We start from the raw sequence: 225,726 nt of genomic DNA, 5'->3' as shown, positions 1-225,726 counted from the left end.
CGATCACCGACATATACCGGGCGTCCGCCACCTGAACGGGAGGCCGTCACCGGCGAAGTCCGCGGCTCGTTTCCAGGCCGTGATCAGAGTCGCGTCACCGTGCGTACATCGGCCGTTGGTCTTGTTGACCATCACCGTTTCGGCTGATGTCGGGAAGGGTTCCACCGAGCATCATGGTCCGATCTGATCGAGAAAGTGTGACCATGTTCAGGACAATCGACGCCGACTCCCGCTCGGCCACCGCGAACGAGATCGCCGCCCGCCTCCGCGCCCAGTACGTGGCCAGCGGCGACCGAGCCTACCTGCACGCCGCCGCCATAGCGCTCGGGCAGACGATCCCGGCCCCGGCCGCCGCCCCGGAGCCAGCACCCGCGAGCTGATCACCGGGGCCGGAAAGCCTGTGAGCTGATCGTCTGGGCCGGAAAGCTTGCGAGCTGATCACGGAGGGCGGAAAGCCCGCGAGCTGATCAGGCCGGGTCGACAGGCTAGCGGGTGCGGAAGGCCGTCCGGTAGGCCTCGGGGCTGACGCCCCGGGCCCGCCGGAAGTGCCGTTGCAGCGTGTCCAGGCTGCCGAAACCGCAGCGGCGGGCCACCGCGGCGATCGTCGCGTCGGCGCGTTCCAGCAGCTGCTCGGCTCGGCGCACCCGCTGTTCGCGGACCCAGGCGGCGGGGGTCGCGCCCGTCGCCGCCGTGAAGTGCCTGATGAAGGTGCGTGGTGACATGGCGGCCCGGGCGGCCAGGGCGGTGACCGACAGGTCGGCGTCCAGGTGATCGGCGGCCCAGTCCAGCAACCCGGCCAGGGTCGGCCCCGGATCGGCGGGGGTGACCGGGCGCCGGGAGAACTGGGCCTGACCGCCGCTGCGGTGGGCCGGCACGACCATTTCGCGGGCGACCCGGTTGGCGACGTCCGCGCCGTGGTCGCGGCGGATCAGGTGCAGGCACAGGTCGATGGCGGCCGACGCCCCGGCGCTGGTGGCGATCTTTCCGTCCACCGCGTAGATCCGGTCGGCGTCGACCGTCACCGACGGGTAGCGGGTGGCGAGATCGTCGGCGTACGCCCAGTGGGTCGTCGCCGTGCGCCCGTCGAGCAGGCCGGCCGCCGCCAGCGTGAACGCGCCCGTGCACAGCGCCGCGATGGTCGCGCCCCGCTCGCCGGCCCGGCGCAGCGCCGCCACCAGGCCGGCCGAGGGTGGCGGCACCGGTGGCCCGGCCCCGGTCACGATGATCAGGTCCGCGTGGTCGAGGTGGTCCAGGCCGGCGGTCGGGGTCATCAGGAAGCCGGTCGACGTGCGCAGCGGTCCCGGCGTCTCGGCGCACACCTCGTAGCGGTAGCGCGGCAGCGCCGGGTCGACCCGGCGCAGCCCGAAGATCTCGCTGGCGATGCCGAGCTCGAACGCGGGCACCGGCTCGGCCACGACCACCGCGACGTCAACGGTCATGCCGTCCAGGATGGCACGAACTGCGGCCTGGATGGCAAACGTGCCAGTCCGGGGCGGGTACGCCGAATGGCATGACCTTCGCCGGACCGCTGCTGATCGTGTACGTCGTCTGGGGCTCCACCTATCTCGCGCAGAAGGTGGGCCTCGAGGGCGTGCCGCCGCTGACCATGAACGCGTTCCGATTCCTCGTCGCCGGGGCTCTGCTGTACGGGTTCTGCCGCTACCGCCGGGTCGCCCTTCCGGATCGCCGGCAGTGGCGGGCCGGCGCCCTGCTCGGCCTGCTGCTTCCGGCCGCCGGCACCGGCGGCGCCGCGTGGGCCGAGCAGTGGCTCTCCTCCGGGATCACCGCGCTGTTCCTGGCCAGCATCCCGCTCTGGATCGTGCTCGGCCGGCGCGTCTTCGACGGGGAGAAGGTGACCTGGCCGATGGCGCTGGGCCTGGCCGCCGGCTTCGCCGGGGTGCTCCTCCTGGCCCGGCCGCGGGGCGGCGGCGACGCGGTGGCGATCACGGTCGCGCTGGCCGCCTCGCTGTGCTGGGGTCTCGGCACGGTGTACGCGGGACACGCGCCCCGGCCGCAGTCGGCGCTGATGGCGAGCGCGGTCCAGATGCTGTGCGCCGGAGCCATCCTGACCGTCCTGTCCGGCGCGACCGGCGAATGGTCCCGGATCGATGTCACCGGCCGGGCGGCGCTGGCCGTGGGCTATCTGATCGTGTTCGGCAGCCTGGTGGCCTACACGGCGTACACCTGGCTCGTGAAGAACGCCGCCCCGCAGATCGCCGGCACCTACGCCTTCGTGAATCCGGTCGTGGCCGTCCTGCTCGGCTGGTGGATCCTCGACGAGCCGCTGACCGCGCGGACGATCCTGGCCACGGCGGTGATCGCGGCCGGGGTGGCTCTCATCGTGCTGGCGCCTGAGGCCTGTCCGGCGGATCGCGTGGAGCGAGCCGTCAGATAGGCCCTTAAGCCGCAGCGCGCTGATCTTGTGCGAGCAGGTCGCTGACGGCCGCCGCGGGCAGCGGGCGGGCGAAGTGGAAGCCCTGCACGTGGCGGTAGCCGAGCTGGTGCAGGCGCTCGGCCTGGGCCGCGGTCTCGACGCCCTCGGCCACCGTGCGCAGGCCCATCGTCTCGGCGATGCCGGTCAGGGCCGTGACGACGGCCTCCTGCTCGGGGGCGCCGCCGAGGCCGTCCACGAACGACTTGTCGACCTTGATGACGTCGACCGGGCAGGTGCGCAGCAGGCCCAGCGACGAGTGGCCGGTGCCGAAGTCGTCGAGGGCGATGCTGACGCCCAGCGCCGACAGGGCCTTGACGGTGGCCAGCGCGCGGCCGCCGCCGAAGACCGCCGTCTCGGTGATCTCGACGGTCAATTGCGACGGGGGTACGCCGTGACGGGCGAGCGCCGACGCCACCAGATCCGGCAGGGCCGGGTCGAGCAGCTGGCGGGCCGACACGTTGACGGCGACCGAGTGCAGGCGGGGCCAGGCGGCGGCCTGGGCGCAGGCGGTGTCGAGGATCCACGCGCCCAGTTCGACGATCAGGCCGGTGTCCTCGGCGACCGGGATGAAATCGGCCGGGGAGACGATCTCGCCCGAGGGCAGGGTCCAGCGTACGAGGGATTCGACGCCGTACACCTCGCCGTGCGGCAGCGTGACGATCGGCTGGTAGAGCAGGTGGAACTCACCGTCGTGCAGGGCCCGGCGCAGGTCGGCGGCGAGCGTGGCGCGCTGGCGCAGCTCGCGGTCGAGGGACGCGTCGTAGCGGACGACCCGGCCGCCGGCCGCCTCGCGCAGGGCCACCTCGGCCTCCCGGTAGTCGTCGCCGATGCCGACCGAGACCTCGACGATCATGTCGTGGCCGGCCGCGCGCAGCGGTTCCGCCGTCGCGTGGACGAGCCGGTCCGCGATGTCGGATCCGCGCGGGCCGAGCACGCCGAACTCGTCGCCGCCGAGGCGGGCCACGACCGCGCCCGGGCCGGCCAGCGTGGTGAGGCGGCCGGCGAAGGCGACGAGCAGCGCGTCACCGGCGTCGGTGCCCAGGCCGTCGTTGATCGCCCGGAACTCGCGCAGGTCGAGCAGCACGACGGTGTGCCCGGGGGTGACCGCCTCGGTGAAGTGGCGGCGGTTGTACAGGCCGGTGAGTTCGTCGTGCGTGGCCCGGTGCTCGACGGCGTCGAGCAGCGTGGCGTTCTCGGACAGGGCCAGCGCCTGGCGGGCCACCACGAGCAGGAGCAGCAGGGTCGTGCCGCCGACCTGGGCCGTGCTGAGATGCCCCTCGCGCAGGTACACGGTGGCGAGCAGGACGCTGCTCAGGACGGTGGCCACCAGCGGGATCGCGGTGCCGCGCTGGGGCGGGGCGGACGGGATCACCCGCGTCACGCCGCCGGCCGGCCGCCGGCTGGCCATGACACAGCAGAGACCGACGAACGGCAGGACGGCGGCGCTGCCGTTGAGGTGCGGCCACGGTTGCAGCACGGTCATCAGCACCGTGGAGAGCGGGCCGGCGAGGCCGATCGGCGCGAGCCACCACAGGGCGGCGCGGGGGACCGGGCTCTGCTGAGCCGACATGATCTTGACGACGACCACGACGCCGGCCACCGCGATCGCCATCATCGCGGTGTTCAGCCACCAGGCCGAGACGCTGACGCCGAACTTGTCGATGAACCAGCCCATGTACTCCGAGCCGGCGATGCCCGTGGTCACCGCCACCACGGCGACGTCGAGGACGGCCGTGGTGAGCCGGCGCCAGCTGCGGCCCCCGCCCGGCAGGCGGAGCAGCGCCGCGATGGCGAGGAGGGTGCCCACGACGTACAGCGAAAGGGTCCTGGCCCCGATCGGCGGCAGGCCGGACCAGGTCGCCGTCGCGAGGTCGGCGACCTGACTGAGCGCCGCCGCCAGGACGAAGCTCAGGGCGACGACGAGGCGCCGCCAGAACGTCCGCAGCGGGCCGGTGCTCACGGCGGCGGCGTCGCGGTAGCCGGCGATCGCCAGCGCGAGCGCGACGACTACCGGCACCCACACCAGCGGCCAGGGAAACCCGGCACGGGTGCCGAGCACGATCAGTACGATCTCCGTCGCCGCGGCCGCGATGGCCCATGCCCCCTTCACGAAGGGACAGATCGGCAGCGGAAACCCTCAGCTAAGAAATGTCAGGCCGCGGCCGCGATGTCCGTCGCGGTCTCCGGGCCGGCCTTGCTGTCGATGAACTCGTGCAGGTGCCGCCACTCGGTCTCGCGGACGGCGCCGTAGGCGCGGGCCTCGTCGATCAGGTCACGGGCGCGCGCGTAGTCGCCGGCGCTGAAGGCCGCGCTGGCCGCGGCGTTCGCCTGCCGGCCCCGCACCCGCCGGATCTCGTCCCACTCGGCGGCGCTGCGAACGGTCGTACCGACGACGCCGTTCTTCTTGAGCCAGGCCATCTCCTCATCGGTGGCCTGCGTCACCCGCCCCACGTAGTCGGGCCCCCACTGCTCCAAGGCCAGCAGCAGCTCTCGCTGCCGGACGGCAGTGCGCCGCCGATCCAAGCTCGCGCTCATCGTTCCCCCCATAAGATCATCAGGGGTGACTTCCCTCATCGTGTTCCTTTCTAACCCGCCGCCGCTCAAGTGCGGCGACGATCACAGCGGACCCGGCTCAGCACCGCATCGCGACGACGTCGACGGCCTGGGTGTTGGCGACCCGGATCCAGAGGCTGTCCCGGCCGAGGCGGTCGTAGCGGAACGGGCCCCGCGCGATCGGGCCGAGCCAGGTGACGATGGTGGTCACGCAGTTGGCCGGGGCCTCGAAGGCGTCGGTGTCGCGGAAGCCGAGGAACTGGGCGGAGATTTCGTACGGGCGGAGCCACGTCTCGGCCGGGGAATGGGCGATCCGCACGTACCAGGGGGAGTGGTTGGCGACCTCGCCGCCGTGGAACGGATCATGCACGGGGGCCGTGGGCAGCAGGAAGGCCAATGCCACGACAGCGACGGCTCGCCTGCCCATACCTCGATGATGGACCCTCGGCCCCGAATTAAGGTTATTTAATGTTTCGCGTTCATCCGCGGGTCGCGCGCTCCTCGTAGTTCTCGATCGAGATTGATCGACTGAAGGAGCGAACTGATGTACCCGAGCCGCCGGCGAAACAAGGTGTCCCGCAAAGTGATCCTCGGAGCGTCGGCGGTGGTGCTGGCGGGCGGCGCGTTCGCCGTCGGCACCGGGCTCAGCAGCGCGGGGGAGAACTGCGCCGGGCTCGACCAGGCGCTGCGGCAGAACCTTCAGTTCATCGCCGGTCAGCGGGCCGCGCCCGACGCGCAGTCCTCGGCGCGCATCGCGAACCGGCAGGCCGTCGTCGACCTGATCAACCAGCGGCGTCAGGTGGCGGGCTGCACGGCCGACGTGGCCGCCGAGATCCCCGTGGCCGCCCCGGCAACCAAGCCGCCGACGAAGGCCCCGACGAAGGCTCCGGCCAAGCCCGCGACCCCGCCGGCCGCTGGGGCCGGCGAGGTCGTCTGCAAGGGCTCGACCGTCACCCTGTCGGGCGAGGCGGGCGCGCCGTTCGCGTCGAGCGGCACGTTCCCGCTCGGCACGGTCCTGAAGGTGACGAACCTGGACAACAACAAGAGCATCACCGTGAAGGTGGAGACCACCTCCGGCAGCTGCGTCCTGCTCAACAACGCCGCGTTCGAGCAGGTCCGCGAGCCCGGCAAGTTCCTGATCCGCCGCGCGGTGATCACGCGGGTCGGCTGACCTACTTTCCCATGCTCTTCATGTCGAAGACGTCGGCGGCAGCCGGAGCCTTGATCTCGGTGAAGGTCTTGCCGAACTCGGTGAAGTTCAAGCTGCCGTCGGCCGGCTTCGGGCCCTCCAGGCGCAGCGGGTAGGGCTCGCCCTCGGTGGCCACGTACAGCGTGCCGTTGCTGCCGTCGACCGAGTCGGTCAGGCCCTGCGCCTTCTTGCCGTCGATCACCTTGGTGGTGGTCTTCTTGACCGGGCCGTCGGCGGTGAGGGTCTCCGCCATGTTCGTGATCTCGAACATGGCGGCGGTGTCCTTGTCGCTCGGGTCGATCTTGACCCAGCGGGTGCCGACGAGCTTGGCCACGGCCTTGCCGTCGTTGCCGAGCTGCTGGGTCCAGAAGCCCGGGTTGGGCCGGAAGAATTTCTGCTTCCCGACGGAGAGCAGCTCGATCTTGCCGCCCTTCATCTGGAGGAAGCCGACCGTGTCGGTGCCCGCGATCTTCAGGTCGAGGGAGATCTTCTCGCCCTCGTCGACCATGGTGCCCGCGACGTGGTAGGACTTCGCCGACTTGAGGGCGGCCTGGGCCTTCTTGAGGATCTGCTCGCCGGTGAGCGCGTCGAGCGCGCTCGCGGCGGGAGCGGAGGAAGCAGCCGGCGCGGCGGAGACGGGCGCGGCGGGCTTGGTCCCGCTCGCGGTGTCGTCCTTGCTGCCGCAGGCGGTCAGCGCCAGCGCCGACGCCAGGACGAGCGGCACCACAGCTGTAGGTCGGAATTTCATGTTTTATATCCCCGTTCTGAAATCGCGGCGATCACCATAGCGTTGGGCCGTTCGGCGGCCGCGAGCAGGCCGAACGGTCATGTGGCCCTGGCGCGGCCCGTCTAACCTCGGGGGCATGTTGACCGCCGAGAGGAAAAGCGTGTGGCGCGGCCAGTACCGGATGGTCGCCGACGGCCGTGAGGTCGCCCAGTGGGACCCGTCGTGGTGGCGTACCGGGGGCGAGTTCGAGGTCGACGGTCATCGGTTCACCGTGCGGTCGAACGCCTGGGGCAGCCGGTTCACGATGCTAGACCAGGGCGGCAACCCGGTCGCCCGGGTGGAGCGGGCCGGCCGCAAGAACTGGTCGGTGCACGCCGGCGGCGTCGTCCACGAGTTCCGCCGCGCCTCCCTCTGGGGCACCCAGCAGGACTTGCTCTCGGCCGGTGTCAAGGTGGGATCCTTGCGCCGTACGAGTGCCTGGTCCGGCACGATCGAGGCCGACCTGCCCGGTATGCCCCTGCCGATCCAGATCTTCGTGGTGGGCGTCCAGATCGCCATGTGGCAGGCCCAGCAGGCCGCCGCCGGCTCGGCCTGATGACCGGCCCGGCCCGGCGGGGCGCGGAGCGCATGTTCGGCCGGGACGGCGCCAGCCGGTCGCTCGGCATGGAACTCGAGGAGGTCGGTCCCGGCCGCGCGGTCGTCACCATGACGGTCCGCGACGACATGGTCAACGGCTACGGCCTGCTGCACGGCGGCCTGCTGGCCACCCTGTGCGACACCGCGTTCTCGGTCGCCTGCAACACGTACGGGGAGATGACCGTCGCCGCCGGCTTCGACATCACCATCCTCGAGGCGGGCCACGCCGGCGACCGGCTCCGCGCCCACGCGGCCGAGCGGGCCCGCCGCGGCCGCTCCGGCCTCTACGACGTGACGGTCACCCGCGAGGACGGCGTCGTGCTGGCCGAGTTCCGCGGTCGCAGCCGCTCCCTCGGCCGGCCGATCGACACGCCTACGACGCCTGCGGGATAGAAAGCCGTCACTTCGAACGCCTTGGATGACGGCATGAAGCGTCGTGCCCTCCTCGCCACCGCCCTCGCCGTCACCGTCGCCGTCGGCGGAGTCACCACCCCGGCCCGCGCCGACTTCGACCGATCGCTGCACCTGGCCTCGGCCACCAACTTCCGCGACGTCGGCGGCTACACCACGGCCGACGGCCGCACCGTCCGTACCGGCGTCGTCTTCCGCTCGAACAAGCTCAGCAACCTCACCCCGGCCGAGCAGCAGGTCGTCGTGTCGCGCGGCATCACCCTCGACCTCGACCTGCGCAACGTCTCCGAGCGCGCGCAGGAACCCGACAAGGTTCCGGCCGGCGTCACCTACCAGGTCGCCGACGTGGTCTCGCTCGCGCACGGGCTGCGCTTCCACAAGGACGCGGCCGCCACCCTGGCCGCCGCGCTCGCCGCCGGGCTGTTCTCCGGCTCGTCCGACCTGGGCCAGTCCATCGGCTACCCCTTCATGGTCAACTTCGTCGGCGCCGACTACGCCTTCCACGACGTGCTGTACGCCGTCGGTCACCATTCCGGCGGCCTCGTCTTCCACTGCAGCGCCGGCAAGGATCGCACCGGCTGGGCCACGGCCGTGCTGCTCACCCTGCTCGGCGTGCCGCGGGCCACCGTGGAGCAGGACTTCCTGGCCAGCAACACCTACCTGGGCCGGAGCGACGCCGTGGAGGTGTCCTGGCTGCGGGCGGCGTTCGCCCAGGTGAACTCCGTCTACGGCAGCTTCGACAACTACCTGCGCCAGGGGCTGATGCTGACCGACGCCGACATCGCCGCGATCAGGTCGCGGTTGCTGGGGTGACCTCGCGCCGCCGATACTCCTGCGGGCTGGTCCGGTAGAGCCGTTTGAAGGCGCTGCTCAGCGAGAACGCGCTGCCGTACCCGACCTGGCGGGCCACCGCCTCCAACGTCGCGTCGCCCTGCCGCAGCAGGTCGGCCGCGAGGCTGAGGCGCCAGCCCGCCAGGTACGCCATCGGCGGCTCCCCGACGATCTCGGTGAAGCGGCGGGCGAACGCCGCCCGGGAGGCCCCGGCCTTCGAGGCCAGGGAGGAGACCGTCCAGCCGTACGCCGGGTCGTCGTGAATCAGGCGCAGAGCGGGGCCCACCACGGGGTCGCCCTGCGCGCGCAGCCACCCCGGCCTGCCGTCGTCCGGCGAGGACAGCCAGGACCGCAACACCGACACGAGCGCGAGGTCGAGCAGCCGGTCCAGTACGAGATCCTGCGCCGGCTCGGTGCCGGCCATCTCCCGTACGAGAAGGTCGATGAGCGCCCGATCGCCGGCCTCGGCCGGCCGCACCAGGACCCCGGGAAGCGCGTCCAGCAGCCGCCGCCCGATCTCGCTGTGCATCTGGTAGGTCCCGCTGATCATCACGGTCGCCCCGTCCGGCGCCGCACCCCAGGTCCGCACCCCCTGCCCGGTCATGCGCATCTCGGTGCCGTCCACCGCTTCGCAGCGCTGCCCCGGATGGATGATCACCTGCGGTGGGCGTCCCGGCTGATCCCCCATGTCGTACGGCTGAATCCCGCTGACCACGGCGACATCGCCCACCCCGATCCGCGCGTCCGGCTCCCCGGCACGCCGGATCCAGGCTTCCCCTTTGACCAGTGTGATCAGCGAGAGCGGCGATTCGTCCTGAATGCGCAGCCCCCAGGGCGGATCCAGCACGGACCGCAACAGAAAGGCCCCGCGAGCCCGAGCCCCATCCAGCAGCCCCGTCAGCACGTCCATACCGCACAGTGTCGGTCACAGACGCCGGGAATCGAGGCGTCTCGGCCGAGCGCGTGCCTTTGTGTTGCGGGTGGCGAGGTCGCGGCTCGAGAACGGCGGATCGCGGCGACCTGGCCGTCGAGTCCGCTGATCGCGTGCCGTCCCTTCCGCGGCCGGCGACCAGGTCTGCGTCGGCGGCAGCCGCCGCGAGGTCGAATCTCGGCCTCCATGGAGCGGGAGCTTCTCTTTGACGAACTCGTCCAGGTCGCGGATGCTGAGGGCCGCCATGGGCTCGTCCCTCGTCGCTCTCGGGTGCTGGGGAAGACAGCCTGCCTGAAGTTGTGGGTGTGGGTGGCGGCGAAGTGGCATCGATATGTGACAATGTCGTCGCTATGCGTCGCGTCGGGAGTGCGGGGGCTTCGGTGAGTGGAACGGAAAGTCCGTCGCAGGGTGTGGCCACCGTCGCCGTGGACGGGGAGCGGGCTGCCGATGGGAGCGCTCCCGAGGCGGCGTCGCCGGGGCTGCTGAGGCGGGTCTGGGGCCGGCGTGAGTGGATTCTGGTGATCCTCGGCGGGCTGGCGCTGGCCGTGGCGATGACCTGGCCGACGCTGCGGGACCCGCGGCACACCGTGCCGGGTGACATCGGTGATCCGGCGTTGTTCGCCTGGCAGGTGGCCTGGGGTGGGCACGCGCTGCTGACCAATCCCTGGTATCTGTGGGACTCCAACACGTTCTACCCCGACCCGCACTCGCTGGCCTTCACCGACACCGTGCTCGGGTACGCGCCGTTCGGGATGATCGGGTCCGGTATGGACGCGGCCGTGCTGCGCTACAACATTCTGTACGTCCTGGTGCACGCTCTCGCCTTCATCGGGGCGTACGCCCTCACCCGCCAGCTCGGCGCCCACCCGCTCGGGGCGACGGTGGCCGGTGTCGTCTGGGCCTACGCACCCTGGCGGCTCGCGCACGCCGGGCACCTCAACGTGATCTCCACCGGCGGCATCGCGCTGAGCCTCGCCATGATCGCGCGGGGGCACGGCTGGTCGTTGCGCCGCGGTCATCGCCCGGAACGGCACAGCCCGTGGTGGGCGCTGGCCGGCTGGCTGGTCGGGGCCTGGCAGATCACCCTCGGGCTGGCCATCGGGCTCGCCTTCGCGTACGTGATGATCGGGATCTGTCTCGTGGTCGCCGCCTTCTACGGCTGGATCTGGTGGCGGCGCGGCCGTCCGCCCTTCGGCCGGCGGCTGCTGGCGGCCGATCTGATCGGTGGGGTGTGCTTCGGGGCTGTCACCACGTACATGGGAATCGCCTTCGCCCGTGTCGTCGAGATGCACCCGCAGGCCGACCGCGGGCTGAACTGGACCGAGATGTACTCGCCGGCCTGGCGGGGCCTGTTCATCGCGCCCGAATCGTCGTGGCTGTGGGGTGACCGGCACGCCGGGGCCCGCGCCGAGCTGCTGTGGCCGCCGGAGATGGCGCTGCTGGCCGGCGTGACCCTGATCGCCCTGGCCACGGTCGGGGTGTTCGTCTCGGTCTTCAGCGTCCGGCACCGGATCCTGCTGACCCTCGGCGTCGCCGTGGCGGTGGTGCTGACGCTCGGCGCGAACCTGCCCTGGCACGGCGACCCCGGCTACCTGACCCTCTCCAAGCACCTGCCGGGCTGGGCCGCGCTGCGCACACCCGGGCGGATGACGGTGTGGAGTTCGCTGCTGCTGGCGATCCTGGCCGCCGGCGCGGTCAGCGCCTTCGTCGCCCAGGCGCGGGCCATCGCGCCGTGGAAGACCGGGGTGCTGGCCCGCGGGAAGTTCGCCGTGCTGCGGCTCGCCCTGGTGATCCCGCTCGTGCTGGTCGTCGCCGAAGGGGTCAACACCACCCCGCACCCCGAGGTGCTGCGCTATCCGGCCGCGATGGCGGCCGCGCAGGAGCCCGTGCTGGTGCTGCCCAGCGGCGGAAGCCTGGAAATGTCCATCATGCTGTGGACCACGAACGGGTTCCCGCGGATACCCAACGGCGTGGTCACCTTCGTGCCGACCGGTCAGGAGCGGATCCGGTCGATCAGCATGTCGTTCCCGGACACGGCGAGCATCGAGGCGCTGCGGGCGGCCGGCATCAAGTCGGTCGTCGTCCTGCCCGAATGGCTGGGCGGAACACCGTGGGAGGGGCTGCCCAACCGGCCGGTCGACGGGCTCGGCATCACCCGCGAACAGATCGGCAGCGCCATACTGTACCGACTGGGGTGACGGCCGGGCGAAAGAGGAATTATGCGGATCACCGTGCTGGGCGCGGGTTCTTGGGGCACCACTGTCGCGTCGGTGCTCACCCGCCGCGATCACGAGTCGCTGATCTGGGCGCGGAACGAGGCCGCGGCCGAGGAGATCAACGCCAAGCACACCAACGAGCGCTATCTCGAGGGCTTCCCGCTGCCGGACCGGCTCCGCGCCACCGCCGACCTGGCCGAGGCGGCCGCACACGCGGAACTGCTCGTGGTCGGCGTGCCCACGGGGGCGTTCCGCGAGACCCTGGAGCGGGTACGGCCGGACCTGCACCCGTGGATCCCGGTGGTGAGCCTCAGCAAGGGCCTCGAACGCGACTCGCTGCTCCGGATGACCGAGGTGATCAAGCAGGTGCTGCCGGGGCACCCGGCGGCCGCGCTCACCGGCCCCAACCTGGCCAAGGAGATCATGGCCGGCTTGGCGGCGGCCACGGTGATCGCCACGGAGGACCTGACCGTCGCCGCCGAGATCCAGCGGGTGTTCCGCCGGGGCCTGCTGCGCGTCTACACCAACCACGACGTGATCGGCTGCGAGATCGGCGGAGCGCTGAAGAACGTCGTGGCCATCGCCACCGGCATCGCGCAGGGCCTGGGCGTCGGCGACAACACCCGGGCCGGGGTGATCTCCCGCGGCCTGGCCGAGCTGACCAGGCTGGCGGTGGCGCTGGGCGGCGAGCCGAGCACGCTGGCCGGGCTGGCCGGCATGGGCGACCTGGTGGCGACGTGCATCAGCCCGCACAGCCGCAACCGGTACGTCGGCGAGCAGCTGGGCCGTGGCCGGAGCCTGGACGACATCCTGGCCGAGATGGGCCAGGTCGCCGAGGGCGTCAAGACCGTACACGCGGCGGTCCAGCTGGCCGACCGCCACGACCTGGCCATGCCCATCACCCGCACGATCCACCGCGTCGTCACCGGCGACATGACGGCCGAACGCGCCTACGAGGGCCTGCTCCGCACCCACCCGGCCGGCCACGAGTCCGAGCCCGGCTGACCCCCGGCAAGGTCATCGCCGTACTGCTTCCAGGTGCCGGTGGTCTGGGTCGCTACTCGCCCTTGGTTGCCAAGGGACTGATCCGTCTCAAAGCGACGACGACGGCTGACCTTGACCGACTGCCGTCATATGACGTTCCTGCTGACGTCTCGCCGCTCGATCTGCTGCTGGAGGCCCGGGCCGAGGACGATCGATGATCTGTCGGCGACTATCCCCATCTCATGCGTGACCTCGTCAACGGCTTCACGGAAATTCTTCTTACCGAGGAAGTCCGCGACGCGGCAGCCCATCTGCCGGGTGCCCTTCGGACGCTTGACGCTATCCATGTGGCCGGTGCCCAGGCTCTCGGCGATGCGCTGGACACGCTCATCACGTACGACAAACGGATGCTCGATGTCGCGCGGGGGGAGGGAGTGCCGGCCGAGGCGCCGGGGCTCGTCTGACCGATGCCGGCCGGATGGTTGTGTTTCGGGGGACTGCGTATTCGGTTTCGGGATTGTTAACACGGTGGATCGACGAACTCGGTATCGATCACGGCTGTCGTAGCGTCATCAGCACTTCAGGCCTCTGAACGAGTCGAGGTGTTCCGTTGACGCAATCCCCCTTCGGCCGGTCCGTGCCACTCATCGTGGCGGCCGTGACCGCGCTGGCCGTGACCCCGGCGGCGCCCGCCCACGCGCAAGCAGCAGCACCCGGTTCGCAGCGCACCGCGGGTCCGGCCGGTACGACGATCACGCTGATCACCGGTGACAAGGTCACCGTCCGGCCCGGTGTCACCACCGTGCAGGGGCCCGGCGGCGAGCAGGTCGGCGCGCACATCACCACCGTCGGGCCGGACACCTACGTCTACCCGGAGAGCGCCCTGCCCTACGTCGGCGCCGGGCTGCTCGACAAGCGCCTGTTCAACGTGACCTACCTGCTGCGCGAGGGCTACGGCGACGCCGCCACCGACCGGCTGCCGGTCATCCTCGGGTACGCGAACTCGGCCGCCAAGCGCGGCGCCGGCGCGCTGCCCGAGGGCGGCACCGAAGTGCGCGCCCTGCCCAGCATCAACGGCAGCGCGGTGAGCGCCGACCGCGACCAGGACTTCTGGACCTCGCTGACCAGCGCCCCGGCAACCGCGAAGGCGAAAGCGAAGACCCCCTCCTTCGCCCACGGCATCACCAAGGTGTGGCTGGACGGCAAGGTGCACGCCGCCCTGGCCGACAGCGTGGCCCAGATCGGCGCCCCGGAAGTCTGGGCCGGCGGGAACACCGGCCAGGGCGTCGACGTCGCCGTCCTGGACACCGGCGTCGACGCCGGGCACCCCGATCTGGCCGGCCGGATCGAGTCGAGCCAGAGCTTCGTGCCGGGTGAGGACGTCACCGACGGGCACGGCCACGGTACGCATGTCGCCTCCACCATCGCCGGGACCGGCGCCGCCTCCGGCGGCACGGAGAAGGGTGTCGCGCCGGGCGCCGACCTCGAGATCGGCAAGGTGCTCGACAACGGCGGGTCCGGTCAGGACTCCTGGATCATCAGTGGCATGGAGTGGGCCGCGCGCGAGCGCAAGGCCAAGGTCGTCAGCATGAGCCTGGGCGGTGACCCCACCGACGGCACCGACCCGATGAGTGCGGCCGTCAACGAGCTCAGCGCCGAGACCGGGGCGCTGTTCGTCATCGCCGCCGGCAACAGCGGGCCGGTCGAGACCACCGTCGGATCGCCCGGCGCGGCCGACGCCGCCCTGACCGTGGGCGCGGTCGACGGCGACGACCACCTCGCCGATTTCTCCAGCCGGGGCCCGCGACTGGTCGACGGCGCGCTCAAGCCCGAGATCACCGCGCCCGGCGTCGGCATTCTGGCCGCCCGGTCGCAGTACGCCTCCGAGGGCGAGGGCCTCTACCAGACGATGAGCGGCACCTCGATGGCCACGCCGCACGTGGCCGGCGCCGCCGTCCTGCTCGCCGCCCAGCACCCCGGCTGGACCGGTGCGCAGCTCAAGGACGCCCTGGTCAGCACGGCCAGACAGACACCCGACTACAGCCCGTACGAGGCCGGCAGCGGACGTCTCGACATCGCCGCCACCACCAAGGCGACGGTGTTCGCCACCGCCACCGCCTACCTCGGCATCCACCCCGCCGAGGACGAGCCGTCGGGCACCGTCGAGCGCCAGATCACGTACACCAACACCGGCGCCACCGCCGCCGCGCTGGACCTGGCCGTGCAGGGCGACCTCAAGGACGCCGAGCTCTCGGCGTCGCGGGTGACCGTGCCGGCCAACGGCACCGCCTCCGTCACCGTCTCCGCCGACCTGGGCCGCGCACAGCCGAAGGGCCGCTTCACCGGCAGCGTCGTCGCCACCGGCGCCGGCGGCGGCCGCGTGGCCGACACGGTCATCGGCATCAGCACCGAGGATCAGCCCCGGCACCTGAGGGTCACGCCCACCGGCCGCGGCGGCGAGCCCATGCCCGGCGAGATCATGATGCTGCGCGAGGGCGACCCGGCGGGCTCCTTCTACAACTTCCTCACCCTCGACGGCAGCCCGATCGACGTGCTCGTGCCGGACGGCCGCTACGCGGTGTGGATGTGGGGCGACGTCGAGGGCGGCCACGGCCCCAACTCCCGCGGCATGGCCCTGGTCAGCGCACCCACCGTCGTCGTCGAGAAGGACACCGCCGTCGAGCTGAAGGCCGCCGCCACCCGCGAGGTCCAGGCCATCACCCCCAAGGCGTCGGCGACCGCCGAGCTCCGCCTCGATTACCACCGCGAGCTGGGCGACACGGCCAAGGCCACCGACTCCTTCATCATTCCCCGCTACTACGACAGCGTCTGGGTCACGCCGGGCCAGAAGGCCCGGGACGGCAAGATGTCGGTGACCGCCCGCTGGCGCAAGACCGAGCCGGTCCTGTCGCTGGGCGACTCCTTCGACGACTTGCTCGTGCTGCCCGGTTCGACCGTGCCGGCCGAGGGCACGCGGCAGCTGGCGGCGGTCTTCGCCGGCAACGGCACCACCGCCGACTTCGCCAGGGTCGACGTCAAGGACCGGATCGCCGTCGTACGCCGTGCCGACCTCGACGATCAGGTGACGGCGGCCGAGAAGGCGGGGGCCGCGGCGCTCGCCATCGTCAACACCGAGGCCGGGCGCTACTACGACGCCACCTCGAAGACGAAGCTGGCCGTGGTGTCGCTGACCAAGGACGGCGGCGAGCGCCTGATCGCCCAGCTCGCCCAGGGCAAGGTCAGTCTGCGGGTCACCGCCGACCCGACCACCGACTACCTGTACGACCTGGTCCGCTACTGGCCGGGCGCCGTGCCGAAGTCGGTCACGTACCGCCCGTCGGAGCGGGAGCTGGCCCGGGTCGACGTCGACTTCCAGAGCACGTCGGGCCGGGAGATCTCCGAGAAGCGGTTCGACTACAACCCGGACCTGCCGGTGAAGGTGGGCTCCACGGCGCTGATGCGGTCCGAGCGGTTCCGGACGGACTGGGTCACCGCGCAGGACGGCGTCACGTGGTCGGCCGACATGGACGACCGGTACTCGTTCCAGGTCGGCGGCACCACCACCTACCGGGCGGGCAGCCGGACCGGCGAGACGTGGCTGGGCGCGATCCAGCGCCCGCGGATCAACGACGGGGTCACCCTCCCGTACCGGGACGGCGGCCGGATCGTGGCCGAGATCCCGGGCTGGGGCGACTCCGGCGCGAACCACGCCGGCGTGGCCTTCCCCGAGGGCGGCGAGATGACGGCGACCCTGTCGCAGGGCACCAAGGTGCTCGAGCAGAACTCGTACAACTGGATCGACAGCAACTCCGGCCTGAGCCCCCAGCGTCTCCCGTACCGCCTGGTCACCACGACCACGCGGGACACGACGTCCTACCCGTACTCGTCGCGGACCCGGACGACGTGGGACTTCTTCTCGGACGCGAAGACAGCCCGCCTGCCGCTCATCCAGCTCGATTACCAGGTGGACACGGACATCGCGCACCAGGCCTCCCGGTCGGCCGCGATCACCGTGGTGCCGTCCCACCTGAGCGGCGGCCCGAGCACCAAGGCCATCAGGACGGTCACGCTTGACGTGTCGTACGACGATGGCGCCACCTGGACGCGCGAGCGGCTGCACCAGACGAGGGACGGCTGGACGGCCGACCTGCGGGCACCGAGGAAAGCCCAGCACGTGACGCTCAGGACCGGCGCCAAGGACGCGTACGGCAACAGCGTCGAACAGACGATCACCAGGGCCTTCGGCCTGAAGTGACCGGCCGGCCGGGCCGCGGCATCCCCCCGTCGCGGCCCGGCCCCTCGAACGTTCGGGGGAGATCTTCTCCACTTCGGACGCACTAGTGTCGGGCGCGTGACGCGGGAAGCGCTTTACGTGCGGGCCACCGCCGCGGTCGCCGCCGCCGGCACCGCCTGGTGTGTGGCCTATCTCGGCGCCGGCATCGGCGCCGAGGCGACCGCGTACGTCTTCGTCCCGGTCGGCGGTGCCCTCGCGACCGCGTCGCTCTACCACCTGACCCGCCGGAACCCGTTCTGGCGGGCCGTTTTCGTCTCCATCGGCCTGATCACCGTCGGGTACGCCTGGCTGGCCGTGGACTCGCTGGCCCACGCCGACGAGGTGCGTACCCGGGCCATGCCGACCCCGGCCGCGGCCGTCGCCGCCCTGGGCTTCCTGATCGCGATGGGTGCCCTGGCCCGGGTGCCGGTCGCCCCGGCCGGCGTCACCGAGCGGTGGCCCATGGTGCTCGACCGGATGATCGCCTTCCTCGGCTGCGCGGCCGTGCTGTGGTACATCGGCCTGGCCCCCATGCTGACCGCCCGCGAATCGCTGAGCCGGCAGGCGACCGTGCTGGTCGGGCTGGGCCTGCTCATCGCGGTCGGCGCGGCCACGAAGGCCTCGTACATCGCCGGCGGCCCGGTCGACCGCGTGGCGATCCGCTTCATCGCGGCCGCCGGTGGCGTGCCCGCCGCCGCCACGGCCGTCCTGGCCGTGCGGTTCGGCCTGATCGCCAGCGTCCCGGCCCAGGCGATCGTGCTGCCCCTGGCCCCGCTGCTCATCACCCTCGGCGTGGCCGCGCAGACCCGCGCCGACCACGGCCTTCGCCCGCCCGCGCGGGTCGGGGTGCTCCTTCCGTACCTGGCAATGATCTTGGTCGATGTGCCGTTGATCGCGGTCGCGCTCGGGGAACCGCTGCGCTGGCCGGTGCGGGTCGCCCTGATCGCCGCCGTCGCGGTGACCGGCCTGGTGATGGTGCGGCTCTACCTGACGTCCCGCGAGAACACCCGCCTGCTGCGCAACGCGAAGGCCCAGGAGGAGCGGTTGCAGTACGAGGTGAGCCACGACGGGCTGACCGCCCTGGGCAACCGCGCGCTGTTCCGGGACCGGCTGGCCGACGCGCTGACCACCACCGGCCGGGCCTCGGTGCTGCTGATCGACCTGGACGACTTCAAGACGGTGAACGACCTGCTCGGCCACGGCGTCGGCGACCACCTGCTGGTCTCGGTGGCCCGGCTGCTGGAGGCCGAGGTGGGCGGCGACGGCCTGCCGGTCCGGGTCGGCGGCGACGAGTTCGCGGTGCTGACCTGCTCCGGCGCCGAACCCGAAGAGCTGGCCGTGCGCCTGCTGCGAGCCCTGGCCCACCCGATCAGCGAACACCGGCTGCTGGTCCAGGCCAGCATCGGCATCGCGACCGCCGCACCCGGCGCGACCGTCGACTCGGTCCTACGCGAGGCCGACGTGGCCATGTACACGGCCAAACAGCAGGGCAAGGCCGGTTTCGTGCGCTACGTGGACGGCCTCGGCGAGCCGGTGCTGGCCCACATGCAACTCGGCGGCGAGCTCCGCCGAGCCCTGGACAACAACGAGTTCCGGGTGGTCTACCAGCCGATCATGCGCCTCGACGGCACCCGTCTGTTCGGCGTCGAGGCGCTGCTGCGGTGGCACCACCCGACGCGGGGCGAGGTGGCTCCGGCCGAGTTCATCCCGGCCGCCGAGCGCACCGGCCTGATCGTGCCCCTGGGCCGTTTCGTGCTGCGGGAGACCTGCCGCCAGGCCGCCGAGTGGCTGGCCGAGTTCGGCCCCGACGCCCCGCGCGAGGCGGGCCTGAACGTCTCGGCCCGCCAGCTGCACGACCCGGACTTCGTGGCCGACGTGGCCGAGGCCCTGTCCGACAGCGGCCTGCCCTGCGAACGCCTCGTCCTGGAGGTCACCGAGTCGGCGGTCCTGCGCGGTCAGCAGGTCTCCCGCGCCCTCCACGAGCTGGACCGCATGGGCATCCGCCTGGCCCTCGACGACTTCGGCACCGGCGAGTCCTCGCTGAGCCTGCTGCGCGCCTTCCCGGCCGCCATCGTCAAGCTGGACAAGTCCTTCGTCGACGGCATCGAGATCGACGACGGCCACCCGGCGGCGGCCGGCGCCCGCCAGGCGGTGGCCCGGGCGGTCATCCAGCTGGCCCACGCCCTCGGCCTCGACACGGTGGCCGAGGGCATCGAGAGCCCGGAACAGGTGACGACGCTCCGCGAGCTCGGCTACACGCTGGGCCAGGGCTACCACCTGGCCCACCCCATGCCCGCGGCCGAGGTCTCCCGCCTGCTGGCCCATCAACAGTCGGCCGGCTCAGGCCGCCTCGGCGGCGCCCGGTGACGACCTGTCCACATGAGAATCGGCCGGCATGACCGACTCTCAGTTCGACACCGGTGTCCCGCACTCGGCCCGGGTCTGGAACCACTGGCTGGGCGGCACGGACAACTTCCCGGTCGACCGGCAGGTGGGTGACCAGTTCGCGGAGTTCTACCCGGACATCACGGTGGTGGCGCGGTCGTCCTGCGCGAGGTCGACGAGTTCGGCGCGGTCGCCCGCAAACCCTGAGCCTCCGTCAGCCCGGCAGGGCCGGGCGGCCGGGCGCCTCGGGGGCGAGTTCCCGGGCGGTGACGGCCTGGTCCAGTTGAGCGGCCAGGCTCGGGATGGTGCTGGAGGTCAGGTAGGTCTCGGCGCCCGCGTCGAGCATGCGCCGGATCGGGCCCAGGTAACGGACTCCGAGGTCGTCGTCCTCGATTTCGGTGACGACGACGCGGGCCTGGGGGAACGTCGACCGGAGACAGCCGATGAGCTGCGGGCTGATCGGCGGCACCAGCAGCACGTCGGCCGTCTCCGGCGCGTCGTGCATGTCGACCACGATGTAGCCGGCACCGAGCCGTTCGGAGAGTGCCGCCCGAGCCTGCTCCGGCAGTTTCATCGCGGTGGCGACAACGGTCACGTCGTCCCGGCCGGCCGGAAGCGGTTCGATCTCGGGCCGGCGCGGCACGACGACATTTCCGGTGATCGTCCCGATCGGTGCGCCGGCTCGCATGACGACCAGCTCTTCGCCGGGCCGCAGGGCCTCGATGAGTTCGACGACATCGCCGGGAAGACTGGCCGCATCGATGTTCATCCGGCGAGCATACGAACGGGACGCTAGCGGAGGCGGCCGCGGCGCCACTGCCAGTGGTGGCCGGCTGTCAGGTGGTCGATGACGGCTCGCTGGAGGACGGTGTCGCGGGGGAGCTGGTCCAGCGGTGTGGTCAGCGTGCGGAAGACGAAGCGGCGGGTCTCGACGTCGGCGTCCAGGCCCTCCGGTTCCTCGTACGGCAAAATCTCGAATCGCCGCTGGAAGCGGGCGATGTTGGAGTCGGCCGGCAGGTAGTCCAGCAGCTGCGGGTCGAGAAGCCAGGAACCGCAGGTGAAGCCCTCGTAGTGCTCCTCGGGGAAGTGGCGCGGGAAGAACGCTCGAGCCTCGTCGAGCGACGCGTCGATCGCGGCCGGGGTGAGCGGGCCGGCTTCGGGGATGTGCAGGTCGATGGTGGTGTCGCCGCGCTGGTACTGCAGGCGGCCGAGCTCGTAGAGGCCGCCGCGCACGTGCAGGGTCAGCCAGCTCTGCATGACCGGCCAGCCCTCGCCCCTCATCCGCCGGTCGACGGCCAGGTTGCGGCCCAGGTCGGCCAGGGTCGCCCGGGTGACCTCGCCGGGAATGCCACGGTCGCGGTGGTACGCCGTCACGACGTCGACCAGGGCAAGGTAGACGTAGACGAAGTACCGGGGCAGGGCCGGCCCGGGCGCCAGCCAGCCGTAACCGCCCAGGTCGGCCCGGACCAGCGCGGTCGACCGGTCGAGCAGCCAGCGCAGCTCCGGGGTCCACAGTGGCGAGTCCGCCCCGGGCCAGCCGGCCTGGATCTCGGCGGCGTCGTCGGCCCGTACCGCCAACCGCTCGAGAATCGCGGGCGCCGCGCTGACGGGCGGCACCTCGGCCGACGGCCGGTCACCGGCGAGGCGGTGCACCCGCTCGATCTCCCCGGCCGGCACCCCGAGCCGCGCCGCGATGTGTTCCAGCTCCACGACGGACGACCCTATCGCTACCGTGGCGGTGTCGCTCGTCCAGCGCTGGGAGGCGTCTCGTGAAGCTCCTGCTCACCTCCGGTGGGGTCACCAATCCAAGCATTCGAGCGGCTCTCGTACGCCTTCTCGGCAAGCTGGTCGAGGAAAGCCACGCCCTGGTCGTCCCGACCGCCCAGTGGGGCCACCCGATGTGCGGCCCGCAGTCCGTGCGGGGCCTCGCCGTCGGCTTCGAGCACCTGACCGGGCTGGGCTGGGCGTGCTGGAGCTGACCGCGCTGCCGACGGCCTCGGCAACCCGTCCTACGCCATCGACGAGCAGACGGCCATCCAGGTCGTCGACGGCGTGGTCGAGGTGATCTCCGAGGGCGAGTGGGCGAAGTATCAGTAGAAGATGAGCCAGCCCAGCCCGAGGATCAGGTCACAGCCGTACACATAAGCCAGTATGAAGGCGAAGGTGGACTCCCCCATGGCGACCGTCCACGCGGCGGCCTCGCCCGCCTTGACCAGGAAGACGCCGGCGAGCAGGAGCCACAAGATCCTGGCCCACCCGAGAGTCAGCAGCGGACCGTCCAGATCCTGGTAGACCGCGATCCCGACCAGGACCGGCGGCACCAGACCAGCGAGAAGGATCAGCACGTACACGGCGGCGACCGCCATCTCGCCCGGCCCGAGGGCGCCGGGCCGGCGCCGGCTCACGACCCGCTCGCCGCGAACCGGGCGTCGACGGCATCGCTGAGTTTCCCTGTCATCGCCCCACCGTAATGGTCAACGGCAAGCTGTAGCGCCGCTCCGGTTCGGCGCCGAGCAGGAACCGGACCGTCATCGACGAGGTCGCCGGCCGGTACTCGCTGCGCCACAGGGTGACGGCCTGACCCTCGGCCGTCTCCTCGGCCCGGACCAGGTCCAGGGCGGCGTGCACCCCGTCGCTCACCCGGCGTTCGAGAAGGCGAAGGCGAGCGTGACTGTGGTCCTCCCGATCGGCGGCGGGTGTCGACAGGAGATGGTTGGTGACGATCAGCGGCTCGGCCCCGGCGTCGACGATGTGCTCGGCGTTGTCACCTTCCCGCTCCCAGACGAAGGCGTCACCCGTGGCGTCGGCGACCAGGAAGTGGCACGTGCTGTAGCGGGTGTAGTGCTTGGCGCCCAGCAGCGCCTCGCGGGCCTCCTCGGCCGTACGGCACCGATCCAGCAGGAACCTCGGCACCTGGGCCTCGTCGAGGCCGGCTTGCGGTGCGTTGGTGGGCCGGACGGTGTCGCCCTGGCCGTCGGCGAGCTCGACCACGCACAAGCCGGCCTCGTTGATCCCTTCCAGGCAGCCGCCCAGGTTGTTGCCGGTGATCGCCACGGAGGAGAGGCCCCGGTCCGGGTGCATCTCGACCACGTACGGCCGGGCCAGGGCGGGAAGTCGCCGGCCGGCGAGAGGCGGTTCGGTCTCGATGACGGAGGCGTGAATGTCGAAGTTCCGTACGACGGTGGGCGGCGACCATACCGCCGAGCATCCGCCGTTCAGCGGCAGCCCGTTCAGCTCGTCCACGCACAGCGACGGATCCTCGCCGTCCACGCCGAAGGCGTCGGCCATGCCCCGGGAGCGCTCATGGTGTTCGGGCCAGTTCGCCTCGAACCACCCCCGCCGGGCCCGCCCCAGCACGGGCGCCACGCGGCGCGGTGCGGACCCGTACGCCCCGATCGCGGCCCGGGCCAACGCGAAGCCCATCTCGGCCTGGCTGCCCCGCACGATCAGATGCGAGGCGACAGCGAAGTCACCCGGTACGCCGGCGATTCTCACAGAGCGCACCATAGGGCCCGGGGACGACGACCGGACACGCGCCCTGGCGCAAGGCCGCGGCGGCCGATACGGAGGGGCGCTACCAGTCCCGCCAGTCGTCGGTGAGCTCGGCCCGGTCGATTCCCCGGCGGGCGGTCAGGGCGGCCACGTCCACGCCGGCCGCGGTCAGAACCTGGTCGACGTACTCGCAGAGATCTTCGCGCTCGCCGGTCTCGATGTGGCCGTCGTCGGCGTCGTTCAGGGCCTCGACGACGCGCTCGACAGCAGCCCACACGTCGGTGTCCGGGGCGGAGCCCAGGCCCGCGGCCTCCCGTTCGAAGGCCACGAGCGCCGCCTCGACCGCGGCCGTGAAGTCGGGCGGCCACAGTTCGGCCGCCCAGGGGTTCTCACCGGCTTCCGCTTCGCGGCGCCAGCGGTCAGTCGGTCTCGTGATCATGGGGACGAGGATAGCGGCGGCGGCTCACCAGCAGGGCCAGGACGGCCAGGCCGGCGGCGACCAGCAATCCACCCAGGACGAACGGCAACGGGCCGCTGCCCTCGTCGCTGACCGTCTTGAGGATCAGGGGTGCCGCCGAGGAGGCGCTGACCGCCGGCTCGGCGCTCTCGTCCGCGGCCACGGTTTCGGTCGCGGTGGGGGAGGGCGACGGCGGGGTCGTGGCCGGCGCGGCCACGGCGGCCAGGGTCAGCCGCACGCTCGCCGTCTCACCGGCGGCGCCCTGAACGGTCGTCCGGCCGGTGCGATAGCCGTCCCGCGCCCCGACGACCGTGATCCGGCCCTTGGCGATCGCCTTGCCGGTGCTCGACTTGACGGAGAACCGGCCGTTGCGGTCGCTCGTCGCCCGGTACTCGTGTCCCGCGCTGTCCCGCACGGTCAGGGCCACGCCCCGGAGCGCCTTGCCCTCGGCGTCGCGCACTCGGCCCGACACCGCGTCCACGATGGACGGCGTCTCGGGTGCGGACGTGCCGCCGACGTAGACCATCTTGTAGTCGTAGCTGTTCTGCCCGGCCAGCCGTACGGCAACCGAGATGTTGAGACCCGAGGTCTCGCCCGGGCTCACCGGGGGCGCGACGACGGTGGCCTGGAAATTCTGGCTCTGGCCGGCCTTCAGGTTCGGCTCGGCCCGGCAGCCGGTCGCGCAGGGCAGGCCGCCGCCGACCACCACGATGGCCGTCTCGGCTCGGCTCCCGGTGTTCGTGACGCGGAACCGGACTCGCACCTTGGCGCCGGGCTGCACGTTTTCCGCCGACACGCGCAGAATGCTGATCGGCGCCGGTGCGGCCGTCGCCGGTGCCGCGGACACCGCGAGCGTTCCCCCGGTCAGCGCGATGAACGCCGCGGCCATCGCCGTTCGGGTGTGCCGGCGTGCCGTCACTTCCCACCACCTCGTCCGCGCGGTAGAGCGACATCGGTCGATGACGCCGCCGGCCACTATGCCACGGCGTGAGCGTTCTGCTTATGCGGGCGAGGTTCCCGGCCATTGACTGGCACGACGACTCGACGTGGGCGCCCGCGCTTGTGGGCGTGCGTTCCGCGTACATTACCTTCCATCCCGACCTCGGGCTGCCCGGCGCGGCCGAGATCGTGGGCACCTTCGCCAGGACAGCGGCCGGGGCCGGCGTCGAGCAGTTGGTGCTGCTCTCCGGCCGTGGGGGGCCGCTCGCCCGGCGGGCCGAGCGGAACGTGCGGGCGGCCGGTACCGGCTGGACGATCGTGACCTGCTCCTGGTTCATGCCGAACTTCAGCGAGGACTTCCTGGTCGAGGCCGTTCGCGGCGGCCGACCTGAGCCGGGCCACCGGCCGCCCGGTCAAATACACGCCCATTTCCCATTCCGAGTACGGGGTGGTGCTGCGCGACGCCGGTCTGCCGGTCGAACTGGGCGACATGTTCCGCCACATCCGCGACGGCCGTAACGTGCGCACGGCCGACGGCGTACGACAGGCACTCGGCCGTACGCCGGGGGACTTCAGCGCGTACGCCGACCGGTGCGCGGCCGCCGGCGTCCGGGATCCGGCCGGGTAGCCTGCCGTTCATGCAGCCCACCTCGAAGCTGGAACGCCGCGTGGTGACCGCCGCCGAGAAGGCCTTGGAGCGGCAGCGGTACGTCAGCCCGCTCGACGTGCTCACCGGGCTGGGCTGGCTGCCGCCGGGCCAGGTCACCGAGTGGCGCCAGGGCCGGGCCCCGGTTCTGGAGGCGGTGGCGGCGGTGTCGAGCGACCGGATCGCCGACGCCCTCGAGATCTTCCACCGCTGGGTCCGCGGTCGCGGCTTGCAGCCGAGCCAGGTCGAGTACGTGGCGGCCACCCGCGACCGCCGCCGGTTGCGCTTCACCGAGGCGGGCGACGAGACGGCGTACCGCACCCATTGGATGGCCGCCGAGCTGACCGAGAAGCAGCGCGACCGGATCGCCGCCCGCCAGAGCAAGGCGCCCGACCTGGTCGTGGTGTTGCCGGCCCGCGAGTTCACCTGCACGGCCTGCGCGCAGACTGGTGCCGGCATGCTGATGATGGAGGACGGCGGCCCGATCTGCCTGACCTGTGCCGACCTGGACCATCTGGAGTTCCTGCCGGCCGGCGACGCCGCCCTGACCCGCCGGGCCAAGGCGGCCAGCCGCCTCTCGGCCGTGGTGGTCCGGTTCAACCGTTCCCGCAAGCGCGACGAGCGCCAGGGCCTGCTGGTCGAACGTTCCGCCATCGACCAGGCCGAACAGCAGTGCCTCTCGGACGAGGACGCCCGGGCCCGCCGCCGCCCGCTCCCTCGACCCCGACGCGGTCACCCGGGCGGTGGTCGCCTCGATCCGCCACGAGGACACCCCGTACGACGACCTGCTGATGTCCGGCGTCCCCCGCGAGGAGGCACGCACCCGAATCCGCCCCGCCATCGACCGGATCCTGGAAAAGTGGAGAACCGATGAGTGACCGTTCACCGAACGCCTCGTTCGGAAGTCTTCTCCGCGGTCACCGGCACGCCGCCGGACTCAGCCTGGCCGAACTCGCCGCCGCGTCCGGGGTCAGCGTCCGCGGCATCGGTGACATGGAGCGCGGCCGCAGCCGGCGCCCACAGACCCGGACCGTGCTGGCCCTGGCCGAAGCGTTAGGGCTGGACGAGGCCGCCCGCCGCCGGCTGACCGCCGCGGTCCGGGGCGGCGCCGAACCGGCCGCCGGTGGCCTGCCGGCCGGAGCGGGTGACTTCACCGGCCGGGACGCCGAGATGGCGGCCATCGCCCGGTACGCCGCCGGCACGGACGCGGCCGTCGTGGTGGTGGCCGGACCGGCCGGGACGGGCAAGACCACCCTCGCCGTCGAGGCCGGCCGGCGGCTCGGCGACCTGTTCCCCGACGGCGTGCACTTCGCCGACCTGCGGGGGATGGACGTGCACCCGCCCGGCAGCGGCCGGCTGCTGGCCGAGTTGCTCACCGGCCTGGGTGTGCCCGAGCGCGGGATACCCGCGGGCACCGAAGCGCGCGCCGAGCTGTTGAGATCGACCCTGGCCGGCAAACGAGCCCTGATCGTGCTCGACAACGCCGCCGGCGAGCAGCAGGTGCGGCCGCTCCTGCCCCGGACCGGTGGTTCGGTCACGCTGATCACCGCCCGCCGGCCGTTGGCCGGCCTCGAAGCGGTTCACCGCGTCCACCTGGACACCTTCGACGAGCAGGAGGCGATCGCCATGCTCGACGTCATCCTCGGGCACGAGACGGACCGGGACGACGTCCGCGCGGTGACCGAACTCTGCGGGCGCCTGCCGCTCGCCCTGCGCATCGCGGGCAACCGGGCCGCGGGCGGAAACTTGCGGGAGCTGGCCGGCCGTCTCGGCGACGAACGGGCCCGCCTGGCCCACCTGAGCCCGGACGATCAGGGGGTGGCGGCCGCCTTCCAGCTCTCCTACCGGCAGCTCGGTCCCGCCGCGGCCCGGGTGTTCCGCCGGCTCACGCTGGTGCCCGGCGCCGACGCGGGCCTCGAACTGGCCACCACGCTCGCCGGGCTGTCCCCGGACGACACCGAGGACGCCCTGGACGAGCTGGTCGACCTCGGCCTCCTGCACGTCTCGGCAGCGTTGCGCTACGGCTTCCACGACCTGGTCCGGCTCTTCGCCGGCCGGCAGCTGACCGCCGAGGAGGACGGGCTCCCGGAGCTGACCGCGGCGATGGTCACCTGGCTCCTGGACGTCGCCGGCAAAGCCGGTGGGTTCTTCTCCGAGTCGGCCACCGAGGCGGACGCGGTGGCCGCGGCCGGTGCCCTCACCGGCATCCGGTTCGGCCGCACCGCCGACGCCGAGGCGTGGCTGCGTGCCGAGGGCGCCAACTGGCTCGGGGCCATGGCCCTCGCCGAGCGGGCCGGCCGCCATCGCGAGGTGCTGGACACGGCCGAGGCGATGCACTGGTTCTCCGACCGCTGGCCCTACTGGGGCCACTGGGGTGAGGTCTTCGAGCGGGGGCGGCGGGCGGCGGCCGCTCTCGGTGACCGGGTGATGGAGGCGACCCAGATCAACTACCTGTCCTGGGTGGCGGCCAACCTGGACCAACAGCCGGCCCGAGCGGCCGATCTGGCCTGGGAGGCGAGCGCGATCGCCGAGGCGGCCGGCGACCTCGTCCAGCAGGCCTGGTCGCAGTTCTACGTGTCCGGCGCCGAAGGTCACCAGCGCCGGTGGGCCGAGGCGTCGGCGGCGGCCGACCGCGCGGCCACTCTGTTTCTCGAGCACGGCGACGCGGCCGGCGCCTGCACCTCGCTCAATCAGGCGGCCTTCGGGCAGATCGCGCTGGGCCGGCCCCGGGAAGCTCTCGAGCGGGTCGACCGGGCCCTGGCGATCATCGACAGCGCCGAGCTGACGAACCCGAACATCGCCGCGATCCTGCGACTCGACAGCGGCCGGGCGCGCGGGCGGATCCTGACCATGCTGGAGCGGTACGACGAGGCGATCGACCTGCTGCAGGGTGTCGCCGAGCAGTCGCGGGACATGGGAGCCGGCATGTACGACACGGTCGTCACCGATGTGGCACGCGCCCAGATCGGCGCCGGCCGCACCGACGAGGCGAAGGCGAACCTCCGCCTCGCCATCGAACTGGCCGACAAGACCGGCGGAACCGACCGCTCCGCGCGCTACCGCGAGTTGCTGGCCGACCTCGGCTGAGCGCGCCCCTCCCTCAGGTGAACAGGGCGCGGCCTCGAGCTATTGCGGTCGCAGGTGAGGCAGGTTGCGGAATGTTGTGGTCGGGCACGTCAGGTCCGCATACGGGATGAGCTCCCGGTACGCCTCGGCCAGGCCGTCGAGGAGCCCGCGTTGCCGGTCGGTGAGTGAGTCACGAACGGCCCCCTCTCGAGCATATTGGCGCATACGGGACACAAGAATCGAGAAACCAGCGGTGTACCGGGGGAGTCCTTGGCCGGCTGCTTGCAGGAGGTGGTCCGCTGCGGCGCTGTGCCGGCCGCGAGCGGCCGCCGTTTCGGCCTCGATGATCGCCACGTCGGTTGTCCACGCCGAGTCGCCGCGAAGGCGCTCGATCAGGTCATCCACCTCCGCGAAGTAACCTCTTCGAAGCGTCAGATAGCAGCCGATCAGCACCTCACCAGAGGCGGCGGAGCGCCGGGAAGATATCCGTCGGGGCCTCGTTCTCCGCAGGCCCGCCGAGAACAGCAGACCGCCGCGTTCGAGGTCGTTGGCCTGCAAGTAGCGCAGGGCGAGGCGGGCGTTTCGGTCGGCCGGGAAGGCGCTGAGCATCAGTTCGCCGCGGTCCAGGTCTTCCTCGATCAAGCAGGCACCCTCGCTGGGGAGGCCCAGAGCTACGCTCGTCACGCCGTCGCTGACTTCCAGGAAGGACTGCCCCTGGTCGCCCGGCCCCACCTCGGCTCGGCGCCGGCGGCCGGACTCGGTGACCGGCCCGAAGGTCGCGGGTCGGGCCGGTGACAGGAGGGCAGGCCCGGCATGGGTGAGCATCCTGGCCCGCTGCCAGCCGGCCGGTCTTTCGCCGTGCCGGGCCGAGACCAACGGCGCCCGATCCTCCAGATCGGCGTCGGCCGTGTTCACCGCCTCGCGGAGCGCGACTTCCCGTGTCTCGTCCCGCCCCACGTCGACCACCTCCTCGACGAGGTGATCACCGGGCAACGCTACCGTGACAACATAACGACCCGGACCCACGCTGAACGTGACGCCATTCGTTCCCTGACCCACGATCCGCAGGTGCGTGTCGCGGATCAGCACCGGCACTCTCAGCGTGCCCACGTCGACCCGAAGCCCGCTCATTCCACGCTCACCACCTTGGGACGGGCCTGACGGCCGTCGACCAGGAGGGCGACTCCGCTGCGCGTCCGGAACCGGTTGTCGCCCGGTTTCACGATCACGTCGAGGCTGTGCAGCCCGGCCGGTAGATCCCAGCTCGCCGGGTTCGGCTCGAACCGGCCGTCGGCCAGCAGCCCGTTACGGTCACCGTCCCAGATCTCGGCCCGCACGAACGGACGCGCATGGTCGGGGTCGAGCCAGATGGCATACGGGAAGGCGGGCGGTCTTTCGAAATAGTGCACGACGTGGGAGAGCCCGGTCCCACCGCCGGTGACATACTGCTCAGCGTTGTATTGCCGCGCCCGGCTGTTCACCTGCTCCTGCAGAGTGCGCAGCAGACTGGCCCCGGTGACGTGGAACTCTCCTGCGCCCGCGGCTTCGACGGCCAAGCCTCCCAGGCAGTCGAGCAGGGCGGCGGAGAAGATCGTGCCCTCGCCGTCCCGCCGGCCGTAGGCGAGCGTGCCGGGCGCGGCGCTGAAGTAGACCGACGACGAGCGACGGTCGGCGGCGGCGAACGGCGACGGCAGCCCCACGCCCGTGCCGAGGTTGGCGAACCGGGCGAACACCTCCGGCCGGAGGCGGCACGCGTCGACGAAGTAGACCTGCGACTGCGGGAATTGATCGCCGGCCATACCGTGGTAGACCGAGCCGATGTCGAGCGAATAGTCGAGGACCATCCGGTCCTTGGCGAAATCCTGCAGCAGAACCAGCGAGTCCTCGTGGGACAGCATCACGCCGTGCCCGGCCGCGTAGAGGAAACTTGTCCCGCTCGAGTTGCGGTAGTTGTCCTCCTGCCAGCCGAGAACGGCGTTGCGCACATGCTCACGGTCAGCCGGCTCACCCTCCGCAGTGGGCGACAGGAGCAGCCGGATGGTGGCGAGCGGCGCCCGCGGGTTGTGGTAGTGGTCGCGCAGCCAGACGGCGAAGCGATGAGCGCCCGCGGCGGTGGAGCTGAGCGACTTCAATCCGAACGTGAGCGGCCCGCCGGGCAGGTGGTCGTACGCGCTCACGCCGATCACCAGCGCGTGCGTCACCGGCTGGCCGGGTTTGAGCGAGGCGGTCCGGTCGACCCAGTAGGTCACGGGAACAGGGCCCGAGCCAGCGCGGCGTGCCGGGCGGCCACGTCGTCGCCCGGTCCGAGGGCCTCCAGACCACCGCGGGCGTCGGCCGACGGCGCATCGGCCTGGATGGCCGCGGACAGTGCCCGTCCCCGGGCGGCGGCGTCGGCGTTGGCGGCGGCGGCCGCCTCGGCCTGCTCCGCCCGCTGGCGCTGGATGGTCGAGCCGAACAGCGCGCCGGCCGCACCGAAGGCGATGGCCTCGACCGACGCGAACAACCAGGCCAGCCGCGTCCAGGAGACCTCGGTGGTGCGGCTCTGAGTGGCCAGGAACCAGATGAAGACGCCGAAGCCGACCAGCACGACGAGCGCCGCGATCAGGGCGATGCCGGTCAGGCTTCGGGTGCCGCCAGTGGCGGGAGGCTGCTCAGGTTCGGTCACGAAACCCTCTTCCCTCGAAATACCGCGCGAGCCGCTCGACATTCTCATGCGGACCGAACCGAGGCAATCCGCCGCCGGGAGGACGGTCACCGGCGCGCGGCGATCCATTCCTGAAGTTCGGCCAGGGACATCGGCGGCCCGAACAGTTGCCCTTGGCCGAAGTCACAGCCGCTCGCTCGCAACGGTCCGGCGATCGCCTCGATGTCGACGCCCTCCGCCGTCACCTTGACGTCCAGGCTGCTCGCGAGCTTGATGATGGCGTCAACCATGGTCAGTTGCTGTGCGGACGTGGTGATGTCCTGGACAAAGCCAGGGTGGATCTTCAGCTCGTCGATGGTGAAATTACGCAGGTACGACAGCGAGGAGTAGCCCATGCCGAAGTCGGCCACGGCTACCCGGGCGCCGACCCGCCGCAACGACTGCACCACGCCGGGATCCTGCCGCATCAGCGTCTCCTCGCTGATTTCGACAGTCAGGTCGGGTGCGAAGAGGCCGGAGCCGGTCAGCAGACCTCGGATCCGGTCGGCGGCGGCTCCCTCCGCGACGACCGCCTGGGCGACCGCCACCGATACGCCCATCGGCGGGAGTTCACGCAGCTCGTGGAAGGCTCTGGCCAGAACGAGGTCGAACAGTCGCCCGGCGAGACCCGCCTCAGCGGCCAGCGGCGCGAGGTCGCCCGGCCCCAGGGTCGGCATGGCCCACGTCACCCAGAACGGCGCCGCCCGTACGCCCACCAGATCGCCGCTGCTCAAACTCACGATCGGCTCGTAGAGGACCCGTATCGGCTGGCCGTCGCCATCCAGTATCCGGCGCAGCTCGGTGCCCAGTTCGAAGGGTTGGAACAGCTGCACGGCCAGATCGTTGTCCTTGGCCGTATGTGCCGCCATGGTCGCCCGCTGCAGCAGGGTCTCCGGTTCTTCGCCGTGCGCGGGATGCATGGCCACCCCGATCGCGACGTTGATGTCGAAGGAGTGCCCGTCGACCACCACCGGGCACTCGATCGCGGCCCGGATCTCCTCGGCCAAACTCAGCGCGGCGGCCTCGTCAGGCAGCCGGGCCACCACTCCGAACTCGTCGCCGCCGAGCCGGCCGACATGACCCGCTACCGGTGTGACATTCCGCAGTCCCTCGCCGACCCTGGTCAGCAGGCGATCGCCCACCCCATGACCGGCATAGCGGTTGACCTCTCGGAACCGGCGAATGTCGACCATCAACACCGCCACCACCTGATCGCCCCGGCGCTGCCGCAGCACGTCGGCGATGCCCCGCGTGAGGGCCTGGCGGTTGGGCAGGCCGGTCAGCGCGTCCTGGATCACCAGGTTGTGACTGGCCTGAATGAACGTACGTAGATGCCGGGTCTCGCTCTCGCGGTCGGCGAGCTGCCGTTCGGCCCGTTCCAGCAAGGGCTCGCGCAGAAGCAGACGCTCGTCGCGGTCGTCCTCGATCCATTGGGCACACTGGTCCTCGGTGCGGCGCAGCCAGATGAGAAACTCGCGATCGGCGGCCAGCCACTCTCGCAGCCGCGGCCAGGCACGCAGCAGGATCTCGTGGGCGATCTCGACATACTCGACCCCCGCGTAGCTGTCGCCGCCGATCACCAACAGCCTGGTGTCCGGCCCGGCCAGCCGCGCGGCGATCTCCCAGTGCTCCTCGGGCAGCTCGGTACGCAACAGCCGCCGGCCCAGCGCGATGCCGTCGGTCAGGCCCAGACGGCAGAAGACCCGGCGTGCGATGTCCTGCTGCTCGGCGGGCAGCCGGTCGACACACGAGTCGGCGAAATCGGTCAGAGCCGTCCGGGCGCCGCCCAGAGAAGCGTACGAGTTGAGCGTGAGGCGTGGCTCGTCGAGTCGCTCCCACAGCCTGGTGAGCGCGAACTGCACGAGCGGCAGTTCGCCGGCCTGCCCCGAGAAGTCGTCGACGATCTGGGCGACCAATGTCGGCTCGACCCGTACGGGGCGTTCCGGGTCGGCCAGCCGGGCCGGCTCGACGACCGCGGCGCGCAGCTCCTCGGGGCCGAGCGGATAGAGCATCACCGCGCTGCTCTGCAGATAGGGACCGAATTCGCGATCCTCGGCGATGAGCTGGCCGAACAGGTCGTGCCGTAAAGTGATGACGAACAGGCAGCCCGGCTCACGCGGCGCGGTCACCAGCTCGGCCAGCAGCCGCAACATGGTGCGGCGCTGCTCGGGCGGGTGGTCATCGTCGAGGATCTGCTCGAACTGGTCGAGGACCACGACGACTTGCTGGACTCCGGCCGAGGCGCGGACGACCCTCATCGCGTCGGCCAGTCCACGGTCGGCCAGCCGCTTCTCCCACGCCTCCAGTTCGGCGGGCGGGATGGGCGGGCCGGGCGAGGTGCGGGCGGCGAACGCGGTGGCCAGGGCGCTGAGAACACCTCGGCCGGGCCGGATCGTCAGGTGGGCCAGCGCGGCGTGCCGGCGCAGCTCGGCGACCAGGCCGGCCGCCACGACGGACGACTTGCCGCTTCCCGATGGACCGGTCACGGTGACCACCGGCGTGCGGCCGGCCCGGTCGACCAGATCGGCGATCACCTTGTCGCGGCCGAAGAACAGCGCCGCGTCGTCCGGCCCGAACGCGTCGAGCCCTCGGTAGGGACAGGGCGGCGGACTATAGAGGACCTCGGGCCAACAGGCGATCGCCACCTCGGCGCCGAGCAGGTAGGCGTCGCCGCCCTCACCTGGACCGGCCGCCGCGCACAGCACGCCCGCGACACGCGCCTCCCCCTGCGTCCACACCGGACCACCGCTGAAGCCGCCGACGGCCTGGAACGTCCCGTCGACGCGTTGCTCGACCTGGTAACGCCCGTGGTCGACGGCGCCGGCCAGGACGGCCTCGACATGTGCGCCGTTGCGGTGCCGTCCCGGTCCCCAGAACTGCACGACTGTTCCCCCGCGGGCGGGACGGTCGATCATCTCCAACGGGGTGACCCCGTCGGGCAGATCGTCCCGCAGCATCAGGCCGGCCAGGTCGTGGCGGTCGAAGTCGCCGTGATCCGGCCCCCACATCTGTACGGTCGCGTAGGCGATCGGAGTGTCGTCCGGCGCGCCGCCGAAGGGGAATTCCAGAAGGAGCCGCACGTCCTCATCGGGCCGGCGGGTCTCGCGCTGCCCGCGCCCCAGCGCTTCGTTGATCACGTGAGCGCAGGTCAGCACAGCCCGGCCGCCCACCGCGAAGGCCAGCCCGGCGAGCCGGCCGTCGCGCATGACGCGGCCGATGCCGAACTCGGGACCATGTGGCAACAGGAGCTTCCACCCTCTCCGGATGCCAGCCAGGTTACCGGCTCGGCATTCGGCCGCCCGATCAGGTGAACAGGGCTCGGCCCCAGTAGTCGTCCGGACCGGACAGGCCCGGGGGACAGGCGAAGATGGCGCTGGAGACGTGGCGTACGTACTCGTTCATGTCGTCGTTGGCGGCCAGGCTTCGCTGGACCGGGATGAAAGCCTTGGCCGGGTCTCGCTGGTAGGCGATGAAGAACAGGCCCGCGTTGAGGCGGCCCAGGCCGTCCGAGCCGTCGACGAAGTTGTAGCCCCGGCGGAGCATGTGGGCGCCCTTGTTGCTGTCGGGGTGGGCCAGGCGTACGTGGGAGGTCGTGGCCATGAGGGGCTGGCCGTCGGCGCCCACCGCGGTGAAGTCCGGCTCGTCGAACTCGGCGTCGGCGCCCAAGGGGGCCCCGCTGCCCTTGTACCGGCCGATGATGCCTTCCTGCTCGGTCAGGGACGAGCGGTCCCAGGTTTCGATCAGCATCCGGATCTTGCGGGTGACCAGGTAGGAGCCGCCGGTCATCCAGTCCGGGCCGTCGCCGGGCTGGACCCACAGGTGGTCGCGGAGCAGGTCGGTCTGCTCGGCCTTCAGGTTGCGGGTGCCGTCCTTGAAGCCGAACAGGTTGCGCGGGGTCGCCTGGCCGGCGGCGGTCGAGGACGTCCGGCCGAAGCCCAGCTGCGACCAGCGCACGCTGACCGTCCCCATGCCGATGCGGGCCAGGTTGCGTACGGCGTGCACGGCCACCTGCGGGTCGTTGGCGCAGGCCTGGATGGCGATGTCGCCGCCCGAGATGGCCGCGTCCAGGGTGTCGCCGGTGAAGCGGGGGAGCGGCTCCAGCGCCTTGGGGCGCCGGGCGGCCAGGCCGAACCGCTCGAACAGCGACGGGCCGAAGCCGATGGTGATGGTCAACGACGACGGCGGCAGGCCCAGCGCCTCGCCCGTGTCGTCCGGTGGGGCCTGGGGTTCGCCGTTGACCGCGCCGATCTCACCGGCGTCGCGCCCGGCGGTCATCCGGGCCGCGGCCGCGGTCCAGTCGCGCAGCATCTGGACGAGCTTGTCGCGGTCCTTGGTGATGACGTCGAAGGCGACGAAGTGCAAGCGGTCCTGGGCGGGTGTGACGATGCCGGCCTGATGCGCGCCGGCGAAGGGAACGACGTCGGAGACCGGTTCGGGGGAGGAGCCGGAGCGGGTCAGCGCGGTGCCGCCGGCGATACCGGCGGCGCCGAGGCCCACGCCGGCGCCGGCGAGCGTGATGGCTCGCCGGCGCGACATCTTCCAGGGCATGGTCAGGCCTTCTTCGCGACGACCGCGGCCACCTTGCTGATCGGCTCCGCGAGCGCGTTGATCGCGTCCGACAGGGTCTTCAGGTCGGCCTGGGTGAGCTGGTTGTGCAGCTTCCAACCGTCGCCCTCGCGGTACTTCGCGAGCGCGCTGTCGACGTTGGCGAACTCGGTGTCGAGGGTCTTCACCAGCGCCGGGTCACGCTCCTCGAGGACCGGGCGGAGCGACGCGATCGCGGCCTTGGAGCCTTCGACGTTGGCGTTGAAGTCCCACAGGTCGGTGTGCGAGTAGCGGTCCTCCTCGCCGGTGATCTTGCCGGAGGCGACCTCGTCGAGCAGGCCCTTGGCGCCGTTGGCGAGCTGCAGCGGGGACAGCTTCTCGGCGTTGGCCTTCTGCACGATCTCCTTGACGTCGGTCAGCAGCTGGTCGGCGATCGGGCCGTCCTTGCTGATGTCCGGCTTCGCGGCCCACAGGTCCTTCTCGATACGGTGGAAGCCGCCGAACTTCATGCCCTCCTCGGTGACCTCCTCGCGCCCGTCGATGCGGGGGTCGAGGTCGCCGAAGATCTCAGCCACCGGCTCGATCCGCTCCCAGTAGGTGCGCGCGACCGGGAACAGCGCCTTGGCCTCGTCGACCTTGCCCGCCTTGACCGCCGTCACGAACTCGGTGGTCTTGGTCTCGAGGGCGCCGGTCTGGCTCTTGACGTACCGCGAGTAGCTGGCGGTGGCCTCGGCCAGCTTGGCGTCCTCGGTGAGGGCGGGGGCCGAACCGGAGACGGTCAGCGCGCCCCGGATGCCCTTGCCGATCATGCCGGGCTTGCAGGCGGTCTCGTACGAGCCGGCGGGCAGCTCCACGTGCAGGTTGCGCGACAGGCCGGGCGCGATGTTCTCGACCTCGGCCATCACCCGGTCGCCCGGCGCGTAGACGTAGAACTCGGTGACCTTGTTGCCGCCGTTGGTGATGGCGAAGACGCTGGTGCCCGCGTCGACGGTGGTCTTGCCGACCTCACAGCCGGTGTCGGTCGCCTTGACCGCGATCGGTCCGCCGGCCGCCTCGTCCGCGCCGGAGTCACCGGAGCCGCAGGCGGCCACGGTGCAGACCGCCGCGACGGCGAGCAGAAGGGGGGTTTTGCGCACGGTATCTCCTAGGACTGCGCCGGGGCGGGAACAGCGGCCGTCTTCGGCCGCAGGAACAGGATGAGCACGGGTACGGCGAAGACCAGCCAGGCCGCGACCTCGAGCACGGTCGCGGTCGGCGTCACGTTGAACATGCCGGTGAGCAGCGCCGTGTACCACGCGTTGGGGTCGAGGGCGCCGCTGATGTCGTACGCCAGGTTGTTGAGGCCGGGAACGACGTCGGCCTCCTGCAGATCGTGGACGCCGTACTTCAGGATGCCGGCGGCGACCAGGATGAGCAGCGTCCCGGTGACGGTGAAGAAGACCGTGAGGTTGATTCGCACCGCCGTGGCGTACATGAAATAGCCGAGCAGGACCGCCGTCGCGATGCCGCCGAGGAGCGCGTAGAGCGGGCCGCCGTTGATGCTCGCGCCCTGCACGGCCGAGTAGAAGATGAGCGAGGTCTCGAGCCCCTCGCGAACCACGGCCAGGAACGCCATCAGGGCCACCGCGACCGAGCCGACGGCCAGGGCGTCGCTGAGCTTGCCGCGCAGCTCGCCCGCGATGGAGCGGGCGGCCCGGCGCATCCAGAAGATCATCCAGGTCACGAAGACCACGGCCAGGATCGAGGTGATCGCCTCGAACAGCTCGCGGTGCTCGTACTTCTGCAGCAGCGTGGTCGAGGTGTAGCTGAGCAGCCAGCCGAAGCCGACGGAGAGGGCCACGGCGAGGCCGACGCCGGCCCAGACCTGCGGCAGCCGGTCCTTGCGGTCGGCCTTGACCAGGAACGCGATGACGATGCTGACCACCAATGTGGCCTCGAGCCCCTCGCGCAGGCCGATGAGGTAGGTGGCGAGCATGGACCGGTCCCTTCACTAAGGCGTGCCTAACCTGACTACTACAGACTGTAGATTAGGGAAGGCTGGCCTTAGTGTCCAGGGCCGGTCCGGGTGATCAGTCCTCGCCGGCGCCGGCCAGCAACCGCCGGAGAAGATCCTCGTCGCCGGGCTGCAACTCGCCCACGAAACGGCGCAGAACGGTGGCCCGGTCGGTGCCGGCGTCGAGCAGCGAGCCCATCTTGCGGGCCGTCACCGAGGCCTCGTCGGTGAGCGGCGCATACCGGAACGAGCGGCCGTCCTTGTAGCGCGCGAGCAGGCCTTTCTCGTACATCCGAGTCAAGACCGTCACTACGGTGCTGTACGAGAGGCGGGCCGTCAGCCGGCCGAGCACGTCGCGCGGCGTGAGTGAGTCGGTCGCGTTGACCAGGACCCGAAGGATCTCCGATTCGAGTGCGCCGGCCTGGCGGCGCCCGGGCGCCTCTTCGTCGTCGGCTGGCACGTGCGCAGCATACCGAGATCGTCTGATGCTGATAACTTCTACAGCCTGTAGAAGGAAGGCGGGCACGATGACGGCGACGCTCGGGAACATCCTCCTGGTGTTTCTGGCCGATCGGCCGGGCACCGCGCATGAGCTGCAACAACGCCACGCCGAAACGTTCGGCCGGGAACGGTCGGTCGACATCGCCCGGGTGCTGGCGGCGCTGCGCCGTCAGGAACGCCTCGGCAGCGTCGGCACCGAGGCGGCGTCGCAGCCCCGGCGGCCGGTGGTGTGTTTCCTCACCGATGCCGGCTACGCCCGTCAGCGCTCCTGGATGCTCGGCGTCCCGCCGGACGTGACCGGCGAGGACATCATCGTCCGCGTCCTGCTGGCCACCGCGGCGGCCGACCGGGAGACCTTCGACGCCGTGATCGAGTCGTGCCTGACCGCGCTGAAGTCGCAGCGCTCCCGCAGCCGCCGGGCGGCCGTGCTGGAGGCGGGCAGCGCCCTCGCCGAGTACGAGGACACCGTCGCCGCCTCCCTGCAGACCTGGCTGCGCCGCCTGGCCGGCCGCCCCCGCCGGCGCGACGCCGCCGCTTAGGAACGTTCCAGCGCCGGGCGGTCCCACTTGGCCAGCTCGGCGGCCGCCTCGTAGGTCGAGCGGAGGAACTCGGTCAGGGCCGCGTCGGGGTCCGGGGCCGAGGCGACGGCCTCGTACGGCAGCAGGAACTCCCGGATCGTGGTGTCGTAGTGGGCGGCCCGCGGGCGTACGGGGAAATCGGGGTAGCCCTGGGGTTCGGGATAGGCGTACGCGTAGAACGCGCCCTCCTCACCACCGCCGGGCCAGAAGCCGAAGCTGGCCAGCTCGTGGGAGTAGGCCTCGTGCATGACCGACGGCGGGCAGTTCGGGGCGCCGCCCGGATGTGGCGGCGCGACCCGGCCCGAGAAACGGGTGTATGCGAGGTCCATCGAACCCCAGAAGAAATGCACCGGGCTGGTCTTGCCCAAGAACTCCCAGCGGAAGCGGCTGAACACCCGCTCGACCTGCAGCAGCTGCCGCCAGAAGAGGCGGGCGGCGTCACCGTCGTACGACTTGTGGGTCTCGTCCTCGGCGAACGGGATGGCCGGGTCGACCTCGTTCGGCACGGGGTGGATGACCGTCTCGACGTTCAGCTCGGCCAGGGCCAGCATCGTCTCGCGGTAGAACGCGGCGACCGTCTTGGGCTCCAGGGTGACGGTGCGCTCACGGCCGTCGCTGGTGGTGATCCGCAACACCTGGTCGATGAAGTCGAACTCGATCTCGAACGACCCGTCCCCGTACGGCACGGCTGTCGTGGTCAGCCCGCGCGCGCTCGGATAGAGCGTGACGTGCCACCAGTGGTTGACCGCCGGCGCGTGCGCCATCCGGACCTTTCCCACGATCTGCGCCCACATCTGCAGCGTGTCACGGGTGTCCACCCAGTCGGTCACCCGCAGCCGGGGCCACTCACTTCGCCCGATCGTCTGTTCCATCGCCCGAGCCTGCCACATGATGCCGTCCGGGCTCTTCGACGCAGATCACAGCGTCCTTCGCTCCGCTTTCGGTCCTCGGCGCTGGAATGGGACGCAAGGGCGGGCGCTCGGTGATTCCCCCCAGTCCCGGGCGCCCGCCCGTTCCAGCACCCAGCCATGGAGGCGCCATGACCACCGAACCGGGCCTGGGCCCCACACCGCGCGGCCCTCATTTCCTGTCACCCTCCCTCCTCTCTGCGCCACCCCCGGCCGCCCCGGCTGTGGTGAACCGGCGGTGGCCGTTGATGGTGGCCGGTGGCTTCGCCGTCCTCGCCCTGGCCGCGGGCGCCGGGGGAGCGGCCGGCTACGTGGCGGGACGCGACGCCCCCACGGCGGCGGCCGCTGTCCGGGACGCCCTCCCGGCCGACCTGGTGACGGCCGCGGCCCAGGCCCGGCCCGGCGTGGTGTCGGTGCGGGTGGGCAACGGATCGGGCTCCGGCTTCGCCTTCGACGGCCAGGGGCACGTGGTCACCAACAACCATGTGGTGGCCGCCGGTGGGCCGATCACGGTCGTCGACGCGGACGGCCGCCGGCTGACCGCCACCCTCGTCGGCACCGACCCCGGCAACGACATCGCCGTCCTGCGGGTCGACCCGCCGGCCAACCTGCCCGCGCTGCCCCTGGCCGCGCCGGGCACCACGCGCGTGGGCGAACCGGTCCTGGCCGTGGGTTCCCCGCTCGGCCTGTCCGGGACCGTGACGGCCGGCATCATCAGCGCCCTGGACCGCCCCGTCCGGCTGGGCGACGGCGACAACCGCCGAACCGCCGTGCAGACCGACGCCAGCATCAACCCCGGCAACTCGGGCGGCCCGCTGATCAACGCCCAGGGCGAGGTCATCGGGGTCAACACGGCCATCGCCACGCTGGAGGGCGGCGGCAACATCGGCATCGGCTTCGCGGTACCCGTCGACCGGGCCCGTCAGGTGGCCACCGACCTGATCAACCGAGGCTGACCGTCCAGGACGGTGCCCTCCGCTTCGCGTGCTTCCGCAGAAACGACAGCATCCGCTCCGCCGCCTGCCGCCGTCCGCGCTCGGTCAGCCCGATGTCCCCGCCTGGTAGGGCTGCGTCATGGTTCTCGGGCCGCGCCGGGTCGTCGCGGGGTCACAAGGGTGACGAGCCCTACCAGGATTCCTCGTGTGTCAGCCGGTGACCGGCAGGCCGGCCACGACGAAACGGCCGCGGCCGAGGCGCTTGGCCTCGTACATCGCGATGTCGGCCGAGCGCAGCACGTCGGTGGCGCCGGTCTCGGCGCCGGGTGTCTCGGCGGCGATGCCGATGCTCGCGCCGACGTGCAGGGTCAGACCGTTCCAGGTCACCGGCTGCGCGATGTCGTGCAGGACGCGTTCGGCCAGGCGGACCGCCTCGGCCGGCGGTGCGGCCGGGCAGAGCAGGACGAACTCGTCGCCGCCGAGGCGGGTCACCAGGTCGGTTTCCCGTACGGCCGCCGACAGCCGCCGGGACACCACCCGCAGGACGGCGTCGCCCGCCTCGTGCCCGTGCTCGTCGTTGATCTGCTTGAAGCCGTCCAGGTCGAGGTAGAGCACGCTGACCGGCGCGTCCGCCGTGGGCAGCAGCCGGCCGAGCCGGTCGGTGAGCACGGCCCGGTTGGCCAGGCCGGTGAGCGGGTCGTGCCGGGCCTGGAACGCCAGTTCGGCCTGCGTGCGCTCCTGCTCGCGCACCGCCGTGGTGAATCGGGCGAGGACGAAGGCGGCGCACGCGGTGGTGAACACGATGAGGATGATCTGGCGGTGGTCGAAGCCCGACTGCAGCATGGTCAGCAGGGGCGTCGTCATCAGGGCCAGGCCCAGGAACAGCACCCGCGCCGGGTGCAGCACGGCGGCCTGAGGCCCGGGGTTGCTCAGCTCGGCCCGGGCCGGGTGCATCGCCGCCGCCACGATCAGGGCGTTGCCGAGCACGATGAGCGGGCCGATCCGGGCCACGATCGTGTAGTCCAGCAGGTACGGCAGCAGGTTGTAGCCCAGGTCGACGCCGAGGTAGAGGCCGGCCGCGGTCAGCAGCAGGCGGGTCGGCGCCGTCCGGGTGCCCGGGGAGAGGGCGATGAGCAGCGTTCCGGCCAGCAGCACCACGTCGCCGACCGGGTACAGCGCCGGGATCACGGAGTCGGCCACGCCGTAGCCGGCGCCCAGCACCGGCTCGATCAGGAACTGCCAGCTCGCCGCGCCCGCCGCCACCGTCAGGGTGAGGCTGTCGAGCACGGCCGGCCGCATCCGTCCCGGCGCCCGCCGGCGGGCCATCAGGGTGAGCGCCGCGGCCAGGAGCGGGTAGCCGGAGAGCCAGAAGGCGTCCGCGACACCGACGGACGGAACCACACTGACGTACGACTGCACCAGCTCGATCGCGTCGCCGGTGAACCACAACGTGATGGCCGTCGCGATCAGCACCCACGGCAGGCGGGTGCCGGACGGTTGCCGGCGGGCCGCCCACCAGCTGATCCCGCACAGGGCCAGGTAGAGCACGGCGTAGAGGGCGTTGCCGAAGCCGGTCCCGTAGGTGGCGATGGAGCCGGCGACGCCGGCCGCCATGACGGGAAGGAACCAGCGGATGCCCGGGGCGTTCATGTCCGTGTCGTCGGCAGTCCCGGGCCCGACCTGAGCCGGTGTGACGTGGATCAGCTACCGGACCGGACCGGGCCGGGTGCCGGTGCGCCTAATCTGCATCATCACTGCAAAAAGGGTTAGGATCCCCGGCATGGCGCGACTCCTGCTGGTCCGGCATGGTCAGGCATCGTTCGGGGCCGATGACTACGACGCCCTGTCCGAACTGGGCGGTGAGCAGGCCCGGGTGCTCGGGAAGAACCTGGCCGACCGGGGGATCCGGCCGAGTCTGGTGCTGCGCGGGTCGCTGCGGCGCCATGAGCAGACCGTCGCCGGGCTGCTCGAAGGGCTGGGCGACGACGTGCCGGTCAGGGTCGACGACGGCTGGGACGAGTTCGACTTTCAGCGGGTCGTCGAGCTGCACGAGCCGGACTACCGGGCGCGCGCCGGGTCGGCGCGGGCGTTTCAGGAACTGTTCGAGGCGGCCACCGGGCGATGGTGTTCGGGGAAGTACGACGGGGAGTACGCCGAGTCGTTCACCGCGTTCCGGGAGCGGGTCGGCGGGGCGCTCGAGCGGGCGGCGAGGCTGCTGGGGGAGCATCGGGAGGTCGTCGCGGTCAGCTCCGGCGGGCCGATCGCCCTGACCGCGACCCGGCTGGTCGCCGGGCCCCACGCCGACGCCGTGATGTGGACCGCGCTGAACCGGGTGGTCGTCAACACCGGGGTCACCAAGCTGATCAGTGGCCGTAGTGGACTGTGGATGTCGACCTACAACGAGCACACGCACCTCGAAGCCGACCCGCGACTGCTCACCTACCGCTGATGACCCGCCGGCTGATCCGGCCCCGCCGCTGGGCGCCGCCGCGCCTCGCCGACGACGGGCCGACCGCGCGGCTCAGAGTGGCGCGTCTGCTGCCGACCGGTGGGCGCGGGCCCGAGGATGTCGTCTTCGACCGGGACGGGAATGTCGTCACCGGGCTCGCCGATGGGCGCGTCGTCCGGATCGACCCCGAGACCGGCGATCGGACGGTTCTCGCCGACACCGGCGGGCGGCCCCTCGGACTGCACCCATGTGCCGACGGGGGCGTGCTCGTCTGCGACCACGACCGGGGCCTGCTGCGCGTGGAGGCGGACGGCACGGTGAGCCGGTTGGCCGAGGCGGCCTTCGCGAGCAACGTCGTGCAGGCGAGCGACGGCACGATCTGGTTCACCACCTCCACGACCGAGTGGACGCTCGACGAGCACCTGGGCGACGTCTTCGAGCATTCCGGTACGGGCCGGCTGCTGCGCCGCGATCCCGGCGGCGCCGTCACAACCGTGCTGGACGGGCTGAAGTTCGCCAACGGGCTCGTGCTCGCCCCGGACGAGTCGTACCTGCTCGTGGCCGAGACGGCCGGCTACCGCGTCCAGCGGCACTGGCGGGACGGGCGCACCGAGATCCTGGTCGACAACCTGCCCGGGTTTCCGGACAACATGTGGCTCGGCAGCGACGGGCTGCTCTGGGTGGCCATCGCCGCGCCGCGCAACGCGCTGCTCGACCGGCTGTTGCCGCGGCCCGGGTTCCTGCGCGTGCTCGTGTGGAACCTGCCCGAGGCCGTACGGCCGAAAGCGGCCCCGATCGCCTGGGCGATGGCGTTCACGCTCGACGGTGAGCGCGTGCACGACCTGCGGACCACCGACGGGTCGTACGGCTTCGTCACGTCGGCCGCCGAACGGGACGGCCTCGTGGTTCTGGGCAGCCTGACCGCGTCCGACGTGGCCGTGCTGGGTATCAGCCATGCATGACGACCTATCGATCCCGGGGCTTCCTGCTGGTGTTTCCACTGATGCTGGTGGCGACGGTCGCGCTGCCGGTGGCCGCGCTCTTCGTCGACACCGGGCCGTGGTGGGCTGAGGCCCTCTTCCTGCTGATCGCCATCCCGGTCGGCTGGTGGTACGTGGCGGTCCGGCTCGTCTACCGGATGGACCTGACCGGTGACGCGCTGGTCCTGCGGGCCGCCCTGGCCCGCTACCGGGTTCCGCTGGCCGACCTGGCCGAGATCGGCGGGCCCGAGCACACCAACACCAACCGCGTGGTCCGGCGCGACGGCCGGGTCTGGAGCGTGCTGGCCGGCGACGGCCTGGTCGCCTTCGCCGACCAGGTGGGCCGGGCCGCCCCGCACGTCCGGGTACGGATCAGTGACTGGCGCCGCCGCATGGAGGGGTAGCACGAACGGCAACTGCCCAATATCCTACCGGTTATATATGTGTTATAGGTCTCTAAGCGGGTCCATGCGCGGGAAAGCCTCCCTACGATCAGCGCCGTCCACATTGCGAGTCCCGCGAAGAAGGAACCGTGCTCGTCGATGATCCGCGCCGGCTGCTGGCCGACCGCTGGGCGGTGGCAGGTGGCGTCACCATCGTGGTGTTCCTGCTCATCGCCGTGTTCGCGCCGCTGCTGTCCGCCCTGGAGGGACAGGACCCCTACACGTACGACCTGAAGGCGCTCGCCGACAACGGGGCCCCGCTGGGCGCCGGCGGAGGCATCAGCGCCGAGCACTGGTTCGGCGTCGAGCCGATGACCGGGCGTGACCTGTTCGCCATCGTGGTGCACGGGGCGCGGACCTCGTTCCTGGTCGGCTTCGCCGCGACCGCGCTGTCGATGCTGATCGGCGTGCTGGCCGGCATCACCGCCGGGTACTTCGGCGGCTGGTACGACCGGGTGCTGAGCCGGATCATCGACGTGCTCTTCGGCTTCCCGTGGCTGGTCTTCGTCATCGCGATCGGGGCCATCGCCCCCGCCGGCTTCCCCAAGCAGTTGCTCATCATTCTGGTCATCGGCCTGTTCGGCTGGCCCGGCGTGGCCCGGGTCATCCGCGGCCAGACGATGGCGCTCAAGCAGCGCACCTTCGTCGTCGCCGCCACCGCCCTCGGCGCCGGTCCCGGCCACCTGCTGCGCCGGCAGTACCTGCCCAATCTGGTGTCGACCATCATCGTCTACACCACGATGACCATCCCCGGGATGATCGGTGCCGAGGCCGCCCTCTCGTTCCTCGGGGTCGGGGTGCCGCCGCCCACGCCGGCCTGGGGCCGCACCATCGGCGAGGCCCTGTCCTGGGTGCAGACCGACCCGATGTTCCTGGTCTTCCCGGGCGTGGCCCTGTTCCTGGTCACGCTCGCCTTCAACCTCTTCGGCGACGGCCTGCGCGACGCCCTCGACCCCCGGACGGCCAAGTGATGAAGTTCGTGACGACACGCCTGGTGGGCATGGTGGGCACGCTCGCAGTCATCAGTCTCTTGACGTACGCGGTCTTCTACCTGCTTCCCGCCGACCCGGCCCGCCTGTCCTGCGGCCGTCCTTGCACCCCGGACCGGCTGGCCGAGGCGAGCGCCTTCATGGGCTACGACAAACCGTGGTTCCAGCAATATCTGAACTTCCTGGGCGGCATCTTCACCGGGCGGCACTTCGGCTCGGGCCAGGCCGCCGTCGACTGCGCCGCGCCCTGTTTCGGCTACTCGTTCCGGCTCAACGAGCCGGTCACCCAGCTCATCGGGGACCGGGCGCCGGTCACCTTCTCCATCGCGATCGGCGCCGCCGTGCTCTGGCTGCTGCTCGGCGTCTCGGCCGGCGTGGCCGCCGCGGTCAAGCGGGGCACCCTGGTCGACCGCTCGGCGATGGTCTTCTCCACCATCGGCGTCTCCGCGCCCAGCTACCTGGTCGGCCTGCTCGGCATCCTGCTGTTCGGCTTCACCCTCGACATGGTCCCGGTCGGCGGATATGTGCCGCTCACCGAGAGCCCGGTCGACTGGCTCTGGCATCTGGTGCTGCCCTGGTGCGTGCTCGCCCTGCTCTCGGCCGCGGTCTACGCCCGCCTCACCCGCGGGCAGATGATCGAGGTGCTGGGCGAGGACTACATCCGTACCGCCCGGGCCAAGGGTCTGCGAGAACGCCGGGTCATCGGGCGGCACGGGCTGCGCAACGTGCTCATCCCCGTGGTGACGGTCTTCGGGCTCGACCTCGGAACGTTGCTCGGCGGCGCCGTCATCACCGAGAAGGTGTTCAGCATGCAGGGGCTGGGCGCCCTGCTCATCGACGCGGTCGGCACCGTCGACCTGCCGGTGATCGTCGGCATGACGCTGTTCGCCGCGTTCCTCGTCATCTTCGCCAACTTCGTCGTCGACCTCGTCTACGGAGCTCTCGATCCGCGGGTCTCGCGGTAATGGAAAGGACAACCCCGGTGATACGAAAAACGGCCGCTGTGGCGCTGACCGCGCTCCTCACAGTGGCGGCCTGCGGTGCCAACTCGTCGGACAGGAAAGAGGCCACCGAGGGCACCCAGCAGGGTGGCAAGCTGAGCATCCTCAGCGCCGCCACCGACATCAACTTCGACCCGGCGAAGAGCCAGAACCTGGCCATCACCACGCTGGGCCTGGTGCTGCGCCGGCTCACCACCTGGGACGTGCAGCCCGGCCGGCCCGCCCAGGTAGTGCCCGATCTCGCCACCGACACCGGCAAGACCACCGACGGCGGCAAGACCTGGACGTACACGCTCAAGGACGGCCTGGCCTACGCCGACGGCTCGCCGATCACGACCAAGGACATCAAGTACGGCGTGGAGCGCTCCTTCGCGCCCGAGCTGTCCGGTGGCCTCGGCTACCACAAGGGCCTGCTGATCGGCGGCGACAAGTACAAGGGCCCGTACACCGGCGGTGAGCTGGCCTCGATCGAGACCCCGGACGACAAGACGATCGTCTTCAAGCTCGACGCCGCGTACGGCGACTGGCCCTGGATCGCCTCCATGCCGGCCTTCACGCCGGTGCCGAAGGCCCAGGACGACCCCAAGACGTACACCCAGAAGCCCGTCGCCTCCGGCCCGTATCAGGTCTCGGAGTACAAGCAGGGCAGCTCGGTCACCCTCACCCGCAACCCGAAGTGGGACGCCAAGACCGACACCGTGCGCACCGCCGGCCCGGACGAGGTCGTCTTCCAGCTCGGCCAGGACACCACGGTGGCCGCGCAGCGCCTGATCGCCGACGCCGGCGACGACAAGAACGCGTTCGGCGCGGGCTTCGTGCCGCCGGCCCAGCTGGCCCAGATCCAGTCGAACCCGTCGGCCAAACAGCGTCTGGTCACCTCCGACGCCGGCGCGCTGGCCTACCTGGCCCTCAACACCACCCGGGGCCCGCTCAAGGACGTCAAGGTCCGGCAGGCCATCGAGTACGCCGTGGACAAGAAGGCCTTCCAGGTCGCGTCGGGCGGCGCGACCGGCGGCGACATCGCCACCACGCTGATCACCCCGGGCATCGCCGGCCGTCAGGCGTACGACCTGTACCCGGCCGAGGCGTCCGGTGATGTGACCAAGGCCAAGCAGTTGCTCACCGAGGCCGGCCAGACCAACCTGGCCCTCACCCTGCTCTCGCCGAACGACTCGGACAACCTGGCCAAGGCGCAGGCCGTCCAGCAGGGCCTGCAGCGCGCCGGCATCAAGGTGACCATCAAGCCGGCCGACGAGACCACGGTGACCGACACGATCACCGGCGACAAGGGCGACTTCGACCTGACGATCAGCAGCTGGCAGCCGGACTTCCCGAGCGCCAACGGCAACATCCAGCCGCTGTTCCAGTCCAGCGAGATCGGCGGGGGCGGCTACAACCTGTCCCGCTACTCGCAGCCCGAGGCCGACAAGCTGATCGAGTCCGCGCTGGCCGAGACCGACCAGGCCAAGGCGCAGGCGCTGTGGGCGCGGGCCGACAAGCGGATCCTGCAGGACGCGCCGGTCGTGCCGCTGATCTACACGAAGAACTCGTTCCTGCACGGCTCGAACGTGCGGAACTTCTTCGTGGCCGCCTTCCCGGCCTACCCGAACTACCTGAAGGTCTCCCTGAACAAGTGACACTCCTCGAGATCCACGACCTCGACATCTCGTTCGGGGCCGTCGAGGCGACCCGCGGCGTGGCTTTCGAGCTGCGCCGCGGGCAGGTCCTCGCGCTCGTCGGCGAGTCCGGCTCCGGCAAGAGCGTCAGCGCGATGTCGATCCTCGGCCTGCTGCCCGGCACCGCCACGGTGAAGGGCAGCATCACGCTCGAGGGTGAGCAGCTGGTCGGCGCCTCGGCGCCGCGCCTGCGCGAGCTGCGCGGCGGGAAGATCGGCACGGTCTTCCAGGAGCCGATGACGGCGTTCAACCCGGTCTTCACCATCCGCGATCAGATCGCCGAGGCCCTGCGCACCCACAAGCGCGTCGCCACCAAGCAGAAGGTCCACGAGCTGCTGGAGACGGTCGGGCTCGACGATCCGGCCCGGATCGCGCGCTCGTACCCGCATCAGCTCTCCGGCGGGCAGCTCCAGCGGGCGATGATCGCCATGGCCGTCAGCTGCGACCCGGTGCTGCTCATCGCCGACGAGCCGACCACCGCGCTCGACGTGACAGCGCAGGCCGGCATCCTCGACCTGCTGCGCGACCTGCGCGAACGGCTCGGCATGGCGATCCTGCTCATCACCCACGACATGGGCGTGGTGGCCGGCCTGGCCGACGACGTCGTGGTCCTCAACAGGGGACGGGTCGTGGAGCAGGCGCCGGTGGGGCAACTGTTCGCGGCGCCCGCCGACGCGTACACCCGGGCGCTGCTCGACGCCGTACCCAAGCTCGGCGCCTCGTCACCGCCCGTACTCACCGCAAGCGGGACCGAAGCGCTCAGCCTGACCGACCTCGTCGTCGAATACTCCGGGCGGTTCCGCGCGGTCGACGGTGTCTCGCTCAGCGTCGGCGCCGGGGAGATCCTCGGCCTGGTCGGCGAGTCCGGCTCCGGCAAGTCGACCATCGGGCGGGCCGTGGCCGGCCTGGTCCCGGTCACCTCGGGCGTCGCGCTGGTCAGCGGCCGGGACATCGGCCGGGCGGCCCGGCATCCGTGGCGGCACGGGGCGGAGCTGCGCCGGATCCGGGCCGGCATCGGCATCGTCTTCCAGGATCCGGCGTCGTCGCTCAACCCGCGCGTCACCATCGCCGACAGCATCGCCGAGCCCCTGGTCCTGCACCGCGACCTCGACGCCGCCGCGCGCCGGCGCCGGGTCGACGAGCTTCTCGAGGCGGTCCAGCTCTCGGTGGGCCTGCGCGACCGCTATCCGTACGAGATGTCGGGCGGGCAACGGCAGCGGGTGGCCCTGGCCCGGGCCCTCGCGCTGAACCCGGCCCTGCTCATCGCCGACGAGCCGACCAGCGCCCTCGACGTGTCGGTGCAGGCCCGCGTTCTCGAGCTGCTGCGCTCGCTGCAGGCCGACTTCGGCTTCGCCTGCCTGTTCATCAGCCACGACCTGGCCGTGGTGGAGCAGCTGGCCCACCGGGTCGCCGTCATGCGGCGCGGCGAGGTCGTCGAGCACGGCGCCACCGCCGACGTGCTGGGCGCGCCCCAGCACCCGTACACGCAAAGTCTGATCGCTGCCGTTCCGGTCCTCTCCTGAGAATCGCAACAGTGCGGTCATGCCCGGTGAAGTGCGGACACAGGTGTCCGGGGCCTGCGGCACCGGCCGAATCGGGGAGTCGCACGGATCGCGGCCACCTGGTCAGCGTGACGGTCGGCGGCTCGGCCGTTGGTAGGCTCGCGATCGTGGTCATGCCGGAGCGCCAGTCCCCGTTGCCGCAGTTCATCATTCTCGTGTACGAGCGGGATGTGCCGGCCAACGCAGGGGCGGCCTCGCCCACCGTTCTCGAAGCACACATGTGGCTGCCGCAGAAGATCGGCGAGACGGGCGGCCGAATCGTTGCGGGGCATGCGGCACTGCCCCCCTCCGCGGGCGTATCGATCCGCGACAATGAGGTGACCGGCGGATCATTGATGGCCGGCGAGGCGACGTTCGCCGGCTACTTGATCGTGGAGGCGTCCGACTTCGACCATGCAGTGTGGATCGGGCGCATGATTCCAGTCAGTGACGGGTGGGTCGAGATCCGGCCCCTCGTCGGAGCATGAACGACGCTTTCTTCGACAGATCCCCCTGACGGCCATGATTCTGGTTGCCAGCCCGGCCGCTCAGCGCTTCGGCTACGAGCGCGCCGGCTCGACCGTGGTCGAGCTCGGCTCGTCACGTGGTCATGCCGGCCCAGCCCTCGGGCGTCGCCGACGTCATGCCGTCACCGCTGGAACGCCCACTGGACGGTGACGGTCGCGGACAGCCGCTGCCGTCCCGGCTCGATGACGAACCGGGCGCCCGACGCGGCCATGCTGTCCTGCGCCATCGGGCCGCCGCCCCAGCTCGGGGCCGACTCGCTCACCCGCACGACCCGGCCGAGCTGGCGGCCCGCGGCCGTGGCGTAGAGCTCGGCCTTCCCGCGGGCGTCGGCGAACGCCTGGCGGCGCGCCTCGGCGAGCAGGGCGGTGTCGTCCTCGATGGAGAAGGACACGCCGTTCAGCCGGGCCGCGTCGCCGCCGGCGGCGATGGCGCTGGACATGAGCGCCCCCGCCTTCGGCAGGTCCCGCACCTTCGCGGTCAGGCCCTGATTGACGGTGTAACCGGTGACCTCCTGCTTGTCGTTCGTCCGGGAGCTGACGGTGGTGTTCGAGGTCTGGAGGTCCGCCTGGGCGAGACCCGCGCGGACGAGCGCGTCCCGCATCCGGGTGGCCGCCGCTCCGGCGCTGTCGAGGGCCGCGCCCACCGTGGGCGCGCTGCTCTGCACCCCGAACTCGGCGGTGAGCAGGTCGGGCTCGCCGTACGCGGCGCCGGCGCCGGTGACGGTCACGCTCTCCCGTTCGGCGGCGGCCGCGGGGCCGCCCAGCAGCAGGGACGCCATCACAACAAGGGTGGAGACTGCGAAACGATTCATACCCAGGGGAACGAGTCAAGATCGTCTTTGGACGCTGACGCGCCCGCGTCTTTCAATTCCACGAAGAGGCAGTGCGTCGCGGTGGCTCCGGTGTTCTCGCCGAAGTGCTCCTGCGCGTCCAGCCATCGCGCCTGGCCGGCGGTGAGTTCGACATCGGCCGTACGGTCACCGGCGCTGATCCGCCGCTGGAAGTCGCTCAGCGTCACCATCACGCTGTCCGGATGCCGATGCGGGTGGGTGCGGTCGCCGGGCTGGTCGCGGTACTCCATCACCCGCACCCGCTCGTTCTCGAAGACCACTTGGTACAGGCCCGGGTCGGTCACGGTCGGATCGTCGTGGCTCATCGCTGCCTCCCGCCGTTATATGGGACTGGAGTCCCATGTAGGCTCACCGTACGCTGAACCCGTGCGGATGCCCTACGAGTCCACCGGCCGAACCGGCCAGAAGTCGCGCACCCGACAGAGCCTCGTCACCGCCACCCGCGCCCTGCTCGAAGCCGGGCTCACCCCGAAAGTGGAGGACGCCGCCGCCCACGCCGGCATCTCCCGCACCACCGCCTACCGGTACTTCCCCAACCAGCGCAGCCTGCTCTCGGCCGCCCACCTGTGGCCCGGCACCCTGCTGCCGCCCGATCCGCCGACCGACACCGGGGAGCGTCTGGACGCGGTCGTCCGGGCGTTCACGGCGTACAACTTCACCTGGGAACCTCAGCTGCGCACCTCGCTGCGCCTGTCCCTGGAATCGGCGGCCGGCCAGCCGCCGCTCCGGCAGGGCCGAGCCATCGGCTGGATCGCCGAGGCGCTGGCGCCGCTGCGCGACACCCATCCGCACGTCGACGTCCACCGGCTCGCGGTCGCGATCCGCTCTGCCACCGGTATCGAAACCCTGGTCTGGCTGACCGACATCGCCGGATACACCCACGCCCAGGCCGCCGGCACCGTGCTGGACACGGCCCGCGCCCTGCTCGCCGCGGCGACCAGGGTCCACGAGTGAGCACTTCGCCGGTGGTACGGATCGCCCCGCTGTCATGCGGCCGGCCGGAATTCGAGGCAGGCTAATCATGGGCCGAGCGCCGAAGACGGGCGCCCCACGACAGCGAGGACTGCGATGACCCGGACCGACGATGACGTCGCCCTCGACGCGGCGCTGGATCCCCTCGTGCTCGCTCTGGACATCGGCTCGACGGCCACCCGCGGCGGCGTGCACGACGCGTCCGGCCGGCGCGTGCACGGCCTTCAGCACAAGGTGCCGCACGCCTTCACGGTGGCGCCCGACGGCACCTCGGTCATCGACCCCGGCCAGGTGACCACCGAGGTCGAGCAGGTCCTCGACGCCGTGACCGGTGACCCCGGCCTGGGCACGCGGATCGCCGGCGTCGCCATGGACACCTTCGCCGCCTCCCTGATCGCCGTCGACGCGGCCGGGCGCCCGCTGACCCCCTGCCTCACGTACGCCGACTCGCGCAGCGCGGCCGACGTCGCCGCCCTGCGGCAGGAGCTCGACGAGCACGCGGTTCAGCAGCGCACCGGCACCCGCCTGCACACCAGCTACCACGCCCCGCGCCTGCGCTGGCTCGCGAAACAGCAGCCGGACGTGGTCGCCGCGGCCGCGTCCTGGTGGTCGCTGGGCGAGTACGTGTGGGCCCGGCTCATCGGCCGCCCGCTGGCCGGCACGTCCACCGTGGCCTGGACCGGTCTGCTCGACCGCCACACCGGCGAGCTCGACCCGGAGCTGCTGGCCGCCGCGGGCGTCCGCGCCGAGCAGTTCACCCCGCCCACCGACGTCCCCGAGCCGGCGTCGTCGCGCTGGCCCGCCCTGGCCCGGGCCGCCTGGTTCCCGGTCATCACCGACGGCTTCGCCAGCAACATCGGGTCCGGGGCGACCGACGCCACGGTGCTCACCGCCGCCACCGCCACCAGCGGCGCCCTGCGGGTCCTGCTCGACGGCCCGGCCGACCCGCTGCCCTTCGGCCTGTGGAACTACCGGGTCGACGCCCGCCGCACCCTGCTCGGCGGCGCCGTCAACGACGTCGGCCGGGCCATCAGCTGGGCCCAGGCCACGCTGCTCCTGTCACCGGAGACCGACCTTTCCGCGCCGCCGGCCGACGCCACCCCGCTGGTCCTGCCCTACCTGACGGGCGAGCGCGCCCCCGGCTGGGCCGGCGGTGCCCGTGCGGTCTTCACCGGTGTCTCGGCCGCCACCGGACCGGACGCTCTGTTCCGCGGCGTCATCGAGGGCATTGCCATGACGTACGCCCGGGTGGCCGGCGAACTGCACCCGGCCGCCCCCGGCGTTCTCGAGGTGGCGGCGGCCGGCCGGGTGAGCAACGACCAGCCCGACTGGCTCCAGGTCCTGGCCGACGTGCTGGCCCGCCCGGTCACCCATGTCACCCGCCGCCGGGCCACCCAGCGCGGCACGGCCCTGCTGGCCCTGGACACGCTGGCCCCGGATGTTCCCCGGGCCCCGCGAGCGGTCGGCGCCACGTACGAACCGAAGCCCGCCCACGCCGACTACTACGCGGCCCGCCGCGCCCAATTCGCCCGCGTGTACGACGCTACCGTGTCCCCGTGACGAACATCGTCGATGCGGTGGCGGAGTGGCAGCACACCGGCGGGCCGGTCCAGCTCCATCCCGGTGACCTCGGGTGGGCCTGGCGCTTCGGCCCGCCCGCCGTCCGGACGTGGACCGACGGCGGCCGCGTCCTGGCCGCCGGCCTCGCCGATCACGGCGACGACCTGATCCGGATGGGCATCGCCCCGGCCGTCGCCGACGACACGGCGTTCGCCGCCCGGCTCCTGGCCGACCTGTCGGATCCGGCCCAGGGCACACCACCCGCGACCGTGGAGGCCCGCTTCGGACCCGCCTTCCGCGCCCTTCTCGAGCGCCGCGGCTGGACGGCCGACGAGCCGTGGACCCCCCTGTCGCGCGACCTGACCGAGCCGGTCGAGGACTGCGGGCTCCGGATCGAGGTGGTCGGGCCCGGCCACGTCGAGGACCGGGTCGCGGTGCAGCGGGCGTCCTTCCCGAACTCGACGTTCACGGTGGAGCGCTGGCACACGATGGCGGCCGCCCCGCCGTACCGCCAAGCCCGGTGTCTGGTCGCCTACGACACCGAGGGCACTCCGGTAGCCACGGTGACGGTGTGGTCGGCCGGAGAGGGCCGTCCCGGCCTGATCGAGCCGTTGGGCGTCCACCGCGACCATCGCGGCCACGGGTACGGCCGGGCCATCACGGTGGCCGCGGCCGTCGCGTTGCGGGAGATGGGATCGTCCACCGCCACGGTCTGCACCCCGAGCGCCAACGTCGGCGCCGTCGCCGCGTACGCGTCGGCCGGTCTGGAAAAACACCCGGCCGTCACCGATTTCCGCCGCCCGGCCGGTCCGGCGGTGTGAACGCCGGACCGGCCGGGCGAGCCGGTCAGCGCCGGTGGAGCAGGTCGTGGGTGTGGCTGATCCGGGCCCACGACTTCGGGGCGGCCGGTGCCGTGCGGGCCAGGGTGGTGGCTACGACCGGCTTGGCTGGGGTGTAGAGCCAGGCCTGGAACAGGGCGTCCAGGTCCTGGCCGGAGATCTTCTCGGCCAGGGCGGTGAACTGCTCGGTGGTGGCGTTGCCGTAGCGGTGCTCGGCGGCCCATGTCCGGAGGATCGCGAAGAAGTCGTCGTCGCCGACGGCCAGCCGTAGCTGGTGCAGGGTCATCGCGCCGCGGTCGTAGACGGCGTCGCCGAACAGTTCGGCCACGCCCGGGTCGGCCGGGGCGGTGGTCCAGATCGAGGCGCCGGCGGGGTAGGTGGCGTACAGGTAGTCGAAGATCTCCTGTGCCGTGCCCTCGCCGTTACGCTCCGACCACAGCCATTCGGCGTAGCTGGCGAAGCCCTCGTTGAGCCAGATGTGCCGCCAGTCGGCGACCGACACCGAGTCGCCGAACCACTGGTGGGCGTTCTCGTGGACGATCACCGAGGTGTTGGCGCCGCGGGTGAAGAAGGACGACGCGTAGTTGGGGCGGGTCTGGTTCTCCAGCGCGCAGCAGAGCGTTCCGGGCGGGGCGACGACGCCGCCGCGCGCCTCGAACGGGTACGGGCCGAACACGGTGGTCTCCCAGTCGGTGATCTCGGCTGTGCGCTCGACGCTGGACTGCGCCGCCTCCCGCAGTTCCTGGCTCAGGAGCTGCGAGTACGCGTTGTAGACGGGCTGCCCGCTCGCGGTCGTGTCGGTCGTGACGTCGTACTGACCAATCGTCATGAAGGTCAGATAGGTGGCCTGTGGTTTGAGGGAGCGCCAGCTCCAGCGGGTGTAGCCGAGCGTCTCGCGCACCGGCGGGCGCGGCATGACGCCGTTGCTGACGGCCTCGACGCCCGTGGGCACCGACACCGACACGTCGAAGGTGGCCTTGTCGGTCGGATGGTCGTTGCTCGGGTACCACCACCAGGCGATCTCCGGCTCGCCGATGGCCATGGCGCCGTCCGGCGTACGGATCCAGGCCGTGAAGTTGGCGGCGACCTTGCTGGAGGGCACGCCCGAGTACTGCACCACGATCGTCATGGCGCCGTCGTCGCTGACCGGCCGGGCCGGCGTGACGACGAGCTCGTGGTCGCCCTGTCGGGCGAACGTGGCCGGGCGGTTGTTCACCAGCACCGAGGACACGTCGAGCACGAAGTCGAGGTTGAAGCGGCTGAGGTCCTGGGTCGCGGTGGCCAGGATCGTGGTGGTGCCGGTGAGCCGGTCGGTGGCCGGCGTGTACCGCAGGCGGATGTCGTAGTGGGACACGTCGTACCCGCTGTTGCCGTAGTCCGGGAAGTAGCTGTCGCCCACCCCGGGGCCACCGGGCGCGGGCGCGGCCTGCGCCGCGACCGCCGTTCCGGCGAGGGTCAACGCGGTGGCGGCCAGTGCCACGAGCAGTCGTCGCACGGGACTTTCCTTCCGTCGATGGACAGGTCCCGCCCAATCTATCGACGACGGTCAATCGCGATCTGGACCTTGACCCTGGGGCAGGCCCCAAGGTGGCGCCATGGACCTCTTCATCGATCGCCGGCCCCTGCGGATCCCCGCCTTCCGCCGGCTCTGGGTGGCCTCGGCGGTCACGGCCGTGGGCGGCTCGTTCAGTCTGATCGCGGTGCCGACGCAGTTGTTCACGGCGACCGGGTCGTCGGCCGTGGTCGGGGTGTCGGCGGCGGTGTCACTGGTGACGCTTGTCGTGTCGGCGCTGTGGTCGGGGGCGCTGGCCGACGCGATCGACCGCCGCCGGCTTCTGCTGGCGGGCAACGGTGGTCTGGGGCTGGCCTATCTGGGCCTGTGGCTGAACGCGGTGCTCGGCCTCGACTCGATCCCGCTGACGCTGGCTCTGGTCGCGGTGCAGGGGCTCAGCCTCGGCGTCACCCTGACCACGACGGGGGCCGCGGTGCCTCGGGTGGTGCCACCCGGGCAGCTCGTGGCGGCCAACAGCCTCAGTTCCCTGACCAGGTACGGCGGAGCCGTCGCGGGTCCGTTGCTGGCCGGCCTCCTGATCCCGGTCGTCGGGCTCGGGACGCTCTACCTGCTCGACGCGCTCGCGCTCGGCCTCGTGCTGTGGGCGGTCGCCCGGCTCCCGGTGATGCCGCCGCCGGAAGCGGGCGTGACGGGCACGCTGCGGCGGCTCGGCGACGGCTTCCGCTATCTCGCCGGGCATCGGACGCTGGTGGCCATCCTGGCCGTTGATCTGGCCGCGATGGTCTTCGGCCTGCCGTTCGCGCTGCTTCCGGAGCTGGCCGAGCGCACGTACGGCGGCCCGGCCGGCGGCGGCCGGGAACTCGGCCTCCTGTTCGCCGCGTATCCGGCCGGGGTGCTCGTCGCGGGGCTGCTGTCGGGGACGTTCGGCCGGGCCCGGCGGCACGGAGCGCTGATGGCCTCGGCCGCGATGGCCTGGGGCGGCTGCGTGGTGCTGCTCGGGCTGGCCCCGAACCTGGCCGTCGCGGTGCCCGTGCTGGTGCTGGGCGGCGCGGTCAACTTCGTGCTCAGCACCTTCCGCAACGCGATCTCGCAGGCGTACACCGATGACGCTCTCCGCGGCCGGATCCAGGGCTCGCTCACCGTCGTCCTGATGGGCGGTCCCCAGCTGGCCACCATGCTGCACGGTTTCGGTGGCGCTGTCCTCGGCGCACGCCCGGCGGTCGTCGCGGGCGGGGCACTCACCGTACTGACGGTTGCGGCTCTGGTGCCGGCGCTACCCGAGCTGTGGCGCTACGAGCCGTGAGCAGCGCGACCGCGAGGCCCATCAGGACGACCGGGAGCGCGTACGCGGCCCAGTGCGCCACCGTCATCAGCGCCGCCGCGCCCGCCGCGCCCGCCACCAGGGACGCCAGCTGCAGCAGCACCGGCCCGGCTTTCCGCGGGTCGCCGGTGAGCGCGGTGGCCAGGGCTCCGGTCATGTACGTGGTGGAGGCCCGCAACCGCAGCCCGACCACGCTCTGCCCGCCCATCGCGACCGCCGCCACCGCCAGCAGGGCCCGCCTCACACCGGCCCCGGGATCGGTCAGCAGCCCGCCCGCGACCACGGCGAGCAGCGCCAGCTCGGCCAGCAGCGGAACGATCACCGTGCGGGGCAGAAAACGCCAGATCAACACCCCGATGCCGTACGCCGTGACGGCGATCGCCACCGGGATGATCCGGGCCGCGTCGGCCGCGCCGAGGCCGTACCCCAGCGTCACCAGGTTCCCGGTGATGATGCTGGCGAACGCCCCGCCCAGCACGGTCAGCGCCAGCAGATCGACCGATCCCGCGGTGGCCGCCAGCAGCGCGATCCCGGCCCGTTCTCTCATGGGCCGAGTCAATACCCCGCCGCGGCGCCCACAGGCGGAAACGTGAGCCACGAGTCAGGGCCACCCGGACGGCTGACACCGCTGACCGAGTGACCGCTTCCGTACGGCGCGTAGTCGATCTATGTTGCTGGATATTTGTCGTCATCGAAGGGAGTTCACCGTGCGAAGACGCCTCATCGGCGCGGCCGCCGTCGCCGTACTGCTGGGAAGTTTCGCTCTCTCCGCCCCGGCCCAGGCCGGGGGCGGCAGCATAAAGGACCTGCCCCGCGCGGTCACCCTGGCCGGCGTGCTGCGGCACCTCGTGGCGTTCCAGGCGATCGCCGACCGCAACAACGACACCCGTGCCTCGGGCACGCCCGGGTTCGACCGCAGCGCCGACTACGTGGCCACGCTGATGAAGCTCGCCGGCTACAAGGTCACCCGCCAGCCGTTCGAGTTCAACTACTGCACCGACGACGCGTCCACCTTCACGCAGAACGCGCCCACCGCCACCACCTATGTGGACCAGGAGGACTACGACGTCCTGGACTGCTCCGGCGGCGGCACGGCGACCGGCTCGGTGGTGAACGTCGACCTGCAGCCGACCACCCCGAACACCAGCACGTCCGGGTGTGAGGCGGCCGACTTCGTGGGTGTGGCCGGCCACATCGCGCTCGTGCAGCGCGGCGGCTGCCCGTTCGGCCAGAAGGCGGCGAACGCGGAGGCGGCCGGCGCGACCGGTGTCATCATCATGAACCAGGGCGACTCGACCGCACCGGACCGCCAGGACCTGTTCGCCGGCACGCTCGGTGACCCGGTCGGCATCCCCGCCATCTCGATCTCGTTCCCGCTCGGCGTCGCCCTGGCCGGCACCACCGGCCTGAACGTCACCATCACGGTCGAGGCCGAGGCCGAGGTCCGCGGCACCACGAACGTCATCGCCGAGTCCCGCTGGGGTGACCCGAACGAGGTCGTCATGTCCGGCGCCCACCTCGACTCGGTGCCCGAGGGCCCCGGCATCAACGACAACGGGACCGGCAGCGCCGGCATCCTCGAGACGGCGTTGCAGGCGGCGAAGTACAAGACCAAGAACAAGCTCCGCTTCGCCTGGTGGGGCGCCGAGGAGGCCAACCTGGTCGGCTCGACGTACTACGTGAACAACCTGCCGGCCGCCGAGCAGGCGAAGATCGCGCTCTACCTGAACTTCGACATGATCGGCTCGCCGAACTACACCTTCGGGGTGTACGACGGCGACGACTCGGCCGCGGCCGGCGCCGGCCCCGGCCCGGCCGGCTCGGCCGAGATCGAGGCCGTCTTCCAGAAGTTCTTCGCCAAGCGCGGCGAGGCGACCGCGGCCGCCGACTTCACCGGCCGCTCCGACTACGGTCCGTTCATCGCCACCGGCATCCCCGCCGGCGGCCTGTTCACCGGGGCCGAGGTCGAGAAGACCGAGGCCGACGTGGCCCTGTGGGGCGGGGTGGCCGGCGCCGCCTACGACCCGTGCTACCACCAGGCCTGCGACAGCTTCACCCCGGAGAAGGACGGCGCCGACGCCGCCCTGTACAAGCAGCTCCGCAAGAAGTACCACCTGATCGGCAACATCAACGCCTACGCCCTGGACGTCAACGCCGACGGTGTGGCCACCGCCGTGGCCACGTTCGCCCAGGACACCTCGGCGATCCCGCCCCGCCCGGCCACCACGTCGGCGGCCCGGTCGGCCGCGCCGGCCGGCGGTACCCCGCTGAGCTGAGTACGCCCTGCCGGTCAGGTGTTCTGGCCTGACCGGCAGGTCACTCGCCCGCGTGGGCGGGCGGGCTGACCGGTTCGACGTGGTCGTACGGCGGGTTCAGGGGCGCGTCGCCCGGCATGTTCGCGAAGTGCTCGTTGAGGTGCGCGTACGGGTTGCGCCGGGGGTCACGGGCGGCGCGGGCCAGACGGCGTTCCTGGCGCCGCAGCACCACGGCGAACCGCAGGGCCGGCCACAACCGCAGCCGGCGCGACGAGTCGAGGGCCGCCAGCACCTCGGCCAGAGTCTCCCGGTCCCGCCCGGAAACGCAGGTCAACACGATGATCAGGGGAACTACGGCCGACACGATCTCGCTGATGAGGAACAGGAACACCAGCAGAGCGACGATCCCGGCCAGCACGGTCATGGTCATCAACGTTCTCCTGTCCGTACGAGGAGGAGAGGCGACCCTTCAGTTATCTGTTTGTGACTCTTACCCATGAATATCCATGGCTATGCAACGCGTGGCAAGCGTGACCCGGAAACATGAATAGGTTCCCTCACGTCGTCTACAGTGTGACGCATGAGGTCTATGCACCCGCCTGTATAGAAGTTGACTACTGTCGTACAATCCCGAAGTGACAAATCAACCTTTAACGGTCGTTCAGAGCGCTGACCGCAACGACGCGGCACCGCAGCTGAAGCTCATCAAGCAGCTCTGCACGGGGGGCAGTTGCCCCACCGTCTACCTGACCGACCGCGACACCTACGTCGTTCAGGGATACACGGTTCCCGCCGAGACCGCCGGGCTCGACGTGCCGGCCGGTGAGCAGCTGGTGGAGATTCCCGCCGCGCTGCTCGCCGAAGCGCTCAAGGCGGTCAGCTGACCACGACGCGCATCGAGGGGAGGCGAGTCACGTGAGCGACGGCGACTCGCCCGACCAGCCCGTCGGCGCGCTCCTGGCTCGCTGGCGCAAGCAGAAGAAGATCTCCGGCCAGACCCTCGGCGAGCTGGTCGGCATGAGCCAGGCGAAGATCAGCCGCCTCGAGAACGGCGTCTCCAGCCCCGACCCGCAGGACGTCCGCCGCATCGCCGAGGCCCTGGCGCTGCCCCCCGGCGAGGTCGACCGCCTGGTCGCCGCGGCCGACCGCCCCAGCGACCGTTTCGTCGACTGGCACTCCACCGAGCCCGGCCTGCCCGAACGCCAACAGTTCCTGCGCCAGCTCGAAGTCTCCACCCGCGAGATCCGCACCTTCCAGCCCGCCGTGGTGGTCGGCCTGTTGCAGACCAGCGAATATGCGCGCGCGTTGCTCACGGGTTACCGGGGCGAACAGGACGACGACGACACCGCCGCCTCCCCACTGGCCGTGTCCGAGGCCGTGGCGGCCCGCATCCAGCGAGGCCAGGTGCTGTACGAGCCGGGCCGCAAGTTCTCGTTCCTGATGACCGAGACCGCCCTGGGCAACCAGGTGTGCGGCCCCGCCGACATGCTCGCCCAGATAGGCCGGCTGCGCGAGGTCTCCACCCTGTCCAACGTCGACGTCCGCATCATCCCGCAGGACGCCAACCTGCCCCTCCCGCCGGCACACGGCTTCGAACTGATGGGCGACAAGGTCGTCTTCGTGGACCTCTTCAACACCAGCCTGCTGTCCCGAGACCGCCGCACGGTCCGCCACTACCAGCAGGTCTTCGACACCCTGGACTCGGTGGCAACCTCCGAGATCAGCACCCTCCTGGACAAGTACCAGTCCCGCTACGTCCGAATGCTCCCCGGCTCCGGGGCATGACCTCCCAGCGATCCGTGTAGATCAGCCGTTCCCGGACAGACTCAGGCCTGCTTGCTTCAAAAGGCGGAACTGGGCGAGCGCAACGGCTGCGAGGCATGCCGGTGCTCCGAATGTGACCGCGTACACCAATGAGGTCAGATCGGCTGCCGCATACTCGCCGTTCGCGGCCTTCCCTATGTATGAAGCGGTTTGTGCCACCGCGTAGCCAGCCTGCAGGCCCCTGGCCGACCAGCCACTTGAGAAAAATCCATTGAACATAGACCACAATGACGGATACGGCGGTGAGGGCAAGCGAAGCGATAATCATGCCGGCCATCACGATCAAAGGCGAGAAGAATCCCCTGTCCGGGCACCTTCGGTTTGAGATCCTCCCCGATCATGACACCGTCCTTCCTCGCCTGAAGCAGGAGTCGCGCCGTTCATGGTGGCGTAAGCGGGCAACTTGTACCGGCGGATGATGCGATCTTGAGCCGCAACCGCGGCGGGCGAAAGTGCATCTGACGTCCCACCTTGCCGCCGACTGCCCATGTAGGCCTCTGCGGTCGGGCCGCCAATGGCAATGCCCTGCACGCCGCTCGGGCGGCAGCCAGTGGTTCGCTTGCTGCTGCCCGAGCTGCTCCACACCGCCCGGTTACAAGACCATGTCAGCGGGCGTTACAACACCGCCGGCGTTGCGGCGATGGCTGCGTATTTGCGGTCGGGGCGGTCGGGGACCTCGTGCCGGACGCGTTGGAGTTCGGTGAAACCGGCCTCGGCCAGGCGGGTGGAGAAGACGTCGGCGGGCCAGCGGTAGGCCGTGCACACCTTGTGGTCGAAGGGGGCCACCCCGTCGTCGCTGTCGAAGAAGCCGATCACCAGGCGGCCGGACGGGGTCAGCAGGCGGTGGAACTCGGTGAGGGCGCCGGTCAGGTCTGACGGCGGCAGGTGAATGGTCGAGTACCAGGAGAGGATGCCGGCCGCCGATTGGTCGGGCAGCGGTAGGCCCGTCATCGATCCGAGCTGGAACCTCGGGCCGGGGAAGTTCGCCCGGGCGTAGTCGATGAACTCGGGGACCAGGTCGACGCCGGTCACGTCGGCGCCGAGGGCGTGCAGGAAGGCGCTGCGATGGCCGGGGCCGCATCCCAGGTCGAGCACCGGGCCGTCCAGGCCGGCCAGGTGTTCTCCGATGAGGCCCGTGTCGTCCACCTCGGCCTGCCAGTCGCCGTCGAACAAGGCTATGTATTGATCCGACATTTGTGAGTAAGCGCTGCGCACGCCCGTCTGGCTTGTCACCGCGTCACTGTAGAGGGGCCGGTTGCGGAGTTGTTACCGGTTGGTGTCCGTCCGTACCTTGGAGTCATGACGACCCATGAGGATCGCGTCACCAGCACCGGGGCGCCCGCGGTCACCAGTCGCCCGCCCCTCGAAGTTCTCGCCGGTCAGTGCACCGGCGGCACCTGCCCGACCGTCTACCGGAAAGACCTCCACAACGTCGTGGTGCAGGGGTACGCGCTCACCGGGGACGCCGCCGGCGTCGCGCTGCCGGACGGCGAGCACCTGGTCGAGATTCCCGTCGACGTGCTGCTCGCCGCCGCCGACAAGATCCGTGGTCAGAGCTGATCAGCGGGCCAGGCAGGCGACCGCGAAGACGGCGGCCACCACCCCGCACAGGTGAACGGTGTGCAGCCGTTCGCGCAGAACCACCCGATTGAGCAGCAGCGTGACCGCGGGATACAGGGATGCCACCACCGCCGTTGGCGCCAGGGCGGACGCCGCCGCCACGATGAACGCCGCGTCGGCGCCGACGTCGGCCGCGCCGACCAGGAAGATCCTGGGCCGGAACAGGGCGGTGCGGCCATGGCCGAGGATGACCGCCAGGGCGACGGCGGCGACGCCCGCGCTGATCCGGGCGACGGCCACCGCCCAGAACTCGTCCGCCTCGCCCGCCTCGTGCAGCAGGACGAAGAAGGCGCCGAAGCCGAGCGCGGCGCCGAGGGCGCACAGCACCGAGGGCCATCGGGTCCGGCCACCCGCCAGGCCCGGCACCGGCCAGCTCGCCATCGTGGCGCCGGCCAGGCCCACGACGACGCCCACGCCGACGAACGCACCGACCTGTTGCCCGTGCAGCAGGCCCCAGCCGACCGGCACCAGGGCGGCGACCGCGGCCACCGGCGCCACCACGGCCGGTGAGCCGTCCCGCATCGCGCGGTAGAGCAGGCCCATCGCCGGCAGGCCGACCAGGCCGGCCGCCGCGGCCAGCCAGAGCCGGCCGTCCCAGGTGGCGGGCAGTCCGCGGACGATCGCGGCCGGCAGGACGAGCAGCATGGCGGCGATCTGCGATCCGATGAGGATCGTCAGGATCGGTATCCGCCTGGTCAGCACGCCGGCCAGGAAGTCCGACACGCCCCAGCCGAGGGCGGCCACGACCGCTGTCGTCATCACCCAGGCCATGGGCGTCGCATTCATGCGGCCGATCCTGCCGACCGCCGGGCCTCGGGTCAGTCGCCCGCAGGCGGGGGCCCGAGCGGGCTAATCCGTACGCGGGAAGGACCTGTTGTTGACCTTTAGTCCGGCTTCTGGTCATGTGTCGGTCCCCTGGGGAAAGGACGGCGACAGCATGCTTCGTTGTTGATCGATTCCCCTCGAGAAAGAACACGAATGCGCATCCGGTATCTGGCCTTGGCGCTGGCGCCGATCCTCTCGACGGCGGCGCTGGCCACGCCCGCGGCCGCCCACCGGGAGCTGGCGCCGTTCGACGCGGTGAACCAGTTCATCGGCACCGAGATGGACACGACGCAGAACAAGAGCAACGACGCGTACGGCAACACGTTCCCCGGCGCGGCCGTGCCGTTCGGCATGGTGCAGCCCAGCCCGACCACCTACAAGGCCGGCAACGCGCTGGTGGGCGAGAAGGGCGGATACGAATACACCGCTAGCCTCATCCGCGGCTTCGGCATGACCCGCTATTCGGGTACGGGGTGCACGGGCCGCTACGGCGGCTACGAATTCCCGACCATTCCGTACGCCGGTGAGCTCACCGGCGGCGTACTCCCGGCCAACCCGTCGGCCGACGTCAAGCCGTACTACCTGGGCTTCAGCCACGCCAATGAGGTTTCCCAGCCGGGCTATTACAAAGTCGCTCTGGACAACGGCGTCACGACGGAATTGACGGCCAGTGCCCGTACGGCCGTAAGCCGTTTCTCCTTCTCCGGCCACGCGACGCTGATCCTCGACGTGTCCGGGCAGAACAACCGCTCGTTCGGCAGCGAGGTCACCATCGACCCGGCCACCCGGACGGTCAGCGGCTGGATGTACGGCACCGATGTGTGCGACGTGGGCAACCTCTACAAGGCCTACTTCTCCACCACGTACGACAAACCCTTCGCCTCGTACGGCACCTGGAACGACGGCGAGATGACCGCCGGATCGGCCCACGCGATCAAGAGCACCACCGACACCGGCGCCGACTACCGCCACGACACGGGCGCGTGGATCACCTTCGCCGACGGCGCCAAGGTCACCGCCAAGACCGGCTTCAGCTATGTCAGCGTCGCCAACGCGGCCGCGAACCGGGACAAGGAGGCAGGCAGAGAGCGATTCGATTCGGTACGCCGTCAGGCCGCATCCCAATGGAAGCGGGCGCTCGGCACGATCGACGTCGGCGGCGGGACCGACGCGCAACGGACGTCCTTCTACACCGCGCTCTACCACTCGCTGCTGCACCCGAACGTGCGCGACGACGTCAACGGCCAGTACCTCGGTTACGACAACCAGGTGCATGTGGTGGCCAAGGGCCGGCACTTCTACCAGAACCTGAACTTCGCCGGCTCGGGCTGGGACATGTACCGCGGCCAGGCCCAGCTCATCGCGCTCACCTTCCCGAAGGTCGCCTCCGACATGGCCCAGTCGATCGTCGACATGGTGAAGCAGAAAGGCTCCTGGGCGCCGGGCGCGGCCCGCATGCAGGGCGACAACTACCAGGTCATCCTGGCCACGCTGGACGACATGGGCATCACCGGATACGACCGGAAGGCCGCCCTGGCCTCGATGGTCGCCACCCAGAAGCTGCCCGCGGTGGCCAGCAGCCGCTCGGACGCGTACCAGTACTTCGCGACCGGCCTGATCGAGAACCGCAAGGGCGACTTCGCCACCTCGCGCGTCCTCGAGTACTCGATCGACGACTTCGCGATCGCGCGGCTGGCTCATGAAGAGGGCGATCTTGCGAACTACAAGTTCTTCATGGCCCGCGCCCAGAACTGGATGAACGTCTTCGATCCGGTCACCCAGCACATCCGTCCGCGTGAGCGCACCGGCTTCGACCGCAACTTCGATCTGCGGGTACGCGAGGACGGCGCCGGCCGCGGCCAGTTCAACCAGTCGACCGGTTACCAGTACGGCTGGCTCGTCCCACAGAACATGTCGACGCTGATCGCCCGGCGGGGCGGCGTGGCCGCGGCCACCGCCCAGCTCGACACTCTGATGGCTCAGCTCGACGCCGGCGCGTACACCCAGACCGGCAACTACCTGTCGAATCAGCCGGCCTTCGGCACCCCGTGGGTCTACAACTGGCTCCAGGCTCCGGCCGAGGCCACCGACGTGCTCTACCGGGCCGTCGCCGAGATGTACGACACGACGCCGTCGGGGCTGCCCGGCAACGACGACCAGGGTTCGCTGAGCGCCTGGTACGTCTTCGCCAACCTGGGCGTCTACCCGGCCGTCTACGGCACCGGCGATCTGCTGATCAGCGCTCCGATGTTCCCGAGCATGAGGATCGACCCGGTGGATGGTCGTCGCGACATCCGGATCACCGCTCCGGGCGTACAGAATGGCAAGAAGTATGTGTCGTCGCTGAAGGTCAATGGCCGTAACAGGACCGCGAACTGGCTCGACGCCCGCACGGCCGGCCGCCTCGACTTCACGATGGCGGCGACGCCAGGCACGTGGGGCACCGGGGCCGCGGACGTGCCGCCGTCCTACACCGACGGCGCCGACGCCCGCAACAACATCGGCACCACCCCGAACGGCCAGGGCAACCTGGGCTCGATGGACCTGAGCGACTGGTCCTTCTCCCGCGAGAGCCTGGCCGCGGCCGGCGCCACCCCTGGCGCCTCCCTGCCGCTGGGGCAGACCGGCATCGCCTTCACCTGGCCCACCGCCGCGCCGGGCACGCCCGACAACTGGATCCCGCACGGCCAGCGCGTCGAGGTGAAGAACGCGAAGGCGGGCTCGGTCTCGTTCCTGGGCCTGGCCACCAACGGCCCGTCCACGGGCATGGCCATCGTGGTTTACACCGACAAGAGCACCCAGCCGGTCCCGGTCACGTTCGCCGACTGGGCCTCGGCCGACCCGACCGCCCTGATCACCCTGACCGGCCGTAACAATGCCAACGGCACGACCGGCGACGGCACCTTCCGCGTCTTCGCTACCGCGCCCGCCGCCCTCGACCGCACGAAGACGGTCGACGCGGTGATCCTTCCCAGCTCCACCGACAAGGGGATCATGCACATCTTCGACGTCGCGGTGTCCTGACCCACCCGCCGGCGCCGGCCGCCTCCCCGCGGCCGGCGCTAGGCTCCTGACCATGTCCAAGATCCCGCTTCCTTCGAAGCTCGCCGAGTTCCTCCGGCAGCCCCACCCCGCGGTCATGGCCACCGTCGCCGCCGACGGGCGGCCGGTCACCGTCGCCACCTGGTACCTGCTCGAGGACGACGGGCGGGTGCTGCTCGGCCTCGACGCCAAGCGGGCCCGGCTCAAGCACCTCCAGCGCGACCCGCGAGTCTCCCTGACCGTGCTGGCGAGCGGCAACTGGTACACCCACCTGAGCGTGCAGGGGCGGGTCGTCTCGATCGCCGACGACGAGGGCCTCAAGGACATCGACCGCCTGGCCGTCCACTACACCGGCGCGCCCTACGCCAACCGCGAGCGGCCCCGGGTCACCGTGCAGGTCGAGGTCGACAGCTGGCACGCCTGGGGCGATCTGCGCGCATAGGGCGCTGAGGGTTCTCCCAGGCCAGGCCGGGTACGCTGCGCCGCGGGGGGAAGTGATCGACGTGGCTGGTGAAAGGCTGCGGGAGCGACGGCGCGAGCGTGAGGCGCTGGACCGTCTGCTGCGTGACGTACGGGCCGGGCACAGCCGTGCCCGGGTGCTGCGCGCCGCCGGGGTGGAGCTCGAATCCGAGATCACCTACTCGGCGTTGCAGCAGCTCTGCGCGCCCCTGCTGGAAAACCTGGACCGGCTGCCGGCGCCGCAGCGGGCCGCGCTCGCCACCGCCGTCGGCCTCGCCGCCGGGAAACCGCCGGAGGCGCTGCTGGTCGGGCTGGCCGTGCTGGGGCTGTTCGCCGAGGCGGCGTCGCAGCGGCCCCTGATCTGCGTCGTCGACGACGTGCAGTGGCTCGACCGGATGTCCGAGCTGATCCTGACCTTCGTGGCCCGCCGGCTCGACGCCGAGTCGGTCGGGCTGGTCTTCGGCGTACGGACCCCGGCCGGCTCCAGGCCCGGCCTGCCCGAGCTGACCGTCGAAGGGCTCTCCGACACCGACGCCCGGATCCTGCTCGAGTCCGCCCTGCCGGGGCCGGTGGACGCCCGCGTCCGCGACCGGATCGTGGCCGAGACCAGGGGAAACCCGCTCGCCCTGCTGGAGCTGCCGCGCGGGTTGTCGACGGCCGAGATGGCGTTCGGCTTCGGCGGGCTGAGCCGAGGCCGAATCGGCGCGCGCCCGGCTGCGGGAACGCACATCAGTGGCGGGCACGGACTGGGCGCGCGGCGTGCAGGCGCTGGCCGACGCCCTGGTCACCGCCGACGAGAACGGCTACCGGGCCGGCATCGCGTCCTTCACGGCGGCCGGCATGGGCATGCAGGCGGCCCGAGCCCACCTGCTGTTCGGCGAATGGCTGCGCCGCGAGAACCGCCGCTCCGAGGCCCGAGCCGAGTTGCACCGGGCCCACGAGTCCTTCACCACGATCGGCGCCGAGGCTTTCGCCACGCGCGCCGCCCGTGAACTGGCCGCCACCGGCGAAACGGTCCGCGCCAAGGCCCCCGGCACAGCCGACCAGCTGACGGCGCAGGAGTCCCAGATCGCCCGCCTGGCGGTGACCGGCCGCACCAACCCGGAGATCGGCGCTTCGCTGTTCCTGAGCCCCCGGACCGTCGAGTGGCACCTCCGCAAGATCTTCACCAAGCTAGGCATCACGTCCCGCCGCGAACTGGCCGCCGCCCTGCAAGGCTGACACCGCCCGGAGCGGTCGGCCGTTGACTTCCGTTCTGCCGGCCAGATCCCACCAGAGCGTGTCGTCATCGGCGACGTACGCGTGCCACTCGCCCACGGTGCCGCCGGTTTCGAGAGCGTTCGCGACCGCTGTCAGATAGGCACTCAGGGACGGCCAGCCCTCGGAGAAATCCGCGGGATTGGAGGTCGGCGCCAGGCCCACCCGCCCGCGGCCCGGTCCAGGTCGCATGTCGATGACTTGCAGCCCGCAGCCCGCATCCCCGAACGGCAGCCAGCGCTCATGCCACCAGGGCTCGGCGTTGGGCGCGTGCACCGCGAAGCCGTCGACGTCAGGAGCGACATCCATCCGAATCGCATACTGTTCGCCGATCTCCTCGACGGCGAGCGGCGTCGCTTCCGGAAAGATGTTCGCCGGCTCCGTCAGCCCGTCATGGCGAAGCAGGGACTCGACAAGCTCAGCTGGAAAAGCGACACCGGCCTGAACCTCGGCCGCCTCAATCAGCTCAGGCGCCGCCGGCCCGGCAAGCACGGCGCCGCTCCGCGGAGTGTAGTGGTGGAGCCAGCCCTCGATCCGAATCCAGGCTTCGGTCACGGTCGCCACGCAGCGAGTCTAGGGCCGCTGACGCAGCGTCACGACCAGCGGCTCGGAGGATTCGTCGAGGTAGCCGTGTCCAGGGTAGTGATCGATGTGCAGATGACTCCGTGGGTCGCCGTCCTCGGCGACACCCCGCACCTCGTCGGCGATCAGGCCGAGTTGTTCGTGTCCTCCTCGGATGTCCAGCACATCAGGGCTCGTGAAGCACCCGATGAGAGCCGGACCCGACGTCTGCTCGACTGTGATGCGCGCCAGCGTCCGGTCGTACGGCGCAGGGTCGCCGATGCGATCCAGTTCGGCCGTGCCGCTGCCCGAGCACACCAGCTCGGCTAAGCCCTCGAGCTCGGCCACGGTGCCACGCAGCTCCATCTCCAGGGTCGCGTCACTTCGCAGGACCTGCACACTCCTCCTTCGACCATCAGCGGAAACCAGCGTCGGCGCCGTGCTGTCCTTCAGGCGACCCAGCAGTAGAGGGACTGGGTGGTGCGCTGGGCCCTGGCCGCGGTGGCGGCCAGTTCGCTGACTATCTCGTGGGCCAGTTCCTCGTCCAGGGCCTCGCCCTCCCCGGCGCGCAAGGAGAGCCACTGCTCGGCGGCGCCGGAGACGGTTTCGCTGTCGGCGGTGGACAGGGCCTCGACCAGGACGGTGGGGACGCGCAGCAACATGGGCTCGCCGGCGCCGCTGATGATTTCGGGGCCGCCCTGGTCCAGGACCTCTTCCAGGTCGCGGCCGGTCAGGATGCTCTCCAGTTCCTCCAGCGTCGACCACACGTCGAAGTTGCCGTAGGTGATCGGTTCGAACTTCGCCCCGGGGCCCTCCTCGGCGGCGCCGGCGGCGACCTCGTCGTCGGGGGCCACGAAGAACTTGATGATGGAGCTCACCCGGTCATCTTGCCCTACCGGTCAGGCCGGGATCACCTGGCTGACCGCTATGTGGACCCGGCCGGGGCGGTCGCTCAGGCGCAGTTCGCCCAAAAAGAACGACGCGGCCAGCCAGGTCGGGCCGGGGGAGGGGACCTCGAAGACCGGGCGGGTCGGTATCGGCTCGCCGGGCCGGCCCAGGCCCTCGTTGATGACCGAGACGACGGCCCCTTCGGCCGTACGGAGTTCGTAGCGGGCCCACACGTGGATGGCGCCGTCGGGGCGGACCAGGTTCCAGTCGGCGCCGCCGGGCAGGATCTCGCCGGTCAGGGTGGGGCCGGTGACCGTGCCGCCGAGGATGGGGATGACCCGGCGGTGACCGGTGGGTACCTGGCCCACGTCGCGGGGCTCGGCCAGGTCGACGGTCAGGGTGAAGGCCGGTTTCAGGGTCAGGGTCATCGGGTCAGGCCCAGCAGGCGGGCGGCGTTGTCCTTCAGAATCTTCGGCCGTACGGCGGGTTTGATGTCCAGCGCGGCGAAGTCGGCCAGCCAGCGGTCCGGGGTGAGGACCGGGTAGTCGGAGCCGAAGAGCACCTTGTCCTGGAGCAGCGAGTTGGCGTACCGGATGAGCTGGGGTGGAAAGTACTTCGGCGACCAGCCGGACAGGTCGATGTGGACGTGCTCCTTGTGGGTGGCGACCGCCAGGGCCTCGTCCTGCCACGGGAAGGACGGGTGGGCCAGGATGATGCGCAGGTCGGGGAAGTCCACGGCCACGTCGTCGACGAGCATCGGGTTGGAGTGGCGCAGCCGGATGCCGCCTCCGCCGCGGACGCCGGCGCCGATGCCGGTCTGGCCGGTGTGGAACAGGGCGGGAACGCCCAGTTCCTGGATCGCCTCGTACAGGGGGTAGGCGAGCCGGTCGGACGGGTCGAAGCCCTGCAGGCTCGGGTGGAACTTGAAGCCGCGGACGCCGTGGCCGGTGACCAGGCGGCGCGCTTCGAGGACGCCGGCGCGGCCCCGGTGCGGGTCGATCGACGCGAACGGGATCAGCACGCCGGGGTGGGCCGCGCAGGATTCCGCGACCTCCTCGTTGGAGATGCGCGGGTGCCCGGTCAGGTGTTCGGCGTCGACGGTGAAGACGACGGCGGCCATCCGGCGGTCCCGGTAGTACGACGCCATCTCGTCGATCGTCGGCTGGCGGTGGCCGTGTGCTTTGAAGTACGCCTCGGAGGCGGCCAGCAACTCGCCGCTCAGCGACTTGTGGCCGTCCCGGCTCACCTCGGCGTGGGTGTGGACGTCGATGGCGTCCAGGGCGTCGACGTCAATCATTGCCGGGGGCTTTCGGGGCGGGGATGCCGTACGTCTCCAGGTCGCCGAAGTCATGGTCCGCGATGGCCGAAGCGCTCCATCCGCCGTCGGTGAACGCGACCGTCTTCTCCTTCGGGTGCGCCCAGAGCGCGAGCCGGTCGCCGCCGACGCCGATGGCCTGCCCGGTGAGGCCGGCCGACGCGTCCGAGGCGAGGTAGACGATGAGGCCGGTGACGTCGTCGACGGTTCCCATGCCCTCGTCGCGGCGTACCCAGGCCGGCAGCGGCTCGTCCTTCTCCAGCAGCGGCGCGAAGGCGGGGATCGTCTTCGTCATCTCGGTCGCGGCCACCGGGACGACGGCGTTGACGGTGATGTTCGCCCGGGCCAGCTCGAGCGCCCAGGTGCGGGCCATCGCGGCGATGCCGGCCTTGGCGGCCGCGTAGTTGGTCTGCCCGAAGTTGCCGCGCTGCCCGGCCGGGGAGGAGATGAGGATGAGGCGGCCACCCGTACCCTGGGAACGCATCTGGATCGCCGCGGCCCGGGCGCAGGTGAAGGTGCCGCGCAGGTGCACGTGGACGACGGCGTCGAAATCGTCGTCGGTCATCTTCCACAGGACGCGATCGCGCAGGATGCCGGCGTTGGTGACCAGCACGTCCAGGCGCCCGAAGGTCTTCACCGCGGTGTCGACCAGGCGCTCGGCCGTCGCGGCGTCGCCGACCGCGCCGGCGACGCCGGTCGCCCGGTCGCCGAGGGACGCGACCGCCGCGTCCACGGCCGCCTCGTCGACGTCGTTCACCACCACCGACGCGCCCGCGGCGGCCAGCGCTTTCACGTACGCCAAGCCCAGACCCCGGCCGCTGCCGGTGACGATCGCGACCTTGCCTTCCACGTTCATGCTCGCCTCCATCAGCAGGAATCCTGATCGTGGTCGACGATCAGGATTCCTGTCAATAGCGTAGGGTGACGCCATGGAGAGACCGTCGCTGCTTTACCTGGTCAAGCAGCTGGAACTGGTGGTACGGGCGCGGCTGGACGAGATCGTCCGCACCGGCGGCATCACCGCATTGCAATACACGGCGCTGACCGTGCTGGAACGCCACGACGGGCTGTCGGCGGCGCAGCTGGCCCGCGACTCGTTCGTCACCGCGCAGACCATGGCCGACATGGTCCGGGCCCTGGAGAGCCGTCGGCTGATCCACCGCGAGCGCAACCCGGCCAACCGGCGGGAGCTGCTCATCCACCTCACGGACGAAGGGCGTGGGCTGCTCGCCCAGTACGTGAAGCCGGTACGCGAGCTCGAGGAGGAGATGACCGGGCGGCTGACCGAGGCGCAGGCGGCCGGGTTCCGGCACGCCCTGATCGACAGCTGGCAGGCGCTGGCTTCCATATCGTGAAGCTCTCAATCGAGTCCCATTCAGTATTGGTGCCGCATCGCCGCCCGGCCTAGGTTGAAGGCATGAGCTCGGCATACCTGTACGCCGCTGTCCGTACGCCGTTCGGCCGCTTCGGGGGCGCCCTCGCCGAGTCGCGGCCGGACGACCTCGCGGCGGCCGCGCTCACCGGCGTACTGGGTAAGGCTCCTGACCTTGACCCTGGCTCCATCGGCGACGTCGTGTGGGGATGCGCGAACCAGGCCGGCGAGGACAACCGCAACGTCGGGCGGATGGCCGTGCTGCTGGCCGGACTGCCGGTCGACGTGCCGGCCACGACGGTCAACCGGCTCTGCGGCTCGTCGCTCGACGCGGCCATGATCGGCTCGCGGGCCATCGAGACCGGCGACGCCGACGTGGTGGTGACCGGCGGCGTCGAGTCGATGACCCGCGCGCCCTGGGTGCTGCCGAAACCGTCGAAGGCGTTCCCAGCCGGCAACGTGACGGCCGTGTCGACCACGCTGGGCTGGCGGCTGGTCAACGAGAACATGCCGAAGGAGTGGACCGTCTCGCTGGGCGAGGCGAACGAGATGCTGGGCGAGAAGTTCGGCATCTCCCGCGAACGGCAGGACGCCTTCGCCGCCGGCTCGCACCGTCGCGCCGACGCGGCGTGGACGGCCGGCTTCTACGACGACCTGGTCGTGCCGGTCGGCGGGCTGACCCGCGACGAGGGCATCCGGCCCGGCTCGACGGCGGAGAAACTGGCCGCGCTGAAACCGTCGTTCCGGCCCGACGGCACGATCACCGCGGGCAACGCGTCGCCGCTGAACGACGGCGCCTCGGCCGTGCTGCTCGCCTCGGAACAGGCCGCCGACCGGATCGGCCGGGCGCCGCTGGCCCGGGTCGCCGGCCGTGGCGTGTCCGCCGTCGAACCGCCGATGTTCGGCTACGCGCCGGTCGCGGCGGCCGACCGGGCGCTGGCCCGGGCCGGCATCACCTGGAACGACGTGGCGGCCGTCGAGCTGAACGAGGCCTTCGCGGTGCAGTCGCTGGCCTGCGTCGACGCCTGGGACATCGACCCGGCCATCGTCAACGCCAAGGGCGGCGCCATCGCCATCGGCCACCCGCTCGGCGCCTCCGGCGGCCGCATCCTCGGCACCCTGGCCGCCCGCCTGCGCGAGTCGGGGGATCGCTGGGGTGTGGCCGCCATCTGCATCGGCGTCGGCCAGGCCCTCGCGGTCGTCCTGGAAAACGCTAACTGATCGCCGCGCCCCGGCCGCCGGGCTGGGCGGAGAGCAGGGCGGTGCCCAACGGCGTGCGCAGGTGCAGGACCGCCTTGCCGGCCCGGACGGTCTGAATGAGGCGGGCGTCGCGCAGCACCGCGGTGTGCTGGCTGATCGAGGCGCGGCTCACCCCGACGTGCCGGGCCAGCTCCGAGGTCGTACGCCCGTCTCCCATCGACTCCAGCACCGCGGCCCGGGTGGGTCCGATCAGCGCCGACAGGGCCGTGCCGGTGGCCAGCGAACGGCTCAGCGAGTGCTCGATCGGGTACACCAGCACCGGCGGCAGGCCCGGGTCGAACAGCATGTCGGGGGTGCCGGACGACAGGTACGACGGCACCAGCAGCAGGCCGCGGCCGTTGAGGTGCAGCGCCCGCTGCTGGGGCACGTCGACGTGCAGCACGGGCGGCTCCCAGCGCATCATCGGCCGGAAGCTGTCGAGCAGGCCCTCCGCGCCCTGGTCGAGCAGCACGCGGGCGCGCCGGCCCCGGTCGGCGTCGACCTGGGCGCGGGCGTCGTCGGCGAACGGCGCCACCACCGCGTCGTGATGCGAGCGCAGCGCCGTGGCGAGCTGCCGTAGCGCGCCGGGGTCACCGTCGCCGAGCTGCCGCATCCACGGCGTCAGCGGCGCGCCGGTCCCGGCCAGCCGGGCCATGTCGGTGCGCAGCCGGGTGACCGGGGTCGACATCAGGGCGTCCAGCGCCGTGGGCAGGCCGGCGGTGCCCTCGGGCGGGGTGAGGAAGTCGGGGAAGTACCGCTGCCGCACCAGCGGGCCGAGCACGCTCAGATCCGCTCGCCGGCTCGCCCGGACGGCGTGCCGGCGCCAGTGGCCGAAGGCCAGCTCCGGCCCCGGCCGCCGGAGCCGGAAGACGCTGATGACCGTCTCCCACAGGGGGTCGGCCCCGGTCGCCACCCGGATTCGCGCGACGTCGTCGGCCGTGAAATGGATACGCAGCACGCCGGCCCCCTCCTATCGACCGACGCGATTGTCTCAGGCGGGAGCAAAAGGCATTGTCCAAGATCCGTCCTGATCACCTCCCGCGGGCGAGGCGCGAGGGGGTGAATCGCCACTAGCGTGCGAATCATGAGCACGACGCCGGCCTATGTGTCCACCGGTCACCTGCCTTCGCCGGACGAGGTACGGGCGGCGATCGACGAGACGTACGCGAAATTCCGCACCGTGACGGAGGGCGAGCCGTCCCACGTCTATCCGGCGCTGGCCCGCGTGCCGGTCGACCTGTTCGGCGTCTGCGCGGTCGGCGCGCGCGGCGGCCAGTACGCGGCCGGCGACGCCGAACACGGTTTCACGATCATGAGCGTGGCCAAGCCGTTCGTGTTCGCCCTGGTCTGCGCGATCCTCGGGCCGGATCAGATGCGCCGGCGGCTCGGCGTCAACGCGACCGGGCTGCCGTTCAATTCGCTCACCGCGGTCGAGCGGGCGCCCGGCGGCCGCACCAACCCCATGGTCAACCCGGGCGCGATCGCCACGGCCAGCCTGGTGCCGGGCGAGACGCTGGAGCAGAAGTGGCGGTTCCTGCGGGACGGGCTGTCGCGCTTCGCGGGCCGTCCGCTCGAGATCGACCGGGAGACGTACGCCTCGGCCTCGGCCACCAACCACCGCAACCGCGCCCTGGCCGACCTGCTGCAGACGTACGGCCTGCTCGGTTGCGATCCGATGGAGGCGGTCGACCTCTACACCCGGCAGAGCTGCCTGCGGGTGACCACCACCGGGCTGGCGGCGATGGGCGCCACGCTGGCCGACGGCGGGGTCAACCCGCTCACTCGCGAGCGCGTGGTCGACGCGACGGTGTGCCCGTTCACGCTGGCGGTGATGGCGACGGCCGGTCTCTACGAAACCTCAGGCGATTGGTTGTACGACGTCGGAGTGCCCGGCAAGAGCGGGATCGGCGGTGGCATCGTGGTGGTCTCGCCGGGCAAGGGGGCGCTGGCCGCCTTCGCCCCGCCGCTCGACGCGTACGGCAACAGCGTCCGCGGTCAGCTGGCGGCCCGTTTCCTGTCCGTACGGCTGGGCCTGACGCTGTTCGCCTCGGAACCCTCATGAGCTGGGTCGTGGTCCGGGGGCGCCGGGTCTTCGTGCGCCGGGGTCCGGAGGTGCCCGGGTCGACGCCGATCGTTCACGTGCACGGCTTCGGGATCTCGGGCGGCTACATGGTGCCGACGGCGCGGGCGCTGGCCCATCGAGCGACCGCGCTCGTGCCGGACCTGCCGGGATACGGGCGCAGCAAGCCGTGGGGGCAGACGCTGGGCATCTCGTCGCTGGCCTGGGCGCTCCTGGAGATCCTGGACGCGCTCGGCCTGGACAAAGTGGTGCTCGTCGGCAACTCGATGGGCGGCCCGGTGTCGCTGGAGGTGGCGCACAGCGCCCCCGAGCGCGTGGCCGGCGTGGTGCTGGCCTCACCCGCCGGGGGAGTGCACAACCAGCCGTTGCTGCGGGCGTTGGTGCAGCTCGCGCGGGACGTGCCACGGGAGTCGGCGCGCATGGTCAGGGTGGCGCTCCCGGACTACCTGCGGTTCGGGCCGGTCAACGCGGTGCACCTGTTCGGGGAGCTGACCCGGTTCCCGTCGCTGGAAAGGCTGCTGCGCACGCCGGTGCCGACGCTGGCGGTGCTCGGCGGCCGGGATCCACTGATGCCGCCGGACCGGCGCGTCGCGGAGCTGAGCCACCTGGGGCCGCCGCACCTGAGCGTCGCGGTGATCGAGGGGGCGGCCCACGCGATGAACTACAGCCACCCGGCCGAGCTGGCCGCCGTGATCGGCGGCTGGCTCGACGAAACCAAGCTCGACGGCGTCAGGTGATCTCGCCGGCCAGCAGGTCCATGAGCAGGCCGTCGTGCCAGGTTCCGTCGGGGGCCTGCCCATAGCGGCGTATGATGCCGACCGGGCGGAAGCCGGCCCTGGTGTAGCAGCGGATCGCGGCGTGGTTGTCGGCCGCGGGATCCGACCACGCGCTCCTCGGCCAGGATGACCAGGGTCGGCGTGTCCGCGTCGAGGACGTCGCCGGGACCCCAGCGCTCGTACACCTCAGGGGTCGCGCGGATCCGGGACAGCGCCGGGACATCGTCCTGAGTGGCCGGGCGCAGGCGAACCAGGGCCCCCTGAAGGGTTTGCATTCCGGGAAAGTATCGGAAAGGGGATGTCCCCGCGTTCGGCCCGGCCCGTCGAGGCTCCGGCCTTAGCGTCAGCGAATGCGGAAATATCCGGTTTTGCGGTCAGGGCTGGCGCTGGTGGGGGTGGCGGCGTCGGCGGCGCTGACCGGCGGGTGCGGTGGGGGCGACGAGAAGGTGGCGCCGCTGACGTCGGCCGAGGCGACCGCGGGGATGGCGGCCGCCGATGAAGCCGGTTTGGCGCCGCAGCGCACGGGCGTGGCGTTCCCGTATCGGGAACTGTTCAGTGACGGCACCCCGCCGGTCGACTGGGCCGTCACGGTGACCGGGGTGAAGTGCGGGATCACGGTCTTCCCCGACGCCGCCGACAACCCGGCCTATACGAGCGGCGACTGGTCCAGTGACGACGTGCCGCCGGAGCACGTCGACGCCCGGCCGCCGAGTGGCTGGGAGTTCTGCCGGATGGACGCGACGATGGAGAACGTCGGGCGTACGCCGGCCTCCGGCACCGAAGAATTCGGGCACCTGGTGACCGACCGGGGCGAGTACGCGTTCTCCGATCTCGACGAGACGGTCGCGGCCAACCTGCAGCGGGCCGAGGACTTCCCCGGTGGCCCGTACAACCCGGGTATGACGGCTCGGCTGATCAAGGTGTGGACGGTGCCGAGCGGCACGAAGGCCGAGGCGGTGCTGTTCCCGCAGGATTCGCTCTTCGACCACCCCGCGCATCGGATCAGTCTGACGTGAGGACGACCTCACGCTTCGGCCTAGTCACGGCGGTGCTGCCGGGACATCCACTGCCAGATGTGCAGGCCGTTGATGCTCGGGTCGTTGCGGGCCACGTAGATCCATGACCAGTGGCCGGGGAACTGGTGACCGTTCCAGATCACGTTGTCGTATAGGGTGACCCGCGACCGGGGGATGACGTCGTGCGCGTGCACGGTGTTGGCGACCGGGTCGACGGTGTCGTCGTCGAGCGAGGTGACCAGCCAGGTCGGGGTGGTGATGGCCGCCAGCTCGGGGTCGGGGATCAGCGGCGGGTTGCCGGCGACGATGCCGCAGATGGGCACCGACGAGGCGAAGACGTCCGGGTAGACGGTGGTCATCTTCAGGCTCATGTAGCCGCCGTTGCTGCAGCCGACGACATGGACGCGGTCGCGGTCGACGTTGTGGCGCCGGGCGACCTCGTCGACGATCTGGCGGATGAGCGGGGCGAAGCGGGGGCCGTCCAGCATCCAGGCGGAGAAGCTCTGGGGCGCCACGACGTACGCGCCGTGGAAGATCCTCTGCCCCTGGGGTGTGGAGAAGCCGAGGGCGCCGCGGTTGGCCCGCAGGGTGGTCTCGTTGTCGTAGTAGCCGTCGGGCAGGGAGGCGCCCTCGCCGCCGCCGTGCAGCCAGACGACGAGTGGGCGCTTCCCCTGGCTCCTGGGCGAGAAGAGGCGGTACTTCATGCCGTCTTTCGAGGTGTGGTAGCTGTAAGCGTCGACCTCGGGGTTCGAGAGCCTTCCCTGTACGAACGTGCCGACGGTGACCGGGCGGCCGCGCGCGACGAAGGGGGCGTTCTGCGTGATCGTGTAGGTCAGGTTCAGCCGGACGTTGCGGCTGCGGCTGACGAGGTAGCCGAGCGTGCCGCCGCCGGGCTGGCCCTCGGCGTAGCTCAGCTCGAGGACGATGTCGCCGTGCCGGTCGACGCGGGCCGCGGTCACCACGCGGTCGAGGTCGTAGCCCGGGTCCGGGGTGACGGCGATGGGGCTGGTGGCCTTGACGTGCACGCTGAACGTGCCCGGGGTGAGGCTGGCGCGGGAGATCGGTCCGAGCCGGCGGGTGCCGAGGGTGAGGCTGACGACCTGTTCGCCGCCGTCGAGGGTGACGGCGTTCAGAGTGAATCCGACGGTTGTGGCCTTACTCCCGCCCGCCTGGGCGGCGGCGCCGGGGATCGCGAGGCCGGCTGCGGCACCCGCTCCGGCGGCTAGGACAGTGCGACGACTGAGGGGCATGATGGGGGGACTCCCTCGCGCAAATATCGATAGTCGTCACAACGTATCGCGCCGGAAATCTCGTGGCAATGCATCGGAGGGGGCCTTTCGGCCCCCTCCCTCGTCAGGCGGCGTACGTCTCGAACTCGGCCACCCGCGGCGCGGCCGAGGCGCCGGTGATCTCGAAGGTGACCTTCTTCAGGGAGGTCGCGGTGAAGGTGATGGTGCCGGCGCCGGAGCCGGTCTTGAGGACGGCGCCGGTGTCGCCGTTGAGGAGCCGCCAGGCGCCGATCGCGCCGACGGCGCCGCTGTGCTCACGGATGACGGCGCGCGCGACGGTGGTGGCCGAGCCCCACTTGATCGAGATGGAGCCGGTGGTGCCGCTGGGCGACCAGTACGTGCTCAGGCTGCCGTCGCGGACGTCACCGTAGCTGGTGCCGCTCGCCTTGCTGGAACCGTCGGAGCCGGCGCCGATGCTGAGGTTGGTCCCGCTCGGCGGCGGTGTGGTGGCGGGCGGTGTGGTGGCGGGCGGTGTGGTGGTGGGCGGCGTCGTCGTGGGCGGCGTGGTGGCGGGTGGCGTGGTCGGGTTCGTGGTGCCGCAGCTGCCGGTCGAGGTCCGCAGGCCGGTGTTGGCGCCGGCGGTCTGGCGGACGACGTCGGGCACGCAGGAGGCGTTGTCCAGGCGGTAGCTGTACGGGACGGAGACGCTGGTGGTGGAGGTCAGGTTCGGCCCGGCCGGGTTGGTGTCCTCGCCCGGCGCCGACCAGGTCACGTTGTCGAGAATGTTGCCGGCCACCTGCCAGTATCCGGCGGCGTCGGTGTAGAAGGTGCCGAGCACGTCCTTGGAGTCCTCGAAGTAGTTGTTCTCCACCTTGGCCTTGGCGCCGGCCCGGCTGTTGATGCCGGACTCGTTCAGGCGGTAGTAGTAGTTGTTGAAGATGTGGGCGACGCCGCCGCGCAGCAACGGCGTACGGGAATCGATGTTCTCGTATCGGTTGTGGTGGAACGTGATGAAGCTGTTGCCGGTGTCGCTCTCGCTCGACCCGATGAGCCCGCCCCGGCCCGAATTGCGCAGGATGCTGTACGACAAAGTGACGTACTCGGTGTCGTCCTTCATGTCGAAGAGCCCGTCGAAGCCCTCGGACTCGCCGCCGCTGGCTTCGAGCGTGACGTGGTCGACCCAGACGTTGCGGACGGTGCTCTCCATGCCGATGGCGTCGCCGCCGTTGGAGGTGGGCGAGCCCGACTTCTTGACGTTCCGCACCGTCACGTTCTGAACGATGATGTTGCTCGAGTCCCGGATATGGATGCCGAGCTGGTCGAACACGGCCCCACTACCGACCCCGATGATGGTGACGTTGCTGATCCCCTTCAGCTCGATCTTGTCAGCCGCGGTGTTGCAACTACTGCCGGAGACTTTGGTGGTGTTGCCGTGATTGATCGTCCCCTGCACCTCGATCGTGATCGGCGTGCTGCTGCTGGCGCGGCCGCACAAGGCCTGGTGAATCTGGGTGCCGGTGGTGGCCCGAACGGTGCTCCCGCCGTTCCCCCCGGTGGTGCCCCCGTTGACACTGGCGTAGCCCGTCGCCGTGCCCACAGCGGCCGCTTCGGCGTTCGGCGCCGCCAACGCCACCAGAACCGCCGCGCCGGCGACCCCCGTGACCAGGGCCGTAGCTGTCCGTACTCGCATGTCGCTCCTCCTCGCATACCTTTTCGGGCGCTGCCACGAACCAATGCCGTCTCCCACGCCGACCAGGATTCGCATGCAGGAAAGCGCTTACCTTGCTGCTTGTGCCGAGAATAGAAACCCGTCAATCCCCACGGCAAGCGTTTGCAGTGTTTGCAATTTCCGCTGCCCGTTGCCCGCTGCCCGCTGCCCGTTGCCCGTTGCCCGCCGCTGCCGCTGCCGTTGCCCGCCGCTGCCCGCCGCTGCCCGCCGCTGCCCGCTGCTACCCGCTGCTGGCGCTTCCAGCTGCTGCTGGCGCTCCCAGCTGCTGCTGGCGCTACCCGCTGCCGCTGCCCGCCCGCGCGTTTGCCGCGCCAGCGGCCTCGCCTTTGGCCGCCGACCGTCTGGTCCCGTTGGCCGTTTGCTCCCGTTGGCCGTTTGCTCCCGTTGGCCGTTTGCTCCCGCTGGCCGTTTGCTCCCGCTGGCCGTTTGCTCCCGCTGGCCGTCTCTCGCGTCGGCCGCTTTCGCCCGCCGGCCGTCTTCTGGCTACCGTCGACCTGTGATCTCGGCGCTCTCCGGTTTCGCGGTCATCGCCGTGATCGTCCTCGTCGGCTGGGTGGCCGGCCGCTGGGCCCGCCTCCCCGCTGAAACCGTCACGGTCGCGGGCCGGCTGGCATTCACGGTGCTGACCCCGTGCCTGCTGTTCACCAGCGCCTCGGCATCCAACCCGCGCGTGCTCTTCTCCTGGCCCCTGCTGGCCTCGGCGCTAGCCGCGTTCGCCTGCTTCGCCCTGCACGCCCTGATCACCCGCCACCGCGACCCCGGCACCCGAATAGTCGGCGCCCTGGCCGCCGGCTACACGAACGCCGGCTACATAGGCATCCCCGTGGCGGCCTACATGCTGCACGACGCCGCTCTGGTCGTCCCGATCATCATGCTCCAACTGCTGATCATCACCCCCGTCGCGCTGACCCTGCTCCAACTGGTGACCACGGGCCACACTTCCTGGCGCGCCTCACTGACAGCACCGCTGCGCAGCCCACTGAGTGTCGCGGTGGTCCTGGGCATAGTCGTAGCAGTGACCGGCGTCCACCTACCCTCCGTCATCACCGAGCCGGCCACCGCCATAGGCCAGGCCGCCGTCCCGGTAGTCCTGATCGCCTTCGGCATGTCCCTCTCCGGCGCCCGCGTCCTGGCCCCCGGCCCCGACCGAACACCCACCATCGCCGCGGTGACCCTCAAGACCACACTGATGCCAGCCATCGCCTCCCTGCTGGCCTTGGCATTGCCGCTTTCCCCCTCAGAGATCCACGCCGTCACGGTGCTGGCCGCCCTCCCCACAGCCCAGAACGTCTTCCTCTACGCCCAGTCCTTCAACGCCGGCGTCCCCTTGGTCCGCGACGCCGTGTTCTTGTCCTCCCTGCTCTGCGTACCCGTCCTGATAGCCCTGACTGTCGCCAACTCCCTGTAACCGGCCGTCCCCGTCACCTCCCTGGTCGCCTCCGGCCAAAGCCAAGCCCGCCCGTCGCCATGCGTTCTGGCTGTCACTCGGTGCCCTAGTCGTCGTTCGCCCGGCCTTGTTGGTGCCTCTGGCGCGGTGGATGTGCTGCGTCGCCGGGCAGTCGGCGCTTGATCATCGCTATCGTGGGCCGGTGACCGTAGCCAGCCCCGCCCAGCAGCACAGGGCCGGACGGCTACGGCGAGGACTTGCCGCCGTAGTAGCCGGCACAGCCCTGACCCTCGGCGTCCTGCTGCTCGCGCACGAAGCGGTCCCCGGCGCCACAGGCTCACTGGTGGACAGCGCCCTGCCCTGGGCTGCCGCCCCGGTCGTGCCGCTGATCGCCGTGGCCGTTCTGACCCGTCGGCGGTGGGCCATCGCGGCCACGGCAGTCCCGCTTCTGATCTGGGCGGCGATGTTCGCCCCGTCTTTGACCGACCGAGCGACTGCCGGCCCGCACGATCTGCGCGTCGCCTCCCTCAATCTGGGCTCCGCCGCTCCGGACGCCGCGCTGGCCCCACTCCTGCGAGCCACCCCCGACGTGATCGTCCTGGAGGAGATCACCACCGCCGACCGGAAGGCCGTAACCGCCGCCCTGAACAGCGCTTACCCCCACCATGCCGCCGCCGGCACCGTGGCCGTCTTCAGCCGCTTACCGCTCTCGCACACCACCCCCGTCGACATCCGCATCGGCTGGACTCGCGCCCTCGCCACCACCGTGACCACCCCCAACGGCCCCGTCCGCGTCTACGCCGCACATTTGGCATCGGCCCGCGCCGACATGACCGCCAAGCGCGACCGCACCCTGGAGGCCTTGGCCGCCGCCGTGCATGCCGACCCCAGCCCCCGCCTGGTCCTGGCCGGCGATCTGAACACCGCGACCACCGACCGCCGCTTCGCCGCCTTGGCACCTTTACGCGACACCCAGCAGGACGCCGGCGCCGGTTTCGGCTTCACCTGGCCGGACACATTCCCGGTCGTACGCCCCGATCACCTCCTTCAACTCGGCATGGCCACCCGCCGCTCCTGGGTCCTGCGAGCTCCCGGCAGCGATCACCGAGCCGTCCTCGCCGACCTCGACACCACCGCCCCACCCGACGCCCGCTCCTGACTCGGGCCTCCGGCGCAGTGGCCGCGTTACCCAAGATGGCCGCCCAGCGCGATACCGTTGCTCTACGTGGATCTTGATCATGCGACGTTGTTGGTGGCCGGAGGTGTCGGCGCGGGCCTGACCGGCTCGATGGCCGGCCTGGCGTCGCTGGTCAGCTATCCGGTGCTCCTCGGCGTCGGCATCCCGCCCGTGGCGGCGAACGTGACCAACACCGTGGCCCTGCTTTCGAGCGCGGCGGGCTCCGCGGCCGGCTCCCGGCACGAACTTCGTGGTCAGGGCGGTCGCCTGCTCCGGCAGTGCGCGGTGGCCGCGGCCGGCGGTGCGGTCGGCGCGGTGCTGCTGCTCAGCACCCCGGCGTCGGCGTTCGAGCGCATCGTTCCCTTCCTTGTCGCTCTCGGTGGCGTCACGCTGCTGCTGCGCGATCCGCTGCGGGTCTGGTACGCGAAACCCGGCTTCCGCCCGCCCCTGGGCTTCAGCATCTTCTTCATCGCCATCTACGGCGGATACTTCGGAGCGGCCGCCGGCGTCCTCCTGCTGGCCGCCATGTCGTTGGCTGTAGCCGAGCCGCTTCCCGTGACGAACGCCGTCAAAAGCATCGTTCTAGGCGCCTCCAATCTCGTCGCCGCCATCCTCTACGCGCTGATCGCACCGGTTCACTGGACCGCGGCGGCGCTTCTCGCGGCCGGGTGCCTGGTCGGTAGCCGCCTCGGCCCGGTCCTCGTCCGCCGCCTCCCCGAGCGCCCGCTGCGCGTGACCATCGCGCTGGCCGCCCTGGGCCTGGCCGTCTCGCTCTGGCTCAACCCCTGAGCTCGCTTTCGTCCATACGAGCCCCTCAGCTCCTCCACTGCCTGGCGGCTGCGGGTCTCCACAGCGCGGCCGCCAGTCCGAGGACGAGGCAGCACGCCACGGAGGCGGCGACCGCCGGCCAGGAGACGGAGACGGGTACATGGGCGCCGATCTGCGCGCTGAGCGACCGGGCGGACCCAGCGATCGCGAGCAACCCCGCCCCACCACCGAGGAGAGAGCCGATCGCGACCACGAGGGTCGTCTCCAGGGCCACGGCCCGCAGCACCTGGCCGCGTGAGGCGCCGGCCAGCCACAGCACACGATGGTCCGGCCCGCGGCGACGGGCTGTCATGAGCAGCGTGTTGGCCACCGCCAGGGCGCCGGTTCCGGCCGAGACGGCCAGCAGCAGCATGGTGAACAGGCGGACGAGCCGGTCGTCCTCGGCGTCGGCCTGGCGGGCGATCTCGCCGGGGCTCGCTGCCCGAGCGCCCACGGGAACCGGGCCCGGCGGCACGGGGTAGGCGCCAGGCGCGAGCGCTGAAGGATCGTGCCGGCGCACAGTGTCCCGGCTCAGGACGAGGTCGGTCGCCAGCGGGCCTGACGGCGCTGTTCCGGCCACCCGCACGGTTTCCCGCTCGCCGTCGGCGAATGTGAGCGTCACGGAACGCCCATACCGCCCGGCGGCCTCCGCGGAGACCAACGCGGTGCCCGCGGCCACCGACTCGGCCCCGCTGACCGCCACGGGGGACCGCTCGACGTAGACGGTCGTGTCCAGCGGGGCGCTGGCCGAAGCGCTGTCGGGCAGGCCGGGGGTCCCGTCGGGGACGAGCACGGTTTCCGCGCTGATCGTGTTGGCGCGGCGCGTCTCCCAGGCGGCCGTCGAAGTCTGAGCCGTACCCGTGACGAAGACGGCGAACGCCACAGTGAACAGAACGGGCGCAGCCGTGGAGGATGTGCGGCGCACGGCGGTACGGGCGCTTTCGCGGGCCAGCACGGCGGTGACGCCGGGCCAAGGACCGAGCAGGACGCGGATCAGCGCCGGAACGACGGCCGGGGCCAGCAGGACCGTCGCAGCGACCAGGGCCATGGCGCCGAACAGGGCGTACGTGCCCACGTCGCGTAGGTCATCGGCGCCAGCGGCGGCGATGCCCGCGCCGGTGGCGGCCGCCGACATCGTCAGACCGCTGATCCACCGTCCTCGGCTCATCGCGCGCGGCTCGACCCGGGCGACCCGCAGCGCTTCGATCGGGCTGGTCCGAGCGGCCCGGCGCGCCGCCAGAGCCGTGCCGGCCAACGAGATCAACGGCCCGGCCGCGCACGCCACCGCCAGAACCCAGGGCTGCCAGCGCACGGCATAGCCGCGCGGCTCGAGCCCGGCACCGACCAGGAACCGGGCCAGGAACAGGGCGGCAAGCGCACCGAGCAGGACGCCGACCGGCGCGGCGCGCAGCCCCAACAGCAGGGCCGATCGCTGCAGCATCGAACGAACCTGGCGCGGCGTGGCGCCGATCGCCCGAAGCAGCCCGATTTCGCGGCGGCGCTGGTCGACCGCGTACGCCGAAGTCGTAGCGATCAGAAAGACACAGGCGAATCCGGCCAGCGCGGTGGTGGCGGTGAGCACCTGCATGCCGATCCATCGGGTGCGGGCATCGGCACGCGGCTCGGCGACACCCCGCGCGTCGCCGGTCGAGACCGTCCCCGCCGACCCGACCACGGTCTGCACGGCCGCGGCCGATGCCGGCCCGGAGACCCCGATGGCGCGTACGCCGGGACCCAGTCGTTCCGCGTCGGGCCGGGAGAAGTAGACACCACGCCAGTCGGTGTGTCCGCTGACCCGCCAGGTATGGGGACCGGCAGCGGTCAGCAGGGTGATGGTGGCGCCGACCGGCACGCCCAGCGACCGGTCGACGATCACCTCGCCCGGTCCGGGCGGCCCTTCGCCGAGCCAGGCGTGGCCGGTGGTGCTGTCGGTGACCGGGCGCCCGTCGAGCACCGGCTGGGCGTAGAAGCGGTGGTCGACGGCCACGGCCTCGACGCCGGGCACCGAGCGGAGTCGCTCGGCCAGGGACTGCGCCTCCGAAGCGGACCAGGGCACCGGCTCGGCGAACGCGTCCGCTCGATTGGCAGCGTCCGGGCTGGTCACAACTATGGCGAAGTCGGCCAAGCGGTCAGGCACCCGCGGATGACCGGAGGTGAGCAGGAGCAGAAAGGTCGTCACGATCGTCGTGCCCAGCAGAACCGCGAGGAACGTGCCGCGCCGGTCGACGCCGAGTTCCCGACCCCGCCTCAGCACGACCGCTCCATGGCGGTCATGCGGTCGGCCACGGCGGCCGCGTCGGCGCCGGCCAGTTCCTCGATGACCCGGCCGTCGACCAGAAGCAGGACGCGGTCGGCGACCGCGGCCGCCACCGGGTCGTGCGTGACCAGCACGATCGTTCGCTCGTGCTCGTCGACCATGCGCCGCATCAGGGCCAGGACGTGGTGGGAGGTCGCCTTGTCCAAAGCGCCGGTCGGCTCGTCGGCGAAGACGACGGCCGGCTGGGTGAAAAGGGCCCTGGCGATAGCCACCCGCTGTTGCTGACCGCCGGAGAGCTCACTGGGCCGGTGTGACGCCCGATCGGCCAGGCCCACCGCGGCCAGCGCCGCTGTCACCTCGGCCGGGTCGGCTCGGCGACCGGCCAGCCGGGCCGGCAGCGCGACGTTCTGCGCGGCGGTCAGCGACGAGACGAGGTTGAATTCCTGGAAGACGAAGCCGATGCGGTCGCGGCGGAACCGGGTGAGCGCGTTGCCGTCGAGTCTGCCCAGCACTGTGCCGTCCACCGTGACCGTGCCCGATGTGGAGGGTTCGAGGCCGGCGGCGCAATGCAGCAGGGTCGACTTGCCCGAACCGGACGGGCCTATGATCGCGGTGAAGGTGGATCGCTCGAATCCGACCGTCACGCCGTCGAGCGCCGTCACGGTCCCCGCCGTGGCCTGATAAGTCTTGCTTAGCTCGCGCAGGAAGACTGTCATGCGACGACGATCGGGCACGGAGGCGTCGCTGTCGTCAGACCGGAGTCTGTCAACCCGTGGTCTGACGCGGTCGGCGCCCGCCGTCGATAATGTCGGTGGCGTGATTCTTCGCCGATTGATGGATGTCGCTCTGGCAGCAGCCGCCTGGCTGATCTGCTTGTATGCGGCCGCCGAGGACGGCAGCCACCACGAGCCGCCCTGGCTTACCTTCTCGACCGCGACGCTGCTCAGCGTGCCGCTCCTGGTTCGCCGGCCATGGCCAGTCGCTGCCACACTCGTCGTGGGCGTGAGCGCGGGCGGCGCGCTGGCGACCGGCATCGTGCCCGACTTCGCCTCCGCCGGCCCCCTGTTCGCCGTGGCCGTCATGCTTTTCACCCTGGGGCTGTACGCCGCGGCCCCCTGGAGTATCAGGGTCGCGGCAGCGACGACCATCGTCCTGTTGATCGGAACAGTGGCGGCCGACATCTCGGCTGATGGGCCCGGGCTGGCCGGCACCGTGTTCGCGGCGCTGATCTGCGCGACGAGCTGGGCGCTCGGCTGGACCCTCCGTGAGCGACGGCGCCAGGCACGGCTGGCCGTCGTCCGCGCGACCGAGCGGGCCGTCTCCGAGGAGCGGCTGCGGATCGCGCGGGAGATGCACGACATCATCGGCCACAGTCTGAGTCTGATCGCGGTCAAGGCGGCCATCGCCAACCATGTGGCCCAACAGCGGCCCCAAGAGGTGCCCGCGGCGCTGGCGGTGATCGAGGCGACGAGCAAACAAGCCCTCGAGGAGCTGCGCCGGTCGGTGGGCGAGCTGCGGACCGCACCCGACTTCACCGCGCCCCCGGCGCTGCGCGACCTCACCCAGCTGGCCGATCAGGCCGCTTCGGCGGGGGTGGCGGTCAGCCTGGAAGTGCGCGGGGGAGACGACGCGCCTGACGGTGTGGTTCTGGCCGCCTACCGGATCGTGCAGGAGTCCCTGACAAACGTGGTGAAGCACGCGGCGCCGGCGAAGTGCCGGGTGGACGTGGCCGCGTCCGACGGCCAGCTGAGGATAGAGGTCGCCGACGACGGGACGCGACGGCCCGCCCCGGCCAGGGACGGGATGGGGCTGGCCGGCATGCGCGAGCGGGTCGCCGCCTATGGCGGCAGTTTCAAAGCGGGGCCGCGCTCGGCCGGCGGGTTCGCGGTGGTTGCCACTCTTCCTTACGGAGGTACGCCGTGACGGCCGAACAGACTGTGCGGGTGCTGATCGCGGATGATCAGGAACTCTTGCGGGCGAGCTTCCGGCTACTGATAGAGCTGACACCGGGACTCGAGGTGGTGGGGGAGGCGGGTAACGGGTCCGAGGCGGTGGAGCTGGCTCGCCGCGAGCAACCCGACGTCGTGCTGATGGACATTCGGATGCCGGAGGTCGACGGCATTCAGGCCACCCGGCTGATCTGCGGTGACGCGCGGACGCCCGACACACGGGTGTTGATCCTGACGACCTTTGACTTCGACGTGTACGTCTTCGCGGCGCTGCGAGCCGGAGCGAGCGGATTTCTGCTCAAGGACGTGGCGCCGAACGACCTGATCGCCGCGATCCGCGCGGTGGCGGCCGGGGATGCCTTGCCGGCTTCGGCGGTCACCCGGAGCCTGATCGCACGCTTCGCGGCGAGTAGTTCCCGCTCGGAGAGCGATCACCCGATCACCGGACTCGACCACGTCACCGATCGCGAGCGCGAGGTGCTGGTGCTGATCGCGGGTGGCATGTCGAACGCGGAGATCGCGGACCGTCTTCGGCTCGGGCTGGCCACGGTGAAGACCCACATCACTCGTCTGCTGGCGAAGTTGCACGCGCGTGACCGCGCCCAGCTGGTCATCACCGCTTACGAGTCGGGCCTGGTGGTCGCCTCTCACCATCGGGACGGGAGGCCGGTCGCCGGTGCGCTGGACCAATGAGGTTGGGCGCTGGACGAATGAGGTGCGCGCTGGATTGACGAGGTGGGCGCTGGATTGACGAGGTGGGCGCGGGATTGACGAGGTGGGCGCGGGATTGACGAGGTGGCGCTGGATTGACGAGGTGGGCCGCGACCTCGCGTGTCGCGGCCCGGGTGGCGCCGGTCGGGCTACTTGGTGGCGGGAGCGTTGCTCGGAGCGTCGGCGGAGGAGGGGGTAACACGGTCGTGGCTCAGTGAGGAACGGGCGGTCTCGCGAGTGACCAGGACGGAGATGACGGTGAGGACGGAGGCGATCGTCATGTAGATGGCCACGGCGGTGGTGTTCGGGTTGTCGGTGCTGCCGAGCAGGCGTACGGCGATGATCGGGGCCAGCGCGCCGGCGAAGATCGAGGCGAGCTGGTAGCCGACCGAGGCGCCCGTGTAGCGGACCGATGTGCCGAAGAGCTCCGAGAAGAACGCGGCCTGTGGGGCGTACATCAGGGCGTGCAGGATCAGCCCGACGACCACCGCGAGCGTGATCAGGCCCTCGGAGCGGCTGCCGACCAGGTCGAAGAAGAAGAACGACCACACCGCGACGCCGACCGCGCCCACGAGGTAGAGCGGGCGCCGGCCCACCCGGTCGGAGAACGCGCCGATCACAGGAATGACCACGAATTGCACCACCGAACCGATGAGGAGGGCGCTCAGGATCATGTCCCGGTCGGACTTCTCGCCGGCGTACGTGGTCAGGAAGGTGATGGAGATGACCGTGAACAGGTAGTAGGAAATGTTCTCGGCCAGGCGCATGCCCATCGCGACCAGGACCTCGCGCGGGTAGCGGCGCACCACCTCGAGCAGCGGCTGGTGCCGCTCGGTGAGGCGCTCGCGAGCCGACTGGAACAGCGGCGACTCCTCGACGGACAGTCGCACCCACAGACCGACCAGAACCAGAACGGCACTGAGGAGGAACGGAATGCGCCAGCCCCACGCGTTGAACGCCTCGTCCGACTGCACCGCGGCGAGCACCCACAGCACACCGGTGGCGAGCAGATTGCCCAGGGCCACGCCGGCCTGCGGCCACGACGTCCACAGTCCGCGGCGCTTGTCGTCGCCGTGCTCGGCGGCCATCAACACCGCGCCGCCCCACTCACCGCCGACCGCGAAACCCTGGGCGAGGCGACATACGAGCAGCAGGATGGGGGCGGCCACTCCGATGGTCGCGTATGTCGGCAGCAAGCCGATCGCGATCGTCGCCAGGCCCATCATCAGCAGGGAGACGACCAGCATCTTCTTGCGGCCGACCCGGTCGCCGAAATGGCCGAAGACTATGCCGCCGAGCGGGCGGGCGACGAAACCTAGTGCGTATGTGCCGAACGCCAGCAGCGTCGCGGTCGCGGGATCGGAAGAGGGGAAGAACAACGAGCCGAAGACCAGCGCGGCGGCGGAGCCGTACAGGAAGAAGTCGTACCACTCGACGGCGGTGCCGACCAGGCTGGCGAAGATCACCTTCACGAGGGGTGTTCGAGGGGTGGCAAGCGTCGGCATGAGGGCCTCTCCTGACTGTGATCGGGGCCACATTGTCAGGTGACGATATGCCGCGGACCGGTCGGGATCCCATGGCCGCCGCGCCCATAGCCTGTGGGGCGGGTGTGTTGCTGTCCTACATGCTCAGTCGATGGAGGCGCAGGGCGAGGCGCACGTCCAGGGAGCGCTCCGGGTCCTGCCAGCCGGTGCCGAGCAACTGCGTGACCCGGTCGAGTCGCTGACTGACGGTGTTGACATGGACGTGCAGCTCCTCGGCGGCGCGCGCCAGGCCGCCGCCGGCGGCGAAGTAGGCGTCGAGTGTGTGCATGAGGGCTGTGCCGCGCTTGTCGTCGTACTCGATCACCGGGCCCAGCGTGCTCGCCACGAAGCCGAGGACGTCGTGCCGCTGGCCGTCGCCGAGCAGCAGGCCGACGTAGCCGAGCTCGGCCGCGCTCGCGCCCGTGCCGGTGCGCCCGAGGGCGACGAGGGCGCGGACGCAGCGCTCGGCCTCCCGGTGAGCCGCGGCGACGGTCGCGGAGCCAGCCACAGGACCGGCGGCTTCCCCGACCAGGCCGGCGGCGCCGGCGGTGAAAGGGCTGGCGGCACCGGCAGAAAAGGGGCCGGCGGCGCCGGCGGTTACGGGGCGGCCCAGTTCGCGGTGGGCCTCCTTGGCGACTGAGCGGGCGGCTTGGCCGGGGTCGGTGCCGGGCAGCAGCAACGTTGTGCGGCCGTCGCGGGTCATGGCCAGGCCGCTGCGGGTTGCGGCGAAAGTGCGGGCCCAGGAGGTGATCTGGGTGCCGTCGGCGACGACGACCACGTGGGGGGCGTCCAGGTCCACGTTGAGGCGGGCGGCCCTGGAGCGCAGCGCGGCCGGGTCGCGGTCGGGGTGGCTGATGAGGTCGTCCAGGAGTTCGTCGCGTACCTGTGCCTCGGCCTCGGCGACCGTGCGGCGGAACAGGAGCAACAGGGCGGTGATCTGCGCGGCGCGCTCCAACGTTCGCTGGTCGGCCTCCGACAGCGGGCTTGCGGGCTGGAAGACCAGGGCGCCCAGGTCGTCGGTGCCGGCTACCACGGCGGCTACGTAGAGGGGGCCCCTTCGTACGCTTCGGCCCTCGGCGCGGGAAGCGGCTATCGCCTCGGCCAGCATCGCGGGGGGAGGGGAGGGCAGGGAGCCGGCGGCGGCCAGGCGGCGGCCGGTGGCGTCGAAGACCAGGAGGGTGCCGTCCAGGACGTCTACCAGGTCGTGGGCTACGTCTTCCACGCCGCCGCCCCGCAGGACCAATGTCGTCAGGCGGTCGTGGGCGGCCGCGGCTCGTTCCACGGCCTCGTTGGCGGCCGACAACTCGGTCAAAGCGGTGCGGGTCTCCGTCAGCAGGCGGGCCGCGTCGATCGCCACCGCGGCGTGGGCGGCCAAGGAGACCAGCAGCGCCACCTCCTCGCGGGCGAACGGGCGCTCCGTGCGGTTCGCCGCGAACAGGACGCCTATCACCTCCGCGCCCAACTTCAGAGGTACGCCGAGGATCGCCACCAGGCCCTCGTCGCCTACGCCCCGGTCGATGTCGCTCGTGTGCTCGAAACGGGCGTCGCCCGCGTAGTTCGCCGTCACGTACGGGGTGCCCCGCAGCGCGACCAGGCCGCCCAGGCCGGCGCCCGGCGCCAGGCGGAGACTCTGGAAACTGGCCGCCACCGAGCCGTCCGTTATGCGCATGTACGTGTCGCCTCGGGCCGTGTCGTTCAGCGTCATGTACGAGACGTCGGCGTTGAGCAGCGTTCGCGCCCGGTGGACGATCGCGCGCAGCACCGCGTCCAGGTCGCGCAGGGCGGCCAGGTCGCTCGCCGTGTCGTACAGGGCGGAAAGCTCCTCCTCCCGCCGGCGGCGGCGCTCCAGCACCGCCCGTACCTGAAGCGCCCGCAGTTTTGCCCGCTCCAGTTCGGCCAGCTCCGGCGGGGATGCGCCGGCCTCCCGCGCCGCGATCAGCGGCTGCTCGAACTCGGCGGGGGCGGCCTCCCGGGCCAGCAGCTCGAAGAACTCCAGCATGTTCAGTGCGCTGTCCAGCCGCCGTCGAGCGGGATGGACGCGCCCGTGATCATGTCGGCGGCCGGCGAGCACAGGAACGCCACGGTCTCGGCCACCTCGTCCGGCTCGATCAGGCGTTTGATCGCCGCGCGGTCCAGCATCACCTTCGTGATCACCTCGTCCTCCGTGACGCCGTGCTGTTTCGCCTGGTCGGCGATCTGCTTGTCGACCAGGGGAGTACGGACGAAGGCCGGGTTCACGCAGTTCGACGTGACGCCGTGCCCGGCGCCCTCCAGCGCCACCGTCTTCGACAGGCCCTCCAGGGCGTGCTTCGCCGTCACGTACGCGGCCTTGAACGGCGACGCGATCAGCCCGTGCACCGAGGAGATGTTGACGACGCGGCCCCAGCCCCGCCCGTACATGTGCGGCAGCACCCGCCGCACCAGCTGGAACGGAGCCTCCACCATGACCTTCTGCAGGTACGCGAACCGCTCCGGCGGGAACTCGTGCAGCGGCGCCACATGTTGCAGACCCGCGTTGTTGACCAGCACGTCCACGTCCGCCCGCAGCCCGTCGACCGCCGCCTCGCGGGCCAGGTCGACGGCGACCGGCTCACCGTGGATCTCGGCCGCCACCTTCTCCGCGGCCACCCGGTCGACGTCGACGACCAGGACGTACGCCCCGGCGGTGGCCAACCGCAGGGCGCACGCCCGCCCGATCCCGCTGCCGCCACCGGTGACCATCGCGGTACGCCCCGCAAGGTCGAGCTCGACCACCCCAGTCGTCGTCATGGACCCGAACCTACCCACATGACAGGGCCGTACCCCATGGCTCACCCACACATAGCCGCCGGACCTCCTATGTGACGGGCCCCCTGGACCTGATCGAAATATGTAAGATCGTCAACGCTAAGAACCGCGTTTCCCTCGCAGAAAGATGCTCGATGTCTGACGAGATGGTCCTTCGGGCCCAGCAGTTCATCAACCAGACGTATGCCAACGGCGCGAAGCTGGGCATCTCGAAGGTTCCGGAGGACGGCCAGACCGGCTGGACCACGATGTACGCCCTGACCCGGGCCCTGCAGTACGAAATGGGCATCACCTCCCTGTCGAACACGTTCGGGCCGACCACACTGTCGACCCTCCAGTCGAAGTATCCGAAGCTGAACGCGTCCACCGTGCCGTCCTGGGCCTTCGGCTGCATCCTGCAGTCCGCCCTGTACTGCAAGGGCTACGACGGCGGCGGGATCGACGGCATCTACAGCGCCCGGGTCCAGGCGTCGGTGGCCTCGCTGAAGCAGGACATGGGCGTCGCCGGTGCTTTCCCGGGCGGTGACCTGGAGCCCAAGGTGGTCAAGGCGCTGTTCAACATGGACGCGTACGTCACCGTCAACAACGGCTCGGACACCATCCGCAGCATCCAGCAGTGGATGAACGGCCGGTACGTCGGCCGCCGCGACTTCTACATCATCCCGTGCGACGGCCACCACTCGCGCGACGTGGCCACCTCGATGCTCTTCGCGATCCAGTACGAGCTGGGCATGGCCGACGGCACCGCGAACGGCGTCTTCGGCCCGGGCACCCAGAGCGGCCTCAAGCAGCACACCGTCGAGAACGGCGCCACCGGCGTGTGGGCGCGGCTGTTCACCGCGGCCATGCGGCTGAACGCGCGGAACGTCGCCTTCGGCGATTTCACGGCCGACGTCAAGGGGGAGGTGGAGCTCTTCCAGTTGTTCTCGAAGCTGCCGGTCACCGGGACGGGCAACTTCGCGACCTGGGCGTCACTTCTGGTGTCGTACGGCGACCAGACCCGCAGCGGCGAGGCGTGCGACGGGGTCACCAAGATCACCCCGGCCCGGGCGCAGGCGCTGAAGGCCGCCGGATACAAGTACATCGGCCGGTACCTCTACAACCCGTCGAAGACCGACCTGCCGGAGAAGCAGATCCAGCCGGGTGAGCTCGACACCATCAAGGAGTACGGGCTGCGGTGCTTCCCGATCTTCCAGACGTGGTCCCGGTCGACTGACTACTTCAGTTACGAGCAGGGGAACACCGACGCGTACAACGCCATCGAGTGGGCCAAGATCCACGGCTTCAAGGCCGGCACGATCATCTACTTCGCCGTCGATTACGACGCCCTGGACGCCGAGGTCACGCGGTACATCATTCCGCACTTCAAAGGCATCTGGGAGGCCATCGGCGAGAGCTCGCACTACGAGGTCGGCATCTACGGCCCGCGTAACGTGTGCCAGCGCGTCTCCGACGCCGGATACGCCGTGACCTCGTTCGTCTCCGACATGTCGTCCGGATTCTCCGGCAACCTCGGCTACCCACTGCCGAAGAACTGGGCGTACGACCAGATCGTCACCAAGAAGATCGGCTCCGGCAGCGGCGCCATCGAGATCGACAACAACATCGCCTCCGGGCGTGACATCGGCCAGAACGACTTCGCCCCGGCGCCGGAATACGTCAACGGCCTCGACGTCGACTTCGACGAGACCTACCGATCGGCCCTGCTGCGGGACGTGCAGGCGTACCAGGAGTCGATCGGCACCCCGGAGACCGGCGGAGAGGGATGGAAGGACAAGGAGTGGGCCACCTTCAATCAGGTGACCACGACGGAAGCCTTCAACACCCTGATGAACATGGACGTCGTGTTCACCAACCTGGCCCGGAAGCTCCGAATCCGGAAGGCCCTCATCCAGGCGCCGGTGCTGTGGGAGCTGCGCCATCTGTGGTTCCAGGACGCCGTTCTCGACGACGCGGTCCGGAAGGGCCTTGTCGACGACTGCAGCACCGGTCTCGGACAGATCTACGCCAAAGTCGCCATCGAGTCCCGCAACTGGTGCATCGACCAGGGGATCATCAACGGAGTGAAGCTGAGCAACGGCTACCTGCGGGCCGTCTGGGACCGGCTGCAGGAACCGGCGTACAACATCCAGTCGGTCGCGTACCTGACGATGTACAACGCCCACCAGGTCGGCCTTCCGATCCCCACCCTGACCACCAGCATGGCCGACGTCGGGAAGATCATCGCCCGGTACAACGGCACCCTCGAGGACAACGGCGCGCCGGACGAGGACGTCCTGCTGTACGGACGCCAGGTGACCGGCCTGTACAGCGTGCTGGAGAGCTACAACGCGCTCTGCCGGGCGGCTGCTTGACCCGGGAGGGCGGCGGCAAGGATGGGCACGTGCGGAGACTGTTGACGGCCGTCGGCCTGAATGTCGTGCTGGGAATTCCCGGCGTCGTTCCGATCGCCCTGACTTATCACTGGCTGAACGACCCGGAGTTCGTGTCCAAACTGCTCCTGTTCCCGATCGCCGGGCTCGCCGTCGGCATCTGGTGCCTTCTCAACTGGGGGCTGTGGCGGCGCGAACTGGTGCCCGCCTGGTCGTACTGGCCGGCCTGTGTCGTCGCCTTCTTCCTGCCCTCCCTCGCCTTGATCGCATTTCTCTAGAAAGGAACACCGAGACAGATGAGTCTCCGGATCAGCCGGCGGGTAGTTCTCCGCACCGGCGCGGCCGCCGTGGTCGCCGGCGCCGCCCTGCCCACCGCCGCGGCGCGGGCGCAGGCCCCCAGCAAGCCCCGGCGCGAGACGTCGGCCAACGGATGGCCGATCCAGGCCACCAAGGACGTCGACTCGCAGGTGTGGACCCGTACGGTGTCGGGCACCGGGCTGAGCGTGCCCGTGTCGATCGGCGACGCCGAGACGATCCTGCTGCACGTCGTGCGCCGGTTCCACTACGAGATCGAACAGATCCCCTCGATCGACCTGACCGGCTGGCAGCCGGCCGCCGAGGTGGCCAAGGGCCGGCCGGAGTCGAACCTGGCCTCCGGCAGCGCGGTCCGCATCCGCCCCGGCTCCCGCGCCAAGGGCGGGTTCTTCCCGCTGCAGGAGCTGGTGCTGCGCGACATCCTCGCCGACTGCGAAGGTGTGGTCCGGTGGGGCGGCGACGACGAACAGGTGGACGAGTCGCTGTTCTACATCGCGCTGGGTCCCCGCCACAAGCGTGTGCGGACGCTGGCCGACCGGTTCCGCGGCTTCGAGCGGAAGCCCGGCGCGGGCGCCGGCGTGAGCGTGGACTTCCTGGCCAAGCCCCGGCGCAGCCGGGCCGACGCGCTGGCCCGCGCCCAGCGGACGCGCTGACTCACGCCCGCGCGCCGGTGGCGGCCCAGCTGGCGATCAGGTTGAGGGCGTCCTGGTGCGGGGAGTTCGGTTCGGCGCTGTAGGCGTTCAACTGCAGCCCCTGGTCGGCGGTCAATTGCATCGACTCGTACGCGAGGTCGAGGTCGCCGACCAGGGGATGCCGCAGGCGTTTCACGCCGGTGCGGTGCTGGCGCACGTCGTGGGCGGCCCACCAGGTGCGGAATCGGTCGCTGCGGGTGGAGAGCTCGCCGATGAGATCGGTCAGGCCCTTGTCGTACGGGTTACGGCCGGCCTCGCCGCGCAGCAGGGCCACGACATCCTCGGCCACCTGCTCCCAGTCCCGGTAGAAATCCGGCGCGGCCGGATCGAGGTAGATGAAGCGGGCCAGATTGGGCGGCCCCTCGAACACCGGGGCGAACACGGCCCGGGCCAGATGGTTCGCGCCGAGGACGTCCAGGCGGCCGTTACGGACGTACGCGGGAGCCCCGGTCATGGCGTCCAGGAGCTGCTGAACGCCGGGGCGCAACTGCCGCGTGGTGCGGCGCCGAGGCGCCCGGGCGCTGCGATTGGCCTGCCGGGCGAGGTCGTACAGGTGCTCCCGCTCGGCCTCGTCCAGGCGGAAGGCCCGCGCCAGCGACTCGAGGACGCTCTCGGACACCCCGGAGAGATTGCCGCGTTCCAGCCGCGTGTAGTAGTCGACGCTGACCCCGGCGAGCATCGCCGCTTCCTCCCGGCGCAGCCCCGGCACCCGCCGGCCGGTCCCATAGGCGGGCAGCCCCGCCTGCGCGGGCGTGATCCGCGCACGCCGCGTGGTGAGGAAGTCCTTGATCTCACTCCGGTGGTCCATACCCCGACGCTACGTCGCCACCCGCCCGCCTGCGGTGGTCAGCCCACCTGGGGTGACCGGTAGAAGTTGACGCCTCTGTTTTCCCAGCGGGGATAGTAGGCGTGGATCCGGGTGCGGAACGACTCCCAGTCCTTGCGTGGCGACCAGCCGATCTCGGCGATCGCGGCCAGGCGGGGGAAGGCCATGAACTCGATGTCGTCGAGGTCGCGCAGGGTCTCGGACCAGAGCGGGGCCTCGACGCCGAGTACCGCGCGTTCGGGCACGTAGGTGGTGGGGTCCCAGTCGTACGCCGTCCGCACCTCGATGTAGCCGGCCCAGTTCAGCCCGAGCGGGGTCGACGGGTCGTACTTCATGTCGAGGTAGGCGCGGTTGGCGGGGGAGAGGACCACCTTCGAGGCGTGGACGGGGGTGAAGGTGGGCTCCTCGTTCCAGTACTGAAGGACGGCGTCTTTCGCGGCGGGTGCCTGGTCGATCTCATTCCAGCCGTACGGGGTTTTGCCGTATTTCGCGACCAGCGGTAGCACCCGCTGCTGGAAGGCGAGGTAGTCGGCCTCGGTCGTGGCGTGCGCCTCGTCGCCGCCGATGTGCAGGTAGGGGCCGGGGGTGAGAGCGGCCAGCTCGCGGATGACGTCCTCGACGAACCGGTAGGTGGTCTCCTGGCCGATGCACAGCGAGCTGTAGCCGACCGCGGTGTCGGTGCGTGGCGGCGGCGCGACACCGTCGCAGGTCAGTTCCGGGTAGGCGACCTGTGCGGCGTTGACGTGCCCGGGCATGTCGATCTCGGGGATGATCGTCACGTACCGGTCGGCGGCGTACCGCACGAGGTCGCGGTAGTCGGCCTTGGTCAGGAATCCGCCGCCGGTCCCGTCGACGCCGGTGCCCGGGGCGCCGCCGACCGCGGTCAGCCGCGGCCACGAGTCGATCTGGACGCGCCAGCCCTGATCGTCGGAGAGATGCAGATGCAGGTAGTTGATCTTGAATCGGCTGATCTCGTCGATGTAGCGCTTGACCTCGTCCGGGGTGTGGAAGTGGCGGGCCAGGTCGAGCATCGCCCCGCGGTAGGCGTACCGCGGCCGGTCGGCGATCTCGCCGCCGGCGACCACCCACGCGGCCCGTTGCGGCGTGGCGGCGTCGATCGCGGGCGGCAGGAGCTGCCGCAGGGTCTGCACGCCGTCGAACAGGCCGGCGTTGTCCCGAGCGTCGATGGTGATCGCGCTCTTGGTGACGGTCAGGCGATAACCGGGGCTTTCGTCCGTACGCAGCGAGATCTTGTTGGTTCGGGCCCGCTCGACCACGGGCAGCCGGTAGCCGGTGGCCGGCCGCAGCGCCTCGGCCAGCCGATTCGCGACATTTCGGGCCGAACGCGGCGCCTCGATGACCGTGCGGTCGGTGAGCCGGAACGTCGCCCCCTGCTGGCGTACCTCGAGCGGCGCCGGAACGACACTGCTCAGAGCGATGGCCGGGGCCTCGGCGGCGGGCACCGCCGGGGCCGCGGTCAGCGGCAGGGCGAGCGCCAGCAGGGCGGCAACGATGCGCATTCCTAGACGATAGACGCAGTTCGATCAGAGGTCAGGACGGGATGACGACGTTCTTGATCTCGGCCATGTAGCGGTTGCCGGCGGCGACCGCCTCGTCCGGGGTGCTGCCGTTCTGGCGGGCGTTCAGGTAGGCCGCGTACCAGTCCCACCAGTCGTGCGGCGGGGCCACCGCCTCGAAGGCGCCGTGGTGCTCGGCGGTCTCGTGCAGCAGGTCGGCCAGGGCCGCCACGTCACTGTTGCTCACAGTCGTCTCCTCAGGTTTTCGGTACGGCCAGCATCGCGCACCAGGGTGCCGGGCCGAACCCGTGGAGACCCTGGTCCGATCCCCGGGGGAGGTCTAAAACGTCTGAGCTTTGGGTAGCCCGGGATCATGTCCTCCGGAACCATTCGCACCGATGTCCCGGCCCGGCTCGACCGGCTGCCCTGGGCGCGCTGGCACTGGATGATCGTTATCGGGCTCGGCACGGTGTGGGTGCTCGACGGCCTCGAGGTGACGATCGTCGGTAACCTGTCGGGCCGGCTGTCCGAGTCCGGCAGCGGCCTCGACATCACCCAGAGTCAGGTCACCGGCCTCGGCGCGGCGATCTACGTGCTGGGCGCCTGTTGCGGCGCCCTGTTCTTCGGCTGGCTGACCGACCGGTTCGGCCGCAAGAAGCTGTTCATGGTCACCCTGGCCGTCTACCTGTTCGGCACGGCGATGACCGCCCTGTCGTTCGACCCGTGGTGGTTCTTCCTGTTCCGCTTCGTCACCGGGGCCGGCATCGGCGGCGAGTACGCGGCGATCAACTCGGCCATCGACGAGCTGATCCCGGCCAGGTACCGCGGCCGCATCGACCTGATCATCAACGGCACGTACTGGGCCGGCGCCGCGTTCGGCGCCCTGCTCACCGTGCCGATCCTCACCCAGCTGCCGGTCAGCTGGGGCTGGCGGGCGGCGTTCGGCCTGGGCGTCGTCCTGGGCCTGGTGGTTCTTCTCGTACGCCGGCACGTGCCGGAGAGTCCACGATGGCTGTTCATCCACGGCCGCGGCGAGGAGGCCGAGGCCCTGGTCGCCGACGTCGAGAAGACCGTGGAACGCGAGGACCACGTCACGCTCGACCCCGTCGACAAGAGCATCGAGATCCACACCCGCAAGACCATCGGGTTCGGCACCATCGCCAAGACCCTGATCACGAAGTACCCGAAGCGGGCCGGCCTGGGCTTGGCCCTGTTCATCGGCCAGGCGTTCCTCTACAACGCGATCACCTTCGGCTACGCGCAGATCCTGCAGACCTTCTTCGACGTGCCGTCGGGCAGTACGGGCTACTACTTCGCCGTCATCGCGGTCGGCAATCTGCTCGGCCCGCTGCTGCTGGCCTCGCTCTTCGACTCGGTCGGCCGCAAAATCATGATCACCGGCACGTACGTCCTGTCGGGGGTTCTTCTTCTGGGTACGGCGTGGCTGTTCAGCGCGGGCGTGCTGAACGCGGTGACGATGACCGCCTGCTGGTGTGTGGTGCTGTTCTTCGCCTCGGCCGGCGCCTCCTCGGCGTACCTCACCGTCAGTGAGATCTTCCCGATGGAGACCCGCGCCCTGGCCATCGCGTTCTTCTACGCGGTCGGCACCGCCGTCGGCGGCATCACCGGCCCGCTGCTCTTCTCCAACCTGGTCGGCACCGGCCAGGTCGGCGACACGGTGATCGCTTTCGTCATCGGCGCCGCCGTCATGATCGCCGGCGGCGTGGTCGAGGCCTTCCTGGGCGTCAAGGCCGAGCGCAAGAGCCTGGAGGACATCGCCACCCCGTTGACGGCGGCCTGAACGGGCACGGCCGTTGCCATCGGGTGCCATGCATGGTCAACTGGCTCTCACCTGCGGGAAAGAGGTGATGATCAGCTAGGGGGGGTGACGTCATCACATGCCCCACCATGGCGAGGTTCACCGGGCGGCGCCCGCGCTGCCCCGCGTTCTGGTCCGGCGCGAGCGGCTGCACGCCGAACTCGACGCCGGCGTCCACGGGGCGGTGACGCTGGTCCGGGCCGGAGCCGGCTGGGGCAAGACCGTGCTGATCACGAGCTGGGCCCTCGGCCGCGCCGAACCGGTCCGCTGGCTCACCCTCCACGACCGGCACAACGACGCCGCCGTGCTCCGCGCCGAGCTGACCAGCATGCTCGGCGCGGCGCCGGCCGGTCCGCTGGTGCTGGTGCTCGACGAGCATCAGCGGCTCGTCGACGCCGATGCCCTGGCCGAGCTGGAGACCCTGCTGCACGACTGGTCCCCTCGCGTCCGGATGGTGCTGGCCGGTCGCGGCGAACCGGCCCTGCCCACCCACCGCTGGCAGGCGGCGGGCGAGCTGACCGTGATCGACGCCGGCGCGCTGGCGTTCACCGAGGCCGAGGCGGCCGAGCTGGCCGCCGCGGCCGGCCTGCCGGCGCCGGACCCGGACTCCCTGGGCTGGGCGGCCGGGCTGCGGCTGGACGACGCCGCGGCCGGTGACTATCTGGACAGTGAGGTGCTGTCCGGGCTGTGCGAGTGCACCTGGCGACTGCTGCTGCGCGTCAGCATCCTGAGCTCGGTGCCGTCCGGCCTCGCGGCCGAGCTGTCCGGCGAGCCCGGGGCCGGGCGGATCCTGTCCGGGCTGGCCGCCGCCGACGCGTTCGTGACGGCTGATCCGGGCGACTCCGACCTGTTCCATCTGCACCCCCGGCTGCGGGCCACTCTGCTGCGCCGTCTCCGGCGGGACGAGCCGGGCCAGGTCCGGTCGCTGCACACCCGGGCCATGCGGTGGTACACCGTCCACGAGCCGCGAGAGGCCCTGGACCACGCGCTCGCCGCCGAGGACTGGACCGAGCTCGGCCGGCTGGTTGTCGGGGCCGCGGCGCCGTTCATCGTGTCGGGCGACCGCAACCGGCTGTTCGCGATGCTCCAGCGGGTTCCGTGGCCGGTCCTCACCCGCGACGAGGCCGAACTCGCCGTGTGCGGGGCGCTGCGCCTGTTCTCCGAAGGCGACTACGCGGCCGTGCCCGCGCAACTGGCCCGGGCCGGCCGCCTGCTCGAGGGCCGCACCGAGGCGGACCGGCTGATGGCCGGGACCGCGGTCCGGCTGCTGGAGGCGATCCTGGTCAGGCGGGTCCGGGGCGAGATGCCGGCACTCGTCGCGCAGACCACGCGCATCCTGCGTGAGCTCGCGACCGTACGGCTGGAAGACATGCCCGCGGCCCATCAGTACCGCGCCCTCGCGATCGCCAACAAGGGCATCGGGCTGTTCTGGGCCGGCCGGGCCGACGCCGCCGAACGCTACCTGTGGGCCGGTCTGAGCGTGGCCCGCGCCAACGGGGTGCCGCTCGTCGAAATCAACATGCTCGGGCACCTGGGCGCGCTGGCCCTGGTCACCGGGTCTCGGCAGGACGCTTGGGAGTACGCCGAACAGTCGCGCCACCTCGCCGAGCGGCACCACGTGGAGACCACCCCGCAGGCGTCCCTGGCCTTCCTGGTCGAGGCGTTCGTGGCGGTGGAGCGCAACGACGTCGACACCGCCGAGGAATTGCTGCGGCAGGCGCAGCACTGGGAGCCCTACCCGCACGAGGCGGCGCTGGTGACGATGACCGGCGTGGCCCGGACCCACCTGCTGCTGATCCGCGGCCAGCCGGAGGCGGCCCGCGAAGTGATCCGGCAGGCCCGCCACGACTGGCCGGAAACGCTCGACGCCCCGTTGCTGCGCCGGTGGCTGAACCTCACCGAGTCGGAGGTCGACCTCGAGCTCGGCGACCCGGAGCTGGTTCTGGCCCGGTACGCCGCGATGGGCGAGCCGAGGCTCCTCGCCGCGGAACGCGCCTCGCTGGCCCGCGCCCTGCTGGCCACCGGCGAGAGGGACCGGGCGGACGAGCTGTTCCGCCGGGCCACCGGGGGCAGTGACCCGCTCACGGCCATCATCGCGTGGATCGGGATCGCCCTGGTGGCCGAGGACCGGGGCGCGGAGGCCGAGGCGCTTAGAGCGATCCGCCGCGCCGACGAGCTGGCCGCCCGCGACCGGATCACCTGGCCGTTCCATCGTTTTCCGGGCCGTGCGGTGACGGCCCTGCTGCGGCGCAGCCGCCTCACCCCCGAGGCCGCCCCGGCCCGCGCCGGGCCGCTACCGCCACTGGCCGAACCGCTGAGCAACCGCGAGGTCGAGGTCCTGCACTTCCTGCCGACCCTGCTGACGGTCAACGAGATCGCCGACAGCCTCTCCATCTCCGCCAACACCGTCAAGGTCCACTTACGAGCCATCTACCGCAAACTGGGCGCCCGCCGCCGCCGCGAGGCCGTCCTCATCGCCCGCGACCGCGGCCTGCTCTAAAGTCCCAGCACCTTGTCGAGGGCGGCGCGCAAGGTGGCGGACGGGTCGTCGGTGACGGTGGCGCTGCGGAAGCAGACATGGTTGTCGGGGCGCAGCAGCACGCAGCCGCTGTCGCCGATCTCGCGCAGGCGGGCCCAGTCGCCGTAGGGGTCCTCGTAGTCGGCGCCGGGGCCGATGGTGACGGCGGTGATGCCGTGCGCCGAAGCGGCGGCAACCCAGGCCTCGCCGCCGATTCCGGTGAGCAGCGTGAAGCGGCCCCGGCCGCCCAGATCCAGTATGGACAGCCGTTCGGCGCCGCGGGTCACCCAGGCGTGGGGCACCTTCGCGCCGGGCCAGGTGGTCGCGTGGTGGTACAGCTCGTCGTCGCGCGGGTTCGCCGGGGGTGGTGTCCCGTCCGGCGTGACGGCCGACGAGACGTACCTCTGATTCAGCTCGACGCCGTGGGTGTTGAACTCGTAGTTCTTGAACTCGATGGCCTCGCGGAGCGCCCGCCGCTGCTTCTCCGCCTCCGGCGTGGGAAGTTTGCGGGCGTCCATGTTGGCCCGCAGCTGGGCCGGATCGTCCGTCGACAGCAGGCCCAGCGCCTCGAAGACGCGGGCGGTCTCGCCGATGCTGCGGTTGGCCCGGTCGACGATCTGCCGGCCGATCGGGGCCCGCTCGGCCGAGTAGGTGTCGAGCAGCGAAGGGCCCGCCGTGCCGTCCAGGACCAACTTCAATTTCCAGGCCAGGTTGTACGCGTCCTGAATGGACGTGTTGGAGCCGAGGCCGTTCGACGGGGGATGCCGGTGCACGGCGTCGCCCATGCAGAAGACGCGGCCGCGGTGGTACGTCTCGGCGTACAGGTGATTGACCGTCCAGGCCGAGGACGACTTGATGGTGACCGGCACGGTGTCGTCGCCGATGAGGTGGTGGGCGATCCGCCGGGCGTACTCCTCGGTGAGGTCCGGCGGCTCGCCGTCGATGTCGTAGCCCCAGACGATGAGCCATTCGTGCCAGGGGCGCACGCAGCGGACCAGCCCCATGCCGATGCCGCCGACGTCCGATCCGGTCTGCAGCACCCAGTACAGGGTGCTCGGCCGGTAGGCGGTGTACTTCGTGAGGTCGGCCTCGAAGACGATGTTGATGCTGCCGGCCACGCCCATCCGGCCCACCATCGGCAGGCCGATGTCCTCGGCCACCTTGCTGCGGCCGCCGTCGGCGCCGATCAGATACTTCGAACGGATCTGGTATTCGTCGCCGCGCAGCCGGTCCCGCACGGTCGCGGTGACCCCGTCTTCGTCCTGTTCGAGCGACAGGTATTCGGTCTGGAAGCGGAACGACGTGCCCCGCGCGATCGCGTTCGACGCCAGCACCGGTTCCATCAGATGCTGCGGCATGTCGCAGATGCTCGACGGCGAGGCGAGCAGGTGGTCGGCCAGCCGCGACGGGTGGGTGTACCAGGTGTGCAGCCGGCCCAGCTCCTCGCCGGCCAGGCTGGTGCAGAACGTGGTGTCGCCCATCAGGTGCTGCGGGGTGGCCTGGGCGATCACCTGGTCCTCGATCCCGGCGTCGCGCAGCACCTCCATGGTCCGCTGATTGGTGATGTGCGCCCGCGGCGTGTCGGACAGGGCGGCGTATTTGGTGACGACCACATTGGGTACGCCGTACGTGCTCAGCAGCAGCGCGGCGGCGCCGCCGGCCGGGCCGCTGCCCACGATGAGAACGTCAGTCTCCAGCACTGTCGGGCCCCAATCGGAAGGTGAAGGCGACGCGGCGGGTGCCGTCCTCGTCGCTCGGGAAGTCGACGATCAGGTCGTCCTTGACGCCGAAGACCGCGTCCGAGTCGAGGTACGGTCCGCCGGCGACGAAGAGCTGGGTGACGAGCCGGCGATGACCGGGCGCGCTGATCATGAAGTGCAGGTGCGGCGCCCGGTACGGATGGCGCCCGGTGGCCCGCAACATCCGCCCGACCGGTCCGTCGTCGGGGATCGGGTATTCCGAGGGCAGGATCGACCGGAACCACAGGCGGCCGTCGCCGTCGGTGCGCAGCCGGGCCCGCAGCACCGGGCCTTCCAGGTCGGGCAGCTGGACGTCGTAGTAGCCGTCCTGATTGGACTGCCAGACGTCGACGGTCGCGCCCGCCACCGGCCGCCCGTCGACGTCGGTGACGCGCACGTCGGCCCGCAGCGGCGTGCCGGGCAGGCCCTCGGCGAGGTCGGCACCGTGCTCCTTGACCGGCGGCCCCTCGACGTAGAAGGGGCCGAGCACGGCCGACGGTGTGGTGTCGGGGGAGCGCGAATTGCTCAGCAGATCGACCGCGCTGGAGATGCCGAGCGTGTCGCTCAGCAGCACGAACTCCTGCCGGGTGGGCGAGCAGAGCTGCCCGGTCTCGGTGAGGAACCCGATGGCGGCCGTCCACTCGGCCTCGGTGAGGTCGTTGTCGGCCACGAAGCCGTGCAGGCGCGTCACCAGGTCACCGAGCAGCGCGGCCAGCCGCTGGTCGGGCGCGCCGGCGAAGCTGGCGACCACCTGCGCGGTGAGCCGGCTCAGATCGCCGGCGGCCGTGGCCGGGCGATGGCCGTGCCACGCGTCGGACAGCAGGCGCTCGACGCCGTCCGCCGTCACGGCTCGCGGGTTCGGGTACGGCGTCTCGGTGGCCGCCACCGCCGCTGTCCTCAGCGCGGTCTCGGGAAGGCCGAGTTCGGCCAGCGAGGTGGGCGCGCCGAGGCGGGCCGCCAGATCGAAGACCCCGGCCGGGGCGTCGGAGACGCCGAGCGCGGCGGCGATACGCGCCATCGCCGTGGGCGCGTTGTAGGCCATCACGTGCGGCAGCACGACGGCGTGCGTCTCCGAGTGGGGCAGGCCGAACGAGCCGCCCAGCACGTGGCAGAGCTTGTGGTGCAACCCCATCCCGACGGTGCCGAGGCAGATCCCGGCCAGCCAGGCGCCGGTCAGCGCGTCGGCGCGGGCGTCGAGATCATCCGGCCGGTCGGCGATGCGGGGCAGCGCCCGCGCGAGCCGCCCGATCGCGTCCAGGGCGAAACTGTCGATCGCCGGGTTGGCCTGCGGCGAGTACAGCGCCTCGACCGCGTGCGCCATCGCGTTCAGCCCGCTGGTCACCGACAGCCCGGCCGGCAGGGTCCGGGTCAGCTCCACGTCGTAGATCACCGTTGCCGGCAGGAGCGCCGGGTCGCGGCGTGTGGTCTTCACCCCGCCGTCGGTCTCACCGAGGATCGGCGTCATCTCCGACCCGGCGTACGTGGTGGGAACCGCGATCAGCGGCAGCCCGGTGCGCGCCACGAGAGCCTTGCCGAGCCCCGTGCTCGATCCGCCGCCGAGCGCCACCAGGCAGTCGGCGCCCCGCTCGCGCACCACCTCCAGCGCGCGCTCGGTGACCTCGACCGGCGTGTGCATGGCCACCCCGTCGAAAACGGCGTCGACGCCGGCCACCGGCCCGCGCCTGCTGAGCAGCAGCGGACGTGACCCGCCGGCCCGCGCGATCTCCGCCGGCAGCCGGCTCAGCGTCCCCGCCCCGAAGACGACCCGGGGATGGTGCGCGGTGTACTCGAACGACTCCACGCGCCCAGTGTCAGCCCGCCGAGCGCGCCGATCCTGCACAAAACCGCTGCACGATTCAGCCGCGGCGCAGCGCGGCCGGGGTAACCCCCAGGTGGGCCCGCAGCACCCTGGTCAGATGTTCCTGATGGGAGAAACCGCAGCGCTGGGCGACCTCGGCGATCGGCATGGCCGTGCGGCGCAGCAGCGAGGTGGCGGCGTCGACCCGGCGCTGGATGACGAACTGGTGCGGCGACAGGCCGGTCCGCGCCTTGAACTGCCGGGCGAACTGGCTCACGCTCAACCCGGCCACGGCCGCCAGGTCGGACAGCGGCAGCGGCTCGCCCAGCCGCTGCTCGATCAGATCGCGTACGGCGCGAACCTGCCGGTCCGGCAGACCGGCGCGGGCCGGGCGCCGCGTCTCGGCCGCGGGCTTCGGCCGTACGCTGTGACGCCGTGCCAATTGCGCGGCGAGCGCCTGCCCGAGATGGTCGACGTAGGTGCGCGCCGACGGCTCCCACGCGCGCAGCACGCCGTCGAGGGTCAGCAGCAGCTGCTCGACCAGCGGGTCGAGGCTGCCCAGCTCCTCGGCCAGCTCGACCGGGTCGCCGTCGTGGGCCGCCCGGAGCATGTCGTCGGTCAGGTAGGCGTGCACGGTGTCGAGCTGCCCGCCCAGCTCGACGGTGAGCTCCTTGCCGGCCGGGTGCACGAACAGGCCGCCCGGCGGCACCGTACGCCCGCGGGTGAGCCCGAGGTGCCCGCGGCGCACGGTGACCGGACCGTTCAGGTGCAGGATGACCAGATGGCTGCCGGCGCCGCCGAACGAGGCCTGATAGGGCTGCTCGCGCTGGGTGGAGACGTACAGTTGCTCCCACCCGAGGCCCCGGCTGGTGCGCTCCGGATGAACCCACGACTGGCGGAGGATGCCATTCGTGTCGGCCACCGTCATCTCCGCCATCGCCCCGTCATAGCCCCAAAGCAATGATCAAATCAACCCGTCCAACCGCCCCGCCACCGCCCTTAATCGGAAGAAATGATCCTTACGGCCTCACCACGCTGCCAGCCCGCGATGTCCTCGACCACCTGTTCGTACATGGTCCGCAGGCCGGCCTCGGTCACGTAGCCCAGGTGCGGCAGCAGGACCGTGTTCGGCGCGCCCCGCAGCGGGTTGCCCAGCGGCAGCGGCTCCTCGTCGTAGACGTCCAGCCCGGCCCCGGCGATGGTCCGCGCCGTGAGCGCGGCGACCAGCGCGCCCTCGTCGACGATCGGCCCGCGCGACGTGTTGACCAGGATGGAGGTCGGCTTCATGGCGCTCAGTTCGGCCGCGCCGACCAGGCCTTTGGTGCGGTCGCTGAGCTTGAGGTGCACCGTCAGCACGTCACTCTCGGCGAAAAGCTGGTCCTTGCCGGCATAGGTGACACCGGCCTCCTCGGCGCGTTCCGGCGTCAGGTTCTGACTCCAGGCGATCACCCGCATGTCGAAGGCCTGCCCGATCCGGGCGATCTGCCGTCCCAGCCGGCCCAGGCCCAGCACGCCGAGGGTGCTGCCGGCCAGGTCGGTGCCCACCGTCGTCTGCCAGCGCCCGTCGCGCAGCGCCCGGTCCTCGACCACGACGTGCCGGCGGACCGCCAGGATGAGCGCCCAGGTCAGCTCCGCGGTGTTGGAGCTCTTGGTGGACCCGTACATCTGGGTGCCGCAGACCGTGACCCCGCGCTCAGCCGCCGCCGCGAGGTCGATGGCGGCGTTGGTCATGCCCGTGGTGACCAGCAGCCGCAGGCCGGGCAGCTTGCCGAACAGCGACGCCGGAAACGCCGTCCGCTCGCGCATGACCACCACGACGTCCGCGCCGCGCAGCGCGTCGGCCAGCTCGTCCTCGTCGGCGAGATGCTCGTGCAGCACCTCGACCTCGGCCTCCCGGGTGTCGAACGGCCCGTACTCCCGAGCGACCCGCTGATAGTCGTCCAACACGACAATCCTCATGGTCATCACCGTACGTCCGATTCGGCGGCTTCTCGGAGCCGGCGCAGAAGCTGGGCGGAATCGGACTCGGCGCGGCCGGTGAACACGGCCAGCGCGAGGCTTCCGTGGTCGGCCCAGCCGCAGACGGTGTCAGCGGCCGCGGTTCCGCATTTCATGGTGCCGCCGAGCGGGCCGGCGTCCACGGTGTGCAGATCCGTCGCCTCGGTGTGCGCCTTGTCGGCGAGCAGCCCGAAGGCGGAGTCCAGAACGCTTCCGGGCGCCCACATCGACTTGGTGCCGCCGAGGAAGCGTACGTTCTTGCCGGTGCCGTCCAGGTAGACCGCGCCGACCGCCGTCTTCACGGTGATGCCGTCGGACAGGACGGTCCGCAGGTTCTCGGCGGTGGACCGGCCGTCGTCGGAGAGGTCCAGGCGCAGCGGGCCGACCGTGTCGGGAGTGGAGAGTACGGTGTCGCGGGCCGACACGATCGGCCACCCGAACCCGGCGACGGCCGCGACGCCGCAGAGCGCCACGGCAATGATGATCTTCTTCGGCACCGCGGGAGAGTAACAAAAAGATCATGTAGTTAAGATTCGCGCCGTGATCGATACGAAAGCCCGTCGACGGCGCGTTTGGTGGATCGCCGGCGGGCTCGCCGTGGTGCTGGCGGCGGCCGCCGGGGTGGCCGTGACGGCCTGGCCGGCCACGCCGGCGCCGGTCGCGGCCGCGCCGGCCTCGCCCAGCCCGGTGGTGACAGTGGAGCCGGTGAAGCTGAAGCGGCCGGCCGCGTCGGCACCCCGGTCGCAATGGCAGGCCTGGGTCGGCCAGGAGGCGGAGGCCGCCATGAAAAGGCAGTCGGCCGCGCTGCTCGCCGGCGACTTCGCCGGGTTCACGGCCGACGCCCTGCCGGGCGCCAAAGCCGAACTGGGGCGCCGCTACCGCAGCCTGCGCTCCTTGCACGTCACCCGCTTCGAGCAGTCGGTGGGCGGCAACCCGTGGCCGCCGGCCGAAGCGGGCGGTGACTGGCGCGTCGAAACGCTGGTGGACCACTGCCTGGTCGAGAAGGAGTGCGCGGCCGACTACGCGTACTTCGACAGCATGTGGCGGATCACCCCGCAGGGCCTGCGGCTCGCCGGCTACCACGTCTACGACGAGGCGACCACCTGCTTCGACTGCACCGGCGGCAGCCACACCTTCTCCCGCCCGTGGGAGACGACCGAGCTGGTCGCGCGGGCCGGCCGGCGCACCCTGGTGGCGGTGCCGCTCGCCTACCGGAGCCGGCTGGCCGACCTGAGCCGCCGGGCCGAGGCCGCCGCCGCGGTCGCCGACCGCTACACGGTGGGGGAGGGGCGGGTGGACCGCTACCGGGTCTTCCTGGCCGACGCGGCGTCCTGGAAGCGCTGGTACCGCGGCAACCCCGGCTCCTGGGTGGCCGGCTGGGCCGTGCCGACCGGACGCGACCGCATCGAGACGGAGGTGCTGGCCAGCGAGATGACCCCCGGCTACTCCGACGAGCTGCTGCGGCACGAACTGGCCCACGTGTCGACGCTGCGCAACGACAGCTACTACGGCAAGAACGACGTGTGGTGGCTGGTCGAGGGCATGGCCGACCACGTGGCCCTGGCCGGCAACCCCCAGGGGACCGCCCAGGAGCGGCAGGACCTGCACCGCTACCTGCGCTCCCACAACCTCACGACGGTGGCGGTGCCCCACCCACCCGACGACGCGTCAAACGACGACGCCGGCGGCCGCTACGCCGTCGGCTACTACGCCTTGCACTACCTGATCGCGAAGTACGGCCAGAAGGCCGCCCTGGCGTTCTTCCAGCAGGCGGTCCAGCAGGGCATCGGCTTGGAGGGCGCCGCCATCTCCTCCTTGCACAAGCCGTGGTCCCAGGTGAACCGCGAGTGCGTGGCCGCCGTCCGCAAGGCGTGACCATGTTCCGCCGCCGGCACCCTCTCCACTACGAGGCGGGTGGAAAGGCCGACATCTGGTTCGTCGACGAGCCAGAGCGTCAACTCGACCTTGCCGGGACCTGGCGGCGCGCCGCGATCCTCGTGGTCAAGGACGGGCGTTCTCCCTGGGGTCAGCCGGCGGAGCGGCTTGCCGTGAGGCGACGTATCGCGATTGTCGCGGTCGAGTGAGCTCCGGCCGCGACCTGTTTCCGCAGTGCTTCCGCAAAGCGTTCAAGCGTTCAAGTCGAGGGTTCGCAGATAGCCGAGGCGATGGTAGGCGGCCGGGTCGAAGGTTCCGATGACGCAGCGGTGGTGCAGCGCCAGGAGAGCGGTGTGCACGATGTCCGGGCGTTCCCCGGTCTTGAGGCGGGCGATGATGTCGGTGTGCCGGAACGTCAGCGGAGGCACCTCGATCGCCGGGCGTGAGTCTTCCGGCTTCTCCCGGGTTTCCGTGGCCGGCTCGAGATGCCGCAGAAACCGGTACAGGCGCTGGTCCTGCTCGCCGGTGAGCCCGGGGGCGACGTGCAGGTAAGCCTGCGGGGACGCGATGACCTGACACGTGTCGTCGGCGACGGCTTCGACCAGGGCGGCGCCCACGGTGAGACTGTCCAGGCGGGCATGCGAGGCCAGCACCGACGCGTCGACGACGAAGTTCGGCCAGCTGATGTGCGGGCGCGCATAGTCGAGATAGCCCAGCCGGTAGACGGCCGCAGCCAGCGCGGCGGTGTCTTTCGGCCGCGGTTCGGCGTGCCGGTTCTCCCGCAGGTGAGGCAGCAGCATCTGGTGAATGCCGTCGAAGCCCTTACCAGCACTCTGATATTGCTCCAGCAGGCGGGCGGCGGCACGTTCGCGAGATGTCGGTTCGGGTTCCACGGCGCTCGACCGTAGGCGGCACGAAGCCAGCCCATCAATCGCCGCGAGAATCCCGCCCAAAGGTGAGGCGCCTAACAAGAAAATAGCGTTCTAGCAGGTCAGCGACTTGAGCGGAGGCCACCGGCAGTGCTGCCGGCGACCAAGTCCGACATGCCCGACATAAAATCGCCAGCAACTGACCACATCGTGGGAAGCGGCGACAGGTGTGGCATCCTGGCACGCTTTTGCCCACGAAGACCCGGCACCCGAGTTGTGGCGCGGCCCTAACGAAACCCAGCCGGCCGCAACAGAGACGCCCCTCAACCGGCTCACACGATGCCGTTCGATCAGGTCGGGGCTGAGAGCCGTGGCGCATTCTCAAATGCTTTCGCACCGCCCCTGCGCACGGTTTCAGGTATCGCCAGTGATTCCGTGATGCCACCATCTTCCTGAGGCGTGGCTGAGCGGTGAATACCCGATCTTCCGACCGCCTCCTGTGGCCGATATTCACGGCGCAACGCGGCGTTCCATATCGCCCGGCGAATTCGCCCCGTGTGGTGACCTTCGCCTGGGTCGCCGCCTCATCGTGAATGTGGTTTTCGGGCCGCACTATCGTCTTGGCCTTGACTGTCGGTTCCGGCTTCATCGCCGTCTCCGGCTGGGCCACCTCCGCGGTTCGTGCTGCCGATTCCTCAACCGGCTCCCGCGCGCGGCAGGCGGGCGCACCCTCCGGGTGAGCAGTGGCTTTCGCCGGATCAACGGGCCGCCGCGTACACGTGACCTCGTCATCCCAGAGCAGCGGCGGTATCCGCTCGACCGAATCATGTAACCCCAACTCGCCGCACAGCCGCGAACAGCCATGCAATCGGCACAGCTTCAACGCATGACGCCGTTTGAGTCCCCACCGTCGCCGCTCCTCACAATCACGCCGGAAATCGGCCATGTCCGGCGAATGGCTCGGCACCCCGGACCAGTCACGCATCGCCGCGATCTCCGACCTGGAAAAGAACCCCAACTGCGTCATAAACCATTATCCCGCACCCCGGAGATCGAAAACAAAGAAAGGATCATGCCAATAAGAATGGGGCGCAAAGAAGGATCCGGGAGTCAGCGAGAAGCACGCTCACCTGCCGCCTGTCGTGTATGCCGCGCGCCGCCGAGCCGCGCGCCGCCGAGCCGCGCGCCGCCGAGCCGCGCGCCGCCGAGCAGCGCGCCGCCGAGCCGCCACCCGCGAGCCGCCGAGCCGCCGAGCCGCGACCCGCGAGCCGCCGAGCCATGAGCCGCCGCGCCGCGCGCCGCGAGCCGCCGAGCCGTGAGCCGCCAGCCCCGCGCCGCGCGCCGCGAGCCGCCGAGCCGCGCGCCGCCAGCCGCGCGCCGCCAGCCGCGCGCCGCCGAGCTGCGCGCCGCCGAGCCGTGAGCCGTCGAGCCGTGAGCCGCGCGCCGCCGAGCCGCGACCCGCGAGCCGCCGAGCCGTGAGCCGCCGAGCCGTGAGCCGCCGCGCCGCGAGCCGCCGAGCCGCCGAGCCGTGAGCCGCCAGCCCCGCGCCGCGAGCCGCCGAGCTGCGCGCCGCGTGCCGCCAGCCGCCAGCTGTCACGCGTCCCGGGACTGGATGGCGGAGCTCAAGGTAACTGTCGGTAGTCCCATGATGCCGAGCGCGAGGGCAGACTGACGCCGCATCGTGTGGGCATCACGCTGGCTTGGCGCCTTGCTCAGCCGTCGATCCGTGATCGATTGATAGGCGGCAGAAGCGGCCAGTGCCGCCGCCGTGGCCATGCGCTCACCCCGCGGCTGCTTGGTGGGCTCGTTCAACCGGGCCAGCACCAGACGCGGGCACTCACGATTGGCAGTGGAGGGGTGAAGACGCCGTCAATGTTCACCAGGAGCACCGGCGCTCGGGACGGGGCCGCCCTTGAGATCGGCGCCTGCCTCAACTCGGGCCGGCGACCGGCTTCCGCCCGAGCTCATGGATACAACTGGCAAGGTCCGCCTTGGTCGAGTCATCGGGGCCGGTTCGGCTTCGGAACCAGAGGCGCGGCTCAGTCGCCGGCGCAGATGTTGGCGTCTGTGTTGGTGTCGGTGACGCAAGGGCGGGCGCGCTGGGCCGGGTGGTACGTGTGCTTGAGGATGACGATGCTCGGGATCAGGAGCACGATCGCCAGGGCTCCGCTGGTCAGCGCGCGTGGACGGCGGTCGGTCAGCAGGAACACGAAGAACAGCAGGGCGGGCAGCGCGACCATCAGCACGGCGATCAGCGAGAAGGCGGCGTCGGCCCGGTCTTCGCGCTCGGCCAGGGACGAGCCGTCGGTGAACAGCTGGTCGACTTGGAAACCGCTGTACAGCTGGGGCCAATCCGCCAGGCGCAACGGAGCGGCCACCAGCACGGCCGTGACCGCGACGGCCCACCAGATCCGGTACGGACGCAGGCCTCGCCACCACGGCAGGGCCCAGAGCAGTAGCCAGCCCACCGCGAACAGCCGGGCGTGCCGGGCGACCATCGCCAGAATGGTTTCCGAGCAGCCGTTCTCGGCGAAGGCGGTGCCGCACAGCGCCGGATAGTCAGTCGCGTCCCGCGCCACCAGCACGCCGATGCTCAGGGCCGGCGCCGGTGCCAGCAGAACGGTCACCGCCGGTGTGATCAGCCAGCCCGGCAGATCCCGCCGCCGGTTCAGGCGGCTGGGCGACTCGATCGGCACGGTCGGGGAGCATACCGGGTGGCGCGTCTCGCGGGCGGGGTGTTGTCGCGCGGGGCAGGACGGTCAGGGCGATGAGCGTGGCCGCGAGCAGCAGGGCCGCGCACAAGGTCAGGCCGAACGCGTAGCCGGCGGTGAGGGAGCCGGTAGTGGTGGTGTGGTGGGCGGCTGCCGTGCCGAGGACGGCCAGGCCCAGCGACGCTCCTATCTGGCGGGAGCTGCTCAGCAGGCCGGAGGCCATGCCCGACTCGTGCGGGGCCACGCCGGCGGTGGCGAGCGAGACGATCGGGGCCAGGCAGAGGCCGAACCCGATGCTGGCCACGAGGGACGGGCCGAGGATGTCGGTGGCGAAGGCGCCGTCGGGGCTGATCCCGGAGAACCAGGCGAAGCCGGCGGCGGTGAGCAGGCCGCCCAGGACGAGCAGGACGCGGGGCGGGAAGCGGTAGCCCAGGCGCACGGCCAGCACCGAGCCGGCGACCACGCCGAGGGCGAACGGCAGGAACATCACGCCGGTCAGGGCCGGTCCGACGCCGAGCACGCCCTGCAGGTAGAGCGAGGCGAAGTAGAAGGCCGCGGCCATCGCCGCGCCGACCAGCAGGTTGTACGCGTTGGCGCCGGCCACCGACCGGTTGGTGAACAGGCCCAGCCGGATCAGCGGATCCCTGGTGGTCCGGCGCTCGACCAGCACGAACGCCGCCAGCAGGAGCAGGGCCGGCAGGGTCCAGAGCCACGACTGCCGGACTATCGCGTACACCAGCACGGTCATGCCTGTGGTGCCCAGCGCGGCGCCGGCCACGTCGGGGCGCCCGCGCGGGGCGACCGGGTCGTCGGGGGCGACACCGCGCCAGGTCAGGACCAGGGCGACCAGCGACATGGGAACGCTGACGAACATCACCCAGCGCCAGCCGGCCCACTGGGTGAGCACGCCGCCGATGAGGACGCCGAGAGCGCCGCCGGCCGCGTTGGTCGCGGCCCAGACACCGAAGGCCCGCACGCGTGGCCGGCCGGTGGGGAAGGTGGCCGTGAGCAGGGCCAAAGCGGCCGGCGCCAGCGCGGCGGCGCCGATGCCCTGGGCGAACCGGGCGGCGACGAGGTGACCCGGCGACTGGGCGAAGCCGCCGGCCAGTGAGGCGACGGCGAACAGCGTCAGGCCGGCCAGCAGGACCCGCCGCCGGCCGAAGCGGTCGGCGGCCTTGCCGCCGAGCAGGAGGAGCCCGCCGAAGGCGAGCGCGTAGGCGTGGATGACCCAGGTGAGCCCGGTGGCGCCGAAGCCGAGGCCGTCACGGATTGCCGGAAGACCGACATTTACGACCGAGAGATCAAGCGACACCATGAACTGCACGACGGCCACGGCCGTCAGGGTGAGCGACTTTCGGAACATGTTCGAAAACTAGTGCCCGGGGCGGGCGGGGGCAAGATGGGGAACGTGCCAAGAACTGGACGCCCGCCCGTGACCTCCCGCGCGCAGATCCTCGCCACCGCGCGGCGGCTGATCGACCACCACGGCTGGGAGAAGCTGACGATCCGCCGGCTCGCCGGTGAGCTCGGGATCGGGCCGACCACGCTCTACCACCACGTACGGGACAAGGAAGCTCTTCTCCTGCTGCTGCTGAACGAGTACGCCGAACAGGCGGCCCCGCCCGACCTGCCCGACGCCCCGGGGGAGCGCGTCGTCGTCGCCGCCCAGGCCCTGCACGACGGGCTGGCCGCGTGGCCGTGGGCGGCCGAGGTGCTCACCGTCGACGGTTTCGTCGGACGGCTCGGCGCGCCGGCGCTGCGGCTCGTCGAGGTGATCCTGGACGGCGCGGTCGACTGCGGCCTCACCCGCGAGCAGGCCGTCGACGCCTTCCGCGCCATCTGGTACTACACCGTCGGCGAAATCCTGGTCCGTGCCCGCTCGGCCCGGCGCGACCTCGGCGGCTGGGAGATCACGTTCACCGACTTCGACCCGGAACGAGTGCCCACCCTGGCCGCCATCGGTTCGCGGTGGCCCGAGCTAGTGGCCCGCGACATCTACCCCGAGGGTCTGCGGGCGCTGGTCGGCGGGCTGATAGGCGCCGCGCGCCAGGGCGATTAATTCGGTCAGGCCGTACGGGCGGTCGTCGCGCCACCAAGCGAGCCACACCGGAATGCGCGGGGCGTCCCGCACCGCCCGGTAGGCGACCCCCGGCCGCGGGTTCTGGTTGGCCGTCGCCTCCGACGTCACGCCGACCGCCTGTCCCGCCGCGATCAGCGTCAGCCACTCGTCGACACCGTGCGTCTCCCGCGTCGACGCCGGTCCCGACCCGGCCGGCCACAGCGAGGCCGTGGTCGTGCCCGTCCGGCTGTCCAGGGCCACCGTGTAGCGGCCAGGTCACTGATCCGGACCGTGCGCCGGCGCGCCAGCGCGTTGTCGGTGGCCACGGCGGCATACCGCGCCTCCGTACCGACCAGAGCGGTGTCGAAACGCTCGTCGCCGTCGAGGGCCCGGCGCAGCACCGCCACGTCCGCCAGCCCTTCGGCCAGACCCGCGGTCGCGGTGCCGGACTGCACGAAGACCAGCGGCAAGCCGGAACCGCCGCGGGCGCCGTCACCATGCTGGGCAGCGCCGCCAGCAACCAGATCGGCGCGGCCGTGGGCGCACACGCCTTTCCCGTCATGGGGCCGGGTGGGGTCGTGGCCGTGCGGCAGATCGTGGCCGCGGCCGTCCTCATCCCGGTGGCCCGCCCGGACGTGCGCCGCTTCACGTGGGGACAGTGGTGGCCCGTACTGCTGCTGGGCCTGGTCTTCGCCACCATGAACCTGAGCCTCTACACGGCGATCGACCGGATCGGCCTGGGCCTGGCGGTGACGCTGGAGTTCCTCGGCCCCCTCGCGGTCGCCCTCGCCGGCTCACGGACCCGCCGCGACCTGCTGTGCGCGGCCCTGGCCGGCGCCGGTGTCCACATCCTCGTGTCGCCGGGCCCGGCCAGCGACTTCCCCGGCGTCGGCCTCGGGCTTCTGGCGGCCGCCTGCTGGGCCGCGTACATCCTCCTCAACCGCCTCGCCGGGCGTCGCCTGACGGGCCTTCAGGCCCCCGCGGTCGCGACCTCCGTCTCCGCCCTGGCCTACCTTCCGGTCCTGCTGACAGTCGAATTCGAGGGCTTGCCGTACGCCGTGACGGCCGGCCTGCTGAGCTCCGTCATCCCCTACGCCGCCGACCTGGTCGTGCTCCGCCGCGTACCACCCCGCCTGTTCGGCGTCTTCATGAGCGTGCACCCGGTGATGGCCGCCCTGGCCGGTCTGACCCTGCTGGGCCAGCCCCTGACGGTCCATCAGTGGACCGGAATCCTGCTGGTCGTGACGGCGAACGCTACAGCGGCCGGCGCTGCCTCCACTGCTCGCTCGTGATTTCGTAGCGCACCCCGCCGTGCTCGGCTCCTTCCGTCAACACCATGCCGACCTTCTCCAGCACGTTCCGGGAGGCGCTGTTCGCGGTCATGGTCTCGGCCCAGACGGTACGCACCCCCAGCTCGGTGAACGCCTTTCCCAGCAGAGCTTTCGCGCCCTCGGTGGCGTACCCCACGCCCCATGCCGCCCGCCGCAGCCGGTAGCCGAGCTCGACCTCGTCCAGCGGGCCGCCCCGCTCGGGCCGCAGAAAGAACCAGCCGACGAAGGCCCCGCCGGCCTTCTCCCGCGCCGCGAAGAGCCCGAAGTCGCCGCCCCACCTCTCGTACCCGGCGATGATGTTCGGCAGGTTCCGCTCGCGAATCACCTCGGGCGCGGTCGGCTCCCCGCCGCTCAGATAGCGCATGACCGCCGGATCACTGTCCAGCTCGATCAGCAGCTCCGCATCCTTGTCGGTGAACTGACGAAGGATCAGGCGCCCGGTGTCCAGGTACTCGCTCACGCCCGCATCCTGCGCCACCGGCCCGAAAAGGGCCAGCACTTCGAGTGTGGTGGCGGCGCGTGCCGGGCTCTGTGACGACCAGTACACCGGACCAGGGGAACTCCCGGGTGCGGGACGGGGTACTGCCGGGCGAGGGTGAGAGCACCACCAACCAGGGGAGACGCCATGTTCTCAGGAACGCACCACCTGCCGAAACAAGGCCCGCTGCCGCTGCTCGACGGCGCGACCGGCTGGCTCAACACCGGGCCGTTGCGGGCGGAGGAACTGCGCGGCAAGGTGGTTCTCGTCAACTTCTGGACCTTCACCTGCGTCAACTGGCTGCGCCAGCTTCCCTATGTGCGGGCCTGGCACGAGAAGTACGCCTCCCAGGGGCTCGTCGTTCTCGGCGTGCACACGCCCGAGTTCCGGTTCGAGCACGACCTCGAGGACGTACGCCGGGAGATGCGCGCCGACGGCATCGAGTATCCCGTCGCTTTCGACAACGAGTACGGCGTGTGGCGTGCCTTCGACAACCATTACTGGCCGGCGCTGTATCTGGCCGACGCCGACGGGGAGATCCGGTTCCACCACTTCGGCGAGGGCGAGTACGAGCGTACCGAGAAAGCGATCCAGCGCCTGCTTCACGAGGCCGGCGCCGACCCCGGGCACGATCTGGTCGTCGTCGAGCCGCGGCCGGTGGAGGAGGCGGCCGACTGGTCGACCCTCGAATCGCAGGAGAACTACACCGGATACGACCGCACCGAGCGCTTCGCCTCGCCCGACGGCCTGATTCTCGGCAAACCGCACCGGTACACGCTTCCGGACACGCTCGGGCTCAACGAGTGGTCCCTGGAGGGGGACTGGACGATGAACGAGCAGGCGACCGTCTCCGGCGCCGCCGGCGCCCGCCTGCTCTACCGCTTCCACGCCCGGGACCTGAACATCGTCGCGGGGGCCGCCACGCCCGTACGCTTTCAGATCCTCGTCGACGGGGAGCCGCCGGCCGCCGGCGCGGGCCAGGACGTCGACGCCGACGGCTACGGCACGCTCGGCGACCGCCGCCTGTACCAGCTGCTGCGCCAGCCCGACCCGATCACCGACCACACCGTGGAGATCACCTTCCTCGATCCGGGCGCCGAGACGTACAGCTTCACGTTCGGCTGAGAGCGTTCGACTGAGAGCGTTCGACTGAGAGCGTTCGACTGAGAGCGTTCGACTGAGAGCGTTCGACTGAGAGCGTTCGGCTGAGAGCGTTCGGCTGAGAGCGTTCGGCTGTCGGCCGGCCGCCGTCAGCGGATGGTGTGGTTCATCCGGAACATAACGTCCGGATCGTAGCGGCGTTTGACCGCGCGCAGACGGTCGTAGAGTTCGCGACCGTACACTTCGGACAGCTCCTGCGGGTCGACCGCCTCCTCGGTCGAGAGGAAGTTCAGCATCCGGCGGTGTCGCGGGTCCGACCACGGCCGCATCGCGGTGACCAGCCGTTCGAGGCGGCGGTGGCCGCCGTCCAGGTCGTCGGCGCCGACCGCGAAGGCGACAGCTGGAACGGCAGGCCCCGGCTGGGCACCGAGTCGGGTGTGGCCGGCGGGCGGTCCATGGCGCCGCCCAGGGCCCGCACCTCGACGCTGGTCAGCGGGATCCGGGTGCCGGGGCCGGTCAGCTCGATCAGCTTGTCCAGGGCGGCGTCGGGCAGGCCGCTCAGGCCGAGGCTGCGGTCCTGGTACGGCGAGGCGTCGACCGGGTCGTTGTGCAGGGTCGCCGCGACCGCGAACGGCACCTCGGCCACCGTGTCGATGAGGGCGGGCGCGACCGCCCGCATCGGCGCCAGCAGCGCCTCGCCCTCCTCGGCCGGGCCCAGGTGGGCGAAGCGGACGCTCAGCACGTGCGCGCCGCGCAGCGGCTCGGGCAGCTGCGGGATCGGGGGGCCGCGCAGCGCCGCGAACAGCTCGTCGTCGCCACTGACCGTGCGGAGCTCCCCGTCCGCCGTCACGATGTCGAACGAGGTCACGTGGTCGGACGCGTATCCGTACGGCCGGGAAAGAATCGGACCCTGCCCGCCACCGAGCACGTAACCGATCGCGCCGACCGTGACCGACGAGCCGGCCATCGGGGCCAGCCCTTCCTTGGCGGCGGCGTCGATGACCTCCCGCCAGAGCGCGCCGCCGGTCACCCGCGCGGTCCGCCGCCCGGCGTCGACGGTGACCCCGGCCATCCGGTCCAGGGTGATGAGCACGGCGCCCTCGGCCGTGTAGGGCTGCATGTGACCGCCGCCACGGACCGCGACCGCCAGCCTGTTCGCCGCCGCGTACCGGACCGCCGCCCGCACGTCGGCGACGTCGGCGGCGCCGACCGCGATCGCCGGCCGCAACGGGGTCAGCAGGTTCTGGGTGCGGCATTCCTCGTCGTATCCGGGGTCGCCCGGGCGCAGTACCGGCCCGGTCAGTTTCTCAAGATCAGTCATGACCATCTCGACGCGATGTGGCGCGCCCGGGTTCGTGGACAGTGGCGAGCGGTACTCGAGGCCATCGCGCCGGTACCTGAGAACGATGCGCCGGCCCGCCCGCGGAAGCGATCTTTGCGACATGGTGATCCTTCTCAGTGACCCGCGCGTTCTGGCTGTGCCGGTGCGGGAAGCCGGAGTCCCGCTGGTGCGGCTCGGCGCCGAGTTCGGCCCGGCGCGTGCCCGGGTGCGGGCCGACCTGGCCGAACGCCTCGGCTGGGCGCGGGCGGCATTGCCCGCGGGCGTGTTCCCGCGCGTGGTCGAGGGCCATCGCGAGGTCGCGAGGCAACGGCAGATCATCGAGATGTACGAGGCCCAGGTGCGCTCGGCCCGTCCGGCCGTCGACGAGGCCGGACTGCACCACCTGGTGAGCCGCTTCGTGGCGCCCGTCGAGGTGGCCCCGCACGTGGCCGGCGCCGCCGTCGACCTGACGCTGAGCGGCCCGGACGGCGACCTCGACATGGGCACGCCGATCGACGCCACCCCCGAGGAGTCGGACGGCGCCTGCTATTTCGCGGCCCAGAACATCAGCCCGCAGGCGCGGGCCAACCGGATGCTGCTGTCCCGCGTGCTCGGCGGGGCCGGCCTGGTGAACTATCCGACCGAGTGGTGGCACTGGAGTTACGGCGACCGCTACTGGGCGCTGATGACGGGCGCGCCGGCCTCGCTGCACGGCCCGGTCGCCGCATGACCGTCGCCACCCTCGGCGCCGGGCCGCGAGTCACCGTCGACCTGGGCGCCGTCGCGGGCAACACCCGGACGCTGGCCGCCCGCGCCCGCGGTGAGCTGATGGCCGTGGTGAAGGCCGACGGTTTCGGGCACGGAGCGCTGGGCGTGGCCCGGGCCGCGCTCGGCGCCGGTGCGGCCTGGCTGGGCGTGACCGGCCTCGGCGAGGCGCTCGACCTGCGCGCGAACGGGCTGACCGCGCCGATTCTGAGCTGGCTCAATCCGCTCGGCACGGATTTCGAGGCGGCCGTACGGCACCGGGTCGACCTCGCCGTGCCGAGCCTCACCCACCTGGCCGCCCTCCCGCCCGGCGCCCGGGTGCACCTTCAGCTCGACACCGGAATGGCGCGCGAGGGCGCGTCCCTGAGCGAATGGGCCGCGCTGTGCCGGGCCGCCTTCACCGCCGAGCGCGGCGGTCGCCTGGTCGTGGCCGGCATCATGAGCCATCTGGCCGGCCCGGAGACGGCGGCCGCCACCCGGCGTTTCCGGGACGGCATCGCGGTCGCTTTCGCGGCCGGCCTGCGCCCCCGGCTGTGCCACCTGGCCGCCACCGCGGCCACCCTGACCCGCCCCGAGACCCACTTCGACCTGGTCCGCACCGGCGCCGGCCTGGTCGGCATCGACCCCTCCGGTGGTACTTCGCTGCGCGGCGCCATGACGCTCACCGCGCCGGTCGTCGAGGTGCGCCGCGTCGCGGCGGGCACGCCGGTCGGCTACGACCACACCTGGCGCGCGGCCCGTGACACCCACCTGGCGCTGCTGCCGCTGGGCTACGCCGACGGCCTTCCACGCGGCGCCGGGCCACGGGCCGAAGTCCTGCTGGGCGGCCGCCGCTGCCGCGTGGCCGGCCGTATCTCCATGGACCAGACCGTCGTCGAGACCGGCCCCGAGGTCCGGCCCGGCGACACCGCGACCGTCTTCGGCCCGGGCGACGACGGCGAGCCGACCATCGCCGACTGGGCCGCCTGGGCCGGCACGCTTCCGCACGAAATCGTCACCGGGCTGGGCGCCCGCCCACACCGTCACGTCATCGGGGGTAACTGACATGTCCCGCATCCGCGCCGCCGTCATCGGCGGCGGCCGCAACGGCGAACACCAGGTCTCGCTCGCCTCGGCCGCGGCCGTCGCGGCCGCTCTCGACCCGGACCGCTATCAGGCCGTACGGCTGACCATCGCCCCCGACGGCACCTGGCGCGACGGCGCCGGAGCGCCGATCGGGCTGCACGCCGCCGTCTCCGTCCTGCAGAGCTGTGACGTGGCCCTGCCCATCGTGCACGGCCCGCACGGCGAGGACGGCACCTTGGCCGCGCTTCTGGAGCTGGCCGGCGTCCCGTACATCGGCTCCGGAGTCCGCCCGGGAGCGCTCGCGATGGACAAGTGGGTGACCAAGCTGATCGCCTCGGCGCTCGGCATCGCCACCGCGCCCGGGCGGCTGTTCACCGCCCGCACCGCCGCCGGTTGCGCCTGGACCGGTCCCGTCGTGGTCAAGCCGGTGGCCGCCGGGTCCAGCCTCGGCGTCTGTCTCGTGCGGGACGCCGAGTCGCTGCCGGCCGCCCTGGCCGAGGCGCTGCGGCACGACGACCGGGTCCTGGTCGAGGAGGTGGTCACCGGCCGGGAGGTCGACATCGCCGTGCTGGACGGCTTCGTCACGCCCGCCCTCGAGGTCGTGGCCGACGGTTTCTTCGACTACGAGGCCAAATACTCCGGGAGTACGGTCTTCCGGGTGCCGGCGCCGATCGATCCGGCCGCCTGCAAGGCCCTCGAGGACGCCGCGCTCGCCCTCTACGACGCGCTCGGCTGCCGGGGCGTGGCCCGGGTCGACTTCTTCGTCACCGAGGCCGGCCCGGTGCTCAACGAGGTGAACACGATGCCCGGCTTCACCGAGCACTCGCAGGTCCCGCGGATGTTCGCGGCCGCTGGATGGGGTTACCCGGAGCTGCTCGACCGCCTGATCCGCGACACCCTCGCCTAACGTGGAAGGCGTGCGCGATCGGACGTGGTGGTGGCCGGACATCGGCGCGGCGGCGCTGGTGCTGCTGTTCGGCGCGCTCGAATACATGACGAACGACTGGCTCTCCTACTTCAGCCCGGTCCGCCGGCTCCTGTTCTGGCTGGTGGTCCTCGGCACCGCCCTGGCCGTCGGGCTGGTGCGGAGGGCGCCGGCCGTCTCCCTCGTGCTCGTCTGGGCGATCCCGCTGTGCCAGGCGGCGACCGGAAGCCCGTACATCGCCACCCAGATCGCGATCCTGGCCGTCGCGTTCGGCACGGCCCGCTGGGGCGGCACGGTGACGCTGCGGGCGAGCGCCCTGTCGATTCCGGCCGCCGCGGTCGCCGCCGTGCTGCTCGTCCAGGCCGAAGCGGTCAGAATCAACTTCCCCATTCCCTCGTACGGTCTCATCGCCGCGACAGTGGATCAGCTCGGCATCGGCTGGCGGATCGGCGTCGCCGTCGTCATGGCCGCCCTGATCGGCGTTCCGTGGCTGGCCGGGCTGGCGCTGCGCATCTCCGGCCGGGCCCACGCCGACCTGGCCGAGGCGGCCCGGGAACGGGCGGAAGCCGAGGAGACGGCCCGGATCCGGGCCGCGCAGACCCGGCTGGCCCGCGACGTGCACGACGTCGTCGGCCACTCCTTGGCCGTGATCCTCACCCAGGCCGAGGCGGGGCAGTATCTGCCCGACGACGACCCGGGCGCGCTGAAATCGTTGCTGGCCGGGATCGCCACCTCGGCCCGCACGTCGCTGCGGGACGTGCAGGAGGTGCTGTCGACGACCCGCGACACCGCCGACGACATGGACAAGCTGATCGGCAACCTGCGCGACGGCGGCCGCGAGGTCGTCTCGGGCCAGGACGGCACGCCGCGCGTGCTGACCCAGGAGCAACGGGTGACGGCCTACCGGGTGCTGCAGGAGATGCTCACCAACGCGATCCGGCACGGCCGGCACGACAGCGCGGTCATCGTCCAGCGCTCCTGGACCGCCGACAGCCTGGTCATCGAGGTCCGCAACGCCACCGGCGCCCCTGGTTCGCCGCCCGGCTCCGGCTCGGGCCTGCACGGCATGCGGGAACGGCTCGCGGCGGTCGGCGGGTCGCTGGAGACCGGCCGCCGCGACGACGTCTTCGTGGCCGTCGCCCGGATCCCGGTGCCGCTGCCGTGAGCGACGACATCGAGGTCCTGGTCGTCGACGACCAGGAGCTGTTCCGGGCCGGTGTGGTGGTCATCCTGAACGCGCAGCCCGGCATCCGGGTGGTCGGCGAGGCCGGTGACGGCCGGGACGCCGTACGCCTGACCGAGGAACTGCAGCCGGACGTGGTGCTGATGGACCTGCGGATGCCCGAGTTCGACGGCGTCGAGGCGACCCGGCTCATCTACGCCACACCCAGGACCCATCCGGTACGGGTCCTGGTGCTCACCACCTTCAACCTGGACGACCGGGCGGCCATGGCCATCCGCCACGGCGCCAGCGGCTTCCTGCTCAAGGACACCACCCCGGCCCAGTTGGCCGACGCCATCCGCAGCGTCCACGCCGGCAACGCCGTACTGGCCCCCAACGACCTTTCCGCCCTGCTGGAGGGGCAGTTCCCGGCCCGCTCGCCAGTACCCGACGCCTACCTCGCGCTGACCGACAAGGAACGGGCCGTCTTCCGGGCCGTGGCCCGCGGCCTGTCCAACGCCGAGATCGCCGCCGAGATCTTCGCCGGCGAGTCCACGGTCAAGACCCACGTCGGGGCCATCCTCCGCAAACTGAACCTCCGCGACCGCGTCCAGATCGTCGTCTTCGCCCACGAACACGGCCTTCGCACCTGACCGAGATCCGGCGACGGCCCCTCGGACATCGATCATGGCAGGATAGGTGATCGTGTAGCCCTCGCCGTGACCGCAGCCCTTGGAACTGGCTGCTGCTCATCCCGATCGTCGTGCCGCTCCAGACGTTTCTCTACAACCGTGACGAGCCGCGGCTGTTCGGCTTCCCCGCGTTCTACTGGATCCAGCTTCTCCTCATCCTCGTCGGCGTCGTGGCGACCGCTGTCGTCTACCGGATGACGAAGCGGGGACGCCGGCCATGAGGGACCACATCACCGAGATCGTCGTCTTCACGCTGCTGTTCCTGCTGGTCAGCGGCATGGGTTTCGTGGCCGCCCGCTGGCGCGCCCCCAAAGACATGGCACACCTGGACGAATGGGGCCTGGGCGGGCGCAACTTCGGCGGCTGGATCACCTGGTTCCTGGTCGGCGGCGACCTCTACACGGCGTACACCTTCGTCGCCGTACCCGCGCTGATCTTCGGCGCCGGCGCGGCCGGACTCTTCGCCATTCCCGACACCATCATCACTTATCCATTGTTCTTTCTGATTCTGATCAGGCTCTGGTCGGTGTCGCACCGGCACGGTTTCGTGACCCCGGCCGACTTCGTGCGCAGCCGGTTCGACTCGCCCACGCTGGCCCTCGTCGTGGCCATCACCGGCATCGTGGCCACCATGCCGTACATCGCCCTGCAACTCGTCGGCATCGAAGCGGTGCTCAAGACGATGGGCGTGACCGGCGACAGCCTGCTCGCCCGGCATGCGCCGATCATCATCGCGTTCGCGATCCTGGCCGCGTACACCTATCAATCGGGTCTTCGCGCCCCCGCGCTGATCGCCTTCGTCAAAGACGCGCTGATCTACGTCGTGATTTTGGTGGCGGTCATCTATCTTCCGTTCAAGTTGGGCGGCTGGGGCAGCATCTTCGACGCCGCCGACGAGAAGTTTCAGGCCAGCGTGTCGGCGAACGACGGAATTCTGCTCAACGCCGGCAATCAATTGCAGTATGTGACGCTCGCCTTGGGATCGGGACTCGCGCTGTTTCTCTATCCGCACAGCATCACCGGCGTGCTGGCCAGCAAGAACCGCACCGTGATCAAGCGGAACATGTCGGCCCTGCCGGCCTACAGCTTCCTGCTCGGCCTGCTCGCGCTTCTCGGGTACGCGGCCATCGCGTCCAACGTGAAGCCGCTGCCCGGCGCCACCCAGGGCACCGTCGACAGCAACACCGTCGTACCGCTGCTGTTCGACATGCAGTTCCCGGCCTGGTTCGCCGGCGTCGCCTTCGCCGCGATCGGCATCGGCGCCCTCGTCCCGGCCGCCATCATGTCGATCGCCGCGGCCAACCTGTTCACCCGCAACATCTACAAGGAATACCTGCGCAAAAACGCCTCACACGCCGACGAAGCCCGCGTCTCGAAAATCACCTCGCTGGTCGTCAAAATCGGCGCGGTCGCCTGCATCGCCTTCCTCGACCCGCAGTTCTCCATCGACCTGCAACTCATCGGCGGCGTGATCATCCTGCAGACCGCTCCCGCGGTCGCCCTCGGCCTGTTCACCCGGTGGCTGCACCGGGGCGCCCTGATCGCCGGCTGGGTGGCCGGCATGGGCCTGTCGATGTGGATGCTGTGGCAGATTCCCAACCCGGCCACCAAACACGCGCACTTCGGCGGGTCGGCGTTCCCGCTGTCCGAATTCGGCTTCGACACCAAACGCACCATCTACGTCGGCTTCGTGACCGTGCTGGTCAACCTGCTGATCGCCGTGATCGTCACGCTGATCCTGCGAGCGGCCAAGACCCCGGCCGGCGTCGACGGCACCACGCGGGATGACTACTTCGCCGACGAGGGCGACCCGCGCGTCGACCCCGACCCGACGGCGGTGGAGACGCCGTCACGCGCCTAGTGCGGCATCTCCATGTCGATGAATGGACCCACCCGAGCCTCTGAAGGGCTTGAAGAGGGAGACGGTGCGTCAGGTATGTAGGGCCCTGTCTTGCGGCTTCGAAGGGGGTACTCCGGGTGGCGGATCCTCGAGTCCGTAATGCGTGGACGGTGTCAGCCTGGTTCCGTGGTGTCTTTACCTGCGAGGTTCTGTAAGAGGTCGGTCACGCCGAGGTTGCCCAGCAGCCTCGCCTCCACCTCGAGCTTGGATCCGGTGGTGGTGTCGGTGAAGTCGATCTGCGTGCCATGCTCCGGTGCTTGTGCCGCCGATCTGGCCGCCGAGCGCTCCGCCGAGCGCGGCCCCGATGGCTCCGGACCGCGTCGATCCGCGGAAATACACCAGGGCGACGTCCTGGATGGTGTCGTCCGGGATCACCTGCGACACCCCGGCTCGGGCTTTGTTCTCGCGTGACATCGGAAATCCTCCCGGGTGAACTGTGGTGCCCGCTCGCGTGGTCGCACGCTACGGCGCGGTCACGTGGCCCTGAGCCGCGCGATCTCGGCGCGGGCGTGGATGACGCGTTCGGTGTCCTGCCCCCGAGATTCGGCCAGTTCCTGCGCCAGGTCATGCGCGGCAGCCAGCACGTGCTCGGCGGTCTTTCTCTCGTGATGGCCGTGTACCGACTTGCGGTACGCCTTGCGGGTTCTTCGCCCTCCGGCGGCGGCGTTGACCTCGGCGTCGGTGAGCACATTACCCTCGGCCTCGGGCGCCAGGATCGCCCGCAGCCATGATTGCTCCTGCGGGGCGGCCAGCCGGAACGTCGTCCGGAGCAGGATCAGTTCAGCGATGATCGTCACGATCATGAGGCCTAAGAAGCCGAAGCCGCCGGCGATGACGTAGCCGTAGGCGGCCATGTTGTCCCAGATGCTGTGCGCCAGCATCGCCGAGAGCATCAGTACCAGCCCGCGAAGGCGGTGCCCGCGGTCGCCGCGCCCGATCAGCCACATCAGACCGGCGCAGAACACCGCGCTGAACAGCACGTGCTGGAAGAGCCCGGCCCAACCCCGGCTGGACAGCGTGGCGAAAGCGGTACCGACTTGGTCGGTGCCGAAGGCGGCGGCGGTGCCGTTGACCACGTACAGCACATCCTCGGAGATCTGCAGGCCGAGGCCGGCGAAGGCGCCGATGATCAGGCCGTCGTACGGGCTGCGGACCAGCCGCGGCGCCAGGCCGATCAGCAGGATCAGCGCGCTGGCCTTGGCGAACTCCTCGGTGAACGGCGCGGTCAGGCCGGGACCCCAGTCGTGGGACCAGGCCGGGCCGAACGCCTTGGTGTACAGCGACACGATCGCGTCGTTGGCCTGCAACCCGATCGCGTAGGTTCCGGCGATGCCGGACCACAGTGCGGCGACCAGCAGCAGCTTCGGCGGCAGCGAGGTGTACCTGTTGTGATAGCTGAGCAGGAACAACCACGGGATCGTGTACAGGGCGAACATGATGATGCCGCTGCCCAGGCCGACGCCGTAGGCGCCCAGCGTGGGACTGTAGTACTGGATCATCAGGAGGATGCCCGCCGCCATGCCGAACACGAACACCCAGAAGGCGGCGTTGCGGAGTTGAACCAGCCGGAACGGGGTACCCCAGCCGGAGGCCTCGATCGCAGCAGCCCGGGCCGCACGAAGATCAAGAGCCGCGTCGGTAGTCGTCATGACGGCTCCTTGAAGGAGACACTGCGCAGCATCGCGTCGACCTGGTCGGCGCGCGCGGCGAACTGCCCGCCCGCGGCGGCATCGACCTCCACCGTCAGGCCCCGGCCGTCGGCCAGCTTGTACGCGGCGACCAACCCCTCACCCGCGGTACTGGTGTACGTCTCGACCAACCCGGTGATCCCATCGATCGAGGTCACCGAAGCCCGGCCGCCGGTCACCGTGAACTGAGGACGTGTGGACGACCTGGTGAGGTTCTTGTTCACCTGGTCCAGCAGTGCGCTGGCATCACCGGCGAACGCCGCGGTTTGGATGTCGGCCACCACACCGTCGTCGGCGACCTCGGCGACTGGCGAACCCTGATCGGGGATCGTCGTAGCAGCACCGACCCTCAACCCGCTCACCAACTGCCACCCGGCCGGCGGCGCGATCGTCAGCCCGTCGCCGAGGTTCAGCCGATCACCGGCCCGGACCGTGTCGTCGTTCGGAACCACCCGATCGATCAGCGGCAGCAACCCGCCGAGCAGAATCCCCACACCTGCCACCACGAGCGCCGAAGGCAGACTTCGGCGGTCCAAGCCCCACCAGCGCCGCTCCACCGGCACCCAGGTACCGGACAGGCGGCCTCCATCGTACGCATCGGACATCAATCCAATCTCACACGAGCCCAGCGATGACAGCATCGACGTTGCGTTACGGGTCGATGGCTGAAGGGACGGTTCGCTGCGTCGATTTGAGTCGATGGCGCCCGCCCGCGACCGCAGCGACGCACAGCTCGCGTGGTAAACCCGGCGGCGACATCCTGCCGTACTCGGCTCGATCGATGGCCGCGATCCGCTCGGTGAGTTCGGCCGGCGTGGCGACTTCCGGCATGAAGACCAGGTGGTTGCGCCGGAACGGTGGTCTGCTCAGGCCGACGGGCGCAGGGGGCCCAGCGTGAACGGCAGGTCGGCGGTGATCCGTGTGCCCCGGCCGGGCGGGCTGTCCACGGACAGGGAACCACCCAGCGCCTCGACCCGGTCCCGAAGGCCCAGCAGTCCCCAGCCGCGCGCGTCGGCGCCGCCGGCGCCGTCGTCGCTTATGGCCAGGCGCAAAGTTTCGTCGCGGTGCTCGACCCACACCTCGATGTGCGTGGCGGCCGAATGTTTGACCGCGTTGGCCAGTGCCTCCGAGACGACGAAGTAGGTGGCCGCCTCGATGGGCTCGGCAGGCCGCTCGTTGAGTGCGAGTCTCAGGTCGACCGCGATCGCCGAGCGGCGGGCCAGGGATCTCAGGGCCGCGCTCAGGCCGCCCTGGGTGAGTGCGGCCGGGTGAATGCCGCGGGCCAGCTCGCGCAGCTCCTCGACCGCGGCGGCGAGACCGGTGGCCACGGTGGAGAGGTCGTCGCGCAGATCGCCGAGCGACGCCGGCAGCGAGGACTGGACCGACCGGACGGCCAGGGCGAGCGAGACCAGGCGCTGCTGAGTGCCGTCGTGCAGGTTCCGCTCGATGGTGCGCCGGGCCTCGTCGGCCGCGGCGACGATCCGCCGCCGGGAGGCCGCCAGCTCGGAGCGGTTCTCCGAGTTGGCGATGGCCGTGGTGAACAGGTTGGCGAACCTGGTCAGCCGTTGCTCGGTGTCCGGCGGCAGCGGAGCCCGGTCGCTCACCGTCATGACGCCCCACAGACGGCCCTCCACGATGATCGGGCTCGCCACCGTCGAGACGATGCCCAGTCGGTGGATTTCCGCTCCGTGCGGCCCCGTGGCCGGCGCCGGGCCGGGGGCCTCGACCCGAACCGGCTGCCTTGTCCGGTGCACCGCGGCCGCGGCGGGGGTTTCCCCGATCGGCCAGTGACTTCCGGTCGGAACGGCGATCTCGCCCGACTTGCCCACGAGGACGACCTCGGACAGATCGTCGTCGAATCGCATGACGGCGCTCATCGCGGCGAACGTCGCCGCGAGCTCGTCCGTGATCGCCTTGAGCAGCGCCGCCGGGCCCGCGCCCTCGGCCACCAGCGTGGCGACGCGGCGCAGGCTGGCCTGCTCCTCGCCGTATCGGCGGACCTGCTCATGAGCCTCGGTGTTGGCCACCGCGGTCGCGACCAGGTCGGCGAAGGTCGCCAGCCGCTCCTCGATGTCGGCCGCCAAGGGCTCATCGGAGCGGGTGGCGACGAGCAGCAAGCCCCAGACGCGCCCCTCGACGAGGATCGGCGCGGCGATCTCGGCCGGGTCCCCGGGGGTGTCGTGGTTCGCCACCCGGGCCGGCCGGCCGGTGCGGGCCACGATGCTCGTGGCGTTGTGGCCGCCGAGCGTGACCCGGGTGCCGACCGGCAGCCCGTCGGTGCCGGTGCTCCAGCTGCCCAGCACCGTAACGGTTCCGTCGCCGTTGCGGCCGGCCACCATGGAGATGTCGGTGCCCAGCAACGCGCCCACCTCCCCGGCCACGGCGGCGAAGACCTCGCTGGGCGGGGCGCCGTGCGCCGCTAGCATCGCGACTCGGCGCAGCGCCGCCTGCTCCTCGGCCAGGCGCGCCAGCGCGTGCCGCGACTCGGCGTCGGCGATCGCTGTCGACATCACATTGGTGAACTGTCTCAGCGAAGTCTCGGCGTCCGGCGGCAAGGCCCGGCCGGGGGCGGCGGCGACCGTGAGGAACCCCCACAGCCCACCCTCGGCGAAGACCGGGACGGCCAGCGTCGTGGCGTCGGCCGCCGCCACCGCCCGGCCGCTGCGGGCCATCCTGGCGATCAGCTCCTCACCGAGTGGAGAGCTCGACGAACCCCAGTGCCCCACGACAGTCGCGCTCCGGTCGCCGGTGAAACGGGACAGCCGGGTTTCGGCCGCGTCCAGCAGGCGCCCGGCCTCCTCCGCGACGACGGTGAACAACGCCGAGCGCGGCGGCCTCCGCGCCACCAGGGTGGCGATCCGCTGGAGGGCGGCCCGCTCCCGCTCGGCTCGTCGCCGAGCCCTCCCTCGGCACCGCAGCCGACCTCCCAGCCTCCAGATCACGACCTTGTCCACGCAACCACGCCCGCTCGGTTCAGCCGGCGACGTGGTGGGTCTGCTCACAGCGAGACCGGGCCGAACGGGACACCCTCAACTACCGGCTGGCAGGAATGCGGGGGCTGGGCCGCGACTGGCACGCTGGCCGGGTGACCCTGCGCTGCCTGCTCGTCGACGACAATCGGCAATTCCTGCTCGCTGCCCGTGACCTTCTGCAGCGCGAGGGCCTGACCGTCGCGGGCACGGCCGAGAACATCGCCGGCGCCCTCGAGCGGACCGCGGAGCTGCACCCCGACGTGGCGCTGGTCGACATCAACCTGGGCAGCGAGAGCGGCTTCGACCTGGCCGCGCGCCTGGCGCCGACCCCGGTGATCATGATTTCCACCCATTCCGGCGAGGACTACGCCGACCTGATCGCGGCCAGCCCGGCGATCGGCTTCCTGTCGAAGATCGACCTGTCCGCGCGGGGGGTCGAGGAACTCGTCGAAGCCGTCGACACGACCGATCTGGTGGGACGCCGCCGCGAGCAGGACGAGCTCGACGCGCTGCTGAGCGCGGTCCGCTCCGGTCAGAGCCGCGCGCTGGTGCTGCTCGGCCCGTCCGGCAGCGGCAAGACCGCCCTGCTGGAATATCTGGCCGGCCGGGCCGGCTCGGTCCGCGTGCTGCGCGCGGCCGGAGTCGAGTCCGAGTCGGAGATCGCCTATTCGGCGCTGCTGCGGCTCTGCGTGCCGCTGCTCGGCCATCTCGACCGGCTCGCGGTCCCGCAGCGCGAAGCCCTGAGCACGGCGTTCGGGCTGGCCGCGGGACCGCCGCCGGAGCGGCTGCTGGTCGGCGTGGCGGTGCTCGGGCTGCTGTCCGAGGCGGCGGCCGAACAACCGCTGCTGTGCGTGGTCGACGACATCCAGTGGATCGACCGGGCGTCCGCGGTGACGCTCGGTTTCGTGGCCCGCCGGCTGTCGAGCGAGTCGGTCGGGCTGGTGCTCGCCGCCCGCGACGCCACCGGCTTCGAGGGCATCCCTCAGCTCGCCGTCGAGGGCCTGGCCGAACCGGATGCCCGGGCGCTGCTCGATTCGGTGCTGATCGGGCCGGTCGATCCTCGCGTCCGCGACCGGATCGTGGCCGAGACCCGCGGCAACCCCCTCGCGATCCTCGAACTGCCGCGCGGGCTGACCCCGGCCGAACTGGCCTTCGGCTTCGGCGGTTACAGCCGGGCCCCGCTGGAGAACCGGGTCGAGGAGGGCTTCCGCCGGCGGATCGCGGCCCTGCCGCCCGAGACCCGCACGGTCCTGCTGGCCGCCGCGGTCGAGCCGGTCGGCGACGCCCAGTTGCTGTGGCGGGCCCTCGACCGGCTCGGTGTCGGCGCTTGGGCGGCCGTCCCGGCCCAGCAGGAGCGGCTTCTCGACATCGGCACCGGAATCCGGTTCCGCCACCCGCTCGTGCGGGCCGCCGCCTGGCATTCCGGCGAGCCGGACGAGCTGCGCCAGGTCCACGCCGCCCTGGCCGAGGTCACCGACCCGGCCCGGGACCCGGACCGCCGGGCCTGGCACCGTGCCCACGCCGTCCTCGGTGAGGACGACGAGGTCGCGGCCGAGCTCGAGGGCTCGGCCGACCGGGCCCGGGCCCGCGGCGGCTGGTCGGCCGCCTCCGCCTTCCTCGAACGGGCCGCGTCGCTGGCCACCGACCCGGCCCGGCGCGGGACGCTGCTCGTGTCGGCGGCCGACGCGGCGGCGTACGCCGGCTCGTACGACCGGGTGACCAGGCTCCTGTCGGCGGCCGAGATGGCGCCGCTCGACAGCCTGCGGCAGACGCTGGTCTCCCGGCTGCGGGCCCAGGTCGACTTCGCGCTGCGCTCCAAGCGGGAGGCCTTCGCGCCGCTGCTGGCCGCGGCGCAACGGCTGGCGGCGGCCGACCCGGAAGCCTCGCGGGACACCTTCCTGCTGGCCGTCACGGCCGCCATGTACACCGGCCGGTTCGGCGGCGACGACCTGCGCCGGGCCGCCCTGTCGGCCCGCGAGCTGGCCCCGGCCGGCGAGACGTTCCCCGATCTGCTCCTGGCCGGGCTCGTCTCCTGGGTGCTCGACGGGCGTACGGCGTCCCTGCCGTTGCTGCACCGCGCGCTCGCCGTCGCCGACTCCCGCTTCATCTGGCTCAGCTCGCTGGTCGGCTACGAGGTCTACCGCCTCGACCTGGTCAAGCAGATGAGCGAGGCCGCGATCCGGGCCGCGGTCGGCAGCGGGGCGCTCTCGCTGCTGCCCAACGCGCTCGCCATCCGGGCCAACATCATGATCTACGCCGGCCGGCTCGGCGAGGCGGCCGGCATGATGGGCGAGATCGACGAGGTCATCCGGGCCACCGGGGCGTCGGTCTACCAATTCTCCCGGCTGGTCCTCGCGGCGTACACAGGGCCGGTGGAGACGGCCACCGCGCTGTTCGACGAACGTAAGCGCGAGGCGGCCGCCCAAGGCGACGGCCGGCTGCACGCGCTGGCCTGCCACGCGCTCGCCATCCTCCACAATGGAAGCGGCGATCACCGGGCGGCGCTGGCCGCGGCCGAGGAAGCCGTGGCCCACGGCGATTTCGCGCTCGGCAACTGGCCGCTGCACGAGCTCATCGAGGCGGCCGCCCTCGCCGGCCGGCCCGAGGTGGCCACCGCCGCCCGCGACCGGCTGGCCGCGATCACGGCCGAGACGCCGACCCCGCTGGCGCTGGGTATCCAGGCCCTGATGGACGCCCTGACGTCTCCCGCGCCGGCCGCCGAGAAGCACTACCGCACCGCGATCGAACTCCTCACCGGCCAGGACATCACCGCCGCCCTGTGCCGGGCCCGCCTGCTCTTCGGCTCCTACCTGCGTCGTGAGCGCCGCTTCGAGGAGGCCCGAGCCGAGCTGCGCGCCGCCCACCACGCCTTCACCGCGATGGGCGCCCCCGGCTACGCCGAGCGGGCCGCCCGCGAGCTCGCCCTCATGGGCCAGGCCGTGGTCCAGGAGCGGCCCACCGGCGTACGGGAGCAGTTGACCCGTCAGGAGGCGGCCGTCGCGCAGCTGGCCGCGGCCGGCCGGACCAACGCGGAGATCGCCGCCGAGCTGTTCCTGAGCCCTCGCACGGTCGAGTGGCACCTGCGCAAGGTCTTCACCAAGGTCGGCGTCACCTCCCGCCGCGACCTGCCCAAGGCCCTGCCCGTCGCCTGAGACACAGGCCGGCCCTGGGGCCGAGGCCGAGGGCTGCTACCGGGGAGCCATCGAGCTTGCGCACCCGCACCGGTTGCGCCGGCAACAAGACAGGGCCCAGCTCGGGTACGGCGACTTGCCGTACCCGAGCTGGGCCGCGCCTACGAAGCCGGCACCCAGTTGCGCGCGGCCCTCGCCGCGCGGGTTCCCTTACTTGCGGAGGGAGCGGAACGCCGCCCGGACCTCGTTCGTGAACAGCAGGGGCTCCTCCCAGGCGGCGAAGTGGCCACCCTTGGCCGGCTTGTTGTAGTAGTTCAGGGTCGGGTACGTGGCCTCGACCCAGCTGCGCGGCGCCTGGAAGATCTCGCCGGGGAAGGCGCTGAAGCCGACCGGGATGGTGATCGCGGCCGGGGCGGTGGCGCTCTGCGGGTGGGCGCTCTCCCAGTAGAGGCGGGCCGCCGAGACGCCGGTGCCGGTCAGCCAGTACAGGCTGATGTTGTCCAGCACGTGGTCGCGGGTGAGGTTGCCGGACGGCGAGGCGCCCAGGAACGTCCTGGCGATTTTCTGGTAGCTGTCGGTGTCGTGGTCGAGCATCCAGGCCGCGAGGGCGGCCGGCGAGTCGGACAGCGCGTAGCCGATCGTCTCCGGGCGGAACGACTGCTCCGTCAGGTAGGCGCTGCCGGTCGTCTGGAAGACGGTGAGGGCCGCCTTGGCCGCCTGCTCCTCGGCCGTGGTGGTCGGCACCGGGGCGCCGCCGAGCGCGGACAGCAGCAGGTTCAGGTGGATGCCGGCCAGGCCGGTGGGCGCCTGGCGGGCCAGGGCGTCGGTGACGGCGGCGCCGGCGTCGCCGCCCTGGGCCACGTACCGGGTGTAGCCGAGGCGCTTCATGAGTTCGGCCCAGGCTTTCGCGATGCGGTTCTGGTCCCAGCCGGTCACGGTCGGCTGGCTGGAGAAGCCGTAGCCGGGGATCGACGGGATGATCAGGTGGAACGCGTCGGACGCCTGCCCGCCGTGCGCGGTCGGGTTGGTGAGCGGGCCGGCCGCGTCCAGGAACTCGACGATCGAGCCGGGCCAGCCGTGCGTGGCGAGCAGCGGCAGCGCGTCCTTGTGGGGAGAGCGCACGTGGATGAAGTGCACGTCGACGCCGTCGATCTCGGTCATGAACTGCGGCAGCTTGTTGATTTTGGCCTCGAACCGGCGCCAGTCGTACCTGGTCTTCCAGTACGTGGCCAGGGCCTGCGCCGCCGCCAGCTGCACGCCCTGCTCGCGGTCCTTGACCAGTTCCCGGCTGGGCCACCGGGTCGAGCCGATCCGGTGGCGCAGCTCGGTGAGCCGGCTGCCCGCGACGGAGACCCGGAACGGCCGGATCCGGCCCGAGGCGGCCGGCGCCGAGCCGGTGGCCGCGACGGCCGGGCTGACGCCGAGCGCGCCGGTCGCGGTGGCGGCGACGGCGACGCCGGCCGCGAGGCCGCCCTGGAGAACGGTGCGCCGGGTGGGAGTGGGAGAAGCCATGGGATGGTCCCTTCATGATCTGTGTCGTGAAGTAGCGTGCCCCGGCCGCCGGTCCCACCGAGCCCGTCGTCATCCCTGGCCCCACCACGGGGCCGGAACCGGTGTGCCCGGGATGAACCCCTAGCGCGTGACGTCGCACGCAGGCCCGCCTCGGCCGCGATGGCCCGCATGACCTCCTCACCGGCGTGGTTGCCGAGGGCGTACGGGCCCTTCTGGGCGAGCGCGGCCGGCAGGCAGAGCACGACCGAGGTCGAGCCGAAGGAGCGGCCGATCGGGTCGACGCCGCCGGCCGGGTCGCCCGACGTGGTGGGCTCGACGATGAGCAGGCTGCCGTCCGGGGCCAGGGCCCGCTCGATGTGACGCAGCGCCGCGCCCGGGTCGCCCAGGTCGTGCAGGCAGTCGAAGAAGGTGACGAGGTCGTAGCCGGTGCCGGGGAAACCGTCGGCGGTCGCGACCTCGAAGCTCACCAGCTCCGACAGTCCGCGCTCGGCCGCGAGTCGCCGGGCGGCCTCGATGGACGGCTCGTGAAAATCGAAACCAAAGGGGGGAAGGTTTCTGCCCTGCCGGAGGGAAGGGTGGGCGCGCAGTATGGGTTCATGACCCCCTCCGAGCTGGGCGACTTCCTCAAGGCACGGCGCGCCGAGCTGACGCCGCGGGCCGTGGGGCTGCCCGAGTACGACGACCGCCGCCGGGTCACCGGGCTGCGGCGTGCGGAGGTGGCGGCGCTGGCGGCGATCAGCGTCGACTACTACACGCGGCTCGAGCAGGGGCGGGTGGCGGCGTCGGCCTCGGTGCTGGCGCCGCTGGCCCGCGCTCTGCGGCTCGACGAGGACCAGGAGGCTTATCTGTACGAGGTCGCGGGCAAGACCGACGCCCGCCCGCGGCGCCGCCGGTCCGCGCAGCGGCTGCGCCCGGCCATGCGGCGGCTGCTCGACCAGCTGGCCGAGTCGCCCGCGATCGTGCTGGGCCGGCGGATGGACGTGCTCGCGTGGAACAGCGCGGCCGCCGCCCTGTTCACCGATTTCGCCGCCGTGCCCGAGAGGGAGCGCAACTACGTCCGTCTCCTGTTCACCGATCCCGGCATGCGGGCCCTGCACGCCGATTGGCCGCACGACGCCCGGGACGCCGTCGCCGCGCTGCGCACCCGGGCCGCGGCCGGCCCCGACGACCCCGAATTGGCCCGGCTGGTCGGCGAGCTCGCCGTCCGCGACGCCGATTTCCGTACGTGGTGGGCCGAGCACCGCGTCAACGGCGCCAGTTACGGCACCAAGCACTATCACCACCCGGTCGTCGGCGACCTGACCCTCGACTGCGACGTCTGGGCCAGCCCGGACGGCAGCGGCCAGGAGCTGATGATCGTCACCGCCGAGCCCGGCACCCCGTCCCACGACGCCCTGCGCATCCTGGCCTCCTGGGCCACCGTTCCGCAGACGTAAACCACCACTCCACCCCGCCTGTCCCTGCCGAGAAAGGGCGATTTCGCCATGCAGAAAATCGACGTGACCTTCGACAGTCAGGGCCTGCGCATCGCCGGCCACCTCTACCTGCCCGAGGGCGGCAACCTCCCGGCCGTCGTCGTCGGCCACCCCGGCACCGGCGTGAAGGAGCAGGCCGCCGGCCTGTACGCCCGCCGGCTGGCCGAGCGCGGCTACGTCACCCTCGCCTTCGACGCCGCGTACCAGGGCGAGTCCGAAGGCCTGCCGCGCGGCCTGGAGGACCCCGCGCACCGCATCGAGGACCACAAGGCGGCCGTCAGCTACCTGACCACCCGCCCCGAGGTCGACGCCGGCCGGATCGGCGTGCTCGGCATCTGCGCCTCCGGCGGCTACGTGCTCAACGCGGCCGCGAGCGACCACCGGATCAAGGCGATCGCCACGGTCAGCGGCGTCGACGTGGCCCGCCAGTTCCGTTTCGGTGCCGACGGCGACCAGGACCCGGCCGTCTTCCAGGGCATGCTCGACCTGGCCGCGGCCGCCCGTACGGCCCAGGCGCGCGGCCAGGACACCCAGACCTTCCCGCTCTTCCCGGCCACCCTCGAGCTGGGCCGCAAGCTCGGCGGCGAGCACGGCTTCGAGGGCGTCGAGTACTACTGCACCCCGCGCGCCGAGCACCCCCGCTCGACCAAGTTCCTGCCCTGGGAGAGCATCGACCATCTGGCCCTGTTCGACGCCTGGGCCGCGGTGCCGCTGATCGGGGACCGCCCGCTGCTGTCGGTCATCGGCCGCCGTGCCGTCACCGCGTGGATGGGCATCGAGGCTTTCCAGCGCCACACCGGGCCCAAGCGCGTCTTCTGGGTCGAGGGCGCCAGCCACGTCGACCTGTACGACAAGCCGGAGTACGTCGGTCCCGCCGTCGACGAGATCGACGCCTTCTACCGGACGGAGCTGGCCGCCGCCTGACGTCTCCGGGTCGTGGTGGTGGTCCGCGACACCAGTTCCAGGACGCTTCGCCGGTCCCGGCGGAGCCGGGCCAGCACCCCGGCCGAGGGTGACGTGCGGGCTCGCCTGGGCGCGGACTACGAACTGCTGGCCCGGATCGGCCCGCTGCGGGTGCGCGAGCCCGTACGGGTAACCGCGGTCGTGGAACGCCCGGACCGGTGCGGCTTCGCCTACGGCACCCGGCCCGGCCATCCGGTCAGCGGCGAGGAGGCCTTCATCGCCCACCGCACCCCGGACGGCCGCGTGTGGCTCACCCTGCGCTCGCTGACCCGCCCCTCCGACGGCTGGTGGGGGAGGGCTTTCCCGGTTCTGCCGGTGGCGCAGCGGGTCTACCGTCAGCGTTACCTCCGCGCGTTACGCGAGGCGCGCTGAAGTCGCTGTTGTCGACGACCACCTCCGCCCGCTCGGCCGGGCGCACCTCGGCCAGGTACAGCTGCTCGCCGGGAATGTAGTAGTGCCGGTAACGCTCGGCCGCCGCCTCCGCCGAGTCCATCCAGGCCTGGTCGCGGATCGTGCCCCGGCGCAGCACCTCGTCCACCTCGATGTGCAGATAGACGACCAGATCCCAGTACGCCGCCAGGGCCGGCTTCTGCAGGAAGGCGCCGTCCGCCACGAGGATCGCGTCGTCCGCGGCCACCCGAACCTCGGAGTCGATCGGAGTCCGCCCGCGCAGGTCCATGACCTGGGTGCGGTACCGGCGGTCGCCACCCGGTCCGAGCGGCGCCAGCAGCACGTCCCGGATCGCCTCGACGTCGAACATCTCGTGGTAGTAGCTTCGCGGCGAGCCGGCCGGATATCCCGTACGCAAATCGATGTGGCGTTTGAAGTGGTCGAGCATGACCCGGAGCACGGGCCGCGCCGTCCGGGCTCCCAGAACCCCGGCCAGATCGTCGGCGAGGGTCGTCTTACCGGCGGCCGAGTGACCGTCGATCCCCACCCGCACGGGATGACCCGGCTCCAGCGCGAGAATCCGGTCGGCCAGCTCGTCGAGCACCCGCTGCCGCGTCACGCCGGCCGCCCCTTCTCGGCGCAGCGCGGGCACCGGACCGGGCAGGGAGTCCGCGGAGCCGCGCCGGCCAGGCCGCTGTCGTGCAGCACCGTGGCGACGGTCTCCTCGAAGCTGGACGACTCGGGGATGATCTGCTCGCCGGGAACACCGAGCAGGTCCATGGGGGTGTACCAGGCACGCATCTGGCCGGCGGTGACCGGAATCGGCGTGGGGCGCCGCCCGTGCCGCCGCACGGTCTCGTCGAAGCTCACCTCCATCCAGTAGACGCTGGTCTCGGGATGGGAGGCGATGAGCTCGCGCAGCGGCTCCGCGTACTGGCCGGAGTGCAGGATCCCCTCCAGCACCACGTGGTAGCCGTGCCCGAGAGCCGCCCGCACGACAGTCGTGATGAAGGCGGGCGCCACGGCCGGCGTCCCGTCGCCGCCGTGCTCACGCAGCACGACCCGGCGCAGGTAGTCCTGCTCGACCAGGGCGCAACCGCGCCCGTACCGCCTGCGCACCTCGTGGGCCACGCTGGTCTTTCCGGACCCACTGTTCCCACGGATGACAACCAACTTCATCAGCCGATTAAACGACGTGACGGCGATCACCGGGGTACGCGACCGGTGTCGGACACGGGCGCGCGCCGCACCCTTCGCCGGTCATTGTCGAGGAAACAACCCGGGAGACATGCGGCCTAGCTCACAGCGAAACGGCCGCGCGGTGGGCCGCCGATGTCCGCACGGGCAGTAGTGCCTGCACGTGCGGTCAGTGACTTGGCAAAACGAGTTTGTGCCGCTCGCCACCCTTGAGCAAGCGCACAGCAAACTTCACGGGCATTACACAGCCCAGACACAGAAGATGGCCCTATGAAGCAGACCCGGTTGGCGAGTCCACCGCTCTCCAGACGGACGATCGCCCGGCTGGTCCAAGTGGTTGGCCTCCTCGATGTCCTCTCCACCATCGCTCCGCACCGGCGCGGGCACCACATGTCGCTGCTGATGGAGTTCGTGCCCGCCTTCGGGGTGTTCTCCGCCCGGGCGGCGACGGTGGTGGTGGGTATGCTCCTGATCTATCTGGGCGCGGGTCTGCGCCGGGGCAAGCGCCGCGCGTGGCAGGTGGCGGCCGGCCTCTCGGCCCTGGCCGTGGCCCTTCATCTGCTCAAGGGCCTCGACTTCTACGCGGCCGGCGTCAGCGGCGTCCTGTTCGTGATGCTGCTCGCCACGCAGGACCGGTTCACCATCCTCGCCGACCGGCCCAACCGCTGGCGTTCCCTGCAGGCGCTGGTCGGCTTCGGCGCGGCCGGTTTCGTCCTCGGCTTCATCGAGATCGCGGTCCGGGCCAACCGCCTGGTCGGGACCCCGGGCGTCTCCCAGTGGGCCGAGCAGGCGGCGCTGGGCCTCATCGGCGTGCACGGCCCGATCGAGTTCCGTCACCGCTTCGGCGGCGACATCGTCGCCTACACGACCGGGGCGTGCGGTCTGCTGGCCGTCGGTGTCGCCCTGGTGGTGCTGCTGCGGCCCGGCTCACGCCGGCCCGAGCGGACGGACGAGGGCGAGGCGCGCCTGCGTGAGCTTCTTCAGCGGTACGGCAAGGCCGACTCGCTCAGCTACTTCGCGACCCGCGACGACAAGTCCCTGATGTGGTCCGAGAACCGGGCCGCCGTGATCGCGTACCGGGTCGTCAACGGTGTCAGCCTGGCCGCCGGTGACCCGATCGGTCCCGAGTCGGCCTGGCCCGAGGCGATCGGGGCCTGGCTGGCCGACGCCCAGCAGCACGGCTGGACCCCGGCGGTGCTCGGTTGCGGCAACGCGGCCGGAAAGGCGTACAAGAAAGCGGGTCTCGATGTCGTCGAGCTCGGCGACGAGGCCATTGTGGACACCACCGCCTTCTCGCTGAACGGCCGGCCCATGCGCGGCGTGCGGCAGGCGGTCAACCGGATGCAGCGCGCCGGCTACACGTGCCGGGTGGTCCGCCAGCGCGACCTCACCGAGGCCGAGCTGACCGGCGCCATCCACGCCGCCGACGCCTTCCGCGACGGCCCGGTCGAGCGCGGCTTCTCGATGGCCCTGTCCCGCCTCGGCGACCCGTGCGACGGCGACAACCTGCTGGTGCTCTGCCACGACGAGGACGGCAAGCTGCGGGGGCTCTTGCAGTTCGTGCCGTGGGGCGCCGACGGGCTGTCGCTCGACCTGATGCGCGGCGACCGCACCGCCGAGAACGGCCTCACCGAGCTGATGGTGGTCTCGGTTCTCGAGGAGTCGCCGGCCCTGGGCGTACGGCGCGTTTCGCTCAACTTCGCCGTGCTGCGCTCGGTCTTCGCGCGGGCCGAGGAGCTGGGCGCCGGCCCGGTGCTGCGGCTGTGGGCCCGGTTGCTGCGCGCCGCCTCGAAGCTGTGGCAGATCGAGTCGCTCTACCGCTCCAACGCCAAGTACCTGCCGTCCTGGGTGCCGCGCTACCTCTGCTTCCCGACCGCCCGGGACCTGCCGCGCATCGCGGTGGCGGCGATGCGGGCCGAGGCGTTCCTGCCCGAACCGCGGATGCCCAGCCTGCGCCGGGCCCCGCGCGCGAAGGCCGAGGTGGCGGCGTGAGCCTCACCGGCCGGCCGTTGCTGGTGCTGGCGGCGACCCTCACGGTCGTGGTGGGCGTGGCGACGGTGTTCTTCTGGAAGCGGGGCGGCCGGCTGCGGCCGGTCACCCGTACCGCCGGGATCCTGCTGCTCGAAGTGCTCGTCGTGCTCACGGCCGGCCTGGAGTACAACCGGCACGAGCAGTTCTACCCGTCGTGGCAGGCGCTGCGCGGCGACACCGGCTCGGTCGCGGTCGCCGGCGAGGTTCGGGCCGGTCTGCTCGACGGCCGCGCCGGGACCGGGGCGATCGAGTGGCGCCCGCCGGGCTGGGACGCGTGGCACCTCGCCCGCGCCCCGCGGATCACGCTGCCGGCCGACTACGCGAGCCGGCCCGATGTCGCCTTCCCGGTCGTGCTGACCTTCGGCGCGACCTCCCGGCGTACCCCCGAAGCGGTGACCGTGACCGTCGACCCCACAGCGGCCACGACGGCCGGCGCCCTGCTGACGCTGCCCGCCCAGCTCGGCCGCGACCTGCGGGTGACAGCGATCGGCTGGGACGTGCGGGGCCCGTCCCCGCTGGCCGCCGCCTTCGTCAGGGCCGTGCCGGCCGGGCTCGCCGTCCTCGACCAGCCCGCCGACACCCTGCCGCCGGCCCTGAAAGCACCCAAGACCCTGAAGGGGGCGGCCGCGTGAACAGCCTGCTCTGGGTGGCGCTCGCGTTCGTGTTCGTGTTCGCGGTGGCCCTGGCCGTCTTCTGGAACCGGCTGCACTGGGCCTGGCGGAGCCTGCTGGTCCTCGGCTCCGTGGTGAGCGTGATCGCCGCCGTCGGCGTGCAGCTGAACGCCCTCACCGAGGCGTTCCCGACGGCCGCGGACGCCGTGCCGGTCTCGCACGACGTCGGCGCGAGCCAGTTCTTCGGCGTCAGCGTGCACGGCCCGGCCAGCAAGCTCACCTTGCCGATGTACGTGTACCTGCCCGCCGGCTACCACGAGGGCGCCACCCGCTATCCCGTCATCGAGGCGTTCCACGGCGTACCCGGCACCCCGCAGTACTGGGTGCGCAAACTCGACGTCAAGTCCACACTGGATGCCGAGATCGCCTCGGGCCGGATGGCGCCCACCGTGGTGCTGTTCCCGCAGCAGACCACCAACCCGACCCTCGACACCGAGTGCACCAACCTGAAGAACGGCCCCCAGGCCGAGACGTTCCTGACGGTGGACGTGCCCGCGTACGCCAAGGCGCACTACCGCATCCGCACCGACCGCGCCGGCTGGGGCCTCGTCGGATACTCGGCCGGGGCGTTCTGCGCCATCAACCTGACCCTGCGCCACCCCACCCTGTTCGCGGCCGGGGCCAGCCTTTCCGGGTACGCGTCGTCCGGCATCACCATCGGCGACGGCTCCGAGCACACCACCAACAACCCGTACTGGCGCCTGAAGCACCTGCCGCAGCCCGCTTCCGCGTTGTGGCTCGGCTTCGCCGCCGACGACAAGCAGTGCTCCCACGACTCGCGCCTGCTGGCCGCCTCCGCCCGCAAACCGCTCGCGGTCACCACCGCGGTGGTCGCGCACGGCGGCCACAGCAGCGCCGTGTGGCGCCAGATGGAGGCGCCCGCCTTCGACTGGCTCTCCGCCCACCTGGCCGGGCCGCTGTCGTGAGGCGCGCCGCCGTCCTGCTCCTGCTGTTGCTGGCGGCCTGCGACGCGCCGGCCGCGCCTGTGGTGGTCACCCTGGGCGACTCGGTCGCGGCCGGCGCGGCGTGCGGCTGCCAACCCTTCCCGGCCCTGTACGCCTCGTCGCAGCACGCGACGAACGTCAACCTGGCCAGGTCGGGAGCGACGGCGGCCGACGTACGGGCCGGCCTGCCCGCGCAGAAGACGGTCTTCGCCTCGGCGGCCGAGGTGGTCATCATGATCGGCGCCAACGACATGGCCGGCGACTTCGACGACCCGTCGAAATACGCCCCGGTCGCGGCCGGCGTCCAGGACGACGTCGAGGCCACCATCGACGCCATCGAGGCCGTCCACCGCACCCGCGTGGTCGTCCTCGGCTACTGGAACGTGGTCCTGGACGGCAAGGTGGCTGCCAAGACGTACGGCGCCGGCGAGGTCTCCGACTCGGAGTCGGCCACCGCCGCCGTCAACCGGGCGCTGCGGGCCGCCGCCACCCAGACCGGCGCCACCTACGTCCCCACCGACACCGCCTTCCACGGCCCCGACGGCTCTCAGGACCCGACGGAGCTGCTGGCCTCCGACGGCGACCACCCCAACGCGGCCGGCCAGGCCGCGATCGCCGCCCTGATCCCCCCACTGCCGGAAAATTGATGTCGCTCGCCGTCGCCTCTGGATACCATCCGCCGATGCTTCCCCCGGAACTCCTCGGCGAGACCATCGTGCAGAGCCATACCGTCGCGGAGTGGCCGCTGTCCCGGACCGAGAAGGTGGTGCTGGCCGACGGCCGGTCGTTCGCCTACAAGACCACGTCGCCACCCGTGATGGAGCCGGAGTTCTACGCGGCGGCCGGAGCAACCCGCCTGCTCCCGGCCCACCACCGCGTCGGGAACGCTCTCCTGGTGGACTGGATCGACTCGCCGTCGCTCGCCGACCTGCCACTGAGCGAGAACGAGTTGCTGACCCACGCGGCCCGGGTCGTGCAGCAGATCGGCGAGCTGGAGCCGGGTCTCCCGGTCTACCTGGACGTCGGAACGTCCGCGAAGTGGGCGGCCGAAGCGGCCAGCACCGTGGTCAAGCTTCGCCAGTTGATGGCCGACGGCCGATTCCCGTTCAGCCCCGGGGTCGACGACATCGAATCGTGGATCCTGTCGGCGCCGGTGCTCGGCACGGTCGAAGCCCACTCCCGTCTGGTGCATCGCGATCTGAAGCCCGCACACGTGTTCCCGGCCGGCGACGGCTACCGGGTGATCGACTGGCAGTTCCCGGCGATCGCCCCGGCCGGTGTCGACCTGGTCGGTTTCCTGGACGAGGCCGGCATCGACGCGTTCCACCACGTCGACCCGGTCACCTACGGCATCGCCTACTTCCTGCACCTGCGCTGGGCGGTCGTCGCTCAGCACGACCTCTTTCCCGGCGCCCCGGTGCCGTTCCTGCGCGACTGGGCGGCGGGCGGCCTCAGGGGAGTCCGGAGAGCGGCCGAAGCGGTCATCTGAGCTTGCCGTGCAACCGGTTCGGCAGGTCTTGGTGCCTCCCTCGACGATGCAGCCGAGACCGCATTCGTCGTCCGGCGGGTACCGTGCGCGCGGACCTGGCCTCTTGTGTGCAAGGCGTGCAGATCGTGTGCGAAGTCTGTCGAGTGGCTACCCGGTGCGCACGGCCAGGTGATGTGATTTCGCCCGGTGACAGAAAGTCTGCCGCACCGAGGAGTACTCATGAAATACGTTGGTTTCTTCCTGGCCTTCATGGTCGGCGTCGCCGCTTTTGTATACGGGGGAGCCGATGACTCGCCGGGCTTGCAGTTGCTGGCGGCCGTACTCGTTCTCGCAGTGATCGCCCTCGTTGTCCGAAACCTGCGCCAGCGCAACTGATGGCGCTGCCGGGGCACCGGGTGCATGCGGACCCGCTCGTAGGCTATCTGAGGTCGTGCGCCATCTCGTCCTCGTCATTGCGGGTCACGCCGGTGGCGGTGAAGCCCGCGCGCCGGTAGAAGGCCGTGGCGCGCTCGTTTCCCCGGACGACGAAAAGCCGGAGCCGATCCGCTCGGGTCTCCTCGCGCGCCCACCGCTTCACCGCGGCCATCAGGTCGCCGGCGACGCCGCTGCCACGAAAGCGCGGAGTGACGTAGAAGCCGACGACCTGAGCTGACCCGCTGGGCGGCTCAGTGAAGCAGGTGGCCTTCGCGACGAATCCGCCGTCGGACGCCGCCACGAACATGCTCTCCTCAGCGCCCGACGCGCCGTCACCGACGCGTTCCCGCCAGGAGTCGTCCGGCCACGTGAGCAGGTCCTCGTACCGCTCGTCGAAAGCCGACGGCGACTCTCGCAACGCTTCGAGTCTCAGCTTGCGATAGAGCGGCCACTCCGCCGCCTCGACTCTGCGCACCTCGGGATCCATGGCGACATGCTGCTCCGGGCGGCGGCGCCGTGCCAGCGCTTTACCCGCGTCAGGGGAGGATGGCGTCGACGTAGCCGCCGTCGACGCGCAGCGCGCCGCCGGTGGTGGCCGAGGCGAAGGGGGACGCCAGGTAGACCACCATGTTGGCGATCTCCTCCGGTTCGATCAGGCGTTGCAGCAGCGACTGCGGGCGGTGTTCGAGCATGAACTTGTGCTGGGCCTCGTCCCACGGCAGGTCGTCGCCGACCATCTGCCGTACGAAATCCTCCACCCCGCCGGTGTGCGTCGGGCCGGCGATGACACTGTTCACGGTGACGCCGGAGCCGGCCGCCTCCTTGGCGAAGCCGCGCGACACCGCGAGCAGCGCCGTCTTCGACATGCCGTAGTGAATCATCTCGGCCGGCGTGACCACGGCGGAGTCGCTGGCGATGTACTGGACGCGCCCCCATCCACGGTCGCGCATGCCGGGCAGGTAATTGCGGGTCAGCCGGACGGCGGCCAGCACGTTCACCTCGAAGTACCGGCGCCAGTCGTCGTCGCTGATCTCCAGGGCCGGCTGCGCCCCGAAGATGCCCAGGTTGTTGACCAGGATGTCGACTTCGGGCAGCGCCTCGAGGGCGGCCGTAGCGCCTTCCTCCGTCGCCACATCGGCCGGCACCGCGACGAAGTCGCCGTCCCCGAGTCCGCCGATGGCCCGCTCGACCGACTCGGCCGACCGCCCGTTGACGCCGACGCGCGCGCCCGCCGCCGCCAGCCCGGCCGCGATCGCCAGCCCGATGCCCTGCGTGGAGCCGGTGACCAGCGCCGTCTTCCCCGAAAGATCAATCCGCATGCCCCCATTCTGCGCCGCCCATGATCAACCCGCGGCGTGGGTCAGGTCAGGCCGCGGCGTCCAAGCTGCGGGCGGTCACGCCGGGCAGGGCCGGGCCGCGGGCCGGGATCGTGTCGGCGCGGGCCGGGTCGGCCCGCCACAGGGAGCCGTCGGCCGCGCCCTGAACGGTGGCCAGCATCGACGTGTAGGCGCTGCGGATCTGGAACTCCACCTGCTCGTCCGGCAGGTTCGACAGCTCGACCAGCAGTGACGCGCTGCCCAGGATCCCGTACGCGTTGCGGGCGATGCCCTCGTAGTCGCCGCCGGGGTAGCGGGTGACGTTAGCACCGGCCAGCTTGGTCAGCGCGTCGTAGTTGTGGACCGCGAGCTGACGCGACCTCGTCACGTCCCCGGCCAGCGGGCTGGTCGGCCACAGGATCGAGGCTGTCGTCTCGCGCCCGTCGGGCTGCCGATAGCGCCCCTGCATGTGGTAGTCGACGACGACCTTCGGATGGGTCGCGTGCCACAGCCGCAGGACGGCCCGCGACTCCGGCACCGGGTTGTCCCCGATCGGCGTCAGCGGATTGTGGAACCGGTTGATGTCATAGCCGACGCCGGGTTCGGAGTAGTCGCCCGACGCGCTCGGGTCATGGTTGTAGCGCTGCTCGCGCACCGCGCCGTCCGGGTTCGCCTGCACCACGACGTCGAGCGTGACCCGCTTCAGCAGGGCCCGCTGCCACGGCGTGTCCGGCACCCCCAGCGTCCACAGCGCCCGGATCGCGGCCGGCGTGCCCAGCGGCTCGTCACCGTGCTGCTGCGTGACGAAGAGCAGCCGCGTGGGCCCGTGCCCGACGCTGGCCAGCCGCAGCGCCCGCCCCTCGTTGCTGCGCCCGATCACCCCGAGCCGCACCCGCCCGTCACTGGCCCGGGCGATCTTCGCCAGCGCCCGCCCGACTTCCTCCGGCCCGGGCCGCGCCGACACGAGCGGCCCCGCCGCCTGAGCGGTTCCCGGGGTCGACCCGAGCGTCACGCCCAGTAACATGACACTGACAATGGTGGCTAACGTCTTCCGCATCGACCGGCCCTTCGATAGACATCAATGTCCATCGATCAGATTAGGCGGTACGGGCCGAGTTCGCCGGACAAGACGCTGAACTTCCCGCCGTTCGGCGCGTCGGTCAAGGCGTGACGCGAGCACTCACCACGCACGAGGTCACCGTGGGCGGGGTCGTCCAGCGTTTCCATGTGGCCGGGCGCGGGCCGGTCTGCGTGATGCACTCGGGTGGGCCCGGTGTGGACTGGTCCTACCTGCTCGGTCATTCGCACGGTGGGCTGGTGGCGCAGCAGTACGCGCTCACCCGCCCGGGGCGGCTGGCCGGGATCATCCTGTACGCCACGGCGCCTGGCAACGGCCCGGACCTCGACGCGCTCGCCGCCCGCAACGCGCGGCGACGAGCCCGAGGGTTTCGCCGAGGCGGTGGAGAAGCTGGTCACATCGGTGAAACCCGCTCGGGACGAGGCACCCCTCGCGTGACCGGCCCCGGGTCAGAGAAGAGCCGGCAGCAGTCTGACGACCTCGGCCGTGGTGGGTGGTTCGCGCCGCCCGGCCGTGGCCGAGACGGTGAGCTGCCGGCTGCCGTCGGCGTTGTGGAAGGACCATGTGCGGTATCCGTGGAAGCCGCCTTCCTTGCCCCACACCGTCGCGCCGCCGGCGAGGGTGTAGCGGGTGATGCCGAGGCCGCCTTCGACGCCGGGCGTGCCGGTCGGCATCGTCGTCAGTAGCTCGCGGAGTTCGGCCGGGCCGAGCAGCTTCCCGGTCAGCAGCGCCCGGAAGAACGTGTTCACATCGGCGGCGGTGGAGATGAGGCCGCCGGCCGGCCCGGCCGTGGACGGGTTGTAGTCGGTGACGTCGACCGGCTTCCCGTCCACCATCAGGTAGGCGCGCGCGTGCGGTGCGGGCATCGCGGCGCTGTCGTCGCGCACCAGCGTGTCGCGGAGCCCCAGCGGCCGCAGGACACGGCCTTCGATCTCTTCGCCGTACGGATGACCGGTAGCACCCTCGATGAGCAGTCCGAGCAGCACATAGCCCGTGTTGTTGTAGGCGCGCGACGTGCCCGGTGCGAACGCCCGGGCCATCCGGCCGGCCCGCTCGACGATCTCGCGCGGCGTCCACCGCCGCCACCGGTCGCGCAGAATGTTGTCGGCGGTCAGGTCTTCGGTGTAGTTGTGCAGCCCGCTCGTGTGGTCGAGCAGCTGCCGCACGGTGATCGGCGCGAAGCAGTCCACCGGCTCGTCGAGCGCGAGCCGCCCCTCACCGGCCAGTTGCAGGACCACCGCCGCCGTGAACACCTTGGTGACGCTGCCGATCCGGAAGTACCCGCGCGGGTCGACCGGCCGGTCGGTGCCGAGCTCGGCGACCCCGCTCGAGGCCCGCGCCGTCCCACCGGCATCCCGCAGTTCCGCCAGGGCGCCCGCGGCCCCACCGGCGACAAGCGTGTCGAGCAGCTGTTGAACCGTCATGGGAAGCCATTTTCACCTCTGCCCGATCGACGGTCGCGGGCCGGCACGTGGGAGTCGAGGTGCATGGTCCGTGGCGCCCAGCGCCGTGTGCATCAGGCTCGGGTAGGTGTCGTGCGGATCCGGCATGAGCACCACCCAGTGACGTATTCCGATCTTGTTCGGGCGTTGTTGACCATGTTAGCGTCTGTCCGTCGAGGAGGAATCGGCGCCAGCGAATGTCGCTCCCTCGATCAATCATCACCTCTTTCGCGATGTCCGCCCTCGGAATCGCGTCATCGGCGTGCCCTTTCGCGGGCCGTCAAAAGGAGAACCATGAACGTTCGTCAACTCTCGTTCGCCGCGGCCGGCCTCACCATGGCCGCGAGCATCGCCGGGCTGCTGCCGGCCGGACCGGCCGCGGCCGCGACGCCGAAGTGCACGACCACCATGGTGATGGGTTCGAGCGAAGCCGGCGCCGGCTTCATGACCGTCCCGTGGGGCGGCGGCACCACCCGCTGTTCGCTCTCCGAGGGCGCCAAGAACACCGCCGTCACCGCCCTCCAGCGGATGATGTACTACTGCTACAGCGAGAAGAGCCTTTCCGCCGACGGCGACTTCGGCCCGGCCACGAAGGCCGCCCTGAAGCGCACCCAGACCAAGATCGGTGCCTCGTCCGACGGCCAGTACGGGCCGGAGACCGCCAGCAAGATCGACGGTGTCGGCGACAGCGGTTGCGGCCGGTTCCCGGCCAAGTGACAACGGCGGCGGGCCGCCCGTCACCGCTTCTCGGACAGGGCCGACACGTCCAGGGCCCGTACGGTGAGGTCGATCAGCCGCTCCTGAGCCGCCGGGTCGAGCGCTTCCGGGTTGGGCGGCGCGGGCGTCCGCTCGTCGTAATAGGTGCCGTTGTCACCGCGCCGCGAGGCCACGTAGCGGACGTTCCCGGCGGCGTGCTCGGGCCGGTCCCCGCCGATCGGGAACATGGCGTGCAGCAGCGGCGTCGCGATGACGCCCGGGTGCATGCTGACGACCTCGGCCCGGCGCCGCGAGAGCCAGCAGGAATAGGCGACAAGGGCCAATTTGGAGTACGCGTACACGCCCGCCGCCGAGTAGGGCCGGCCCGGGCCGGCGAAGGTCGCCGACAGATGCGTGGCCGAGGCGACGTTCACCACCCGCCGGGTCAGGTCGAGCAGCCGGGTCGTCAACAGCACCGGCGCCAGATAGTTGGCCTGGAAGGTGACCTCGTGACCGGCCGCGTTCACCGTCCGGGCCGGCGGACCGGGCCGGGCCGCGTTGTTGATCAGCACGTCGATCCGGTCGGTCGCGGCCCGGATGCGCGCGGCCAGCCGCTCGACCTCGTCCAGGTCGCCGAAGTCGGCCGGGAAGTAGGTGATCCGGTCGCCGGGCGCGAAGTCGCCGATGGTGGGCTCGAGCCCGTGCAGGATGAGATGGCCGGCCGACCCGGCCAGCAGGCGGGCGGTCGCTCGTCCGATCCCGGTGGTGGCCCCGGTCAGGACGATGCTCACGGCCGCATCCCGAACAGGAACCGCGTCACCCTCGTGCGGCGCACCAGCACATCGTAGACAGCGAACATCACGGCGAAGCTGATCGCGACGATGGCCAGGTAGGCGACCAGCATCGGCAGGTCCCAGCGCACCACGAAGAACGCGACCACCACCACGATCGGCTGGTGCAGGATGTACAGCGGCAGGGCGGCCACCGCGAGGTAGCCGATCACCGGGCTGCGCGGTGGCGGCGACCCCCGGTCGAGCAGCCCGAGGATGGCGACCACCCAGAACCATCCAGCCAGGCCGAACAGCACCCGGGCCACGATCGCGTGCGCGGTCATCGCGGTGAACGGGTCGTCGCCGGCCGTGCTCAGGGCGGCGCCCGAGGCCCCGAACAGCAGGAGCCCGATCACGGCGGCCCACCGGGCGTCCCGCCGCATGGCGGCGCGGAAACGGTCGTCGGCCGCGAGCAGGAACCCGTACAGGAAGAAAAGCAGATAGGCCCATCGGCTCCACCCGGCGAAGGCCTCCTCCATGCCGAGCAGCGCCCCGATCAGCGCGATCGGCAGCGCGGGCAGGAACACCACGCCGCGATGCCGCATCGGGCCGCCGATCGGCGGCAGGCGGCCCGCCACGAGGGCGAGGATCAGGGCGAAGGCCAGCAGCAGGACGACGAACCAGAGGTGGCCGGTCTCGAAGAACTCGCCCTGGACGACGAACGGGAAGTCCGACAGGTCCAGGTGAACGTCGAAGTAGTCGCGCAGGAACTCGAGGTACGGCTCCGAGGCGCCGTACCGGATCCACTGGGGAATCGGGATGATGGTCAGTGAGGCGAAGACCAGCGGCACCCCGAGCCGCAACAGTCGCTCCCGTACGAAGCCGCCCGTGCCGCGCCGGCCCAGCGAATGCCACGAGCCCAGCCCCGCGATGAGGAAGAGCGCCGGCATGGCCCACACGACGCCGAGCCCGGCGATCCACGTGACCGCCTCGGTCGTCTGAGCGTTCTTCACGTAGAAGTCGTCGCGGGTGTCGAACACCAGCGCGGCGTGGAAGAACACCAGCCCGAGCACCACCGCGAGCCGGATGGCGTCGAGCTCGGGCCGGCGCGCGGACGTCATGCCTGAAGAGCATGGCAGGTGTGGCGCCCGCGTGGGGTACAAGCATAGATTGGTGTCCATGGTGTTTCCGACCAGGCACCTTCCCGCGCCCGAGGTCCGCGAACTACCGGAACCGCCCGCCAACTTCCGCCGCGTCATCGGCCCGGGCATCATCGCCGCCGGCGTCGGCCTGGCCAGCGGCGAGTTCATCCTGTTCCCGTACATCGCCTCGCAAGTGGGCCTGGTCTTCGTCTGGGCCGCCTTCGTGGGGCTGGCCACGCAGTACTTCCTGAACATGGAGATCGAGCGGTACACGCTGGCCACCGGCGAGACCGCGCTGACCGGCTTCAGCCGGTATTGGCGCCACTGGGGACTGTTCTTCGCGATCCTCGCCTACTTCGCCAACATCTGGCCGGGCTGGGCGACGAGCTCGGCCACCCTCACCACGTACCTGGTCGGCGGCCGGGTCACGCCGATCGCCATCGGCTTCCTGCTGCTGATCGGCATCATCCTGACCCTCGCGCCGGTCGTCTACCAGGCGCTCGAGAAGATCCAGATGGTGAAGGTGGCGGCCGTCCTGCTGCTGTTCGTGGTCGGCTCGATCGCCGCGATCGGCGCGTCCGCGTGGGCCGACGCCCCGCAGATCATCACCAAGGCCGGGCTTCCGTACGAGGAACTCGGCTTCGCGTTGCTGATGGGCGCGCTCGCCTTCGCGGGCGCGGGCGGCGGCCAGAATCTGTGCCAGAGCAACTGGATCCGGGACAAGGGCTTCGGGATGGGCGCGTACGTGCCCCGCATCGTCAGCCCGGTCACCGGTCAGCTCGAGGCGGCGCCGTCCACCGGCTTCATCTTCGAGACGACCGGCGAGAACATGAACCGCTGGCGCCGCTGGTGGCGCTTCGCGAACATCGAACAGCTGACGACGTTCGTGCTCATCACCTTCCTGACCATCTTCTTCACCTCGATGCTGGCCTACGCCACCGTCTTCGGCGACGAGGGACTGACGAACAACATCTCGTTCCTCAAGGCCGAGGGGGAGGCCCTCAACGACGCCGTCGGCGGCTGGTTCGGCACCTTCTTCTGGATCATCGGGGCCTTCTCGCTGTTCGCGGCCGCGCTCGGCATCGTCGACTACACCAGCCGCCTGGCCGCCGACGTGCTCAAGACCGCGTATCTGAAGTCCTTCAACGAAAGCAAGATGTACTTCGCGCTGGTCTGGGGCCTCGTCCTGGTCGGCATCCTCGTGCTGCTGTCCGGCGTGACCCAGCCGTTGGTCCTGCTGGTCATCTCGGCCGTCACCGGCGGTCTGATGATGTTCGTCTACTCGGCCCTCCTGCTGCTCATCAACCTCCGCCTGCTGCCGCCGGAGATCCGCCCGCGCGCCGGCCGCGTCGCCGCGCTGGTGTGGTCCTTCCTGCTGTTCGGCTTCCTGTCCGTGCTGACCTTCAACGAACAGATCCGCAAGCTGTTCGGATGACCACCCCCACCCGCTTCGGCCAGGACCGCGCGTGGGGCGAACGCGCCGCCGCCCCCTTGCGGCGTCTCGCCGGCCGGGGCGCGCGGCCGAACCAGGCCGAACTCGCGGCTCTCAAGGCGGCTCTGTCGCAGCATGACGAACTGGCGGCCGCTCTCGTCCGAGCCGTTCCCGCCCGCGAGCTGCACACCGCCCTCGCGGCCGGCCCCGCCGGCGCCGGCCGGGCCTTCTTCGAAGCCGTGCTGGACCGTCCGCCGTGGGTCGACGACCGCCTGCTCGACCGGGGCGCCCACGCCTGCCGCGCGTTCGGCCTGGACGCCGGCCTCGTCCTCGCGTACGGCTCCCTGCTCGGCGGTTACCGCACCGCGGCCGCCCTGGAACCGCTGGTCCGCACCGGCCGGCTGGCCGGCGGCGAAACCCTGCGTCGCGTCAAGGAGACGTCGATCTGGTGGCGCGCCGTCACCGCCCCCGGCGGCCTCGACCCCGGCCGCGAGGGCTTCCGCCTGACCCTGCACGTCCGGATCATGCACGCCCTGGTCAACGCCCGCCTCGCCGCCGACCCCACCTGGGACACGGCGCTGCGCGGCACCCCGATCAACCAGTACGACCAGGCCAGCACCCTGGGCGTCTTCAGCACCAGCTTCCTGCTGCACCTGCGCCTGCTCGGCGTGCGCGTCTCACGCCGGGACGCGGCCGCCGTGATGCACCTGTGGTCCTACATCGGCTGGCTCATGGGCGTGAACGAGCAGTGGCTCCCACACACCGAGAAACGCGGCCGCCGACTGCTCTACCACTTCCTGTCGTACGACCCACCACCCGACGACAACAGCCGGGCGCTGGCCCGGGCCCTGATCGCCATGACCGACCAGGAGTTCCCCGGCCGCCGGCGCCGGAGCCTGGAACGCGAACGCGCCCTCTCACTGAGCTCCTGGCTCCTGGGCCGCCACGCCATGCACGACCTGGGCCTGCCCTACCGCTTCCCGTGGTACGGCCTCACCCGAGTCGCCGCCAACCTGCTCATCAGCCAGTCCCTGAGCCGCCTCCCCGGCGGCCGCCGCCTCCTCATAGCCCGCGGCGAACGCCACGCCCGCGCCCGCTTCACCCGCTGGGGACTGAATCCTCAAGGCTGATGTCGTACGCGGCGTCACCCACCCGACCACAAAAGCCGCGCACCCACCACACGAGCATCTGCCGCGGCGTCCGAGCTTCCCGGTCACGCTCCTTGCCCGACTCGGCCCCTCGTCCCGGCTACGCCCCTTGCCCGACTCGGCCGCCCTTCCTGGCCACGCTCCTTGCTTGCTTCAACCTCTGTTTTGGCTTCATCCGTGTCGGGCTCGACCTGCCTTTCCCGCTCACGTCCGTGTCGAGCTTGAGGCCCCTCGCGGTCGGTCACGGGAGGGAGGAGCGGGGGCTTGCCGGCGCGCCGGTCCGGGCTCGGCGGCCTGTCCCGCGGGTGGGACCATCGAAGCCCTCACCGACACGGCCGGCCCGGCCACCGAGAGCGGTGCGGGGAACGGCTGGCCGGGCGACTGAGAGCGCTGCGGGGAACAGCTGGCCGGGCGACTGAGAGCACCGCAGGGAACGGTCGGCCCGGCTACCGAGAAGCGCTGCGGGAACGGCTGCCCGAGCCACCGAGAGCGCTGCGGGGAACGGTCCGCTCGACCGCAAAGCAGAAACTCGTGTCGTCTCCCCGGCACTGCACAAGCCGGAACCGCGGCCGGGGCCGCCGGCGCGGCGCGGTGCCGTTGTGCCGGGGTGGGCCGCAGCGAACCGGACCCGCGAGGAGGCGTTCAGCGGTCGCGTGTGGGGCCATGAGTGCGCGCCGGCTGCCCGGCGGTGACCGGCGTCGAGGACATCAGGCCAGGAGGGTTCGCCGAGGCGTGATGTCACTGCCGGGCGTATCCCCGGAGGGAGGGCTGGTAGACGCCCTCCGAGGTCTGGCCGTAGGAATCGGTGACCGTGTAGCGGATCGGGGGGATCGGGCCGGTGGCGCCTCGGGTGGGGGTGAAGACCAGGGTGCCGGCGGCGCCGATGAGGGTGTCGTCGTGGGGCTGGCCGGGGATGGTGGAGATCGAGGAGATCATGGCCAGGCCCAGGTTGCCCTGGGGGAGTTCCAGGGGCTGGCCGTCGGCCAGGCCGATGTGGCCGCCCGGTGGGATGGCGAACGTGACCGACTGGAAGGCCCGGCTGGAGCCGGTCGTGGTGTGGGTTGGCGCGGACGGCGGGGGCGGGCAGGTGACCGTCGCCGTGTAGGTGAGCGTGCGGGTGTGGCCGTCGGGGGCGGTCAGGCGGATCGTCACGGGGGCGGCGGTGCCGATGAAGCGGAGCTTCGGGGTCCAGGTGACGGTTCGCGGGGAGTCCTGCGTGTAGAAGCCGTCGGCGACCAGGACGGTTTCGACGTATTCGGGGTCGCGGCCGTCGAGGGTCATGCGCCAGCCGGGCGGCACGTCGACGGTGACGGTCTGCTTGTGCAGGCCCGCGCCGGTCGAGGTGAGGTGGTCGGCGGTGGCGGCCGGGGCATGCACCGCAGCGGGGCAGACGGCGGGGAGAGCGTCGGCCGCGGGAGCGGGCGCGGCGGTGGCGCGGAGAGGCGCGGCGGCGGCGCGGAAAGGGGCGGCGGCGGGCGCGGCAGTGGCGCGGAAAGGGGCGGCGGCTGGTTCGGCTGTGGTGCGGAGAGGGGTGGCGGGCATCGCGAGGGCGGGTGTGGCCGTGGCCAGGAGGGGGGCGGTCACGGCCAGCATCAGAGATCTCCGCATGAGGTCAGTATATGCGGGATATGTCCGGTTTTAGGGTGAGGGCTCGCACCGGCCGGAACGGGCGACGGGAGCGCGCGGGACGACGGCGCCGGCGTGAGCTTCGCGGTGCCGTTCGAGAACTCGTACCTCTAAGGGATGGGGGTCTTCTCGTCGCGGGGCAGGCCGTCGAGCAGGGCGTCCAGGCGGCGCAGGCGGGGGTCGTCGGCGTCGCTGTCGTAGTCCTCCGGGCGGGTCGCGTCCAGGCCCGACGGGACGCCGGCCAGGCGTAGCAGGGCGGTGAACAGGACCGTGACCAGCAGGTTGACCGCGAGGGCGACGATGCCGACGTAGATGGTGCGGCCGTCGCCCAGGGACCAGCTCGAACCGCCGAAGTGGGCCTCGACGACGCGGCCCGTCGCGTCCACGCGGGCGATGTTGTAGAGCATGATGACGCCGACGGCCAGGCCGGTCAGCAGGCCGATGATCAGGGCCGTGCGGTGGAACCAGTTCGTGAGCAGGCCCAGGACCGCCGCGGGCACCGTCTGGAGGATGATCACGCCGCCGATCAGCTGGAGCTCGACCGAGTACGTGGGGTCCAGCAGCAGGATGAAGGCGACCGCGCCGAACTTGACCGCCAGTGACGTCCAGCGGCTGACCCGCGCCTCCTCGCCGGGGGAGGCCCCGGGGCGCAGGTACGGGCGGTAGACGCTGCGGGTGAAGCAGTTCGCGGCGGCGATCGACATGACCGCGGCCGGGATCAGGGCGGCGATGCTCAGGGCGGCGTAGGCGACACCGGCCGACCAGGGCGGGAAGTACTCGTGGATCATGCGGGGGATGACCGTGTTGAGGTCACCGTCGAGCGGGGTGACGCCGCGGGCCAGGGCGAAGAAGCCGAGCAGGGCCATCAGGGCGAGGGCCAGGCAGTAGACGGGCAGCGCGGCGGCGTTGCGGCGCACCGTGGCCCGGTCCTTGGCCGCGAGCATGCCGGTCAGGGCGTGCGGGTAGGCGAAGATGGCCAGCGCCGAGCCGATGACCAGGGTGAGGAAGCCGAGCTGGCCGTTGTCGGGCAGCAGCAGGCCGGCCGGCAGGCGCTGGCCGGCCTGGTGGAAGGTGGTGTCCCAGCCGCCGAACATGGCGACCATCAGCACCGCCGTCATCAGCATCCAGGCCAGCAGGATGTCCTTGACGATGGAGAGCAGGGCCGGCGCGCGCAGGCCGGAGCGGAACGTGCAGATCGAGACGACGCCGACCGCGGCCAGCAGCGGGAGTTCGCCGCCGAGGCCGACCGTGCGCAGGATCGCCTGCAGGGAGATGAGCTGCACGGCGATGTACGGCATCGTGGCCAGGATGCCGGTGACGGCGATCAGCGCGCTCAGCGGCCGCGAGCCGAAGCGGGCGCCGGCGAACTCGCCGTGGGTCAGGAAGCCGTGCCGCTGGGCCACCGACCAGATCTTGGTGGTGAGCACGAAGGTGAGCGGGGCGGTGACGATCGCGAACGGGACGGCGAAGAAGCCGACCGCGCCGACGCCGTAGGTCAGGGCGGGCACGGCGATGAACGTGTACGCGCTGTACATGCTGCCGCCGAGCAGGAACCACGTGGTCCAGTTGCCGAAGGCGCGGCCGGCGACGCCCCACTCCTCGAGGCTTTCCCGGTGTCGGGCCTGGCGGCGGTGGGCCATGACGAAGCCGAGCCCCAGCACCAGGATCATCAGGATCACGAAGACGGCGACGTCGGTCATTTCTTCTCCGCCGTCATCACGTAGACCGTGGTGAGCACGCCGATGGCCAGGACGGCGCAGGCGAACTGGTACCAGTAGAAGAACGGCACGCCCAGCAGAGTGGGCTCGAGCCGGTTCACGAAGGGTGTCAGCAGGGGCGCGGCCGTCGGCACGGCCAGCAGCCACAGGGCTCGGGGCTTGGGCACGCCGAACCATAAGCGTTCGTCGATCGGTAACACCATGGTCACCGAGGATCGTGCGACAGCTGTCTCAAGATCTCTTTGAGGACCCGCTCGGCCAGGGCCAGATCGGCGTGCCGCCCGTCGACCAGTTCGCCGTACAGGGCCGACTCGATGATCCGGACGTAGAGGTAGGCCAGGTCGTCGGTGGCCTCGGACAGCCCGGCCTCGCGGAAGATCTCGTGCTGGGCCGCCACCACCCGCTCGGTGACCCGGCCGGCGCCGGTCATCAGCACCCGGGCCGCGACCTCCGGCTCGGTGGTCAGGAACCGGCGGAAGGGTTCGGCCGCGAGCAGGCGCTCGGTGAAGCGCCGGGTGACTTCCAGCACGCCGTCGGCGCCGGTGGCGGTGCATTCGCGGCGCGCGTCGGACAGCATCCGCTCGGCCAGCCGCCACAGCACGTCGCCCAGCAACCGGTCCCGGCTGTGCGTGATCCGGTAGAGGGTTGCCCTGCTGACGCACATGTCCTCGGCCAGCCGGCTCATCTCGACGGTCCCGTGCGCCAGGAAGAAACGGCACCCGGCGCGGGTCACCTCGTCGTCGCTCACCACCCGTCGGCTCTCCATCGCAGGCACGGTACGACACCCGGCCGATCTTGTGTGTTCCGCCTGCTGAATGGCAGCCCCGACGGGTGCCCGGACACATGGACGACGCCGAGACTCTGGTGCAGTTGCGCCGGCTCGCGCTGCTGGTCGCCCAGGGCGTGCCACCGGAAGAGGTGTTCGCCGCCGTCTGCAAGGAGATCTGGCGGCACTTCGGCGGCAGCACGGCCCGGCTCTTCCGGTACGAACTGGACGGCACGGTCACCCTGCTGGCGGCCGCCTCTGGGGCATGATCGCGGTCGGCTCGAGCGAGGGCCGGCTGCCCGACGACACCGAGGCCCGGATGGCCGCGTTCACGGAGCTCTGCGCCATCGCCGTGGCCAACGCGCAGAGCCGGGCCGAGCTGGTCGGCTCCCGCGCCCGCCTGGTCGCGGCGGCCGACGAGGCCCGCCGCCGCATCGAACGGGACCTGCACGACGGCGCCCAGCAGCGGCTGGTCGCGCTCGCCCTGCGGCTGCGCTCGGTGACCGATACCGCGGAGGCACCACCATCACCTGCCGCGTGCCGCTCCGACCTTCCGGCTGACGGGCGCTTGCCGCCCCGCCTACCGTGAGGACATGCGACGGATCTTGGCGGCGGCGGTTGCCGTGGTTCTGGCCGCGGCGGGATGCGGCTCCGAGCCGGAACCCGCCACGTCCCCGCGGGGGTGGGTGGCGCCGCCGGCCGACGGGCGCTTCGACTATCAGCTCGGCGGTGCCTACCCGCCGGCGGCCGGCGTGCGGATCGTCGACCGGGACCGGGCGGCCGACGCCCCGGCGGATGCCTATGGCATTTGTTATGTGAACGCGTTCCAGACTCAGCCCGGCGAGAACGGCTGGTGGCAAGCGGAGCACCCCGATCTCGTACTGACGAGGCAGGACCCGGACTGGCCCGGCGAACACCTGCTGGACATCTCCACCCCGGCCAAGCGGGCGGCGCTCGGCGAGATCGTCGGCGGCTGGTTCGAGGGGTGCGCGGCGAAAGGGTTCCGTGCCGTCGAGCCGGACAACCTCGACTCGTACACCCGGTCCGGGGGTCAGCTCTCCGCGGAGCACGCCGTGGCGTACGCCCGAATTCTGGTTTCGAAAGCCCATGAGAGCGGCCTCGCCGCCGGGCAGAAGAACGCCGCCGACTTCGACGGGCGGAGCCTCGGGTTCGACTTCGCGGTGACCGAGGAATGCGCGGTGTACGACGAATGCGGCGCCTATCTCGACCGCTACGGCGACCAGGTGTACGAGGTCGAGTACACCGACAACGGCATCGACGCCTACCGTCGGGCATGCCGGGATCACGGCGCGCGTATCTCCGTCATCCTGCGCGATCGGGAGGTCGTCCCACAGGGCGAGGCGGGGTATCACTACGAATCCTGCTGACCTATTGTTCCCCTGTGGATCCCGTCGCCTCCGGCATCGACCCCAACGTCGCCCACCCCGCCCGGCGCTACAACTACTGGCTCGGCGGCAAGGACAACTTCGCCGCCGACCGCGCCTCGGGCGACGAACTCGAACGCCTCTTCCCCAAGGTGCGCCTCGGCGCCCTCGCCAACCGCGCGATGCTTCAGCGCGCCACGCGGTTCCTGGCCGAGGAGGCCGGCGTCCGGCAGTTCCTCGACATCGGCACCGGCCTGCCCACCGCCGACAACACCCACGAGGTGGCCCAGCGCCACGCGCCCACGTCGCGGATCGTGTACGTCGACAACGACCCGCTCGTGATGGTGCACGCCCGGGCTCTGCTCAACAGCAGCCCGGAGGGCCGGACGGCGTACATCGAAGCCGATCTGAACGACCCCGAGCGCATCCTGGCCGACCCGGCGCTGGCCGAGACTCTCGACCTGAAGCAGCCGGTCGGCCTCATGCTGATCGCCGTCCTGCACTTCATCCACGGCGACGGCGCGGCCAAGCCGATCGTGAGCCGGCTGCTCGACGCCCTGCCGTCCGGCAGCTACCTGGTCGCCACCCACGCCACCTCCGATTTCGGCACGCCGGAGCAGCAGGCGCTCTATCGTCAGCTGGTGGAGTCCGGCAAGTCCGACGTCTGGACCCGCCCGAAAGACGAGTTCACGGCCCTGTTCGACGGCCTCGAGCTCGTCGACCCGGGCGTCGTCCCGGCCAGCGAGTGGCGCCCCGCGCCGGGCGCCGAGATCCCCGAGCGTTCCGACATCAACGTCTGGACCGCCGTCGGCCGCAAGCCCTGAGCGAGTTCCCCCTGGCCGTTCAAGAGAGCGGCCAGGGTCCGACCCTGCTCCTGCTGTCCGGGCAGGCGAATGCGCACGACTGGTGGACGGGCCTCCGCGAGCGCTTCGAGCCCCACTTCCGGGTCGTCACTTTCGAACGACATCCGGCGGCGTCTCGCCACGGCCACCCTGCACCTCCAGGACCGCGGCCGGCACGGCTTCTTCGACGAGTTCGCGGCCGACCTCACCCCGGTGATCGAAGCGTTCCTGAGAGGACCTCATGACGAAGACGGCTGACCTCATCGACGACCACGGCGACAGCATCGGCTCGTGCGACACCCAATTCCTTCAGTACGGGGCACACGCCACCTTCCGGGGCACGGCGGTGACCGTCCGCTGCTTCGAGGACAACGCCCTGCTCAAGTCGGTGCTGAGCGAGCCGGGCGCCGGCCGCGTCCTGGTGGTGGACGGCGGCGGCTCCCTGCACCGGGCCCTCATGGGCGACGTCATCGCCGGCCTGGCGGTCACGAACGGCTGGTCCGGCGTGGTCATCAACGGCGCCGTCCGTGACGTGGCCGAGCTCCGCGTCCTCCCGCTGGGCATCAAGGCCCTCGGCTCCAATCCCCGCAAGAGCGCCAAGACCGGCGCCGGCGACCGCGACGTTCCCCTGCGCATCGGCGGCTGCGACTTCCACCCCGGCGCCGAGGTCGTCTCCGACGAGGACGGCATCGTGGTCCTCCACCCGTGAACGCCGCCAGGGGCTAAGTGCGTATTTGAGACGGTTCACCGACGGGCTCGTTGGTTGAGTGCTCACGGCGGAACCGCGCTAATCGGTGGCTCACGTGCGACTACTAAACGTGTGCTGTGAGTAACTGTGAGATATATAACAAGGCTCTGTACTCGGTGTTTCGGGTCGGATGTCGGCCCAGTTCAGGACTGTGGCGGAAGCGTGCCGGGTGACCGGATTAACCCCGGAGCTGCGCAACGGTCGGTAATTTCCCGCTTCGTTGGTTGATCAGCTTGTTGGTCAGCGCCTACCGTCTCGTCGCTCGGATCGAATCATGGACAAGCGTCGCTCAGGCGGCATGCGGGGGTTTCTCAGTGTCTGGCCGTCGGAACAGGCGTGTGCGCGCGAAACGGCAGCTCTTCCACAAGGGACGGCTGGCCTTCGCCGCGTTCCTGGTGCTGCTCATCGGCGCGTGGGCGGGGGAGCAGGGCACGACCGCCGTCCAGCTCCACCCGCGACTCGTGGCAGTGGAGACGCCCGCCGGCTCCGACAAGGCCCCGGAGCAGCGCTGGGGCGACGCCGCGGGGCTCGACCCGGTGGTCGCCGGGCGCCGCAACACCGTGCGGCCCACGTCGGAGCGTTCGAAGTACCCGCCGGTCAAGGCGCCTACGCTCCCGGCCAACGCCGCCCGCGTGATGACCGCGCCTCAGGGGCAGGCGAAACGGTTCGGGCCGGGCGCCGGGCCGGAGATAGCCACACGCCGGGGGCCTCATGAACGGGCGTACCGCAATCCGGACGGCACCGAGACGACCGAGTTCTCCGCGGCTCCCCTGAACTACCGCAAGCCCGACGGCAGCTGGGCGCCGATCGACTCGAAGCTGACCGCGGATCCCGATGGGGGATGGCGGCGCGGCGCCGACTCGGTCGATCTGAAACTGGCCGCCCGCGCCGACGCTTCCGAGCTCGTGCGGGTGACCTTCCCCGGTGGCGGGGTCCTCGCCTACGGCGCGGCCGGTGCCGCCGCCGTCGCCGGCAAGGTTGCCGGTGACACCGCCACCTATCCGGGCGTCTGGCCCGATGTCGACGTCGAACTCCGTGCCCAGCCCGGCGGCGTCAAGGAAACTCTCGTTCTCGGTTCGGCGGACGCCCCCACCGGCTTCGTTTTCCCGCTCCAGCTGTCAGGTCTGACCGCGGCGGTCGAGAACGGCCAGGTTCTGCTGCGCGACGCCAAGAAGACCACCGTGGCCACCATCCCGGCCGGATATCTGGTCGACGCCGAGGGCGCGGTCTCCAGCGGTGTCTCCTACCGGCTGACCAGCCGCGACGGCCGTCCCGCGCTGGCCGTCGACGCCGACGCGGCGTGGCTGCGCGCCGCCGGCCGGGCGTTTCCGGTACGGCTCGATCCGCCGGTGCTCGGCAACGGCTCCGTCACCGAGAGCCTCATAGTCCAGGGCGGCACGTCGCACGGCGGCGGCGATCTGTCCGTCGGCCGCAAGAACGGAGTCAACTCCGCCTCGTACGTCAAGTTCGGCGGGCTTGTCTCGTCGCTCGCCCACGAGACCATCTTCAGCGCGCAGCTCAGCTTCGCCGCGTTCGACGCGCCGTCCTGCAAGCCCCGCGCCCTCGGCGTCTACCCGGTGACCGGGTCGTGGACCGCGAACGACCACACCAGCTACCCGGGCCCGTCGGTCGGCGGCGCCCTCGCCTCCGCCTCGTTCGCTCAGGGCTACGTCGGCCTCGGACAGTCCAGCTCGGCCTGTCCGGTCACCGGCACCGTGCTCGACCTGGGCACGAAGGGCCGCGACCTGGTGCAGGGCTGGGTCGACGGCAAGGCCAACAACGGCATCTCGTTCCGCGCGGCGGTCAGCGACGAGAGCGCCTGGAAGACCATCGCCGGTACGGGGAGCGCGAACCCGCCGACCCTGTACGTCACCCACACCCCGTACAACGCGAAGTACTCCGTGCCGAGCCCGACGCCGAAGCCGGCGGTTCTGCAGAACCAGGCCGGCAAGGTCAAGGTCACGGTGACCAACAAGAGCGCGATGGACTGGACGCCCAGTGGCTTCCAGCTCGTGTACCGGCTCTACAACGCGAAGACCCAGGCCAAGATCGGCCAGTACGTGGCCGCCACGCTGCCGGGCACTGTCGCGCGCGGCTCCTCCACGACGCTGGACGCGACCATCAAGGCGCTGCCGATCGGCTCGTACATCCTCGACTTCAGCATGGCGACCACCTCGGGGCGGGTCTTCACCGACGAGCTGGTGCCACCGGCGCGGATCGCGCTCGAGGTTCGTAACATCCCGCCGGCGCTGGGCGGGGTCTACCCGCCGAACGGCTACGAGTCGCCCAACCTGACGCCGCAGCTGTGGGCGCAGGGCGTGGACCTCGACGCGCCTCCGAAGCAGACGCTGCAGTACAAGTTCGAGTACTGCGCGGTGGACGCGTCGGCCAACCCGACCGGGTGCACCCAGACCGCGTACCAGACCAAGCAGTCCTTCACCGTTCCGGCCGGCAAGCTGGCCTGGAGCAAGCCGTACGTCTGGCGGGCGTTCGTCAAGGACAACACCACCGAGGTCGCCGGCGACTACGCCACGCTGACCACCGTCGTACCGCAGCCGGAGATCACGTCGCGGGTCGCGAACGCGCCGTACGGCTCGGGTGACAAGGACTTCGACCCGGACCTGGGCAACTACAGCACCAGCGCGGTGGACGCCACCGAGGCGTCGGCCGGCCCCGACCTGAGCATCCTGCGCACCTACAACAGCCTGGACCCGCGGGCCGACCTCGCCTTCGGCGCGGGCTGGATGTCCGAACTGGACATGCGGGTGGCCCTGGACGCCGACGGGTCCGGCAACGCGCTGATCACGTACCCCGACGGGCAGCAGGTCCGCTACGGCCGTAACAGTGACGGCACGTTCGCGGCCCCGCTCGGCCGTACCGGCCAGCTGTCGATCGCGTCCAGCACGTACGTCCTGAAGGACCAGGCGAACACGACCTACACCTTCCGCGGCGGCGACGGCCGGATCGCCTCGATCACCGACAAGTACTCCCGGGTGCTGGAGTTCGTCTACGACTCGCAGACCGGCCGCCTGACCAAGCTGCAGACGAAGCGGGCGCCCAGCGCCACCAAGGCCCTGCGGGCGCTCACGCTCACCTGGAACACCGCCGGGACGCACGTGCAGAGCGTCGCCACCGACCCGGTGAACGGCTCCGCCCTGACCTGGACGTACACGTACGACGGGGACCGGCTGACCAAGGTGTGCGCGCCGGAGGGCCAGGCCTGCACCACGTACTCGTACGCCGACGGCTCGCACTATCGCAGCAGCGTGACCGACAGCGGCCCGGATTCGTACTGGCGCCTGGGGGAGAAGGCCGGCGCCACCGCCGCCGCCAGCGACGTCCCGAACAACCTGGGCAAGGACGCCGGCACTCTGGCCAACGTGACCCTCGAGCAGCCGGGCGCGCTGGCCGGCGGTGACGACACCGCAGCTCAGTTCAACGGCACGACCTCGGTGGCCGAACTGCCGAAGGGTGTCGTCAAGCGCGGCCGGGACACCGCCGTGGAACTGTGGTTCACAGTCTCGGCCGTGCAGAGCGGTGGCCCGCTGCTCGGCTATCAGGACACCGCGCTCGGCACCACGCCCGCGACCGGAGTTCCGCTGCTCTACGTCGGCACCGACGGGCATGTCCGCGGCCAGTTCAAGACGACCGCCACCACGCCGAAGCCGATCGACGGCGGCGCCGACCTGCGGGACGGCAAGTGGCACCACGTCGTGCTCTCCGTCGCGGCCGACGTGCAGACCCTGTACGTGGACGGCGTGAAGAAGGGCACGAAGGCCGCCACCGACGGCGTCCTGGATCAGAGCCTGCTCACCTTCAACCAGGCCGGCGCGGGATGGGCGACCACGCCGACCGCCTGGCCGAGCTGGGGCAGCACCGCGAAGCGGTTCTTCCAGGGCGGGCTCGACGAGATCGCCGTCTACGGGCACCCGCTCAGCGACCAGAGCGTCAAGGCGCACTACAGCGCCGGGGCGGCCAAGGCGGGCCAGCTGACGGCCATCACCCTGCCCAGCGGCAAGACCGCGGCCGAGATGACGTACGACTCCGTGGCCGACCGGATCGCCGAGTACACCGACGGCAACGGCGGCACCTGGAAGATCGGCAAGCCGGTCGTCCACGGCGGGGACACCGACCTGCGCCGCACGGTTCAGGTGCTGGACCCGGCCGACAACCCCTACCTGTACGAGTACGACGCCCTGGCCGGCCGGCTGCTGCGCTCCGCGTCCCCGCTGGGCATCAGCACCAGGCCCGCCGACCAGCCGCTGCCCACGCCGACGCCGACGCCCACCCCGTCCGAGGTCTGCACCACGCCCGACCCCGGCGATCCGCGGTTCTGCACCGTCATTCCCGGTGACGCCGGCGGTCCGATCTTCGACGAGCACCCGCTCAACGGCTCGGTCGTGCGGTCGTTCCAGTACGACGCCCAGGGCCGGCAGAACCAGGTCATCGACGAGAACGGCAACGTCGTCACGATGACCTTCGACAGCCGGGGCAACGTCGCCTCCCGTAAGACCTGTCGCGGGCCGTCCGACTGCCAGACCACGTACACGTCCTACACCAGCCCGAACACCGCGAACCCGCTCGATCCCCGTAACGACCTGCCGGTCGAGGTGCGCGACCCGCGGTCGAGCAGCGCGACCGACAACACCTACCGGACCATCACCGCGTACAACACCAGCGGCGACGTCACCAGCGAGACCGGCCCGGACAGCGGTGTCACCGCGACCACGTACACCAACGGCAGCGAGTTCGCCTTCGGCAGCGCGACCGACACCCTGCCGACCGGCCTGATCCGCACGTCGACCGACGCCGCCGGCAAGGTCACCCGCTACGACTACACCGCGGCCGGCGACCTGGCCCAGGTGACGTGGCCCTCGGGCATGCTGACCCAGACCACGTACGACGCCCTGGGCCGCAAGACCCAGGAGAAGGAGATCTCGGACAGCTATCCGAGCGGCGTCGTCACCCAGTTCGCGTACGACAATGTCGGCCGGCCGACCGTCGTCACCGGACCGGTCACCGTCAACGCCGTCGACGGCACCCGTCACCAGGCGGTCACCACCACGACGTACGACGTCGACGGCAACGTGGTGCGCACCTCGGTCAAGGACGCGCTGGACGCGAACGAGGCCGACCGGGTCACCACCGTCGAGTACGACGAGCACAACCACCAGACGCGCACGGTGAACCCGGAGGGCGACGAGCAGACCGAGGGCTGGGACCGGTTCGGCAACCGCGTCTCGGTGGTCGACGGCAACGGCAACCATTACGAGTACGCCTACACCGCGCGCAACCAGCTGTCCGAGGTCCGCCTGTACGACTGGAAGGGCGACCCCGACGGCGGACCGGGCCAGGACTCGAAGCTCGGGTACATCGTCGTCAACTCCTACGCGTACGACTACGGCGGCCGCATGGCCGCGCAGATCGACTCGATGGGCCGGCGCATCGAGTACACGTACCTCGGCGACGATCTGCTCTCCAAGGCCGTGCTCAAGAACTTCCACGACCCGGACGGCAGCACCCGCGACTACGTCATGGAGCAGTACACCTATGACGCCGCCGGCAACGTGACCCGGCAGACGACCGCGAACGGCACCCAGGTCAGCACCAACGTGATCGACAAGCTGGGGCGTACGCAGTCGTCGACCCTGGACCCGGGCGGCCTCAACCGGGTCACCACGTTCGGGTACGACCTGCTCGGCAACGTGGTCCGGACGACGACGTCGGGCAACGCGGTGAACGTGCCGTGGCCCGTGGTCGCCACCGCCACGAACGTGACGAGCAACGTCTACGACGCCAAGGGCCGGCTGAGCCAGGAGAAGGTGCTCGACGGTACGGCGTCGCGTACCACCTCGTACACGTACGACCAGCGGGGTCTCACCCTCAGCCAGACCGATCCGCGGGGCAACGCGGCCGGCGCCGACGCGGCCGCCTTCACGACCACTTACAAGTACGACGAGAACGGCGACCAGATCGCCGCGATCGCTCCCGCCGTCTCGGTGGAGAGCGGTGGGAACGCGGCTCAGACGGCGAACCCGACCGTCACCACCGGCTACAACGCCTTCGGCGAACCGGTCGCCGTCAAGGACGAGCTCGGCAACATCACCCGCTCCACGTACGACCGGATGGGCCGGCCCGTGTCGGTCGAGGGACCGCGATACACGGCGCCGGGTGCGCCCAGCACCGCGGCCTCGGGAGTCCTGAAGACGAAGTACGACGCGCTCGGCAACGTCATCGAGTCGACCGACGCCAAGCAGCACATCACGAAGTACACGTACGACCGGCTCAACCGGCTGACTCAGAAGGACATGCCGGGCGCCACCGACGACGAGCGGCTGGTCACGCGGTACACCTACACCCGTACCGGCAAGATGCTCTCCACCACGACCCCGACCGGGATCCGGGTCCAGGCCACCTACGACGACCTGGACCGCCCGGTCACCTCGACGACGTTCGAGCGCAAGCCGGCCGAGCGGGCGCTGACGACCACCACCACGTACGACGACGCCAGCAACGCGGTGAAGGTGACCTCGCCGACCGGGCTGGTCACCACGATGACCTACGACAAGGCCGGTGACCTGCTCACCGTTCGCGACCCGGCCGGGGTGACCAGGACCAGCGGCTACGACGGTTTCGGCAACAAGGTGCGCGAGACCGACGCCGCCGGCCGCACCACCCGGCTCGACTACAACGCGTTCGGCTCGATGGTCGCGCAGATCAACCTCGGCCCGGACGGGAACGAGCTGCGCCGGGAGACGTTCGGCTACGACGAGAGCGGCAACGTCACCAGCCGTACCGATGCCCTGAAGAAGACCACCACCTTCGCCTACGACAACCTCGGCCAGCTGATCCGGCAGGTCGAGCCGAAGAGCGCCACCGCGACGATCACCACCAGCTGGGGATACGACGCGGCCGGCAACCGCACGCGCTACACCGACGGGCGCGGACTGGCCACGTACTACACGACGAACAGCCTCGGCCTGCCCGAGAGCGTCGTCGAGCCCGCCACCACGGCCCAGCCCGCGGCGAGCGACCGCACCTGGACCGTCGCCTACGACCTCAACGGCGACCCGACCACGCTGACCGCTCCGGGCGGGGTCGTCCGTAGCCGCTCCTACGACGCGGCCGGACGGCTGACCGCCGAACAGGGCAGCGGCGGCGGGACGGCCGCGGTGAGCCGCGGCTACAGCTACGACGCGGAGGGCCGCACCACCGCCGTCACCACCGGGGCCGGCGGCTCGGCCAACACCTTCGGCTACGACGACCGGGGCGACCTGCTCTCGGTCGACGGGGTGTCGGGCAAGGCCTCGTACACCTACGACGACGAGGGCCAGCTCACCAGCCGCACCGACGCCGCGGGCACGGCCACCTTCGGATATCAGAAGGGCCGCATCACCACCGTCCGGGACGGCGTCTCCGGCGTGCCGCAGACGATGTCGTACGACGCCGCGGGCGCGCTGTCGGGCGTGGACTACGGCGCCGGGCGGGTCCGGAAGTTCGGGTACGACGATCTCGACCGGCTCACCACCGACACCCTCAAGAACAGCGACGGCAGCGCCGTCTCCTCCATCACCTACAAATACGACCTGGCCGACCGGGTGATCGGCAAGGACACCACCGGCACGGCCGGGGCCGGCAGCAACACCTACGGCTACGACGACGCCGACCGGCTCACCTCGTGGACGTCGAGCGCCGGCACGGTGGCGTACGCCTGGGACGACTCCGGCAACCGCGTCAGGGCCGGCGCCAAGACCGCGACGTACGACGAGCGCAACCGCCTGCTCAGCGACGGCGACTACACGTACACCTACACGCCGCGCGGCACCCTCGCCTCGCGGACCAGCTCCGGCCTGACCGACCAGTATTCGTTCGACGCCTTCGACCGGATGGTCAGTTCGCAGGGCCAGACGTACGTGTACGACGGCCTCGACCGCATGATCAACCGCAACGGCGCGCTCATCACCTACTCCGGAACCGGCCCCGATCCCATCGGGGACACCATGGAGAAGTACGGCCGTGGCCCCGGCGGGGAACTGCTCTCGGTCGCCGAGAGTCCCGACAACATCAAGCTCACCGTCTCCGACCAACACGACGACGTGGTCGGCGCCTTCGACGCCGACGGCTCTCTCACCTCGCTGGACAGCTCCACCGAGTACGACCCGTTCGGCAACCGGGTCGCGCAGAGCGGAACCGCGTCCAACGTCGGCTTCCAGGGCGACTGGACCGACCCGGACACCGGCCAGGTCGACATGGGCGCCCGCTGGTACCAGCCCGGCACCGGCACGTTCACGTCCCGCGACAGCGCCAGCTACAGCAGTGGCGCCTCGATCCTGGCCAACAAGTACACGTACGCGGCCGGCGACCCGATGGCGAACAACGACCCGAGCGGAAACTGGCCGTCCTGCGGCTGGTGCCACAAGGTGATCGACACGGTCATCGTCAAGCCCGCCAAGGCCGTCTACCACGGGGTCGTCAACACCGCGAAGTCCCTGTACCACGGGGGCGTCCAGGTCGCGAAGGACCTCTACCACGGCGCGGTCCGGGCCGGTAACTGGCTGGTCGACCAGGCGGTCTCCGCGGCGTCGCACATCGAGCGGGCGTACCACTACGTCTCCACGAAGGTGTCCCACGCGCTGAGCTCGGCCAAACAGGCGGCGGTCAGCACCTGGAACAACACGATCAAACCCTCGCTTCAGCACGCGTACAACGTGGCGAAGCAGAAGGCGCAGGCCGCCTACCGGGCGAGCGTGCACGTCATGACGCAGGCCAAGGCGAGCATCAAGAGCGCCGTGCAGCACGTGTCGCTGAAGCGCATCGGCGCGATGGTGACCAGCCAGCTGAAGAGCCTGAAGATCACGGTTTCGCTCGGCCACCTGCCGAAGGTCCTGCAGAGCTTCACCAACGTGGTCCAGGACTTCGGCCAGGCGGCCGCGGACCTCTACCACACGGCGGCCGACGCGACGATCTCCGGCCTGTCCAACGCCGGCGACTGGATCGTCGACCACAAGGGCGAAATCATCGGCGGCCTGGCCGGCGCGGTGGTCGGCATCGGCTGCGGCGTGGCCATCGGCGTCACCGGCATCGGCGCGGTGGCCTGCGCCGGCGCCGCGGGCGCGGTCGGCTCCCTGGTCACCGACCTGGTCGACGGCGGCAAGGGCTGGAAGGAGATGGCCGCCGACGCCCTGAAGGGCGCCGCGATCGGCGCGGTCCTGGGCCCCCTGTCCGAGATCGGCGGCTCCGCCATCACGGGCGCGGTCCGGGGCGCCATCGACAGCGGCCTCAAGGGCGCCGCCCAGGCGGGCAGCTCGGCCTTCACGAGCGGCTTGCGTTCCCTGGGCGACCGCCAGATCGGCGGCGTGGTCGGCAAGGCCCTGGCCAACCGCTCGGCCGGCTCCGCCAGCCGTGAGGCGGTGGAGACGACCGGCGCCAGTGCCCGCTCCTCGGCCCGGGGCGAAAGCTGCAACAGCTTCGCCGCGGGAACAGCGGTCCTGATGGCGAACGGCAAGACAAAGCGGATCGAGGACGTGCGGATCGGCGACAAGGTCGTCGCCACCGACCCCACCACCGGCAAGACGGCTGTCCGCGCGGTCACCGCCCTGATCACAGGCGTCGGCGTGAAGAACATGGTGACCCTGACCGTCGACGTGGACGGCTCGAAGGGCTCCAAGACGGCCACCATCGACGCCACCGACGGCCACCCGTTCTGGGCCGCCGACCTGCACCAGTGGGTCAACGCGGCCGACCTCAAGCCGGGCACCCTGCTCCAAACGGGCGCCGGCACCTACGTCCAGGTAACGGCGACGAAGGCATGGAAGGCCGAACACAAGGAGGTCCACAACCTCACGGTCGACGGTCTTCACACGTATTACGTGTTGGCCGGCACAACGCCGGTGCTGGTACACAATTGCGGAACAACGGAGTTTCACACTGTCCAAAGTCCAGAAGACGCTGCCCGCCTGACCACTAACGGTGGCAAGCCGTTCCCGACGGAACCGGATCGTGCCCATTTTGGGCCCGGAGTATATTCCTGGGGATCGCGCGCGGAAGCTGAAGCGTATGCAGCTAACAAGCCCGGAGCCAGCATTCTTTCCTTCTCGGTCAAAAATGATGATCTCGCGGGTTTGAAGCAGGCGCATCTTGGGTCGATGTCAGACGACGAAGCAACCGCATTTATGGAACAGAACAGCTTGCTCTGGGACGGCGATGCAGGGCACGGACTAGACTACATTTCCCGGCCTACGGCGCGTGGGACGGAACACTACTTCTCATCCAAGGTGTTCCATCTTCTGGACTTCGGAGGCTAGCCCGTGTCAAGCACGTATCTCTATCGCTTGATCAAGTCAGCCTGGGGTATCAGGATTTCAATAACCGCAAGCGTCGTGCCTCAAGCGGGGCGTGCCTCGACTCAGGGCGGGAACGGTTTCGTTGATGTTCGCTTCGCGGGCGCGACGGAATCACTCCCGGAGAATCTGAAAAGACACGTCAGAAGAGGATTGTCGGCCGTTGGGGATGAGATCGTTCAAGCGCTGGGTGGTGCAAAGGCTCTGGTGACGATCGAAGACATCTCCTACAATGAGGCCGATTTCCAAGCCGAAGGACTCGAGGTTGCAGTAATTCGATGGGCTGAGCAGGAGCTCGGGCTACCGCGGCGCGAGATAGTCGAAGGTTTTGACAAAGAGAAGAACAGGTACCTATTCGGCTTCGATCGAGTGAAAGACGAATAGACTATCGCTTTCGGCTGCTGGTCGAGTGTTGTCGGCCGTTCGTCGTAACGGTGGACATGCCGACGCTGACCCAGGCCGCCAAATCGGCGGCAGCGAAGGCAGCCCCGGCTTCACCGAGCACCACCTTTCGAGACCCTCGGCCGACTGAGGATTCGGCCGATGTACGGGGATGTCACCCCATGGCGTCCCCTTCATGTTCGTGAGAGGAAAGCAGTGTCAAGTACGAAACGCGGACGCCTGTTCGTGGCGCTCCGAGCTGTCGCCGTGGCGGTGGTCGCCACGGCGGCGACCGTCGGCGTCGTGCCGCAGGTCGCGCAGGCGGCTGTTACGCCTGCGGTGGGGACTACTATCAAGGCGGCGCACTCCAACCTGTGCCTGAACGTGCTGGGTGGGGTGACGGACAACGACGCCGAGATTGGGCAGTACTCGTGTTCCGATGCGAAGAGCCCGATGCGGGTGGTTCCGCAGTCCGGTGGCACGTTCCAGATCGTTGTGGTCTATGACAACAAGTGCCTGAACGTCTACAAGGGCGCCACCGACCTCAACACGCCGATCCACCAGTACACGTGCAGCGCGACCGCCACCAACAACCTGTGGCGTTTCGAGCCGGTGGACGGCAAGACCACGTATCACATCGTGTCGGTGCAGAGTGGTAAGTGCCTGAACGTCAAGACCGGGCTGACCGACCCCAAGACGCCCGTGGTTCTCTACAACTGCCAGGGGCCGACGGCGCTGAACGACCAGTTCTCGTTCCCGCCGGCCGTTACGGCGTCGCTGGCGGCGGACCTTCCCGTCGTTCAGAACACGCCCGTGGCTGTGGCCCAGGCCGGGACCGCCAATGTGGTCGGGGCGCTGGTCTACGGCTATGTCAACAACCGGGGTCTGCTCGTCCGTGGCTACCAGGCCGACCCGGACAACTTCAACGGGCTCACCTGGACCACGACGTCGAGCCTGAAGCTGTTCACCAACCACCCGACGATCACCCAGCAGCCCGACGGGAGGGTGCAGGTCGCGGCCCGGCAGGCCAGCGACGGTGACCTGTTCATCAGCACGCAGACGGCCAAGGACAAGGACAGCTTCTACGACGGGCAGGACGTCGGTGGCACCGCCCCGTCGCAGCCGATCGCCGGGCGGCTGGCCGACGGCCGGATCGTCGACTTCGAGATCGTCAACGGTCAGCTGTGGCATCTGGTTCAGGACGGCACCCACACCCCGTACGGCGGCTGGCGGTACATCGGCGGGACGAACCTCGCCGGTGAGCCGGCGGTGGCGGTGACCCAGACCGGTCTTCGGGTCTTCGCTCTGAACACCTCGGGCGCGTTGCAGACCGCCCTGTACGCCGACGGCAAGCTCGGCGACTGGACCAGCCTCGGCGGGTCCGGGCTGACCGGCACCCCGGCGGTCCTGGTGCTTCCCGGCTACCGCGACCGGATCGTCATGCGCACGGCCGACGGCACGCTCGTGACCAAGGTGCAGAAGGCCGACGGCACGTTCGAGGCCGAGTGGAACGCCTTGCCGGACGTGGCCGCGGCCGGATCGCCGGCGATCGTGCTGGACCCGAAGTCGAGCCGCATGGTCATCGTGGTGCGTACCACCGACGGCACCGTGTCGGCGCTGGCCGAGACCGCCGTGGGCAGTGACACCTGGGGCAGTTGGCAGCTCGCGTCGTCGACCCCGCTGGCCGTCGACCCGACGATCGTGACCTTCAAGAACAGCGCCGGCACCACGTGGGGCTACGCCGCCCGGGACGCCAACAACCAGCCGTACATGGTGCTGGCCGACGGCATCTCGACCGGCCGGGTCGCGGCGCGCGCCGCCTCCGGCGCGGGGCCGGCGTTCACCGAGCACCGCCTCCCGAAGGCGCCGGTGGACTGAAAGCCGAGGGGGACGTCGCCGGCCGGCCGCCGGTGACGTCCCCTGACGTCATCCCGGGCGGATGAGGATTTCCGGGGGCCGTCCCGCCACCGTCTAGGGCGGGACCACCCCGGAAGGAGAAGGCGATGGCCGTCGATACGTTCATGGTGTACGTCGGTGTATATCCCACGGTGGCGCAGGCCGAGGCGGACTACGCCGTGGTCAAACAGCTGCACCGGGAGGCCGATCTGATCGACGCGTACGACGCGGCGGTCATCGAGCGGCGGGCCGACGGCAAGTCGAAGATCGTGAAGCGGCATGAGACGCCGACGCGGGTCGGCGGGGTGCTGGGCGGCGGGCTCGGGCTGGCGACCGGGCTCGTCGTGGCGCTCTTCCCGTTCGCGGCGATCGGGGGCGGGCTGCTGGCCGCCACCACCGGTGGCGGGGCCGTGCTGGGGGCGCTGGCCGGGCACGCGGCGGCCGGGATGAGCCGGTCCGACCTGAAGGAACTCGGCGAACACCTCGACGAGGGCCAGGCCGGTCTCGTGGTGGTGGCCGTCTCGGACATGGGCGCCAAGGTGGAGCGGGCCCTGAAGAACGCCGAGAAGGTCGAGTCCCGGCAGCTCAAGGCCGACACCGCCGAGATCGAGCAGGACGCCAAGGCGGCCGCTAACCCCTGACGACGATGCCCAGGACCTGGGCCAGCGCGGGGGCGGCCTCGGCCAGCTGGTCGTGGTCGATGACGGCGCCGCGCAGGGCGTCCCAGCCCTGGGCCACGTCGAGTTCCCGGGCGCCGCGGAAGTCGAGCTTCTTCACGGTCACCTTGTCGAACCGGGCCCGGCGGACGGCCGAGCCCGGGAACGTCACGTTGATCAGGGTGGCGCCGCCGAAGTCGACCTCCGACAGGTCGCAGTCGCGGAACTCGACGTCCTGGAGCCGGGCGCCGCGCAGGTTCAGGCTGTCGATTTTGCCGCCCTGGACGGTCACCCGGCGCCACTGGGAGCCGTAGGCCTGGACGCCGGCGATGGCACTGTCCAGGATCGTGGTGTCGAGCAGCTGGGCCTCTCCCCAGGTCCCGCCGATCCAGCGGCACCGGGACAGCCACACGTCGTCCAGGCGCACCTGGTCGTAGGTGCCGCCGGTGAAGGTGACCGCGGTCATCGCGCTCTCCGAGAAGCGGGAGCCGGCGGCCGCGACCTCGTCCAGCTCGACGGCGTCCAGGTGGATCTCGCTGTGGTCGCCGTCGTGGCCGAGCTCCTCGTCCAGCGGCCGCAGGTAGGCCGCGTACGGCAGGGAACTGAGGTCGTGAATCACCGGCATGCCCCGCATCCTGCCGTGTCAGGCGTGGCGGCGCTGCTGCGGGAGGGCCGGACGGAGCGCGCCGTCCTGTGCTAATTCGGTCAGCACCCGATTCAGATCGGCGACCTGTTCCGTCGTGTGAGCGGCGGTGAGCTGCACCCGGAAGCCGATCTCGTCGCGCGGAACGCCGGGATACGGGGCGAGGGTCACGTACTGGCCGGCGGCCCACAGCCGTTCCGAGACGGCGATCAGGTCGTGCTCGGGCGAGATGGGAATCTCGACGACCGGGGTGTCGTCGACGTTGAGAGTGTGCACGCCCATACCCCGTACATGGGAAAGCAGTTGATGGGTGAGTCGGTAGAGGTGACCGCGCAGGTCGTCGCCGCGCTTCTCGTTGACGTCGAGACCGGCCCAGACCGTGGCCAGCGAGGCCACCGGCGAGGGCCCGGAGTAGAGATAGGTCGGCGCGGCCACCTTGAGCCGGTTCTTCACCGCCGTCGGCAGGGCGAGAAAGGCCAGCAGCGAGGAGTACGCCTTGGAGAAGCCGCCGACCAGGATGACATTGTCGTACGTCTCGCCGAAGTGCCTGACGATCGCGTTGCCGCGCATGCCGTACGGCGAGGTCTCCTCGGTGCCGCGCTCGCCGATCACGCCCATGCCGTGCGCGTCGTCGACGTACAGCGTGGCGTCGTACTCCCGGCACAGCTCGGCGTAGACGCGCAGGTCGGGAATGTCGCCGGTCATGCTGTTGACGCCGTCCATGCAGACCATGACCGGGCGGGCGGTGGCCTCCTGGAGCAGGCGGGTGAGCTCCTCGACGTCGCCGCTGCGGAACCGTCTCATGGTCGCGCCCTGGCCGCGGGCGAAGACGCAGCCGTCGTAGATGGTGCGGTGGGCGCGGCTCTCCATGATGACGGTGCCCTGGCCGATCAGCGCCGGGATGACACCCAGGTGGATCTGCGAGATGGTCGGCAGCAGGAGCACGTCCTCGGCGCCGAGCAGTTCGGTCAGGCGCTCCTCGAGGTCCGGGTAGATCTGCGGGCTGCCCAGCATGCGCGACCAGCTCGGGTGGGTGCCCCAGCGGCGCAGCTGGGGCTCGACGGCCTGGATGACCTCCTCGTCGAGGTCGAAGCCGAGGTAGTTGCAGGACGCCCAGTCGACCAGCCAGTCGTGGCCGATCCGGATGCGGCGACCGTCGATCTCCTCGATCACGGCGTCGTACATGCGGCTGTTCCGACGAAGGTCCTCGATGTCGTGTGTCACTGCCGGCACTGTGAACCCCTTTCGCATTTCTGATCACTTTCGCACCTACCCGGGTGATCGTCGATCAACCTGAAAACGTCTGACCGACACTCGGCTCAAGGGCCCGCCCCGGCGGCCGATGTCCCCGACGTGACGAGGGCCTGGAAGGTCTACCTGGCGGTGTCGGCGGTGGTCGCGGCCGTCTACTACCTCGTGCCGGTCGAAGCCGTGCAGACCGTCCTGGTCAGCGCGCTGGGGCTGTCCTCGGCGGTGGCGATCCTGGTCGGCGTCCGCGTCCACCGGCCGGCCGTGCGCTGGCCCTGGTATCTCATGGCGGCCGCCCGGGCCCTGTTCGCGCTGGGCGAGCTCGTCTACTGGATCCAGGTCTTCGTCACCGGTGGCGAGGTGTTCCCGGGGCCGGCCGACGCGTTCTATCTGGGCTTCGCGGCGCTGCTGGCGATCGCGGTGGTCGGCCTGGTGCGCTCCCGCCGGCCCGGCAAGGACCGGCCGGGGCTGCTCGACGCGCTGGTCCTCTCGACCGGCGCGGCCATGCTGGCCTGGGTCTTCCTGATCGTTCCGTACGTCCGGGACGACACGCTCAGCCTGACCGAGCGGGCGGTGTCGCTGGCCTACCCGGCCGGCGACCTGCTGGTGCTGGCCGTGCTGGCCCGCCTGGTCACCGGGCGTGGCGACCGGCCGCCGGCGTTCTTCCTGTTCGTCGGGAGCATCCTGGCGCTGTTGGTGGCCGACACCTCGTACACCGTGCTCGGCCTGACGGGCGCCTACCAGCCGGGCGGCCTCGTCGACCTGGGCTGGCTGGCCATGCAGGCGCTGGGCGGGGCGGCGGCCCTGCACCCGTCGGCGGCCGCGCTGTCCCGCCCGAGCCCGCCGGCCGGTCAGGAGGCGGCCCCGCGCCTGCGGGTGATCGGGCTGGCGGTGGCGAGCCTGACCGCCCCCGCGGTGCTGGCCATCCAGTGGCTGACCGACCGCACGATCGACGTGCCGGTGATCGTGGTCGGCAGCGTGGTCCTGTTCCTGCTGGTCATCGCCCGGCTGGACGGCCTGGTGCGGCTGCTGTCGGGCGCGCTGCGCCAGGTCGAGGAGCAGGCCACGACCGACCAGCTCACCGGGCTGGCCAACCGGCGCCGCTTCCACGACCGCTGGGGGTCGGCGCTGCACGACTCGGTCGGGCCGACCGCGCTGCTCTACATCGACCTGGACGGCTTCAAGCCGGTGAACGACACGTTCGGCCACGAGGCGGGCGACGCGGTGCTGGTGGCGGTGGCCGAACGCGTCAACGGCGTCATCCGGGCCGGCGACGTGGTGGCCCGACTCGGCGGCGACGAGTTCGCGGTGATCCTGCCCTGGACCGACGACGCCACGGCCGACAAGGTGGCGGCCCGCATCCTGGCCGCGCTGGCCGAGCCGTTCGACACCCCGGCCCGCCCGGTCTACATCGGCGCCAGCATCGGCGTGATCACCGCCGCCACCGGCGCCGACCCGGACGGCGAACTCCGCCGAGCCGACTCGGCCATGTACGCCGCCAAAGCCGGCGGCCGCAACCGCGTCCACCGCGCCGCATGAGGCCCGGGAGCCGGAGCTCCCGGGCCGATGACATCACCAGATGCGGGTACGGGCGGTGCCGGAGGCCAGCGCCGACACCGGGCCGGCCGCGGCCGCCGAACCGGACGGGCGCCGGGCGCCGGTCAGGTCGACGTCGATGACGGCCGGGGTGCCGTCCGGCTCCTCGAAGTCGGCGTCGGCGAAGCGGACGCGCTCGAAGTCGCCACCGCCGACCGTCACGAACGCCGCCTGGTCGAAGTCGGCCGGCAGGTCGGTCTCGAGGTAGACCTCGTCGCCGTCGGTGACCACGCGGACGGTCGCGTCGCCGATGACGTGCGGGTCGGTCTCGCCCGCGAACGGCCGCGCGCCGCTCGCGTACACGTTGCCCTTCGCGTACACGGCCTGAAGCACGTCGAGGTACCGCTGGTGGTCGCCCGGCGGCTGCTCCTCGATCCGCTGAAGGTACTCGGCGAACGACGCCGGATGCTCGTCGTAACCGGCCAGGCCGTACGACGGGGCCGCCTCACCGTCCCCGCCGTGCCCGTACGCCTTCTCGAGGTCACCGCCGAGGAAGATGTTGCCGACGTAGCGGTCGTCGCCGCCGCGGATGTACGCGTATCCGGCCACCTGGGTGCTGTGCGGGACGTGGTACGGCGTGGCCCGGTCCATGACCGCCTCGAGGCGCACGGTGCCGGCGAACAGGTTGCCGACGAACGCGCCGCCCTGGCTGAACGACTCGTACGACGCCTTGGAGGCCAGCACGTTGTGGTCGACCAGGAAGGGACCGTGGCTGACCTCGATGAACAGGTCACGGTTGTTGTCGTAGAACACGTTGCGGCTGACCCGGGTGCCCTGGGTCTGCCAGTCGAGCCAGATGCCGAGCGACGTGTCGTGGATGCGGTTGTGCCGGATCTGCACGTCGATCGCGGCGTGCAGCTTGATGCCGCCGATCTCGTAGCCGTAGTACTCGCGCTTGAGCGCGATGTTGTAGATGTGGTTGTCCTCGATGGTCGAGAAGACGCAGCCGAGGTGGCCGACGATGCCGTTCTGCCCGCAGTCGAAGATGGTGTTGCGGCGCACCACGTGCGAGCCGATGTGCTCCTTGTCCCAGCCGATCTGCCGGGCCGAGAACACCGACTCGAGCTGGTACTGGTACCCGGGCTTGTCGCGGCGCTCGGTGGCGTAGTTGTGGCCGGTGGAGGCCTCCTTGCCGAGCGAGACGGCCGAGGTCTTGGCGTCGTGGATGACGTTGTCCTCGATGATCCAGCCCTTGGCCCAGTTCGGGCCGATCAGGCCGGGCTGGTCGGCGGTCGGCGGGGTCCACGGGGTGGCGGCCTGGGCCAGCTCGAAGCCGCGCACGGTGATGTAGTTCAGGTGCGGCACGTCGGGATAGAAGACCGACCGCCGTACGTTGATCTCGGCCACCTCGGCGTTGGGGTCGGCGCCCTGGAAGTTCGCCCAGATCGTGGTGATCTCAGCATCGACGCTCGCGAACCAGACGAGCTGGGTCTGCTCGACGTTGCGGACGGTGTCGTCGACGGCGGTCCAGTTGTCGAGCACGGTGGTGCGCGCCGGCGGGTTGTCGAGATCGGCGCGGGAGGCGGCCTCGTAGAACGAAAGACCGTTGAGGTAGACGTCGCCCAGGTGCTTGTGGGGCGCGCCGGCCGGGTAGACGATCCAGTCGCCCGCCACTTCCTCGGCGTACGGATTGAACTCTCCGAAGAGTGAGTTGGGCACCTCGGCCTTCCAGACCGGGCCGCCGTCGTTGACCCAGTTCGTGATCCGCTCGGAGCCCTTGATCACCACGTGCTCGCCCTCGGCGGCCGTGTAGGTGATGCGCCGGGCGTCGCTGAGGCCGCCGCGGCGGGGCTTGACCCACTCGCGGTACTCGCCGGCGTGCACGATCACGGTGTCGCCGGGACGGGCGAGCTCGGCGGCCCGGTTGATGGTCCGGAGAGGCTGCTTCTCGGAGCCCTCGGCGTCATCGGATCCGGTCGTCGCCACATGGAGGAGCGTCATGTCAGGCCTTTCATGAAGGAGGACCGGCCCAACGTAACTTTTCGAAATATTCTCAGTCAATACTCGAAAGTTTCGAGGTCGACTTCCGAACGATGAGTTCGGTCGCCAACTCGATCCGCGGCGACTCCAGCCGCTCGCCGGCGGCCAGGCGCAGCAGCCGCCGCATGGCGACCCGGCCCATCTGGGAGAACGGCTGCCGTACGGTCGTCAGCGGCGGCGCCGACCACTGCGTCACCGGCATGTCGTCGAAGCCGATCACGCTGACGTCGGAGGGGATGCGCAAGCCGAGCGTGCGGGCCGCCTCCATGGCGCCCAGGGCCAGGGTGTCGTTGCACGCGAAGATCGCGGTGGGGCGGTTCGCCGAGCTCAGCAGTGCTGTGCCGGCCGCGAAGCCCGCGTCGAAGGTGAACGGGCCGGCCTGAACCAGACCCGGGTCGTGCTCGACGCCGGCCTGCGAGAGCGCGGCCCGGTAGCCGTGCAGCCGGGCGATGCTGACGCCGCGCTCGGGCGGCCCCTCGATGAAGGCGATGCGCCGGTGACCGAGCCCGGTGAGGTGGGCCGTGGCCTCCATGCCGCCCTGGAAGTTCGTGGCGCCGACGCTCGGAACTTCCGCCGACGGCACGTCGTGCGGGTCGATGGTGACGATCGGGACGCCGCGCCGGGTGAAATGCTGCCACTGCTCGGCGGTGATGCTCGAGGTGACCAGCACGATGCCCGCGCGGTGGGCGCTGTGCGGGCGCGCCGGCGCCAGCCCCACCACCACGTCGACGTTCTCCTCGGCGGCGGCGTCGATGGCGCCCTTGAGGATCTTGAGGTTGTTGGGCGTCTCCATGCCGTCGAAGACCAGGTCGACGCTACGGACACCGGCCGGCGCCGCCTGCTGCCGGCGCACGTAGCCGTGCCGTTTCAGCAGGGCCGCGACGCGGGCCCGGGTCTCGGGCGCCACATCGGTCCGCTCGTTGACCACCTTGGAGACGGTGGACAGCGAGACGCGCGCCTCCCGGGCCACCGCCGCCAGGGTGGCCCGTTGCTGGTCTGTGCTCATTCGAAAACTATCGCAACGTTGCGAAGCCGCCGTCAACGCCGGGCGTCGGCGACCGCCCGTCCTCTCTCGGACTCCTCGAAGCGGGCCAGCATGGCCCTGACCTCGCCGGCGTCGGTGTTCGCCCCGAAGAGCTCGGTTCCGGGTTCCATCCGTACGCCCTCGGCCAGCAGCCCGGCCACGACCGGGTCGAAGCCGAGCGTGTCGATGAACCCGGCCACCTCGGCCACGGCCGACGGGTTGTCGCCGGCGAGCGCGATCGCCTTCCGGCCGGGCGAACCCGCCGTACGGGACTCGCCCTCGACGTCGTGGTAGCCCATGTGGTTGAAGGCTTTCACGACGCGCGAGCCGGCCAGGAACGCCTGCACGATCTCGCTCGAGGAGGTGCGCGGGTCGGTGAGGTCCTCGCGGAGGCCGTCCACCTCCCACCAGTAGTTCATGGCGTCGATCACGGTCTTGCCGCGCAGCGCCTCCACCGGCAGCGTCTCGTACTTGCCGAGCGGCAGAGCCAGGATGACGATGTCGGCCTTTTTCGCCGCCTCGACGGCGCTGACGGCCTTCGCGCCCGGCGTGATGATCTGAACGATCAGCGAGATCTTCGCGGGGTCGCCCGAGCCGGCCACCAGCACGTCGTACCCGTGCGCCACGGCCAGCCGGGCCAGCACCGTACCGAGCTTGCCGGCCCCGAGGATGCCTACTGTCGTCATCACTTCTCCGAAATCATGTCGCGGACCATGGGCACGACCTTCGAGCCGTACAGCTCGACGGCGCGCGAACGGTCCTCCACCGGCTGCGCCCCGACCGTGTAGATCAGGTCGAAGCGGCCGACGTCGAGGGCCGTCACCGCGCGGGCGATCTTGCGGGCAACCGTATCCGGCGATCCCACGTACAGCGAACCGCCCTCGACCTCGGCGTCGAACTCCGCGCGGCGCAGGGGCGGCCAGCCGCGCAGGGCGCCGATCCGGTCCCGCTGCTCCTTGTAGTACGGGTAGAACTTCTCCTTGGCCAGCTCGTCGGTGTCGGCGATGAAGCCGGGGGAGTGCATGCCGACCGGATGGGCCACGGTCCCGAGCTGCTCGGCCGCGCGCCGGTAGAGGTCGACGTACGGGGCGAAGCGCTCCGGCTGCCCGCCGATGATGGCCAGCATGAGCGGAAGACCGTGCCTGGCCGTACGGACGACCGACTGCGGCGACCCGCCGACACCGACCCAGGTGCTCAGCCGGCCCGACTCGGTCTTGGGGAAGACGTCGGCGTCGGCCAGCGGCGCCCGCGTCGTGCCGCTCCAGGTCACCGGCTTCTCGTCGAGCAGCTTCACGAACAGGTCGAGCTTCTCCTCGAAGAGCACGTCGTAGTCGCTCAGGTCGTAGCCGAACAGCGGGAACGACTCGGTGAAGGAGCCGCGGCCCAGGATGACCTCGGCCCGGCCGTTGGAGAGCGCGTCGACGGTGGCGAAGCGCTGGAACACGCGTACCGGGTCGTCCGAGCTGAGCACGGTCACGCCGGAGCCGAGCTTGATCCGCTCGGTCCGGCCGGCGATGCCGGCGAGCACCGTCTCCGGGGTGGAGATGGAGTATTCGGGCCGGTGGTGCTCGCCGAGCGCGATGGCGTCCACGCCCAGTTCGTCGGCCATCACGGCCTCGTCGGCGACCTGCCGGATCGCCGCCGCGTGGGTGAGCCCGGCGGGTACGTCGCCGAAGTTGTCCAGACCGAAGATCATGACCGCTCCCAGGAATAATTGACGTGTCAATCGCTTATGCTGGACACGTCAACTACAGGAGGTCCAGGTTTATGCCCGGCACCCGCAGGCTCCCCACCCGGGACCAACTCGCCGCGTGGCGCGACTTCATCGAGACCACCGAGGCGCTCCGCTCGCGTGTGGGTGGAAGGCTGCACGACGAGACGGGACTCTCGCCGGGCGACTATGCGGTCATGCTGGCCCTCAGTGAAATGTCGGAGATGCGCTCCTCGGACCTCGCCGCCCACATCGGCTGGGAACGCAGCCGCCTCTCCCATCACCTGGGCCGGATGGAGCGCCGCGGGCTGATCCAGCGGGAGGACTGCGCCACCGACAACCGAGGCGCTTTCGTGCGGCCGACCGCCGCCGGCACCGAAGCCTTCGACGCCGCCACCGTCCCCCACCTGAAGGCTGTCCGCGAGCTCTTCGTCGACGCCCTGACCCCCGCGCAGATCGCCGCGGCCGCCGAGATCGCCGCCGCGCTGCGCGCCCACCTCGACCAGGCTCGACCCTGACGCGGCGTGAACCCCCGGCACTCCCGCATCGGCCAGCCGCCGGGCGGACCCGGGCCACGTCACCCGCGGCCAGGGAGTGTTTGGGAAGTCATCGGAGCCATTCGCCGATAGCGGCTGTGCGGACGGTGGCGAGGTAGCGAACGGCGAGCTTGTCGTAGCGAGTGGCGACGGCTCGGTGCCGCTGGAGTCGACTGATGCCACGCACCGAACTGCGGACTGTCACCGGCCTGCCCGGCAGTGACCAGCATCGACAGCGGACGCTGGCCTTGCGCGCAGGCCATTTCTGAAAGTCCCAAGGTCCATATCGCTCGGGCATGTCACGCCACGGCGATCCGGTATGCACCCGCCACCGGATCGCGTTGATCACCGTGCGCCGGTCCCTCGGCGGACGTCCCATCCGCAGCTCGGGCAGCACAGCCTCGAGCTGAGCCCATCGATCGTTCGTCAGGTCACCACGCGCCACGCATGCTCAACGAACAATCAACATTCCAAACACTCCCTAAGTCAGCCGTAACGTCCAGCGGTAGGCCTGCACGAGGCGGGTGTCGAAACCGGAGGCCGAGCCCCACAGGAAGATGCGGAAGCGGCGGTAGAGCTCGTCGCCCCAGCGGGCCACGATCTCCTCGCGTCGGGCGTCCAGGCGCTGGGCCCAGGCCCGGCACGTCAGGAAGTAGTTGTGCCGGTCGTCCTCGACCGTGAGCAGCTCGAAGGGCGAATGCGCGACGTGCCGGAGGTACGAGTGCAGCAGCAGCGGCGCGGAACGGCCCGGGTAGACGTACTGCTTGAAGAAGGTCGAAGCAGTGTGTTTGCGCCGCATCGCCAGAGCGTCGAGATAGACCCTGCCCTCGGGGCGCAACAGGCGGGCGTACGTCTGAAGGGTCGCTCGGTAGTCCGGAAGGTGTTCCGTGACGCCCATGTTGACGATGGCGTCGAAGGGGCGGTCGTTCTGGTAGCGCAGGATGTGCTCGCGGACCACGGTGACCGGCAACTGCTCGCGGTCGAACAGGTCCTTGAGGAAGCGTTCCGACTCGGCCGCCAGGGTGACGGTCGTGACGTCGATGCCGCGCCGGGCCGCGTGCTCCGAGAACGCGCCCCAGCCGCCGCCCACCTCCAGCACCCGGTCGCCCGGCTTGACCTGGATGGCGTCGAGCGCGAGGTCCAGCTTGCGGGTCACCGCCTCCTCGAGCGGTTCGTCGTCGGCGGCGAAGACACCCTGCGTGTAGCAGCGGTGCCGGGTGTCGAGGAAGGTCAGGAAGAACTCGGAGTCCTCGTCGTAGTGCTGGGCGATGGCCCGGTTGTCGTGCTCCGTCTTGCCGTGCCACAGCGACGGCATCCAGCGCCCGAGGAAGGCGACCGGGTGGATGTCGGAGAAGAACTCGCGCATGCTCAGCGCGGCGGCCAGATCACCGTCGACGTCGAGATGACCTCGCAGGTACGCCAGCGCGACCTGGAGCTGGTCGAGGGAGGTCAGCGCGTCGCGGCCCTTGTCGTCGCGCACGATGACCGTGTAGCGCGGGGGCGCGTCGCCGCCGGCGCCGAACCTGTGGGTGGTGCCGTCGCGGTCCACGACCTCGAACGGTACGGGGGTGCGCTCGCGGAAGAACTCGTCGTAACGCCGGCCGATGACGTCGGCTATGCCTCGCCGCCTCATGCCGCGATCATTACACGATTTCCGTCTCAATTGAACGGTGGCCGATTGACGCCGTAGTGCGCGTGGATCTGCGAGGACCGCAGCTCGGTGCGCGCGACCACCATGGTCACCGTGGCCAGCACCATCCCGGCTCCCAGCAATCCCCAGAAGAGCTGACCGGCCGGCATCAGCAGAGCGAACAGCCCGCACCAGCCGACGGCGAGCGCGCCCGTACCGGCGGTCAGCCGCAACTCGTGCAACATGTCGTGCAGCGTGCGATGGGCGTCGACCTCGGTCCCGAAGTGCGACGGCGGCGACCATTTCTTGGTGATCCACAAACCGATGAAGGTGCCGAACCAGAACGCGCCGAGCCACAAATTCCAGGCGTGCACATTGCCGAGAAAGAACGCGCCCGGGATCTCCATCCCGGCGATCCCGAACGGCAACAGGCAGTCGAGGAAGGAGGGGGCCCAGCGCAACAGAATGCTGATAGTCAAGTAAAAATAGAAAACCGTGACCAGAACGAGGAGCATGGTGACGGCCTGTACGGCGACGAGCAGTCCCGGCCGGTCGAAGGCGTTCTCGGCGAGCAGTCCCAGCGCCACGCCCTGGATGATGCTGATGATCGTGATGAAGGCGGTCGGCGACACCTCGAGCGACCGCCGGATCAGCACCTCCCGGGTAAGCGCCTGAATGGCCTCACCGCGCTCGGGAAGATCGCCCGGATAAACCGGCGCGGCATGTGACGGCCGGGCCGCCACGGGTATGAAGTCACGCGGATTCACCGGCCGGCTGTCATAGTCCATCGGGGCCGCCCGGCGTCGTCGCCCCACACGCGATTCCGTTGCCACGCCAAACATCATGCACGCCGGGTCAATAGGCGCACTTGACTAGCCAGGACGCCTTTTCTGATCACCTCGAAATGCAATTCCGCAGGTCATCCCGGATACGCGATTTTCGTGCAATCACGCACCGTCGCACCGCCTTCACGGAGACGGAAGGGCTAGGCCCGCGTGTCTAGTACTCGCCGCACAAACGCACAAATCACCGGGCCCATCTCGTCGGCTCCTCGTCGCCTCGGCGGACGGCGCCGACGGTCTCCAGGTGGTGCAGGTGGGCCAGCGTCTCGCCCAGGGCCATGCGGCGCATCAGGCCGCGCAGGCTGTCCCAGCCCCGCGACCAGGTGAGCGCGGCCGCGATCTCCCAGGCGGTGGCCGCGCCCTGGTCGTCGAGGGCGCGCAGGATCTCCCGGTTGCGGTCGCCATGGTGGCCGATCATCGCGGTGGCCCGGGCGTCGATGCCGCGGAACCGGTATTCGTGCGCCGGCAGGGCCTCCTCGGCGGCGAACTTCCCGGTCTGTTCGAGCGATTCCAGGTACGGGGTCAGGGGGTCGCCCTCGTTCGCCGGGTGCACCGCGACCGTCGGGCTGATCCGGGGGAGCAGGTGGTCGCCGGTGAGCAGGACGCCGGCGGCCGCGTCGTGCAGGCACAGGTGGCCCGGCGTGTGCCCGGGCGTCCACACCGCCCGCACCGAACGACGGGTCAGCGGCAGCAGGTCGCCGTCCTCGATCACCCGGTCCGGCTCGGCCATCGACAGCAGTCCCCGCATGCGCTCCGGGCTGACGACCAGCCCGGAGACGTCGGCGGCCGGGACGCCGTGGCGCCGCAGCCACGCCCGGTCCTGCTCGGGCCGTCGGCCGCTCCACAGCCGGCTCGGCAAAGTGGCCGCCTCGGCCGGGTGCATGCCGATCCAGGCCCCCTGATCACGCAGCCAGCCGCTGAGCCCGTGATGATCGGGGTGGACGTGGGTGACCACGACGCCGGCGACGTCACCGACCGCGGCGCCCGCCGCCGACAGTCCCGAGGCCAGCGCGGCGCGGCCCGCGGGGGAGTCCCAGCCGGGGTCGACCAGCAGGACGCCGTCGTCCTCGCCGGTGAAGGCGTAGCTGATCGTGTAGCGCAGCGGGTTGTCCGGGATCGGCACGGGGATCGACCACAGGCCGGGGCGCACCTGCTCGACCGGCGGAAGGACGCGCTGCTGCCACGCCCGGTGCTGGGCGGTTCCGGTGACGATCACGCGCCGGCCCCGGCGGTGACCGAGTGCATCAGGAAGTCGACCAGCCGGCGGGCGTGCGCCGCCGTGTCGTCCGCGAGCTCCGCGCGCCGGTCCGGTGGGGTGGTCAGCGCGTGCATCATGGCCCCGCCCGTCAGCGTCTCGAGCAGCAGCGTGACCGAGGCCGCGGCCGGCAGTTCGCCGCGGGCGATGCCGCGCCGCACGATGGCCCGGGCGGCCAGGATCTGGGCCTGCCGCAGGGCCTCGTACTGCTCGGCGACGCCGGGGATGGAACCGGCCTCGACCGACAGGCGCAGCGCGGCCCGGCTCGACGGCCCGGCGTACAGGCCGAGCATCTGAGTGGCCAGCTCGACCAGGTCACCGTGCAGGGTGCCGGTGTCGACGTCGCTGATCCGGGGCAGGCCCTCGCCGAGGGCGTCCGTCAGCAGCGCCTGCTTGCTGCTCCACCGCAGGTAGAGCGAGGCCTTGCCGACTCCGGCGCGGCGGGCGACGGTCTCCATGGCGAAGCCGGCCCAGCCGGTGTCGCCGAAGACGTCGAGCGCGGCCCGGGCGATCCGGCGGTCGACCTCCGGGTCGCGGGGGCGGCCCGGCGAAGGTGAAGTGGCCACGTCTCTCCAGGTCCATTGCTGAACGGTTTCCGTCAGGATAACCTTGCCCGCAAGTGTGAACGGGAGTTGCCATGAGTGCGATCCTGGTCGGCGTCGACGGCTCGACGTCGTCCCTGCGTGCCGCCGCCTACGCGGCCGGCCTGGCCCGCCGGCAGCGCTGCCGGCTCATCGCGGTGTACGTGCGCAAGGGCCCGCCGACGATGATCCCGCTCGGCGACGACAGCGGCGCCGCCGCGGCCACCGCGTTCGAGGCGCAGGACGAGATCGAGCGCGAGTTGCGTTCCCATTTGCCCGGCCTGGGTGTCGAGGCGAGCTTCATGGTCCGTACGGGCGAGCCGTACGCCGAACTGATCGCCGCCGCCAAGGAGGCCAGGGCCGACGCCGTCATCGTGGGCAAATCGGCTAAGGTGCTGCATCGCATCGCCGGGTCGCTCGCGGTCAAGCTCGTCCGCTGCGGGCATTGGCCGGTCACCGTCGTCCCCTGACTCGACACGGCATGCATAATGTCATTATGGAAACCACCAGCCGCGGATCCCAGTTACTGCCGGTGCTCGGTCAGCTGGTTCGCTTCCTGCGCCAGCTCGAGGGCCCGGACAATCCCAGCCCCGTGGCGCTCTCGGTCCTGCGGCGGCTGGGCCGCGAGGGCCCCATCCGCCTGACCGACCTGGCCCGCCAGGAGCGGGCCTCCCAGCCCGGCATGACCCAGCTGGTCGGCCGCATGGAACGGTCGGGCCTGCTCAAGCGCCTCCCCGACCCGACCGACGGTCGCGGCGTCCTGGTCGAGACCACCACCGCCGGCCGCGCCCTCGTCGAACGCACCCACGCCCACTACGCCGCCACGATCGACAAGCTCTTCGACGACTTGGACAAGCCCGACCGCGACGCCATCGTCCAGGCACTGCCCGCCCTGACCCGCCTGGCCGAGTCGACCCACCGCTTCTGACCGCGATCGACCACGAACTCCAGGCCGGAGTCGACGGCGGAGCCGGTCGCGGCTCAGCGGAGCGACCGGCTCTGGCCGTCGGGCTGCTCATCGGATGCTCATTCGGTCGCGGCAACCTCGAACTCGAATGAGCCGCCGCTGGTGGTGGCCTGTCTCGAGGAGGACGTATGGACCTGCGGCTTGCCGGTAAGACTGCTTTTGTCAGTGGATCCAGTCAAGGCATCGGCTACGCCACCGCCAAGGCCCTGGCGGGGGAGGGCGTCGACGTGATTCTCAACGGGCGCGATCCGGGGAAGCTGGACAAGGCCGTCGAAACTCTGCGCGCCGAAGTGCCGGGGGTGGCCGTCAGCGGGGTCGCCGCCGACTTCGCGGTGGCCGCGGATGTCGAGCGGCTGTGCGACCGGCTTCCGCGCGTCGACATTCTGGTCAACAATGTCGGGCTTTTCGAGCTCAAGCCCTTCGCGCTCATCTCCGACGACGACTGGCGGCTGTACCACGAGGTGAATGTGCTCAGCGGGGTTCGGCTGGCCCGGCGGCTCCTGCCCGCCATGATCGAGCGGGGGTGGGGACGGGTCTTGTTCGTCAGCAGCGAGTCGGGGGTCGACGTGCCGGCTGACATGATTCACTACGGCGCTTCCAAGACGGCCGTGCTTGCTGTCGGTAACGGGCTCGCGAAGCTCACCAAGGGCACCGCCGTGACCGTCAACTCGGTGCTCGGCGGGCCCACCTACTCCGACGGCGTCGCCGCCACCGTTCAGGGGCTGGCCGGCAGTCAGGGGATTCCCGAGGAGCAGATGAAAGCGGCGATCATCGGCGCCAACCCGACGTCGCTGCTGGGGCGTTTCATCGAGCCGGCCGAGATCGCGGACGCGGTGACCTTCCTGGCCAGTCCGGTCGCGTCCGCGATCAACGGGTCATCCATGCGCGTCGACGGTGGCGTGCTCACCACCGTCCTGTGAACTAACGACCGGGGGTGCGGGCGATGTCGAGACCCGAGCCGTCGGCGGCGTCGGCGGCCACCGCGGCCGACTTCAGCTCGTCCGGCAGGTCGATGCTGGTGCGGAGCATGACCGGGCGCAGGGCCAGGGCGGCGATGATGCCGACGACGCCGATGACGGCCGAGATCAGGAAGATGTGGCCGGTGGCGTCGCCGTAGGCGGCGCGGACGATGCGCACGATCGGCTCGGGCAGGGCGGCCAGGTTCAGGCTGCTGCTTGCGTCGCCGCCGCCGGTGGCCGGGATGCCGGCCGCCGTGAGGCCCGACGTGATCTGGTCGGCCACCCGGCGGGCCAGGACGGCGCCCAGGACCGAGACGCCGATCGTGCCGCCCAGGGAGCGGAAGAACGCCACCGTCGAGCTGGCCGCGCCGATGTCCTTGAGCGAGACGCTGTTCTGCACCGCCAGCACCAGGTTCTGCATGCTCATGCCGACGCCCGCGCCGACCAGGAACATGCCGACGCCCATGTACCACAGCGGGGTCTCGTGGTCGATCGGCGACAGCACCGCGAAGCCGCCGACCAGGGCGATCGCGCCGGCCACGATGTACGGCTTGATCTTGCCGCTGGCGGTGATGAGGCGGCCCGAGATGATCGAGGTGACGAGCACGCCGGCCATCAGCGGGATGGTCAGCAGGCCGGCCTCGGTCGGGCTGTAGCCGCGGCCGATCTGGAAGTACTGGCCGAGGAAGACGGCGCCGCCGAACATGGCCATGCCGACGGCGAGGCTGGCCACGATGGCCAGGGCCGTGTTGCGCTCCTTGATGATCGGCAGCGGCACGATCGGTTCCTTGGCGCGCGACTCGACCAGCACGGCCAGGGCGAGCAGCACGATGGTGCCGCCGACCATGGTGTACGTCTGCCACGAGAGCCAGGCGAACGAGTCGTCCACGAAGGAGATCCAGACGAGCAGCAGGCTGACTCCGGCCGCGATGAGGAAGGCGCCCAGGTAGTCGATCTTCACGTTCTCGCGGCGCAGGACCGGCAGGTTCAGGGTGAACTGGAGCAGGATCAGCGCGACGACCGCGACCGGGACGCCGATGAAGAAGCACCAGCGCCAGCCCAGCCAGGACGTGTCGACGATCAGGCCGCCCAGCAGCGGGCCGCCGACGGTGGCCAGGGCCATGACGCCACCGAGGTAACCGTTGTAGCGGCCGCGCTCGCGCGGCGGGATCATCGCGGCGATCGCCACCTGGACCAGCGCCTGCAGGCCGCCGACGCCGATGCCCTGGAAGGCGCGGGCGCCGATCAGCGCGCCGGCCGACTGGCTGAAGCCGGCCACCACCGAGCCGGCCACGAAGATGACGATGGAGAGCTGGATCAGCAGTTTCTTGCTGAACAGGTCGGCCAGCTTGCCCCAGATGGGCGTGGTGGCCGTGGCCGTGAGCAGGGTGGCCGTGACGACCCAGGTGTACTGGGTCTGCGACCCGTTGAGCGAGCCGATGATCTTCGGCAGCGCGGTCGAGACGACCGTGCTGCTGAGCATGGCGACGAACAGCACCAGCAGCAGGCCGCTGAGGGCTTCCAGGGTCTGCCGGTGGTTCGACGGTGCGGGTGGTGCTGTGGTCATGCCGCGGCCTCCGTGGTGACGTGCGAGGTGGTGGCGCCGCCGAGCGCCTGGGTGAAGCGGTCGAGTCCGTGGCTGAACGTCGCGATCTCGTCGGGGGTCCAGTCGGCCAGGGCCTGCTCGATCCGGCGGCCGTACCAGCTCATGGCCTCGGCCATCGCGGCGTGACCCTTCTCGGTCACGACCAGGACGCTGGCCCGCCCGTCGTGCGGGTCGGGCTCGCGGGCGACCAGGCCGTCGCTGACGAGGGTGGCCACGGCCCGGCTGATCGTCGACGGGTCGAGCGCGGCGTGGATGGCCAGCTCGCGGGCGTGGCAGCCGGTGGCGGCCCGGTCGATCTGGGCGAGCAGGCCGACCAGTCCGGCCGGGACCGCCGGCCGTTCCGCCGACCGCTGGTGTTTCAACAGCCGGGTGACCTTGAGCAGTTGCTGCAGGCGTTCGGCTACCGCCTGCGTGGCGCCGTCCATGGCCCGTGCCTTTCTGAGGATTCGATGAATGCCACAGACAAGTTTCCTCAATACGTGCTCAGCGTGCAAGTTTTCTCATCGAGAAAGTTCTGCATCGGACAGTGACCATGGCGGCGCGCTGCGTACCGTAGAGGGATGTCGATGGGACGGCCCTGGCTCACGGTCGAGGCCGTGCTGGCGACGGTCGTTCTGGGGGCCTCGGTGGCTTATTGGGGTGTACGAGGTGATGACCGCGCCTTCTACACGTCCATGTCGGACGCCGCGCGCGTGCCGGCGGCGGTGAAGCCGGTCGAGGGAGCGTCCACCGGCTCGTACACCTGGGATTGCGGCCGCAACCAGAACGGCCACCGCAACACCGGCAATCCGGTCGTCTCGCCGGGCGTCGCCGGTCCGGCCCACCACGAGCACGACTTCGTCGGCAACCTCGGCGTCCGCGCCGACTCCCGCCTGGAGGATCTTCCCGGCCAGTCCACCAGCTGTACGAACGGGGACGCGTCCACGTACTACTGGCCGGTGCTGCGGCTCGGCACGACGAAGGAGCACCACGGGCCGGCGCTGGTGCCGACGTCGCTGACCCTGACCTACCTGGGCAATCCGCGCGGACCGGTCGTGGCGATGCCGCGCCTGCTCGTCGCGGCCGTGGGCGACGCGTACGCGTACACCAATAAAAATGGTTCCGCCCGCTCGGAATGGTCTTGCTCGAACACGCCGGACCGGACGACCATGAAGTACCCGATCTGCGACGACGGCGCCGAGGTGGTCAGGATCTTCGATTTCCCGAGCTGCTGGGACGGGCGCCAGCTGGACAGCGCCAACCATCGGCAGCAGGTGGTCTTCCCGGCGGCGGGCGGCGGCTGCCCGGCCGGCACGTTCGCGGTGCCACACCTCAAGATCTCGATGACGTACGCCGTGCCGGCCGGCCGCCGTTACCGCATCGACGCCTTCGACGGGCAGCGCCGCAGCCCGCTCACCGACCACGGCTTCATGGTCAACCTCATGCCCGACGACCTGATGAAACGCGTCGTGACCTGCCTGAACGCGGGACAGGCGTGCGACGGCACCACCGGTTCGAGATCAGGATGAACCGGCACCGTCGGCACGTCGTGTCTCTAGCGTCCGCAGGGAGGTGAAACATGAGCGAGCACGTCGATCTCGCCGGCTATCTCGTCGATACGCTCGGCCCGGAGCAGCGCCGGGACGTTGAACGACATTTGTCCGGTTGTGGCCAGTGCCGCGACGAGGTCGAATCGCTGCGGGACTGGCAGACGGCGCTGGCCGCGGTGCCCGAGGCCATGCTGATGGAGGGACCGCCCGACGGCGGTGACCTTCTGCTCCAGCGCACGCTGCGTCAGGTACGTCAGGAATCCGCCGGGCAGCGCCGCCGGTCCACGGCGCTGATGGCGTCGGCCGCCGCGGTCGTGGCGGTCGCGATCATCGGCGGCGGGGTGCTCGCCGGTCGCCTCACGGCCCCGGACGCCCCGGTCGCGCAACCGCCGATCCCGTCCGTTCTCCCCACCGACGTTCCGGGGACGCGGACCGGGACGTCGGTGGACCCCGCCACCGGGGCCCGGATCACCGCGGCCGTGGCGCCCGCGCCCGGCTGGGTGCGGGTCACGGCCGCGGTGTCCGGTATTCCGGCCGGTGAGCGATGCGTTCTCGAGGTCGTGGCCAAGGACGGGTACGCCGTCCAGGCCGGCAGCTGGATCGTGTCGCCGGCCGGTGAGGCCGGCGGCACGACCCTCAACGGCAGCGCGCTGATCGATCCCGCTTCGGTTCAGGCCGTACGGGTGGTCAACACGTCCGGGAAGCGGTTCGCCAGCGTGAACCTCTAAGGCGCGATGGCCCAGAGCTGGCAGGTGTTGTTGAGCCACATCCAGAGCTGGGCCTTCGTGCCGTTCGCGGTGCCGCAGTTCTGGTCGTCGAGGACCATGCCGCTGTTCTCCACGACCAGCTCGTAACGGCCGTTGCCGGCCGGGATGACCGCCCACTGCTGACACGTGTTGCCGAGCGGCTGCCACAGGTTGACCGCCGTGCCCAGGGCCTGGCCGCAGTTCACGGCGTCGAGCACCTTGCCGCTGTTGACGTTGGTGATCGTCCACTTGTTGGCGCCCACGTTGGTGAAACGCCACTGCTGGCACGTGTTGCCCAGCGACTGCCACACCTGCACGCCGGTGCCGTTCGCGGTGCCGCAGTCGACCGCGTCGAGCACCTTGCCGGCGGCCAGGTTGGTCAGGCGGTAAGCGGCCCCGTTGACCGGGAACGTGACGCTCTTGCCGTAACCGACGGCGACGATGTTGGCCTGTACGGAGTTCTCGGTCGCGTCCGAGGGATAGCCGCTGGTCATGACACCCTCGAAGAACGAGCCGACCGACCCGTTGCTGTTGTCGCCGCCGATGCCCAGGATGATCGCGCCCTGCTTGGTCATCGGGCGGTATCCGGACTGCGTCGGCAGCGCCCCGTTGTACTGCGTCTTCAGGCCGCCCGACTGCGCGTTGCCGTCCTTGATGGCGTACGTCGAAGTGCCGTTGTTCTTGAGAACCGCCGTGACGAAGGCGCTGTTGCGCCCGGTGTTGGCCGTCCACGACCCGTTGCCGCCGGCGAACAGGCCGTTCTCCAGGTCGGCGGCGACCCGCGGACCGGCCGAGCAGGGCGAGAACCAGCACAGGTTGCCGAAGTAGATGGCGTCCATGTCGCCGTTGCCGGTGTCCATGTTGTTGGTCTCGGCGTTGCCGTAGTCGAAGCAGCACCGGTCGTTGACGTGGGTGCCCTCGGTGACCATGTACATGCCCTCGGGCGCGCTGCCGGTGGCGATGCCGTTGGTGGCGTTGTTGCGGTAGCCGTTGCCGGCCGAGATGTAGACGCCGTACACCTTGTGCCCACCGGCCGTCACGGGCAGGGCGGCCGCGTTGGCGCCCTGGTCGGCGGTCGGGTTGGCCCCGCCGCCGGGCGCGATGGTGAGGTCGTTGTGCCGCGTGGTCTGGTCGTAGATGCGCACGATCGTGCAGTAGGTGCCCGAGCAGAAGGAGTCCTGCGCGGCGGCGTTGGCGTAGCCGCCGGCGCTGAGCACCCCGATGTTCGAGGTGGCGCCGTCCGACCACCGCCGCACCTGATAGAGCGACCCGCCGTACGACCCGAACAGCGCCCGCGTCGTGCTGTGCGCGGCCACGCAAGGCGTGCCCCCGCCGGCATAGATGTCACACGGCCCGGTCCCGGCCGCGCTGGCCGCGCCGCCACCGGCCACCAGCCCGCCGGCCGTCAGCAGCAGCACCGCCGCCGTTCGCCACAGTTTCATGGGATCCCCTTTCGCGTACGCGCGAAGCAGCTCTCGCCACCTGGGGAGTCACGCGGCTGTGAACGTTAACAAGGGTTTACGCCTTTAATTCACGCATGTCAATACCGGGTCACCTGGAAAGATCAACGGCATGCGAGTCGACGGTTGACGAGCTGCGGCGGTGACCTCCACCTCACGTTCCCGGCAGTGGCTGCCTGACCGGCTCTCTCGTACAGTCGGGTGAGCCGGCGAAGGGGGAGAGAGTCATGCTGGACCACTTCCTCTGGTCCGTGATCGTGGTGCCACCGCTCGTGGTGCTGGCGGTGCGCTGGCTGGCCGACCGGCTCGCGCCGTTGGCGGCCGCGCGGGCCGTGGCCTGGTCGGCGCTCGCCGTGGCGGCGGCCAGCACGTTCAACCTGGTGCTGTTCGCGCTGCACGCCGTGGCCGAGATTCCGGTCGTCGGCCGCGCGTTCGGATGGTCGACCCGGGTCTTCTACCAGGACACCGAGCGGGTGCCGTTCGTGCCGTGGCTGAGCATCGCGCTGCTGGCGTACGCCGTGATCGCCCTGGTCTGGCGGCTCCGGCGCCACCGCCGGGTGCTGGCGATGATCCCGGCCGGTGACACCGCCGGTGGGCTGGTCATGGTCGACGACGACGAGGCGCGGGCGTTCGCCGTGCCCGGGCGGCCGGGGCGGATCGTGGTCACGACCGGTATGCGGGACGCGCTCACCGACCGGCAGTTCGAGGCGCTGCTCGCGCACGAGAACGCACACCTCGCCGAGCGGCACCACCGGCTGGCCCGGGCGGCCGACCTGGCGGTGGCGGCCCACCCGGCGCTGTGGTGGGTCGGCCGGCACGTCGACTACCTGATCGAGCGGGCGGCCGACGAGCGGGCCGCGGCCGAGCTGGGCAGCCGCACCGTGGTGGCCCGGGCGATCGGGGCGGCGGCCCTGGCCGGTGTCGCCCCGCGCACTCCGGCCCACCTGCACGCGGCGGCGGCCGGCGGCGTCGTTCCGCGCCGGGTGGCCCGCCTGCTGCAGCCGAGCACGGGCCGGGCGCCGCGCGTCCTGTACGCGCTGCCGGTGGCCCTGGCCCTCGCCTCCGTCATCTGGACCGGCGAGGCCACCCTCGACCTGATCGAGCTGTTCATCAGCGCCGCCCGCTGAAGCCGCCGCCCGCTGAAGCCGCCGCCCGCTGAAGCCGCCGCCCACCGAAGCCGCGCCGGCTGAAGCCGCCCGCGCGGTGAAGCGGCCGCGTGATGAACGCCGCCCTCTTCGCCGCGCGGTGAACTCTGCCGCCTCGGCCGCGTTGTAACGGGGCATGCGAACAACCCTCACCGCCTCGATCGGCGTGGCCGCCGCCCTGCTCGGCGGCGCGCTCGCCGCCTCGCCGGCCGGCGCCGCCCCGGCCACGCTCCGCGCGAAGATTCAGGTGTGTGCCCACGGCAACTACACCGCGTACGCCAAGGTGGTGACGAGCACCGGCAGCTCGATCAAGCTCACCCAGGTGCCCCAGGGCCAGTGCTGGACCGACAGCGTGCTGGTCGACTCCGGCACGTACAAGGTCTGGCTCTTCGGTCTCTACAACGTGAGCCACAAGGGCTTCAACGTGAACCCGTCGGGCGGCGCGGCCCTGACGAACATCGGCTCGACCACCACGCCGCTGCCGGTCGGTTTCGAAGCTGTCGGCACCACCACCGCGCCCAACTACAAGGCGCGCATCCTTCAGTGAAAAACTGGGGCCGTGAGTTTCCACGGCTGGCCGAGTGAGGCGCTCGAGTTCTACGAGGGGCTGAGCGCCGACAACTCGAAGACGTACTGGACCGCGCACCTGGAGTTCTACGAGCAGCAGGTGCGCGGGCCCATGCAGGCGTTGCTGGACGAACTCGAACCGGAGTTCGGTCCCGGCAAGATCTTCCGGCCGTACCGGGACGTGCGCTTCAGCACGGACAAGACCCCGTACAAGACGCATCTCGGCGCCTGGCTGGAGTTCGGCGGCTATGTGCAGCTCTCGGCGGACGGCCTGGCCGCCGGCTCGGGGATCTACCACATGGAGGCCGAGCAGCTCGACCGTTACCGCCGGGCCGTGGCCAACGACCTGACCGGCCCCGAGCTCGCGAAGATCATCGCTGATCTCAAGGTCGGCGTCGCCGGCCACGACAGCCTCAAGACGGCCCCACGCGGCTATCCGAAGGACCACCCGCGCGTCGAGCTCCTGCGCCACAAGGGCCTCTCCACGTGGCAGGACTGGGAGCCCGCGCCCTGGCTCGGCACGCCCGCCGCCAAGAAGCGCGTCGTCGGCTTCTTCCGCGCCAGCGAGCCCTTGCGTTCATGGCTGGACGGAAACGTTCGTTAAGAGGACGGATACGGGGAGTCGGCCAGCAGGCGCGCGACGTGGGCCACGTTCGCCGCGAGGGTCTTGGTAGCGGCGCCCGTCGTGTCCGGCTTCGGGCCGGCGTCCTTGTAGTCGACCTTGCCCATGGCCTCGCCCACCCAGTAGGTGGACGCGCCCGCGGGAATCGTGAAGCCGACGTCGTTCAGCGCCTGCAGCACCTCGGCCGTCACGTGGTGGGCGCCGTCCTCGTTGCCGACCACCGCCACCGCCGCGACCTTGCCGTACATGGAAGTTCCGGAGATCTCCGCGTCCAGCCGCTCGAGCACCATCTTGGCCACGCTCGACGGCTGACCCATCCAGATCGGCGTGGCCAGGATCAAAATCTGGGCATTCAGCAGCTTTTCCCGTACGCCGGGCCAGCCGTCACCCGCGCCCTCGTCCACGCTGACGCCGAACTTGACGCCCAGGTCGACGACGCGCAGGACCTCGCCCTCCACGTCGTGGTCGGCCAGGGCGGCCAGTACCTCCCGGCCCAGCAGCTCACTGCTCGACTCGTCCTCGGACGACTTCAGGGAACAACCCAGCACCAGAGCTCGCATGCGCCCTCAGGTGCCCGATCGGGGTCGCGGCAAACTCAGGATGTGGTCACGCGGTAGATGGCCCCGGCCTTGTCGTCACTGACGTACAGCGCCTTGTCCGGACCGGCGACGGCCGCGACCGGCCGTCCCCACCGCGACCCGTCACCGGCCTGGAAGCCGGTCAGGATCGTCTGCTGGGGACCGAGCGTGTTGTCGCGCCAGGCGAAGAACGAGACCTCGGGCTCACGCGGCGGCTGCCGGTTCCAGGAGCCGTGGATGCCGACCAGCGCACCCGGTCCGAGCGAGCCGGCCTCGCCGAAGGCCAGGCCCAGCGGAGCGGAGTGCGCACCCATGCCTTGCTCGACCGGCCGCAGCTGGGCGCAGTCGAGCTTGCTCCCGTCCGGGTTCATCTGGAAGTCCCGCACGAACGGCCGGTTCGTGTAGCTGGGCGTCTTCAGATCGGGGTCGGGATTGCAGTAGGGCCAGCCCAGCTCGCGGCCCTGGGTCAGCCGGGCCAGCGGTTCCAGGGGATGGTCATTGACGTACGACGTGAAGACCTTCCCCTGGTTCTCACCCTCGTACGGGTAGGCGATGTTGTCCCGGTTGTTCACGGCGGTCCAGACGGAGCCGTCGGGGGCGACGGCCAGGCCGGTGCCGTTGCGGACGCCGCGCGCGAAGGTGGCCGGCGGTCCGCCGCCGGGCGGCACCCGCACGATGGAGGCGCGCTCGGGGGAGGCGTCGCGGTCCTCGGCCGAGACGTTGCCGGTGGAGCCGATGGAGATGTAGACGGCACCGTCCTGCCCCAGGGCGACGCTCTTGAGCGCGTGCGAGTAGGCGCCGCGCAGCTCGGGGCTCTTCGCGTCGGGGAGGCCGCCGGCCACGACCCGCTTCCCGGTGGCGCGGCCGCCGGCGTACGCGTAGGAAGTGACCTGGTCGCTCTCGGCGACGTAGAGGGTGTCGCCGCGGAAGGCCAGGCCGTGCGGCTGGTTGAGGCCGCGCAGGAGGGTGGTCTGCGCGCCCTGGCTCACCGACAGGACGTCGCCGTACTTGGGCCGGGAGACGAGCAGCTTGCCGTCCGGGGTGAAGGCGAGCAGGCGGGCGCTCGGGACGCGGGCGTAGACGCTCACGGTCCAGCCCTGGGGCGCTTTCAGCTCGCGGTTCTCGTTGAACGGCGCTTCGCCGTTCCCGCCCTGGACTGGTGTGGCCACCAGGGGGATCGCCTTCGCCGCCGTCGTACCGCCCGGACCCGCGCCGCCCGGGCCCGCCCCGCTCGCCTGCGCGCTCGCCTGCGCGCTCGCCTGCGCGCTCGCCTCGGCGGCGCCCGCCTCCGACCCGCTCGCCTCCGCCGATTTCGTATTTGCCGGATCTGTTCCGGACGATGAGCTGCACCCGGCCAGGGAGAGCGCCAGGGATCCGGCCACCACCGCGCGCGTCATCGTCTTCATCGGCACATTTCTACCCACTGCCGACGGGATCAGTCCAGGCCCTGATACGTCCAGCTGATCGTGTTCTTGCCCTTGACCGAGCCGTCCTGGTTGATCGTGCGGGTCACCGACACCCGGAAGCCGCCCTTGTCGCCGCGCGGCTGGCGCGGCCCGGTCACCGACGAGACCTCGCGGTCGCCGGTGTGCCCGTAGATGCCGACCGTCACCGACGTGCCGGTGGTCCGGGCCCGGATGACGAACGGCGCGTCCGTGTCGTTCTTGATCACGTTGTCGATCGAGCGCCAGTCCAGGGTCGCCTCACGGCCCGGGGGATAGCGGCTGATGTAGAGCGAGTGCGGCTGGTGCTTCTCGATGTCGAGCCCGGCGAACCAGGCCGCGTTGAACAGCGTGGTCGAGAACTGCGAGACCCCGCCGCCGAGCTGGTCCTCGAGCTCGCCGTCGACGATCGCGGGCGCCGCCACGAAGCCGTTCGCCTTGGTCCGTTCCCCGGCCGCGTCGTTGAGCGAGAACGTCCCGCCGGCCGGCACCACGGTGTTGTCGATGAGCTCGGCGATCCGGTGGATGTTGGTCACGCGCGGCGCACAACACGGGTGGTACGTGGTGAAGGTGCCGATGAGCTGGTCGACCCCGGCCAGCTTGGGGTTGGCGTTCCCCGGCTTCAACGTCGTCACGCTCAGTTTCAGCGTCGTTCCGCCGTCACGGACCGTCTTCACGAGCCTCTTCACCGCGTCGCTGGTGTCCACCCCGCGCCCGGGCTCGCCTTTGTCGAGGGTCACGCCCTTGGTGGAGGCCTCGTACGACAAATCGCCCTTGCCGTCGATCACGGTCGGCGGCGGGGCCAGCTTGACCGAGGCGTCGCGCGGCTGCTTGTTGAACGGCTTCACCTTGGCGTCGAGCGCCTTCTTGGCCGCGCTCTCGTCAACGGTGATGACCGGCGTCACGTCGTGCCGCGACTTGCTGCCCGGCAGCCGCAGCCGCGTCATCTCCACGTCGTCGCGGGTGGCGTCCACGTCGAGCTTGATGCCGGCCTCGGCCGGATTGACGGCGAACCGCTCGTCGTCACCCACCTCGACGGTGATCGGCCGCTCGATCTTCTGCCGCACGGCGCCGTCGAGTTTGCTGGTCAGCTGCGCGTCATCAAGACCACCAACGGCAATTCCCGCCACGTACGTCTCGTCAGCCACCGCCGGTGACATCCGTATGAACGCGACCCCCAGCCCCACAGCGATCACGACCAGCGCCGCGACAACGCCCAGCACCCATCGCCAATGACGCCGGGGCGGCCGCGTCGGCACCACCGCCGACCCGGTCCAGCGCTGATCCTCGGGCACCGTGGGCATACTCATGAGTGGATCATGACTTGAAAGGTCAAGTAACCGCATCAGTAGATCGACTGCTTGTGACGAGCACCCCAAGAACCCTCAGCCGGGCGCTTCTGTACCACCCGGCACCCACTTACGTGCTTCGTCCCGAATCGCCCGAGCCAACTCCGCGCCCTCGGGCGCCCCGCAAACAGAGGCCGCACCGCTTCCTCTGACCTCCCTCTCGACGGCCGACTCATCCGCCGCATCCTTTTCCTCGGCGGCCGACTCATCCGCCGCGTCGTTTCCTTGGCGGTCGACTCATCCGCCGCGTCGTTTCCTTGGCGGTCGACTCATCCGCCGCGTCGTTTCCTCGGCGGCCGACTCGTCCGCCGCATCGTTTTCCTGGGGGCGGCTGACTCGTCCGCCGGGTCGTCCTCTTCGGCGGCTGGCGTATCTGCTGCGCCGTCCCTTTAGCGGTTGGCGAGCTCATCCGCGGCTGCTTACGCCGGGTAGGCCGCCTCCGCCACAGATCCTCGGCCGCGCAGAAGGTCGAGCGTTATGCGCAAGGCGCCGATGGCGTTCTCGGCCTGAGCCGTCCAGTCGTTCCAGTCCTCTTCCCGCGGCAGCAGCCGAAGCACCTCGTCGCCAGCCGGAAGTGCCCCATTTCTCCCGTCCGCGAGGCGCGCGCTGTCCGCGAGGTCCGTGCTGTTGGCGAGGCGCGCGCTGTTGGCGAGGCGCGCGCTGTTGGCGAGGCGCGCGCTGTTGGCGAGGCGCGCGCTGTTGGCGAGGCCCGCGCTGTTGGCGAGGCCCGCGCTGTTCGCGAGGCCCGCGCTGTTCGCGGGGCGCGCCCGGACGGTGTCGAGCGTCGATCGGACGAACGGGCTTTCGCCGGCCTGCTCCATCTCTGCGAAGCGTGCGTAGGCGGGGAAGAGTACTTCGACGCAGGACGCCGCGAACGCGACCGCCTGTCACTGGTCGAGCCGGGCCGGGTTCGCCGAGAACCGTTCGTCGGGCACGGGTCGAGGCTACCGAGGGTGACGGTGGTGGGCTACGCTGGCCGCCATGTCCGATGTGGATGGAGCGGGGAAGCTCGACACCGGTGTGCCGCACTCGGCGCGTCTCTGGAACTACTGGCTGGGCGGCAAGGACAACTTCGCGGCCGACCGGGCCGTGGCCGACCAGATTCTGGCCATGGTGCCGGAGATGGTGGCGTCGGCCCGGGCCGACCGGGCCTATCTCGGCCGCGTCGTGCGGTGGCTGGCCGGTGAGGCCGGCGTCCGGCAGTTCCTGGATGTCGGGACGGGGATCCCGACGGCCGAGAACACCCACGAGGTGGCTCAGCGGGTCGCGCCGGAAAGCCGGATCGTGTATGTGGACAACGACCCGCTCGTGCTCGCCCACGCCCAGGTGCTGCTGACCAGCGATCCGCGGGGGAGCACCGACTACCTGCAGGCCGACCTGCGCGAGCCGGACGCGATCATCGAGGGCGCACGCCGCACGCTCGACCTCGGTCAGCCGGTGGCGATCACCATGCTGGGCATCCTGAACTTCATCCCGGACGACGCCGAGGCGGCCGCGCTCGTGGCCCGGCTCGTCGACGCGGTGCCGTCCGGCAGCTACCTGGCGATCTCGCACCCGACCAACGAGATCAACGGCGAGACCATGGAGGAGGCGCTGCGGTTCTGGAACGAGGGCCCGTCCGCTCCGATGGTCCTGCGCAGCGCCGACCAGGTCCGCGCCCTCTTCGGCGACCTCGAGCTCGTCGAGCCGGGCGTGGTCAGCTGCTCCCAGTGGCGCCCCGACGACGCCACCGGCCCGGTGCCGCACTTCGGCGGCGTCGCGCGGAAGCCGTGACCAGGGCATAGCCTGGCGGGATGCGCGAGAACTGGCTGGCCGACGCCGTCCTGTACGAGATCTACCCGCAGTCGTTCGCCGACTCGGACGGTGACGGGGTCGGCGACCTGCGCGGCGTGATCGGCAAGCTCGACCACATCGCGTCGCTCGGGGTGGACGCCATCTGGTTCAACCCGTGCTTCGCGTCGCCGTTCGTCGACGCCGGGTACGACGTCGCCGACTACCTGCGGATCGCGCCCCGCTACGGCACGAACGAGGACATGGCCGAGCTTGTCCGGGAAGCCCGCGAGCGGAACATTCGGGTCATCCTCGACCTGGTCGCCGGCCACACCTCGATCGAGCATCCCTGGTTCCAGCGTGAACTGGCCGCCGACGGCCCCGACCCCGCGGGTGACCGCTACATCTGGCGGTCCGAACCGCCGGCCGAGGGCTGGACCGTCGACATTCCCGGCATTCCGGCCTGGGTGCCGTCGCCCGGCCCGCGCCCCGGCTGGTATCTGAAGAACTTCTACGACGAGCAGCCCGCCCTCAACTTCGGGTGGATCGCCGGCGACGGCGGCGATCCGGTCGACGCCCCCGGCCCGCTGCGCAACCGGCGGGCGCTGCGCGACATCATCGAGTTCTGGCTCTCCCGGGGCGTCTCCGGTTTCCGCGTCGACATGGCGTTCTCGCTGGTCAAGGACTACAAGATCACCGAAGGGGTACGGGCGTCCACCGACATCTGGCGCGAGATCAGGGATTGGATGGCCGCCGCCTATCCGGACGCCATTCTGATTCCGGAGGGCGTGGAACCCCGTACCGGAAAGCAATTGGCCTTCGACGCTGACTTCTTCCTGGTGATCAAGGAGGAGCACGCCAGCCTCTTCGACAATCAGGCCGCCGGTATCCTGCCTTTCCAGCCCCCACGCGACCCCTTTTTCGACGCCGAGGGCAAGGGCAGCACGCGTACGTTCCTGACCGCCTGGCACAAGGCCCGCGAAACCGACCCGCGGCGCCCCATCATCATGAGCACCGCCGACCACGACTTCGACCGCCTCTGCTGCGGCCCGCGCACCGCCGAGCAATTGGGCGCCGCCCTGACGTTCCTTTTCACGTGGGGCAACATCCCATGCCTGTACTACGGCGACGAGATCGGCATGCGTTACCTGCCGGACATGCCCGACGTCGAGGGCGCCGTATGCAACCCCCTCTACAACCGCGCGGGTTGCCGCACCCCCATGCAATGGGACGACACCCCCAACGCCGGTTTCTCCACGGCCGACCCGTCGAAGCTTTACCTCCCCATCGACCCCGACCCGAATCGCCCGACGGTCGCCCAGCAGAACGCCACCCTCGCCCTGGTCCGCGACCTGATCGCCCTCCGCAAGAAGACCCCGGCCCTGCGTTCCCGCGCCACCGCCGAGGTCCTCAACGAGACCTACCCCCTTGCTTATGTACGCGGCGGCACCCACCTCGTCGTCGTCAACCCCCGCCGCGAGCCCGCACCTTTCAGCCTGCCCCCGGCCACCGCTCTGCTGGCCCAAGGCGTGGGGGAAGACCAGGTCGAGGGCTTCGGGTACGGAATTTTCGAGCTCACCTGAGTCGCGCGACGAGATATTTCGGCGCCATCTGGCAGTAGCTTTCGGTGACCAGCTCGGCGATTTCGTCCCAGTCGCTGTGCTCACCGAGCACAGCCGCGGCGACGTTGTGCCCCCACGGCGCGCGAAAATACGGAAAGCCCCCGGCGACCAGCCCGTCCAAATCATCGAGCGGCACCCGAAACGTCATCACGACCGGTTCCTCACTCCCGGCCAGGTATGGCGCGTAAACCGGGAACCGCTCCACATCGGGCACGTAGACGTGGCCGATCGTCCGCTGCCGAATCCGCCACCGGACCCCGATCCAGGCCGGCTCCTCGTATGCCTCGGGCAGCTCCCGAAAGAGCACCCGCAGCCGCCCCAAAATCTCCGGCGGCACATCGAAAGAACCAGCCATGATCCCGACGATAGACCCACCCGGGCCCCGGGGTCCGTGCGGAACGACCGGCGCCGAGTGGCGCTCTATGACACCGTCGGCGCGACCGGGAAGCATGCGGTCTCTGGTGCGGCTCATCTAGGGCGGCGGTACTCCGCGACGACGAGGTCGGTCAGTTCCTCCAATGAGGTGTCGGTGGCTCGTTTGTCGAAAGTTATGCGGCCGTGCTGGAGGAGGTTGACGCGGTCGCAGACGTCGAGGACCTGGGCGTAGTTGTGGGCGATGATGATGACCGAGACGGTGCCTCGGCGTTTCAGGTCGCGGATCAGGTCGAGGATGAGGGCGCCCTCCTTCGCGCCCATCGCGGCCAGGGGCTCGTCCAGCAGCAGGACCTTGGCGTCCGAATACACCGAGCGGGCCACCGCTATCGCCTGGCGCTGGCCGCCCGAGAGCTTGGCCACCTCGACGGTGACGTCGGGGATGTTGACGCCCATGTCCTTCAGGTGTTCGGAGGCTCGGCGGCGCATGGTGCGGTTGCTCAGCAACGGCCAGCGGACGAGTTCCCGGTTGAGGAACATGTTGTGGTAGACGGACAGCTCGTTGATCAAGGCCAGGTCCTGGTACACCGTGTCGATGCCCAGGGAGCGGGCGTGATCCACCGAGCGGAGCACCACGGGAGTGCCGTCGACGACGATGTCGCCGGCGTCGGGGCGGTGGTACCCGCAGAGGATTTTGATCAGGGTGGATTTGCCGGCGCCGTTGTCGCCGATCAGGCCCAGGACCTCGCCCTTGTCCACGTGCAGGGTGACGTCGCGCAGGGCGGTCAGGGCGCCGAAGCGCTTGGCGATGCCGGTTACTTCCAGGGCTGTCGTGGTCATGTTCTCCCCGCTCGCCGCAGCCGGGACAGGTACTGGTTGGCGATCATCGAGGCCAGGATGGCCAGGCCGAGGATCAGGTAGATCGTGTTGGCGCTGTAGCCGATCAGGTTGAAGCCGTTCTGGAGTTCGGCCAGCACCAGTGCGCCCAGGAACGCGCCGGCGACCGTGCCCGAGCCGCCGGCCAGGGCCGTGCCGCCGATCACCGCGGCCGAGATCGCGTAGAAGGTGAGCGTGGTGCCGCCGCCGATGTTGGGGTCGATCGTGTTGATCCGGGCCGCCTCCATGATGCCGACGAGGCCGCCCAGCGCGCTTGTGATCATGAAGTTGCCGATCTTGATGCGGGAGGCGCGGATGCCGGCCTCGGTGGCGCCGACCGGGTTGCCGCCGACCGAGATCGTGTGCAGGCCCCACCGCGTCCGGGTCAGCACCACGTGGAAGATCGCCACGATGATCAGGGCCCAGATGATCGACGCCCAGGGTCCCGCGCCCAGCCAGGTCTGCAAGCGGCCCTTCATCGCGGCGGGGATCGCCACCGGGTACGCGTGGGAGGTGATCAGAAGCAGGCCCTGCACCGCGAAGAACGTCCCCAGCGTCACCACGAACGAGGCCACGTGCAGCTTCGTGACGATCAGGCCGTTGATCAGGCCGATGACCGCCGAGACGGCCAGCGCGATCAGGAACGCGAGCAACGCCGGCACGTGGTAGAAGTCGATCGCGAAGTGCAGCAGGAACGGGGCGAACGCCGCCACGATGCCCACCGACAGGTCGATCTCGCCGCTGACCAGCAGCAGGACGATGCCCACGGCGACGATCGCGGTGGGCGCCGTGGCCTGGGCGATGTTGATGATGTTGTCCTTGGTCAGGAAGACGTCGCTGACCGCCCGGAAGTAGACCATCAACCCCAGGGCGACCAGCAGCACGCTCGCCTCGCGGCGGCGCAGGAACGCGTCGGCGAATCTAGCCATGCGCGATCGGCCCCGACCGGGGCACGAGGACCTTGTCGGTCGTCGATCCCTCGTACCTCGATTTGGTCGTCTGATAGGGACCGACGTTGTCTTTCGTGACGAACAGCAGGCCGGTGTTCGTCTCGCTCGGCGACATCAAACCGCCCGAGATCTTGTAGAAGTAGAGATACAGGACCGGCAAGAACCCTTGCAGGTACGGCTGCTGGTCGATCGTGTAATCGAGGCTGCCCTCGGCGATGCCGGTCAGCGTCTCCGGAATCAGGTCGAAACCGCCGGCGACCTTCAGGCTCTTCGACCGCATGTTGTACTTCTTCGCCACCTGCCCGACCGCCGACGTGGAACCCGCGTCCACGGCGAGCATGCCGCTCAGATCGGCGTGCCCCACGGCGTACGCGTCAATGATCGAAAGGCCTTTGGTGACGTCGGCGTTGGTCGCCACCGAGGTGAAGGTGATCGCCTTGCCCGAGTCCTTGAAGGCCTGTTGGCAGCCGTCGATGCGCGGCTGGATGTTGAGCGCGCCGGGTGTGGCGATGAACGCGACCACGTCGCCCGAGGTGACCGTCTGCAGCGCCCGCTGGCCCAGGGCATAGCCCGATTCGTAAAGGCCTTGGCCGATGTACGCGAGACGATTCGTGCCCGGTTCGCCCCGCGCCCCGTCGGCGTTGTAGGACACCACCGGAATGCCGGCGCCGAGCGCCTGATCGACGGGCGCCCGGAACGCGTCCTTGTCGACCACGGCTATCGCCAGGCCGTCGACCTTGGCGCTGACCGCGGTGTTGGTCGCGTTCACCATCTCGGCCACGATCGAGTTCTGCGAGCCGGTCCACTGCGGTTTCTCCAGCCCGAGCAGGGTGGCCGCGTCCTCCATTCCGTACTGCGTCGGAGTGAAGAAGGGGTTGGTGGTCACGTGATTGACGAAGGTGAACTTCCATTTCGGGGTCTCGGGGAAGTTGCCGATGGCGCCGGAGGCCGCGGCCTTGTCGTCGCTGCACGCGCTGAGTAGGGCGCCGGCGGCGAGCGACGCGCCGAACAGCCCGGAGCCTTTCAGCAGCCGGCGACGCGTCGTGGCGGGGAGATCCAGGGTCTCGACGGCCTTCTCGACCTTCGGGTGAATGGTGGACATGTCAGCCTCCATGCCCGTGCCCGATCCCTCGGGCACGGGCGGATCGGGTGCTACCGGGAAGTGCCGAACTGGTAGATCGTGGTCGACTTCAGGACCTGGCCGGGGCGCAGGACGGTCGACGGGAAGTTCGCGTGGTTGGGTGAGTCCGGGAAGTGCTGCGTCTCCAGCGCGAGGCCGTCACCCTGGCGGTACGACCGTCCGCTCGTCCCGTAGAGCGTGCCGTCCAGGAAATTGCCGCCGTAGAACTGGATGCCCGGCTCGGTGGTGGCGATCGTCAGCGTGCGGCCGCTCGCGGCGTCGCTGACCTTGGCCGCCGTCTCCAGCTTGCGGTACGAGGTGTCGCGCCGGTCGAGGACCCAGTTGTGGTCGTATCCGCGCCCGTACACGATCTGCTGGAAGTCGCCGCGGTTGCGCGCGCCGATCAGGGTCGGCCGGCGGAAGTCCATCGGCGTGCCGGCGACCCTGGCCAGCGTGCCGGTGGGGATCAGGGTCGCGTCGACCGGCGTGTAGCGCGACGCGTTGAGCTGGAGCTTGTGGTCGTCGATGGTGCCGGTGCCCTCGCCCCCGAGGTTCCAGTACGCGTGGTTGGTCAGGTTCACGACCGTGGCCTTGTCCGTGGTCGCGTGGTAGTCGATCCGGATGCCCCTGTCACGGGTGATCGTGTACGTGACGGTGGTGCGCAGGGTCCCCGGGTAGTTCTCCTCGCCGTTCGGGCTGACGTAGGTCAGGCGCAGTCCGACGGTGTCGCCGCCCTTGACGGGGGTCGCGCTCCAGACACGCTTGTCGAAGCCGACGTTGCCGCCGTGCAGGCTGTTCGGATCGTTGTTGATCGCGAGCTGGTACGTCGTGCCGTCCAGGGTGAACTTGCCCTTGGCGATCCGGTTGCCGTAACGGCCGATCAGAGCGCCGAAGTACGCGGGGTTCTTCGAGGTCACGTACTCGTCAAGCGTCTTGAATCCCAGCGTGACGTTGGTCAGCTTGCCGTGGCGGTCCGGTGTCTCCACGGTCTGCAGGATTCCGCCGTACGTGAGAATGCGTACCCGGAAAGCTCCGTTCGTCAGCGTGTACCGGTCGACGGCTTGACCGCCGACGCTGCCGAACGCCTCCTTGCTGATGGTGGGCTTGCCGCCCGCCTGCGACGACGATGCCCCGGCCAAGCCGAGGCCCGCGCCCAGGAGCATCACGGCCCCGGCGCGGACGAGCATTTTGACGGTGGCTGTCATTGGTGCCTCGTTCCTTCGGGCGTGACGCCACGCCGCCACGGGCGTGGCGGTGCGAAGCCTTTGCCGATGCCGAGGACGGCCGGCCATCGGCCCAGACGGGGCCGGCTCGGGGCCCGAGCGCGGTCCGGATACGAGTACGCTGCGGACCGTAAGCAGGTTGAGAGATCGACACCAATCGTCCGATCGGCCGAATAGTTAACGTGAACATGGATCGTTTGACGGGGGCGGCCCTTCTCGGAGGGGTGCGGCAACGGGCGTGGTCGCTGTTGATCACGGCCGCCTTTCTCGTGCTCGGCGCCGCGGGGGCGGCCGGGCCCTTCTTCGCGGAAGCGTCCGACAACGCCGCCTTCCAGGTCGGGCGCGACGCGGTGTCACCCACGGCCCGGCAGACCGACGCCGCGGTGGTGCGCCTCTCCGCGCCGGTGGGCCGGGCCAGCAACGATCATCAGCAGGTGCTGGACGACCTGCGCCGGATCCCGCACCTGACCGAGCCCGACCTGACCGGTGGGTCGATCGGGGCCGAGCTCAAGGCGCCGAGCTTCTGGGGCTCGACGGCGTCGTTCGGCGGTGCTTCCGAGCGCGGGCGCCTTTTCGCCGTCACCTCGCCGGCCTCCGAATTGGACGGCGAGGCGCACGGGCGGGGAGGGCTGTGGATCCCGCAGCCCATGGCGACGTCACTGCGGGTGAAGCCGGGCGACACGATCACCATTACGGTCACCGTGGGTACCTCAGGGCGGTCACGCAGCGCCAAGGCCCGGGTCGACGGCGTGTACGCGGTCGACGCGGGCGGGCGGCTGCCGGCCGGATCGTCGTGGGCGCTGCGCCGCGGCGACACCCCGCCCGACACCGAGTACGAGACCCTGCCGGCGTATCTGCTGATCGGCGACGTGCCCACCATCGAGAAGCTGGCGCTCGAGGTCGACGACGAGATCTTCTGGGCGGCCGAGGCGGCCCTGGCCCCCGGGGTGACCCTGGCCGAGGCCCAGAGCACCGCCAACGAGGTGGAGGACCTGCGCCGGGGCTACGCGAGCGGCCTCGAATTCGGGCCGGACAGCCCGCGCAGCATGCGGTTCGCCAGCGGCATCACCCAGATCGTGACGGACGCCCGGGCCACGTCGGGCGCCGTCGAACAGCGCACCCGGCCGGTCGAGTGGGCGGCGATCGCCGTCGGCCTGGCCTCGGTGCTGGCGGTGGCCCTGCTCAGCGCCCGCCGCCGCGACCGCGAGATCCGCCACGCGGTGGCGGTCGGCATCGCACCGGCCCGCGTCGGTGGCCTGTGGCTCCTCGAACACCTGCTGCCGGCGGCGCTCGGGGTGGCGCTGGGCTGGCTGACGGCCTGGCAGCTGGTGGCCCGCCTCGGCCCACCCGGGCGCCTGGCCGAGTCGTTCGCGCCGGCCGCGGCCGGCTCCTCGGTGGCGGTCCTGGCCGGGGTCCTGGCCGTCGCGGGGGTGGGCGCGGCCTCGGCGGCCCGACGCGTCCGGCCGGCGCCGCCGGTCGCCGTACGCCGCAAGCTGCCGTGGACGACGATGCTGGTGCTCGTCGCCCTCACCGCCGCCGCCGGCCTGGCCGGCGCGGGCGACGCCACCGGCGGGGTGGACCTTCTCGTGCCCATGCTGGTGCTGGTCGCCATCGGGGCCCTCGCCGCCTGGCTGCCCGGCCTCCTCGCCGGCCGCGCCCGCCTGCGGCTGTCCCGCGGTTCGTCCGCACCCGGCCGGGTGCCTGTCTTCCCCGGCGGCGGCCCCGCTTCGCCGGCTTCCCCTGACCTGGGCGCCCCCGTTTCGCCGGCTTCCCCAGGCTCGGGCGGCTCCGTTTCGCCGGCTTCTCCGGCCGGCGGTGCTTCCCGGGGGCGCGGGTTGCCCGGGTCGCCGGGTCGCGGGGTGCTGTGGCTGGCCCGGCGCCGGCTGGGGGAGGCCGGCGCCGAACGCCGGCTGGCCGTCCTGGTGATGACCGCGGGTCTCGGCATGCTTCTGTTCGCCCTCTCCGCCATCGAGTCGACGCAGGTCGCGGCGGACGACCGGGTCGCCGTGGCGGCCGGCGCCGAACTGGTGGCCACCATCGAGGGCTCGTGGGAGATCGACCCCACGGCGACCCCGATCCCGCGGGAGGATCCCAACAAGCCGGTATGGGACGGCCCGGTCCCGGGCGTGCACTCGCCGTCCCTGCCCCCGGGCTCCACCGTCGTCTGGCGCACCGACGTCGAAACGCCGCTCGACTCCACCCAGAAGGACCTGCTCATCATCGACCCGGCCCGCTTCCGCGAGGTGGCCCTGTGGGGGAGCGGGCCCGACCTGGCGAAGGCCCGCGCCGCCCTGGCCACCCTCGAACGGGCGCCGGCCGACGCGAGCGGCCACCCACGGGCGATCGCCGTCGGCGACCCGGAGACCAACCAGATCGACTCGGTACGGATCAACGTCGGTTACGCCGTGTCCGACCTGACGATCGCGGCCCGGGTGCCGGCCTTCCCGGGCATGGAGGGCCGTCCCATGTACGTCGTCGCCCACGACCCGCTGCTCGGCGAGCTCGGCATCGACGACCCCCGCCTGAAACCCCGCAACCAGCAGCCCAACCCGCTGTTCGCCCAGACCTACCTGTACGCCACCGACATGTCCGCCATCCAGGCCGTGACCGCCCCGGTGCAGGCGCAACCCTCACGCATCGACAGCGCGGCCACCCTTCGCAAGGACGCCGCGTACGTCGCCACCTCGCGAGCCCGCGGCTATCAACTCGCGGTAGCCGGTTACCTGGCGTTGCTGGCCGTGCTGACGCTCTGCATCTACGCCCAGCGCACGGCCACGCTGCGTCGACCCGCCGACCTCATGCTGGCCCGCGTCGGCCTCGGCGCCGCCCGCGTACGCCGGGCCCGGGCGATCGAGTTCCTGCTGCTGACGGTCGTCGCGCTGGCCGCCGCCGTGGCCGGGGTGGCCGGGCTCGCCACCGTGGGCCCCCGCCTGCTCGACGATCAGCCCGGCCTGCTGCCACGCTTCGCCTTCGAGATGCCCGTCCCGGCCCTGCTGATCACCGCCCTGGCGGCCGTCGCCGCGGCGGTTCTCGCCATCTGGGTGAGCAGCGCCCGCTCACAACACGCGGAGGAGGACGCCTACCGTGACGACTGACCTGCCCCCGCCCCCCATTCCCGGCACCGGCTCCGGCCCAGGCCGCTCCGGGCCGCGCGGCTCAGCGTCGGGCGGCTCCGCGCGAGGTGGTGCGGTTCCGCTGGGTGGGGTCTCGACGCTGGACGGGTCGCTGCTCGAGGGGCGTGAGCTGCTCCAGCTGTACGCCGCGCCGACCGGGGCGACTCAAGCGTTGCGGGGCGTCGACGTGACGATCGCCGGTGGGCGGATCAGTGCCATCACCGGGCCTTCGGGTAGCGGCAAGTCGACCCTGCTGGCCGTGCTCGCCCTGCGGGAGCGGCCGGCCGGGGGTGAACTGCGGCATCGCGGCCGTCTCGTCGCCGGGCTCTCGCGCCGCGATCTGCACCGGCTGCGGCGGCGGGAGATCGGGTGGGTCGCGCAGCGGCCCACGCACAGCCTCTTCCCGCAACTGGACGCCCGCTCCCAGATCGCTCAGATGGCGCAACTGCGCGGGGTCACGGTCGACGTCGACGCGGCCCTCGCCGAGGTCTCCCTCGGCGACCGGGCCGGCGCCCGGCCGGCCATCCTGTCCGGTGGGGAACAGCAGCGCCTCGCCGTGGCCGCGGCCGCTGTCGGGCCGCCCGCGCTGCTGGTCGCCGACGAGCCGACCGCGGAACTCGACGACGAGTCGGCCGCCCTCGTCCTGCGCCTGCTGCGTGCCCGCGCCGACCAGGGCAGCGCCGTCGTCCTCGCCACCCACGACGCCCGGGCCGTCGCCGCCGCCGACACTGTGCTGCGCCTGCGCCACGGGGTTCTCTCCGGCGAGCAGAGCGCCGGCGAGGACCACACCGCCACCATCGACGGCCTCGGCCGTATCCAGCTCCCCGAGGAGGCGCTCCCGTTGTTCCCCGAGGGAAGGGTCGTCGTCACCCTGGTCGACGGTCACGTGGAGCTCCACCCCCGTACGGGAGCCTGATCGTGGCCTTGATCGAAGTGCACGGGGTGAGCCACACCCGCGGCGGCACGCGCGTGCTCGACGGCGTCGACCTGTCGCTGGACGCGGCGACCACCGCCGTCCTGGCCGGCCGGTCGGGTTCCGGCAAGTCCACGCTGTGCCACCTGATCGCCGGCGTGATGACCCCGACCTCCGGCCGTGTGCTCGTCGACGGCCGGCCCGCCCACCCGTCACCCGACTGGGCCACCGTGTCGCTGCTCCCGCAGCGGCTCGCCCTCGAGCCGACCCTGACCGTCGCCGAGAACGTCTTCCTCCCGGCCGGCCTCCGAGGCTCGGCCGCCGGCCCGGCCCACCTCGACCGTCTGGGCCTGACCGCGATCGCCGACCGTCCCGCCCGCGACACCTCCCTGGGCGAGCAGCAACGTACCGCCCTGGCCCGCGCCCTGGTCCTCGACCCGGCCGTGGCCGTCCTCGACGAGCCCACCGCCCACCAGGACGACGAGCACGTCCAGCTGGTCCTGGACGCCCTGGCCGCGTCCACCGCCACCGGCACCCTGGTTCTGGTGGCCACCCACGACCAGCGCGTCATCGACATCGCCGGCCGGGTCGTCCGCCTCGCCTCGGGCCGCGTCGTCTCGGAATGAGGGCCGAATGAGGGCCAACTGACCAGTCGAATCGCTCATGGCGGCCGGCGGCGCCGCGGCCACCGTTGTCGTCATGGAACGATTCGATGTCGTAGTGGTCGGTGGCGGCACCGCCGGTTCGGTGGTGGCGTCCCGCCTGTCGGAGGATCCGGCGTGTTCGGTGCTGCTGATCGAGGCCGGCACCGGGAACCCGCGAGACGCCGTACAGGATCCGAACATCTGGCCGAGGCTCCGGGGCACCGGCCTCGACTGGCGGTTCACCACCGTCCCGCAGGAGGGGCTGCACGGCCTGCGGCTGCCGTATCCGCGCGGGAAGGCGCTCGGCGGCTCCAGCGCGATCAACGCGATGATGCACATCCGCGGCGTGCCCGAGAACTACGACGCCTGGCCGGCGGGCTGGCGGTACGCCGATCTGCTGCCCTACTTCGACGGCCTGGTGCGGCCCGCCCCGCTGCCGCCGGACAACCCGTTCTTCGCCACCCTGGTCGACGCGCTGAACGACGACGGCCGCTACACGGCGATCCATCATGACCTCGCGATCGTGGACGGCAAACGGCAGAGCGCGGCCGACGCGTACCTCACGCCCGAGGTTCTGGCCCGCCCCAACCTGACCGTGCGGGCCGACACCCTCGTCCTCCGCTTGATCATCGAGAACGGCGCCTGCCGCGGGGTCGAGCTCGCCGGCGGCGTCGCCGTCCGCGCCGAGCGCGAGGTGATCCTCAGCGCCGGCGCGATCGGCTCACCCCACCTGCTGCTGCTCTCCGGTGTGGGCCCGGCCGACGAGTTGCGGGCGGCCGGCGTCCCGGTCGAGGCCGACCTGCCCGCGGTCGGCCGCGGCCTTCAGGATCACGCGATGACCGGGCTGAACTACGCGTACGGCCCGAACCCGCCCGCCGCCGGCTACCGCCCACCGGAGATCACCGCCCTGCTCCGTTCCTCGACCGCCGCCGGCGGCCCGGACGTCCAGCTCACCGCCATGTCCGTCCCGTATCAGCCCGCCGGCCTGCCGGTGGTGGCCCCCGGTTCCCTGGTCGCCGTCTCGGTGGTCCTGCCCTACAGCACCGGTCGCGTCACCCTGGCCGGCGCCGACCCCGGCCTGGCGCCCCGGATCGACCCCGGCCTGCTCACCGACGTGCGTGACGTCAGCAAACTGGTGGAGGGCCTGCAAACAGCTCGCCAGGTGATGACTGATCCCCGGCTGACCGCCTGGCGCGGTCCCGAGACCCTGCCCGGTCCCTGGGTCGACACCCCCGACGGGCTCGCGTCCTTCGTCCGTCACGCCACCGGCACGTACTGGCACCCGTACGGCTCACTGCGCATGAACGCCGCCGTCGACCTCGACCTGCGCGTGCGCGGCGTGACCGGCCTGCGCGTCGTGGACGCCTCGGTGTTCCCGGGCGGCGTCTCAGCCAACCCGAACGCCACGGTGCTGGCCGTGGCCGAACGCGCCGCCGATCTCATCCGAACCGCTGCCAGTTCTTCATGACCCAGGCCCGGCAGCGGCCGGCCCACCTCCGGGCTGACGATCGCGTTGCCGCCGCGCCGGACCAGCAGCGCCCCGGCCACCGCCGCCTCGGCGATCGTGGCCGCCGGAGGTGAGCGCCTCCGCGGCCACGGCCGCCACATCCGCCGGGTCCGCGATTTCCTGGGCGCCGTCCCCGAACAAGTTCGAGATCGGCCGCCCCGCTCTGGCCAAGGCTGCCTCCGGCGCCCGGGTGAGCGAGCGCTACCTGCCTACTCTCTTCGCCTGGGACGTCGGCCTGTCGCCCGCATCGGCCGCGTCCGGTGTGTGTCCTCGCGCTGGCCGGCCGCGACAGCTGGGCCGCGGTCGCCACCAGGACCGGCTCCTTCGACCAGCCCCACATGATCGCCGATTTCCGTACCGTCGTGGGCGTTTCGCCGGCCGCCTGCCCGCACCGGCCCCGTGCCGTGGCCTCAGCTCGTGGCGAAGCGCAGAAGCGCGCCCGTCATGGCCTCGACGAAGCGGTCGCGCGTGGCCGGACCCACCCGGTCCAGGGAGAGGAAAGGATTGAGGTCTTCCAACTCAACGAGCAGCAGACCGCCGTCGCGGGTGCGGCAGGCGTCCACGCGCTGAATGCCGTGCTCGACGGCGTTCCAGTCGATGAAGCGCCGCGCGAAGGCTAGGTCGGCCTCGTCGGCGTCATACGGTTCGAGTTCCCAGCGCTGGTCCGGCCGGGGCGCGTACAGGGCGTACTGGAAGTCGTGGCCGACGAAGTAGAACGACACCTCGTACGTGAAGTCGATGTGGGGCTGCACCAGCAGATCCGTGTAGTCGAGTCCGTCCAGCGCGGACCGTTCGACGACGGTCAGCCCGGCCGAGTCCGCCCCGAACTTCGGCTTGGCCACGTATCGATCCGTCTGCGGCAGCCGGCCCACGTCCGCGAACCGGTCGACCGTGGGAATCACCGGATACCCGGCCGCGAACAGATCGAGCAGATACTGCTTGCCGGCCATGTCCCCCTTACCGGTCAACTCGGTGAAGACCCGCACGCCCGCCTCGGCCGCGGCCGCGCGGAACGCCTCGTACTCGGCCTGGTAGTTCAGGACCGGCCCGCTGTTGCGGACCACCACCACGTCGAAGTCGCCCATCAGCGCCCGGGCGTCCAGGGGATGGCACACCGCCAGGTCGAAGTGGCCGCGCAGCCGTGACGTCAGGAAGATGTCCTCGTCGCAGTAGCGGCGCCCGCGGGCCTCATAGCCCAGATCGCTGACGTACAGGACACGGGGCCGCCCGGAGATCACGGCCTCATCCTCGCACGGCCGCTCCGAGCGCCTGGATCAACACGGTCGCGATGACCGCCTGGCCGGTGGTGGCGAAGTGGATCCGGTCCTGGCTGAGCAGGTCGGGCCGGTCGTTCAGCGGATGGTCCCAGCAGTCGCCGACGGCCGCGCCGTGCTCCGCCGCCAGCTCCCGCGTGAGGTCGTTGAGGCGGGCGACCCGGTCGCTGAAGTCGGGGAAGCCCGGGATGACGAAGGCCCGGCCGAGGGTGAAGACGCTCAACTGGGCGCCTGTGGCGCTCGCCCAGGCGTACATCAATCGAAGGTCCTTCTCGATCCGGCCCCAGTCGGGGGTGCGCCGCATGATGTCGTTGGCGCCGCTGTTGAGATGCAGAAGGTCGGGACCGAAGTCCTCGACGCGCTGGGCCTGCTCGCGCATCGCCTGCGCGGTCGTCGCGCCCACCCGCGCCGTGTTGAGGTACGCGAGTCCGGGCCGCACCCGCCGCAGCACCCGCTCGACGCGGGCCGGCCAGCCCAGGTCGTCGTACCCCGGGGTGGCGTCGCCGACGCCGAGGGAGAGGCTGTCGCCGAAGACGGCGAACCGCCGCCAGGGCGCGCCGGCGAGCAGTTCCGCGCCCTCGGCGGGCGAGAGGACATCGGGATCGGTCGCTTCGACGGTTGTCATCATGAGTCCTGACTTCTCGAGTGGCGGATTCGCAGGGCGGTCGCGGCGCTGGCCAGCGCCACCGCGCCGACGGCGATCGTGCTGTTCCGGAAGGCGATCTGCTCGCCCAGGACGGCCACGGCTCCCGCGACACCCAGGGCGTAGCCCGCTTGGCGGGCGGTGTTGACGACCGCGCTGCCCGTGGCCGCCGCGGCGGGGGCGAGGTCGGCGGTCGCGGTGGCGATGAGAGTGGGCATGGCGATCCCGATCCCCACGCCCATGACGATCCAGCCGGGAAGGATGTCGGTGGCGTAGTGCTCGGCGCCCTGGGCGGCCGTCAGCAGGGCGCCCACCCCGAAAACGGCGAGCCCGGCGGACACGACGAACCGGGCCGGCACGTCGGCGGCCCAGCGCTGGGTGAGACTCGCGAACAGCGGCACGGCCACCGGGCCGGGAGCGAGCGCCAGCCCGGCGCGCAGCGGCCCGTAGCCGGCGGTGATCTCGAGCCACAGCGACACGCTCAGGAAGACAGCGCTGAAGGCGCCGGTGAAGAGCAGAATCGTCAGGTTGGCGGCGGTGAAGCTGGGCACCTTCCACAGCTGGGGCGGCACGACGGGCGCCGGGTGGGTCCGGACCCGATGGATCAACACCATTGAGGCCAGTACGGCGGTCACGCCCGTCAGCAGAATCGCGGGCGAGCCCCACCCCCAGTCGCCGGCGTTGACCAGACCCAGCGACACGGCGCCGACCGCGACCGCGACGGCCAGCGAGCCCACCGGATCGGGGATCCGCCCGCTCTTCACCGGCGCGCCGCCGGGGAGCAGGCGCAGGGCGTACCCGAAGGCGATCACTCCAATGGGGAGGTTGAGCAGGAAGGCCCACCGCCACGAGGTCTGCGCGAGCAGGCCCCCGACGACCGGCCCGAGCGCGCCCGCGAAGGCCGAGCTGGTGGCCCACAGCTTCACCGCGCCGGCCCGGCGCGGCCCCGGCAGGACGCTGAGGATCAGCCCCAGGCTGGCCGGGGTCAGCACCGCCGCGCCGACCGCCTGAACGGCCCGGAAGGCGACCAGAAAACCCAGGCTGGGCGCGATCGCGCAACCGAGGCTGGCCACCGTGAAGACGCCCAGCCCGGCCAGGAAGCCCGCCTTCCGGCCGTACCGGTCGGCCAGGCGGCCGGCCGGGATGAGGCAGGCGGCATAGACCACGATGTACGCGTTGAGGACCCAGCTGAGCCCCGGCAGGGAGGCCTGGGGGTAGCTGGCGCCGATCGAAGCGAACGCCACGTTGACGATGAACAGGTCGAGCATCGTCATGAACGCGGCGGTGCACAGCAGACCTGTGGCCCGGGAGGCCGCCCCGGGCGCCACCTCATCGGCGGCCGCGGTGGTGGTCATGGTCGCCTCCCAGTCAGTCGGCAAATCAAACTGACTCGCATCCTCGCAGGACTCAGTTTGAAATCACAACCCACTGGGAGCAGAATTCGAGAATGCCGACAGCGCCCGCCGACAAGACCCCCCGCGACTGCACGATCGCCGACGCCCTCGAGGTCGTCGGCGACCGTTGGAGCCTGCTCGTGGTGCGCGAGCTCTTCTACGCGGAGCGCCGCTTCACCGAGATCGCCCGCAACACCGGCGCCCCCCGAGACGTCCTGACCACCCGCCTGCGCAAGCTGGTGAACCACGGCGTGATAGCCCGGAAGCAGTACAGCGAACACCCACCCCGCTACGAGTACCGCCTCACGGACGCCGGGCGAGCCCTGGCCCCCGTCCTGCTGACCTTGAAGCGCTGGGGCCACGAACACGTCCGCAACGGCCCCGACCCGGTCCTGTTCGACCACACTTGCGGCCACGAGTTCATAGCCGAGGTCCACTGCACGGCCTGCGGCGACCCTCTGGACCGGGGTCAGCTGAACCTGCGCCCGCGTCCACAGTAGCGTCGGCTACGTGACTGTGAGGCGATCGCAACTGGCCATGACGGCCGCCGCGACGGCACTGATCGTTGACAGTCTGCTGCCCTGGTACACCATTCGATGGTCATCGACGACATACGGCACCGGGCAGACGATCGAGCACTCGAGCACCGCGTCGGCCTGGACCGCATCGACCGGCTGGTCGCTCGGGGTCGTTCTCGCCCTGGTCGCGGCGGCCGGATGGCTGCTCTGGCCACGCCGGCTGTCACGCCGCGCCCGGGACATCAGTGCGGCCGTCCTGGCGGCAGCCGCCACGCTCACCACGGCCGGCACGTGGCTGACCGTCGCGCTGCGGTCATACGGCCCCGACGCGACCCTTGCGATCACGCCCTCTACGACGAACCAGCCGAGACTTGGCGTCATAGTCCGGGATGCGCTGAACTCCGGAACGGTCAGCTGGGGTTGCTATATCGGCGTACTTCTCATGGCGGCGATCGTCTGGTGTGCGCTCGCCGCCACCCATCTCGACCCGTGGCGCCGGTCGGCTTCTTAGAAGTGCGTCGTGACGAATGATTGCGGCCGAAAACTGACCTGATCGATCCGTAGCGTGAATTTCGGGCCGGGCACCGCGCTCGGAACATCGAAGAGGATCGGATCGTTGATGACAATTCTGGTAACCGGTGCCACCGGAGCGGTCGGGCGTAGTTTGATCGGTGCTCTGGCGAGCTTCGGGGAGCAGGTACGCGCGGTGAGTCGTCAACCGAAGGAGGCAGAGCTACCGGAAGGCGTCGAGGTCGTCGGTGCTGACCTGACCGCATCCTCGTCGTTGACCGCGGATCTGTTCGACGGGGTGGACCGGATGTTCGTCTTTCCGATCGATCACGGCGTCGACGATCTCGTCGCCGCCGCGGTCGCCGGTGGAGTCGGCCGATTCGTGGTGTTGTCGTCGCTCGCCGCCGCCGGCGAGTTTCCACGGGACATCGGCTCGGCCAGCCACACCCACCACGTGGCGGTTGAGCGGGCGGTGACGGCCCGAACCGACGCCTGGACCATCCTGCGGCCGGGAACGTTCGCCAACAACCTGCTTTCGTGGGCCTGGCCGATCAAGGCCGGGATGCCGATCCGTGCGCCGTTCATCCACTCCGCACAGGCGCCGATTCATGAGGCGGACATCGCGGATGCTGCTGCCGCCGCGCTGTTGCGTGACGGGCACCATGGCCAGATCTACCCGTTGACCGGCCCGCAGTCGCTCACCCGGATCGACCAGGTTGCCGCGATAGGTGCTGGCATCGGACGCGACATCCGGCTCGTAGAGATCAGCCCGGACGAGTTTCGTGCGGACGTCGCCCCGTTCATTTCCGAGGACATCGTCGCCATGCTGCTCGACTACTGGTCGGACACGGTGGCCGAGCCCGACCGGGTCCGGAGCGGCGTGCGCGACCTCACCGGGCGGCCCGGCCGCACCCTCGAAGAGTGGGCCCGCGACCATCGCGCCGCCTTCGGCGCCGCCTGACCGCATCGCCGTGAGCACCACTCGGACCGGTGCGTCCGGGTGGTGCTCAGGTCATTCGTCAAGCAGCCGCCTCAAAAAGTCGGATCTGGGGCTAACGGAAGAACGCGAGCAGGCGCTGCGTCATCTCGGCGGGATGTTCCTCGTAGATCCAATGGCCGGAGTTCGCGATCGTCACGGCGGTGACGCGGGTGGCGTAGCTCGGGACCTGCTTGGCGAGGAAGTCCTTGAGGCTGTGGTCGGCGCCGACGTCGAGCACCGGCATCCCACTGCTCCTCGCGGCCGTTCACCGTCCGCTCGGGAATGCCGTTGGACAGCAGGAAGAACCCGAACTGCCAGGGGCCGGGGCCGTCCGTCGACAGCGCCGGGAATGAGTAGATGCTTTCGTCCGGAATCGGGGCTTCACTGAGCACCAGCCGTTTGACCTCTGCCGGATGGGTGGCGGCGTACGCGTAGGCGACCATGGTGCCGATGTCGTGCCCGACCAGCCGGATGTCCCTGTTCAGCCCTTGCGAGACGAGCAGGCCATGGATTTTGGCGGCCATCGTCTTCTTGTCGTAGCCGCCGGCGGGGGCGTCGCTCTCACCGGCGCCGGGAAGGTCGGGCGCGACGACGGTGTAGCGGGCGGCGAGGGCGGGCATGAACTCGTGCCACTCGAACCAGATGAGCAGCAGCGGGCCGCGGGACTCGTTGGCGGTGGCGACCTCGGCCGGCGAATGCGGGTTGAAGTTGGCGGCGGCCGCCTCGAAGAGCGGCTTTCCGGGTGCGGGGATCGACTTGGTCGGGTTGCCCAGGACCGGGAGACCCGACCGCGGCGCCGACAGCGGAAGTGGCAGCACTACCTCGATCTGGGCGGCGTCGAGCAGCTTCTGGGCGATCAGCCCACCGAACGAGTGCCCGATCAGGATCGGCTCGACGGTGGCGGCGTCACCGGGCCGGCCCGGCGCGGTCGCCGGATAGCCGCGCTCCTCGAACAGATCGATCCACGGCTGCCACGACGACGCGTGCAGCCACAAGCCGTGAATGAAGACAACGGGAACTCGGTCGTCGGCGAAACGCGGTCACTTGACCCAGTCGGTGACGGGCTTCGTCGAGTAGCTTTGATTGGCCAGCCAGCCGAGATGAGCGTTTTGTGACGTGGACCGGACCAGCCATAGCGTGGTCGTCTGCGTCACGGAGAATTTCGGCTTACCGGTCGGGTACAGCACGGTGGTGGTGGAGCCGGACACACGTAGTGGAGATTTGGCCGTCCCGCTTCCGGCCGACTCGACCTTCCATTTCGTGACGCTGGGACCGGCGCAGTTCTCCTTCGGGAACGTGAGCCCGGACTTTCGTACGTCCAAGAAGATGCCGTACTTCTTGCTTATCGCCTCGTCCACGGTGTTCGGAGTGAACAGCGAGTACATCGCGGCGGTCCCGTTGTCGGTACCTGACAGCCAGGAACAGTTGCCCTGGTCCAGGCTGACGAACATGTCGGCGAATTGGATCGCCTTGTCGAACACCGGCCGCCTGTAGCCGGAGATCGCCTTGGTGCTGGCCGCATCGTCGACCACGGTCCCGTTCCAGTTGGAGCTGGTCAGGATGCCTTTCCCCGCGGTGCCGGCGGATACCGCGGCGCGGGGAGAGGCAGCAGCGGCCGACGGGCTCCCCGATGCCGACGGCGCCGCCGACGAGCCGGCGGCGGCCCCGCTCGAGCCGGTGCTGCCGCAGCCGGACATCAAAGCGACGACGGCAACAACAGACAGCACGGGCGCGGTGGCGCTCTTGCGGGGAAGACTGCTCACGATGGTTCCTTGTCGAGTCACACGAAGAACGGCGCACCCAGCGGTACGGCAGCTGGGCCAGCCGCATCATCGGCAGCCCATGACGCCGGACGAGGCTTTTTCGCATTCGACCTGGCGGTTCGAGAGCTAGGTGGGCGCCGCCTCGGTGCTGATGATGGACATGCGGCGGCCCAGGTTGAGGGCGGCCAGGTCGCGCAGGGGGCGTAGCGGGTTCTCCAGGGCGTCGACGTGGCGGCGCCAGATGACGTAGAACGTCACGGTGCCCGTGGCCAGCGCGAGGACGACGGCGAGGGACCACATCCAGCCGAACCAGCCGCCGAGGGTGGCGCCGGCCAGCACCCCGAGACCGCAGATCGAGACGAGCGCCCAGATGGCCACCACCGCCTCGGGCAGCAGGCCCTCCTCCAGCGCGTTCAGCCAGCGGCCGAGGGCCGGCGAGTAGATGCCGACCGAGTCGGAGAACGTCGTGAGCAGCAGCAGGAGGGGCACCGAGACCATTACGGCCAGCAGGGTCCAGGTCAGCCAGTCGGGGCCCAGCGGCCAGAAGCCGAACAGGGTGCCGAGCAGCCGGCCGATGCCGAGCCCGGCCACGGCCAGGGCCAGCGGCGCGGCGCAGGCCACGAGCAGCACCAGGGCCAGGGTGGGTCGCCGGGGCTCGCTGTTCACCGTCGACCAGTGTTGAGGTGAGGCGCGCGGGTCGCGGCGGCAGAACACCCGGCGGACGGCCTCGACCCGCGAGGTGTCGTCGAGCATCCCGATGATGGCGCGGCGCCGGCCGCTCACGCCGTGCGTGGCCAGCACCTCGGCGCAGATCGCGCGGGTGGTGGGGGCGTCCGGGGCCGCTCTCTCCAGGACCCGGTCGACGTCCTCCCAGGTCGGGTACGTGATGTTCGGCGACACGTCGCGGATGAGGTTCTTCAGCAGGCGGGGCGGGGCGTACGGCGAGGCCTTCGCCTGTTCCGCCCCGCGGACGACGCCCAGCGGGATGGCCAGCCGAGCGTCGATGTGGGCGATGCCGGGCGGATGGTCCGGGCTGCGGTCCAGCAGGAAACCCATCCGTCCGATGATTTTGGGAAGGTGACCGGCGTCCGGGCCGCGGAACGGCGCGGATATCCAGTCCGCCGAGGCGCCGGTGAGGCCGGGGGCCGGATCGTGCAGGCGCAGATGGGCCTCGATGTCCTCCTGCTGCAGGAGCTCGGCCAGCCGCCAGGCGGCGCGGATCGCCTCGGGGTCGTCGGACCAGAGGGACTCGGCCAGGGCCTGCGCGGCGGCGGGGGTGCCCACGAACGCCAGGTCGTCGACGGCCGGCAGGACGCCGTGGGCGATCTGGGTGCGCAGGGCCGGGATCGCCTGCTCGCCCATCGAGCGCAGCGCCTGCCGGGCGTGTTCGTCGCCGGTGGCGGCCATGGTGGCCAGGATCTCGACCGCCTGCGGCAGGCGGGTCTTGGCCAGGGCCGTGGTGGCGACCTGCCGCATCGGCTGACCGCGCTGGCTGCGCTTGACCAGCTCGGTGAAGACGTACTTGCCGCGCGGGCGGGTGTCCGAGGCGACCGTGCTCAGCGCGTTCACCACCGCGCCCTGGCGGTCGCCGGGCTCGGTCAGCCGTCGCAGGAAGTGGGCGATGATGCTGGTGGCGAGCTGGTTGTCGACGCGTTTGGCCTCGGCCAGGCATTCCAGGGCCAGGATCCGGTCGTGGTCGGCGCCGGTGTCGAAGATGGTGCGTACGACCTCGGTGCACTCCCGGCTCGAGCCGCCGCACCACAGTTTCACCGTCTCGCGCCATCCGGCCGGGTCGGCGAAATACCTCTCCAGCAGCGTGTCCGGGCGCGCCGCCAATTCCATGGCGGCGAGATATTCCTGGAGCGTGAGGTGCGGAAAGGCGTACCGGGAATTGCTGCGGTCGAGCGTCACCAGCAGGTGGCTGCGCTCGTCGATCTCCTGGACGAGCGGCCGGGCGTGCTCGGCGTCGAGGTTGAGGTCGGGCAGCATGCCGTTGACGATGGTCATCAGGCCGGCCCGGTCGATCGAGAGGCGGTCGGGGCGGCCGGGCGGCGCCTCCTGGAGCGCGAGCGCCACCCGCTGGAGCACGGCCAGTTTGTCCTGCCAGTCGTACTGCGAGATGCGCCGGTCGCGGGACATCACGATGTCCCGGCGGAGCAGATGGTCGACCGCCATCTCGTAGAAGGCCACCCGCGAGGTGGGCAGGGTGCGCCCGTCGCGGGCCAGCACCACCCCGTACAGATAAGCGATCATGGTCAGCAGCAGGGGGCTGGCCGCGAGGCGCATCAGCTGCTGGTTGTGTTGCAGGTCGAGAAAGAGCTTGTCCGCCTGCTCCTCGGTGAGGCCGGGCCAGTTGCTGAGGAAGCGGCGGACGTTCGCGTCGTCGAAGTCGGCGACGTAGACCCGCTCGGGGAACTGTGGCTCCAGCTGCCCGAAGTACGCGGCGGTACGGCAGGTGACGACGACCTGGCAGCGCGGATAGTTCTGGGCGAAGTCGCGCAACATCCGGGTGACCCGGTCCTGGTCGTCCCGGCCGACCTCGTCGAGCCCGTCGAGCAGGACGGCGAGCTCGCCCGCGCGCAGCGCCTCCTCGACGAAGGCCGGGCCCTTGCGGACGTCGTTGCGGGCGAGTTCCTGCTCGATCAGCTCCGGCAGCGGGGCCTCGTCGCCGTTGCACCGGTGCAGGTCGACCATCACCGGCAGGCGCATCCCGGACGAGGACTCGTCGATCGCCCAGATCAGCATCGAGTGCTTGAGCAGCATCGACTTGCCGGCGCCGGGCAGGCCGAGCACGACCACGCGGGGTTGCTGCCGAAGCCAGTTGTAGACGTCGGAGCGCTCGCCACCACTCTCGTACTGCAGGGGGACGTAGACCTTGAGGATCTCCACGGTGCTGCTGCCGGGGGCCTGGTCACTGACCAGCCCGAGCCGGTGCCGGGCGAAATTGGCCCGCACCGCGCGGCGGTAGGCGCGCAGGGCCCGGGCGCTGAGGAGGCGGCTGGCCGAGATGCGCCGGACGAACAACGCGGAGAACTTGGTGCCCATCTCCTGGAGAAAGCGCCCGAAGAATTGCTTGGCGGCCCACAGAATAACGGCCAGAACGGCAACGAGGATCAATCCGTACGATATCGAGGAATTCAATCCCGGACTCGCCATGGGCGAATTATCCTATTAGGATCTTGAAATGACAACGCCGGAATGACGACCCCGGAATGACAACACCGGCCGGTGGGGCCGGAGCTCAGCCGGCCGAGGTCCGGCGGGGCGAGGTCATGCGCTTCGTCTCGTCACCGCGGGGGTCGAAGGCCGGGGCCTCGTACGCGTGCGGGACCGTGACCAGGAAGGCGGCGCC

The 225,726-nt window shown here is 70.9% G+C and carries 211 protein-coding genes and 3 pseudogenes (2 of these 214 cut by a window edge); 108 read left to right on the top strand and 106 right to left on the bottom strand.

Annotated elements, in window-relative coordinates; all coding sequences use genetic code 11:
• Positions 1-35, top strand: partial view of a fructose bisphosphate aldolase gene (locus tag ACGFJ7_RS20050; protein WP_360251248.1) — the 3' portion only. It extends 853 nt beyond the left edge of the window; only the last 35 of its 888 coding nucleotides appear in the window; its start codon lies beyond the left edge, outside the window; it ends in the stop codon at positions 33-35.
• A 168-nt stretch (positions 36-203) separates the two neighbouring features.
• Positions 204-380 carry a hypothetical protein gene (locus ACGFJ7_RS20045; RefSeq protein ID WP_360251245.1) on the top strand — a complete coding sequence of 59 codons (177 nt, stop codon included), beginning with the start codon at positions 204-206 and terminating at the stop codon, positions 378-380.
• 105 nt (positions 381-485) lie between these two features.
• Here the strand turns inward: ACGFJ7_RS20045 and ACGFJ7_RS20040 are convergent, their stop codons facing one another.
• Positions 486-1,439, bottom strand: a complete 954-nt coding sequence (locus tag ACGFJ7_RS20040; protein ID WP_392643026.1) for a GlxA family transcriptional regulator — start codon at positions 1,437-1,439, stop codon at positions 486-488.
• A gap of 71 nt (positions 1,440-1,510) precedes the next feature.
• Here ACGFJ7_RS20040 and ACGFJ7_RS20035 point away from each other — a divergent pair, with 71 nt between their 5' ends.
• Complete coding sequence (locus ACGFJ7_RS20035; RefSeq protein ID WP_392643024.1) at positions 1,511-2,395, top strand: EamA family transporter; 885 nt, start codon at positions 1,511-1,513, stop codon at positions 2,393-2,395.
• Positions 2,396-2,399: 4 nt separating this feature from the next.
• On the opposite strand, the gene ACGFJ7_RS20030 is transcribed toward ACGFJ7_RS20035, so the two are convergent.
• The 3 genes from ACGFJ7_RS20030 to ACGFJ7_RS20020 form a co-directional block, all read right to left on the bottom strand.
• Positions 2,400-4,544 carry a putative bifunctional diguanylate cyclase/phosphodiesterase gene (locus ACGFJ7_RS20030; protein WP_392643022.1) on the bottom strand — a complete coding sequence of 715 codons (2,145 nt, stop codon included), beginning with the start codon at positions 4,542-4,544 and terminating at the stop codon, positions 2,400-2,402.
• Between the two features lie 41 nt (positions 4,545-4,585).
• On the bottom strand, positions 4,586-4,969 hold the full coding sequence (locus ACGFJ7_RS20025) for a hypothetical protein (RefSeq protein WP_360251233.1): 384 nt from the start codon (positions 4,967-4,969) through the stop codon (positions 4,586-4,588).
• 97 nt (positions 4,970-5,066) lie between these two features.
• Positions 5,067-5,414 carry a hypothetical protein gene (locus tag ACGFJ7_RS20020; RefSeq protein WP_360251230.1) on the bottom strand — a complete coding sequence of 116 codons (348 nt, stop codon included), beginning with the start codon at positions 5,412-5,414 and terminating at the stop codon, positions 5,067-5,069.
• Positions 5,415-5,570: 156 nt separating this feature from the next.
• Between ACGFJ7_RS20020 and ACGFJ7_RS20015 the strand changes: the two genes are divergently transcribed.
• A complete protein-coding gene (locus ACGFJ7_RS20015; RefSeq protein WP_392643020.1) occupies positions 5,571-6,158 on the top strand; it encodes a hypothetical protein in 588 nt (195 codons plus the stop codon).
• A 1-nt stretch (position 6,159) separates the two neighbouring features.
• Here ACGFJ7_RS20015 and ACGFJ7_RS20010 read toward each other — a convergent pair whose 3' ends face one another.
• Positions 6,160-6,924, bottom strand: a complete 765-nt coding sequence (locus ACGFJ7_RS20010; RefSeq protein WP_360251224.1) for a hypothetical protein — start codon at positions 6,922-6,924, stop codon at positions 6,160-6,162.
• Between the two features lie 115 nt (positions 6,925-7,039).
• On the opposite strand from ACGFJ7_RS20010, the gene ACGFJ7_RS20005 reads away from it, so the two are divergent.
• The 3 genes from ACGFJ7_RS20005 to ACGFJ7_RS19995 are packed head-to-tail and all read left to right on the top strand — an operon-like array spanning position 7,040 to position 8,763.
• Positions 7,040-7,498 (top strand): hypothetical protein, encoded by a 459-nt coding sequence (locus ACGFJ7_RS20005; protein ID WP_392643017.1) that lies wholly within the window; start codon positions 7,040-7,042, stop codon positions 7,496-7,498.
• The gene (paaI, locus tag ACGFJ7_RS20000; protein WP_392643015.1) at positions 7,498-7,932 is read left to right on the top strand and encodes a hydroxyphenylacetyl-CoA thioesterase PaaI; all 435 of its coding nucleotides are present in this window, start codon (positions 7,498-7,500) and stop codon (positions 7,930-7,932) included. Before ACGFJ7_RS20005 ends, paaI begins: the two co-directional genes overlap by 1 nt.
• 33 nt (positions 7,933-7,965) lie before the next feature.
• On the top strand, positions 7,966-8,763 hold the full coding sequence (locus ACGFJ7_RS19995; RefSeq protein WP_392643013.1) for a tyrosine-protein phosphatase: 798 nt from the start codon (positions 7,966-7,968) through the stop codon (positions 8,761-8,763).
• Here ACGFJ7_RS19995 and ACGFJ7_RS19990 read toward each other — a convergent pair.
• Positions 8,741-9,691, bottom strand: a complete 951-nt coding sequence (locus ACGFJ7_RS19990) for an AraC family transcriptional regulator (RefSeq protein ID WP_392643011.1) — start codon at positions 9,689-9,691, stop codon at positions 8,741-8,743. The two genes, ACGFJ7_RS19995 and ACGFJ7_RS19990, sit on opposite strands and share 23 nt — an antisense overlap.
• Before the next feature lie 401 nt (positions 9,692-10,092).
• On the opposite strand from ACGFJ7_RS19990, the gene ACGFJ7_RS19985 reads away from it, so the two are divergent.
• From ACGFJ7_RS19985 to ACGFJ7_RS19960, 6 genes and pseudogenes are all read left to right on the top strand, one after another.
• The gene (locus tag ACGFJ7_RS19985; protein ID WP_360251209.1) at positions 10,093-11,910 is read left to right on the top strand and encodes a hypothetical protein; all 1,818 of its coding nucleotides are present in this window, start codon (positions 10,093-10,095) and stop codon (positions 11,908-11,910) included.
• Positions 11,911-11,931: 21 nt separating this feature from the next.
• Positions 11,932-12,933 (top strand): NAD(P)H-dependent glycerol-3-phosphate dehydrogenase, encoded by a 1,002-nt coding sequence (locus tag ACGFJ7_RS19980; protein WP_392643009.1) that lies wholly within the window; start codon positions 11,932-11,934, stop codon positions 12,931-12,933.
• 221 nt (positions 12,934-13,154) lie between these two features.
• Positions 13,155-13,376, top strand: coding sequence for a hypothetical protein (locus ACGFJ7_RS19975; protein WP_360251203.1), 222 nt, complete (start codon positions 13,155-13,157; stop codon positions 13,374-13,376).
• Positions 13,377-13,522: 146 nt separating this feature from the next.
• Positions 13,523-17,167, top strand: coding sequence for a S8 family serine peptidase (locus tag ACGFJ7_RS19970; RefSeq protein WP_392643008.1), 3,645 nt, complete (start codon positions 13,523-13,525; stop codon positions 17,165-17,167).
• Between the two features lie 96 nt (positions 17,168-17,263).
• The gene (locus tag ACGFJ7_RS19965; RefSeq protein ID WP_392643006.1) at positions 17,264-19,552 is read left to right on the top strand and encodes a putative bifunctional diguanylate cyclase/phosphodiesterase; all 2,289 of its coding nucleotides are present in this window, start codon (positions 17,264-17,266) and stop codon (positions 19,550-19,552) included.
• Positions 19,553-19,580: 28 nt separating this feature from the next.
• Positions 19,581-19,721, top strand: a pseudogene (locus tag ACGFJ7_RS19960) (SAM-dependent methyltransferase); the annotation flags it as partial.
• Positions 19,722-19,784: 63 nt separating this feature from the next.
• On the opposite strand, the gene ACGFJ7_RS19955 reads toward ACGFJ7_RS19960, so the two are convergent.
• On the bottom strand, positions 19,785-20,339 hold the full coding sequence (locus ACGFJ7_RS19955) for a hypothetical protein (protein WP_360251670.1): 555 nt from the start codon (positions 20,337-20,339) through the stop codon (positions 19,785-19,787).
• A 23-nt stretch (positions 20,340-20,362) separates the two neighbouring features.
• A complete protein-coding gene (locus tag ACGFJ7_RS19950; RefSeq protein WP_392643004.1) occupies positions 20,363-21,280 on the bottom strand; it encodes an acyltransferase domain-containing protein in 918 nt (305 codons plus the stop codon).
• A gap of 59 nt (positions 21,281-21,339) precedes the next feature.
• On the opposite strand from ACGFJ7_RS19950, the gene ACGFJ7_RS19945 reads away from it, so the two are divergent.
• Entirely contained in the window at positions 21,340-21,549 is a 210-nt protein-coding gene (locus tag ACGFJ7_RS19945) for a hypothetical protein (protein ID WP_392643002.1), read from the top strand.
• Between the two features lie 111 nt (positions 21,550-21,660).
• Here ACGFJ7_RS19945 and ACGFJ7_RS19940 read toward each other — a convergent pair whose 3' ends face one another.
• The 4 genes from ACGFJ7_RS19940 to ACGFJ7_RS19925 form a co-directional block, all read right to left on the bottom strand.
• Entirely contained in the window at positions 21,661-21,975 is a 315-nt protein-coding gene (locus ACGFJ7_RS19940; protein WP_360251190.1) for a hypothetical protein, read from the bottom strand.
• Between the two features lie 49 nt (positions 21,976-22,024).
• Positions 22,025-23,065, bottom strand: coding sequence for a carcinine hydrolase/isopenicillin-N N-acyltransferase family protein (locus ACGFJ7_RS19935; protein WP_392643000.1), 1,041 nt, complete (start codon positions 23,063-23,065; stop codon positions 22,025-22,027).
• Positions 23,066-23,144: 79 nt separating this feature from the next.
• Positions 23,145-23,501: a hypothetical protein gene (locus ACGFJ7_RS19930; RefSeq protein ID WP_360251184.1), complete on the bottom strand. Its 357-nt coding sequence runs from the start codon at positions 23,499-23,501 to the stop codon at positions 23,145-23,147.
• Complete coding sequence (locus ACGFJ7_RS19925) at positions 23,482-24,438, bottom strand: carboxypeptidase-like regulatory domain-containing protein (protein ID WP_392642998.1); 957 nt, start codon at positions 24,436-24,438, stop codon at positions 23,482-23,484. The genes ACGFJ7_RS19930 and ACGFJ7_RS19925 overlap by 20 nt, the downstream gene beginning before the upstream one ends.
• 468 nt (positions 24,439-24,906) lie before the next feature.
• Between ACGFJ7_RS19925 and ACGFJ7_RS19920 the strand changes: the two genes are divergently transcribed.
• The 3 genes and pseudogenes from ACGFJ7_RS19920 (at position 24,907) to ACGFJ7_RS19910 (ending at position 28,191) form a co-directional block, all read left to right on the top strand.
• A complete protein-coding gene (locus tag ACGFJ7_RS19920) occupies positions 24,907-25,086 on the top strand; it encodes a hypothetical protein (RefSeq protein WP_392642996.1) in 180 nt (59 codons plus the stop codon).
• A 758-nt stretch (positions 25,087-25,844) separates the two neighbouring features.
• Positions 25,845-25,982: pseudogene (locus ACGFJ7_RS19915) on the top strand (DUF2293 domain-containing protein); the annotation flags it as partial.
• Positions 25,975-28,191, top strand: coding sequence for a helix-turn-helix transcriptional regulator (locus ACGFJ7_RS19910; RefSeq protein WP_360251175.1), 2,217 nt, complete (start codon positions 25,975-25,977; stop codon positions 28,189-28,191). The pseudogene ACGFJ7_RS19915 and the gene ACGFJ7_RS19910, both read left to right, overlap by 8 nt.
• Before the next feature lie 39 nt (positions 28,192-28,230).
• Here ACGFJ7_RS19910 and ACGFJ7_RS19905 read toward each other — a convergent pair whose 3' ends face one another.
• The 8 genes from ACGFJ7_RS19905 to ACGFJ7_RS19870 all read right to left on the bottom strand — a co-directional run bounded on the left by ACGFJ7_RS19905 (position 28,231) and on the right by ACGFJ7_RS19870 (position 37,851).
• On the bottom strand, positions 28,231-29,259 hold the full coding sequence (locus tag ACGFJ7_RS19905) for a hypothetical protein (protein ID WP_392642994.1): 1,029 nt from the start codon (positions 29,257-29,259) through the stop codon (positions 28,231-28,233).
• A gap of 38 nt (positions 29,260-29,297) precedes the next feature.
• Positions 29,298-30,419 carry a caspase family protein gene (locus tag ACGFJ7_RS19900; protein WP_392642993.1) on the bottom strand — a complete coding sequence of 374 codons (1,122 nt, stop codon included), beginning with the start codon at positions 30,417-30,419 and terminating at the stop codon, positions 29,298-29,300.
• Positions 30,416-30,835 carry a hypothetical protein gene (locus ACGFJ7_RS19895; RefSeq protein ID WP_392642991.1) on the bottom strand — a complete coding sequence of 140 codons (420 nt, stop codon included), beginning with the start codon at positions 30,833-30,835 and terminating at the stop codon, positions 30,416-30,418. Before ACGFJ7_RS19895 ends, ACGFJ7_RS19900 begins: the two co-directional genes overlap by 4 nt.
• An 86-nt stretch (positions 30,836-30,921) precedes the next feature.
• Positions 30,922-34,095: an EAL domain-containing protein gene (locus ACGFJ7_RS19890; protein WP_360251163.1), complete on the bottom strand. Its 3,174-nt coding sequence runs from the start codon at positions 34,093-34,095 to the stop codon at positions 30,922-30,924.
• 61 nt (positions 34,096-34,156) lie between these two features.
• Positions 34,157-35,401 carry an iron uptake transporter deferrochelatase/peroxidase subunit gene (efeB, locus tag ACGFJ7_RS19885; protein ID WP_360251160.1) on the bottom strand — a complete coding sequence of 415 codons (1,245 nt, stop codon included), beginning with the start codon at positions 35,399-35,401 and terminating at the stop codon, positions 34,157-34,159.
• Positions 35,402-35,403: 2 nt separating this feature from the next.
• Positions 35,404-36,534: an iron uptake system protein EfeO gene (gene efeO / locus ACGFJ7_RS19880; RefSeq protein WP_360251157.1), complete on the bottom strand. Its 1,131-nt coding sequence runs from the start codon at positions 36,532-36,534 to the stop codon at positions 35,404-35,406.
• Positions 36,535-36,542: 8 nt separating this feature from the next.
• Complete coding sequence (gene efeU, locus ACGFJ7_RS19875; RefSeq protein WP_360251154.1) at positions 36,543-37,373, bottom strand: iron uptake transporter permease EfeU; 831 nt, start codon at positions 37,371-37,373, stop codon at positions 36,543-36,545.
• 94 nt (positions 37,374-37,467) lie between these two features.
• Entirely contained in the window at positions 37,468-37,851 is a 384-nt protein-coding gene (locus tag ACGFJ7_RS19870; RefSeq protein WP_360251151.1) for a BlaI/MecI/CopY family transcriptional regulator, read from the bottom strand.
• Positions 37,852-37,918: 67 nt separating this feature from the next.
• Here ACGFJ7_RS19870 and ACGFJ7_RS19865 point away from each other — a divergent pair, with 67 nt between their 5' ends.
• Complete coding sequence (locus ACGFJ7_RS19865) at positions 37,919-38,431, top strand: hypothetical protein (protein ID WP_360251148.1); 513 nt, start codon at positions 37,919-37,921, stop codon at positions 38,429-38,431.
• Here the strand turns inward: ACGFJ7_RS19865 and ACGFJ7_RS19860 are convergent.
• Complete coding sequence (locus tag ACGFJ7_RS19860; RefSeq protein ID WP_360251145.1) at positions 38,428-39,342, bottom strand: DUF5996 family protein; 915 nt, start codon at positions 39,340-39,342, stop codon at positions 38,428-38,430. The two genes, ACGFJ7_RS19865 and ACGFJ7_RS19860, sit on opposite strands and share 4 nt — an antisense overlap.
• Before the next feature lie 167 nt (positions 39,343-39,509).
• Here ACGFJ7_RS19860 and ACGFJ7_RS19855 point away from each other — a divergent pair, with 167 nt between their 5' ends.
• Positions 39,510-40,334: a S1C family serine protease gene (locus ACGFJ7_RS19855; protein WP_392642987.1), complete on the top strand. Its 825-nt coding sequence runs from the start codon at positions 39,510-39,512 to the stop codon at positions 40,332-40,334.
• Positions 40,335-40,523: 189 nt separating this feature from the next.
• On the opposite strand, the gene ACGFJ7_RS19850 is transcribed toward ACGFJ7_RS19855, so the two are convergent.
• Positions 40,524-41,963, bottom strand: a complete 1,440-nt coding sequence (locus ACGFJ7_RS19850; protein ID WP_360251139.1) for a GGDEF domain-containing protein — start codon at positions 41,961-41,963, stop codon at positions 40,524-40,526.
• A 130-nt stretch (positions 41,964-42,093) separates the two neighbouring features.
• Here ACGFJ7_RS19850 and ACGFJ7_RS19845 point away from each other — a divergent pair, with 130 nt between their 5' ends.
• From ACGFJ7_RS19845 to ACGFJ7_RS19810, 8 genes are all read left to right on the top strand, one after another.
• The gene (locus ACGFJ7_RS19845; RefSeq protein ID WP_392642985.1) at positions 42,094-42,762 is read left to right on the top strand and encodes a histidine phosphatase family protein; all 669 of its coding nucleotides are present in this window, start codon (positions 42,094-42,096) and stop codon (positions 42,760-42,762) included.
• Positions 42,762-43,724 carry an SMP-30/gluconolactonase/LRE family protein gene (locus ACGFJ7_RS19840; protein WP_392642983.1) on the top strand — a complete coding sequence of 321 codons (963 nt, stop codon included), beginning with the start codon at positions 42,762-42,764 and terminating at the stop codon, positions 43,722-43,724. Before ACGFJ7_RS19845 ends, ACGFJ7_RS19840 begins: the two co-directional genes overlap by 1 nt.
• The gene (locus ACGFJ7_RS19835; RefSeq protein WP_392642981.1) at positions 43,721-44,146 is read left to right on the top strand and encodes a hypothetical protein; all 426 of its coding nucleotides are present in this window, start codon (positions 43,721-43,723) and stop codon (positions 44,144-44,146) included. The genes ACGFJ7_RS19840 and ACGFJ7_RS19835 overlap by 4 nt, the downstream gene beginning before the upstream one ends.
• A gap of 128 nt (positions 44,147-44,274) precedes the next feature.
• Positions 44,275-45,156 (top strand): ABC transporter permease, encoded by an 882-nt coding sequence (locus ACGFJ7_RS19830; protein ID WP_360251127.1) that lies wholly within the window; start codon positions 44,275-44,277, stop codon positions 45,154-45,156.
• Positions 45,156-46,139 (top strand): ABC transporter permease, encoded by a 984-nt coding sequence (locus ACGFJ7_RS19825; RefSeq protein ID WP_392643179.1) that lies wholly within the window; start codon positions 45,156-45,158, stop codon positions 46,137-46,139. Before ACGFJ7_RS19830 ends, ACGFJ7_RS19825 begins: the two co-directional genes overlap by 1 nt.
• A 17-nt stretch (positions 46,140-46,156) precedes the next feature.
• Positions 46,157-47,812, top strand: coding sequence for an ABC transporter substrate-binding protein (locus ACGFJ7_RS19820; RefSeq protein ID WP_392642980.1), 1,656 nt, complete (start codon positions 46,157-46,159; stop codon positions 47,810-47,812).
• Positions 47,809-49,374 (top strand): ABC transporter ATP-binding protein, encoded by a 1,566-nt coding sequence (locus ACGFJ7_RS19815; protein WP_392642979.1) that lies wholly within the window; start codon positions 47,809-47,811, stop codon positions 49,372-49,374. Before ACGFJ7_RS19820 ends, ACGFJ7_RS19815 begins: the two co-directional genes overlap by 4 nt.
• Before the next feature lie 146 nt (positions 49,375-49,520).
• Positions 49,521-49,880 carry a hypothetical protein gene (locus ACGFJ7_RS19810; protein ID WP_392642977.1) on the top strand — a complete coding sequence of 120 codons (360 nt, stop codon included), beginning with the start codon at positions 49,521-49,523 and terminating at the stop codon, positions 49,878-49,880.
• Between the two features lie 161 nt (positions 49,881-50,041).
• On the opposite strand, the gene ACGFJ7_RS19805 is transcribed toward ACGFJ7_RS19810, so the two are convergent.
• Together ACGFJ7_RS19805 and ACGFJ7_RS19800 are read right to left on the bottom strand one after the other, a co-directional pair.
• Positions 50,042-50,698 carry an SIMPL domain-containing protein gene (locus tag ACGFJ7_RS19805; protein ID WP_392642975.1) on the bottom strand — a complete coding sequence of 219 codons (657 nt, stop codon included), beginning with the start codon at positions 50,696-50,698 and terminating at the stop codon, positions 50,042-50,044.
• A 29-nt stretch (positions 50,699-50,727) separates the two neighbouring features.
• A complete protein-coding gene (locus ACGFJ7_RS19800; RefSeq protein ID WP_360251113.1) occupies positions 50,728-51,075 on the bottom strand; it encodes a cytoplasmic protein in 348 nt (115 codons plus the stop codon).
• A 67-nt stretch (positions 51,076-51,142) separates the two neighbouring features.
• Here ACGFJ7_RS19800 and ACGFJ7_RS19795 point away from each other — a divergent pair, with 67 nt between their 5' ends.
• The 3 genes from ACGFJ7_RS19795 (at position 51,143) to ACGFJ7_RS19785 (ending at position 54,123) form a co-directional block, all read left to right on the top strand.
• A complete protein-coding gene (locus ACGFJ7_RS19795) occupies positions 51,143-51,724 on the top strand; it encodes a TetR/AcrR family transcriptional regulator (protein WP_360251650.1) in 582 nt (193 codons plus the stop codon).
• A 114-nt stretch (positions 51,725-51,838) separates the two neighbouring features.
• Entirely contained in the window at positions 51,839-53,302 is a 1,464-nt protein-coding gene (locus ACGFJ7_RS19790) for a gluconokinase (protein ID WP_360251110.1), read from the top strand.
• Entirely contained in the window at positions 53,299-54,123 is an 825-nt protein-coding gene (locus tag ACGFJ7_RS19785) for a GNAT family N-acetyltransferase (protein ID WP_360251107.1), read from the top strand. The genes ACGFJ7_RS19790 and ACGFJ7_RS19785 overlap by 4 nt, the downstream gene beginning before the upstream one ends.
• 25 nt (positions 54,124-54,148) lie before the next feature.
• Here ACGFJ7_RS19785 and ACGFJ7_RS19780 read toward each other — a convergent pair whose 3' ends face one another.
• On the bottom strand, positions 54,149-55,636 hold the full coding sequence (locus ACGFJ7_RS19780) for a M1 family metallopeptidase (protein ID WP_392642972.1): 1,488 nt from the start codon (positions 55,634-55,636) through the stop codon (positions 54,149-54,151).
• Between the two features lie 100 nt (positions 55,637-55,736).
• Between ACGFJ7_RS19780 and ACGFJ7_RS19775 the strand changes: the two genes are divergently transcribed.
• Complete coding sequence (locus ACGFJ7_RS19775; protein WP_392642971.1) at positions 55,737-56,957, top strand: MFS transporter; 1,221 nt, start codon at positions 55,737-55,739, stop codon at positions 56,955-56,957.
• Here ACGFJ7_RS19775 and ACGFJ7_RS19770 read toward each other — a convergent pair.
• The gene (locus tag ACGFJ7_RS19770; protein ID WP_392642969.1) at positions 56,893-57,522 is read right to left on the bottom strand and encodes a DUF1275 family protein; all 630 of its coding nucleotides are present in this window, start codon (positions 57,520-57,522) and stop codon (positions 56,893-56,895) included. The two genes, ACGFJ7_RS19775 and ACGFJ7_RS19770, sit on opposite strands and share 65 nt — an antisense overlap.
• Positions 57,523-57,682: 160 nt before the next feature.
• Between ACGFJ7_RS19770 and ACGFJ7_RS19765 the strand changes: the two genes are divergently transcribed.
• Positions 57,683-59,251 (top strand): M28 family peptidase, encoded by a 1,569-nt coding sequence (locus ACGFJ7_RS19765; protein ID WP_392642967.1) that lies wholly within the window; start codon positions 57,683-57,685, stop codon positions 59,249-59,251.
• A gap of 40 nt (positions 59,252-59,291) precedes the next feature.
• Here ACGFJ7_RS19765 and ACGFJ7_RS19760 read toward each other — a convergent pair whose 3' ends face one another.
• A complete protein-coding gene (locus ACGFJ7_RS19760) occupies positions 59,292-59,660 on the bottom strand; it encodes a hypothetical protein (RefSeq protein ID WP_392642965.1) in 369 nt (122 codons plus the stop codon).
• A 205-nt stretch (positions 59,661-59,865) separates the two neighbouring features.
• On the opposite strand from ACGFJ7_RS19760, the gene ACGFJ7_RS19755 reads away from it, so the two are divergent.
• A complete protein-coding gene (locus ACGFJ7_RS19755; protein ID WP_360251092.1) occupies positions 59,866-60,114 on the top strand; it encodes a hypothetical protein in 249 nt (82 codons plus the stop codon).
• 31 nt (positions 60,115-60,145) lie between these two features.
• Complete coding sequence (locus ACGFJ7_RS19750) at positions 60,146-61,015, top strand: helix-turn-helix domain-containing protein (RefSeq protein ID WP_392642963.1); 870 nt, start codon at positions 60,146-60,148, stop codon at positions 61,013-61,015.
• Between the two features lie 654 nt (positions 61,016-61,669).
• On the opposite strand, the gene ACGFJ7_RS19745 is transcribed toward ACGFJ7_RS19750, so the two are convergent.
• The gene (locus ACGFJ7_RS19745; protein WP_392642961.1) at positions 61,670-62,287 is read right to left on the bottom strand and encodes a class I SAM-dependent methyltransferase; all 618 of its coding nucleotides are present in this window, start codon (positions 62,285-62,287) and stop codon (positions 61,670-61,672) included.
• A 66-nt stretch (positions 62,288-62,353) separates the two neighbouring features.
• On the opposite strand from ACGFJ7_RS19745, the gene ACGFJ7_RS19740 reads away from it, so the two are divergent.
• Complete coding sequence (locus ACGFJ7_RS19740) at positions 62,354-62,614, top strand: hypothetical protein (RefSeq protein WP_360251083.1); 261 nt, start codon at positions 62,354-62,356, stop codon at positions 62,612-62,614.
• Here ACGFJ7_RS19740 and ACGFJ7_RS19735 read toward each other — a convergent pair whose 3' ends face one another.
• On the bottom strand, positions 62,615-63,460 hold the full coding sequence (locus ACGFJ7_RS19735) for an EamA family transporter (RefSeq protein WP_392642959.1): 846 nt from the start codon (positions 63,458-63,460) through the stop codon (positions 62,615-62,617). It lies immediately after the preceding gene.
• A 192-nt stretch (positions 63,461-63,652) separates the two neighbouring features.
• On the opposite strand from ACGFJ7_RS19735, the gene ACGFJ7_RS19730 reads away from it, so the two are divergent.
• Positions 63,653-66,523 carry a GH92 family glycosyl hydrolase gene (locus ACGFJ7_RS19730; protein WP_392642957.1) on the top strand — a complete coding sequence of 957 codons (2,871 nt, stop codon included), beginning with the start codon at positions 63,653-63,655 and terminating at the stop codon, positions 66,521-66,523.
• A gap of 52 nt (positions 66,524-66,575) precedes the next feature.
• A complete protein-coding gene (locus ACGFJ7_RS19725) occupies positions 66,576-66,983 on the top strand; it encodes a PPOX class F420-dependent oxidoreductase (RefSeq protein ID WP_392642955.1) in 408 nt (135 codons plus the stop codon).
• A 195-nt stretch (positions 66,984-67,178) separates the two neighbouring features.
• Here ACGFJ7_RS19725 and ACGFJ7_RS19720 read toward each other — a convergent pair whose 3' ends face one another.
• A complete protein-coding gene (locus ACGFJ7_RS19720; RefSeq protein ID WP_392642954.1) occupies positions 67,179-67,529 on the bottom strand; it encodes a hypothetical protein in 351 nt (116 codons plus the stop codon).
• Positions 67,530-67,732: 203 nt separating this feature from the next.
• Here ACGFJ7_RS19720 and ACGFJ7_RS19715 point away from each other — a divergent pair, with 203 nt between their 5' ends.
• Positions 67,733-68,221: a LuxR C-terminal-related transcriptional regulator gene (locus tag ACGFJ7_RS19715; protein WP_392642952.1), complete on the top strand. Its 489-nt coding sequence runs from the start codon at positions 67,733-67,735 to the stop codon at positions 68,219-68,221.
• Here ACGFJ7_RS19715 and ACGFJ7_RS19710 read toward each other — a convergent pair.
• From ACGFJ7_RS19710 to ACGFJ7_RS19685, 6 genes are read right to left on the bottom strand one after another with little or no spacing between them, the layout of a single operon-like run.
• On the bottom strand, positions 68,174-68,821 hold the full coding sequence (locus ACGFJ7_RS19710) for an SMI1/KNR4 family protein (RefSeq protein WP_392642950.1): 648 nt from the start codon (positions 68,819-68,821) through the stop codon (positions 68,174-68,176). The genes ACGFJ7_RS19715 and ACGFJ7_RS19710 overlap by 48 nt on opposite strands.
• A gap of 9 nt (positions 68,822-68,830) precedes the next feature.
• Entirely contained in the window at positions 68,831-69,217 is a 387-nt protein-coding gene (locus ACGFJ7_RS19705) for a hypothetical protein (RefSeq protein ID WP_360251062.1), read from the bottom strand.
• Between the two features lie 50 nt (positions 69,218-69,267).
• A complete protein-coding gene (locus ACGFJ7_RS19700; RefSeq protein ID WP_392642948.1) occupies positions 69,268-69,696 on the bottom strand; it encodes a hypothetical protein in 429 nt (142 codons plus the stop codon).
• 21 nt (positions 69,697-69,717) lie between these two features.
• Positions 69,718-70,134, bottom strand: coding sequence for a DUF3237 domain-containing protein (locus ACGFJ7_RS19695; RefSeq protein ID WP_360251056.1), 417 nt, complete (start codon positions 70,132-70,134; stop codon positions 69,718-69,720).
• A complete protein-coding gene (locus tag ACGFJ7_RS19690; protein WP_360251053.1) occupies positions 70,131-71,003 on the bottom strand; it encodes an amidohydrolase family protein in 873 nt (290 codons plus the stop codon). Before ACGFJ7_RS19690 ends, ACGFJ7_RS19695 begins: the two co-directional genes overlap by 4 nt.
• Positions 70,996-71,877, bottom strand: a complete 882-nt coding sequence (locus tag ACGFJ7_RS19685; protein ID WP_392642946.1) for an SDR family NAD(P)-dependent oxidoreductase — start codon at positions 71,875-71,877, stop codon at positions 70,996-70,998. Before ACGFJ7_RS19685 ends, ACGFJ7_RS19690 begins: the two co-directional genes overlap by 8 nt.
• Positions 71,878-71,950: 73 nt before the next feature.
• Here ACGFJ7_RS19685 and ACGFJ7_RS19680 point away from each other — a divergent pair, with 73 nt between their 5' ends.
• On the top strand, positions 71,951-72,376 hold the full coding sequence (locus tag ACGFJ7_RS19680; RefSeq protein WP_392642945.1) for a MarR family winged helix-turn-helix transcriptional regulator: 426 nt from the start codon (positions 71,951-71,953) through the stop codon (positions 72,374-72,376).
• A gap of 62 nt (positions 72,377-72,438) precedes the next feature.
• Complete coding sequence (locus tag ACGFJ7_RS19675) at positions 72,439-73,614, top strand: thiolase family protein (protein WP_360251044.1); 1,176 nt, start codon at positions 72,439-72,441, stop codon at positions 73,612-73,614.
• On the opposite strand, the gene ACGFJ7_RS19670 is transcribed toward ACGFJ7_RS19675, so the two are convergent.
• A complete protein-coding gene (locus tag ACGFJ7_RS19670) occupies positions 73,607-74,590 on the bottom strand; it encodes a winged helix-turn-helix domain-containing protein (protein WP_360251041.1) in 984 nt (327 codons plus the stop codon). The two genes, ACGFJ7_RS19675 and ACGFJ7_RS19670, sit on opposite strands and share 8 nt — an antisense overlap.
• 126 nt (positions 74,591-74,716) lie before the next feature.
• Between ACGFJ7_RS19670 and glsA the strand changes: the two genes are divergently transcribed.
• The 3 genes from glsA to ACGFJ7_RS19655 all read left to right on the top strand — a co-directional run bounded on the left by glsA (position 74,717) and on the right by ACGFJ7_RS19655 (position 77,504).
• Positions 74,717-75,694, top strand: a complete 978-nt coding sequence (glsA, locus tag ACGFJ7_RS19665) for a glutaminase A (protein ID WP_360251038.1) — start codon at positions 74,717-74,719, stop codon at positions 75,692-75,694.
• Positions 75,691-76,449 (top strand): alpha/beta fold hydrolase, encoded by a 759-nt coding sequence (locus ACGFJ7_RS19660; protein ID WP_360251035.1) that lies wholly within the window; start codon positions 75,691-75,693, stop codon positions 76,447-76,449. Before glsA ends, ACGFJ7_RS19660 begins: the two co-directional genes overlap by 4 nt.
• Positions 76,450-76,838: 389 nt before the next feature.
• Positions 76,839-77,504, top strand: a complete 666-nt coding sequence (locus tag ACGFJ7_RS19655; protein ID WP_360251029.1) for a hypothetical protein — start codon at positions 76,839-76,841, stop codon at positions 77,502-77,504.
• A 20-nt stretch (positions 77,505-77,524) separates the two neighbouring features.
• Here the strand turns inward: ACGFJ7_RS19655 and ACGFJ7_RS19650 are convergent, their stop codons facing one another.
• A complete protein-coding gene (locus ACGFJ7_RS19650; RefSeq protein WP_392642942.1) occupies positions 77,525-78,754 on the bottom strand; it encodes a prolyl oligopeptidase family serine peptidase in 1,230 nt (409 codons plus the stop codon).
• A gap of 103 nt (positions 78,755-78,857) precedes the next feature.
• On the bottom strand, positions 78,858-80,423 hold the full coding sequence (locus ACGFJ7_RS19645; RefSeq protein WP_392642940.1) for a polysaccharide lyase family 1 protein: 1,566 nt from the start codon (positions 80,421-80,423) through the stop codon (positions 78,858-78,860).
• A gap of 535 nt (positions 80,424-80,958) precedes the next feature.
• Between ACGFJ7_RS19645 and ACGFJ7_RS19640 the strand changes: the two genes are divergently transcribed.
• The 3 genes from ACGFJ7_RS19640 (at position 80,959) to ACGFJ7_RS19630 (ending at position 83,815) form a co-directional block, all read left to right on the top strand.
• Positions 80,959-81,870 carry an AEC family transporter gene (locus ACGFJ7_RS19640; RefSeq protein WP_360251020.1) on the top strand — a complete coding sequence of 304 codons (912 nt, stop codon included), beginning with the start codon at positions 80,959-80,961 and terminating at the stop codon, positions 81,868-81,870.
• 181 nt (positions 81,871-82,051) lie between these two features.
• Positions 82,052-83,008 (top strand): endonuclease/exonuclease/phosphatase family protein, encoded by a 957-nt coding sequence (locus ACGFJ7_RS19635; RefSeq protein WP_392642938.1) that lies wholly within the window; start codon positions 82,052-82,054, stop codon positions 83,006-83,008.
• Positions 83,009-83,074: 66 nt separating this feature from the next.
• Complete coding sequence (locus tag ACGFJ7_RS19630; RefSeq protein ID WP_360251015.1) at positions 83,075-83,815, top strand: sulfite exporter TauE/SafE family protein; 741 nt, start codon at positions 83,075-83,077, stop codon at positions 83,813-83,815.
• A gap of 25 nt (positions 83,816-83,840) precedes the next feature.
• Here the strand turns inward: ACGFJ7_RS19630 and ACGFJ7_RS19625 are convergent, their stop codons facing one another.
• Together ACGFJ7_RS19625 and ACGFJ7_RS19620 are read right to left on the bottom strand one after the other, a co-directional pair.
• Positions 83,841-86,087, bottom strand: a complete 2,247-nt coding sequence (locus ACGFJ7_RS19625) for an FtsX-like permease family protein (protein WP_392642936.1) — start codon at positions 86,085-86,087, stop codon at positions 83,841-83,843.
• Positions 86,081-86,806 (bottom strand): ABC transporter ATP-binding protein, encoded by a 726-nt coding sequence (locus ACGFJ7_RS19620; RefSeq protein WP_392642935.1) that lies wholly within the window; start codon positions 86,804-86,806, stop codon positions 86,081-86,083. Before ACGFJ7_RS19620 ends, ACGFJ7_RS19625 begins: the two co-directional genes overlap by 7 nt.
• On the opposite strand from ACGFJ7_RS19620, the gene ACGFJ7_RS19615 reads away from it, so the two are divergent.
• Positions 86,805-88,013 carry a sensor histidine kinase gene (locus tag ACGFJ7_RS19615; RefSeq protein ID WP_392642933.1) on the top strand — a complete coding sequence of 403 codons (1,209 nt, stop codon included), beginning with the start codon at positions 86,805-86,807 and terminating at the stop codon, positions 88,011-88,013. The genes ACGFJ7_RS19620 and ACGFJ7_RS19615 overlap by 2 nt on opposite strands.
• Positions 88,010-88,732, top strand: a complete 723-nt coding sequence (locus ACGFJ7_RS19610) for a response regulator transcription factor (RefSeq protein ID WP_360251003.1) — start codon at positions 88,010-88,012, stop codon at positions 88,730-88,732. The genes ACGFJ7_RS19615 and ACGFJ7_RS19610 overlap by 4 nt, the downstream gene beginning before the upstream one ends.
• A 167-nt stretch (positions 88,733-88,899) precedes the next feature.
• Here ACGFJ7_RS19610 and ACGFJ7_RS19605 read toward each other — a convergent pair whose 3' ends face one another.
• The 3 genes from ACGFJ7_RS19605 to ACGFJ7_RS19595 all read right to left on the bottom strand — a co-directional run bounded on the left by ACGFJ7_RS19605 (position 88,900) and on the right by ACGFJ7_RS19595 (position 93,042).
• A complete protein-coding gene (locus ACGFJ7_RS19605; protein ID WP_392642932.1) occupies positions 88,900-90,255 on the bottom strand; it encodes an MFS transporter in 1,356 nt (451 codons plus the stop codon).
• Positions 90,256-90,370: 115 nt separating this feature from the next.
• Positions 90,371-92,272, bottom strand: coding sequence for a helix-turn-helix domain-containing protein (locus ACGFJ7_RS19600; RefSeq protein ID WP_392642931.1), 1,902 nt, complete (start codon positions 92,270-92,272; stop codon positions 90,371-90,373).
• A gap of 2 nt (positions 92,273-92,274) precedes the next feature.
• Positions 92,275-93,042 (bottom strand): 3-hydroxybutyrate dehydrogenase, encoded by a 768-nt coding sequence (locus ACGFJ7_RS19595; RefSeq protein WP_360250994.1) that lies wholly within the window; start codon positions 93,040-93,042, stop codon positions 92,275-92,277.
• A gap of 152 nt (positions 93,043-93,194) precedes the next feature.
• On the opposite strand from ACGFJ7_RS19595, the gene ACGFJ7_RS19590 reads away from it, so the two are divergent.
• From ACGFJ7_RS19590 to ACGFJ7_RS19580, 3 genes are read left to right on the top strand one after another with little or no spacing between them, the layout of a single operon-like run.
• Complete coding sequence (locus tag ACGFJ7_RS19590; RefSeq protein WP_392642930.1) at positions 93,195-95,414, top strand: glycoside hydrolase domain-containing protein; 2,220 nt, start codon at positions 93,195-93,197, stop codon at positions 95,412-95,414.
• A 29-nt stretch (positions 95,415-95,443) separates the two neighbouring features.
• Positions 95,444-95,710 (top strand): hypothetical protein, encoded by a 267-nt coding sequence (locus ACGFJ7_RS19585; RefSeq protein ID WP_392642929.1) that lies wholly within the window; start codon positions 95,444-95,446, stop codon positions 95,708-95,710.
• A gap of 18 nt (positions 95,711-95,728) precedes the next feature.
• Positions 95,729-96,400: a hypothetical protein gene (locus tag ACGFJ7_RS19580; RefSeq protein WP_392642928.1), complete on the top strand. Its 672-nt coding sequence runs from the start codon at positions 95,729-95,731 to the stop codon at positions 96,398-96,400.
• A gap of 1 nt (position 96,401) precedes the next feature.
• Here ACGFJ7_RS19580 and ACGFJ7_RS19575 read toward each other — a convergent pair whose 3' ends face one another.
• Genes ACGFJ7_RS19575 through ACGFJ7_RS19565 form a run of 3 tightly spaced genes read right to left on the bottom strand, consistent with a single transcriptional unit; the run spans position 96,402 to position 99,029 of the window.
• The gene (locus ACGFJ7_RS19575) at positions 96,402-97,247 is read right to left on the bottom strand and encodes a helix-turn-helix transcriptional regulator (RefSeq protein WP_392642927.1); all 846 of its coding nucleotides are present in this window, start codon (positions 97,245-97,247) and stop codon (positions 96,402-96,404) included.
• A gap of 38 nt (positions 97,248-97,285) precedes the next feature.
• Positions 97,286-98,785 carry a beta-N-acetylhexosaminidase gene (locus ACGFJ7_RS19570; protein ID WP_392642926.1) on the bottom strand — a complete coding sequence of 500 codons (1,500 nt, stop codon included), beginning with the start codon at positions 98,783-98,785 and terminating at the stop codon, positions 97,286-97,288.
• Between the two features lie 31 nt (positions 98,786-98,816).
• Positions 98,817-99,029, bottom strand: a complete 213-nt coding sequence (locus ACGFJ7_RS19565; RefSeq protein ID WP_360250976.1) for a bleomycin resistance protein — start codon at positions 99,027-99,029, stop codon at positions 98,817-98,819.
• Positions 99,030-99,155: 126 nt separating this feature from the next.
• Between ACGFJ7_RS19565 and ACGFJ7_RS19560 the strand changes: the two genes are divergently transcribed.
• On the top strand, positions 99,156-100,583 hold the full coding sequence (locus ACGFJ7_RS19560) for an MFS transporter (protein ID WP_360250973.1): 1,428 nt from the start codon (positions 99,156-99,158) through the stop codon (positions 100,581-100,583).
• A gap of 97 nt (positions 100,584-100,680) precedes the next feature.
• A complete protein-coding gene (locus ACGFJ7_RS19555) occupies positions 100,681-103,101 on the top strand; it encodes a LuxR C-terminal-related transcriptional regulator (RefSeq protein WP_392642925.1) in 2,421 nt (806 codons plus the stop codon).
• Here ACGFJ7_RS19555 and ACGFJ7_RS19550 read toward each other — a convergent pair.
• The 5 genes from ACGFJ7_RS19550 to ACGFJ7_RS19530 all read right to left on the bottom strand — a co-directional run bounded on the left by ACGFJ7_RS19550 (position 103,098) and on the right by ACGFJ7_RS19530 (position 109,151).
• Positions 103,098-104,819: an FAD-dependent oxidoreductase gene (locus ACGFJ7_RS19550; protein WP_392642924.1), complete on the bottom strand. Its 1,722-nt coding sequence runs from the start codon at positions 104,817-104,819 to the stop codon at positions 103,098-103,100. The two genes, ACGFJ7_RS19555 and ACGFJ7_RS19550, sit on opposite strands and share 4 nt — an antisense overlap.
• Positions 104,806-106,659, bottom strand: a complete 1,854-nt coding sequence (locus ACGFJ7_RS19545) for a maleylacetate reductase and hydroxyquinol 1,2-dioxygenase domain-containing protein (protein ID WP_392642923.1) — start codon at positions 106,657-106,659, stop codon at positions 104,806-104,808. Before ACGFJ7_RS19545 ends, ACGFJ7_RS19550 begins: the two co-directional genes overlap by 14 nt.
• Positions 106,660-106,714: 55 nt before the next feature.
• A complete protein-coding gene (locus ACGFJ7_RS19540; protein ID WP_360250961.1) occupies positions 106,715-107,593 on the bottom strand; it encodes an AraC family transcriptional regulator in 879 nt (292 codons plus the stop codon).
• Between the two features lie 62 nt (positions 107,594-107,655).
• A complete protein-coding gene (locus tag ACGFJ7_RS19535; RefSeq protein WP_392642922.1) occupies positions 107,656-108,615 on the bottom strand; it encodes a D-2-hydroxyacid dehydrogenase family protein in 960 nt (319 codons plus the stop codon).
• A 5-nt stretch (positions 108,616-108,620) separates the two neighbouring features.
• Complete coding sequence (locus ACGFJ7_RS19530; protein ID WP_392642921.1) at positions 108,621-109,151, bottom strand: hypothetical protein; 531 nt, start codon at positions 109,149-109,151, stop codon at positions 108,621-108,623.
• Positions 109,152-109,194: 43 nt separating this feature from the next.
• On the opposite strand from ACGFJ7_RS19530, the gene ACGFJ7_RS19525 reads away from it, so the two are divergent.
• Together ACGFJ7_RS19525 and ACGFJ7_RS19520 are read left to right on the top strand one after the other, a co-directional pair.
• Positions 109,195-110,529: a hypothetical protein gene (locus ACGFJ7_RS19525; protein WP_392642920.1), complete on the top strand. Its 1,335-nt coding sequence runs from the start codon at positions 109,195-109,197 to the stop codon at positions 110,527-110,529.
• Between the two features lie 2 nt (positions 110,530-110,531).
• The gene (locus ACGFJ7_RS19520) at positions 110,532-110,738 is read left to right on the top strand and encodes a hypothetical protein (RefSeq protein ID WP_392642919.1); all 207 of its coding nucleotides are present in this window, start codon (positions 110,532-110,534) and stop codon (positions 110,736-110,738) included.
• Positions 110,739-110,780: 42 nt separating this feature from the next.
• On the opposite strand, the gene ACGFJ7_RS19515 is transcribed toward ACGFJ7_RS19520, so the two are convergent.
• The 3 genes from ACGFJ7_RS19515 to ACGFJ7_RS19505 form a co-directional block, all read right to left on the bottom strand.
• Positions 110,781-111,422 (bottom strand): hypothetical protein, encoded by a 642-nt coding sequence (locus ACGFJ7_RS19515; RefSeq protein ID WP_392642918.1) that lies wholly within the window; start codon positions 111,420-111,422, stop codon positions 110,781-110,783.
• Positions 111,423-113,437: 2,015 nt separating this feature from the next.
• Positions 113,438-114,025, bottom strand: a complete 588-nt coding sequence (locus ACGFJ7_RS19510) for a hypothetical protein (protein WP_392642917.1) — start codon at positions 114,023-114,025, stop codon at positions 113,438-113,440.
• The gene (locus tag ACGFJ7_RS19505) at positions 113,958-115,472 is read right to left on the bottom strand and encodes an MFS transporter (protein ID WP_392642916.1); all 1,515 of its coding nucleotides are present in this window, start codon (positions 115,470-115,472) and stop codon (positions 113,958-113,960) included. The genes ACGFJ7_RS19510 and ACGFJ7_RS19505 overlap by 68 nt, the downstream gene beginning before the upstream one ends.
• A gap of 45 nt (positions 115,473-115,517) precedes the next feature.
• Here ACGFJ7_RS19505 and ACGFJ7_RS19500 point away from each other — a divergent pair, with 45 nt between their 5' ends.
• Positions 115,518-116,168: a TetR/AcrR family transcriptional regulator gene (locus tag ACGFJ7_RS19500; RefSeq protein ID WP_360250934.1), complete on the top strand. Its 651-nt coding sequence runs from the start codon at positions 115,518-115,520 to the stop codon at positions 116,166-116,168.
• Here the strand turns inward: ACGFJ7_RS19500 and ACGFJ7_RS19495 are convergent.
• Together ACGFJ7_RS19495 and ACGFJ7_RS19490 are read right to left on the bottom strand one after the other, a co-directional pair.
• A complete protein-coding gene (locus tag ACGFJ7_RS19495; RefSeq protein WP_392643184.1) occupies positions 116,088-116,429 on the bottom strand; it encodes a hypothetical protein in 342 nt (113 codons plus the stop codon). The genes ACGFJ7_RS19500 and ACGFJ7_RS19495 overlap by 81 nt on opposite strands.
• Positions 116,327-116,569, bottom strand: coding sequence for a hypothetical protein (locus tag ACGFJ7_RS19490; protein WP_392643178.1), 243 nt, complete (start codon positions 116,567-116,569; stop codon positions 116,327-116,329). The genes ACGFJ7_RS19495 and ACGFJ7_RS19490 overlap by 103 nt, the downstream gene beginning before the upstream one ends.
• Positions 116,570-116,665: 96 nt before the next feature.
• Here ACGFJ7_RS19490 and ACGFJ7_RS19485 point away from each other — a divergent pair, with 96 nt between their 5' ends.
• Positions 116,666-117,460, top strand: coding sequence for a DMT family transporter (locus ACGFJ7_RS19485; RefSeq protein ID WP_392642915.1), 795 nt, complete (start codon positions 116,666-116,668; stop codon positions 117,458-117,460).
• Here the strand turns inward: ACGFJ7_RS19485 and ACGFJ7_RS19480 are convergent.
• A complete protein-coding gene (locus tag ACGFJ7_RS19480; protein ID WP_392642914.1) occupies positions 117,423-117,959 on the bottom strand; it encodes a GNAT family N-acetyltransferase in 537 nt (178 codons plus the stop codon). The genes ACGFJ7_RS19485 and ACGFJ7_RS19480 overlap by 38 nt on opposite strands.
• Before the next feature lie 165 nt (positions 117,960-118,124).
• Between ACGFJ7_RS19480 and ACGFJ7_RS19475 the strand changes: the two genes are divergently transcribed.
• A complete protein-coding gene (locus tag ACGFJ7_RS19475) occupies positions 118,125-119,102 on the top strand; it encodes a redoxin domain-containing protein (protein ID WP_392642913.1) in 978 nt (325 codons plus the stop codon).
• Positions 119,103-119,227: 125 nt separating this feature from the next.
• Here ACGFJ7_RS19475 and ACGFJ7_RS19470 read toward each other — a convergent pair whose 3' ends face one another.
• Together ACGFJ7_RS19470 and ACGFJ7_RS19465 are read right to left on the bottom strand one after the other, a co-directional pair.
• Complete coding sequence (locus ACGFJ7_RS19470; RefSeq protein WP_360250919.1) at positions 119,228-119,374, bottom strand: BBE domain-containing protein; 147 nt, start codon at positions 119,372-119,374, stop codon at positions 119,228-119,230.
• On the bottom strand, positions 119,368-120,399 hold the full coding sequence (locus ACGFJ7_RS19465) for an FAD-binding oxidoreductase (protein ID WP_392642912.1): 1,032 nt from the start codon (positions 120,397-120,399) through the stop codon (positions 119,368-119,370). The genes ACGFJ7_RS19470 and ACGFJ7_RS19465 overlap by 7 nt, the downstream gene beginning before the upstream one ends.
• Positions 120,400-120,520: 121 nt before the next feature.
• Between ACGFJ7_RS19465 and ACGFJ7_RS19460 the strand changes: the two genes are divergently transcribed.
• The 7 genes from ACGFJ7_RS19460 to mctP all read left to right on the top strand — a co-directional run bounded on the left by ACGFJ7_RS19460 (position 120,521) and on the right by mctP (position 126,869).
• A complete protein-coding gene (locus ACGFJ7_RS19460; protein ID WP_392642911.1) occupies positions 120,521-121,129 on the top strand; it encodes a M15 family metallopeptidase in 609 nt (202 codons plus the stop codon).
• Complete coding sequence (gene alr / locus ACGFJ7_RS19455) at positions 121,126-122,208, top strand: alanine racemase (RefSeq protein WP_360250910.1); 1,083 nt, start codon at positions 121,126-121,128, stop codon at positions 122,206-122,208. Before ACGFJ7_RS19460 ends, alr begins: the two co-directional genes overlap by 4 nt.
• A gap of 1 nt (position 122,209) precedes the next feature.
• Positions 122,210-123,136 carry a D-alanine--D-alanine ligase gene (locus tag ACGFJ7_RS19450; protein WP_392642910.1) on the top strand — a complete coding sequence of 309 codons (927 nt, stop codon included), beginning with the start codon at positions 122,210-122,212 and terminating at the stop codon, positions 123,134-123,136.
• 10 nt (positions 123,137-123,146) lie between these two features.
• Positions 123,147-124,319 (top strand): sensor histidine kinase, encoded by a 1,173-nt coding sequence (locus tag ACGFJ7_RS19445; protein ID WP_392642909.1) that lies wholly within the window; start codon positions 123,147-123,149, stop codon positions 124,317-124,319.
• Positions 124,316-124,969 carry a response regulator transcription factor gene (locus ACGFJ7_RS19440; protein ID WP_360250901.1) on the top strand — a complete coding sequence of 218 codons (654 nt, stop codon included), beginning with the start codon at positions 124,316-124,318 and terminating at the stop codon, positions 124,967-124,969. The genes ACGFJ7_RS19445 and ACGFJ7_RS19440 overlap by 4 nt, the downstream gene beginning before the upstream one ends.
• An 89-nt stretch (positions 124,970-125,058) precedes the next feature.
• Positions 125,059-125,229 (top strand): DUF3311 domain-containing protein, encoded by a 171-nt coding sequence (locus ACGFJ7_RS19435; RefSeq protein ID WP_392643176.1) that lies wholly within the window; start codon positions 125,059-125,061, stop codon positions 125,227-125,229.
• On the top strand, positions 125,226-126,869 hold the full coding sequence (gene mctP / locus ACGFJ7_RS19430) for a monocarboxylate uptake permease MctP (protein WP_392642908.1): 1,644 nt from the start codon (positions 125,226-125,228) through the stop codon (positions 126,867-126,869). The genes ACGFJ7_RS19435 and mctP overlap by 4 nt, the downstream gene beginning before the upstream one ends.
• Before the next feature lie 512 nt (positions 126,870-127,381).
• Here mctP and ACGFJ7_RS19425 read toward each other — a convergent pair.
• From ACGFJ7_RS19425 to ACGFJ7_RS19415, 3 genes are all read right to left on the bottom strand, one after another.
• Positions 127,382-128,557, bottom strand: a complete 1,176-nt coding sequence (locus tag ACGFJ7_RS19425) for a PrsW family intramembrane metalloprotease (RefSeq protein WP_392642907.1) — start codon at positions 128,555-128,557, stop codon at positions 127,382-127,384.
• On the bottom strand, positions 128,554-129,237 hold the full coding sequence (locus tag ACGFJ7_RS19420) for a hypothetical protein (protein ID WP_392642906.1): 684 nt from the start codon (positions 129,235-129,237) through the stop codon (positions 128,554-128,556). Before ACGFJ7_RS19420 ends, ACGFJ7_RS19425 begins: the two co-directional genes overlap by 4 nt.
• A 225-nt stretch (positions 129,238-129,462) precedes the next feature.
• Positions 129,463-131,550: a GAF domain-containing protein gene (locus tag ACGFJ7_RS19415; protein WP_392642905.1), complete on the bottom strand. Its 2,088-nt coding sequence runs from the start codon at positions 131,548-131,550 to the stop codon at positions 129,463-129,465.
• A 131-nt stretch (positions 131,551-131,681) separates the two neighbouring features.
• Here ACGFJ7_RS19415 and ACGFJ7_RS19410 point away from each other — a divergent pair, with 131 nt between their 5' ends.
• Positions 131,682-134,720, top strand: coding sequence for an AAA family ATPase (locus ACGFJ7_RS19410; protein WP_360250886.1), 3,039 nt, complete (start codon positions 131,682-131,684; stop codon positions 134,718-134,720).
• A 189-nt stretch (positions 134,721-134,909) separates the two neighbouring features.
• Here the strand turns inward: ACGFJ7_RS19410 and ACGFJ7_RS19405 are convergent, their stop codons facing one another.
• A complete protein-coding gene (locus tag ACGFJ7_RS19405; protein WP_392642904.1) occupies positions 134,910-136,211 on the bottom strand; it encodes an epoxide hydrolase family protein in 1,302 nt (433 codons plus the stop codon).
• A 168-nt stretch (positions 136,212-136,379) separates the two neighbouring features.
• On the opposite strand from ACGFJ7_RS19405, the gene ACGFJ7_RS19400 reads away from it, so the two are divergent.
• Entirely contained in the window at positions 136,380-136,571 is a 192-nt protein-coding gene (locus ACGFJ7_RS19400; RefSeq protein WP_392642903.1) for a hypothetical protein, read from the top strand.
• On the opposite strand, the pseudogene ACGFJ7_RS19395 reads toward ACGFJ7_RS19400, so the two are convergent.
• Positions 136,571-136,726, bottom strand: a pseudogene (locus tag ACGFJ7_RS19395) (SAM-dependent methyltransferase); the annotation flags it as partial. The gene ACGFJ7_RS19400 and the pseudogene ACGFJ7_RS19395 sit on opposite strands and share 1 nt — an antisense overlap.
• Positions 136,727-136,807: 81 nt before the next feature.
• Here ACGFJ7_RS19395 and ACGFJ7_RS19390 point away from each other — a divergent pair.
• The 3 genes from ACGFJ7_RS19390 to ACGFJ7_RS19380 are packed head-to-tail and all read left to right on the top strand — an operon-like array spanning position 136,808 to position 139,021.
• On the top strand, positions 136,808-137,647 hold the full coding sequence (locus ACGFJ7_RS19390) for a helix-turn-helix domain-containing protein (protein WP_392642902.1): 840 nt from the start codon (positions 136,808-136,810) through the stop codon (positions 137,645-137,647).
• A gap of 48 nt (positions 137,648-137,695) precedes the next feature.
• Positions 137,696-138,610, top strand: a complete 915-nt coding sequence (locus ACGFJ7_RS19385) for an alpha/beta hydrolase (protein WP_360250883.1) — start codon at positions 137,696-137,698, stop codon at positions 138,608-138,610.
• 12 nt (positions 138,611-138,622) lie between these two features.
• A complete protein-coding gene (locus tag ACGFJ7_RS19380) occupies positions 138,623-139,021 on the top strand; it encodes a DUF1990 family protein (protein ID WP_392642901.1) in 399 nt (132 codons plus the stop codon).
• A 633-nt stretch (positions 139,022-139,654) separates the two neighbouring features.
• On the opposite strand, the gene ACGFJ7_RS19375 is transcribed toward ACGFJ7_RS19380, so the two are convergent.
• Positions 139,655-140,218, bottom strand: a complete 564-nt coding sequence (locus tag ACGFJ7_RS19375; protein ID WP_392642900.1) for an AAA family ATPase — start codon at positions 140,216-140,218, stop codon at positions 139,655-139,657.
• A gap of 288 nt (positions 140,219-140,506) precedes the next feature.
• On the opposite strand from ACGFJ7_RS19375, the gene ACGFJ7_RS19370 reads away from it, so the two are divergent.
• The 6 genes from ACGFJ7_RS19370 to ACGFJ7_RS19345 all read left to right on the top strand — a co-directional run bounded on the left by ACGFJ7_RS19370 (position 140,507) and on the right by ACGFJ7_RS19345 (position 145,746).
• Positions 140,507-142,228, top strand: coding sequence for a phosphatidylglycerol lysyltransferase domain-containing protein (locus ACGFJ7_RS19370; RefSeq protein ID WP_392642899.1), 1,722 nt, complete (start codon positions 140,507-140,509; stop codon positions 142,226-142,228).
• Positions 142,225-142,899 carry a hypothetical protein gene (locus ACGFJ7_RS19365; RefSeq protein ID WP_360250871.1) on the top strand — a complete coding sequence of 225 codons (675 nt, stop codon included), beginning with the start codon at positions 142,225-142,227 and terminating at the stop codon, positions 142,897-142,899. Before ACGFJ7_RS19370 ends, ACGFJ7_RS19365 begins: the two co-directional genes overlap by 4 nt.
• Entirely contained in the window at positions 142,896-143,864 is a 969-nt protein-coding gene (locus tag ACGFJ7_RS19360) for an alpha/beta hydrolase-fold protein (protein WP_360250868.1), read from the top strand. The genes ACGFJ7_RS19365 and ACGFJ7_RS19360 overlap by 4 nt, the downstream gene beginning before the upstream one ends.
• The gene (locus ACGFJ7_RS19355) at positions 143,861-144,529 is read left to right on the top strand and encodes an SGNH/GDSL hydrolase family protein (protein WP_392642898.1); all 669 of its coding nucleotides are present in this window, start codon (positions 143,861-143,863) and stop codon (positions 144,527-144,529) included. The genes ACGFJ7_RS19360 and ACGFJ7_RS19355 overlap by 4 nt, the downstream gene beginning before the upstream one ends.
• A gap of 35 nt (positions 144,530-144,564) precedes the next feature.
• Entirely contained in the window at positions 144,565-145,371 is an 807-nt protein-coding gene (locus ACGFJ7_RS19350; protein ID WP_392642897.1) for a phosphotransferase, read from the top strand.
• Between the two features lie 219 nt (positions 145,372-145,590).
• On the top strand, positions 145,591-145,746 hold the full coding sequence (locus tag ACGFJ7_RS19345; protein ID WP_392642896.1) for a hypothetical protein: 156 nt from the start codon (positions 145,591-145,593) through the stop codon (positions 145,744-145,746).
• A 43-nt stretch (positions 145,747-145,789) separates the two neighbouring features.
• Here the strand turns inward: ACGFJ7_RS19345 and ACGFJ7_RS19340 are convergent, their stop codons facing one another.
• From ACGFJ7_RS19340 to ACGFJ7_RS19325, 4 genes are all read right to left on the bottom strand, one after another.
• Positions 145,790-146,272, bottom strand: coding sequence for a GNAT family N-acetyltransferase (locus tag ACGFJ7_RS19340; protein ID WP_392642895.1), 483 nt, complete (start codon positions 146,270-146,272; stop codon positions 145,790-145,792).
• A gap of 49 nt (positions 146,273-146,321) precedes the next feature.
• Entirely contained in the window at positions 146,322-147,104 is a 783-nt protein-coding gene (locus ACGFJ7_RS19335) for an SDR family NAD(P)-dependent oxidoreductase (protein WP_392642894.1), read from the bottom strand.
• 46 nt (positions 147,105-147,150) lie between these two features.
• Positions 147,151-148,125, bottom strand: a complete 975-nt coding sequence (locus tag ACGFJ7_RS19330) for a M14 family zinc carboxypeptidase (RefSeq protein ID WP_392642893.1) — start codon at positions 148,123-148,125, stop codon at positions 147,151-147,153.
• A 503-nt stretch (positions 148,126-148,628) separates the two neighbouring features.
• Positions 148,629-149,603, bottom strand: a complete 975-nt coding sequence (locus tag ACGFJ7_RS19325; protein WP_360250847.1) for a serine hydrolase domain-containing protein — start codon at positions 149,601-149,603, stop codon at positions 148,629-148,631.
• 312 nt (positions 149,604-149,915) lie between these two features.
• Between ACGFJ7_RS19325 and ACGFJ7_RS19320 the strand changes: the two genes are divergently transcribed.
• Positions 149,916-150,338 (top strand): peptidoglycan-binding domain-containing protein, encoded by a 423-nt coding sequence (locus ACGFJ7_RS19320; protein WP_360250844.1) that lies wholly within the window; start codon positions 149,916-149,918, stop codon positions 150,336-150,338.
• A gap of 20 nt (positions 150,339-150,358) precedes the next feature.
• Here the strand turns inward: ACGFJ7_RS19320 and ACGFJ7_RS19315 are convergent, their stop codons facing one another.
• Both ACGFJ7_RS19315 and ACGFJ7_RS19310 read right to left on the bottom strand, forming a co-directional pair.
• Entirely contained in the window at positions 150,359-151,108 is a 750-nt protein-coding gene (locus ACGFJ7_RS19315; protein ID WP_360250841.1) for an SDR family NAD(P)-dependent oxidoreductase, read from the bottom strand.
• On the bottom strand, positions 151,105-152,208 hold the full coding sequence (locus ACGFJ7_RS19310) for an acyltransferase family protein (RefSeq protein ID WP_360250837.1): 1,104 nt from the start codon (positions 152,206-152,208) through the stop codon (positions 151,105-151,107). The genes ACGFJ7_RS19315 and ACGFJ7_RS19310 overlap by 4 nt, the downstream gene beginning before the upstream one ends.
• A gap of 58 nt (positions 152,209-152,266) precedes the next feature.
• Here ACGFJ7_RS19310 and ACGFJ7_RS19305 point away from each other — a divergent pair, with 58 nt between their 5' ends.
• Positions 152,267-153,664: an Nramp family divalent metal transporter gene (locus ACGFJ7_RS19305; protein WP_392642892.1), complete on the top strand. Its 1,398-nt coding sequence runs from the start codon at positions 152,267-152,269 to the stop codon at positions 153,662-153,664.
• Positions 153,661-154,791 (top strand): oxygenase MpaB family protein, encoded by a 1,131-nt coding sequence (locus ACGFJ7_RS19300; protein ID WP_392642891.1) that lies wholly within the window; start codon positions 153,661-153,663, stop codon positions 154,789-154,791. The genes ACGFJ7_RS19305 and ACGFJ7_RS19300 overlap by 4 nt, the downstream gene beginning before the upstream one ends.
• A 756-nt stretch (positions 154,792-155,547) precedes the next feature.
• Here the strand turns inward: ACGFJ7_RS19300 and ACGFJ7_RS19295 are convergent.
• From ACGFJ7_RS19295 to ACGFJ7_RS19280, 4 genes are all read right to left on the bottom strand, one after another.
• Positions 155,548-156,417, bottom strand: coding sequence for a hypothetical protein (locus tag ACGFJ7_RS19295; protein WP_392642890.1), 870 nt, complete (start codon positions 156,415-156,417; stop codon positions 155,548-155,550).
• Positions 156,418-156,545: 128 nt separating this feature from the next.
• A complete protein-coding gene (locus tag ACGFJ7_RS19290) occupies positions 156,546-158,135 on the bottom strand; it encodes a sodium:solute symporter (RefSeq protein WP_392642889.1) in 1,590 nt (529 codons plus the stop codon).
• Entirely contained in the window at positions 158,132-158,356 is a 225-nt protein-coding gene (locus tag ACGFJ7_RS19285) for a DUF3311 domain-containing protein (RefSeq protein ID WP_392642888.1), read from the bottom strand. The genes ACGFJ7_RS19290 and ACGFJ7_RS19285 overlap by 4 nt, the downstream gene beginning before the upstream one ends.
• A gap of 2 nt (positions 158,357-158,358) precedes the next feature.
• Complete coding sequence (locus tag ACGFJ7_RS19280) at positions 158,359-158,919, bottom strand: QsdR family transcriptional regulator (protein ID WP_360250819.1); 561 nt, start codon at positions 158,917-158,919, stop codon at positions 158,359-158,361.
• 77 nt (positions 158,920-158,996) lie between these two features.
• On the opposite strand from ACGFJ7_RS19280, the gene ACGFJ7_RS19275 reads away from it, so the two are divergent.
• From ACGFJ7_RS19275 to ACGFJ7_RS19230, 10 genes are all read left to right on the top strand, one after another.
• Complete coding sequence (locus ACGFJ7_RS19275) at positions 158,997-159,188, top strand: hypothetical protein (RefSeq protein WP_360250816.1); 192 nt, start codon at positions 158,997-158,999, stop codon at positions 159,186-159,188.
• A complete protein-coding gene (locus ACGFJ7_RS19270) occupies positions 159,185-159,508 on the top strand; it encodes a histidine kinase (protein WP_392642887.1) in 324 nt (107 codons plus the stop codon). The genes ACGFJ7_RS19275 and ACGFJ7_RS19270 overlap by 4 nt, the downstream gene beginning before the upstream one ends.
• Positions 159,509-159,512: 4 nt before the next feature.
• Positions 159,513-160,307 carry an endo alpha-1,4 polygalactosaminidase gene (locus ACGFJ7_RS19265; protein WP_392642886.1) on the top strand — a complete coding sequence of 265 codons (795 nt, stop codon included), beginning with the start codon at positions 159,513-159,515 and terminating at the stop codon, positions 160,305-160,307.
• A 14-nt stretch (positions 160,308-160,321) separates the two neighbouring features.
• Positions 160,322-161,128 (top strand): SAM-dependent methyltransferase, encoded by an 807-nt coding sequence (locus tag ACGFJ7_RS19260; RefSeq protein ID WP_360250807.1) that lies wholly within the window; start codon positions 160,322-160,324, stop codon positions 161,126-161,128.
• Between the two features lie 69 nt (positions 161,129-161,197).
• Positions 161,198-161,404 carry a hypothetical protein gene (locus ACGFJ7_RS19255; protein WP_360250804.1) on the top strand — a complete coding sequence of 69 codons (207 nt, stop codon included), beginning with the start codon at positions 161,198-161,200 and terminating at the stop codon, positions 161,402-161,404.
• Entirely contained in the window at positions 161,388-161,855 is a 468-nt protein-coding gene (gene rraA, locus ACGFJ7_RS19250) for a ribonuclease E activity regulator RraA (protein ID WP_392642885.1), read from the top strand. Before ACGFJ7_RS19255 ends, rraA begins: the two co-directional genes overlap by 17 nt.
• A gap of 377 nt (positions 161,856-162,232) precedes the next feature.
• Positions 162,233-172,198, top strand: coding sequence for an RHS repeat-associated core domain-containing protein (locus ACGFJ7_RS19245; protein ID WP_392642884.1), 9,966 nt, complete (start codon positions 162,233-162,235; stop codon positions 172,196-172,198).
• Between the two features lie 27 nt (positions 172,199-172,225).
• Complete coding sequence (locus ACGFJ7_RS19240; protein WP_360250795.1) at positions 172,226-172,618, top strand: hypothetical protein; 393 nt, start codon at positions 172,226-172,228, stop codon at positions 172,616-172,618.
• Positions 172,619-172,861: 243 nt separating this feature from the next.
• Positions 172,862-174,493: an RICIN domain-containing protein gene (locus ACGFJ7_RS19235; protein ID WP_392642883.1), complete on the top strand. Its 1,632-nt coding sequence runs from the start codon at positions 172,862-172,864 to the stop codon at positions 174,491-174,493.
• A gap of 125 nt (positions 174,494-174,618) precedes the next feature.
• The gene (locus tag ACGFJ7_RS19230; protein ID WP_360250789.1) at positions 174,619-175,152 is read left to right on the top strand and encodes a DUF1269 domain-containing protein; all 534 of its coding nucleotides are present in this window, start codon (positions 174,619-174,621) and stop codon (positions 175,150-175,152) included.
• On the opposite strand, the gene ACGFJ7_RS19225 is transcribed toward ACGFJ7_RS19230, so the two are convergent.
• Complete coding sequence (locus ACGFJ7_RS19225; RefSeq protein ID WP_392642882.1) at positions 175,142-175,792, bottom strand: pentapeptide repeat-containing protein; 651 nt, start codon at positions 175,790-175,792, stop codon at positions 175,142-175,144. The genes ACGFJ7_RS19230 and ACGFJ7_RS19225 overlap by 11 nt on opposite strands.
• An 18-nt stretch (positions 175,793-175,810) precedes the next feature.
• Complete coding sequence (locus tag ACGFJ7_RS19220; RefSeq protein WP_392642881.1) at positions 175,811-177,034, bottom strand: aminotransferase class I/II-fold pyridoxal phosphate-dependent enzyme; 1,224 nt, start codon at positions 177,032-177,034, stop codon at positions 175,811-175,813.
• A gap of 129 nt (positions 177,035-177,163) precedes the next feature.
• Here ACGFJ7_RS19220 and ACGFJ7_RS19215 point away from each other — a divergent pair, with 129 nt between their 5' ends.
• Positions 177,164-178,597, top strand: coding sequence for a diguanylate cyclase domain-containing protein (locus ACGFJ7_RS19215; RefSeq protein WP_392642880.1), 1,434 nt, complete (start codon positions 177,164-177,166; stop codon positions 178,595-178,597).
• A gap of 33 nt (positions 178,598-178,630) precedes the next feature.
• Here the strand turns inward: ACGFJ7_RS19215 and ACGFJ7_RS19210 are convergent, their stop codons facing one another.
• From ACGFJ7_RS19210 to ACGFJ7_RS19195, 4 genes are read right to left on the bottom strand one after another with little or no spacing between them, the layout of a single operon-like run.
• Positions 178,631-180,595: a right-handed parallel beta-helix repeat-containing protein gene (locus ACGFJ7_RS19210; RefSeq protein WP_392642879.1), complete on the bottom strand. Its 1,965-nt coding sequence runs from the start codon at positions 180,593-180,595 to the stop codon at positions 178,631-178,633.
• A gap of 52 nt (positions 180,596-180,647) precedes the next feature.
• Positions 180,648-181,640, bottom strand: a complete 993-nt coding sequence (locus tag ACGFJ7_RS19205; protein WP_360250774.1) for a substrate-binding domain-containing protein — start codon at positions 181,638-181,640, stop codon at positions 180,648-180,650.
• A 32-nt stretch (positions 181,641-181,672) separates the two neighbouring features.
• Entirely contained in the window at positions 181,673-182,344 is a 672-nt protein-coding gene (locus ACGFJ7_RS19200) for an NAD(P)-binding domain-containing protein (RefSeq protein ID WP_360250771.1), read from the bottom strand.
• A complete protein-coding gene (locus ACGFJ7_RS19195; protein ID WP_360250768.1) occupies positions 182,344-183,354 on the bottom strand; it encodes an LLM class flavin-dependent oxidoreductase in 1,011 nt (336 codons plus the stop codon). Before ACGFJ7_RS19195 ends, ACGFJ7_RS19200 begins: the two co-directional genes overlap by 1 nt.
• Positions 183,355-183,425: 71 nt before the next feature.
• Here ACGFJ7_RS19195 and ACGFJ7_RS19190 point away from each other — a divergent pair, with 71 nt between their 5' ends.
• Positions 183,426-183,887, top strand: coding sequence for a MarR family transcriptional regulator (locus tag ACGFJ7_RS19190; protein ID WP_360250765.1), 462 nt, complete (start codon positions 183,426-183,428; stop codon positions 183,885-183,887).
• 88 nt (positions 183,888-183,975) lie between these two features.
• Here ACGFJ7_RS19190 and ACGFJ7_RS19185 read toward each other — a convergent pair whose 3' ends face one another.
• The 5 genes from ACGFJ7_RS19185 to ACGFJ7_RS19165 form a co-directional block, all read right to left on the bottom strand.
• Positions 183,976-184,350, bottom strand: coding sequence for a transposase (locus ACGFJ7_RS19185; protein WP_392642878.1), 375 nt, complete (start codon positions 184,348-184,350; stop codon positions 183,976-183,978).
• Between the two features lie 36 nt (positions 184,351-184,386).
• Entirely contained in the window at positions 184,387-185,538 is a 1,152-nt protein-coding gene (locus ACGFJ7_RS19180) for a class I SAM-dependent methyltransferase (RefSeq protein WP_360250762.1), read from the bottom strand.
• A 26-nt stretch (positions 185,539-185,564) separates the two neighbouring features.
• The gene (locus tag ACGFJ7_RS19175) at positions 185,565-186,368 is read right to left on the bottom strand and encodes a hypothetical protein (protein WP_392642877.1); all 804 of its coding nucleotides are present in this window, start codon (positions 186,366-186,368) and stop codon (positions 185,565-185,567) included.
• A gap of 193 nt (positions 186,369-186,561) precedes the next feature.
• A complete protein-coding gene (locus tag ACGFJ7_RS19170) occupies positions 186,562-187,593 on the bottom strand; it encodes an MBL fold metallo-hydrolase (protein WP_392642876.1) in 1,032 nt (343 codons plus the stop codon).
• Positions 187,590-188,198 (bottom strand): TetR/AcrR family transcriptional regulator, encoded by a 609-nt coding sequence (locus tag ACGFJ7_RS19165; protein ID WP_360250753.1) that lies wholly within the window; start codon positions 188,196-188,198, stop codon positions 187,590-187,592. The genes ACGFJ7_RS19170 and ACGFJ7_RS19165 overlap by 4 nt, the downstream gene beginning before the upstream one ends.
• A 71-nt stretch (positions 188,199-188,269) precedes the next feature.
• On the opposite strand from ACGFJ7_RS19165, the gene ACGFJ7_RS19160 reads away from it, so the two are divergent.
• The 3 genes from ACGFJ7_RS19160 (at position 188,270) to ACGFJ7_RS19150 (ending at position 190,100) form a co-directional block, all read left to right on the top strand.
• A complete protein-coding gene (locus tag ACGFJ7_RS19160) occupies positions 188,270-188,683 on the top strand; it encodes a universal stress protein (protein WP_392642875.1) in 414 nt (137 codons plus the stop codon).
• A 26-nt stretch (positions 188,684-188,709) separates the two neighbouring features.
• The gene (locus ACGFJ7_RS19155) at positions 188,710-189,141 is read left to right on the top strand and encodes a MarR family winged helix-turn-helix transcriptional regulator (protein ID WP_392642874.1); all 432 of its coding nucleotides are present in this window, start codon (positions 188,710-188,712) and stop codon (positions 189,139-189,141) included.
• A 167-nt stretch (positions 189,142-189,308) separates the two neighbouring features.
• Positions 189,309-190,100 (top strand): SDR family oxidoreductase, encoded by a 792-nt coding sequence (locus ACGFJ7_RS19150; protein WP_360250744.1) that lies wholly within the window; start codon positions 189,309-189,311, stop codon positions 190,098-190,100.
• 1 nt (position 190,101) lies between these two features.
• Here the strand turns inward: ACGFJ7_RS19150 and ACGFJ7_RS19145 are convergent, their stop codons facing one another.
• Both ACGFJ7_RS19145 and ACGFJ7_RS19140 read right to left on the bottom strand, forming a co-directional pair.
• Positions 190,102-191,706 (bottom strand): MFS transporter, encoded by a 1,605-nt coding sequence (locus ACGFJ7_RS19145; RefSeq protein WP_360250741.1) that lies wholly within the window; start codon positions 191,704-191,706, stop codon positions 190,102-190,104.
• Positions 191,703-192,170 (bottom strand): MarR family transcriptional regulator, encoded by a 468-nt coding sequence (locus ACGFJ7_RS19140; protein ID WP_360250738.1) that lies wholly within the window; start codon positions 192,168-192,170, stop codon positions 191,703-191,705. Before ACGFJ7_RS19140 ends, ACGFJ7_RS19145 begins: the two co-directional genes overlap by 4 nt.
• Positions 192,171-192,305: 135 nt before the next feature.
• Between ACGFJ7_RS19140 and ACGFJ7_RS19135 the strand changes: the two genes are divergently transcribed.
• Complete coding sequence (locus ACGFJ7_RS19135) at positions 192,306-193,253, top strand: DUF1996 domain-containing protein (RefSeq protein ID WP_392642873.1); 948 nt, start codon at positions 192,306-192,308, stop codon at positions 193,251-193,253.
• Between the two features lie 50 nt (positions 193,254-193,303).
• Positions 193,304-194,002 carry an anti-sigma factor family protein gene (locus ACGFJ7_RS19130; protein WP_392642872.1) on the top strand — a complete coding sequence of 233 codons (699 nt, stop codon included), beginning with the start codon at positions 193,304-193,306 and terminating at the stop codon, positions 194,000-194,002.
• Here the strand turns inward: ACGFJ7_RS19130 and ACGFJ7_RS19125 are convergent.
• On the bottom strand, positions 193,999-195,462 hold the full coding sequence (locus ACGFJ7_RS19125) for an arabinofuranosidase catalytic domain-containing protein (protein WP_360250729.1): 1,464 nt from the start codon (positions 195,460-195,462) through the stop codon (positions 193,999-194,001). The genes ACGFJ7_RS19130 and ACGFJ7_RS19125 overlap by 4 nt on opposite strands.
• 245 nt (positions 195,463-195,707) lie before the next feature.
• Here ACGFJ7_RS19125 and ACGFJ7_RS19120 point away from each other — a divergent pair, with 245 nt between their 5' ends.
• The 3 genes from ACGFJ7_RS19120 (at position 195,708) to ACGFJ7_RS19110 (ending at position 197,796) form a co-directional block, all read left to right on the top strand.
• Entirely contained in the window at positions 195,708-196,607 is a 900-nt protein-coding gene (locus tag ACGFJ7_RS19120) for a M48 family metalloprotease (RefSeq protein ID WP_392642871.1), read from the top strand.
• A gap of 154 nt (positions 196,608-196,761) precedes the next feature.
• Positions 196,762-197,172 (top strand): hypothetical protein, encoded by a 411-nt coding sequence (locus tag ACGFJ7_RS19115; RefSeq protein ID WP_360250723.1) that lies wholly within the window; start codon positions 196,762-196,764, stop codon positions 197,170-197,172.
• Between the two features lie 12 nt (positions 197,173-197,184).
• Positions 197,185-197,796, top strand: a complete 612-nt coding sequence (locus ACGFJ7_RS19110; protein WP_360250720.1) for a DUF2461 domain-containing protein — start codon at positions 197,185-197,187, stop codon at positions 197,794-197,796.
• On the opposite strand, the gene ACGFJ7_RS19105 is transcribed toward ACGFJ7_RS19110, so the two are convergent.
• The 4 genes from ACGFJ7_RS19105 to ACGFJ7_RS19090 all read right to left on the bottom strand — a co-directional run bounded on the left by ACGFJ7_RS19105 (position 197,793) and on the right by ACGFJ7_RS19090 (position 202,004).
• Positions 197,793-198,374 (bottom strand): NAD(P)H-dependent oxidoreductase, encoded by a 582-nt coding sequence (locus ACGFJ7_RS19105; protein WP_360250717.1) that lies wholly within the window; start codon positions 198,372-198,374, stop codon positions 197,793-197,795. The two genes, ACGFJ7_RS19110 and ACGFJ7_RS19105, sit on opposite strands and share 4 nt — an antisense overlap.
• 35 nt (positions 198,375-198,409) lie before the next feature.
• Positions 198,410-199,798 (bottom strand): PQQ-dependent sugar dehydrogenase, encoded by a 1,389-nt coding sequence (locus tag ACGFJ7_RS19100; protein ID WP_392642870.1) that lies wholly within the window; start codon positions 199,796-199,798, stop codon positions 198,410-198,412.
• A gap of 29 nt (positions 199,799-199,827) precedes the next feature.
• Positions 199,828-201,144 (bottom strand): VanW family protein, encoded by a 1,317-nt coding sequence (locus ACGFJ7_RS19095; protein WP_360250711.1) that lies wholly within the window; start codon positions 201,142-201,144, stop codon positions 199,828-199,830.
• 458 nt (positions 201,145-201,602) lie between these two features.
• Positions 201,603-202,004 carry a hypothetical protein gene (locus tag ACGFJ7_RS19090; protein WP_392642869.1) on the bottom strand — a complete coding sequence of 134 codons (402 nt, stop codon included), beginning with the start codon at positions 202,002-202,004 and terminating at the stop codon, positions 201,603-201,605.
• 160 nt (positions 202,005-202,164) lie between these two features.
• On the opposite strand from ACGFJ7_RS19090, the gene ACGFJ7_RS19085 reads away from it, so the two are divergent.
• Positions 202,165-202,956 (top strand): SAM-dependent methyltransferase, encoded by a 792-nt coding sequence (locus ACGFJ7_RS19085; protein WP_360250706.1) that lies wholly within the window; start codon positions 202,165-202,167, stop codon positions 202,954-202,956.
• A 20-nt stretch (positions 202,957-202,976) separates the two neighbouring features.
• Complete coding sequence (locus ACGFJ7_RS19080) at positions 202,977-204,536, top strand: alpha-amylase family glycosyl hydrolase (RefSeq protein ID WP_392642868.1); 1,560 nt, start codon at positions 202,977-202,979, stop codon at positions 204,534-204,536.
• Here the strand turns inward: ACGFJ7_RS19080 and ACGFJ7_RS19075 are convergent.
• The 5 genes from ACGFJ7_RS19075 to ACGFJ7_RS19055 all read right to left on the bottom strand — a co-directional run bounded on the left by ACGFJ7_RS19075 (position 204,529) and on the right by ACGFJ7_RS19055 (position 209,098).
• Complete coding sequence (locus tag ACGFJ7_RS19075; protein ID WP_392642867.1) at positions 204,529-204,930, bottom strand: MmcQ/YjbR family DNA-binding protein; 402 nt, start codon at positions 204,928-204,930, stop codon at positions 204,529-204,531. The genes ACGFJ7_RS19080 and ACGFJ7_RS19075 overlap by 8 nt on opposite strands.
• Before the next feature lie 113 nt (positions 204,931-205,043).
• Positions 205,044-205,787 (bottom strand): ATP-binding cassette domain-containing protein, encoded by a 744-nt coding sequence (locus ACGFJ7_RS19070; RefSeq protein ID WP_360250697.1) that lies wholly within the window; start codon positions 205,785-205,787, stop codon positions 205,044-205,046.
• Positions 205,784-206,752: an ABC transporter permease gene (locus ACGFJ7_RS19065; RefSeq protein ID WP_360250694.1), complete on the bottom strand. Its 969-nt coding sequence runs from the start codon at positions 206,750-206,752 to the stop codon at positions 205,784-205,786. Before ACGFJ7_RS19065 ends, ACGFJ7_RS19070 begins: the two co-directional genes overlap by 4 nt.
• Positions 206,745-207,875 carry a substrate-binding domain-containing protein gene (locus tag ACGFJ7_RS19060; RefSeq protein WP_392642866.1) on the bottom strand — a complete coding sequence of 377 codons (1,131 nt, stop codon included), beginning with the start codon at positions 207,873-207,875 and terminating at the stop codon, positions 206,745-206,747. Before ACGFJ7_RS19060 ends, ACGFJ7_RS19065 begins: the two co-directional genes overlap by 8 nt.
• A 50-nt stretch (positions 207,876-207,925) precedes the next feature.
• Complete coding sequence (locus ACGFJ7_RS19055) at positions 207,926-209,098, bottom strand: aldose epimerase family protein (RefSeq protein WP_360250688.1); 1,173 nt, start codon at positions 209,096-209,098, stop codon at positions 207,926-207,928.
• Positions 209,099-209,304: 206 nt separating this feature from the next.
• On the opposite strand from ACGFJ7_RS19055, the gene ACGFJ7_RS19050 reads away from it, so the two are divergent.
• From ACGFJ7_RS19050 to ACGFJ7_RS19035, 4 genes are all read left to right on the top strand, one after another.
• Positions 209,305-212,211, top strand: a complete 2,907-nt coding sequence (locus ACGFJ7_RS19050; protein ID WP_360250685.1) for a hypothetical protein — start codon at positions 209,305-209,307, stop codon at positions 212,209-212,211.
• A complete protein-coding gene (locus ACGFJ7_RS19045) occupies positions 212,201-213,145 on the top strand; it encodes an ATP-binding cassette domain-containing protein (RefSeq protein ID WP_392642865.1) in 945 nt (314 codons plus the stop codon). Before ACGFJ7_RS19050 ends, ACGFJ7_RS19045 begins: the two co-directional genes overlap by 11 nt.
• 2 nt (positions 213,146-213,147) lie before the next feature.
• A complete protein-coding gene (locus ACGFJ7_RS19040; protein ID WP_360250679.1) occupies positions 213,148-213,768 on the top strand; it encodes an ATP-binding cassette domain-containing protein in 621 nt (206 codons plus the stop codon).
• A gap of 73 nt (positions 213,769-213,841) precedes the next feature.
• Positions 213,842-215,254 carry a GMC oxidoreductase gene (locus ACGFJ7_RS19035; RefSeq protein WP_360250676.1) on the top strand — a complete coding sequence of 471 codons (1,413 nt, stop codon included), beginning with the start codon at positions 213,842-213,844 and terminating at the stop codon, positions 215,252-215,254.
• A 449-nt stretch (positions 215,255-215,703) separates the two neighbouring features.
• Here ACGFJ7_RS19035 and ACGFJ7_RS19030 read toward each other — a convergent pair whose 3' ends face one another.
• The 3 genes from ACGFJ7_RS19030 to ACGFJ7_RS19020 are packed head-to-tail and all read right to left on the bottom strand — an operon-like array spanning position 215,704 to position 218,565.
• Positions 215,704-216,531, bottom strand: coding sequence for a hypothetical protein (locus tag ACGFJ7_RS19030; protein WP_360250673.1), 828 nt, complete (start codon positions 216,529-216,531; stop codon positions 215,704-215,706).
• Positions 216,532-216,535: 4 nt separating this feature from the next.
• Complete coding sequence (locus ACGFJ7_RS19025) at positions 216,536-217,192, bottom strand: SGNH/GDSL hydrolase family protein (RefSeq protein WP_360250670.1); 657 nt, start codon at positions 217,190-217,192, stop codon at positions 216,536-216,538.
• The gene (locus ACGFJ7_RS19020; protein ID WP_392642864.1) at positions 217,192-218,565 is read right to left on the bottom strand and encodes an MFS transporter; all 1,374 of its coding nucleotides are present in this window, start codon (positions 218,563-218,565) and stop codon (positions 217,192-217,194) included. Before ACGFJ7_RS19020 ends, ACGFJ7_RS19025 begins: the two co-directional genes overlap by 1 nt.
• A gap of 92 nt (positions 218,566-218,657) precedes the next feature.
• Between ACGFJ7_RS19020 and ACGFJ7_RS19015 the strand changes: the two genes are divergently transcribed.
• The 3 genes from ACGFJ7_RS19015 to ACGFJ7_RS19005 all read left to right on the top strand — a co-directional run bounded on the left by ACGFJ7_RS19015 (position 218,658) and on the right by ACGFJ7_RS19005 (position 220,593).
• On the top strand, positions 218,658-219,104 hold the full coding sequence (locus tag ACGFJ7_RS19015; RefSeq protein ID WP_392642863.1) for a winged helix-turn-helix transcriptional regulator: 447 nt from the start codon (positions 218,658-218,660) through the stop codon (positions 219,102-219,104).
• Positions 219,105-219,114: 10 nt separating this feature from the next.
• A complete protein-coding gene (locus ACGFJ7_RS19010) occupies positions 219,115-219,633 on the top strand; it encodes a hypothetical protein (protein ID WP_392642862.1) in 519 nt (172 codons plus the stop codon).
• A 108-nt stretch (positions 219,634-219,741) separates the two neighbouring features.
• Positions 219,742-220,593: an NAD(P)H-binding protein gene (locus ACGFJ7_RS19005; protein ID WP_392643174.1), complete on the top strand. Its 852-nt coding sequence runs from the start codon at positions 219,742-219,744 to the stop codon at positions 220,591-220,593.
• A gap of 71 nt (positions 220,594-220,664) precedes the next feature.
• On the opposite strand, the gene ACGFJ7_RS19000 is transcribed toward ACGFJ7_RS19005, so the two are convergent.
• The 4 genes from ACGFJ7_RS19000 to ACGFJ7_RS18985 form a co-directional block, all read right to left on the bottom strand.
• Positions 220,665-221,606: an alpha/beta fold hydrolase gene (locus ACGFJ7_RS19000; RefSeq protein WP_392642860.1), complete on the bottom strand. Its 942-nt coding sequence runs from the start codon at positions 221,604-221,606 to the stop codon at positions 220,665-220,667.
• Positions 221,607-221,651: 45 nt separating this feature from the next.
• On the bottom strand, positions 221,652-222,374 hold the full coding sequence (locus ACGFJ7_RS18995) for a hypothetical protein (RefSeq protein ID WP_392642859.1): 723 nt from the start codon (positions 222,372-222,374) through the stop codon (positions 221,652-221,654).
• 126 nt (positions 222,375-222,500) lie between these two features.
• A complete protein-coding gene (locus ACGFJ7_RS18990; RefSeq protein WP_392642857.1) occupies positions 222,501-225,491 on the bottom strand; it encodes an NACHT domain-containing protein in 2,991 nt (996 codons plus the stop codon).
• 124 nt (positions 225,492-225,615) lie between these two features.
• Positions 225,616-225,726, bottom strand: the 3' portion of a protein-coding gene (locus ACGFJ7_RS18985; protein WP_392642856.1) for a PAS domain S-box protein. It continues 1,947 nt past the right edge of the window; the window shows 111 of its 2,058 coding nt (coding positions 1,948-2,058); the start codon falls outside the window, past its right edge; its stop codon occupies positions 225,616-225,618.

The organism is Actinoplanes sp. NPDC048988 (genome assembly GCF_043197815.1).
Lineage (GTDB): Bacteria > Actinomycetota > Actinomycetes > Mycobacteriales > Micromonosporaceae > Actinoplanes.
The sequence above is the reverse complement of the archived record's forward strand: the minus strand, read 5'-3'. Positions and strand labels throughout refer to the sequence as shown.

Bases quoted from the DNA above. Each gene is read 5' to 3' on its own strand.
- ACGFJ7_RS19280 (WP_360250819.1), bottom strand. From the start codon at position 158,919: ATGGAGAGCCGACGGGTGGTGAGCGACGACGAGGTGACCCGCGCCGGG.
- ACGFJ7_RS19075 (WP_392642867.1), bottom strand. From the start codon at position 204,930: ATGGCTGGTTCTTTCGATGTGCCGCCGGAGATTTTGGGGCGGCTGCGG.
- ACGFJ7_RS19605 (WP_392642932.1), bottom strand. From the start codon at position 90,255: ATGCCGACGCTTGCCACCCCTCGAACACCCCTCGTGAAGGTGATCTTC.
- ACGFJ7_RS19370 (WP_392642899.1), top strand. From the start codon at position 140,507: ATGAAGCAGACCCGGTTGGCGAGTCCACCGCTCTCCAGACGGACGATC.
- ACGFJ7_RS19420 (WP_392642906.1), bottom strand. From the start codon at position 129,237: ATGCTGTCATCGCTGGGCTCGTGTGAGATTGGATTGATGTCCGATGCG.
- ACGFJ7_RS19450 (WP_392642910.1), top strand. From the start codon at position 122,210: ATGTCCCGCATCCGCGCCGCCGTCATCGGCGGCGGCCGCAACGGCGAA.
- ACGFJ7_RS19295 (WP_392642890.1), bottom strand. From the start codon at position 156,417: ATGCGGAGATCTCTGATGCTGGCCGTGACCGCCCCCCTCCTGGCCACG.
- mctP (WP_392642908.1), top strand. From the start codon at position 125,226: ATGAGGGACCACATCACCGAGATCGTCGTCTTCACGCTGCTGTTCCTG.
- ACGFJ7_RS19390 (WP_392642902.1), top strand. From the start codon at position 136,808: ATGACCCCCTCCGAGCTGGGCGACTTCCTCAAGGCACGGCGCGCCGAG.
- ACGFJ7_RS19485 (WP_392642915.1), top strand. From the start codon at position 116,666: ATGCTGGGCAGCGCCGCCAGCAACCAGATCGGCGCGGCCGTGGGCGCA.
- ACGFJ7_RS19230 (WP_360250789.1), top strand. From the start codon at position 174,619: ATGGCCGTCGATACGTTCATGGTGTACGTCGGTGTATATCCCACGGTG.
- ACGFJ7_RS19005 (WP_392643174.1), top strand. From the start codon at position 219,742: ATGACAATTCTGGTAACCGGTGCCACCGGAGCGGTCGGGCGTAGTTTG.
- ACGFJ7_RS19055 (WP_360250688.1), bottom strand. From the start codon at position 209,098: ATGACAGCCACCGTCAAAATGCTCGTCCGCGCCGGGGCCGTGATGCTC.
- ACGFJ7_RS19505 (WP_392642916.1), bottom strand. From the start codon at position 115,472: ATGTTCCGAAAGTCGCTCACCCTGACGGCCGTGGCCGTCGTGCAGTTC.
- ACGFJ7_RS19555 (WP_392642925.1), top strand. From the start codon at position 100,681: ATGCCCCACCATGGCGAGGTTCACCGGGCGGCGCCCGCGCTGCCCCGC.
- ACGFJ7_RS19620 (WP_392642935.1), bottom strand. From the start codon at position 86,806: ATGACAGTCTTCCTGCGCGAGCTAAGCAAGACTTATCAGGCCACGGCG.
- ACGFJ7_RS19695 (WP_360251056.1), bottom strand. From the start codon at position 70,134: ATGACCCTGACCCTGAAACCGGCCTTCACCCTGACCGTCGACCTGGCC.
- ACGFJ7_RS19680 (WP_392642945.1), top strand. From the start codon at position 71,951: ATGGAGAGACCGTCGCTGCTTTACCTGGTCAAGCAGCTGGAACTGGTG.
- ACGFJ7_RS19385 (WP_360250883.1), top strand. From the start codon at position 137,696: ATGCAGAAAATCGACGTGACCTTCGACAGTCAGGGCCTGCGCATCGCC.
- ACGFJ7_RS19345 (WP_392642896.1), top strand. From the start codon at position 145,591: ATGAAATACGTTGGTTTCTTCCTGGCCTTCATGGTCGGCGTCGCCGCT.
- ACGFJ7_RS19125 (WP_360250729.1), bottom strand. From the start codon at position 195,462: ATGAAACTGTGGCGAACGGCGGCGGTGCTGCTGCTGACGGCCGGCGGG.
- ACGFJ7_RS20035 (WP_392643024.1), top strand. From the start codon at position 1,511: ATGACCTTCGCCGGACCGCTGCTGATCGTGTACGTCGTCTGGGGCTCC.
- paaI (WP_392643015.1), top strand. From the start codon at position 7,498: ATGACCGGCCCGGCCCGGCGGGGCGCGGAGCGCATGTTCGGCCGGGAC.
- rraA (WP_392642885.1), top strand. From the start codon at position 161,388: ATGACGAAGACGGCTGACCTCATCGACGACCACGGCGACAGCATCGGC.
- ACGFJ7_RS19910 (WP_360251175.1), top strand. From the start codon at position 25,975: ATGAGTGACCGTTCACCGAACGCCTCGTTCGGAAGTCTTCTCCGCGGT.
- ACGFJ7_RS19615 (WP_392642933.1), top strand. From the start codon at position 86,805: ATGCGACGACGATCGGGCACGGAGGCGTCGCTGTCGTCAGACCGGAGT.
- ACGFJ7_RS19535 (WP_392642922.1), bottom strand. From the start codon at position 108,615: ATGAGGATTGTCGTGTTGGACGACTATCAGCGGGTCGCTCGGGAGTAC.
- ACGFJ7_RS19120 (WP_392642871.1), top strand. From the start codon at position 195,708: ATGCTGGACCACTTCCTCTGGTCCGTGATCGTGGTGCCACCGCTCGTG.
- ACGFJ7_RS19285 (WP_392642888.1), bottom strand. From the start codon at position 158,356: ATGGTGTTACCGATCGACGAACGCTTATGGTTCGGCGTGCCCAAGCCC.
- ACGFJ7_RS19115 (WP_360250723.1), top strand. From the start codon at position 196,762: ATGCGAACAACCCTCACCGCCTCGATCGGCGTGGCCGCCGCCCTGCTC.
- ACGFJ7_RS19795 (WP_360251650.1), top strand. From the start codon at position 51,143: ATGCCCTACGAGTCCACCGGCCGAACCGGCCAGAAGTCGCGCACCCGA.
- ACGFJ7_RS19850 (WP_360251139.1), bottom strand. From the start codon at position 41,963: ATGAACGCCCCGGGCATCCGCTGGTTCCTTCCCGTCATGGCGGCCGGC.
- ACGFJ7_RS19300 (WP_392642891.1), top strand. From the start codon at position 153,661: ATGACCACCCCCACCCGCTTCGGCCAGGACCGCGCGTGGGGCGAACGC.
- ACGFJ7_RS19475 (WP_392642913.1), top strand. From the start codon at position 118,125: ATGTTCTCAGGAACGCACCACCTGCCGAAACAAGGCCCGCTGCCGCTG.
- ACGFJ7_RS19860 (WP_360251145.1), bottom strand. From the start codon at position 39,342: ATGGAACAGACGATCGGGCGAAGTGAGTGGCCCCGGCTGCGGGTGACC.
- ACGFJ7_RS19825 (WP_392643179.1), top strand. From the start codon at position 45,156: ATGAAGTTCGTGACGACACGCCTGGTGGGCATGGTGGGCACGCTCGCA.
- ACGFJ7_RS19200 (WP_360250771.1), bottom strand. From the start codon at position 182,344: ATGACGACAGTAGGCATCCTCGGGGCCGGCAAGCTCGGTACGGTGCTG.
- alr (WP_360250910.1), top strand. From the start codon at position 121,126: ATGACCGTCGCCACCCTCGGCGCCGGGCCGCGAGTCACCGTCGACCTG.
- ACGFJ7_RS19335 (WP_392642894.1), bottom strand. From the start codon at position 147,104: ATGCGGATTGATCTTTCGGGGAAGACGGCGCTGGTCACCGGCTCCACG.
- ACGFJ7_RS19325 (WP_360250847.1), bottom strand. From the start codon at position 149,603: ATGACGGTTCAACAGCTGCTCGACACGCTTGTCGCCGGTGGGGCCGCG.
- ACGFJ7_RS19060 (WP_392642866.1), bottom strand. From the start codon at position 207,875: ATGTCCACCATTCACCCGAAGGTCGAGAAGGCCGTCGAGACCCTGGAT.
- ACGFJ7_RS19265 (WP_392642886.1), top strand. From the start codon at position 159,513: ATGCGACGGATCTTGGCGGCGGCGGTTGCCGTGGTTCTGGCCGCGGCG.
- ACGFJ7_RS19425 (WP_392642907.1), bottom strand. From the start codon at position 128,557: ATGACGACTACCGACGCGGCTCTTGATCTTCGTGCGGCCCGGGCTGCT.
- efeU (WP_360251154.1), bottom strand. From the start codon at position 37,373: ATGCTCGCCACCTACCTCATCGGCCTGCGCGAGGGGCTCGAGGCCACA.
- ACGFJ7_RS19570 (WP_392642926.1), bottom strand. From the start codon at position 98,785: ATGCGCATCGTTGCCGCCCTGCTGGCGCTCGCCCTGCCGCTGACCGCG.
- ACGFJ7_RS20005 (WP_392643017.1), top strand. From the start codon at position 7,040: ATGTTGACCGCCGAGAGGAAAAGCGTGTGGCGCGGCCAGTACCGGATG.
- ACGFJ7_RS19675 (WP_360251044.1), top strand. From the start codon at position 72,439: ATGAGCTCGGCATACCTGTACGCCGCTGTCCGTACGCCGTTCGGCCGC.
- ACGFJ7_RS19995 (WP_392643013.1), top strand. From the start codon at position 7,966: ATGAAGCGTCGTGCCCTCCTCGCCACCGCCCTCGCCGTCACCGTCGCC.
- ACGFJ7_RS19805 (WP_392642975.1), bottom strand. From the start codon at position 50,698: ATGGCGTCCCTGCTGCTGGGCGGCCCCGCGGCCGCCGCCGAACGGGAG.
- ACGFJ7_RS19195 (WP_360250768.1), bottom strand. From the start codon at position 183,354: ATGATCTTCGGTCTGGACAACTTCGGCGACGTACCCGCCGGGCTCACC.
- ACGFJ7_RS19210 (WP_392642879.1), bottom strand. From the start codon at position 180,595: ATGACGCTCCTCCATGTGGCGACGACCGGATCCGATGACGCCGAGGGC.
- ACGFJ7_RS19470 (WP_360250919.1), bottom strand. From the start codon at position 119,374: ATGCTGAACTTCCTCTCGACCGAGGAGGCGGTCGACCCGCAGGAGCTG.
- ACGFJ7_RS19660 (WP_360251035.1), top strand. From the start codon at position 75,691: ATGAGCTGGGTCGTGGTCCGGGGGCGCCGGGTCTTCGTGCGCCGGGGT.
- ACGFJ7_RS19975 (WP_360251203.1), top strand. From the start codon at position 13,155: ATGCGTGACCTCGTCAACGGCTTCACGGAAATTCTTCTTACCGAGGAA.
- ACGFJ7_RS19100 (WP_392642870.1), bottom strand. From the start codon at position 199,798: ATGAAGACGATGACGCGCGCGGTGGTGGCCGGATCCCTGGCGCTCTCC.
- ACGFJ7_RS19790 (WP_360251110.1), top strand. From the start codon at position 51,839: ATGACCCGGACCGACGATGACGTCGCCCTCGACGCGGCGCTGGATCCC.
- ACGFJ7_RS19135 (WP_392642873.1), top strand. From the start codon at position 192,306: ATGTCGATGGGACGGCCCTGGCTCACGGTCGAGGCCGTGCTGGCGACG.
- ACGFJ7_RS20040 (WP_392643026.1), bottom strand. From the start codon at position 1,439: ATGACCGTTGACGTCGCGGTGGTCGTGGCCGAGCCGGTGCCCGCGTTC.
- ACGFJ7_RS19520 (WP_392642919.1), top strand. From the start codon at position 110,532: ATGTTCCGCCGCCGGCACCCTCTCCACTACGAGGCGGGTGGAAAGGCC.
- ACGFJ7_RS19145 (WP_360250741.1), bottom strand. From the start codon at position 191,706: ATGACCACAGCACCACCCGCACCGTCGAACCACCGGCAGACCCTGGAA.
- ACGFJ7_RS19645 (WP_392642940.1), bottom strand. From the start codon at position 80,423: ATGCGAGTACGGACAGCTACGGCCCTGGTCACGGGGGTCGCCGGCGCG.
- ACGFJ7_RS19035 (WP_360250676.1), top strand. From the start codon at position 213,842: ATGGAACGATTCGATGTCGTAGTGGTCGGTGGCGGCACCGCCGGTTCG.
- ACGFJ7_RS19305 (WP_392642892.1), top strand. From the start codon at position 152,267: ATGGTGTTTCCGACCAGGCACCTTCCCGCGCCCGAGGTCCGCGAACTA.
- efeB (WP_360251160.1), bottom strand. From the start codon at position 35,401: ATGCCCTGGAAGATGTCGCGCCGGCGAGCCATCACGCTCGCCGGCGCC.
- ACGFJ7_RS19465 (WP_392642912.1), bottom strand. From the start codon at position 120,399: ATGACTGATCTTGAGAAACTGACCGGGCCGGTACTGCGCCCGGGCGAC.
- ACGFJ7_RS19540 (WP_360250961.1), bottom strand. From the start codon at position 107,593: ATGGCGGAGATGACGGTGGCCGACACGAATGGCATCCTCCGCCAGTCG.
- ACGFJ7_RS19595 (WP_360250994.1), bottom strand. From the start codon at position 93,042: ATGACGACGACTGGGGTGGTCGAGCTCGACCTTGCGGGGCGTACCGCG.
- ACGFJ7_RS19155 (WP_392642874.1), top strand. From the start codon at position 188,710: ATGGAAACCACCAGCCGCGGATCCCAGTTACTGCCGGTGCTCGGTCAG.
- ACGFJ7_RS19320 (WP_360250844.1), top strand. From the start codon at position 149,916: ATGAACGTTCGTCAACTCTCGTTCGCCGCGGCCGGCCTCACCATGGCC.
- ACGFJ7_RS19955 (WP_360251670.1), bottom strand. From the start codon at position 20,339: ATGAACATCGATGCGGCCAGTCTTCCCGGCGATGTCGTCGAACTCATC.
- ACGFJ7_RS19735 (WP_392642959.1), bottom strand. From the start codon at position 63,460: ATGAATGCGACGCCCATGGCCTGGGTGATGACGACAGCGGTCGTGGCC.
- ACGFJ7_RS20045 (WP_360251245.1), top strand. From the start codon at position 204: ATGTTCAGGACAATCGACGCCGACTCCCGCTCGGCCACCGCGAACGAG.
- ACGFJ7_RS19575 (WP_392642927.1), bottom strand. From the start codon at position 97,247: ATGGACCACCGGAGTGAGATCAAGGACTTCCTCACCACGCGGCGTGCG.
- ACGFJ7_RS19840 (WP_392642983.1), top strand. From the start codon at position 42,762: ATGACCCGCCGGCTGATCCGGCCCCGCCGCTGGGCGCCGCCGCGCCTC.
- ACGFJ7_RS19855 (WP_392642987.1), top strand. From the start codon at position 39,510: ATGACCACCGAACCGGGCCTGGGCCCCACACCGCGCGGCCCTCATTTC.
- ACGFJ7_RS19205 (WP_360250774.1), bottom strand. From the start codon at position 181,640: ATGAGCACAGACCAGCAACGGGCCACCCTGGCGGCGGTGGCCCGGGAG.
- ACGFJ7_RS19095 (WP_360250711.1), bottom strand. From the start codon at position 201,144: ATGAGTATGCCCACGGTGCCCGAGGATCAGCGCTGGACCGGGTCGGCG.
- ACGFJ7_RS19270 (WP_392642887.1), top strand. From the start codon at position 159,185: ATGATCGCGGTCGGCTCGAGCGAGGGCCGGCTGCCCGACGACACCGAG.
- ACGFJ7_RS19310 (WP_360250837.1), bottom strand. From the start codon at position 152,208: ATGACGTCCGCGCGCCGGCCCGAGCTCGACGCCATCCGGCTCGCGGTG.
- ACGFJ7_RS19770 (WP_392642969.1), bottom strand. From the start codon at position 57,522: ATGAGAGAACGGGCCGGGATCGCGCTGCTGGCGGCCACCGCGGGATCG.
- ACGFJ7_RS19050 (WP_360250685.1), top strand. From the start codon at position 209,305: ATGGATCGTTTGACGGGGGCGGCCCTTCTCGGAGGGGTGCGGCAACGG.
- ACGFJ7_RS19740 (WP_360251083.1), top strand. From the start codon at position 62,354: ATGACGACCCATGAGGATCGCGTCACCAGCACCGGGGCGCCCGCGGTC.
- ACGFJ7_RS19730 (WP_392642957.1), top strand. From the start codon at position 63,653: ATGCGCATCCGGTATCTGGCCTTGGCGCTGGCGCCGATCCTCTCGACG.
- ACGFJ7_RS19845 (WP_392642985.1), top strand. From the start codon at position 42,094: ATGGCGCGACTCCTGCTGGTCCGGCATGGTCAGGCATCGTTCGGGGCC.
- glsA (WP_360251038.1), top strand. From the start codon at position 74,717: ATGAGCACGACGCCGGCCTATGTGTCCACCGGTCACCTGCCTTCGCCG.
- ACGFJ7_RS19655 (WP_360251029.1), top strand. From the start codon at position 76,839: ATGCGGAAATATCCGGTTTTGCGGTCAGGGCTGGCGCTGGTGGGGGTG.
- ACGFJ7_RS20020 (WP_360251230.1), bottom strand. From the start codon at position 5,414: ATGGGCAGGCGAGCCGTCGCTGTCGTGGCATTGGCCTTCCTGCTGCCC.
- ACGFJ7_RS19015 (WP_392642863.1), top strand. From the start codon at position 218,658: ATGCCGACAGCGCCCGCCGACAAGACCCCCCGCGACTGCACGATCGCC.
- ACGFJ7_RS19590 (WP_392642930.1), top strand. From the start codon at position 93,195: ATGTCTGACGAGATGGTCCTTCGGGCCCAGCAGTTCATCAACCAGACG.
- ACGFJ7_RS19580 (WP_392642928.1), top strand. From the start codon at position 95,729: ATGAGTCTCCGGATCAGCCGGCGGGTAGTTCTCCGCACCGGCGCGGCC.
- ACGFJ7_RS19140 (WP_360250738.1), bottom strand. From the start codon at position 192,170: ATGGACGGCGCCACGCAGGCGGTAGCCGAACGCCTGCAGCAACTGCTC.
- ACGFJ7_RS20025 (WP_360251233.1), bottom strand. From the start codon at position 4,969: ATGAGCGCGAGCTTGGATCGGCGGCGCACTGCCGTCCGGCAGCGAGAG.
- ACGFJ7_RS19330 (WP_392642893.1), bottom strand. From the start codon at position 148,125: ATGTTACTGGGCGTGACGCTCGGGTCGACCCCGGGAACCGCTCAGGCG.
- ACGFJ7_RS19020 (WP_392642864.1), bottom strand. From the start codon at position 218,565: ATGACCACCACCGCGGCCGCCGATGAGGTGGCGCCCGGGGCGGCCTCC.
- ACGFJ7_RS19775 (WP_392642971.1), top strand. From the start codon at position 55,737: ATGGACCTCTTCATCGATCGCCGGCCCCTGCGGATCCCCGCCTTCCGC.
- ACGFJ7_RS19800 (WP_360251113.1), bottom strand. From the start codon at position 51,075: ATGAGCCACGACGATCCGACCGTGACCGACCCGGGCCTGTACCAAGTG.
- ACGFJ7_RS19190 (WP_360250765.1), top strand. From the start codon at position 183,426: ATGCCCGGCACCCGCAGGCTCCCCACCCGGGACCAACTCGCCGCGTGG.
- ACGFJ7_RS19350 (WP_392642897.1), top strand. From the start codon at position 144,565: ATGCTTCCCCCGGAACTCCTCGGCGAGACCATCGTGCAGAGCCATACC.
- ACGFJ7_RS19760 (WP_392642965.1), bottom strand. From the start codon at position 59,660: ATGACCATGACCGTGCTGGCCGGGATCGTCGCTCTGCTGGTGTTCCTG.
- ACGFJ7_RS19085 (WP_360250706.1), top strand. From the start codon at position 202,165: ATGTCCGATGTGGATGGAGCGGGGAAGCTCGACACCGGTGTGCCGCAC.
- ACGFJ7_RS19255 (WP_360250804.1), top strand. From the start codon at position 161,198: ATGCGCACGACTGGTGGACGGGCCTCCGCGAGCGCTTCGAGCCCCACT.
- ACGFJ7_RS19105 (WP_360250717.1), bottom strand. From the start codon at position 198,374: ATGCGAGCTCTGGTGCTGGGTTGTTCCCTGAAGTCGTCCGAGGACGAG.
- ACGFJ7_RS19600 (WP_392642931.1), bottom strand. From the start codon at position 92,272: ATGCTGGAGTTCTTCGAGCTGCTGGCCCGGGAGGCCGCCCCCGCCGAG.
- ACGFJ7_RS19070 (WP_360250697.1), bottom strand. From the start codon at position 205,787: ATGACCACGACAGCCCTGGAAGTAACCGGCATCGCCAAGCGCTTCGGC.
- ACGFJ7_RS19990 (WP_392643011.1), bottom strand. From the start codon at position 9,691: ATGGACGTGCTGACGGGGCTGCTGGATGGGGCTCGGGCTCGCGGGGCC.
- ACGFJ7_RS19150 (WP_360250744.1), top strand. From the start codon at position 189,309: ATGGACCTGCGGCTTGCCGGTAAGACTGCTTTTGTCAGTGGATCCAGT.
- ACGFJ7_RS19160 (WP_392642875.1), top strand. From the start codon at position 188,270: ATGAGTGCGATCCTGGTCGGCGTCGACGGCTCGACGTCGTCCCTGCGT.
- ACGFJ7_RS19080 (WP_392642868.1), top strand. From the start codon at position 202,977: ATGCGCGAGAACTGGCTGGCCGACGCCGTCCTGTACGAGATCTACCCG.
- ACGFJ7_RS19340 (WP_392642895.1), bottom strand. From the start codon at position 146,272: ATGGATCCCGAGGTGCGCAGAGTCGAGGCGGCGGAGTGGCCGCTCTAT.
- ACGFJ7_RS19090 (WP_392642869.1), bottom strand. From the start codon at position 202,004: ATGGAGCAGGCCGGCGAAAGCCCGTTCGTCCGATCGACGCTCGACACC.
- ACGFJ7_RS19130 (WP_392642872.1), top strand. From the start codon at position 193,304: ATGAGCGAGCACGTCGATCTCGCCGGCTATCTCGTCGATACGCTCGGC.
- ACGFJ7_RS19025 (WP_360250670.1), bottom strand. From the start codon at position 217,192: ATGACAACCGTCGAAGCGACCGATCCCGATGTCCTCTCGCCCGCCGAG.
- ACGFJ7_RS19685 (WP_392642946.1), bottom strand. From the start codon at position 71,877: ATGAACGTGGAAGGCAAGGTCGCGATCGTCACCGGCAGCGGCCGGGGT.
- ACGFJ7_RS19405 (WP_392642904.1), bottom strand. From the start codon at position 136,211: ATGGCTTCTCCCACTCCCACCCGGCGCACCGTTCTCCAGGGCGGCCTC.
- ACGFJ7_RS19835 (WP_392642981.1), top strand. From the start codon at position 43,721: ATGACGACCTATCGATCCCGGGGCTTCCTGCTGGTGTTTCCACTGATG.
- ACGFJ7_RS19460 (WP_392642911.1), top strand. From the start codon at position 120,521: ATGGTGATCCTTCTCAGTGACCCGCGCGTTCTGGCTGTGCCGGTGCGG.
- ACGFJ7_RS19865 (WP_360251148.1), top strand. From the start codon at position 37,919: ATGACGGCGACGCTCGGGAACATCCTCCTGGTGTTTCTGGCCGATCGG.
- ACGFJ7_RS19560 (WP_360250973.1), top strand. From the start codon at position 99,156: ATGTCCTCCGGAACCATTCGCACCGATGTCCCGGCCCGGCTCGACCGG.
- ACGFJ7_RS19375 (WP_392642900.1), bottom strand. From the start codon at position 140,218: ATGAAGTTGGTTGTCATCCGTGGGAACAGTGGGTCCGGAAAGACCAGC.
- ACGFJ7_RS19980 (WP_392643009.1), top strand. From the start codon at position 11,932: ATGCGGATCACCGTGCTGGGCGCGGGTTCTTGGGGCACCACTGTCGCG.
- ACGFJ7_RS19400 (WP_392642903.1), top strand. From the start codon at position 136,380: ATGACCTCCTCACCGGCGTGGTTGCCGAGGGCGTACGGGCCCTTCTGG.
- ACGFJ7_RS19290 (WP_392642889.1), bottom strand. From the start codon at position 158,135: ATGACCGACGTCGCCGTCTTCGTGATCCTGATGATCCTGGTGCTGGGG.
- ACGFJ7_RS19180 (WP_360250762.1), bottom strand. From the start codon at position 185,538: ATGAGGCGGCGAGGCATAGCCGACGTCATCGGCCGGCGTTACGACGAG.
- ACGFJ7_RS19225 (WP_392642882.1), bottom strand. From the start codon at position 175,792: ATGCCGGTGATTCACGACCTCAGTTCCCTGCCGTACGCGGCCTACCTG.
- ACGFJ7_RS19275 (WP_360250816.1), top strand. From the start codon at position 158,997: ATGGACGACGCCGAGACTCTGGTGCAGTTGCGCCGGCTCGCGCTGCTG.
- ACGFJ7_RS20010 (WP_360251224.1), bottom strand. From the start codon at position 6,924: ATGAAATTCCGACCTACAGCTGTGGTGCCGCTCGTCCTGGCGTCGGCG.
- ACGFJ7_RS19065 (WP_360250694.1), bottom strand. From the start codon at position 206,752: ATGGCTAGATTCGCCGACGCGTTCCTGCGCCGCCGCGAGGCGAGCGTG.
- ACGFJ7_RS19930 (WP_360251184.1), bottom strand. From the start codon at position 23,501: ATGATCACGAGACCGACTGACCGCTGGCGCCGCGAAGCGGAAGCCGGT.
- ACGFJ7_RS19690 (WP_360251053.1), bottom strand. From the start codon at position 71,003: ATGATTGACGTCGACGCCCTGGACGCCATCGACGTCCACACCCACGCC.
- ACGFJ7_RS19725 (WP_392642955.1), top strand. From the start codon at position 66,576: ATGTCCAAGATCCCGCTTCCTTCGAAGCTCGCCGAGTTCCTCCGGCAG.
- ACGFJ7_RS19650 (WP_392642942.1), bottom strand. From the start codon at position 78,754: ATGCCCCTCAGTCGTCGCACTGTCCTAGCCGCCGGAGCGGGTGCCGCA.